At 65.7% G+C, this 227,767-nt stretch carries 204 protein-coding genes, 1 tRNA gene and 1 riboswitch; of the genes, 96 read left to right on the forward strand and 109 right to left on the reverse strand.

What is annotated here, in order from left to right; translation table 11 throughout:
- The first annotated feature begins 10 nt into the window (after positions 1-10).
- From dnaA to gyrB, 4 genes are all read left to right on the forward strand, one after another.
- Entirely contained in the window at positions 11-1,363 is a 1,353-nt protein-coding gene (gene dnaA / locus I6N89_RS01625) for a chromosomal replication initiator protein DnaA (protein ID WP_207016484.1), read from the forward strand.
- A 154-nt stretch (positions 1,364-1,517) separates the two neighbouring features.
- On the forward strand, positions 1,518-2,636 hold the full coding sequence (gene dnaN / locus I6N89_RS01630; protein WP_207016485.1) for a DNA polymerase III subunit beta: 1,119 nt from the start codon (positions 1,518-1,520) through the stop codon (positions 2,634-2,636).
- A gap of 157 nt (positions 2,637-2,793) precedes the next feature.
- Positions 2,794-3,900, forward strand: coding sequence for a DNA replication/repair protein RecF (gene recF, locus I6N89_RS01635; protein WP_207016486.1), 1,107 nt, complete (start codon positions 2,794-2,796; stop codon positions 3,898-3,900).
- A 79-nt stretch (positions 3,901-3,979) separates the two neighbouring features.
- Positions 3,980-6,397 carry a DNA topoisomerase (ATP-hydrolyzing) subunit B gene (gene gyrB, locus I6N89_RS01640; RefSeq protein WP_207016487.1) on the forward strand — a complete coding sequence of 806 codons (2,418 nt, stop codon included), beginning with the start codon at positions 3,980-3,982 and terminating at the stop codon, positions 6,395-6,397.
- 45 nt (positions 6,398-6,442) lie between these two features.
- On the opposite strand, the gene I6N89_RS01645 is transcribed toward gyrB, so the two are convergent.
- The gene (locus I6N89_RS01645) at positions 6,443-7,171 is read right to left on the reverse strand and encodes a CbiX/SirB N-terminal domain-containing protein (RefSeq protein ID WP_236016366.1); all 729 of its coding nucleotides are present in this window, start codon (positions 7,169-7,171) and stop codon (positions 6,443-6,445) included.
- Positions 7,172-7,396: 225 nt separating this feature from the next.
- On the opposite strand from I6N89_RS01645, the gene I6N89_RS01650 reads away from it, so the two are divergent.
- On the forward strand, positions 7,397-7,612 hold the full coding sequence (locus I6N89_RS01650; RefSeq protein WP_207016488.1) for a hypothetical protein: 216 nt from the start codon (positions 7,397-7,399) through the stop codon (positions 7,610-7,612).
- 14 nt (positions 7,613-7,626) lie between these two features.
- On the opposite strand, the gene I6N89_RS01655 is transcribed toward I6N89_RS01650, so the two are convergent.
- Positions 7,627-8,220, reverse strand: a complete 594-nt coding sequence (locus I6N89_RS01655; RefSeq protein WP_207016489.1) for an exopolysaccharide biosynthesis protein — start codon at positions 8,218-8,220, stop codon at positions 7,627-7,629.
- Positions 8,221-8,440: 220 nt separating this feature from the next.
- On the opposite strand from I6N89_RS01655, the gene I6N89_RS01660 reads away from it, so the two are divergent.
- Both I6N89_RS01660 and I6N89_RS01665 read left to right on the forward strand, forming a co-directional pair.
- Entirely contained in the window at positions 8,441-9,838 is a 1,398-nt protein-coding gene (locus I6N89_RS01660; RefSeq protein WP_207016490.1) for a TrkH family potassium uptake protein, read from the forward strand.
- Positions 9,839-9,841: 3 nt separating this feature from the next.
- The gene (locus I6N89_RS01665; RefSeq protein ID WP_207016491.1) at positions 9,842-10,522 is read left to right on the forward strand and encodes a potassium channel family protein; all 681 of its coding nucleotides are present in this window, start codon (positions 9,842-9,844) and stop codon (positions 10,520-10,522) included.
- Between the two features lie 7 nt (positions 10,523-10,529).
- Here the strand turns inward: I6N89_RS01665 and I6N89_RS01670 are convergent, their stop codons facing one another.
- Positions 10,530-12,419 (reverse strand): hypothetical protein, encoded by a 1,890-nt coding sequence (locus I6N89_RS01670; protein ID WP_207016492.1) that lies wholly within the window; start codon positions 12,417-12,419, stop codon positions 10,530-10,532.
- A 170-nt stretch (positions 12,420-12,589) separates the two neighbouring features.
- Here I6N89_RS01670 and I6N89_RS01675 point away from each other — a divergent pair, with 170 nt between their 5' ends.
- On the forward strand, positions 12,590-13,639 hold the full coding sequence (locus I6N89_RS01675) for an AI-2E family transporter (RefSeq protein ID WP_207016493.1): 1,050 nt from the start codon (positions 12,590-12,592) through the stop codon (positions 13,637-13,639).
- A gap of 194 nt (positions 13,640-13,833) precedes the next feature.
- Here the strand turns inward: I6N89_RS01675 and I6N89_RS01680 are convergent, their stop codons facing one another.
- Positions 13,834-14,739 carry a YihY/virulence factor BrkB family protein gene (locus I6N89_RS01680; RefSeq protein WP_207016494.1) on the reverse strand — a complete coding sequence of 302 codons (906 nt, stop codon included), beginning with the start codon at positions 14,737-14,739 and terminating at the stop codon, positions 13,834-13,836.
- Positions 14,740-14,928: 189 nt separating this feature from the next.
- Between I6N89_RS01680 and I6N89_RS01685 the strand changes: the two genes are divergently transcribed.
- Positions 14,929-15,411 carry a hypothetical protein gene (locus I6N89_RS01685; RefSeq protein ID WP_236016367.1) on the forward strand — a complete coding sequence of 161 codons (483 nt, stop codon included), beginning with the start codon at positions 14,929-14,931 and terminating at the stop codon, positions 15,409-15,411.
- A 19-nt stretch (positions 15,412-15,430) separates the two neighbouring features.
- On the opposite strand, the gene I6N89_RS01690 is transcribed toward I6N89_RS01685, so the two are convergent.
- Entirely contained in the window at positions 15,431-16,888 is a 1,458-nt protein-coding gene (locus I6N89_RS01690; protein ID WP_207016495.1) for an MORN repeat-containing protein, read from the reverse strand.
- Positions 16,889-17,035: 147 nt separating this feature from the next.
- Here I6N89_RS01690 and I6N89_RS01695 point away from each other — a divergent pair, with 147 nt between their 5' ends.
- Together I6N89_RS01695 and I6N89_RS01700 are read left to right on the forward strand one after the other, a co-directional pair.
- Complete coding sequence (locus I6N89_RS01695; RefSeq protein WP_207016496.1) at positions 17,036-18,694, forward strand: NAD+ synthase; 1,659 nt, start codon at positions 17,036-17,038, stop codon at positions 18,692-18,694.
- A gap of 5 nt (positions 18,695-18,699) precedes the next feature.
- Entirely contained in the window at positions 18,700-19,740 is a 1,041-nt protein-coding gene (locus I6N89_RS01700) for a glycosyltransferase family 4 protein (RefSeq protein ID WP_207016497.1), read from the forward strand.
- 145 nt (positions 19,741-19,885) lie between these two features.
- Here I6N89_RS01700 and I6N89_RS01705 read toward each other — a convergent pair whose 3' ends face one another.
- The gene (locus I6N89_RS01705) at positions 19,886-20,275 is read right to left on the reverse strand and encodes a metallopeptidase family protein (RefSeq protein ID WP_207016498.1); all 390 of its coding nucleotides are present in this window, start codon (positions 20,273-20,275) and stop codon (positions 19,886-19,888) included.
- An 83-nt stretch (positions 20,276-20,358) separates the two neighbouring features.
- Here I6N89_RS01705 and I6N89_RS01710 point away from each other — a divergent pair, with 83 nt between their 5' ends.
- Positions 20,359-20,952: a 2OG-Fe(II) oxygenase gene (locus I6N89_RS01710; protein ID WP_236016368.1), complete on the forward strand. Its 594-nt coding sequence runs from the start codon at positions 20,359-20,361 to the stop codon at positions 20,950-20,952.
- Positions 20,953-21,114: 162 nt separating this feature from the next.
- Here I6N89_RS01710 and I6N89_RS01715 read toward each other — a convergent pair whose 3' ends face one another.
- Together I6N89_RS01715 and I6N89_RS01720 are read right to left on the reverse strand one after the other, a co-directional pair.
- Complete coding sequence (locus I6N89_RS01715; protein ID WP_207016499.1) at positions 21,115-22,044, reverse strand: MBL fold metallo-hydrolase; 930 nt, start codon at positions 22,042-22,044, stop codon at positions 21,115-21,117.
- Positions 22,045-22,188: 144 nt separating this feature from the next.
- Positions 22,189-23,142, reverse strand: coding sequence for a 1-phosphofructokinase family hexose kinase (locus I6N89_RS01720; RefSeq protein WP_207016500.1), 954 nt, complete (start codon positions 23,140-23,142; stop codon positions 22,189-22,191).
- Between the two features lie 101 nt (positions 23,143-23,243).
- Here I6N89_RS01720 and gltX point away from each other — a divergent pair, with 101 nt between their 5' ends.
- Positions 23,244-24,581 (forward strand): glutamate--tRNA ligase, encoded by a 1,338-nt coding sequence (gltX, locus tag I6N89_RS01725; protein ID WP_207016501.1) that lies wholly within the window; start codon positions 23,244-23,246, stop codon positions 24,579-24,581.
- Positions 24,582-24,587: 6 nt separating this feature from the next.
- Here gltX and I6N89_RS01730 read toward each other — a convergent pair whose 3' ends face one another.
- The gene (locus I6N89_RS01730) at positions 24,588-25,823 is read right to left on the reverse strand and encodes a DUF2254 domain-containing protein (RefSeq protein ID WP_207016502.1); all 1,236 of its coding nucleotides are present in this window, start codon (positions 25,821-25,823) and stop codon (positions 24,588-24,590) included.
- Entirely contained in the window at positions 25,820-26,386 is a 567-nt protein-coding gene (locus tag I6N89_RS01735) for a gamma-glutamylcyclotransferase (protein ID WP_207016503.1), read from the reverse strand. The genes I6N89_RS01730 and I6N89_RS01735 overlap by 4 nt, the downstream gene beginning before the upstream one ends.
- Positions 26,387-26,479: 93 nt before the next feature.
- On the opposite strand from I6N89_RS01735, the gene I6N89_RS01740 reads away from it, so the two are divergent.
- The 7 genes from I6N89_RS01740 (at position 26,480) to I6N89_RS01770 (ending at position 36,370) form a co-directional block, all read left to right on the forward strand.
- On the forward strand, positions 26,480-26,971 hold the full coding sequence (locus I6N89_RS01740) for an RrF2 family transcriptional regulator (protein WP_207016504.1): 492 nt from the start codon (positions 26,480-26,482) through the stop codon (positions 26,969-26,971).
- A gap of 6 nt (positions 26,972-26,977) precedes the next feature.
- Positions 26,978-27,064: riboswitch (glycine riboswitch) on the forward strand.
- Positions 27,065-27,220: 156 nt separating this feature from the next.
- The gene (gcvT, locus tag I6N89_RS01745; protein WP_207016505.1) at positions 27,221-28,339 is read left to right on the forward strand and encodes a glycine cleavage system aminomethyltransferase GcvT; all 1,119 of its coding nucleotides are present in this window, start codon (positions 27,221-27,223) and stop codon (positions 28,337-28,339) included.
- 19 nt (positions 28,340-28,358) lie between these two features.
- Positions 28,359-28,718 (forward strand): glycine cleavage system protein GcvH, encoded by a 360-nt coding sequence (gene gcvH, locus I6N89_RS01750; protein ID WP_207016506.1) that lies wholly within the window; start codon positions 28,359-28,361, stop codon positions 28,716-28,718.
- Positions 28,719-28,875: 157 nt separating this feature from the next.
- Entirely contained in the window at positions 28,876-31,725 is a 2,850-nt protein-coding gene (gene gcvP, locus I6N89_RS01755; RefSeq protein WP_207016507.1) for an aminomethyl-transferring glycine dehydrogenase, read from the forward strand.
- A 252-nt stretch (positions 31,726-31,977) separates the two neighbouring features.
- The gene (locus I6N89_RS01760) at positions 31,978-34,047 is read left to right on the forward strand and encodes an acyltransferase family protein (RefSeq protein ID WP_207016508.1); all 2,070 of its coding nucleotides are present in this window, start codon (positions 31,978-31,980) and stop codon (positions 34,045-34,047) included.
- Complete coding sequence (locus I6N89_RS01765; protein ID WP_207016509.1) at positions 34,044-35,609, forward strand: GMC family oxidoreductase N-terminal domain-containing protein; 1,566 nt, start codon at positions 34,044-34,046, stop codon at positions 35,607-35,609. Before I6N89_RS01760 ends, I6N89_RS01765 begins: the two co-directional genes overlap by 4 nt.
- On the forward strand, positions 35,606-36,370 hold the full coding sequence (locus tag I6N89_RS01770) for an SDR family oxidoreductase (RefSeq protein WP_207016510.1): 765 nt from the start codon (positions 35,606-35,608) through the stop codon (positions 36,368-36,370). The genes I6N89_RS01765 and I6N89_RS01770 overlap by 4 nt, the downstream gene beginning before the upstream one ends.
- A 70-nt stretch (positions 36,371-36,440) precedes the next feature.
- On the opposite strand, the gene trxA is transcribed toward I6N89_RS01770, so the two are convergent.
- The 8 genes from trxA to regB form a co-directional block, all read right to left on the reverse strand.
- Positions 36,441-36,761, reverse strand: coding sequence for a thioredoxin (trxA, locus tag I6N89_RS01775; RefSeq protein ID WP_207016511.1), 321 nt, complete (start codon positions 36,759-36,761; stop codon positions 36,441-36,443).
- A 68-nt stretch (positions 36,762-36,829) separates the two neighbouring features.
- Positions 36,830-40,207 (reverse strand): double-strand break repair helicase AddA, encoded by a 3,378-nt coding sequence (addA, locus tag I6N89_RS01780; protein WP_207016512.1) that lies wholly within the window; start codon positions 40,205-40,207, stop codon positions 36,830-36,832.
- Complete coding sequence (addB, locus tag I6N89_RS01785) at positions 40,204-43,134, reverse strand: double-strand break repair protein AddB (RefSeq protein ID WP_207016513.1); 2,931 nt, start codon at positions 43,132-43,134, stop codon at positions 40,204-40,206. Before addB ends, addA begins: the two co-directional genes overlap by 4 nt.
- Positions 43,127-43,807 carry a nucleotidyltransferase family protein gene (locus I6N89_RS01790; protein ID WP_207016514.1) on the reverse strand — a complete coding sequence of 227 codons (681 nt, stop codon included), beginning with the start codon at positions 43,805-43,807 and terminating at the stop codon, positions 43,127-43,129. Before I6N89_RS01790 ends, addB begins: the two co-directional genes overlap by 8 nt.
- On the reverse strand, positions 43,792-44,769 hold the full coding sequence (locus tag I6N89_RS01795) for an aminoglycoside phosphotransferase family protein (RefSeq protein ID WP_207016515.1): 978 nt from the start codon (positions 44,767-44,769) through the stop codon (positions 43,792-43,794). Before I6N89_RS01795 ends, I6N89_RS01790 begins: the two co-directional genes overlap by 16 nt.
- Complete coding sequence (gene tsaE, locus I6N89_RS01800) at positions 44,766-45,239, reverse strand: tRNA (adenosine(37)-N6)-threonylcarbamoyltransferase complex ATPase subunit type 1 TsaE (RefSeq protein ID WP_207016516.1); 474 nt, start codon at positions 45,237-45,239, stop codon at positions 44,766-44,768. Before tsaE ends, I6N89_RS01795 begins: the two co-directional genes overlap by 4 nt.
- 40 nt (positions 45,240-45,279) lie before the next feature.
- Positions 45,280-46,677: a PAS-domain containing protein gene (locus tag I6N89_RS01805; RefSeq protein ID WP_236016369.1), complete on the reverse strand. Its 1,398-nt coding sequence runs from the start codon at positions 46,675-46,677 to the stop codon at positions 45,280-45,282.
- A 211-nt stretch (positions 46,678-46,888) separates the two neighbouring features.
- Positions 46,889-48,283: a sensor histidine kinase RegB gene (gene regB, locus I6N89_RS01810; protein ID WP_207016517.1), complete on the reverse strand. Its 1,395-nt coding sequence runs from the start codon at positions 48,281-48,283 to the stop codon at positions 46,889-46,891.
- A gap of 86 nt (positions 48,284-48,369) precedes the next feature.
- Here regB and I6N89_RS01815 point away from each other — a divergent pair, with 86 nt between their 5' ends.
- Complete coding sequence (locus I6N89_RS01815) at positions 48,370-48,993, forward strand: SCO family protein (RefSeq protein ID WP_207016518.1); 624 nt, start codon at positions 48,370-48,372, stop codon at positions 48,991-48,993.
- A 91-nt stretch (positions 48,994-49,084) separates the two neighbouring features.
- The gene (locus I6N89_RS01820) at positions 49,085-49,627 is read left to right on the forward strand and encodes an ActR/PrrA/RegA family redox response regulator transcription factor (protein ID WP_198039841.1); all 543 of its coding nucleotides are present in this window, start codon (positions 49,085-49,087) and stop codon (positions 49,625-49,627) included.
- A 28-nt stretch (positions 49,628-49,655) separates the two neighbouring features.
- Here I6N89_RS01820 and epsE read toward each other — a convergent pair whose 3' ends face one another.
- A complete protein-coding gene (gene epsE, locus I6N89_RS01825) occupies positions 49,656-50,852 on the reverse strand; it encodes an exopolysaccharide biosynthesis GT4 family glycosyltransferase EpsE (protein WP_207016791.1) in 1,197 nt (398 codons plus the stop codon).
- A 158-nt stretch (positions 50,853-51,010) separates the two neighbouring features.
- Here epsE and I6N89_RS01830 point away from each other — a divergent pair, with 158 nt between their 5' ends.
- From I6N89_RS01830 to I6N89_RS01860, 7 genes are all read left to right on the forward strand, one after another.
- Positions 51,011-51,868, forward strand: a complete 858-nt coding sequence (locus I6N89_RS01830; RefSeq protein WP_207016519.1) for a glycosyltransferase — start codon at positions 51,011-51,013, stop codon at positions 51,866-51,868.
- Positions 51,865-53,232, forward strand: a complete 1,368-nt coding sequence (locus I6N89_RS01835; protein ID WP_207016520.1) for an oligosaccharide flippase family protein — start codon at positions 51,865-51,867, stop codon at positions 53,230-53,232. Before I6N89_RS01830 ends, I6N89_RS01835 begins: the two co-directional genes overlap by 4 nt.
- Positions 53,233-53,417: 185 nt before the next feature.
- The gene (locus I6N89_RS01840; RefSeq protein WP_207016521.1) at positions 53,418-59,876 is read left to right on the forward strand and encodes a type I polyketide synthase; all 6,459 of its coding nucleotides are present in this window, start codon (positions 53,418-53,420) and stop codon (positions 59,874-59,876) included.
- 5 nt (positions 59,877-59,881) lie between these two features.
- Positions 59,882-60,904, forward strand: a complete 1,023-nt coding sequence (locus I6N89_RS01845) for a glycosyltransferase family 2 protein (RefSeq protein ID WP_207016522.1) — start codon at positions 59,882-59,884, stop codon at positions 60,902-60,904.
- Between the two features lie 5 nt (positions 60,905-60,909).
- A complete protein-coding gene (locus I6N89_RS01850) occupies positions 60,910-65,604 on the forward strand; it encodes a MupA/Atu3671 family FMN-dependent luciferase-like monooxygenase (RefSeq protein WP_207016523.1) in 4,695 nt (1,564 codons plus the stop codon).
- Positions 65,605-65,608: 4 nt separating this feature from the next.
- On the forward strand, positions 65,609-66,265 hold the full coding sequence (locus tag I6N89_RS01855; protein WP_207016524.1) for a 4'-phosphopantetheinyl transferase family protein: 657 nt from the start codon (positions 65,609-65,611) through the stop codon (positions 66,263-66,265).
- Between the two features lie 209 nt (positions 66,266-66,474).
- Positions 66,475-67,800: a GumC family protein gene (locus I6N89_RS01860; protein ID WP_207016525.1), complete on the forward strand. Its 1,326-nt coding sequence runs from the start codon at positions 66,475-66,477 to the stop codon at positions 67,798-67,800.
- A 58-nt stretch (positions 67,801-67,858) separates the two neighbouring features.
- On the opposite strand, the gene I6N89_RS01865 is transcribed toward I6N89_RS01860, so the two are convergent.
- From I6N89_RS01865 to I6N89_RS01890, 6 genes are all read right to left on the reverse strand, one after another.
- Positions 67,859-69,145, reverse strand: coding sequence for a CpsD/CapB family tyrosine-protein kinase (locus I6N89_RS01865; protein ID WP_207016526.1), 1,287 nt, complete (start codon positions 69,143-69,145; stop codon positions 67,859-67,861).
- A gap of 233 nt (positions 69,146-69,378) precedes the next feature.
- Entirely contained in the window at positions 69,379-71,478 is a 2,100-nt protein-coding gene (locus tag I6N89_RS01870) for an NAD-dependent epimerase/dehydratase family protein (protein ID WP_207016527.1), read from the reverse strand.
- A gap of 11 nt (positions 71,479-71,489) precedes the next feature.
- Complete coding sequence (locus I6N89_RS01875) at positions 71,490-72,449, reverse strand: glycosyltransferase (protein ID WP_207016528.1); 960 nt, start codon at positions 72,447-72,449, stop codon at positions 71,490-71,492.
- Entirely contained in the window at positions 72,446-73,681 is a 1,236-nt protein-coding gene (locus I6N89_RS01880) for a glycosyltransferase family 4 protein (RefSeq protein WP_207016529.1), read from the reverse strand. Before I6N89_RS01880 ends, I6N89_RS01875 begins: the two co-directional genes overlap by 4 nt.
- Positions 73,678-74,637, reverse strand: coding sequence for an NAD-dependent epimerase/dehydratase family protein (locus I6N89_RS01885; RefSeq protein ID WP_207016530.1), 960 nt, complete (start codon positions 74,635-74,637; stop codon positions 73,678-73,680). Before I6N89_RS01885 ends, I6N89_RS01880 begins: the two co-directional genes overlap by 4 nt.
- Positions 74,625-75,749, reverse strand: a complete 1,125-nt coding sequence (locus tag I6N89_RS01890; RefSeq protein WP_207016531.1) for a Gfo/Idh/MocA family protein — start codon at positions 75,747-75,749, stop codon at positions 74,625-74,627. Before I6N89_RS01890 ends, I6N89_RS01885 begins: the two co-directional genes overlap by 13 nt.
- Positions 75,750-76,053: 304 nt before the next feature.
- Here I6N89_RS01890 and I6N89_RS01895 point away from each other — a divergent pair, with 304 nt between their 5' ends.
- Positions 76,054-76,818: a WecB/TagA/CpsF family glycosyltransferase gene (locus I6N89_RS01895; protein ID WP_207016532.1), complete on the forward strand. Its 765-nt coding sequence runs from the start codon at positions 76,054-76,056 to the stop codon at positions 76,816-76,818.
- A gap of 31 nt (positions 76,819-76,849) precedes the next feature.
- Here I6N89_RS01895 and I6N89_RS01900 read toward each other — a convergent pair whose 3' ends face one another.
- Both I6N89_RS01900 and I6N89_RS01905 read right to left on the reverse strand, forming a co-directional pair.
- Positions 76,850-77,074 (reverse strand): DUF1413 domain-containing protein, encoded by a 225-nt coding sequence (locus I6N89_RS01900; protein WP_207016533.1) that lies wholly within the window; start codon positions 77,072-77,074, stop codon positions 76,850-76,852.
- Positions 77,075-77,086: 12 nt separating this feature from the next.
- Complete coding sequence (locus I6N89_RS01905) at positions 77,087-78,052, reverse strand: phosphotransferase (protein WP_207016534.1); 966 nt, start codon at positions 78,050-78,052, stop codon at positions 77,087-77,089.
- 96 nt (positions 78,053-78,148) lie between these two features.
- Between I6N89_RS01905 and hslV the strand changes: the two genes are divergently transcribed.
- Complete coding sequence (gene hslV / locus I6N89_RS01910) at positions 78,149-78,709, forward strand: ATP-dependent protease subunit HslV (protein WP_076698935.1); 561 nt, start codon at positions 78,149-78,151, stop codon at positions 78,707-78,709.
- On the opposite strand, the gene I6N89_RS01915 is transcribed toward hslV, so the two are convergent.
- Positions 78,664-79,506 carry a metallophosphoesterase family protein gene (locus I6N89_RS01915; RefSeq protein WP_207016535.1) on the reverse strand — a complete coding sequence of 281 codons (843 nt, stop codon included), beginning with the start codon at positions 79,504-79,506 and terminating at the stop codon, positions 78,664-78,666. The two genes, hslV and I6N89_RS01915, sit on opposite strands and share 46 nt — an antisense overlap.
- Positions 79,503-80,453: a diacylglycerol/lipid kinase family protein gene (locus tag I6N89_RS01920; protein WP_207016536.1), complete on the reverse strand. Its 951-nt coding sequence runs from the start codon at positions 80,451-80,453 to the stop codon at positions 79,503-79,505. Before I6N89_RS01920 ends, I6N89_RS01915 begins: the two co-directional genes overlap by 4 nt.
- 120 nt (positions 80,454-80,573) lie before the next feature.
- On the opposite strand from I6N89_RS01920, the gene hslU reads away from it, so the two are divergent.
- A complete protein-coding gene (gene hslU / locus I6N89_RS01925; RefSeq protein ID WP_076698941.1) occupies positions 80,574-81,881 on the forward strand; it encodes an ATP-dependent protease ATPase subunit HslU in 1,308 nt (435 codons plus the stop codon).
- A gap of 163 nt (positions 81,882-82,044) precedes the next feature.
- Positions 82,045-82,722, forward strand: a complete 678-nt coding sequence (locus tag I6N89_RS01930; protein WP_207016537.1) for a D-lyxose/D-mannose family sugar isomerase — start codon at positions 82,045-82,047, stop codon at positions 82,720-82,722.
- A 58-nt stretch (positions 82,723-82,780) separates the two neighbouring features.
- On the opposite strand, the gene I6N89_RS01935 is transcribed toward I6N89_RS01930, so the two are convergent.
- The 4 genes from I6N89_RS01935 to pip all read right to left on the reverse strand — a co-directional run bounded on the left by I6N89_RS01935 (position 82,781) and on the right by pip (position 87,120).
- On the reverse strand, positions 82,781-84,328 hold the full coding sequence (locus tag I6N89_RS01935) for an ABC transporter substrate-binding protein (protein WP_207016538.1): 1,548 nt from the start codon (positions 84,326-84,328) through the stop codon (positions 82,781-82,783).
- Between the two features lie 81 nt (positions 84,329-84,409).
- The gene (locus I6N89_RS01940) at positions 84,410-84,787 is read right to left on the reverse strand and encodes a hypothetical protein (RefSeq protein WP_207016539.1); all 378 of its coding nucleotides are present in this window, start codon (positions 84,785-84,787) and stop codon (positions 84,410-84,412) included.
- Positions 84,788-86,080, reverse strand: a complete 1,293-nt coding sequence (locus I6N89_RS01945; protein ID WP_207016540.1) for a hypothetical protein — start codon at positions 86,078-86,080, stop codon at positions 84,788-84,790.
- A 41-nt stretch (positions 86,081-86,121) separates the two neighbouring features.
- Positions 86,122-87,120 carry a prolyl aminopeptidase gene (pip, locus tag I6N89_RS01950; protein WP_207016541.1) on the reverse strand — a complete coding sequence of 333 codons (999 nt, stop codon included), beginning with the start codon at positions 87,118-87,120 and terminating at the stop codon, positions 86,122-86,124.
- 52 nt (positions 87,121-87,172) lie between these two features.
- Here pip and ubiG point away from each other — a divergent pair, with 52 nt between their 5' ends.
- From ubiG to I6N89_RS01965, 3 genes are all read left to right on the forward strand, one after another.
- Entirely contained in the window at positions 87,173-87,919 is a 747-nt protein-coding gene (gene ubiG / locus I6N89_RS01955; protein WP_076698961.1) for a bifunctional 2-polyprenyl-6-hydroxyphenol methylase/3-demethylubiquinol 3-O-methyltransferase UbiG, read from the forward strand.
- Positions 87,916-88,215, forward strand: coding sequence for a YciI family protein (locus tag I6N89_RS01960; RefSeq protein ID WP_207016542.1), 300 nt, complete (start codon positions 87,916-87,918; stop codon positions 88,213-88,215). The genes ubiG and I6N89_RS01960 overlap by 4 nt, the downstream gene beginning before the upstream one ends.
- A gap of 191 nt (positions 88,216-88,406) precedes the next feature.
- On the forward strand, positions 88,407-89,990 hold the full coding sequence (locus I6N89_RS01965) for an ABC-F family ATP-binding cassette domain-containing protein (protein ID WP_207016543.1): 1,584 nt from the start codon (positions 88,407-88,409) through the stop codon (positions 89,988-89,990).
- Positions 89,991-90,069: 79 nt separating this feature from the next.
- Here the strand turns inward: I6N89_RS01965 and I6N89_RS01970 are convergent, their stop codons facing one another.
- The 5 genes from I6N89_RS01970 to I6N89_RS01990 form a co-directional block, all read right to left on the reverse strand.
- Positions 90,070-90,243, reverse strand: a complete 174-nt coding sequence (locus tag I6N89_RS01970; protein ID WP_207016544.1) for a hypothetical protein — start codon at positions 90,241-90,243, stop codon at positions 90,070-90,072.
- A 205-nt stretch (positions 90,244-90,448) separates the two neighbouring features.
- Positions 90,449-90,655 carry a cold-shock protein gene (locus tag I6N89_RS01975; protein ID WP_076698970.1) on the reverse strand — a complete coding sequence of 69 codons (207 nt, stop codon included), beginning with the start codon at positions 90,653-90,655 and terminating at the stop codon, positions 90,449-90,451.
- 175 nt (positions 90,656-90,830) lie between these two features.
- A complete protein-coding gene (locus I6N89_RS01980) occupies positions 90,831-91,271 on the reverse strand; it encodes a MarR family winged helix-turn-helix transcriptional regulator (RefSeq protein WP_076698975.1) in 441 nt (146 codons plus the stop codon).
- A gap of 112 nt (positions 91,272-91,383) precedes the next feature.
- Positions 91,384-91,641, reverse strand: coding sequence for a glutaredoxin 3 (grxC, locus tag I6N89_RS01985; protein WP_207016545.1), 258 nt, complete (start codon positions 91,639-91,641; stop codon positions 91,384-91,386).
- Between the two features lie 39 nt (positions 91,642-91,680).
- Positions 91,681-92,409 carry a ComF family protein gene (locus I6N89_RS01990; protein ID WP_207016546.1) on the reverse strand — a complete coding sequence of 243 codons (729 nt, stop codon included), beginning with the start codon at positions 92,407-92,409 and terminating at the stop codon, positions 91,681-91,683.
- A 14-nt stretch (positions 92,410-92,423) separates the two neighbouring features.
- On the opposite strand from I6N89_RS01990, the gene I6N89_RS01995 reads away from it, so the two are divergent.
- Together I6N89_RS01995 and hemH are read left to right on the forward strand one after the other, a co-directional pair.
- A complete protein-coding gene (locus I6N89_RS01995; RefSeq protein ID WP_207016547.1) occupies positions 92,424-93,245 on the forward strand; it encodes a methyltransferase domain-containing protein in 822 nt (273 codons plus the stop codon).
- A 60-nt stretch (positions 93,246-93,305) separates the two neighbouring features.
- Positions 93,306-94,367: a ferrochelatase gene (gene hemH / locus I6N89_RS02000; protein ID WP_207016548.1), complete on the forward strand. Its 1,062-nt coding sequence runs from the start codon at positions 93,306-93,308 to the stop codon at positions 94,365-94,367.
- 169 nt (positions 94,368-94,536) lie between these two features.
- On the opposite strand, the gene I6N89_RS02005 is transcribed toward hemH, so the two are convergent.
- A complete protein-coding gene (locus tag I6N89_RS02005) occupies positions 94,537-94,731 on the reverse strand; it encodes a ferrochelatase (protein WP_207016549.1) in 195 nt (64 codons plus the stop codon).
- 143 nt (positions 94,732-94,874) lie between these two features.
- Complete coding sequence (locus I6N89_RS02010; protein ID WP_207016550.1) at positions 94,875-95,465, reverse strand: L,D-transpeptidase; 591 nt, start codon at positions 95,463-95,465, stop codon at positions 94,875-94,877.
- A 198-nt stretch (positions 95,466-95,663) separates the two neighbouring features.
- Between I6N89_RS02010 and I6N89_RS02015 the strand changes: the two genes are divergently transcribed.
- The gene (locus I6N89_RS02015) at positions 95,664-96,218 is read left to right on the forward strand and encodes a CAP domain-containing protein (RefSeq protein ID WP_207016551.1); all 555 of its coding nucleotides are present in this window, start codon (positions 95,664-95,666) and stop codon (positions 96,216-96,218) included.
- A 19-nt stretch (positions 96,219-96,237) separates the two neighbouring features.
- Here the strand turns inward: I6N89_RS02015 and I6N89_RS02020 are convergent, their stop codons facing one another.
- The 8 genes from I6N89_RS02020 to I6N89_RS02055 all read right to left on the reverse strand — a co-directional run bounded on the left by I6N89_RS02020 (position 96,238) and on the right by I6N89_RS02055 (position 105,427).
- Positions 96,238-96,732 (reverse strand): L,D-transpeptidase family protein, encoded by a 495-nt coding sequence (locus I6N89_RS02020; protein ID WP_207016552.1) that lies wholly within the window; start codon positions 96,730-96,732, stop codon positions 96,238-96,240.
- A gap of 81 nt (positions 96,733-96,813) precedes the next feature.
- Positions 96,814-98,037, reverse strand: a complete 1,224-nt coding sequence (locus I6N89_RS02025; RefSeq protein ID WP_207016792.1) for a class I SAM-dependent RNA methyltransferase — start codon at positions 98,035-98,037, stop codon at positions 96,814-96,816.
- A 320-nt stretch (positions 98,038-98,357) separates the two neighbouring features.
- Positions 98,358-100,196: an ABC transporter ATP-binding protein gene (locus I6N89_RS02030; protein WP_207016553.1), complete on the reverse strand. Its 1,839-nt coding sequence runs from the start codon at positions 100,194-100,196 to the stop codon at positions 98,358-98,360.
- A gap of 29 nt (positions 100,197-100,225) precedes the next feature.
- Positions 100,226-102,079, reverse strand: a complete 1,854-nt coding sequence (locus I6N89_RS02035) for an ABC transporter ATP-binding protein (protein ID WP_207016554.1) — start codon at positions 102,077-102,079, stop codon at positions 100,226-100,228.
- A gap of 42 nt (positions 102,080-102,121) precedes the next feature.
- Positions 102,122-102,706 carry a LysE family translocator gene (locus I6N89_RS02040; protein ID WP_207016555.1) on the reverse strand — a complete coding sequence of 195 codons (585 nt, stop codon included), beginning with the start codon at positions 102,704-102,706 and terminating at the stop codon, positions 102,122-102,124.
- Positions 102,703-103,851, reverse strand: coding sequence for a CCA tRNA nucleotidyltransferase (locus tag I6N89_RS02045; RefSeq protein ID WP_328805828.1), 1,149 nt, complete (start codon positions 103,849-103,851; stop codon positions 102,703-102,705). The genes I6N89_RS02040 and I6N89_RS02045 overlap by 4 nt, the downstream gene beginning before the upstream one ends.
- Positions 103,848-104,411, reverse strand: coding sequence for a CoA pyrophosphatase (locus tag I6N89_RS02050; protein WP_207016794.1), 564 nt, complete (start codon positions 104,409-104,411; stop codon positions 103,848-103,850). The genes I6N89_RS02045 and I6N89_RS02050 overlap by 4 nt, the downstream gene beginning before the upstream one ends.
- Positions 104,412-104,449: 38 nt before the next feature.
- Positions 104,450-105,427: an Hsp33 family molecular chaperone HslO gene (locus tag I6N89_RS02055; protein WP_207016556.1), complete on the reverse strand. Its 978-nt coding sequence runs from the start codon at positions 105,425-105,427 to the stop codon at positions 104,450-104,452.
- Between the two features lie 76 nt (positions 105,428-105,503).
- Here I6N89_RS02055 and I6N89_RS02060 point away from each other — a divergent pair, with 76 nt between their 5' ends.
- Positions 105,504-105,941: an NUDIX hydrolase gene (locus tag I6N89_RS02060; protein WP_207016557.1), complete on the forward strand. Its 438-nt coding sequence runs from the start codon at positions 105,504-105,506 to the stop codon at positions 105,939-105,941.
- Position 105,942: 1 nt separating this feature from the next.
- Here I6N89_RS02060 and I6N89_RS02065 read toward each other — a convergent pair whose 3' ends face one another.
- Positions 105,943-107,193, reverse strand: a complete 1,251-nt coding sequence (locus I6N89_RS02065) for a PP2C family protein-serine/threonine phosphatase (RefSeq protein WP_236016371.1) — start codon at positions 107,191-107,193, stop codon at positions 105,943-105,945.
- Positions 107,194-107,337: 144 nt separating this feature from the next.
- On the opposite strand from I6N89_RS02065, the gene I6N89_RS02070 reads away from it, so the two are divergent.
- Positions 107,338-107,673 (forward strand): Hpt domain-containing protein, encoded by a 336-nt coding sequence (locus tag I6N89_RS02070; protein WP_207016558.1) that lies wholly within the window; start codon positions 107,338-107,340, stop codon positions 107,671-107,673.
- Position 107,674: 1 nt separating this feature from the next.
- Here I6N89_RS02070 and ilvA read toward each other — a convergent pair whose 3' ends face one another.
- Both ilvA and I6N89_RS02080 read right to left on the reverse strand, forming a co-directional pair.
- Positions 107,675-108,901 carry a threonine ammonia-lyase IlvA gene (ilvA, locus tag I6N89_RS02075; RefSeq protein ID WP_207016796.1) on the reverse strand — a complete coding sequence of 409 codons (1,227 nt, stop codon included), beginning with the start codon at positions 108,899-108,901 and terminating at the stop codon, positions 107,675-107,677.
- Positions 108,902-108,938: 37 nt separating this feature from the next.
- Positions 108,939-109,679, reverse strand: a complete 741-nt coding sequence (locus I6N89_RS02080; protein ID WP_207016559.1) for a hypothetical protein — start codon at positions 109,677-109,679, stop codon at positions 108,939-108,941.
- A 132-nt stretch (positions 109,680-109,811) separates the two neighbouring features.
- Here I6N89_RS02080 and I6N89_RS02085 point away from each other — a divergent pair, with 132 nt between their 5' ends.
- Positions 109,812-111,032, forward strand: a complete 1,221-nt coding sequence (locus I6N89_RS02085) for an argininosuccinate synthase (RefSeq protein ID WP_076699035.1) — start codon at positions 109,812-109,814, stop codon at positions 111,030-111,032.
- 166 nt (positions 111,033-111,198) lie between these two features.
- A complete protein-coding gene (locus I6N89_RS02090; RefSeq protein WP_207016560.1) occupies positions 111,199-111,612 on the forward strand; it encodes a DUF1810 domain-containing protein in 414 nt (137 codons plus the stop codon).
- Between the two features lie 113 nt (positions 111,613-111,725).
- Here I6N89_RS02090 and I6N89_RS02095 read toward each other — a convergent pair whose 3' ends face one another.
- From I6N89_RS02095 to I6N89_RS02105, 3 genes are all read right to left on the reverse strand, one after another.
- A complete protein-coding gene (locus I6N89_RS02095; protein ID WP_207016561.1) occupies positions 111,726-112,136 on the reverse strand; it encodes a DUF7282 domain-containing protein in 411 nt (136 codons plus the stop codon).
- A 105-nt stretch (positions 112,137-112,241) separates the two neighbouring features.
- Positions 112,242-112,958: an HAD family hydrolase gene (locus I6N89_RS02100; RefSeq protein WP_207016562.1), complete on the reverse strand. Its 717-nt coding sequence runs from the start codon at positions 112,956-112,958 to the stop codon at positions 112,242-112,244.
- The gene (locus I6N89_RS02105) at positions 112,955-113,851 is read right to left on the reverse strand and encodes a D-amino acid aminotransferase (RefSeq protein ID WP_207016563.1); all 897 of its coding nucleotides are present in this window, start codon (positions 113,849-113,851) and stop codon (positions 112,955-112,957) included. The genes I6N89_RS02100 and I6N89_RS02105 overlap by 4 nt, the downstream gene beginning before the upstream one ends.
- A 131-nt stretch (positions 113,852-113,982) precedes the next feature.
- On the opposite strand from I6N89_RS02105, the gene msrA reads away from it, so the two are divergent.
- Positions 113,983-114,630: a peptide-methionine (S)-S-oxide reductase MsrA gene (gene msrA / locus I6N89_RS02110; protein WP_207016564.1), complete on the forward strand. Its 648-nt coding sequence runs from the start codon at positions 113,983-113,985 to the stop codon at positions 114,628-114,630.
- Positions 114,631-114,633: 3 nt separating this feature from the next.
- Here msrA and I6N89_RS02115 read toward each other — a convergent pair whose 3' ends face one another.
- Both I6N89_RS02115 and I6N89_RS02120 read right to left on the reverse strand, forming a co-directional pair.
- Positions 114,634-115,512 (reverse strand): ribokinase, encoded by an 879-nt coding sequence (locus tag I6N89_RS02115; protein ID WP_207016565.1) that lies wholly within the window; start codon positions 115,510-115,512, stop codon positions 114,634-114,636.
- Between the two features lie 72 nt (positions 115,513-115,584).
- Positions 115,585-117,840: an NADP-dependent malic enzyme gene (locus tag I6N89_RS02120; RefSeq protein WP_207016566.1), complete on the reverse strand. Its 2,256-nt coding sequence runs from the start codon at positions 117,838-117,840 to the stop codon at positions 115,585-115,587.
- A gap of 134 nt (positions 117,841-117,974) precedes the next feature.
- Here I6N89_RS02120 and mutS point away from each other — a divergent pair, with 134 nt between their 5' ends.
- Positions 117,975-120,623, forward strand: a complete 2,649-nt coding sequence (gene mutS, locus I6N89_RS02125; protein WP_236016372.1) for a DNA mismatch repair protein MutS — start codon at positions 117,975-117,977, stop codon at positions 120,621-120,623.
- 86 nt (positions 120,624-120,709) lie between these two features.
- On the opposite strand, the gene I6N89_RS02130 is transcribed toward mutS, so the two are convergent.
- Positions 120,710-121,267 (reverse strand): nucleotide exchange factor GrpE, encoded by a 558-nt coding sequence (locus I6N89_RS02130; RefSeq protein WP_207016567.1) that lies wholly within the window; start codon positions 121,265-121,267, stop codon positions 120,710-120,712.
- Between the two features lie 9 nt (positions 121,268-121,276).
- Positions 121,277-122,341, reverse strand: coding sequence for a heat-inducible transcriptional repressor HrcA (gene hrcA / locus I6N89_RS02135; RefSeq protein WP_207016568.1), 1,065 nt, complete (start codon positions 122,339-122,341; stop codon positions 121,277-121,279).
- Between the two features lie 114 nt (positions 122,342-122,455).
- On the opposite strand from hrcA, the gene rph reads away from it, so the two are divergent.
- The 3 genes from rph to hemW are packed head-to-tail and all read left to right on the forward strand — an operon-like array spanning position 122,456 to position 124,927.
- Positions 122,456-123,169, forward strand: coding sequence for a ribonuclease PH (gene rph / locus I6N89_RS02140; RefSeq protein ID WP_076699074.1), 714 nt, complete (start codon positions 122,456-122,458; stop codon positions 123,167-123,169).
- The gene (gene rdgB / locus I6N89_RS02145) at positions 123,166-123,777 is read left to right on the forward strand and encodes an RdgB/HAM1 family non-canonical purine NTP pyrophosphatase (protein WP_207016569.1); all 612 of its coding nucleotides are present in this window, start codon (positions 123,166-123,168) and stop codon (positions 123,775-123,777) included. The genes rph and rdgB overlap by 4 nt, the downstream gene beginning before the upstream one ends.
- Positions 123,770-124,927 carry a radical SAM family heme chaperone HemW gene (gene hemW, locus I6N89_RS02150; RefSeq protein WP_207016570.1) on the forward strand — a complete coding sequence of 386 codons (1,158 nt, stop codon included), beginning with the start codon at positions 123,770-123,772 and terminating at the stop codon, positions 124,925-124,927. The genes rdgB and hemW overlap by 8 nt, the downstream gene beginning before the upstream one ends.
- A 93-nt stretch (positions 124,928-125,020) precedes the next feature.
- On the opposite strand, the gene I6N89_RS02155 is transcribed toward hemW, so the two are convergent.
- The 6 genes from I6N89_RS02155 to rho are packed head-to-tail and all read right to left on the reverse strand — an operon-like array spanning position 125,021 to position 131,826.
- Positions 125,021-125,926: a ParB/RepB/Spo0J family partition protein gene (locus I6N89_RS02155; protein ID WP_207016571.1), complete on the reverse strand. Its 906-nt coding sequence runs from the start codon at positions 125,924-125,926 to the stop codon at positions 125,021-125,023.
- A gap of 22 nt (positions 125,927-125,948) precedes the next feature.
- Positions 125,949-126,758 carry a ParA family protein gene (locus I6N89_RS02160; RefSeq protein ID WP_207016572.1) on the reverse strand — a complete coding sequence of 270 codons (810 nt, stop codon included), beginning with the start codon at positions 126,756-126,758 and terminating at the stop codon, positions 125,949-125,951.
- Entirely contained in the window at positions 126,751-127,374 is a 624-nt protein-coding gene (gene rsmG / locus I6N89_RS02165; RefSeq protein ID WP_207016573.1) for a 16S rRNA (guanine(527)-N(7))-methyltransferase RsmG, read from the reverse strand. The genes I6N89_RS02160 and rsmG overlap by 8 nt, the downstream gene beginning before the upstream one ends.
- Positions 127,371-129,239 (reverse strand): tRNA uridine-5-carboxymethylaminomethyl(34) synthesis enzyme MnmG, encoded by a 1,869-nt coding sequence (gene mnmG, locus I6N89_RS02170; protein WP_207016574.1) that lies wholly within the window; start codon positions 129,237-129,239, stop codon positions 127,371-127,373. The genes rsmG and mnmG overlap by 4 nt, the downstream gene beginning before the upstream one ends.
- 12 nt (positions 129,240-129,251) lie before the next feature.
- Entirely contained in the window at positions 129,252-130,535 is a 1,284-nt protein-coding gene (gene mnmE / locus I6N89_RS02175; RefSeq protein WP_207016575.1) for a tRNA uridine-5-carboxymethylaminomethyl(34) synthesis GTPase MnmE, read from the reverse strand.
- A gap of 19 nt (positions 130,536-130,554) precedes the next feature.
- Positions 130,555-131,826 (reverse strand): transcription termination factor Rho, encoded by a 1,272-nt coding sequence (rho, locus tag I6N89_RS02180; RefSeq protein ID WP_207016576.1) that lies wholly within the window; start codon positions 131,824-131,826, stop codon positions 130,555-130,557.
- Positions 131,827-132,356: 530 nt separating this feature from the next.
- Here rho and I6N89_RS02185 point away from each other — a divergent pair.
- From I6N89_RS02185 to dnaQ, 4 genes are read left to right on the forward strand one after another with little or no spacing between them, the layout of a single operon-like run.
- Positions 132,357-132,956: a Maf family protein gene (locus tag I6N89_RS02185; RefSeq protein ID WP_207016577.1), complete on the forward strand. Its 600-nt coding sequence runs from the start codon at positions 132,357-132,359 to the stop codon at positions 132,954-132,956.
- Complete coding sequence (locus I6N89_RS02190; RefSeq protein ID WP_207016578.1) at positions 132,953-133,786, forward strand: shikimate dehydrogenase; 834 nt, start codon at positions 132,953-132,955, stop codon at positions 133,784-133,786. Before I6N89_RS02185 ends, I6N89_RS02190 begins: the two co-directional genes overlap by 4 nt.
- Complete coding sequence (coaE, locus tag I6N89_RS02195) at positions 133,783-134,373, forward strand: dephospho-CoA kinase (protein ID WP_207016579.1); 591 nt, start codon at positions 133,783-133,785, stop codon at positions 134,371-134,373. Before I6N89_RS02190 ends, coaE begins: the two co-directional genes overlap by 4 nt.
- Positions 134,366-135,055, forward strand: coding sequence for a DNA polymerase III subunit epsilon (dnaQ, locus tag I6N89_RS02200; RefSeq protein WP_207016580.1), 690 nt, complete (start codon positions 134,366-134,368; stop codon positions 135,053-135,055). Before coaE ends, dnaQ begins: the two co-directional genes overlap by 8 nt.
- Before the next feature lie 4 nt (positions 135,056-135,059).
- Here dnaQ and secB read toward each other — a convergent pair whose 3' ends face one another.
- Positions 135,060-135,563, reverse strand: coding sequence for a protein-export chaperone SecB (secB, locus tag I6N89_RS02205; protein WP_207016581.1), 504 nt, complete (start codon positions 135,561-135,563; stop codon positions 135,060-135,062).
- Positions 135,564-135,617: 54 nt separating this feature from the next.
- A complete protein-coding gene (locus I6N89_RS02210) occupies positions 135,618-136,124 on the reverse strand; it encodes an FxsA family protein (protein WP_207016582.1) in 507 nt (168 codons plus the stop codon).
- A 103-nt stretch (positions 136,125-136,227) separates the two neighbouring features.
- Between I6N89_RS02210 and I6N89_RS02215 the strand changes: the two genes are divergently transcribed.
- Genes I6N89_RS02215 through I6N89_RS02225 form a run of 3 tightly spaced genes read left to right on the forward strand, consistent with a single transcriptional unit; the run spans position 136,228 to position 138,529 of the window.
- The gene (locus tag I6N89_RS02215) at positions 136,228-136,887 is read left to right on the forward strand and encodes a Tim44/TimA family putative adaptor protein (RefSeq protein ID WP_207016583.1); all 660 of its coding nucleotides are present in this window, start codon (positions 136,228-136,230) and stop codon (positions 136,885-136,887) included.
- Positions 136,887-137,930 carry a murein transglycosylase A gene (locus I6N89_RS02220; protein WP_207016584.1) on the forward strand — a complete coding sequence of 348 codons (1,044 nt, stop codon included), beginning with the start codon at positions 136,887-136,889 and terminating at the stop codon, positions 137,928-137,930. The genes I6N89_RS02215 and I6N89_RS02220 overlap by 1 nt, the downstream gene beginning before the upstream one ends.
- Positions 137,927-138,529 carry a Smr/MutS family protein gene (locus tag I6N89_RS02225; RefSeq protein ID WP_207016585.1) on the forward strand — a complete coding sequence of 201 codons (603 nt, stop codon included), beginning with the start codon at positions 137,927-137,929 and terminating at the stop codon, positions 138,527-138,529. The genes I6N89_RS02220 and I6N89_RS02225 overlap by 4 nt, the downstream gene beginning before the upstream one ends.
- 39 nt (positions 138,530-138,568) lie before the next feature.
- Here the strand turns inward: I6N89_RS02225 and idi are convergent, their stop codons facing one another.
- Positions 138,569-139,087 (reverse strand): isopentenyl-diphosphate Delta-isomerase, encoded by a 519-nt coding sequence (gene idi, locus I6N89_RS02230; RefSeq protein WP_207016586.1) that lies wholly within the window; start codon positions 139,085-139,087, stop codon positions 138,569-138,571.
- Positions 139,088-139,224: 137 nt separating this feature from the next.
- Here idi and I6N89_RS02235 point away from each other — a divergent pair, with 137 nt between their 5' ends.
- A complete protein-coding gene (locus I6N89_RS02235) occupies positions 139,225-139,647 on the forward strand; it encodes a c-type cytochrome (protein ID WP_207016587.1) in 423 nt (140 codons plus the stop codon).
- Positions 139,648-139,740: 93 nt separating this feature from the next.
- Here the strand turns inward: I6N89_RS02235 and I6N89_RS02240 are convergent, their stop codons facing one another.
- Positions 139,741-140,874 carry a polysaccharide biosynthesis/export family protein gene (locus I6N89_RS02240; RefSeq protein WP_236016373.1) on the reverse strand — a complete coding sequence of 378 codons (1,134 nt, stop codon included), beginning with the start codon at positions 140,872-140,874 and terminating at the stop codon, positions 139,741-139,743.
- A 171-nt stretch (positions 140,875-141,045) separates the two neighbouring features.
- On the opposite strand from I6N89_RS02240, the gene I6N89_RS02245 reads away from it, so the two are divergent.
- On the forward strand, positions 141,046-141,657 hold the full coding sequence (locus I6N89_RS02245; protein WP_207016588.1) for a sugar transferase: 612 nt from the start codon (positions 141,046-141,048) through the stop codon (positions 141,655-141,657).
- 6 nt (positions 141,658-141,663) lie between these two features.
- Here the strand turns inward: I6N89_RS02245 and I6N89_RS02250 are convergent, their stop codons facing one another.
- Positions 141,664-142,320, reverse strand: a complete 657-nt coding sequence (locus I6N89_RS02250; protein ID WP_236016374.1) for a YjbF family lipoprotein — start codon at positions 142,318-142,320, stop codon at positions 141,664-141,666.
- A gap of 11 nt (positions 142,321-142,331) precedes the next feature.
- A complete protein-coding gene (locus I6N89_RS02255; protein ID WP_236016375.1) occupies positions 142,332-144,410 on the reverse strand; it encodes a YjbH domain-containing protein in 2,079 nt (692 codons plus the stop codon).
- Positions 144,411-144,689: 279 nt separating this feature from the next.
- On the opposite strand from I6N89_RS02255, the gene I6N89_RS02260 reads away from it, so the two are divergent.
- From I6N89_RS02260 to I6N89_RS02315, 12 genes are all read left to right on the forward strand, one after another.
- Positions 144,690-145,517, forward strand: coding sequence for a flagellar motor protein MotB (locus I6N89_RS02260; protein WP_207016591.1), 828 nt, complete (start codon positions 144,690-144,692; stop codon positions 145,515-145,517).
- Between the two features lie 98 nt (positions 145,518-145,615).
- Positions 145,616-146,911, forward strand: coding sequence for a flagellar hook protein FlgE (locus I6N89_RS02265; protein ID WP_207016592.1), 1,296 nt, complete (start codon positions 145,616-145,618; stop codon positions 146,909-146,911).
- 36 nt (positions 146,912-146,947) lie between these two features.
- Entirely contained in the window at positions 146,948-148,408 is a 1,461-nt protein-coding gene (gene flgK / locus I6N89_RS02270) for a flagellar hook-associated protein FlgK (RefSeq protein WP_207016593.1), read from the forward strand.
- Between the two features lie 10 nt (positions 148,409-148,418).
- Positions 148,419-149,423: a flagellin gene (locus I6N89_RS02275; RefSeq protein WP_207016594.1), complete on the forward strand. Its 1,005-nt coding sequence runs from the start codon at positions 148,419-148,421 to the stop codon at positions 149,421-149,423.
- Positions 149,420-150,523 carry a flagellar basal body P-ring protein FlgI gene (locus I6N89_RS02280; protein WP_207016595.1) on the forward strand — a complete coding sequence of 368 codons (1,104 nt, stop codon included), beginning with the start codon at positions 149,420-149,422 and terminating at the stop codon, positions 150,521-150,523. Before I6N89_RS02275 ends, I6N89_RS02280 begins: the two co-directional genes overlap by 4 nt.
- 83 nt (positions 150,524-150,606) lie before the next feature.
- Entirely contained in the window at positions 150,607-151,476 is an 870-nt protein-coding gene (motA, locus tag I6N89_RS02285) for a flagellar motor stator protein MotA (RefSeq protein ID WP_207016596.1), read from the forward strand.
- Between the two features lie 17 nt (positions 151,477-151,493).
- Entirely contained in the window at positions 151,494-153,692 is a 2,199-nt protein-coding gene (locus I6N89_RS02290) for a hypothetical protein (protein WP_236016376.1), read from the forward strand.
- Between the two features lie 157 nt (positions 153,693-153,849).
- Positions 153,850-154,515, forward strand: coding sequence for a transglycosylase SLT domain-containing protein (locus I6N89_RS02295; RefSeq protein ID WP_236016377.1), 666 nt, complete (start codon positions 153,850-153,852; stop codon positions 154,513-154,515).
- Positions 154,516-154,517: 2 nt separating this feature from the next.
- Positions 154,518-156,599: a flagellar biosynthesis protein FlhA gene (gene flhA / locus I6N89_RS02300; protein WP_207016597.1), complete on the forward strand. Its 2,082-nt coding sequence runs from the start codon at positions 154,518-154,520 to the stop codon at positions 156,597-156,599.
- Positions 156,596-157,363: a flagellar biosynthetic protein FliR gene (locus tag I6N89_RS02305; RefSeq protein WP_207016598.1), complete on the forward strand. Its 768-nt coding sequence runs from the start codon at positions 156,596-156,598 to the stop codon at positions 157,361-157,363. Before flhA ends, I6N89_RS02305 begins: the two co-directional genes overlap by 4 nt.
- 6 nt (positions 157,364-157,369) lie before the next feature.
- Positions 157,370-158,464: an EscU/YscU/HrcU family type III secretion system export apparatus switch protein gene (locus I6N89_RS02310; RefSeq protein WP_207016599.1), complete on the forward strand. Its 1,095-nt coding sequence runs from the start codon at positions 157,370-157,372 to the stop codon at positions 158,462-158,464.
- Positions 158,461-158,886: a hypothetical protein gene (locus I6N89_RS02315; protein ID WP_207016600.1), complete on the forward strand. Its 426-nt coding sequence runs from the start codon at positions 158,461-158,463 to the stop codon at positions 158,884-158,886. The genes I6N89_RS02310 and I6N89_RS02315 overlap by 4 nt, the downstream gene beginning before the upstream one ends.
- Positions 158,887-158,891: 5 nt before the next feature.
- Here I6N89_RS02315 and I6N89_RS02320 read toward each other — a convergent pair whose 3' ends face one another.
- From I6N89_RS02320 to I6N89_RS02360, 9 genes are read right to left on the reverse strand one after another with little or no spacing between them, the layout of a single operon-like run.
- Positions 158,892-159,413: a flagellar basal body-associated FliL family protein gene (locus tag I6N89_RS02320; RefSeq protein WP_207016601.1), complete on the reverse strand. Its 522-nt coding sequence runs from the start codon at positions 159,411-159,413 to the stop codon at positions 158,892-158,894.
- Between the two features lie 10 nt (positions 159,414-159,423).
- Positions 159,424-160,152, reverse strand: coding sequence for a flagellar basal body L-ring protein FlgH (flgH, locus tag I6N89_RS02325; protein ID WP_207016602.1), 729 nt, complete (start codon positions 160,150-160,152; stop codon positions 159,424-159,426).
- Between the two features lie 3 nt (positions 160,153-160,155).
- Complete coding sequence (gene flgA / locus I6N89_RS02330; protein ID WP_207016603.1) at positions 160,156-160,581, reverse strand: flagellar basal body P-ring formation chaperone FlgA; 426 nt, start codon at positions 160,579-160,581, stop codon at positions 160,156-160,158.
- On the reverse strand, positions 160,581-161,366 hold the full coding sequence (gene flgG, locus I6N89_RS02335) for a flagellar basal-body rod protein FlgG (RefSeq protein ID WP_207016604.1): 786 nt from the start codon (positions 161,364-161,366) through the stop codon (positions 160,581-160,583). Before flgG ends, flgA begins: the two co-directional genes overlap by 1 nt.
- 12 nt (positions 161,367-161,378) lie before the next feature.
- Positions 161,379-162,092 (reverse strand): flagellar hook-basal body complex protein, encoded by a 714-nt coding sequence (locus I6N89_RS02340; protein ID WP_207016605.1) that lies wholly within the window; start codon positions 162,090-162,092, stop codon positions 161,379-161,381.
- A gap of 3 nt (positions 162,093-162,095) precedes the next feature.
- Complete coding sequence (locus I6N89_RS02345; RefSeq protein WP_207016606.1) at positions 162,096-162,365, reverse strand: flagellar biosynthetic protein FliQ; 270 nt, start codon at positions 162,363-162,365, stop codon at positions 162,096-162,098.
- A gap of 4 nt (positions 162,366-162,369) precedes the next feature.
- Positions 162,370-162,660 carry a flagellar hook-basal body complex protein FliE gene (gene fliE / locus I6N89_RS02350; RefSeq protein WP_207016607.1) on the reverse strand — a complete coding sequence of 97 codons (291 nt, stop codon included), beginning with the start codon at positions 162,658-162,660 and terminating at the stop codon, positions 162,370-162,372.
- A gap of 31 nt (positions 162,661-162,691) precedes the next feature.
- Complete coding sequence (gene flgC / locus I6N89_RS02355) at positions 162,692-163,084, reverse strand: flagellar basal body rod protein FlgC (protein WP_207016608.1); 393 nt, start codon at positions 163,082-163,084, stop codon at positions 162,692-162,694.
- A gap of 17 nt (positions 163,085-163,101) precedes the next feature.
- Entirely contained in the window at positions 163,102-163,479 is a 378-nt protein-coding gene (locus I6N89_RS02360; protein WP_207016609.1) for a FlgB family protein, read from the reverse strand.
- A gap of 86 nt (positions 163,480-163,565) precedes the next feature.
- Between I6N89_RS02360 and I6N89_RS02365 the strand changes: the two genes are divergently transcribed.
- A complete protein-coding gene (locus I6N89_RS02365; protein WP_207016610.1) occupies positions 163,566-164,930 on the forward strand; it encodes a FliI/YscN family ATPase in 1,365 nt (454 codons plus the stop codon).
- Positions 164,931-164,955: 25 nt separating this feature from the next.
- Here I6N89_RS02365 and I6N89_RS02370 read toward each other — a convergent pair whose 3' ends face one another.
- From I6N89_RS02370 to I6N89_RS02395, 6 genes are all read right to left on the reverse strand, one after another.
- The gene (locus tag I6N89_RS02370; RefSeq protein WP_236016378.1) at positions 164,956-166,167 is read right to left on the reverse strand and encodes a DUF1217 domain-containing protein; all 1,212 of its coding nucleotides are present in this window, start codon (positions 166,165-166,167) and stop codon (positions 164,956-164,958) included.
- Positions 166,164-166,568: a flagellar biosynthesis repressor FlbT gene (flbT, locus tag I6N89_RS02375; RefSeq protein WP_207016611.1), complete on the reverse strand. Its 405-nt coding sequence runs from the start codon at positions 166,566-166,568 to the stop codon at positions 166,164-166,166. The genes I6N89_RS02370 and flbT overlap by 4 nt, the downstream gene beginning before the upstream one ends.
- Positions 166,565-166,942 carry a flagellar biosynthesis regulator FlaF gene (flaF, locus tag I6N89_RS02380; protein WP_207016612.1) on the reverse strand — a complete coding sequence of 126 codons (378 nt, stop codon included), beginning with the start codon at positions 166,940-166,942 and terminating at the stop codon, positions 166,565-166,567. Before flaF ends, flbT begins: the two co-directional genes overlap by 4 nt.
- 83 nt (positions 166,943-167,025) lie before the next feature.
- On the reverse strand, positions 167,026-168,315 hold the full coding sequence (locus tag I6N89_RS02385; RefSeq protein ID WP_207016613.1) for a flagellin: 1,290 nt from the start codon (positions 168,313-168,315) through the stop codon (positions 167,026-167,028).
- Between the two features lie 212 nt (positions 168,316-168,527).
- Positions 168,528-168,893 (reverse strand): flagellar protein FlgN, encoded by a 366-nt coding sequence (locus tag I6N89_RS02390; protein ID WP_207016614.1) that lies wholly within the window; start codon positions 168,891-168,893, stop codon positions 168,528-168,530.
- Positions 168,886-169,146 (reverse strand): rod-binding protein, encoded by a 261-nt coding sequence (locus tag I6N89_RS02395; protein ID WP_207016615.1) that lies wholly within the window; start codon positions 169,144-169,146, stop codon positions 168,886-168,888. The genes I6N89_RS02390 and I6N89_RS02395 overlap by 8 nt, the downstream gene beginning before the upstream one ends.
- A 110-nt stretch (positions 169,147-169,256) precedes the next feature.
- Between I6N89_RS02395 and I6N89_RS02400 the strand changes: the two genes are divergently transcribed.
- Positions 169,257-172,421: a flagellar hook-length control protein FliK gene (locus tag I6N89_RS02400; protein ID WP_207016616.1), complete on the forward strand. Its 3,165-nt coding sequence runs from the start codon at positions 169,257-169,259 to the stop codon at positions 172,419-172,421.
- Between the two features lie 11 nt (positions 172,422-172,432).
- The gene (locus tag I6N89_RS02405; RefSeq protein ID WP_207016617.1) at positions 172,433-173,122 is read left to right on the forward strand and encodes a flagellar hook capping FlgD N-terminal domain-containing protein; all 690 of its coding nucleotides are present in this window, start codon (positions 172,433-172,435) and stop codon (positions 173,120-173,122) included.
- Between the two features lie 12 nt (positions 173,123-173,134).
- On the opposite strand, the gene I6N89_RS02410 is transcribed toward I6N89_RS02405, so the two are convergent.
- The 3 genes from I6N89_RS02410 to ubiE are packed head-to-tail and all read right to left on the reverse strand — an operon-like array spanning position 173,135 to position 176,472.
- Positions 173,135-174,148, reverse strand: coding sequence for an NAD-dependent epimerase/dehydratase family protein (locus I6N89_RS02410; RefSeq protein ID WP_207016618.1), 1,014 nt, complete (start codon positions 174,146-174,148; stop codon positions 173,135-173,137).
- Positions 174,149-174,185: 37 nt separating this feature from the next.
- On the reverse strand, positions 174,186-175,718 hold the full coding sequence (ubiB, locus tag I6N89_RS02415; RefSeq protein ID WP_207016619.1) for a 2-polyprenylphenol 6-hydroxylase: 1,533 nt from the start codon (positions 175,716-175,718) through the stop codon (positions 174,186-174,188).
- 1 nt (position 175,719) lies between these two features.
- Complete coding sequence (gene ubiE, locus I6N89_RS02420; protein ID WP_207016620.1) at positions 175,720-176,472, reverse strand: bifunctional demethylmenaquinone methyltransferase/2-methoxy-6-polyprenyl-1,4-benzoquinol methylase UbiE; 753 nt, start codon at positions 176,470-176,472, stop codon at positions 175,720-175,722.
- Positions 176,473-176,552: 80 nt separating this feature from the next.
- Between ubiE and mutM the strand changes: the two genes are divergently transcribed.
- A complete protein-coding gene (gene mutM / locus I6N89_RS02425; RefSeq protein ID WP_207016621.1) occupies positions 176,553-177,404 on the forward strand; it encodes a bifunctional DNA-formamidopyrimidine glycosylase/DNA-(apurinic or apyrimidinic site) lyase in 852 nt (283 codons plus the stop codon).
- A gap of 64 nt (positions 177,405-177,468) precedes the next feature.
- Entirely contained in the window at positions 177,469-178,245 is a 777-nt protein-coding gene (locus tag I6N89_RS02430) for an enoyl-CoA hydratase (protein ID WP_207016622.1), read from the forward strand.
- Positions 178,246-178,258: 13 nt separating this feature from the next.
- Here the strand turns inward: I6N89_RS02430 and I6N89_RS02435 are convergent, their stop codons facing one another.
- From I6N89_RS02435 to I6N89_RS02450, 4 genes are all read right to left on the reverse strand, one after another.
- Positions 178,259-179,209, reverse strand: coding sequence for an ABC transporter ATP-binding protein (locus tag I6N89_RS02435; protein WP_207016623.1), 951 nt, complete (start codon positions 179,207-179,209; stop codon positions 178,259-178,261).
- Positions 179,206-181,083: a dipeptide/oligopeptide/nickel ABC transporter permease/ATP-binding protein gene (locus I6N89_RS02440; RefSeq protein WP_207016624.1), complete on the reverse strand. Its 1,878-nt coding sequence runs from the start codon at positions 181,081-181,083 to the stop codon at positions 179,206-179,208. Before I6N89_RS02440 ends, I6N89_RS02435 begins: the two co-directional genes overlap by 4 nt.
- On the reverse strand, positions 181,080-182,027 hold the full coding sequence (locus I6N89_RS02445) for an ABC transporter permease (RefSeq protein WP_207016625.1): 948 nt from the start codon (positions 182,025-182,027) through the stop codon (positions 181,080-181,082). Before I6N89_RS02445 ends, I6N89_RS02440 begins: the two co-directional genes overlap by 4 nt.
- Before the next feature lie 149 nt (positions 182,028-182,176).
- Positions 182,177-183,748 (reverse strand): ABC transporter substrate-binding protein, encoded by a 1,572-nt coding sequence (locus tag I6N89_RS02450; RefSeq protein WP_207016626.1) that lies wholly within the window; start codon positions 183,746-183,748, stop codon positions 182,177-182,179.
- 105 nt (positions 183,749-183,853) lie between these two features.
- Here I6N89_RS02450 and I6N89_RS02455 point away from each other — a divergent pair, with 105 nt between their 5' ends.
- A complete protein-coding gene (locus I6N89_RS02455; RefSeq protein WP_207016627.1) occupies positions 183,854-184,531 on the forward strand; it encodes a DUF1028 domain-containing protein in 678 nt (225 codons plus the stop codon).
- Between the two features lie 13 nt (positions 184,532-184,544).
- Here I6N89_RS02455 and I6N89_RS25735 read toward each other — a convergent pair whose 3' ends face one another.
- Positions 184,545-187,487 (reverse strand): calcium-binding protein, encoded by a 2,943-nt coding sequence (locus I6N89_RS25735; RefSeq protein WP_207016628.1) that lies wholly within the window; start codon positions 187,485-187,487, stop codon positions 184,545-184,547.
- Positions 187,488-187,824: 337 nt separating this feature from the next.
- Between I6N89_RS25735 and I6N89_RS02465 the strand changes: the two genes are divergently transcribed.
- On the forward strand, positions 187,825-189,393 hold the full coding sequence (locus tag I6N89_RS02465) for a 2-isopropylmalate synthase (RefSeq protein ID WP_207016629.1): 1,569 nt from the start codon (positions 187,825-187,827) through the stop codon (positions 189,391-189,393).
- Between the two features lie 51 nt (positions 189,394-189,444).
- Here the strand turns inward: I6N89_RS02465 and I6N89_RS02470 are convergent, their stop codons facing one another.
- Positions 189,445-190,527: a hypothetical protein gene (locus I6N89_RS02470; protein ID WP_207016630.1), complete on the reverse strand. Its 1,083-nt coding sequence runs from the start codon at positions 190,525-190,527 to the stop codon at positions 189,445-189,447.
- Between the two features lie 383 nt (positions 190,528-190,910).
- Between I6N89_RS02470 and I6N89_RS02475 the strand changes: the two genes are divergently transcribed.
- On the forward strand, positions 190,911-191,825 hold the full coding sequence (locus I6N89_RS02475) for a glycosyltransferase (protein ID WP_207016631.1): 915 nt from the start codon (positions 190,911-190,913) through the stop codon (positions 191,823-191,825).
- Positions 191,826-191,835: 10 nt separating this feature from the next.
- Here the strand turns inward: I6N89_RS02475 and I6N89_RS02480 are convergent, their stop codons facing one another.
- Entirely contained in the window at positions 191,836-192,822 is a 987-nt protein-coding gene (locus tag I6N89_RS02480) for a 2-hydroxyacid dehydrogenase (protein WP_207016632.1), read from the reverse strand.
- 105 nt (positions 192,823-192,927) lie between these two features.
- Between I6N89_RS02480 and I6N89_RS02485 the strand changes: the two genes are divergently transcribed.
- On the forward strand, positions 192,928-193,428 hold the full coding sequence (locus I6N89_RS02485; RefSeq protein ID WP_207016633.1) for an SH3 domain-containing protein: 501 nt from the start codon (positions 192,928-192,930) through the stop codon (positions 193,426-193,428).
- A gap of 63 nt (positions 193,429-193,491) precedes the next feature.
- Here the strand turns inward: I6N89_RS02485 and I6N89_RS02490 are convergent, their stop codons facing one another.
- The 5 genes from I6N89_RS02490 to I6N89_RS02510 all read right to left on the reverse strand — a co-directional run bounded on the left by I6N89_RS02490 (position 193,492) and on the right by I6N89_RS02510 (position 198,907).
- Positions 193,492-194,556: a Hint domain-containing protein gene (locus I6N89_RS02490; RefSeq protein ID WP_207016634.1), complete on the reverse strand. Its 1,065-nt coding sequence runs from the start codon at positions 194,554-194,556 to the stop codon at positions 193,492-193,494.
- Between the two features lie 453 nt (positions 194,557-195,009).
- A tRNA-Thr gene (locus tag I6N89_RS02495) sits at positions 195,010-195,085 on the reverse strand.
- Between the two features lie 45 nt (positions 195,086-195,130).
- Positions 195,131-196,675, reverse strand: coding sequence for a heme biosynthesis protein HemY (locus I6N89_RS02500; RefSeq protein ID WP_207016635.1), 1,545 nt, complete (start codon positions 196,673-196,675; stop codon positions 195,131-195,133).
- Between the two features lie 10 nt (positions 196,676-196,685).
- Positions 196,686-198,116: a COG4223 family protein gene (locus tag I6N89_RS02505; protein WP_207016636.1), complete on the reverse strand. Its 1,431-nt coding sequence runs from the start codon at positions 198,114-198,116 to the stop codon at positions 196,686-196,688.
- Positions 198,117-198,160: 44 nt separating this feature from the next.
- Entirely contained in the window at positions 198,161-198,907 is a 747-nt protein-coding gene (locus tag I6N89_RS02510; protein WP_207016637.1) for a uroporphyrinogen-III synthase, read from the reverse strand.
- A 72-nt stretch (positions 198,908-198,979) separates the two neighbouring features.
- On the opposite strand from I6N89_RS02510, the gene tsaD reads away from it, so the two are divergent.
- From tsaD to I6N89_RS02530, 4 genes are read left to right on the forward strand one after another with little or no spacing between them, the layout of a single operon-like run.
- Positions 198,980-200,059 (forward strand): tRNA (adenosine(37)-N6)-threonylcarbamoyltransferase complex transferase subunit TsaD, encoded by a 1,080-nt coding sequence (tsaD, locus tag I6N89_RS02515; RefSeq protein ID WP_207016638.1) that lies wholly within the window; start codon positions 198,980-198,982, stop codon positions 200,057-200,059.
- Positions 200,056-201,018: an NAD(P)H-dependent glycerol-3-phosphate dehydrogenase gene (locus I6N89_RS02520; RefSeq protein WP_207016639.1), complete on the forward strand. Its 963-nt coding sequence runs from the start codon at positions 200,056-200,058 to the stop codon at positions 201,016-201,018. The genes tsaD and I6N89_RS02520 overlap by 4 nt, the downstream gene beginning before the upstream one ends.
- A gap of 2 nt (positions 201,019-201,020) precedes the next feature.
- Positions 201,021-201,290: a YciI family protein gene (locus I6N89_RS02525; RefSeq protein WP_207016640.1), complete on the forward strand. Its 270-nt coding sequence runs from the start codon at positions 201,021-201,023 to the stop codon at positions 201,288-201,290.
- Positions 201,290-201,709, forward strand: coding sequence for an EVE domain-containing protein (locus I6N89_RS02530; protein ID WP_207016641.1), 420 nt, complete (start codon positions 201,290-201,292; stop codon positions 201,707-201,709). Before I6N89_RS02525 ends, I6N89_RS02530 begins: the two co-directional genes overlap by 1 nt.
- A 249-nt stretch (positions 201,710-201,958) precedes the next feature.
- Here the strand turns inward: I6N89_RS02530 and I6N89_RS02535 are convergent, their stop codons facing one another.
- Entirely contained in the window at positions 201,959-202,300 is a 342-nt protein-coding gene (locus I6N89_RS02535) for a DUF2853 family protein (RefSeq protein ID WP_207016642.1), read from the reverse strand.
- A 288-nt stretch (positions 202,301-202,588) separates the two neighbouring features.
- Here I6N89_RS02535 and I6N89_RS02540 point away from each other — a divergent pair, with 288 nt between their 5' ends.
- Both I6N89_RS02540 and I6N89_RS02545 read left to right on the forward strand, forming a co-directional pair.
- The gene (locus tag I6N89_RS02540; RefSeq protein WP_207016643.1) at positions 202,589-203,026 is read left to right on the forward strand and encodes a universal stress protein; all 438 of its coding nucleotides are present in this window, start codon (positions 202,589-202,591) and stop codon (positions 203,024-203,026) included.
- Positions 203,027-203,044: 18 nt separating this feature from the next.
- The gene (locus tag I6N89_RS02545; protein WP_207016644.1) at positions 203,045-204,586 is read left to right on the forward strand and encodes an alanine/glycine:cation symporter family protein; all 1,542 of its coding nucleotides are present in this window, start codon (positions 203,045-203,047) and stop codon (positions 204,584-204,586) included.
- A gap of 100 nt (positions 204,587-204,686) precedes the next feature.
- On the opposite strand, the gene I6N89_RS02550 is transcribed toward I6N89_RS02545, so the two are convergent.
- The 3 genes from I6N89_RS02550 to ahcY form a co-directional block, all read right to left on the reverse strand.
- Entirely contained in the window at positions 204,687-206,033 is a 1,347-nt protein-coding gene (locus tag I6N89_RS02550) for an esterase-like activity of phytase family protein (RefSeq protein WP_207016645.1), read from the reverse strand.
- Between the two features lie 185 nt (positions 206,034-206,218).
- Complete coding sequence (locus I6N89_RS02555; protein ID WP_207016646.1) at positions 206,219-207,187, reverse strand: ketopantoate reductase family protein; 969 nt, start codon at positions 207,185-207,187, stop codon at positions 206,219-206,221.
- A 147-nt stretch (positions 207,188-207,334) separates the two neighbouring features.
- Positions 207,335-208,723, reverse strand: a complete 1,389-nt coding sequence (gene ahcY, locus I6N89_RS02560) for an adenosylhomocysteinase (protein ID WP_207016647.1) — start codon at positions 208,721-208,723, stop codon at positions 207,335-207,337.
- A gap of 415 nt (positions 208,724-209,138) precedes the next feature.
- Between ahcY and I6N89_RS02565 the strand changes: the two genes are divergently transcribed.
- Both I6N89_RS02565 and I6N89_RS02570 read left to right on the forward strand, forming a co-directional pair.
- Entirely contained in the window at positions 209,139-209,735 is a 597-nt protein-coding gene (locus tag I6N89_RS02565; protein WP_207016648.1) for an HD domain-containing protein, read from the forward strand.
- On the forward strand, positions 209,732-210,217 hold the full coding sequence (locus I6N89_RS02570) for a GNAT family N-acetyltransferase (protein WP_207016649.1): 486 nt from the start codon (positions 209,732-209,734) through the stop codon (positions 210,215-210,217). The genes I6N89_RS02565 and I6N89_RS02570 overlap by 4 nt, the downstream gene beginning before the upstream one ends.
- Before the next feature lie 28 nt (positions 210,218-210,245).
- Here I6N89_RS02570 and I6N89_RS02575 read toward each other — a convergent pair whose 3' ends face one another.
- Positions 210,246-210,932 (reverse strand): arylesterase, encoded by a 687-nt coding sequence (locus I6N89_RS02575; protein WP_207016650.1) that lies wholly within the window; start codon positions 210,930-210,932, stop codon positions 210,246-210,248.
- A gap of 18 nt (positions 210,933-210,950) precedes the next feature.
- On the opposite strand from I6N89_RS02575, the gene I6N89_RS02580 reads away from it, so the two are divergent.
- From I6N89_RS02580 to I6N89_RS02590, 3 genes are all read left to right on the forward strand, one after another.
- Positions 210,951-211,646, forward strand: a complete 696-nt coding sequence (locus tag I6N89_RS02580) for an ABC transporter ATP-binding protein (RefSeq protein ID WP_207016651.1) — start codon at positions 210,951-210,953, stop codon at positions 211,644-211,646.
- Positions 211,643-214,168 carry an ABC transporter permease gene (locus I6N89_RS02585; RefSeq protein WP_207016652.1) on the forward strand — a complete coding sequence of 842 codons (2,526 nt, stop codon included), beginning with the start codon at positions 211,643-211,645 and terminating at the stop codon, positions 214,166-214,168. Before I6N89_RS02580 ends, I6N89_RS02585 begins: the two co-directional genes overlap by 4 nt.
- A 70-nt stretch (positions 214,169-214,238) precedes the next feature.
- The gene (locus tag I6N89_RS02590; RefSeq protein WP_207016653.1) at positions 214,239-215,168 is read left to right on the forward strand and encodes an inositol monophosphatase family protein; all 930 of its coding nucleotides are present in this window, start codon (positions 214,239-214,241) and stop codon (positions 215,166-215,168) included.
- A 63-nt stretch (positions 215,169-215,231) separates the two neighbouring features.
- On the opposite strand, the gene I6N89_RS02595 is transcribed toward I6N89_RS02590, so the two are convergent.
- Together I6N89_RS02595 and I6N89_RS02600 are read right to left on the reverse strand one after the other, a co-directional pair.
- Positions 215,232-216,527 (reverse strand): glycosyltransferase family 4 protein, encoded by a 1,296-nt coding sequence (locus tag I6N89_RS02595; protein WP_207016654.1) that lies wholly within the window; start codon positions 216,525-216,527, stop codon positions 215,232-215,234.
- A gap of 9 nt (positions 216,528-216,536) precedes the next feature.
- Positions 216,537-217,937, reverse strand: coding sequence for a hypothetical protein (locus I6N89_RS02600; RefSeq protein WP_207016655.1), 1,401 nt, complete (start codon positions 217,935-217,937; stop codon positions 216,537-216,539).
- A gap of 240 nt (positions 217,938-218,177) precedes the next feature.
- Here I6N89_RS02600 and I6N89_RS02605 point away from each other — a divergent pair, with 240 nt between their 5' ends.
- The 5 genes from I6N89_RS02605 (at position 218,178) to I6N89_RS02625 (ending at position 224,908) form a co-directional block, all read left to right on the forward strand.
- Complete coding sequence (locus I6N89_RS02605; RefSeq protein WP_328805831.1) at positions 218,178-219,377, forward strand: glycosyltransferase family 4 protein; 1,200 nt, start codon at positions 218,178-218,180, stop codon at positions 219,375-219,377.
- Positions 219,378-219,488: 111 nt separating this feature from the next.
- Positions 219,489-222,341 carry a molybdopterin oxidoreductase family protein gene (locus I6N89_RS02610; protein ID WP_207016657.1) on the forward strand — a complete coding sequence of 951 codons (2,853 nt, stop codon included), beginning with the start codon at positions 219,489-219,491 and terminating at the stop codon, positions 222,339-222,341.
- On the forward strand, positions 222,338-223,087 hold the full coding sequence (locus I6N89_RS02615) for a 4Fe-4S dicluster domain-containing protein (RefSeq protein WP_328805832.1): 750 nt from the start codon (positions 222,338-222,340) through the stop codon (positions 223,085-223,087). The genes I6N89_RS02610 and I6N89_RS02615 overlap by 4 nt, the downstream gene beginning before the upstream one ends.
- Positions 223,088-223,957 carry a dimethyl sulfoxide reductase anchor subunit family protein gene (locus tag I6N89_RS02620; RefSeq protein ID WP_207016658.1) on the forward strand — a complete coding sequence of 290 codons (870 nt, stop codon included), beginning with the start codon at positions 223,088-223,090 and terminating at the stop codon, positions 223,955-223,957.
- Complete coding sequence (locus tag I6N89_RS02625; protein WP_207016659.1) at positions 223,958-224,908, forward strand: ester cyclase; 951 nt, start codon at positions 223,958-223,960, stop codon at positions 224,906-224,908.
- 18 nt (positions 224,909-224,926) lie between these two features.
- Here the strand turns inward: I6N89_RS02625 and I6N89_RS02630 are convergent, their stop codons facing one another.
- Complete coding sequence (locus I6N89_RS02630; RefSeq protein ID WP_207016660.1) at positions 224,927-225,487, reverse strand: hypothetical protein; 561 nt, start codon at positions 225,485-225,487, stop codon at positions 224,927-224,929.
- Between the two features lie 146 nt (positions 225,488-225,633).
- Between I6N89_RS02630 and I6N89_RS02635 the strand changes: the two genes are divergently transcribed.
- Both I6N89_RS02635 and I6N89_RS02640 read left to right on the forward strand, forming a co-directional pair.
- Entirely contained in the window at positions 225,634-225,900 is a 267-nt protein-coding gene (locus I6N89_RS02635; protein ID WP_207016661.1) for a hypothetical protein, read from the forward strand.
- A 9-nt stretch (positions 225,901-225,909) separates the two neighbouring features.
- Positions 225,910-226,527 carry a DUF1523 family protein gene (locus I6N89_RS02640; RefSeq protein ID WP_207016662.1) on the forward strand — a complete coding sequence of 206 codons (618 nt, stop codon included), beginning with the start codon at positions 225,910-225,912 and terminating at the stop codon, positions 226,525-226,527.
- Positions 226,528-226,564: 37 nt separating this feature from the next.
- Here the strand turns inward: I6N89_RS02640 and I6N89_RS02645 are convergent, their stop codons facing one another.
- The gene (locus I6N89_RS02645) at positions 226,565-227,767 is read right to left on the reverse strand and encodes an aminopeptidase P family protein (RefSeq protein WP_207016663.1); all 1,203 of its coding nucleotides are present in this window, start codon (positions 227,765-227,767) and stop codon (positions 226,565-226,567) included.

Consider the following 227,767-nt stretch of genomic DNA (forward strand, 5'->3'; position numbering starts at 1 on the left):
GCGGGGACAGATGACGAAGGAACAATGGGGCGCGTTGCAGGATCAGTTGAGCAGCACGATCGGGGAAAACAACTACAAGACCTGGATCAAACCCATCGAATTTAGCGGAATCGAGCCGGGAGGCGTGGCGGTCTTCAACGTGCCGACCAACTTCATCGGCAGCTACGTGTCGCAGAATTTCGGCGATCTGCTGCTCGCGAAACTGTCGATGATGGATTCCGACGTGCGCCGCCTGAAATTCCAGGTCGCCAACGTGGATTCCCGCCCGGCGCAGTCGCGTCCCGCTCCGCCCGCGGCCCCGACGCCGGCGTCGAACGACCTCCTGCCAGGCGCCCCGCTGGATGCCCGCTTCACCTTCGACAGCTTCATTGTCGGCAAACCCAACGAGCTCGCCCATGCGGCGGCAAAGCGCGTCGGTGAGGGCGGCCAGGTCACCTTCAACCCGCTTTTCCTCTATGGCGGCGTCGGTCTCGGCAAGACCCACCTGATGCATGCCATCGCCTGGGAGCTGCGCACGCACCGCCCCGACCTGAACGTGCTCTACCTCTCCGCCGAGCAGTTCATGTACCGCTTCGTCCAGGCCCTGCGCGAACGCCGCATGATGGATTTCAAGGAGCTGTTCCGCTCGGTCGACGTGCTCATGGTCGACGACGTCCAGTTCATCGCCGGCAAGGACAGCACCCAGGAAGAGTTCTTCCACACGTTCAACGCGCTGGTCGACCAGAACAAGCAGATCATCATCTCGGCAGACCGCGCCCCCGACGAGATCAAGGATCTGGAGAACCGTATCCGCAGCCGTCTGCAATCGGGTCTCGTGGTCGATCTGCACCCCACCGATTACGAGCTGCGCCTCGGCATCCTGCAATCCAAGGTGCAGAACTACCGCGAGCAATACCCCTCGCTGCAACTCGATGACGGCATCCTGGAATTCCTCGCGCACCGCATCTCGACCAATGTCCGCGTACTCGAGGGCGCACTGACCCGGCTCTTCGCCTTTGCCTCGCTGGTCGGCCAGCCGATCACCATGGAGCTGACGCAGGACTGCCTCTCCGACGTGCTGCGCGCCTCGGACCGCAAGATCTCCATCGAGGAGATCCAGCGCAAGGTGGCCGAGCACTATCATATCCGCCTCTCCGATCTCATCGGCCCCAAGCGGGTGCGCAACTTTGCCCGTCCGCGCCAGGTGGCGATGTATCTTTGCAAGCAGCTCACCGCGCGCTCGCTGCCCGAGATTGGCCGCCGTTTCGGCGGGCGCGACCACACCACCGTGATGCACGGGGTGAAGCGCATCGAAGAGCTGCGCAGCCAGGACAGCCAGATCGCCGACGATATAGAATTGCTGCGTCGGGCGCTCGAAGCCTGAGTCTCTCTCACAACAATTCCGGTCGGGGCCGCCGCTGCGCGGCCCCATGGCCTTGACGCTGCCGGAAAACCGTCGGATCAATCGCTGAAACAGGGTTGGAGCAGCCGGGCCGAGGCGCTACGGTGCGCCTCCGGCACGGCGGAGGGATAGGGTGATGAAAGTCAGTATCGAACGGGCGACGCTGCTCAAAGCGGTCAGTCAGGCACAATCTGTTGTGGAGCGCCGCAACACCATTCCGATCCTCGCCAATGTGCTGATCGAGGCGGAGGGCGACACGGTGACGTTCCGCGCCACCGATCTCGATATCGAGGTGCTGGACAAGGCGCCCGCCATGGTGGAGCGCGCCGGCGCCACCACCGTCTCGGCGGTCACCCTGCACGAGATCGTCCGCAAACTGCCCGACGGCGCCATGGTCCAGCTCGCCGATGACGGCGCGGCAGGCCGGCTGACCGTCACCGCGGGCCGATCGAATTTCAACCTCGCCACGCTGCCGAAGGAAGACTTCCCGGTGATGGCCTCGTCGGAATACAGCTCGAATTTCACTGCCAAGGCAGAGATGCTGCGCAAGCTCTTCGACAAGTCGAAATTCGCCATCTCGACCGAAGAGACCCGCTATTACCTCAATGGCGTCTACATGCATGTGGCCGATAGCGAAGAGGGCCGGGTGCTGCGCTGCGTCGCCACCGACGGCCACCGCCTCGCCCGCATCGACGCGCCCCTGCCCTCAGGTGCCGAGGAGATGCCCGGCGTGATCGTGCCGCGCAAGACCGTGGGCGAGCTGCGCAAGCTGCTCGACGAGGACGACATGGACATCGCAGTCTCGGTCTCGGAAACCAAGGTGCGCTTTGCCACGCCCGACATCACCCTGACCTCCAAGGTGATCGACGGCACCTTCCCGGATTATTCCCGCGTCATCCCCGCCGGCAACACCCGCCGGCTCGAGGTTGATGCCAGCGAATTCGCCAAGGCGGTGGACCGTGTCGCCACCGTCTCCTCGGAACGCTCGCGCGCGGTCAAGTTGCAACTCGACGAGGACCGGCTGGTGCTCTCGGTCAACGCCCCCGACAGCGGCGCCGCAGAGGAAGAGCTGGCGGTGGCCTATGGCGACGAGCCGCTGGAGATCGGCTTCAACGCGAAATATCTGCTGGAGATCGCCAGCCAGGTCGACCGCGAGAACGCCGTCTTCATGTTCAACTCCTCGGGCGACCCGACGCTGATGCGTGAAGGCAACGACACCAGCGCCGTCTATGTCGTGATGCCGATGCGGGTGTGACGCCGGCGCGCACAGCATCAGGCGTTTGCCCGGGCGGCCATGCCGCATTGGAGTATTTGGAGAAAGATGAAGCTCAAGCGCGCGCTTTGTCTTTCATCTTTCTGAAAATACTCCCCGGCTCCCTTTGCGGCCAGTGCAACGCCGGAAGGCCTGGCGCATGAGCCTGTATCTCTCCCGTCTCAGCCTCTCGCATTTCCGCTCGCACAAGCGCGCGGCGGTCGATGTGGACGCGCGGCCCGTGGCGATTTACGGGCCGAACGGTGCCGGCAAGACCAATCTCATCGAAGCCGTGTCGCTGCTGTCGCCGGGGCGCGGTATGCGGCGGGCCTCGGCGCAGGACATGGCGCGGCGGCCCGAGGCGTTGGGATGGAAGATCGGGGCACTGCTGCACGGACCCGAGGGCACGCATGAGATCGCCATTCGGTCGGAGAGCGGCGCCGCGCGGCAGGTGGAGATCGACGGCAAACCCGCGCCGCAGACCGCGCTGGGGCGGATCGCGCGGGTGCTCTGGCTGATCCCGTCCATGGACCGGCTGTGGATCGAGGCGCCGGAGGGGCGGCGGCGCTTTCTCGACCGCATGACGCTGAGCTTTTTCCCCGACCACGCCGAGGCCTCTTTGGCCTATGAAAAGGCCATGCGCGAGCGCAACCGGCTGCTGAAAGAGCAGATCCGCGACGCGCATTGGTATGCCGCGCTGGAGGGGCAGATGGCCGCGAGCGGCGCAGCAATCCAGGGCAACCGGCAGGCGGCGCTCGACCGGCTGGCGCGGGCGCAGGAGGGGGCGGAGACCTCCTTTCCCACAGCCGAGCTGGCGCTGATTTCGACCGAGGCGGATATCCCCGCGACCGAGGCGGATCTGCGCGCGGCGCTGGCCGAAAGCCGGTTTCGCGACATGGCCGCCGGGCGCACGCTGATCGGCCCGCACCGGGCGGATCTCTACGGGGTCTTTGCCGCCAAGGGCGTGCCGGCCTCCGACTGTTCCACCGGCGAGCAGAAGGCGCTGCTCATTTCGCTGATCCTCGCCAATGCGCGGGCGCTTTCCGCCGAGATCGGAGCGCCGCCGATCCTGCTGCTCGACGAGGTGGCGGCGCATCTCGACGCGAACCGCCGCGCGGCGCTTTACGACGAGATCTGCGCGCTTGGGGCGCAGGCCTGGATGACCGGAACGGGGCCGGAGCTTTTCGCCGAGCTGGGGCCGCGCGCGCAGCTTTTGCCGGTCTCGGAAGAGGATGGGCAATCCGTCGTTGAAAACCCGGTCGAATGACACCAAATCTTGTGTCATCGGCGTGACAAAGCCCCCGTTTCCCCTTATAAAACCAACAAAAATCGCAAAGGAAGGTCGCATGGCCGAGCCCGCAGGCGCTCCGCAGGAATACGGCGCGGATTCAATCAAGGTTCTCAAAGGCTTGGAGGCGGTGCGCAAACGCCCCGGCATGTATATCGGTGACACCGATGACGGCTCGGGCCTGCACCACATGGTCTATGAGGTCGTGGACAACGGCATCGACGAGGCCCTGGCGGGTCACGCCGATTTCGTGCGCGTGAAAATCCATGCCGACAACAGCGTTTCCGTGCGCGACAACGGCCGGGGCATTCCGGTCGACATGCATGCCGAAGAGGGTGTCTCGGCGGCCGAGGTCATCATGACCCAGCTGCATGCCGGCGGGAAGTTCGACCAGAACTCCTACAAGGTCTCGGGCGGTCTGCACGGCGTCGGCGTCTCGGTGGTGAACGCGCTCTCGGTCTGGCTGGAACTGCGCATCTGGCGCAACGGCAAGGAGCACTACGCCAAGTTCTCTCATGGCGAGACGGTCGAGCATCTGCGCGTGGTCGGCGATGCGCCGGGCGAGAGTGGCACTGAGGTGCGGTTCTTGGCCTCGACCGAGACCTTCAGCAATCTCGATTACGATTTCGCGACGCTGGAAAAGCGCCTGCGCGAGCTGGCCTTCCTGAATTCCGGCGTGCGCATCATCCTCGAAGACGAGCGCCCCGCCGAGCCGCTCAGCACAGAGCTTTACTATGATGGCGGCGTGAAGGAATTCGTCAAATATCTCGACCGCTCCAAGCAGGCGATGATGCCCGAACCGATCCACATGGTCGGCGAAAAGGATGGCATCGGGGTCGAGGTCGCCATGTGGTGGAACGACAGCTACCACGAGAACGTGCTGCCCTTTACCAACAACATCCCGCAGCGCGACGGCGGCACCCATATGGCGGGCTTTCGCGGCGCGCTGACCCGCACGCTCACGCGCTATGCCACCGATAGCGGCATCGCCAAGAAGGAGAAGGTCAGCTTCACCGGCGACGATGCTCGCGAGGGTCTGACCTGCGTGCTGTCGGTCAAGGTGCCCGATCCAAAATTCTCCAGCCAGACCAAGGACAAGCTGGTCAGTTCCGAGGTGCGGCCCGCGGTCGAGAACCTGGTGAATGAAAAGCTGAGCGAATGGTTCGAGGAACACCCCGCAGAGGCCAAGATCATCGTCGGCAAGATCGTCGAGGCGGCGCTGGCCCGCGAGGCCGCGCGCAAGGCGCGCGAGCTGACGCGGCGCAAGAACCCGATGGATGTGAACTTCTTGGCTGGCAAGCTCAAGGACTGCTCGGAAAAGGATCCGTCCAAGACCGAGCTCTTCATCGTCGAGGGCGACTCCGCCGGCGGTTCGGCGCAGACCGGGCGCGACCGGGGCACGCAGGCGATCCTGCCGCTCAAGGGCAAGATCCTGAACGTGGAGCGCGCGCGGTTCGACCGGATGCTCGGCAGTCAGGAGATCGGCAACCTGGTGATGGCGCTCGGCACCGGCATCGGACGCGACGAGTTCAATATCGACAAGCTGCGCTATCACAAGATCATCCTGATGACCGACGCCGATGTCGACGGCGCGCATATCCGGACGCTGCTGCTGACCTTCTTCTACCGGCAGATGCCGGAGCTGATCGAGGGCGGCTATCTCTATATCGCGCAGCCGCCGCTCTACAAGGTCGCGCGCGGCAAGTCCGAGGTGTATGTGAAGGACCAGGCGGCGCTGGACGATTATCTCATCCAGCAGGGCGTCGAGGGCGCGCATCTGATGCTGGGCACCGGCGAGGTGATCGCCGGGCAGGATCTGGTGCGGGTGATCGACGAGGCGCGGCAGCTCAAGCGCGTGCTCGATGCCTTCCCGACCCATTACCCGCGCCACATTCTGGAACAGGCGGCGGTGGCCGGGGCCTTTGTGCCCGGCGCGGTGGATGCCGATCTTCAGGGCGTCGCCGACCGGGTGGCGCAGCGGCTCGATCTCATTGCGCTGGAATACGAGAAGGGCTGGCAGGGCCGCATCACCCAGGATCGCGGCATCCGTCTGGCCCGCATCCTGCGCGGTGTCGAAGAGGTCCGCACGCTGGACGGGTCGATGCTGCGCTCGGGCGAAGCGCGCAAGACCGGTAGCTTCACGCAGGCGCTGCAAGCGGTTTATGCGACCCCCGCGACGCTGGAACGCAAGGAGCGCCGGCAGGGCATCTATGGTCCGCTCGGTCTGTTGCAGGCGATCCTCGAAGAGGGCGAAAAAGGCCTGAGCCTTCAGCGCTACAAGGGTCTGGGCGAGATGAACCCCGGCCAGCTCTGGGAAACCACGCTCGATCCTGACGCGCGGACGCTGCTTCAGGTGCGCATCGACGACATGGCCGAGGCGGACGACATCTTTACCAAGCTGATGGGCGACGTGGTGGAGCCGCGCCGAGACTTCATCCAGCAGAACGCGCTGAGCGTCGAGAACCTCGATTTCTGAGACCGTGGTGGGCAGGATTGCCCACCCTACGCCTGCTATCCCCGGTCAGGGTGTCGGCAGATCGGCGTCGGCGCTTTGACGCGCGATGCTATCGGCGATCAGCGCAGGCGTGTCAGCCCAGGAGATGAAGGGCGGCAGCACCGGCCCTTCGAATCCGGCGGCGGCCAGCGCCACCGGTACATCATGCGCCATATGCCCGGATTCCTGTGCGAAATATGGCAGGCAGATCGCCTGCCCTAACCCCTGTGCCACATCCTTGAGAAAGGGCGGCTCCTCGATGAAGCCGGTGCGCGTGGTGACGAAACCCAGGCGGGAATGCAGCGCGCGCGTAAAAGCATAGGCGCTGTCGGCGCTGGTGCGCGAGACCGCGCTGCCATGCGCGGCGACCACCAGAGCGGTATCTTCCGCACGCCAGGAGCGCATCGCCAGCATCGCCTGCAATTCCCGCTGCGCACAGGTCACCAGATCGGGCTCGACCCCGAAAGGATCGAGCATATGCAGACCCATGGCCCGCGCTTTCTTGGCCAGCACCTGCCCGGTAAACCACCCCCGCGCCATAAAAAACGGGTAGATCAACGGCTTGCCGAGCTCGGAAATCGCCGCCTCCAGCCGGCCCTTCGCCGCCAGCGTCGCGCCCTCCACGCGCCAGCCGGTCATGCGGGCACCGACCCGCGCCGCCAGCGCGCGCAGGGCCGCTTCCTGCGACTCCGGGTCGGAGGGGCTGCCATGGGCGACGATCAGGGCGGAATGCGAAAGATCCGGGGCGTGAGTCATGATGCGTGACTCCTTGATAAGCTTACAGCGCGAACGGGAGAACTGACGTTTGTCAGCGTCAGGTCGATGCTAGACGATTCGTCCAGGCACGTCGCCCCGTCTCGGGAGATTTTCCCGACGGTTTTTGAAGGTTGATCGCAGGCGCCCGCATGACGGGCATTCGACCGGAACCACGGGTCGGATTGAAGCGTTTTCATCGTACGGGCAAGAGTGGAGGAGTCCGAGATGACATACCATGAAAAATCTGCCGAACACGACGCCGCGCATCCGCACGATGTGCGGGCGGGGCCGGGCGATGCCGGTGCAACCGACCGGCCGGAGCATCTCCCCGAGAGCCGGGAGGACCGCCGCCAAGGCCGCAGCGCAACGCTTCTGTTTCTGTGCCTGCTCGGAGCTGGGGGCCTGCTGGTCATTTTGCTGAATTGGGCGGCGCTGATCTGAGACCTGGAGCAGGCTCAGACGATCCCCAGAACGCTCAACGGCACAAAGATCGCGAGGCAAATCGCCAGACTTCCCAAAAGCGCAAAGAGTCCGTCTCGCGCCAAAAGCGCCGTGGCCAGCAAGAGCACCGCACCGCCGAGCAGCGACGACGAGAAGGGCACCAGTTCGAGAAACGGCATCACTGCACCGCAGAGAAAACACAGTAGCTGAAGCCATTTGCGGAACGGTGCCGAGGTAAGGACACGAAACCGCCGCCGCGAATGCGCGTCGATCCAGTCACTCACATGCCGCAGCTTGCCGAGCGCCTTGCGCGCCACCGGCCCGTCCATCTGCTGCCGCAGCAGGATGTCGGGCAACCAGAGATGATCGCGGGAGACCAGCATCTGTGCGGCGATAAAAGCGATACTTAGGCCGCAAACTGTTGAAAACAATGGGATTCCAGAGAGAGGCGAAACAACGAGAAGCGCCGGCACCATCAGCGCTGGCAGGAAAGAACTTTCGCCAAACACCTCCAGGAGCGCGCGCAGCGGCACGCGCTCGCGGTCGGCGGCCAGACTCAACCGGTCGACGATCTCTCCCACCGGGCGCGGCCGGTCCTGCGCTGTCATCTGGAAGGCCCCTTTCTACCTGCTTGCGATCCAACGCTCTGGCCACTGACGCGGTTCCCCTGCCCGCCTCGCTGCACACGCGAAAAAGGGCGGGCGCAGCGATTCTCATGGTGTTAGGGTCCGCCGGGTGGCCGGCGCGAATCCGGTGCAACCCAAGGGGGCCCGCTTGGTCAAAAGCCGGGGACAGAACAGCGTAACCTGGAGAGCCCGGCCGAGCGTAGTGACCCGCGCCGTGCTGAGCCACGGACTCATCCTTTCCGCGATTTTCCTGCCACCGACGGCGCTTGCGCTGATCGAGGGCGAGCTGGAGCTGGCTGCGATGATCGGCGGCGCCGCGGCTCTCTGCATCGGCGCCGGGCTGGCCGGACGGCGGCTGAAACCGCCGCACGACCTGCGCGCCATCGAGGCGGTCTGCACCCTCGTCATCCTGTTTCTCTGTGCCGCCGTGCTGCCTGTGCCGGCCTTTCTGGTGTTGGGGCTCGGCCCGCTCGACGCGCTCTTCGAGTCGGTCTCGGGCATCACGTCCACCGGGCTTTCGGTGGCCGGCGATATCTATGACTGGCCGCTGGCGGGCCATCTGCTGCGCGGCTGGCTGCTCTGGTGCGGCGGCTTTGCCATCGCGGTGGCGGGCAGCGCGCTGATCCTCGGCCCGGGCAATGTGGCGCAGGCCATGGGCGAGGCGGGGATCGAGGAGCGCGACATTCTCTCCTCCACCCGCACCCAGGCCCGGGCGCTGCTCTGGGTCTATTCGATCATCACGCTGGTCTCGATCCTGGCGCTGCGCCCGGTGATGCCGAACTGGTGGGAATCGGCGATGATCGCGCTCTCGGCGGTCTCAACCGGCGGGTTCTCGCCGCGCGCGGATTCGCTTGCCTCCTATTCCACCGCGGCACAGGTGGTCACGATGATCGCCTGCCTGGCCACATCCGTCTCGCTGCTCTTCTATGTCTATGCCAAGCGGCACGGGCTGCGCGCCGCCTGGGCCAAGAGCAACGCGCGCGCGGTGCTCGGCACGGCGCTTGCCGGCAGCCTGCTGGTCGTGGCGCTGCTCTTGATCGACGGGGTCTATCAGCCGCTGACGCTGTTGCAGACCGCGCTGAATTTCGTCTCAGGCATGACCACCGCCGGGTTTTCGGTGGCACCGGTCATCGACTATCCGCCGCTGGTGGCGCTGGTGCTGGCGGGGATGTTCGTGGGCGGCGGCATCGGCTCGACCGCCGGCGGCATCAAGATCGACCGCGCGCTTCTATTGGCGAAAAGCGTGCGGCTGACGCTGACCCGTCTGCGCGCGCCGGCCCGCGCGGTGACCAATCTCACCGAGCGCGGCCGCGAGATCGCGCAGGAGCGCATCGTCGCCATCGCGGCGGTGCTGTTCTGCTATGTGGCCTTTGCCTTCGTCTTCTGGCTGATCTTCATCGCCTCGGGGATCGACGCGCTGCATGCCAGCTTCGAGATCATTTCGGCGCAATCCACCGCCGGGCTGTCGGTGGGCGTGTCGGAGCCGGCGCTGGCGCCGCATCTCAAGGCGACGCTGATCGCCGCAATGCTGCTGGGGCGGCTGGAATTCATCGCGCTGATCGCGGCGCTGTCGCCCGCAACCTGGAGAAAAAGGAGCTAAACCATGCGTGTGGTGATCGTGGGAGCCTCCCGTTTCGGCACCTCCACGGCGCAGGAACTGCTGGAGAACGGGCACGAGGTCGTGCTGGTCGACGAAAATCCCGAGCGGCTCAAGGCGGCGCGGGAATATCTCGATTGCGGCATGGTCGAGGGCGACGGCTCGCTGCCGACGGTGCAGCGCGACGCCTTTGGCGACCATGCGGATGCGCTGGTGCTGCTGACCAATATGGACGATGTGAACATCCTTTCGGCGGTGGTGGGCCGGTCGGTCGGCTTCCCCCGCGTGGTGCCGCAGATCGTGCGGCCGGAGCTGGTCAGCGTTTGCGAGGAGCTGGGGCTGACCGATCTCATCACCCCGCATGCCACGGTGGCACGCTCAATCGTGCGCGTGGTCGAGGGCGGCGCGGAGGCGGCGCTGGATCTACGCTTTTACAAGGGGGTGCAGGTGCTGGGCTACCGGATCGGAAAGCGCTGTCACGGCTGGACCGCGTCGGATTTCGAGCTGCCCGAGCAGGCGCGCATCATCGGATTGGCGCGCGGCAAGGACGAGGCGGAGTTCGTCTTCGATATCGAGGAGCTGCGCGAGGGCGACAAGCTGATCCTCGTTGCATCGCCCAAGGCGCATGCCAAGCTCGACGCCATCTTTGCCGAGCCCGATGCGCCGGAGCCCGAACCGGAGGGCTAAGCGGGCGCTAGATCCCGAACAGGGACAGCAGCACCGGCAACAGCGACAGGAGCAGCCCGGTCATGCCGAGATCCGGAACGTCGACTTCCTGATACTCCGCCTCTTCCTCGTCGCGCTCCAGCGCAGCGGGATCCTCCTCGGGCGCAATCATCGGCAGCCCGGCGATCGTTTCCGGCGCGCTCGTACCGTCAGCGGCGCCCGACACTTCCGGATCCGCCATGAGATGAGGCGGCTCCGAAGAGGCGGACTCGGCCGCGTGATGCACCGTCTCCGGCAAGATGTCGCTTTCCAGCTCTTCGCCCCCCATCCCGGTGGCCGCGTCCGGCATATCGACACCGAGGGTTTCGTCATCGGGCGTATCGAGCAAGGTCAGGGCATCGGAAAAGGCGTCGGTCGGCGCGATTCCGGAAAGCGTGACCTCAAGAATCTCGCCGCTGTCCAGCTCGGCATTGATGTAGCCATCGACAAAGACCTCGTTGGGATCGAGCTCTTCCAGAACCGCGGTGGCACTGTTGGAGCCGGGGGCGTCGCCCTCCTCCACCCCGAGCCGCCGGGCAGTGACGTTTTCGACGCCGTCAAATAGCTGCGCCGTGTCGATCAGCGTGTCCGCTGGCCCCCGCGCGGTCGATGCGATGTAAAAAGTCACTTTACCGCCGCCGTAAAAGCCGTGCAGATCCACGTTGGGCAGCTGCGCCTCGGTTTCCGTAGGATCGGCTACGTTGAAATCGAGCATGGTCTTGCCGGGCAGCTCCTGCGACATCATCGCGAAAAACCGCCCCGCCGGTGAGAGCGCATCGTGGCTGTGCCCGGTGCTGAGCGCATTGTCGGAATTTTGCAGCATTGGCCAGACATGCGCCTGATCGACCCCGGCACGAGCGAATTCCTCGGTCATGTTCAGCATTTCATGCGCCTGGAACAGGCCGTAATCCGCGTCGCGGTCGAAATGTCCGCTCTGCCCCGACTGGTTCCATTCGGTCACATAGGTTTCGAGATCGGCAAAACGCGGATCCTCGCCCCAGGTCTCGGCAATGGCATCGAGCATCAGCCCGCGCTGGCCGTCGACCGCCGGCTCCTTGGAATAGACATGGCCGGCGATGGCATCGACCGCCTCGATCTCCGCCGGTTCGTCGAAATAGGACATGACAATGTGATTGTTGACCTCGATCCAGTTCACATCGCCGCTGGAGCGGATCACCTGGCTGTCGAGCTCCAGATCGTAGCGCGCATTGAGATCGGCGAGAATCTCCGCCGCCTCCGCACCCGTCTCGTACTCTTCATCCAGCGCGGAAACCCCGAAATTGGTCCCCATCTGCACGACAATCTCGACCGCTGCGGCCTGCGGGTGGTCGCCCGAGAGCGCGGCAAGTTCGTCATCGACGATGCGGGCGATCTCGCTCGCGACGCGGCCGTATTCGGCGGCGCTCATCAACCCGCTGCCCCAGTATTCATTGCCGATTTCGAAGGCCTGAATCTCTGCCTGTCCATACGCGCCACTGACTGTATCGTGCACGAAGCTGCGCAGCGCCTCCTCGTCGATCTCGGCATAGCGGTCGCCATTGGCGTCGCGATCCACGGACAGCTGATCGCGGGTCGGAATTACCAGTGTTATGGGCAGATCATGCGCCTCGGCGAAACCGAAGAAATCGGAAATCGCAATGAAGTCGCGGGGCTCGCCAGTGTCGCGGTGAAACGCCGTCGCTGCATCGGGGTTGGCGATATCGAAATACACCTCCGTCAGCGAACCGCCCGGATATCGGAGAGCGGTAACGCCGAGATCCTCGACCAGATTGGTGAAACGCGCCTCCTCGTCGAGCGTGTCGCGATGCGCGAGGATATTCGCGCCAAACAGCTCGGGGCCGATAGGGGCAGATAGGCCTGAAAGGTGCAGCGGCGGCATGAGAAAAGGCTCCGGTGTCGGTGTCTGCCTCAAGGCTGCCGCCGGAGGATTAATTCGAGGTTAGAAACAATTCCTCTCCGAGAGGGCATTGTCAGGAATATTAGAACGATTTGAATCGCTCCGAGGCGGTTCCCCGGGAACCAATAGCCCAGCGCAACCGTTGTCTCGCCATGACCAGACCAGCCATCGTCTCCGACCCCGTGCTGCGCGTCTCGATGGCCATTCTGGCGGCGGGCGCGCTTGTCGTCGCACTGAAACTCGCTCAGGACATCTTTGCCCCGCTCATGCTGGCCATCGTTGTCGGCGTGATCTTTTCGCCGCTTGCCGACCGGATGGAACGGCTCGGCCTGCCGCGCGGCGCCGTGGCGCTTTTGCTGATCGTGGCGATCTTTTTTGCCGCCGCAGCACTTGCCTATTTGGTCGAGCCTTACATCACCACGGTCATCGACCGGCTGCCCTCGATCAAATATGAGTTGCGCAAGCTGATGTTCGAGTATCGCGGGCTGATCCAGGGGCTTGGCGAGGTCAATCGCGAGGTCGAGCAGGCGTTCGGTCAGGGCGCCACCGAGGGCGATGTCGCCGACATGCCAAGCATGACCGATGCGATCTTTCTCGCGCCGGTCATTCTGGCGCAGATGCTGATCTTTCTCGGCGGTCTCTTCTTCTTCCTGCTGACGCGCAGCGATATCTATCGCTGGATGTCGACGCGGATCGGCTCGGGCAGCGACACGCCGGTTATCCTCGAACGGTTCTGCGCCGCCGAACATACGGTGTCGCGCTATTTCGCGGCGATCTCGGTCATCAATGCCGGGCTCGGCCTCGCGGTCGGTGCCGCGCTGATCGCCATCGGCGTGCCCGGCGCAGTGGTCTGGGGGATCGCGGCGGCGCTGCTGAACTTCGTACTTTATCTCGGCCCGGCCTCGGTCGCCGCAGGCCTGCTGCTTTCGGGAATCGTGAATTTCGACGGGCTCATGAGCTTTGCGCCGATGGCGATCTTTCTGGCGCTCAACCTCACCGAAGCGCAGTTCGTCACCCCGGGACTTGTGGGCAAACACATGCGCATCAACCCGTTCCTGATCTTTGTCTCGCTGGTGTTCTGGCTGTGGCTCTGGGGGCCCTTGGGCGGCATCGTGGCGATCCCGGTAACGCTGATCCTGCTACGGCTCTTCGACATCCTCGGCGACCGCCCGAACGGACGTACCACGCTTCGCGCCGCCTGAGAGGGCGGCGCCTCTTTTTTCTCTCAGCAAAACGCGAGCATAAGAAAAACCCCGCTCTCCGGGAAAGAGAGCGGGGTAAAGGTACGCGTGCCACATGAGGGAAGTCGGGACAGGGTTGGGGCACGCTTAGGGACAGGACGATACAGGCGCCCTTGAGAACCTAACGCCGCCGTGCAGAAAGCGTTCCCTGCGCTTCAGAAAAATTCTTCGCGGCGTTTGCGCTGGCGGTCGAGCTCGGTATTGAGCTGCGCGCCGAGCAGCGTGACCAGCGCGCTCACATAGAACCACAGCAGCAGCGCCACCACTGCGCCGAGCGAGCCGTAGACCTCGTTCAGCCGGTCGAAATTGCGCACGTATCCAGTGAGCAGGAACGACCCCGCCGCCCAGGCCAGAAGTGCGATCAGCGCGCCGGGGGTCAGCCAGCGCATGCGCGACTGCCGCCGGTTCGGCCCATAGCGGTAGAGCAGCGCGATGGCGAAAAACACCACCGCCAGCAGAATCAGCCACTTCACCGCGCTCACCGCCAGCTCGACCGGCAACGGCAGGCCGATAAAGGCCAGCGCGGCGGGCAGGATCACAACGGCGGCAAAGGCCAGCAGCGCGGTAATCACCAGCAGCCCGGTCAGCAGTATCGCCACCGCGAGCCGCCGAATGGCGTTTTCGCGATGCGGGGTTTCCGCCACGGCGTTCAGTCCCCGGATCAGCGCCGCGACAGACGCGCGCGAGGACCATATCGCCACCACGATCGAGATCACCGAGGCCCATTGCAGCGTCGAACGGTTGGCTGAGATGAGCTGATCCACCTGCGTGGCGAGCAGCGCAAAGGCCTGTTCCGGGATCATCTCACGCAGCAGTTCCATCTGCTCGGCGATCACCACCGGATCGGCCCAATAGCCCCAGATCGCGATCACCGCCGAGATCGCGGGAAACAGCGACAGAAAGGCGTAAAACGCCACCCCCGCCGCAATCAGCCCGAGATTGCGCTGATCCATGCGCTGCCAGGTCTGCCAGAGCGCGCGCAGCCAGTCGCCCAGCCCCAGCTTTGTGCGCTGCGGTTCCGGTTCGGGGATGGAGTCGGTGTCGGGCGGGATCTCGCTCATGCCCACAAAAGATCGCCTCCCAGACGTGGCGTCAATGCGCCTTCGCATCGTGGGCACGCGAAGCCCCAGTGATTCCACGCAATTTTAGAAGAATTCGCACATCAACGGGGAATAAACCCGAATCCGATGCGGTCGGACTGCGCCGGGCCATGGCCCGCCTTTCCTCCAAGCTCAAAAGGAGCCGACCGCATGTGTCCGAGTCCCACGTTCTTCGCCCGTTTTTTTGCAGTCGCCCTTCTGGCGGCGGCCTCCTTTATCTCCGCACCCCCGACGCAGGCGGCACCGCAATATGGCTGGGGTGGCGGCCCGGTTCGGGTGATCGGCAACGATCCCGGCGGGCGGCTGAAACCCCGGTTCGAAGAGATCCGTCGCATCCGGGCGCGCGGCGACCGGGTTGAGATCCGGGGCAGCTACTGCCTTTCGGCCTGCACGCTCTATCTCGGCGCGGGAAATGTTTGCGTCAGCCCGGCAACACGGTTCGGCTTTCACGGCCCGAGCTATCTGTCCGACACAATCAATTCTGAGCGGTTCGATTACTGGTCGCGGCGGATGGCGCAACACTATCCGCCGCAGGTCTCCAGCTGGTTCCTAGACCGGGCCCGCTATGTGACCCGGGGCTACATGTCGCTCAGCGGGGCCGAGCTGATAAGGATGGGGGTGCCACGCTGCTGAGCGCGGCACGCGGCGGCGCTCAGTTGTCCTCGCCGGTGCCCTCCTGGGCCGCGTCTTCGCCCTCCTCGTCGCCGGCGACCGGCGTTGCGGTTGTCAGCACCCCGTTGACCCATTCGCCCGAGGCCTCCTCGCCGGTGGCATAGCGCAGGACTCCCTCTCCCTCGCGTTTGCCGTTGCTGAACATGCCCTCATAGACATCGCCATTGGCATAAGTGGCCACGCCCTCTCCCTCGAACGTGCCGTTCACCCAGCCACCGGAATAGCGGAACCCGTCGGGCATGGTGATCTCGCCCTGCCCGTGGCGCTGATCCTCGCGGAAATCGCCGGTATAGACCGCTCCGTCCGCATAGCGCGCGGTGCCCTTGCCGTGGCGCTGATTGTCCTTCCAGGCGCCCTCGTAGGTGTAACCGTCGGGATAGGTGATCTTGCCCTGCCCGTTATAGCGGGCATTGCCGAATGCGCCCTCATAGACCACGCCGTTGGGATAGGTGGCGCGCCCCTGCCCCTCGATCACCCCGTCGACCCAGTCGCCCTCATAGGTCGAACCGTCGGGATAGGTGGTCTTGCCCTGTCCGTTGGCCAGATCGCCGCGGATCTCGCCCTCGTAGACCGAGCCGTCGGGATAGACCACGCGGCCCTCGCCCTCGATCTGGCCGGCAACCCAGTTGCCTTCCAGCCGGTAGCCGTCGGCGCCGGTAAAGACGCCGTAGCCCTGGCGCTGGTCGTTGTTGAAGGTGCCCTCGTAGACATCGCCATTGGCATAGGTTTCCTTGCCCTGCCCCTCGCGGCGCCCGTCCACAAGCTCGCCCTCGTAGATATCGCCGTTGGGCAGGGTCAGCGTACCGCTGCCGTCCTGCTGGCCCTCGCGCCACATGCCCTCATAAACCAGTCCGTCCGCCATGGTCAGCGTACCCTGGCCGGAGCGCTCGCCATTGGCGACACGTCCCTCATAGACCGAGCCGTCGGGATAGGTGATCGTGGCGTTGCCCTCTTCGACGCCGTTCACCCAGTCACCCTCGTAGCGGTAGCCGTTCGGCGCGGTCATCACGCCGCGCCCATGGTGCAGCGCGTTGCGGAACGAACCCTCGTAGCGCGAGCCGTTGGCATACTGGATCACGCCCTTGCCGGTGATCTTGCCGTCAAGCCACGAGCCCTCGTAGATGCTGCCATCGGCCAGCACGATGCGCCCGATCCCCTCGGGCTTGCCCTTGGCGAACTGGCCCTCGTAGATCGCGCCGCTGGGATAGCGTGCGACGCCTTCGCCGGTGATCTCGCCCGCGACCCAGTTGCCGGTATATTCGAACCCGTTGGGCAGCCGGTAGGTGCCGGTGCCGTCGCGCAGCCCGTCGCGGAAGGTGCCCTCATAGACCCCGCCATCGTCGAACTGCTTGGTGATCACCTCGCCGTCCTGCGCCATGGCACTGCCCGTGATGGCCAGAAAGGCGGCGACGGCAAATATCGTGCCTGCGCGTGTCATTGCTCGTTCCTTGCCGGATTGCCTCTCCCTTGGCCCGGAAGGTAAACAAGCCCCGGTGGGCTGACAATCTCTTTTGCCCCGCCCGGCTTTCCCTCCGGCGTGGTTCTGCTATGTCGGCACGAGGATGTGACTGAAAGGACAGGGCGTATGGCCGACCGTTTCCGCCTGACCATCGCGCAGCTCAACCCCACGATGGGCGATCTCGCGGGCAATGCCGCGCAGGCGCGCGACGCCTGGGAGCAGGGCAAGGCCGCGGGCGCCGACATGGTGGCGATGCCCGAGCTCTTCATCGCCGGCTATAACGCGCAGGATCTGCCGCTGAAACATGCCTTCACGCTCGACTGCATGGCGGCGGTGAAGCAATTGGCCGAGGACTGCGCCGACGGGCCGACGCTGGCCATCGGCACGCCCTGGGTGGAGGGGACGGAGCTTTACAACGCCTACGTCATCTGCCGGGGCGGCAAGATGGTCACGCAGGTCTTCAAGCACCACCTGCCGAATTACAACGTCTTCGACGAGCTGCGCATCTATGACAGCGGCCCCATCGGTGGCCCCTATGCGGTGGGCAACACCCGCGTCGGCTCGCCGATCTGCGAGGATGCCTGGTACGAGGACGTGGCCGAGACCCTGGCCGAGACCGGCGCGGAATTCCTGCTGGTGCCCAACGGCTCGCCTTATTTCCGCAACAAATACGAGACGCGCCTCAACAAGATGGTTGCCCGCGTGGTCGAGACCGGCCTGCCGTTGATCTACCTGAACATGGTGGGCGGGCAGGACGACCAGATCTTCGACGGCGGCAGCTTTGCGCTGAATCCGCATGGCGCGGTGGCGGTGCAGCTGCCGGTCTTCGAGGAGATGCTGGCGCATGTGGACCTCGAGCGCACCGAAGACGGCTGGCGCGTGCTGGAGGGCGATTTCACCCGCCATCCCGACGCGATGGAGCAGGATTACCACGCCATGGTGCTGGCCCTGCGCGACTATTGCCGCAAGACCGGTTTCGGCAAGGTGCTGCTGGGGCTCTCGGGCGGGGTCGACTCGGCGCTGGTGGCGACCATTGCCGTGGATGCGCTGGGTGCGGAGAATGTGCGCTGCGTCATGCTGCCCTCGGAATACACCTCCGAGCATTCGCTGGAGGATGCCAAGGCTTGCGCCGAGCGGCTCGGCTGTCACTACGATTTCGTGCCCATCGCCGAGGGGCGCGACGCGATCACCAGCACGCTGGCGCCGCTTTTCGAGGGGCTGAAACCGGACCTCACCGAGGAAAACATCCAGTCGCGGCTGCGCGGGCTGCTGCTCATGGCGCTCAGCAACAAGTTCGGCGAAATGCTGCTCACCACCGGCAACAAATCCGAGGTCGCGGTGGGCTATGCAACGATCTATGGCGACATGGCGGGCGGCTACAACCCGATCAAGGATCTCTACAAGACCCGGGTTTTCGACATCTGCCGCTGGCGCAATGCCAATCATCGCCCCTGGATGATGGGGCCGGAGCATGCGCCGATCCCCGAGCGCATCATCACCAAGCCGCCCTCCGCCGAGCTGCGCGAAGATCAGAAGGACAGCGACTCGCTGCCCGACTATCCGGTGCTGGACGGCATTCTTCAGATCCTTGTCGACGATGACGGCTCCATCGCCGATTGCGTCGCGGCGGGCTATGACCGGGCGGATGCCAAGAAGGTCGAGCATCTGCTTTATATCTCGGAATACAAACGCTTTCAGTCGGCGCCCGGCGCGCGGCTGTCGAAACGCGCCTTCTGGCTCGACCGCCGCTATCCCATCGTCAACCGCTGGCGCGATCCGAGCTGAGCGCGATGCAGGCGAACATCCTCTTCGTCGTCCCGCGGTTTCATACCAATCTGGCCTTTGCGGTGCGGGCGTTGACCGATGCCGGAGCAAAGGTCGCGGTCTGGGCCTCGCAATCGGGCGGTGCCGAGGATCATTCGGTGATCGAACCGCAGGTCTTTGCCGACCCGTCCGATACCGCCGCGATGACCGAGGCGTGGCGGGCGTTCAACCCGGACATCGCCTTTCTTCGCAACAGCGCGGCGCTGCGGTTCGCGGCGGCAAAGATCGGGCGGCGGCAGGGTACGGCGCTCTGGTCCTACGATCTGCATCCATATCGCCGGCACGAGCCGCTCTCGCGGCGTTTCTATCTCTGGCGCAATGGGCTGCCGATCCGGCGGGTGACCGCGTCTCTCGGTCTGGGCGACACGCCGCCCGACGCCTGGGCGCGCTACCTGCCCTGGCCGGTGGTGGGCGATCCGCCGCCGCCGATGCCGGAGCGTAGCAGCGCCGGCCCGGTGACGGTGCTCTGCGTCGCCAAGCTTGGGCAGCGCCGCAAGATGCAGCATCTGGTGGTGGACGGCATGCGCGCGGCAGGCCAGGCGGGCAAGGCGCGGCTGATCCTGATCGGCTCCGAGCGCGTGCTCGACACGCCCGAGGACCGCGCCCATTACGCCGCGCTGAAAGACGCGGCAGAGGCGGAGGACTGGATCGACATGCGCGGCCTCATCCCGTTTTCCGAGATGCCGGCGCTCTATGCCGCCTCCGATATCTGCATCCTGCCGAGCTTCGACGAGCCGCTGGGTTTCGCGCCCGCCGAGTCGATGGCCTATGGCTGCATGCCGGTGATCTCCATCGAGGCAGGCTCCGCAGGCTATATTACCGAGGGCGAGAACGGGATGCTGGTCGATCCGCGCGATCCCGCGACCGTCGCGGCGGCGCTCGACCGTCTGATCGGCGATGCCGCACTGCGCCGTAAGCTGGGTCAGGGCGCGCGCGAGACCGCGCTGGGCGAGCTCGGGCCGGAACGCTTTGTCGAGCGGATGCAGGCGCTGATCGCCGAGGGCTGAACCGGGATCGGCAGGACGCTCGCCGCGGTCGCTCGCGCTGGGACGCGGGGCAAGGTGTTCCTGGCATGGCCACCCGGTGCTGCGGTCAGGATCGCTGCGCGACCTGACCCTGCACACGGGTCGCCCGCGCTGGGACGCGGGCGACCTACTCCCACCACCTGTCGATTGTGGCGATGTCGTCGTCCGACCAGCCGAAATGATGCGCGAATTCATGTACCGTGACATGGGTCACCAGATCTGCCAGCGCGATGTCACCACGCTCGCGCCATTCCTCCAGGATCGGCTGCCGAAACAGCCAGACCCGGTCGGGATAGGGCGAAGGGAAAGTCAGCGAGCGCTCGGTCATCGGAATGCCCTCGTAAAGCCCGGTCAGCTCCAGCGGATCGGCGATATTCATCTCGCGCAGGATGCCCTCCGGCGGCCAGTCGACCACCTGTAACACCACCTCCGCCGCGCTCTGCCGGAACGGCTCGGGAAACTGCGCAACGGCGGCGCGGGCCATGGTGTCGAAATCTGACAGATCGGGATCGCTCATGTCGTGGATATGGGGCGGAAACAACGCGAGGAAAAGGTCGTTTTCCGCTCGCCCTGTCGCGTTCCGGCCAGCGCAGCGCGGGGTTGGCGCTAAGCAACCGCGATCCCGTTTCTCCGAGACTCACTACGCTGACCGTTCACAAGATCCCCGGCGCCTTCGCCGACACCGATTGCGACCGCATCATCGACCTCGCCCGCGGCGCTCCCAGTGCCGACGCGCGGCTTGTGGGGCGCAACCGCGACCACAATCTTCGCCGCGCCGATCTGGTCTGGCTCGACGACGTGCCGGGCACCGAATGGATCATGGCGCGGATCATCGAGATCGTCCGCAGCGCCAACCGCGAGGCCTTCGGTTTCGATCTCGACGCGTTCGACGAGAGCGCCCAGGTGGCGCGCTACGGCGCCGAGCGGCAGGGGCATTTCGGCTGGCATTCCGATATCGGCGACGGTCGCCTCGCCGCGCGGCGCAAGCTGACCATGGTGGTGCAGCTCTCCGACCCGGCAAGCTATCGCGGCGGCACGCTCGAGATCATGCCCTCCGCCCACAGCAGCGAAGCCGCACCTGAACGCGGCAGCGCCACGCTCTTTCCCTCCTTCCTGCTGCACCGGGTCACCCCGGTCGAGGAGGGCGAACGTCATTCGCTCACCATCTGGGCTCACGGCCCCGCTTTTCGCTGACCGAAGCCATTTCATCTTTCTGAAAATACTCCAAAAACACCGCCTGTTGCAGGCATTGAAAGGGAGTATTTGAAGAAAGATGAAAGCCAGGGTGTGCACCTTCGACGGCCGCGCCGGCACGTAGGGTGGGCAATCCTGCCCACCGCACGCCGTGCAGAGCCCTCAGCCCATCATCAGCTGATAGCTGTGCGGCACGTAATGGAACCCGTCGCCACGCGTCTCGGCATAGCCCAGGGCCGGGAAGGGCATGTGATAGCCAATGAAGGGCAGCTTGTCGGTGGCCAGCATGTCGAGCACCTTGCGGCGCGAGGCGGCGGCCATGGCCTTGTCGGTGTCGAAGCGCACCTCCCAGTCGGGATAGGCCAGCGACCAGACATAATGGTTGGCCAGATCCGCGATCAGCATCAGCTGCTGCCCGCCGCTTTCCAGCATGAAGCCCATATGGCCCGGCGTGTGCCCCGGCGCCAGCACCGAGGTCACGCCCGAGGCGACGCTGTCGCCGTCGCCGATGAAGCTGAAGCGCTCGGCCAGCGGCTGCACCTTGCCGGTGAAGGCGTCGCCGCCGGCGCTCGACCAGTGATCGAACTCCGCCTGACCGGTGACGTGCTGGGCATTGGTAAAGGTCGGACCGTCGCCGCCGGTGAGCCCGCCGACATGGTCGCCATGCATATGGGTGATCACCACATGGGTCACCTCATCGGCGCCGTAGCCCGCCGCCTCGACCGCGGCGACGATGCCCTCGGGCGACAGGCCGGTGTCGAACAGGATCAGCTCGGAGCCGGTATTGACCAGCGTCGGGTGGAAAAAGAACTGCGCCTTGTCGGTCGGGATCATCGCCGCCTCGGAGGCGCTGGCGAATTCCTCGTCGCCGACATTCATGCCAAAGATGCCATGCGGCTCCTCGACGGTGCGGGTGCCGGCCATCAGCGCCGAAACCTCGAATTCGCCGAGCATCACGCGGTTCACCTTGGGCACCTGCGCGCCCTGCATGGCACTCTGCGCCCGGGCGCGCCCGGCAAGGCCTGTGGCGAGCGGCAGCGTCGCGGCACCGGCGAGCGCGGCGCGGCGGGTGATCCTGGGTTGGTCCGTCATGAAAATTCCCTCCTGTTGATCCTGCGAGACATAGGCCGCCCCTGCCCTAGGGCCAGAGCGGCGCGGGGGTCTTGACCCGGAGGGTGGCTGCTGTCGGACGGTTCGCCTACAAAAATTCTCGTGAAGGAATATGATCGCGCCGCTCTACGCCACGATCTCGCTCGCGCCGCATTGCGTCAGCAGGTCGGAGACCATCTGCCTCGTGCAGAGCGAGGTGCCCGGCGTGGTCACCGTGGCGCTGGCCGCGGCGGCGCCGAGCGCCAGCGCGTCGGGCGCGCTCATGCCGCCGGCGAGGCCGAAGGCGAAGGCGCCGACAAAGCTGTCGCCCGCACCCACCGCCGAGAGCACCGAGACCTCGGCGGCGCTGACCTGCCAGAGCCCCTCGGGCCCCGCCATCACCGAGCCGTCGGCGCCGCGTGCCACGATCACCCGTTCCGCCGCACCGCGCGCCACCAGCTCGGCGGCGAACTGCGCCGATTCGAGCCGCGTGACCAGCGCACGGCCGGCCAGCTCCTCGGCCTCGGCGCTGTCCATGCGCAGCACCGCCGGCGCCGGATCGGTGCCCGCCGCAAGATAGGCCAGCGCCGCGCCGGATGTGTCGGCGATGACCTGCGCCTCGCGCTCGGCCAGCGCGGCGCAGAGCTGGGTGGTGAATTCCGCCGAAACCCCCGGCGGCTGGCTGCCGCTCAGCACCACGATGCCGCCCCTAGGCACCGAGGTGGCAATGGCGTGCAGCGCCTCGGCCACGTCCTGCTCGGCCCATTGCGGCCCGGGCATGACGAAACGGTACTGCTCGCCGGTCTTGCGGTCGTGCACGGCAAGGCTCTCGCGGGTCTCGTCGGGGGCCTTCATGCGCACCAGCGGGATACTGTGTTCGGCCAGCGCCATCTCGAGCCGCATACCATTGGGCCCGGCCAGCGCCACGAAGGCGCGGGCCCGCCCGCCGAGCTCGGCCACCACACGGGCGACATTGATCCCGCCGCCGCCGGGATCGACGGTGACCGGATCGCAGCGCAGCTTGGGGCCGGCGACCACCCGGTCGGCGGTTGTCGAAAGATCCAGCGCGGGGTTGAGCGTGACGGTGAGAATATCGTTCATGCGGTGCAGCATGGCAGGGCGCGCAGGCTTCGCCAAGAGGGCGCAACTGGACAAATGCACGCGCTTGTGGGAAGTGCCCTGCGCATAAGCAGGAGCTTGTCATGACCGTCACCCGTTTCGCGCCGTCCCCCACCGGCCACATCCATGTGGGCAACCTGCGCACGGCGCTGTTCAATTACCTGATCGCCCGCAAGGCCGGCGGCACCTTCATTCTGCGCATCGACGACACCGATCCCGAGCGCAGCAAGGAAGAATATGTCGACGGTATCAAGCGCGATCTGGAATGGCTGGGCCTGACCTGGGACAAGACGGAGCGACAGAGCGCCCGGCTCGACCGCTATCACGAGGCGGCGGAAAAGCTGCGCGAGATCGGCCGGTTCTACGAAGCGTGGGAGACGCCGACCGAGCTCGACCTCAAGCGCAAGAAGCAGCTCAACATGGGCAAGCCGCCGGTCTATGACCGCGCGGCGCTGGCGCTGAGCGAGGCGGAAAAGGCCGCGCTGCGCGAAGAGCGCGGCGATGGCGTGTGGCGCTTCAAGCTCGATCAGCAGCGCATCGACTGGACCGATGGAATCCTCGGCGACATCTCGATCGACACGGCCTCGGTCTCGGACCCGGTGCTGGTCCGCGGCGACGGGCAGATCCTTTATACGCTGGCCTCAGTGGTGGACGATACCGAGATGGGCGTCACCCATGTGGTGCGCGGCTCGGACCACGTCACCAACACCGCGACGCAGATCCAGATCATCGAGGCGCTGGGCGGCTCGGTGCCGAGCTTTGCGCACCATTCTCTGCTCACCGGGCCGCAGGGCGAATCGCTGTCCAAGCGTCTTGGCGTGCTGTCGATCCGCGATCTGCGCGAATCGGGGGTCGAGCCCGAGGCGCTCTTGTCGCTGATGGCGCGTCTGGGATCGAGCCAGCCGGTGGAGCTGCGCCTGACTCTGGACGAGATCGCCGAGGGGTTCGAGCTGAGCCAGTTCGGGTCCGCGCCGACCAAGTTCGACGTCAACGACCTCTACCCGCTGACCGCGCGCAAGCTGCACGAGCTGCCGCTCGAAGCGGTGGCGGACGAGATCGCCGCGCTGAGCGTGCCCGCCGACAAGGCAGAGCTGTTCTGGAGCGTCACGCGCGAGAACATCACCACCCGCAAGGATCTCGCCGGCTGGTGGCGGCTGTTCAGCGAGGGCGCCGAGCCGTTGGTCGCCGACGAGGACAAGGACTTCATCGCCGAGGCGATGGCGATGCTGCCCGACGGCCCGTTCACCCACGAGACCTGGGGCGAATGGACCAAGGCGGTGAAGGAACAGACCGGCCGCAAGGGCAAGGGCCTGTTCATGCCGCTGCGCAAGGCGCTGACCGGGCGCGAGCGCGGGCCGGAAATGGCCGATGTGATGCCGCTGCTCCAGAAAGTGCCGGCGCGCGATCTGGCCGGGGACTGACCCGGCTCAGCCGCCGTATTTCCGCGCCAGCGCATCGCGGTCGTCGGCGACCGTGAGCGCGGATTTGGCATGGCGCAGGGCATAGCCCTGTGCCTGCCGCGCCGCCTGCGCCAGTTCCGGCCAGTCCGAGGCTTCCAGCGTCGCGAGCGAGTCCAGCACCACGCCGATCACCTCGGGATGCGCGGCACCGGCGCGGATCAGCGGGTGATAGCCGTCTTCGATCAGATCCGGCGCCGCGACGACGGGCACTTCGATCCTCGGATAGTCCGGCGGCGTCGTGCCCGGCGCCTCGATCCCGGCGAGAAGCCGCGTCACCCGGTGGCTGACGTCGATGGCGGTGCCCGGGTCGTTGATGCCGGGCGACAGCGCGCGCAGAGCGATCTCGCTCAGCACCACGATGCCGAAGCGCGCGTCCTGCTCGGCGGTGCGGGTCTTGCCGATGGTAAAGCAGCCTGAGAGCCCGTCCGGTTCGGCCCCGTCGCCCAGCAGCCAGCCCAGCGGCGCGCCCGCGATCACATGCTGCCCCGGTGCGGCGCTCAGCGTCAGTCGCGCATCGGCGGCGGCGAGCCGTTCATGCAGCGAGCGCATATCGACGAACTGCACATAGCCGCTCTGCGGCGCGGGCAGCGGGCGGGCCGAGTTCGGAATCTGCGCATCAGGGGCCAACGGCAGACCGCCCAGCGCGGGCTGCGCCTGGGCGCGGTTGAGCGGGTCGCGGGCGTGCTGCTCGACGATATCGAGCGTGTTGTCCATGCTGCCCAGCGTGCTCAGATGGTCGATCCAGCGCAGGATCGCCAGCACGATGGCGCCGATCACCAGTACCGTGACCCCGAGGATCACCACCGAAACCGCATCGGAATAAAACCCGGTGCGGAACATCACCAACGCGGTCAGCGCATAGAGAAAGGCGCCGGTGAAGGTGGCCAGCACGGTCTGCGTGGTGGTGTCCGCCAGATGCAGCCGGTAGGCGCGCGGCGTCGCCTGGCTCGCGGCGGACTGGAAGGCCTGCACCATGACCGACAGCGAGAAGGTGGTCACCGTCAGCATGGTGGTGGCGAGGATCGTCAGGATCGGCACCACCGTATCCGGGCCGAAGCGTTCGGCCCAACTTTCGGGGATCAGCGGCCCGACAAGCGGCGACAGGAAGGCCACCGCCAGCGCCACCACCGCCCCCAGCATCACCCGCGCCGCCAGGCTGCGCGCTAGTCGCAGCAGCAGCAACAGCGCCTTGGAGGCGGTCATGCCGCAACCTTTCGGCAGCCGAGCGCAGCCAGCCCCGCGTCGACAAAGGCGCGCTCCTCATCGGCGAGGCGTTGCGCGCGCGGGTAGCGGGGCGCGGCGCGGTCGTCGAGAATCGGCGCCTCCCAGCCGGTGGTCGTCGCAAAGAAGCGCTCGGCGCCGGCCAGGCCGTATTCGGCGAGATAGCCCTGGATCACCACGTCGAGATAGCTGAGCAGCACCGGATGCGCCTCGCTCGGCAGCGACAGTTTTTCCGGGGCAATGGCATAGATGGCGAGCTGCGCCACCTCCGGCGCCTCATGCGCCACGCAGCTCAGCGCGTCGCGGCGCTCATAAGCGTGTTCGCGCTGGTCGAGCGCCGCCCAGCCATCGGGCGGCACCGGCGCGATCAGCCCCTCGATTTCGCAGTCGGGATCGGGAATCGCGGTGAGATAGGCGACCTCGCGAATCTCGGTCGCGCGCCAGGCCCGGCGCCAGCCGCGCGCCCTCGCGCGATGCGCCGGGGTGAAACCATGGGTCAGACGGTTCACCAGAGACCCGTATCCGAAGAAAAAAGCGCTGCTCACGATGCCATTGCCATTCGCCGATTGATATATGTCAAACTACCTTTTCCCGGATCGTGTATGTAGACGGCGACCGTTTATAGGGGGGATCGGCCCGTGCGCGTAACGAAAAGAACCAACATTGCCATCCGGGTGCTGATGCATTGCGCGGCCAATACCGGCCGCCTCGTGACCAAAGCCGAGATCGCCCAGAGGTGCAATGCCTCGGAGAACCATCTTGCGCAGGTGATCAACCAGCTTGCACAGCTCGGTTATCTGCACACCCAGCGCGGCCGCAATGGCGGGCTGGAGCTGGCGCGCCCGGCGGAACAGATCCGCATTGGCGACGTGTTCCGCGCGCTCGAGGCGCCGGTGCCGCTTGCCGAATGCTTTGCCGATGTCGACAACACCTGCCCGCTGACCGATGCCTGCCGGCTGCGCATCGCGCTCACCGACGCCGCCAGCGCCTTCTACGCGACACTGGATCCGATCACTTTGGATGCGCTTGTCTGCGATAATGCACCTTTGATCGACATTCTTGCGCCCGGCCATCCCTGTACGCTGGGAATGCGCCAGAGCAATCTTGCAGCAGAGCCGCAATCGTCGTAGCGTCGGGCCATCGCTAAGGGAGAACCGGCTCTGCCGGTGCCGAAGGAGCAACCGCCCCGGAAACTCTCAGGCCACAGGGACCTTTGCGAAAAACAGACTCTGGAGAGTGGCGCGGCAATCGCGCCCGCCGAAGGGATAGCGATCTCAGGCTGACGGGACAGAGGGGGCATTTCAGGCGCGGATGGACCGCGCGGAAATGCCCGGAACCGGCCACGCGCCACATCCGGGCCAAAAGGATGTGAGACGCGCATGGACGAGCTGAAACGCACGCCGCTTTACGATCTGCACCTCGCGCTTGGCGCGAAGATGGTGCCGTTTGCCGGCTACGAAATGCCGGTGCAATACAAACTCGGTGTCATGAAAGAGCATCTGCATACGCGGTCGCGTGCGGGGCTTTTCGACGTGAGCCATATGGGCCAGGTGATCCTGCGCGGCGACGGCGCCGCGCTGGCGCTTGAGGCGCTTGTGCCGGTCTCGGTCGCGGGGCTGGCCGAGGGGCGGCAGCGCTACGGGCTCTTCACCAACGAGGACGGCGGCATCGAGGACGATCTGATGATCGCCAATCGCGGCGATCACCTGTTCCTCGTGGTCAACGCGGCCTGCAAGGAGGCCGATGTGGCGCGGCTGCGCAAGGCGCTGGAGCCGCAGGGGATCGCGGTCGAGTATATCGAGGACCGCGCGCTGCTGGCGCTTCAAGGCCCCGAGGCCGAGGCGGCGCTTGCGGCGTTGAACCCGGCGGTGGCGGAGATGCGCTTCATGGATGTGGCGACGGTCGAGCTTTGCGGTGCCGAGGCCTGGATCTCGCGCTCGGGCTATACCGGCGAGGACGGGTTCGAGATCTCGATCCCCGAAAGCGCCGCCGTGGATCTGGCCGAGGCGCTGCTGGCGCAGGAGGCGGTGGAGCCCATCGGGCTCGGCGCCCGCGATTCGCTGCGGCTGGAGGCGGGGCTCTGCCTTTACGGCCACGATATCGACAGCACCACAACGCCGGCGGCGGCGGGTCTGCTCTGGGCGATCCAGAAAGTGCGCCGCGCCGATGGCGACCGGGCCGGGGGCTTTCCCGGAGCGGAAAAGATCCTGCCGGAGATCGCCACGGGGGCGGCCACCGCAAGGGTCGGGCTGAGACCCGAGGGCCGCGCGCCGATGCGCGAGGGCGTGCCGCTCTTTGAGGCGGAAGAGGGCGGCGAGCCGGTGGGCCACATCACATCGGGCGGATTCGGCCCGAGTGTGGGCGGACCGGTGGCGATGGGCTATGTCCCCGCGCAGAGCGTCCTGCCGGGCACGCGCTATTACGGCGAGGTGCGCGGCAAGCGGCTGCCAGTCGAGGTTGTGCCGCTGCCTTTTGTGAAACAAACCTACAAGCGCTGACAGGGAAGGGACCAGCGACATGAAATTCACCGAACAACATGAATGGCTCGAAATCGAGGGTGACCTGGTGGTGGTGGGGATCACCACCCATGCCGCCGAGCAGCTGGGCGACGTGGTCTTTGTCGAGCTGCCCGAGCCGGGCACCACGGTGAGCAAGGACGACGAGGTGGTGGTGATCGAGTCGGTCAAGGCGGCCTCGGACATCCTCGCGCCGCTGGATGGCGAGATCGTCGAGGTCAACGAGGCGATTGTCGAGGATCCGGGCAAGGTCAACGAGGATCCCGAGGGCGAGGCCTGGTTCTTCAAGATGAAGATCGAGGATCTGTCGGCGCTCGACGAGCTGATGGACGATGCCGCCTACAAGGATTTCGTCGGCTGACGGCACCCGGCGAACGGTGGGCAGATTGCCCACCCTACGGGTGCCTTTGCCCCGCGCCGGCAAAGCGGCGGAGAGGGCGGCATTCGAGTATTTTTAGAAAGATGAAAGGGCGGGGGAGTCCCTCCGCCCCGATGCTGGACATTCTGGACGGACAGACATGGCTTTCACCCCGACCGACTATCACCCCTACGATTTCGCCAACCGGCGCCATATCGGGCCTTCGCCCGCCGAGATGGAGGCGATGTTTGCCACGCTCGGGGTTGCCGATCTCGACACGCTGATCGCCGAGACCGTGCCGCAGGGCATCCGCCAGGCGTCGGCGCTCGATTTCGGCGCGCCGCTTTCCGAGCGCGAGATGCTGTGGCGGCTCGAAGAGGTGGCGAGCCGCAACAAGGTGCTGACCTCGCTGATCGGCCAGGGCTATCACGGCACGATCACGCCGCCGGCGATCCAGCGCAATATCTTCGAGAACCCGGCCTGGTACACCGCCTATACGCCCTATCAGCCGGAGATCTCGCAGGGCCGGCTCGAAGCGCTGCTGAATTACCAGACCATGGTCAGCGACCTGACCGGGCTGGAGATCGCCAATGCCTCGCTGCTCGACGAGGCGACCGCCTGTGCCGAGGCGATGACCATGGCCATGCGCGTGGCGAAATCCAAGGCAAAGGCGTTTTTCGTGGACGAGAACTGTCATCCGCAGAACATCGCGGTGATGCAGACCCGCGCCGCGCCGCTGGGGATCGAGGTGATCGTCGGCGCGCCGGAGACGCTTGAGGCCGACACCGTGTTCGGCGCGATCTTCCAGTATCCCGGCACGTTCGGCGGGCTGCGCGATGTCTCCGCCGAGATGGAGGCGCTGCACGCCGCCAAGGCCATCGGCATCGTCGCCGCCGATATCATGGCGCTGTGTCTGCTGAAGGAGCCGGGCGCGATGGGCGCCGATATCGCCGTGGGCTCGACCCAGCGTTTCGGCGTGCCGCTGGGCTATGGCGGCCCGCACGCGGCCTATATGGCGACGAAGGATGCCTATAAGCGCGCCATGCCCGGGCGCATCGTCGGCGTTTCGGTGGACAGCCACGGCAACCGCGCCTACCGGCTGGCGCTGCAAACCCGCGAGCAGCATATCCGCCGCGAGAAAGCCACCTCCAACGTCTGCACCGCGCAGGCACTGCTGGCGGTGATGGCGGGCTTTTATGCGGTGTTCCACGGCCCCGAGGGGCTCAAGGCCATTGCGCAGCGCATCCATCTCAAGACCGCGCGGCTGGCCAAGGGTCTGGAGGAGGCGGGTTTTGCCGTCGAGCCGGAGGCGTTTTTCGACACGATCACCGTGGAAGTCGGGCTGTTGCAGCGCGGCGTGTTGCAGGCCGCGGTCAAGGAGGGCGTGAACCTGCGCCGGGTCGGCAAGACCAAGGTGGGCATCACCCTGGACGAGGCCACGCGGCCCGCCACCATCGAAGCGGTGTGGCGCGCCTTTGGTCTCGTGCGCAAGGACGAGGAAGGGGTCGCAGAGTATCGGCTGCCCGACGCGCTGCTGCGCGAGAGCGGGTATCTCGGCCACGAGATCTTTCAGATGAACCGCGCCGAGACCGAGATGATGCGCTATATGCGCCGTCTCGCCGACCGCGATCTGGCGCTCGACCGGGCGATGATCCCGCTCGGCTCCTGCACGATGAAGCTCAACGCCGCCGCCGAGATGATGCCGGTGAGCTGGCGCGAATTCGCCAATCTGCACCCCTACGCCCCCGCCGATCAGGCGCGCGGCTATGCCGAGATGATCGGCGATCTGTCGGAGAAGCTCTGCGCGATCACCGGCTACGATGCGTTTTCCATGCAGCCCAATTCCGGCGCGCAGGGGGAATATGCGGGTCTGCTGACCATCGCCTCCTGGCAGCGGGCGCGGGGTGAGGGGCAGCGCGATGTCTGCCTGATTCCGGTCAATGCCCATGGCACCAACCCGGCCTCGGCGCATATGGTCGGCTGGACTGTCGTGGCGGTGAAATGCGACGAGAAGGGCTCCATCGACCTCGACGATTTCCGCGCAAAGGCCGAGCAGCATTCCGACAGGCTGGCGGCCTGCATGATCACCTACCCCTCGACCCATGGCGTGTTCGAGGAGACGGTGAAGGAGGTCTGCGCCATCACCCATGAGCATGGCGGGCAGGTCTATATCGACGGCGCCAATATGAATGCCATGGTCGGCCTGTCGCGGCCCGGCGATCTGGGTGGCGATGTGAGCCACCTCAATCTGCACAAGACCTTCTGCATCCCGCATGGCGGCGGCGGCCCCGGCATGGGCCCGATCGGCGTCAAGGAGCATCTGGTGCCGCATCTGCCCGCCGATCCGCTGACCGGCGGCGTGGCCGGGCCGGTTTCGGCGGCGGCCTTCGGCTCGCCCTCGCTGCTGCCGATCTCCTGGGGTTATATCCTGATGATGGGCGGCGAGGGGCTGACTCAGGCGACGCGGGCGGCGATCCTCAACGCCAATTACATCGCGGCGCGGCTCTCCGGCGCCTATGAGATCCTCTATACCGGCCCCAAGGGGCGGGTGGCGCATGAATGCATTCTCGATGTGCGCCCCTTCGAGAAATCGGCTGGCGTCACGGTGGAGGATATCGCCAAGCGGCTGGTCGATTGCGGCTTTCACGCGCCGACCATGAGCTGGCCGGTGGCGGGCACGCTGATGGTGGAGCCGACAGAGAGTGAGACCAAGGCAGAGCTCGACCGGTTCTGCGACGCGATGCTGGCGATCCGCGAGGAGATCCGCGCCATCGAAGAGGGCAGCATGGATGCGGAGAACAACCCGCTGAAACACGCCCCGCACACGATGGAAGACCTCGTGCGCGACTGGGACAGGCCCTATTCGCGCGAGCAGGGCTGTTTCCCGCCGGGCGCCTTCCGGGTCGACAAATACTGGCCGCCGGTCAACCGGGTGGACAACGCCTATGGCGACCGGCACCTGATCTGCACCTGCCCGCCGATGTCGGACTACGCCGACGCAGCGGAGTAACGCGCGGCTCGGACACACAGAGCGGACGGGGCGGGCGCTGTGGCGCCCGCCTCCAAAATCCCACGCACCGTTCTGCCTGAGAACCGTGCAGCGCCGGCCCCGGATTGACGATCCGGCAACACTTGCGCAATAGCCTACGCCCCGACGCCCCATTGCCTTTGAATCGCCTCACTCCACGGGCTAGAAAGGCCCGAGGCACGCCTAGGGGGGCTTATGGCGTGGAATTGTCCCGGAGAATCCGGATTGCGAGTGATGACACAGGCCCCGAATACCGATTCCGACCACGCGCCCGGCCAAGCGGGCCTCACCTCCCTGCCCTATCGCAGCGATATCGACGGGCTGCGCGCCATCGCCGTGCTGGCGGTGGTGTTTTACCATTTCGGCCTGCCCGGCTTCGAGGGCGGATTTGTCGGCGTCGACATCTTCTTCGTGATCTCGGGCTTCCTGATCGGCGGCATCCTCTGGCGCGAATACGACCGCACCGGGCGGATCTGGCTGCGGCATTTCTATATCCGCCGCTTCCGCCGGCTGGCGCCGGCCTTCTTCACCATGGCGATGGTCACCGCGCTGTTCTCATGGGCGCTGCTGCTGCCCTTCGAATTCCGCGAATTCGGCAAGCAGCTCATCGCCGCGACGGTCTATCTCTCCAACGTGCTGTTCTTTCGGCAGGCGGGCTATTTCGACACCGCGTCGGAGGAAAAACCGCTGCTGCACACCTGGTCGCTGGCGGTGGAGGAGCAGTTCTATATCTTCCTGCCGCTCTTCATCCTGCTGCTGTCGCGCAACCGCCGCGCGCTGATCCTGGCGCTGGTGGGCTGCTGGGCGGCCTCGCTCGCCGCCTGCATCACGTTCACGCCCACGCATCAGACCGCGACCTTCTATCTCTTCCCCTTCCGCGCCTGGGAAATGCTGAGCGGCGTGCTGCTGGCGATCTGGGGCTGCGAAAGCGGGCGCCGCTGGCAGGGCTATGCGGGGCTGAGCTGGCTTGGCCTCGCGCTGGTGCTGGCCTCGCTGCTGCTGATCCCGGCGGGGCCGCATTTCCCCGGGATCCTCGCGGTCTTTCCGGTACTGGGCACGGTCCTGCTTCTGGCGAATGGCTGCGGGCGGGGCACGGTCAATCGGATGCTCTCGGCGCGCGAGCCGGTGTTCTTCGGCAAGATCTCTTATTCGCTCTATCTCTGGCACTGGCCGGTGATGACGCTCTCGGTCTATCTGCGCGGCGGCTATGCCAATATGGCCGAGGCGGTGGGCTGGATGGCGCTTTCGGTTGTGCTGGCCTGGCTGTCCTGGCGTTTCGTGGAAAACCCGGTGCGGCGGCTGCGCGTGCCGGGCACCGCGATCTTTGGCGGCACCGTGGCGGCCTCGGCCTGCCTGCTCGCCATCGGAAGCTGGCTCTATCTCAAGGACGGGCTGCCCGAGCGCTTCGGTCCGGAGGTGCGCCCGCATATCGCCGCCTCCGCCGATTTCCTGCAAGACTGGAGCCGCTGCGAGACCGCCTCCGACGGGCCGCTCATGGGTCTGGAGATCTGCCCCATCGGCCCCGAGGGCGCGCCGCAGGTGCTGGTCTGGGGCGACAGCCATGTGCGCGCCTTCAAGGAGGGGCTCGACCTCGCCGCGCATGAGGCGGGCACGCCGGGCATGATCATCTGGCGCGCGGGCTGCCCGCCGCTCTTCGATATCCGCAAGGTCGAGAGCGCGGCAACGCTTGCGCAGGACACCGCCTGCACCAATGCCAATCTCCAGATCCGGCAGGCGCTCGGCCTGCTGCCCTCGCTGAAAAAGGTCATGCTGATCGGGCGCTGGACCTATTACGCCAGCGGCACCGGCATCGGGCTCGACGCGCATAACACCATCGCCATCCACCCCACCGACACGCCCGCCCGCGTCGGCGCACCGCAGGACGGCATCGTCGCCAAGGCCGCCCGCGCCACCGTCAACACCCTGCTCGACCGGTTCGAAGAGGTGATCGTGCTGCGCCAGCCGCCCGAGATCGCGCAATACGATAGCCGCATCGCCGCGCGCGAGACCGCCCATGCGGGCTGGCCGCTGGCCAAGCCGCCGGTCATCCAGAGCAGCATGCCCCGCGCCGCCCTCGCCCAGCGCATCGACGCCGCCGAGGCACCCTGGCGCGCCATGGCAGAGGCCGGCGTCATCACCTGGATCGACCCCTGGCCGCGGATCTGCGACGAAAGCGCCTGTCACGCGCTGGTGGACGGCACGGGCTATTATTTCGACAACAACCACATGACCAACAGCGCCGCGCTGGCGCTGCGCGGGCTCTTCGCCCCGATCTTCGCGCCGGGCGAGGGGGCCGAATCGTGAGCCATCCGGCCAGCGCGGTGGAGTGGGATGTCATCGTGATCGGCACCGGCATCGGTGGCGGCACCGCCGGGCGCGCGCTGGCCGAGGCCGGGCGCCGGGTGCTGTTTCTCGAACAGGGCGCAGCCGGGCACCGCAGCGAGCGCAACGGGTTGTCCGAGATCTTCGTGCCCGAGGCACGGCTGGCGCGCGGGCTCTGGCCGACGCCGCTGCATGCGGAGGTGAACGGGCAGGAGAACACATTCTACGCACCGCTCGGCGCCGGGGTCGGCGGCTCTTCGGTGTTCTATGCCGCGACGCTGGAGCGGCCCGAACGCCACGATCTCGACGATCTGATCGACCGGCCCCACCCCACCGGCGGCTGGCCCGTCGGGTTCGACACGATGCGCCCGTGGTACGACCGCGCGGCGGAGCTCTACCGCATCCACGGCACCCAGGATCCGCTCTCGCCCGAGCCGCCCATGACGATGGCCGCACCGCCGCCGCTCAACCCCACCGAAACCGCGCTGATGGCGGCGTTCGAACGGCGCGGGCTGCATCCCTATCACGCCCATACCGCCATCGACCGGGTCGAGGGCTGTCTGAACTGCCTCGGCGCGAAATGTCCGAAGCGCTGCAAGATGGACGGGCGCTCCGCCGGGGTGGAGCCGGCGCTGGCCACCGGCAACGCCACGCTGATCGACCGCGCCGAGGTGACCCGGCTTCTGGGCGCGGGCGACCGGGTCGAAGGGGTCGAGGCGCGGATCGGAGGTGAACTCCAGGTGTTTCGCGCGGACCATGTGGTGCTCGCCGGCGGCGCGCTCGGCTCGCCCAGGCTGCTGCTGGCCTCCGCCTGCGAGGCCTGGCCGGAGGGCGCCGCCAACGGCTCCGGCATGGTCGGGCGCAACCTGATGTTCCATCTCAACGAGATGTTCGCGCTCTGGCCGCCGCGCGGCACGCCGGATGCGGGGGCGACAAAATCCATCGCCCTGCGCGATCTCTACCTGCGCGAGGGCGCGCGGCTCGGTATGATCCAGGCCATGGGCATCCGCGCCTCCTATGGCGAGATCGTGCACTACCTCAACCTGATGCTTGCCCGTTCGGCCCTGCGCCGCGTGCCGGGGCTGAGCCAGCTTACGCGTATTCCGGCAGCGATTGCGGCAAAGCTTTTCGGCCAGGCGCAGATTTTCGTCGGGCTGATGGAGGATCTGCCCTATCCGGAAAACCGCGTCACCTATGACCCGGCACAGCCCGACCGTCTCTCGGTCAGCTATCGCTACGAGCCGGAGCTGCTGGCCCGGCGCAAGGCCTTTCGCCGGGCCATCTCGCGCGCGTTCCGGGGGCAGCGGCATGTGTTCCTCGGCATGGGGCCGGAGCTGAATTTCGGCCACCCGAGCGGCACGCTGCGCTTTGGCACCGATCCCGCAAGCTCGGTGCTGAACGCCGATTGCCGCGCCCAAGAGCTGCGCAATCTCTGGGTGACGGATGCGTCCTTCATGCCGACCTCGATGGGGGTGAACCCCAGCCTGACCATCGCCGCCAACGCCCTGCGCGTGGCGGGCATCATCGCAAAGGAGCCGGCATGACCCGCCTCACCCCGCAAGACGGCATCGCCATCGTCACCGGCGCCGGTTCCGGCCTCGGCCGCGCGCTGGCGCTGGAGCTGGTGCGGCAGGGCTTCACCGTGATCGGCACCGGGCGCCGCGCCGACGCGCTGGAAGAGACCCGCGCGCTGGCCTCGGGTGCCTTTCATCCGCTGCCGCTGGATGTCAGCGACGCGCAGGCGGTGAGCGAGGCGTTTGCAGAGATCCGCGCGCAGCATGGCCGCATCGCCTTGCTGATCAACAACGCCGCCGTGTATCCGCGCCGCGATATCCTCGACGAGAGCGGCGAGAGCTTCATGCAGACCGTGGCGATCAATCTCGGCGGGGTCGTCGCCTGTTCCCGCGCCGCGCTCGACAGCATGTGCGAGACCGGACGGGGCCGCATCCTGAACGTGGCGACTTTTGCCGATCTCACCCCCCTGCCCGCCTCCTCGGCCTATTCGGTCTCGAAAGGCGCGGCGCGGATCTTTACCCGCGCGCTCATCGCCGATCTGGGCGACCGCTTTCCCGGCATCGTCATCGGCGACTGGATGCCCGGCATGCTGAAGACCGCGATGGGCATCCCCGACGGCGTGGCCCCTGAAGTTTCAGCGAAATGGGGTGTAGAGCTGGCGCTGCGGATGGATCCGGCGCTGACCGGCGCGGTGTTCGAGATGGACCGCGAGATCCTGCCGCCACGCGGGCTCAAGGGCAAGCTCAAGGATCTGCTGCTGATGCGCCGCCGCGTGCCAAGACAGCTCTGACCTCTCGGAAAACGCCAAAAAAATACGCCCCCGGAAAGGGGGCGCATCTCATATGTCGGTGCCGAAGAGCTCAGATCGACTCTTTGATCCAGCTTTCCAGCGAGGCCTTGGGCGCGGCGCCGGTGCGGTTCGAGATCACTTCGCCATCCTTGAAGATGAACAGCGCCGGGATGCCGCGCACGCCGAGCGAAGCCGCCACGCCGTGATTGTTGTCGACATCGACCTTGGCAACCTTGATCTTGCCTTCATACTGTTCGGCCAGCTCTTCGAGGGCCGGGCCGATCTGCTTGCAGGGGCCGCACCATTCGGCCCAGAAATCGACCACGACGGGAATGTCGGAGCCTTTCACTTCCTCATCGAAGGTCGCGTCGGTGACGGGAACGGTGGCCATTGGAATCTCCTTGCGGGTTTGGCAGCCAGTATCTTGGGGGGCGAAGGTAGGTAGGGGCCGGGGAGTCGTCAAGCGGTCGTAGCGCGCGCCAGTGCCGCAGACACAAGATCGTGTGGCAGTGACGTATAGTTCTGCGTTGCCGTCCAGATCAGCCCGGTTTCGATCTCGCGCCCGGGATAGAGCTGGGCCAGCGCCGCCGCATAGGCGCCCATCTGGCGCAGCAGCCCCTCGGGGGTGTCCGCTGCGGTGGTCGGCACGGTGCAGTTGGATTTGAAATCCACCGCGATCACCTTCTCCGGCGTGACGATCAGCCGGTCGATGATGCCGTGAATGCGCCCGACCGGCGCGATCTCGGCGGTGAGCGGCACCTCGGCGAGGCTGTCGGGGGCAAAGAACGGCGTCAGCGTGTCTGCGGCCAGCACCGCCAGCGCTTCGGTCACGAGGGTTTCGGTGTCCTCGGGCAGCTCCTCGGCGATGGCCAGCACATGCGGCACGGCGGCAGGCCGGGCATCGGGGGGCAGGGCAGAGAGGTGTTCCAGCAGCAGGTGCAGCACGGTGCCGCGCAGCATGGCGGCCTCGACATCCTCGCCATCTTCGCCGGCCAGCGCCTTGGCGCCGCCAAGCGCCGAGGGCGAGACGGATTCCAGCGGAGCGTCCGGCAGCGGCGCGGGCTGGCGGAACAGCTCCGGCAGGGCCGTCTCTTGCCGCAGGATCTCCGGTGCGGGCTCATGCGGCAGCGCGCTCCAGTCGGCCTGTCCCAGCCGCAGCCCCTCATCCCTGCCCCAGGCGCCGAAATCGAACGTGGCCGGCTCCGCTCCGGAGCGCTCCATGCCCTGCCGCACCTGATCGTACCAGGCATTGCCCTGCGCCCCCAGCCTGCCGGCGGCGGCGACCACCAGCCATTTCTCCGCCCGGGTCAGCGCCACGTAAAGCAGCCGGTCGCGTTCGCGCTGATTGGCGTCTTTCGCCCGCTCCAGCGCCTCGGCCTGCACCCGTGGCTGCGCCTCGGCGCTGGCCTTCCAGACGGTGCCGGTATCGCCGTCGAGCAGGCTGTCGCGGATCTGAGCATTGGGCTCGGCGCAGTCCGGCAGGATGACGATGGGCGCCTCGAGCCCCTTGGCGCCATGCACTGTCATCACCCTGATCCGTGCCCCGGCGCTGTCCGGCGCGCGCTTGATCTCCAGATCGTCGGTCTGCATCCATTCCAGGAACCCGGTGAGCGAGGGCACCTCGGTCTGCTCATAGGCCAGCGCCTGCCCGAGCAGCGCATTGATGCCGTCCTCTGCCTCTTCGCCCAGCCGTCCGAGCAGCTTCTGCCGGCCCTCGTGCCGGGTCAGGATGCGCTCGATCAGATCGAAGGGGCGCAGGAAGTCCGCCTTGCTCCGCAGATCGTCGAGCACCGCCATCACCTGAGGGTATGCGTCTCTGTTTCCGCGCAATGCGGCCCAGAGATAGCCCTCGCGCGGCTGCGCCAGAGTGAACAGATCCTGCTCGCCCAGGCCGAAGAGCGGCGAGCGCAGCGCGGTGGCAAGCGAGAGGTCGTCCTCGGGCGTGGCGAGAAAGCTGAGCAGCGCACCGATATCCTTCACCGCCAGCTCGGACATCACCTTGAGCCGGTCGGCGCCGGCGATGGGCAGGGCGCGCTGCTTGCAGGCGCGGATGATCTCGGTAAAGAGCGTGCCGCGCCCGCGCACGAGGATCAGGAAATCGCCGGCATGGGCGGGGCGGGTGCGGTACTGGCCGCTGAAGCCGATCTCTTCGGGCAGCGGTGTGCCAAGGGTCTTTTCGATGAACCCCGCGACGCGGTTGGCGAGGATCACCGCGTGATGGCGCTCGCCCACGCGGTCGACCGGCTCGAACCATTCGGTCTCGTCTTCCTCCTCCTTGCCGGGCTCAACATGCGGCCAGAGATCCACCCGCCCGGGCATCTCGGATTTGAAGGCGCGGTGTTTCTGGTCCTGCGAAAACCCCGCCGCCTCGCGCCCGTCAAAGGTGTTGTCGACCAGCCGCAGGATCGGCTCGGCCGAGCGAAAGCTGTATTCCAGCATCATCCGGCTCAGCGGCGCGTCGGTGCGTTTCAGCCGCTCGGCGAACTCGTCGCACATGCGGTCGAATTCGCGCGGATCGGCGCCCTGAAAGCTGTAGATCGACTGTTTCTTGTCGCCCACCACAAAGATCGTGCGCCGCACATCGGCGCGCGCGCCCTCGCCGCTGGTGAACTCATGCGCCAGCCGCTCGATCACCTGCCATTGCACCGGGCTGGTGTCCTGCGCCTCGTCCACCAGAATGTGGTCGATGCCGCCATCGAGCCGATAGAGTACCCATTCCGCCACCCGGTCATCGGATAGCAGATCGCGCGCGCGGGTCACCAGATCGTCGAAATCGAGCCAGCCGCGCCGCTGCTTTTCGGCCTCATAGGCGGGCAGAAACGCCTGCGCGAAGCGGTGAAGCGCCAGCTCGCGCTCGGCGGCGGCCAGCGCCAGCCGGGTCTCGCGGGCGGATTCCACCCGGCGCATGAGGTCGTCGAGCGCGCCCATATGCGGCGCCAGCGCGCCGTTTTGCAGCCCCTTGGTGGGGAATTTTCCGAGCTTGGCGGTGAACGGCTCCTTGGCGCCCTTGCCGGTCAGCAGCACCGCCTCGAGGATCTCCAGCGCGTCGAGACCGGGCGCGGTGATACGCGCCAACTGCGCGGCGGCTTTCTGGTCGTTGGCGCCCGATCCGGAGAGCGCCGGCACCATCGCCTCCAGCAGCGCCATTTCGCCGCCGAGGAACACCCGCGCCAGCAGCGCCTCGCGGCTGTCGTCGGGGGCAAGATCGTAGAGCGCAAACAGCGCCTCGCGCGAGCGGGCGGGCAGGAATGCGTCTCTGTTCCCGCAGATTTCGGCCAGAAGCTTTTCCGGCTCGTCGCTTAGCCAGCCCGCGAGATCGGCGACCAGATGGCCGTGGGCGCCCTCGGACAGCCGATCGAGCACATCGGCGCGCAGGATCTGCGCGGCGCGGTCCTCCATCTCGTGGAACTGCGGCGAGACGCCGGCCTCTAGCGGAAAGCGCCGCAGCAGCGAGGCACAGAAGGAGTGAATGGTCTGGATGCGCAGCCCGCCCGGCGTCTCGATGGCGCGGGCAAAGAGCGTGCGGGCGCCGGCCAGCCGGTCGGGCGGCAGCGGGCCGTCGAGCCCGAGCTGGCGCAGCTCGTCGCGCAGCGCCTCGTCCTCCAGCATCGCCCAGGCGCCGAGCCGGCGAAACAGCCGGTTCTGCATCTCGGTCGCGGCGGCCTTGGTGTAGGTCAGGCACAGGATGTGTTCCGGCAGCACCCCGTCGAGCAGCAGCCGCGCCACCCGGTCGGTCAGCACCCGGGTCTTGCCCGAGCCGGCATTGGCCGAGAGCCAGGTCGAACAGTCGGGGCGCGCGGCGCGCACCTGCGCTTCGGTGGCCTCGTCACGCTTCATTCCAGCACCTCGCGCTGCGCCTCGTCGATCACGTCCCATTCGCCGAAGCGGGCGAGGTGATCGTATTCGGACACATCCTTTTCCTTGAGCAGCGCAGCGCGGGCAGTATAGCCGCGCTCCGGTTCCGCCCAGCGGGTCATGAGCGTCTCGAACTCGGCCCAAACCTGCGCGGCTGGCATTTCGTCGAGCGGCGCCGGCACCTCTTTGGGATTGGCCGCGACCGAGACGAACACCGCGCGTTCGGTGTGGCGCGGCTGAAGCTCGCGGAAGGCGCCGCGCTCGACCATGGCGGCTTCGAGCAGCAGCTGCTTGTCGAAATAGCGCTGCTCCTTGGGGCTGGGGGCGGCGCCGGTCTTGTAATCGTAAAGATGCGCACCGCCGCGCGCGTCGATGTCGATCCGGTCGGCCTTGCCGCGCAGGGTAAAACCGAGCTGCGGGATCTCGCCATGACCCATGATCTCGTAATGCGCGGGCGTGGCCACAGCCTGTCTCGCGCGCTCGGTCTCGGTGAACCAGAGCGCGATCTTGGCCAGCCGCGCGCGCCAAAGATGGCGGGTTGTCGGATAGGGCACGATCTGCGGATCGCCTATAATTGTGTCGGTCTTGCGCAGCAGTGCCTCGACACTGAGTTGCGCCGGATCAGAGACGCTTTCCTTGACGAACTCCTCCAGCACGCGGTGGATCAGCGTGCCACGCAGCAGCGCATCGGGGGCGCGTTGCAGCGGGTTGAGCGGCGCGAGCCGCAACACCCGCTTGGCATAGATGTGGAAGGGGTCGCGGATCAGATGCTTGATCTCGGTGACCGAAAGCGTGCGCGGCCGTGCCGCCAGTGGTGGGGCCGGCGAGGGGCGCGGCGCCGGGGCACAGGGCACGGGCTTTTCCAGCGCGCGGGCCAGCGCCAGCCAATGGCCGCCCCGCGCGCGCATGTCCTTCAGCGCCTGCGGCCCGTTCCGGTCGGGCAGCCCGTTCATCAGGTTCATCAGCCGGTTCAACCAGCGCGAGGGCACGGTTTCCGCATCGTCGGATTTCAGCGCGCGGGTCAGCCAGACCTGTGGCGCGGCCACCGCCTGCTGAAAGTCATGCGCGGCCAGCCCGATACGCCGCTCCGGCACCAAAAGGCCCGCGCGGTGCCGCATCCGCCGGTTCAGCCAGGGGTCGGCGCCGGGCAGCTCGGGCCAGCTGCCTTCGTTCAGACCGCCGAGGATCAGCAGATCGGCGCCCATCACCCGCGCCTCAAGCGTGCCCCAGATCAGGATGCGCGGATGCGGCGCGTCGCGGTCGCGCAGCTCGTGCCCCGAGAGCACCGCGCCAAAGAGGTCGGCATAGTCGCGCGCATCCAGATCGGTGCCAAAGCCTGCCTCGTCGCGCAGATCTTCGATCACCGCGCGGGTCTTGCGCCCGGCGGCCTCTTTCCAGAGCTCGGAATCCGTACCCTGCGGCCCGGCGGCGATGCTCTCGGCGCGGGACAGATGGTCTTCGATCCAGTTGGCAAGCGGGCGGGTGCCGTGCTGCGGGGGATGGCAGAAACAGGCGGCAACCCATTCCGCCCAGGCCTCCTGTTTCGCCGCCACGCCCCAGGCGCGCAGCTGCTCGGGCTGCGGATAGGGCCAGGATTTGCGGCGGATATGCAGCTCCAGCTCGCGGGTGGCGCGGAGGTGCTCGCCGCGCGCGTGGCCGCTATGGGTGAGCGGATGCTTGAGCAGGGTGAGCAGCGCCTCGGCGGTCAGATCCTGCTGGAACAGGGTCGAAACATGGCGCAGAAACCGGCCCGGCGGGGTCAGTTGCAGCGGCGTGCCGGCGCTGTCGTCGGGCAGGATGCCCCAGCGGTCGAGCGCCGCCGTCACCTGCCGGGTCAGCATCCGGTCGGGGGTGATCAGCGCGGCGGTCACGCCGTCCTCGGCGGCCTGACGCAGGCGCAGGGCGATGGCGGTGGCCTCGTCGCGCTGGGTGGGTGCTTCGACCAGCGTCAGCTCGGTGGTGGCCTCGGTCAGATCGGGCAGGCCCGGCCCCTCGTCACGCCATTGATCGGTGACCGGCGCGGGCCGCAGCGCCAGCGAAATCAGTCGGTTGCGCCCGGGGCTGGGCGCTGCCTGTTCGGTCCAGTGGGCAATGTCGCGCGGGCGCAGCTCCAGCTCGCGCATCAGCCGGGCAAAGCGGAACTGCGGGTGATCCTCGCCCGAGAGCGCATCGGTGAGCCCGTCCCAGACCGTTTCCGGCGTGTCGAAATCGAAGCCGGGCAGCACCAGCGCGCCCTGCGGCAGCCGTGCCACCGCCTGCATCAGCCGGTTGGTCATCCCGCGCGAGCCGGTGGAGCCGGCCAGGATCACCGGGTGCTGCGGCGGCTGCGCTTCCCAGTCTTTCAGTCTCTGTTCCAGCGCAAAACGGCGAAAGGCGACGGTGTCCGGCGCCTCGTCCCCGTCCTCGAAATAACGCTGCACGATGTTGAAAAAGCTGAGCGCCCGCTGCCAGTGGCCGGATTCGTCGCTGACATCCAGCGCCGCGATATCGTCGGGCGAAACGCCCTCGTCCTGCATCTCGTCCATCAGCGTGGCAAGGCTGTCGGCGAGGTCGAACAGGGTGCTGCGCGGTGCGAGATCGGGCTGCGCGTCGAGCAGTTTCGACACCAGCCCGGTCAGCTCCAGCCGCCGCCGCAGCGGCGAGACCGGCGCCGGCAGATGCGCCAGCGCGATCGGGTCGGCGACATTGCCCAAGAGCCGGATGCGCGGCAGCAGCGTGGCCGGCCCCTGGTCAAAGATCTGCCGGATGCGCCGCGCCATGCGGGTGGTGTTCACGATCAGTTCGGCCCGCGCCATGGCCTCGGGCGGCTGCCCTTCCATGCGGGCGCGCAGGCCCGCGACCAGCGCCGCCGGGAAATCGACACCGGGGGCGAGCGCGAAGACGCGGGGGGTGGCGGAGGGCTCAAACATCGGCGCCCAGCATCTCTTCGGCGAGCCGGATGCCCTCGGGATGGCCGACATCGCACCAGTGGCCGGGATAGGGCAGGCCGAAGAGCCGGCCCTCTTCGTGCATGACGTTCCAGAGGCGGTTCAGCGAAAACACGCGATCAGGGATATCGGCCAGCCCGCCGGTCTTGAGGATCTGCGCGCCGGGATAAACGAGATCGCCCTGGCGCAGCAGCCGGCCGGCGCCGTCCATGCTGAAATCGCCGGCGGTCTTGCGGCCCACGGCGCGGGCCATGGGCACGCAGAGCAGCAGCGCATCCATGCGCGCGGGATCCCAGGCCTCGGCCAGCAGGCGCAGGGGGTTGGGCCCGGACCAGACCGCATCGGTGTTGAGCGTAAAGAGCGGATCCTGCCCCAGCAGCGGCAGGGCGGCGCGCAGACCGCCGCCGGTGTCAAGAATCTCCGGCTCTTCACGCACAACGGCGATGTCACGCCCGGCGAGATGCGCTTCGAGCTGGTCGGCGCGGTAATGCGCGTTGACCACCCGCCGCAGCTTGCCATAGCCCTCGGCCAGATCCAGCGCGTGGTCGATGAGCGGCTTGCCCGCCACCTCGATCAGCGGTTTCGGACGGTCGGCGGTCAGCGCGCCCATGCGGGTGCCGAACCCGGCGGCAAAGAGCATCAGGGCGTCGGGCATGGGGATTTCAGCCTTTGCAGAATGTCCGGGGTCGGGGCAGGCAGCGCGTCGCGCAGCAGTGTTGCGATCTCGGCCAGCGCCGGGTGGCGCAGGTCGGTTTGCAGATGCCCCCAGACCCGGGGGATGAGGTCGATGTAATGCGATTTGCCGCGCGTCGCCGCGAGCCGGGCGAAGACGCCGAGGATACGCAGGTTGCGCTGCGCGCCCAGCACCGCCAGCGCGGCGCGGAAGGGCTGCTCGGGAAGGCCGGTTGCGGTGAGATAGTGACGAATTGCCGCCTCGGCGGTGGCGGGTGCCACATCGCGGCGGGCGTCTTCGATCAGGGAGACGAGATCGTAGGCGCGATGGCCTTGCAGCGCGTCCTGGAAATCCAGCAGACCGGCGCGGGCGGCGCCCTCGCGGTCGGGCAGCCAGAGGATATTCTCGGCGTGGTAATCGCGCAGGATCATCACATCGGTCTCGGGCGCGTGGGTGGCCAGCGCGGTCTCGAACGCGGCGGCGCAGGCCTCCTTTGTGCCGGACGGGGCCGGCTGGCCGGCGCCTTCCGCATAACAGTCAAAGGCAAGGTCAGTCATCGCGGCAAGGCGCGCGGGATCGGCGCGCGGCAAATCGGGCGGCGCGGGGTGCCGGTGCAGGGCGATCAACGCGTCGGTTGCGGCGAGATAGAGCCGCTTTTCGGTCTCCGGATCGGTTGCGAGCCGGGCAATCAGCCCGTCGCCCAGATCCTCGATCAGCAGCAGGCCCGGCGCTTCGGCGAGGATGCGCGGCGCTCTGAGGCCGAGCGACAGCAGATGCCGCGCGAGCCGGGCAAAGAGCGCGGTGTCGCCCTCGGGGTCTTCCATGAGGATCGCCGTTTCGCCACCGCGCGTCAGGCGGCTGTAACGCCGCGCCGAGGCGTCGCCCGCCAGCGGTTTAGCCACGGCCTCTGCCCAGCCGGCCTTTGTGAGAAAGGCGGTGCTCATGCGGTCAACCCCGTGAGCACCGCGTCCCAGCGCGGATCGGTCCAGTCGAGCGCAAGCTGCCTGACATCCTCACCCTCGCCCATGGCGAAGCCCAGCGACAGCGCGCCCTGCGGGGCGAGATCCTCCAGCCGGTCGGGCCATTCGATCAGGCAGATCGCGGTCTCGAACGCGTCGGTGAGACCGAGCTCGGCGCATTGGTCGGGATCGGAGAGCCGGTAGAGATCCGCATGCCAGAGCTCACCGGCGCGTGTCTCATAGACCTGCACCAGCGTGAAGGTGGGCGAGGGCACATCCTCGGGCGCGTCCTGAAGCGCCTGGATCAGGCAGCGGGCGAAATGGGTCTTGCCGGCGCCGATACCGCCGGAGAGCAACAGCACGTCGCCCGGTCGCAGCCTCTCTGCAAGCCGGGTGGCGAGGGAGCAGGTCGCTTCGGGTGAGGCGAGGGTGAGCGCGACGCGGGGCAAAGTCATGGCGCGAAAATACCCTGCGCGCGCGGCGGCGCAAGCGGGATCAGGCGTCGGCGCCCTGCACCTCGGCGGGGATTTTCGCCGGGCAGAGGCAGGGGCTGAACCGGATCAGCGTCGCCCCGCCGCTGAGCGGCTCGGCCCGGCAGAGCAGGCGCTGGCCGTCGAGCGTTTGCAGCTCGGCATCCCAGCCGGCGCGGTCGCCCAGGGTCAGGGTGAAATCGCGCAGCTCGCCCCAGATCGGGCTGGGCCGGCAGTTCGCCTGCCAGTCGCGGGTCGCCTCTGCAATGCCGATTTCTGCGATGCTGCTGTCGGGATCGCTGCCCCAGAGCTGGCGATAGGGATCGTTGCAGAAGGACAGGACACCCAACTGCGAGAACACCGCCACCGCGTCGTCGAGACAGTCGAGCACCGCTTGTGTGACCTCGATCTCCTGCCGGAAGCGGCGAGTGAGCGAGATCTCTGCGCTGATATCCTCGAACAGGAAGGCAACGCCGCCATCGGGATGCGGGCGCCCGGTGATCTTGTAGGTGAGCCCCGACGGCAGGTTCCAGGTCTCGACATAGAGATCGCTACTGGCGGCGGCGATGACCTCGCTCAGCTTGTCGCGCCAGCTGCGGTAGTTCTTGGGCTCGGGCATCATCCGTTTTTCGCGCAGCATGTCGAAAAAGCTGAGCAGGTTGGGACGGCCGGAGAGGAATTCGGCCGGCAGTTTTGTAAGGTCGAGGAGCGCCGGGTTGAACAGCACTAGCCGCAGATCCTTGTCGAAGACGGCAAGGGCGATAGGCAGATGCGCGAAAATGCGGGTGAGGGTTTGCAGGAAGTTGCGTTGCGTTGCCTCGGCATGGATCACCGCGTCGATATTCTGCGCGAAGTTCAGCCGCCCCTCGGGGACGCGATAGGATCGCACTTCGTACCAGGATTGAGTGCCGTCTTCGCGCGCGCCGGAGCTGACGCGGCTCACATGGATATCTTCGCGGTCGTCGGGCAGGATATCGAAAGGCGGTGTCGTGCGATCCGCCAGCCCGGCGCCGGTGCACAGATCGTCGAAACTGGTATTGCCCCAAACCACGCGCCGCGTGGAATCCGTCTGCCAGACCGGTGTGGGCGTGCGGGCCATAACATGGCGCAGCTGCGACAGCTCACGCAGATCGGCGCGCAGGCGCAGGCATTCGCCAATGCCTGCCGGCGGGCCGGTGAAGGTCAGGCGTAGCCTGTTGCCATCGGGAGCGAGGGTCATCAGCGTTTCCGGGTCGCCGATGGCCGGCAGTACCGCCGCCTCGGTCGGCTGGACCTCGGGAAGCGGCCCGAAGAACGGGCGCAGCGCGGTGGCGATTTCGGACCAAGTGAGCTGTTCCGCCGGGCCACATTCGAGCAGGTGCCGTGCCTGCAAGGTCGCATCGGTCAGCATGCCGTCCGAAACGAGTATCTCCGTACGTTCCATATGGGGGGTGTCTGAAGGCTTGACTTGTGACGCGGCGTTCGGCATCCGTCCGATCAGCATACCGCCGATGAAAGCCGCCCCTCCGGCGCCAATCCCGGCTGCCAGTGCAATCAAAAAATCCACAAAATAACCCGTTCCGTTTTCGTCTCCCCGTCCGCCATGTTTGAACAAAGAAAGTTAATTTCTTGTTAATAGCTTTCCCCGGGCGAACTCAGATCTCGATGGGACGGTTTTCGCCGAGCGGCGTGCCGGGCGCATGGCGCGGCGCGATCACCTTGCCGTTGGGCCAGACGACTTCGACAATAGCGCCCCGGCGCGCGCCCTTTTCCGAGCCGACGAACGGATCGGCCCCGTTGGCAAAGCTCAGCTCGGCGCCGCTGCGCTCCAGAAGGGTCTTGGCGATGAACAGCCCCAGCCCCATGCCCTCGTATTCCGGGCGTGTCCGGCGGTCGCTCTCGCTGCGCCGCCGCCGCATCAGCGGATCGCCGAGCCGTCCGATCAGATGCGGCGGAAAGCCCTGGCCGTCGTCGATGATGCGCACGGTAACGCTGCCGGCATCCCAGATCGCCTCGACCCAGACCTGACTGCGGGCGAAATCCACCGCGTTCTGGATCAGGTTGCGCAGCCCGTGGATGATCTCGGGCCGGCGCAGGATCTGCGGCGGCAGCGGCGTGCCCTCGGGGCCCGGCCCGGCCTCCACATGGATCTCCTTGCCACGGTTCTCATGCGGTTCGGCGGCCTCGCGGATGACCTCGGTCAGCGGCGCCTGGCGCAGATGCAGATCGTCCTTTCCGGCACGGCCCATGCCCCGCAGGATATCGCGGCAACGGTCGGCCTGGTCGCGGATCAACCGCGCATCCTCCTGAAGCTCCGGGCGGTCGTCGAGATCCTCGATGAGCTCGGCGGAGGTGAGCTTGATCGTCGCCAGCGGCGTACCCAGCTCATGCGCCGCCGCTGCCACCACGCCGCCGAGATCGTTGAGCTTTTGCGCCCGCGACAGTGCCATCTGCGTCGCGGTGAGCGCGTCGGACATGGCGTTCATCTCGCGGGTGATGCGGCGCGCATAGACCGAGATGAACACCAGCGCGATGGTGATCGCCGTCCACTGGCCAAAGACGAAGACCTGCGGCAGTTGCAGGGTGATGCCGTCGAGCGTGCGCAGCGGCAGGTGAAAGAACACCATGACCGTGATCAGCACAAAGGCGGTTATGTTCAGAAGGATGGTCGAGCGCAGCGACAGCGCCGCCGCCGAAACGGTGACCGGCCCCAGAACCAGCAGCGTGAACGGGTTGTTCAGCCCGCCGGTGAGAAAAAGCAAAAAGCAGAGCTGCAACAGGTCGAACATGACCATGAGCAGGTTTTCGTTCTCGGTCAGGCGCTTGTTCTCGGGGAAGATGAACATCGCCACGAGGTTGCCGATGATCGACACGCCCACGGCGAGATAGCACAGCCCGAGCTCCAGCCGCAGATCATAGAGCTGCTGCGCCACCGAGATCGCGATGATCTGGCCGCCGATGGCGACCCAGCGCAGCAGGATCATGGTGCGCAGGCGGATGAAGTTGCTACGCTGGTCCTCGTCCAGCAATCCCAGGTCGGTCTGGCTCATCTGCGCGCTTTCGTCACTTGATCCTGCCGGCCCAATTGTTAGGTCTCCGACACCGCTTTCGCAATCTGCTCCGGGAAAAACTCCGCATGCGCTGGACCTTCGCCGCCGTCTCCGCCCTCGCACTTGCCGCCCTTCTCGGAGGCATCTGGTTCTACACACGCCCCGGCGACCAGGCGAGCGATCCCTTTGCGCCCTGCCGCACGGCGGCGATCGCCGGCGGCTCCGATCAGATCGGCGGCCCGTTCGAGCTGGTCAATTCCGCCGGCGAGACGGTGACCGACAAGGATGTGATCACCGAGCCGACGCTGCTCTATTTCGGCTATACCTTCTGCCCGGATGTCTGCCCGCTCGATACCGTGCGCAACGCCGATGCCGTCGATATTCTCGACGCCCAGGGCAAGAGCGTGACGCCGGTCTTCATCTCCATCGACCCGGAGCGCGACACGCCCGAGGCGGTTGGTGATTTCGCCCATAATATCCACGAGCGCATGATCGGCCTGACCGGCTCGCCCGAGCAGATCAAGGCGGCGAGCCAAGCCTACCGGACCTATTACAAAAAGCAGCCTTCGGATGACGAATTCTATCTCGTCGATCACTCGACCTTTACCTATCTGGTGCTGCCCGAATACGGTTTTGTCGAGTATTTCCGCCGCGAGCTGCCGCCCGAAGACCTTGCCGAACGCGCGGCATGTTTCATCGACCGCATGTAATCGTATGTGCATTTGACCCCCCGGGCGCCGCAGGATATTACCGAAAACCAAGCGTCGAACAGCAGTTGGGGGGACAGTCGTGTCGGAACGGATGATCGAAGATCTGGGAGACGACCGCTCGCTGCTTCTTGTCGACGATGACGAGCCGTTTCTGCGGCGGCTCGCCAAGGCCATGGAAAAGCGCGGTTTCGAAGTCGAGACCGCCGGCTCGGTGGCCGGGGGTAGCGCCATCGCCACGGCGCGGCCGCCAGCCTATGCGGTGGTCGATCTGCGGCTCGAGGATGGCAACGGGCTCGACGTGGTCGAGGTGCTGCGCGAGCGGCGACCCGACTCCCGCATCGTCGTGCTGACCGGCTATGGCGCCATCGCCACGGCGGTGGCCGCGGTCAAGATCGGCGCCACCGATTACCTGTCGAAACCCGCCGATGCCACCGACATCACCAACGCGCTGCTGTCGCGCGGCGACGAGCTTCCGCCGCCGCCCGAGAACCCGATGAGCGCCGACCGTGTACGCTGGGAACATATTCAGCGGGTCTATGAGCTCTGCGACCGCAACGTGTCGGAGACGGCGCGGCGGCTGAACATGCACCGGCGTACGCTGCAACGGATCCTGGCAAAGCGCTCGCCGCGCTGACCGGCTGTTCCCCCAGCAATCACGGACCTCAGCCCTTCGCCGCGAGGATCTCTTCGACCAGTGTTTCCGCCCCGAGGCTGGCGCGGAAATGCGCCTCCACATGCGCGCGCCCGGCCTCACTCAGCCGCTGTGCGTTCTCTGGATGTTGCGCCAGATCGCGGATCGCCCGCGCCAGCGCCGTGGGATCCTTGGGCGGCACCAGCTTGCCGTTCGCCCCGTCGTCGATCAGCTCGCGCACGCCGCCGGCATCGGTGCCGATGGTGGGCACCCCGCAGGACATCGCCTCCATATAGGCCACGCCCAGCGGCTCGTGCCACGAGGCCAGCACGAAGACATGGCTCTCGATCAGCTTCTGTTTCACCGCGCCGGCGTCGATGGCGCCGAGCAGTTTCACATGGTCCTGAAGCCGCAGCTTGCGCAGATGCGCCTCGAGCTCCTTGCGGAAGCCCTCGCCGCCGGCATCGTCCTCGCCGGCAATCTCCAACCGCACATCGACCCCCTGGTCGAGCAGCTGGCGCACCGCCGACATCAGATCCTGATGGCCCTTCACCACGTTCAATCGCCCGCAGGAAAAAAGCCGGATCGGCCGGCCTTTCTCTGGCGGAACATAGGGCGTGTCGCGGCAGAGCACTCTGGTATCCACGCCCATCGGGCGGATCGCGACACGCTCGGGCAGGGCGTCGGGCATCTCCTCCTGCATCTCCTGCATGAGCTTTTGGGTGATGATCGTCGCAAAGGCGGCGTTGCGCCATTTGAAGCGCTGGCCGGGGCCGTAATCGGAAAGCGGCCCGTGCAGCGTCAGCGAATAGCTCGGGCCACCCATCTTCTGCGCCAGCGCCGCGATCAGCGCCGCGCGACCGCAGGAATGCACATGCACATGGTCCAGCTCATGCCCTGCGGCATAGGCGACAAGCGCCTGCGCCGCAGAGAGCGTCACCGCCACGTCCTTGCCAAAACCCACGCCTTCGCGGGCGATCCAGCCCGCCAGCCCCTTTGGCAAAAGCGCCACCAGCGCGCGCAGCGCCGAGACCGGTTCGATTCGGCCCAGATAGGTGGTGCGGGCAATCGCATCCTGCGACCAGTCATGCGAAATGAGGCGCGAGGGTGGCATCCGCGTCGAGAGCAGATGCACCTCGTGGCCCATCTCCTCCAGCACCTTTACCTCGCGCCAGAAGAAGATATGGGTCTGTCCCGGAAATTGGGGCACTAGATACCCGATCCGCAATCGCTGCGACACGCGTTCCTCGCTTCGGCTCTTCGGACAGTTCGCCCGTTATTTATGACAACTTCTATGCGATTTCTTTTTTTGGCCACAGTTTGATGGCAGGGCCATCGCATTCACAGTCGGGAAAACACTCATGTGTGGCGGGTTTGGTACGGATCATGACGGGTAAGCGCAACTTTGCCAATGTGCCTGCCGTTTCGGTGATCCTTCCGGCAAGCAACGAGGCGGCGCTGATCGGCGGTTGCCTGCGCGCGCTCTGTGCCTCGCACTGGTCCGATGCGGGCCCGCTGGAGGTGATCGTGATCGCCAATGGCTGCCGCGACGACACCGCCGAGCGTGCCCGCGCCGAGGCGCCCGCGTTTGCCGCGCGCGGCTGGGAGCTGCGGGTGATCGAGCGGGCCGAAGGCGGCAAGCTCGGCGCGCTGAATGCCGGCGACGAGGCAGCCCGCGCCTCTGTGCGCGTCTATCTCGACGCCGACGTGACGGTGAGCCCCGAACTGATGGCCCAGATCCACGCCGCGCTTTCCAAGGAGACGCCGGGCTATGCCAGCGGCAGGGTTCGGATCACCGCCAAGAGCTGGGTCTCTCGCGCCTATGCGCGGATCTGGCGCCGGGTGCCCTTCATGGCGCGGGGCGTGCCGGGCTGCGGCGTGTTCGCGGTGAATGCGGCGGGCCGCGCCCGCTGGGGCGCCTTTCCCGATATCATCTCGGACGACACCTTCGTCCGACTCAGCTTCGCGCCCGAAGAGCGCACCGGCGTGCCCGCGCCCTACGACTGGCCGATTGCCGAAGGCTTCGGCAATCTGGTCAAGGTCCGGCGGCGGCAGGATGCTGGCGTGACCGAAATCGCGGCACGCTATCCCGATCTTCTGGCAAATGACGACAAAACGCCCTTTCCGGCGAGCCGGAAAATGGCCATGGCCTTGCGCGACCCGCTGGGATTCGCGGTCTATTCCGGTGTCGCGCTGGCGGTTCGCCTGCGCCCCGCTGCACAGGACTGGAGCCGTGGACGATGAGCATGGCCTTCATCGAGCGTTTTCACGGCAGCTCGCTCACTGCCCGCGCGGTGCGCTCGTCGCTGCTCACCGTCGGAGGCTTCGGCACTGGCCAGTTTCTGCGGCTGGCCTCGAACCTGATCCTCACCCGGCTGCTCTTTCCCGAGGCCTTCGGCCTGATGGCGCTGGTCTCGGTCTTCATGATGGGGCTCCAGCAATTCTCCGATATCGGCGTGACCCCGGCGATCATGCAGAGCAAGCGCGGCGACGAGCGCGATTTCCTCGATACCGCCTGGACGATCCAGGTGCTGCGTGGCGGTGGGCTCTGGTTGGCCGCCTGCGGGTTGGCCTGGCCAATGGCCTGGTTCTACGACGAACCGCAGCTCTTGCAGATCCTGCCAGTGGCGAGCCTCAGCCTGCTGATCCTCGCCTTCCGGCCGACGCGCATGGACACCGCCAACCGGCACCTTTTGCTGGGCCGGGTCACGTTGCTGGAATTCGTCACCCAGCTTGTCGGCGTGCTGAGCGCGATCCTGCTGGCCTGGCTCACCGGATCGGTCTGGGCGCTGGTGCTGAGCGGGCTCATCAGCTGCGCCACCGAGGTGGTGATCAACTCGCTTTTCCTGCCGGGCGCGCGCAACCGCTTCCGCTGGGACAAATCCGCCGCCCATGAGCTGGTGAATTTCGGCAAGTGGATCTTTCTCTCCACCGTCTGCGGCTTCTTCTTCAGCCAGAGCGACAAGATCCTGATCGGCAAATACCTGACGCTCGATCATTTCGGCATCTACAATATCGGCTATTTCCTCGCCTCCTTCCCGATGCTGCTGGGCAGCATGGTGACGCGCAAAGTGCTGATCCCGATCTATCGCGAGACGCCGCCCACCGAGAGCCGCCAGAATTTCCTCCGCCTGCGCAAGATGCGCTTTATCGTCACCGGCCTGCTGATCTGCATGGTCGGGGTCTTTGCGGTGATCGGCGCATGGCTGGTCGGGCTGATGTACGACCCGCGCTATGCGGCCGCCGGCGCGGTGACCGTGATTGTCGCCTGCGTGCAGATGCCGCAGATCATCGTGCAGACCTACGATCAGGCCGCGCTGGCCGCCGGCGACAGCCGCACCTTTTTCGTGCTGGCGCTGGCGCGCGCGGCGCTGATGGTGGTCTGCATTCTGCTCGGTCTGGAAATCGCCGGTCTGCTGGGCGCGCTTCTTGGCATGGGCGCGGCCTTCCTGCTCGCCTATCCGGTGGTGGTCTGGCTGGCGCGGCGCATGGGCGCCTGGGATCCGCTGCACGATGCGATTTTCGCGCTGGCCGGAATCGCACTTGCCGCCATGGCGGTTGCCGTCAACTGGTCCGAGATTGTGGCTCTGGCGCGGCTGGGCGGATAAACGCCACCGGTTCCCATTCAGCGACAATTCCCCCTGTCTCAGACACTGTATTGCATGGCATAACAATACCCGGTCGGCGTAGCCTGAAAGATGGCGAAGGCTGGATGGATACCTAAAAAGCGCCGCATTTTCTCCCCATTCCTCCTTTACGCGGGGCAAAGTCTGATGTGACGGGGTACCAGGTCATGAGCGCAGAAACGCAGCACCAAACCGGCGAAAACGACATTGCTATCGTCGGCATGGCCGCGCATCTTCCGGGTGCAGAGAACATCCAGCGCTACTGGGACAATCTGCGTGCCGGGCGCAGCGCCATCCGCCGGCTCTCCGAAGAGGAGCTGCTGGAGGCGGGCGAGGATCCCGGCCTCATCCGTCACAAGGATTACGTGCCCTTCGCCGCGCCGCTCGACGATTTCGAGATGTTCGATGCCGAGTTCTTTGGGTTCTCTCCGAAAGAGGCGGCGATCATGGATCCGCAGCACCGGCAGTTCCTCGAAACCGCTTGGGAGGCGCTGGAAAACGCCGGCCATGTGCCCGAGAGCTTCGACGGTCAGGTCGGTGTCTTCGCGGGCTGCGGTATGGGCAGCTATTTCTATTTCAACGTCTGCTCGAACCCGGATCTTGTCGAGAATACCGGCATGTTCCTGCTGCGCCATACCGGCAACGACAAGGATTTCATGACCACCCGGCTGAGCCATGTGCTCGATCTGCACGGGCCGTCGATCAACCTGCAAACCGCCTGCTCGACCTCGCTCGTGGCCACCCATTACGCCGCGCAGGCGCTGCTCAATGGCGAATGCGACATGGCTCTCGCCGGGGGCGTGACCATCGAGCTGCCGCAGGGCCGGGGCTATCTCTACAAGGAAAACGAGATCCTCTCGCCCGACGGGCAATGCCACGCCTTCGACCATCGCGCGCAGGGCACGGTGTTCGGTTCCGGCGTGGGGGTCGTGGTGCTGCGGCGGCTGGCGGATGCCATTGCCGACGGCGATCACATCTGGGCGGTGATCAAGGGCACCGCCGTGAACAATGACGGCGCGCAAAAGGCCGGCTATCTGGCGCCTTCCGTCGACGGGCAGGCGCAGGCGGTGGCCGAGGCGCAGGCGGTGGCGGGCGTGAGCTCCGACAGCATCGACTATGTGGAATGCCACGGCACCGGCACCTATCTGGGCGATCCCATCGAGGTCGCAGCCATGACCCAGGCCTTCCGCGAGACCTCGGCCGCCGTGGGCCATTGCCGCATCGGCTCTGTGAAGACCAATATCGGCCATCTCGATACGGCGGCGGGCGTCGCGGGCCTCATCAAGACCTCGCTGGCGCTGCATGAGGGCGAGATCCCGCCCTCGCTGGGCTATGAGGCGCCGAACCCGGCGATCGAGTTCGAGACTTCGCCGTTTATGGTTAACGACACACTCACACCCTGGCCGACAAGTGATCATCCGCGCCGCGCCGGGGTGAATGCGCTGGGCGTCGGCGGCACCAACGCGCATGTCGTGCTGGAAGAGGCGCCCGCGCAGGCGCCCTCCGAAGACAGCGACTGGCCGTTTCAGATTCTGACGCTGTCGGCGCGCAGCAAGGGGGCGCTCGACGAGGGCGCAAGGCGTCTCGCTGCGCATCTGCGCGCCCATCCCGAGCAGCCGCTCGCCGATATTGCCTGGACGCTGAAGGAAGGCCGCCGCGCCTTCGAGAAACGCCGCATCGTGGTGGCCGAAAGCCACGAAGAGGCCGCCTGCCTGCTGGAAGAGGACGCCCCCCGCCGGGTGCATTCGCATTCCGCGCTGGACCGGCCGGACGTGGCCTTCATGTTCCCCGGCGGCGGCGCGCAATATGCCGGCATGGCGCGCGATCTCTACGAAACCGAGCCGGTCTTTGCCGAATGGATGGATCGCGGGCTCGATACGCTGGCCGAGATCTCCGACCATGACATCCGCGCGCTCTGGCTTCCCGAAGAGGGCGCCCGCGAAGACGCGGACGCGGCGCTCACCCGCCCCTCGCTGCAACTGCCGCTGATCATGATCAACGAATACGCGCTGGCGCAGCTCTGGATGAGCTGGGGCGTTCAGCCCGTTGCGCTGGCAGGTCACTCCATGGGCGAGAACACCGCCGCCTGCCTCGCCGGGGTCATGAGTTTCGAGGATTGCATCGGTCTCGTGCATCTGCGCGGCCGGCTCTTCGACAGCGTGCCCGCCGGTGGCATGCTTTCGGTCAACCTCACCGCCGACGCGCTTCAGCCCTATCTCGGCGAAGAGCTCGACCTCGGCGCCGTCAACGCGCCCGAGCTGACCGTCGCCTCCGGGCCGCAGGCGGCGCTCGACGCGCTGGAGAAGCGGCTGAAATCCGAGGGCATTGACTGCCAGCGCATCCAGATCGACATCGCGGCGCATAGCCGGATGCTGGAACCGATCCTCGACCAGTTCCGCGCCTATCTGCGCTCCATCGACCTTTTCGCGCCGCAGATCCCGCTGACCTCCAACCGCACCGGCACGCTGATGACCGCAGAGCAGGCGACCTCGCCCGATTACTGGGTCGAGCATCTGCGCGGCACCGTGCATTTCGCCGACTGCATCGGCACGCTGGCAAAGCCCAACCGCATCTTCCTTGAGGTCGGCCCCGGCAAGGCGCTTTCCGCACTCGCCCGCCAGCACCCGGATGTGCCGGGCCAGCAGGTACTCTCCTCGCTGCGTCACCGCGACGATATCATCGCCGACGACAAGCATATGTTCGAAGTGCTGGGCCGTCTCTGGGCGCTGGGCGCGCAGATCGACTGGGATCAGATCTGGGGCGATGCGCGGCGCAGCCGCGCGGTGCTGCCGTCTTACGCCTTCCAGCGCGCCCCCTATTTCATCGCGCCGGGCCAGCGGCAGGCCGAGACCGCACCGCAATATCTGATGCGGAGTGACGATGTGTCGGGCTGGGGCTGGAAGCCGGTCTGGCGTCCGCGCGCGGCGGAGGTCGAGGTCGATGTGGCCGAAGGGCTCGCGGATGCCGAACCGCAGTGCTGGCTCATGTTCATGGACGAAGCGGGGCTTGCCGCCCGCGCCGCCGCGAAACTGAAAGCCGCCGGTCACACGGTGGTCGAGGTGCGGCCCGGCGACAGCTTTACCCGGCTCTCGGATACGTCCTATCTGCTCGCCCCGGAACGCGGTCGCGAGGGCTATGACCTGCTGGTGCAGGATCTGGCGCTGCGCGGCCATGTGCCGACCCGGATCGCGCATTTCTGGCTGGTGACCGAGGGCGAGAGCCACCGCCCCGGATCGAGCTTTTTCCACCGGGTGCAGGAGCAGGGATTCTATTCGCTGCTCTTCCTCGCCCAGGCCGTGGCCGAGGAAAACCTGCCGCGCCCGCTGCATCTGACCGTGGTCACCAGCGGCGCCGCACGGCTGCGCGACGAGGCGCTGCCCTACCCGTCGAAAGCCACCATTGCCGGGCCCGCGCGCGTGATCCCGCGCGAGCTGCCGGGCGTGTCGGTCTCGACCCTCGATCTTGCCCTGCCCGCGCCTGTGCAGGGCGGGTTCTTCACCCGCAAATCCGCCGAGGCCAAACACGAGGCCGCGCTTGAGGCGCTGAGCCTTCAGGTTCTTGAAGAGCTGCTGTCCGAACCCGCCGATACGATTGCCGCCCTGCGCGGCGCGCGGCGGTTCGAATGTGCGATGAAGCCGGTGGCGTTGCCTGACGCTGCGCCGGTCGCCACCGAAGGCGGCACCTATCTGATCACCGGCGGCTTTGGTGGCATCGGCCTGACGCTGGCGCAGGAGTTTGCGGCCAAGGGCGCCAATCTGGTGCTGGTCGCCCGCAACGACCTGCCCGAGCGGTCGCATTGGCCCGACTATCTCTCGCGCCACGCGCCGCAGGACAGCACCGCCCGCCGCATCCGCGCTGTGATGGCGCTGGAAGAGGCCGGCGCCGAGGTGATGATCGCCGCCGCCGATGTCTGCAACCTGACGCAGATGCAGCGGGTGAAAGACACCGCCGAGGCCAAGTTCGGCGCGATCACGGGCGTGATCCACGGCGCCGGGGTCATCGACGACGGCCCGCTGCTGACCAAAAGCCCGGCCTCGGTCGAGGATGTGTTCACGCCCAAGATCCACGGCACCCAGGTGCTGGGCGAGCTGTTCCCGGACGGATCGGTCGACTGGATGGTGCTCTTTGCGTCCTCCTCCACCGTCACCGCGCCCGCGGGACAGGTGGATTACGTCGCCGCCAACGAATATCTCAACGCCTTTGCCCAGGCCCGTGCGGGCGGCCAGACCCGCGTCGTGGCGATCAACTGGGGCATCTGGAATGAGGTCGGCATGGCCGCCGAGGCCGTCGCCGCACGCCGGGGCGAGGTGCCCAAGGCGCCGGTCGAGCCTGCGGGCGTGCCGATGCTGGATCAAAAGACCTTTGACGCGCAGGGCAACCGGCTCTTCACCGCCAGCTATTCCGCCAGCGACTGGTTCATCGACGAGCACCGCACCAAATCGGGCGACGCGCTGCTGCCCGGCACCGGCTATCTGGCGCTGGCCGCCGAGGCGCTGCGCGCCCAGAACGAGACCGGCGGGTTCGAGATCCGCGATCTGACCTTCCTGCGCCCGCTGCGGGTCGCCGATGGTGGCGCACGCGAGATGCGGCTGCGGCTGTCGCGCCGTGACGAGGGCTATAGCTTTGACGTGCTGGCCGATGCCACGCTGGCGGGCAAGCGCGGCTTTGCGCTGACCGCGCAGGGCACTCTGGCGCTCATGCCGATGCGCCGCCCCGACCCGCTCGACCTCTCCGCGATCCGTGCCCGCTGCGGCAAGCCGCTGCTCGCCGAGCCGGGCGCCAGGCTCGCCGCCGCACAGGAGGTGCAGCTGCAATTCGGTCCGCGCTGGAAGGTGCTGGACAGCCGCGCATTGGGCAAGGGCGAGGGCATCGCCGAGCTGTCGCTGGCGGACAGCGCCCGCGCCGATGGCTGCCTGCTGCACCCCGCGCTGATGGACATCGCGACCGGCTGGGCCATGGAGCTGATCGACGGTTATCAGCCCACGCATCTCTGGGTGCCGCTCTCCTACACCCGCGTCCGTGTGCATGCGCCGCTGACCGAGCAGATCGTGAGCTGGGTGCGCAACGCCGCCGAAAACCGCGCCGATGCCGCCACCGCCAGCTTTGACATCACGCTTTGCGCGCCCGATGGCGCGGTGCTGGTCGAGATCTCGGGCTTCACCATCCACAAGCTGGCGCAGGCCGACATCCTGCACGCCGCCCCGCGCCTCACCGCCGCCGAGCTGGAACTCGACGGGCCGCAGGACGCGGCACAGCCCCTTTCGGCCGCCGAGGAACGTCTGGCGCACAATCTCAGCCAGGGCATCCTGCCCGAAGAGGGCGTCAGCGCCTTTGCCCGCGCCCTCTCGCTCGGCGCGCCGCAACTGGTGATCTCGTCGATGGATCTCGATCAGCTCGCCGCGCAGACCGCCGCCTCCACCGCCGAGAAGGGCGAGGTGCAGAAATTCGACCGCCCGCAGCTCGAAGGCGATTACGTCGCCCCCGAGAACGATATCGAGCGCACGCTCGTCGGTTTCTGGGAGGATCTTCTGGGCGTGCAGAATGTTGGGGTCGAAGACAGTTTCTTCGATCTGGGCGGGCACTCGCTGATCGCGGTGCGGCTCTTTGCCATGGTCAAGAAGGCCTATCGCATCGACTTCCCAATCTCCGTGCTGTTCGAGGCACCGACGATCCGCAAATGCGCCGCGCTCATCGCCGAGCAGGCGGGCATCGTCGCGGATGAGGAGACCGCGGACGGCACGCCCAAGGCCCCCGAGCGCCGCTTTACCCATATCGTGCCGATGCATGATGGCGAGGGCGGGCCGCGCACGCCATTCTTCCTGGTGGCGGGCATGTTCGGTAATGTGCTGAACCTGCGCCACCTCGCGCATCTGCTGGGCGCCGACCGGCCGTTCTATGGCTTGCAGGCGCGCGGGCTTTACGGTGGCGAAGAGCCGCATCGCAGCATCGAGGAGGCGGCGCGCGACTACATCGTCGAGATGCGGCAGGTGCAGCCGCAAGGCCCCTATATGGTCGGCGGTTTCTCGGGCGGCGGCATCACCGCCTTCGAAATCGCGCGGCAGTTGGAGCAGATGGGCGAGGAGGTGTCGCTCTGCGTGCTGCTCGACACGCCGCTGCCCATGCGCCGCCCGCTGGAACGCCGCGACCGGATGATGATCCAGTGGCAGGAGGCGAGGGCCAAGGGCCTGTTCTACCCGCTGATCTGGGCCCGCAACCGGATCCGCTGGGAGATTGCCAAGCGGCAGGCGAAAGACAGCACCGAGGCACAGCACAGCTTCCACAATGCCGAGATCGAGGCGGCCTTCCTCAGCGCCGTCGCGCAGTACCGCGTGCGTGCCTGGGACGGGCGGCTGGTGCTCTACCGTCCGCCGCTGGTGGGCAAGTGGACGGTGTCGCAGGGCCGCATGGTGAATTCCGAACGCGCCTATGTGATGCATGACAACGACTGGGGCCAGTTCGTGCCGCATGTCGAGGTGCACGAGGTGCCGGGTGACCACGATTCCATGGTGCTGGAGCCCAATGTGCGGGTGCTGGCCGGCCTCATGCGCGAGGCGATCACCGGGGCCGAGGCGCAGCGGCGCGGCGCGCAGGTGGTGGATTTCCCCGGTCACCGGGCAGCGGAGTGAGTGACATGCAACCGAAGCTTCTGGTCATATCGCTGAATTTCCGCACCGCCGAGATGACGCTGCGCTCGGTGCAGTTCGCGTTGCGCGAAATGCAGGGGCTCAATGCCGAGCTGGTGATCGTCGACAACGATAGCGGCGACGGCTCCTTCGAGACGATGCAGGCGGCGCTGGCCTCCGAGCCTTGGGCGCAGTGCGCGCCGGTGCGGCTGATCCAGTCGGGCCACAACGGTGGCTTTGGTGCGGGCAACAATGTCGGCATCCGCGCCGGCTGGTCCGATGGCAGCCGGCCCGATTACGTCTATATCCTGAACTCCGATGCCTTCCCCGATCCGGGCAGCATCCGCGCGCTTTACGACCATCTCGAAAGCCACCCGGCGACGGGGTTTGCCGGCAGCTATATCCATGGCGAGGACGGAGAGGCGCATATGACCGCCTTCCGTTTCCCTTCGGTTGCGTCGGAATTCGAGGGCGCCGCGCGGTTCGGGCCGTTCTCACGTTTGCTCAAGCACAAGATCGTGCCCATCGGCATCCCGCAGACCCGCGAGCGGGTCGACTGGCTCGCCGGTGCCTCGATGATGATGCGACAATCGGTGCTGGACGAGATAGGGCTCTTTGACGAGACCTTCTTTCTCTATTTCGAGGAAACCGACCTCTGCCTGCGCGCCGCCCGCGCCGGGCATGAAGTGCACTATATTCGCGACAGCGAGGTGACGCATATCGGCTCGGTCTCGACCGGGATGAAGACATGGCAGCGTATACCGGGCTTCTGGCTCGACAGCCGCTGGCATTACTATTCGAAAAACCATGGCCGGGCCTATGCGGCTCTGGCGACGCTTGCGCATGTGGCGGGCGGGGGGCTGTGGCGCCTGCGCCGGCTGGTGCAGAACAAGCCCCCGGCAGACCCGCCGCATTTCCTGCGCGATCTGGTTTTTCATGACCTCAAGGCGCTGGTCCGGCCCCTGCCGGGAAAGCGCGCGGCGGTGACCTCCCCAAAGGACGGCACCGCGTTTGAGACCCCAGCGGAGTAAGCGATATGGCCCAGTTTTCCAGTGTGGTGATCGGCAACGAATCCCTCCTCGTGCAGTGCAGCGAAAAGCTGCTGGCGGCGGGGCATCCCATCCGCGCGGTGGTGACCCGCAACGCGGATATTGCCGAGTGGGCCGAGGGGCGCGGGCTGCGCGTGATCGCGCCGGGCAAGGGGCTGGCCGAGCGGCTGGAGGGGCTGGAATTCGACTGGCTGCTGTCGATCTCCAATCTCGACATCATCCCCGCCGCCGTGCTGGCGATGCCCGCCAGGGGCGCGGTCAACTTCCATGACGGTCCACTGCCGCGCCATGCCGGGCTCAACGCGCCGGTCTGGGCGCTGATCGCGGGCGAGAGCCGGCACGGCATCACCTGGCACATGATCGAAGGCGGCGTGGACGAGGGCGATATCCTCGTCTCGCGCGGCTTTGACGTGTCGTCGAGCGACACGGCGCTGACGCTCAACACCAAGGCCTATGAGGCCGCCATCGACAGTTTCGGCGACCTGATGGAGCAGCTCGAACACGGGCTGCGGCGGGTGCCGCAGGATCTGAGCTTCCGCAGCTATCACGCGCTGGCCGACCGGCCTTCGGCGCATGGGCTGCTGGATTTCGCTAGGCCCGCGCCCGAGCTGGCGCGGCTGGTGCGCGCGCTGGATCACGGCGGCTATGCCAACCCGCTGTCCGCGCCCAAGCTGCGCGCGCATGGCAAGCTTTGGCTCGTGGGCAAGGCGGTTGCGGTCGAGGGCACTGGCGCCCCCGGCGCGGTGCTGGAGGCGACCGACGATCACCTGACCGTCGCCTGCGGCAGCGGCGCGCTCAAGATGGCGCATTTCACCCATCTCTGCGGCGCGCTGGCGCTGGTCGCACAGGTCGGCAAGCCGGGGGATGTGCTGGAGCTGCTCTCTGCCGAGGAGCGCGCGGGGGTCGATGCAAAGATCGCGCAGGTTGCGCCCAGCGAAGGCTATTGGCGCAAGCGCCTGAGCGCGCTCGCCCCGGTCGAGCTTCAGGGACTCGGCAAGAGCGGCGGCGAGTTGGTCTCGCGCCCGCTGTCGCTGGGTCCGGACGCGCTGGCGCTGGTCGCCGGCTGGGCGGCGCGGCTCGACGGGCACGAGATCTGCGATCTGGCCTATGCCGACGCGACGCTGAAAGATCTTTCCGAAGGCGGCTTCATCTCCCCCTGGGCGCCGCTGCGGGTCGAGGCGACCGGCACGGTGCAGGCGCTTTCCGAGGCCGTTGAAGCAGAGCTGGCCAAGGTGCAGAAACACAAGGGCTTTGCCACCGATCTGCCTGCCCGCGAGCCCGCCCTCTCCGGTGCGCCGCAGGTGCCGCATGTGGGCCTCAGCTTTGGCGCGGGTCCCATCCCCGGCACCGCCGTCACTGTCGAGCTGGGTGCAGACGGCGCCACGCTCTACACCGATACCGGGCGCATGCCGCAGGCGCAGGCCGAGCTGCTGGCCGCGCGGCTGGAGCTTCTGGCAGGCGCGGCGCAAGGAGAGGCTCTGCTCGCTTCCCTGCCTGCGCTGCCCGAGGCCGAGCGGGATCTGGTGCTCAACGCCTGGAACGCCACCGCACAGGACCATGACCGCAGCCTGACCATGCAGGCGGCCTTCGAGGCACAGGTCGCGAAAACCCCAGATGCCGTCGCGCTGGTTTTTGAGGACCAGTCGCTGACCTATGCCCAGCTCGACGCGCGCGCCAATCAGGCGGCGCAGGTGCTGCGTGGCATGGGGGTGCAGGCGGGCACCGTCGTGGGGCTCTTCACCCGCCGCTCGGTCGACCTGATGGTCGGCGCGCTGGGGATCCTCAAGGCCGGCGGCGCCTATCTGCCGCTCGACCCGTCCTATCCCGCCGACCGCCTGAAGCACTACATCGCCGATAGCGGCGCGCCGGTGATCGTCACGCAAGCGGCGCTGCAAGCCGATCTGCCCGAACACAAGGCCGAGCTCTTGGTCATCGACGCCGACCCGCGTCTGGCGCAGGCCCCCTCCACGCCGCTCGGTGCCACCAGCACGCCCGAAGATCTGGCCTATGTGATCTATACCAGCGGCTCGACCGGCACGCCCAAGGGCGTGATGATCGAGCATCGCAATGTGCTGAACTTCTATCTCGGCATGGATGCCAATGTTCCGCACGATCCGGCGGGCACCTGGCTGGCGGTCACAAGTCTGTCCTTCGACATCTCGGTTCTGGAGCTCTTCTACACCACCGCGCGCGGCTTTACCGTCGTGCTGACCTCGGACGAGGATCGCGGACTGATCTCCAAGGGTCCGATGCCGCTCTCGGACAGCGCGATGGATTTCTCGATCTATTACTGGGGCAATGACGATGGCGTCGGGCGCGACAAATACGCCCTGCTGCTCGAAGGCGCGAAATTCGCCGACGAGAACGGCTTTGTTGCCGTCTGGACGCCGGAGCGCCATTTCCACGCTTTCGGCGGCCCCTATCCGAACCCCTCGGTGACCGGCGCCGCGGTGGCTGCCGTCACCCGCAATATCGCCGTGCGCTCGGGCTCGGTCGTCGCGCCGCTGCACCACCCGGCGCGCATCGCCGAGGAATGGGCGGTGATCGACAACCTGACCAACGGGCGCGCGGGGCTGGCCATCGCCTCCGGCTGGCAGCCCGACGATTTCGTGCTGCGCCCGGAAAACACCCCGCCCAACAACAAGACGGCGATGATTGAGAATATTTCCCAAGTTAGGGAATTGTGGCGCGGCAATCCCGTTGCCTTTCCCAAGCAGGACGGCAGCATGCACGAGGTCGTGACGCAACCGCGTCCGGTCTCTTCCGAGCTGCCGATCTGGGTGACAACGGCGGGCAACCCCGACACCTGGAAAGAGGCGGGCAAGCTGGGTTGCAACGTGCTGACCCACCTTCTGGGCCAGTCTATCGAAGAGGTGGCGGGCAAGATCCGTCTTTATCATGAGGCGCTGCGCGAGGCCGGGTATGACCCCAAGGATTTCAAGGTCACGCTGATGCTGCACACCTTCCTCGCCGACACCCGCGACCACGCCCGCGAGGTGGCGCGCGAGCCGATGAAGGATTACCTGCGTTCGGCTGCGGGTTTGATCAAGCAATACGCCTGGGCCTTCCCCGCCTTCAAACGGCCGCAGGGGGTGAACAACCCGTTCCAGCTCGATCTGGAAATCCTCACTCCGGAAGAGCTCGACGCGATCCTGGATTTCGCCTTCGAGCGCTATTTCAATGACAGCGGTCTCTTTGGCACCGTCGAGGACGCGCTCGACCGCACCGAAGAGCTGAAGCGCATCGGCGTGGGCGAGATCGCCTGCCTGATCGACTACGGCATCGCGCGCGAGCAGGTGCTGGAGGGGCTGCGACCGCTGGCGAAGGTGGTCAAACAGGCCAATGTCGCGCCGGAGCTGGATGAAGACGATTTCTCCATCGCCGCGCAGATCCTGCGCCATGGCGTGACGCATATGCAGTGCACGCCCTCCATGGCCCGGATGATCGCGATGAACGACGAGGCGCGCTACGCGCTGTCGAAGGTGCAGCATCTGTTCCTCGGCGGCGAGCCGCTGCCCGGCGCGCTGGTGCAGGAATTCGCCAAGATCACCGAGGCGTCGGTCACCAATATGTACGGGCCGACCGAGACGACGATCTGGTCCTCGACCGAGGTCGCCAGCGCGGCGGATGGTGTGGTGAATATCGGCCTGCCGCTGGCCAACCAGCAGCTTTACGTGCTGGACGAGGCGCGGCAGCCGGTCGGCGTGGGCATGCCGGGCGAGCTGTGGATCGGCGGCGAGGGCGTGACGCGCGGCTATTGGGGCCGCGAGGAGATGACCGCCGAGCGCTTTGTCGAAAACCCGTTCCATGGCGGTCGGATGTATCGCACCGGCGATCTGGTGCGCCGCCGCATCGACGGCAGGATCGACTTCATCGGTCGTGTCGATCATCAGGTGAAACTGCGCGGCTTCCGCATCGAGCTGGGCGAGATCGAGGCGGTGCTGGAGGATCAGCCGGGAGTCACCCAGGCGGTGGTTGTGGCGCGCGAGGATCAGCCGGGCGATCTCCGGCTGGTGGGGTACTACACCTCCGAGGCGCCGCTGAACGAGGCGACGGTCAAGGCCGCGATGAGTGCCGATCTTCCGGCCTTCATGGTGCCGACGCATCTGGTGCGGCTCGAGGCCTTCCCGCTGACGCCGAACAAGAAGGTCGATCGCAAGGCGCTGCCGGCGCCGGTGGCCAGGAAGGTCGCGGCACCGAAACCGTCGGCGGCCCCCGTGGTGCAGGCCGCGCCCGCTGTCGCCGCGGGCAAAGTGCAGGACAGCGGCAGGCTTCAGGCGCAGATCGCGGAGATCTGGTCGACGGTGCTGGGTGTGGCCGATATTTCGGGCCGTGACAGCTTCTTCGATCTGGGCGGGCATTCGCTGCTGGCGGTGCAGGCGCACCGCTCGATCCGCGATGAGCTGGGCGCCAAGGGGCTATCGATCACCGATATCTTCCGCTTCCCGGTGTTGGAGGATCTGACCGCGCGCGTCGCCGCGCTGACCGATCCCGCTGCCGCGACCCCGCCCGTGCGCGCCAAGGCGCCGGCGCCGGTTGCTGCGCCCGTTGTGGCGGCGCCGGAACCGGTGGCCGTTCCCGCCGCAGCCCCCGCGCCGGCCCCTGCCGTCAATGACCGCGCGCAGGCCCGCTCCGACGCCATGGCCCGCCGCCGCGCGATGCGCGCACGGCGCAGCGCCTGAGCGGATGACGCCCGACGCCCTCGCGGCGGAGATATCGCAGCTCGGCCTGCCCGAAGGGCTCGGCTGGGCCGTCACCACCCCCCAGACAGATCCCGGCGCGCTCTTCCCCGAAGAGCGCGCCGCCATGCAAAAGGCGGTGCCCGCGCGGCTGGCGGAGTTCACCGGCGGACGGGTCGCGGCGCGGCGGGCGATGGCGCAGCTTGGCCTCACGCCGGGGCCGGTCGCGATGGATCCCGACCGCGCGCCGCGCTGGCCCGAGGGTCTCGTCGGCAGCATCACCCATGCGGCCGGGTTCTGTTTCGCTCTGGTTAGTCATATTTCGGACTGGCGCGCCATCGGGGCCGATCTGGAACGCGACGCGGCACTGCCCGACGAGATCGTTGCGGAAGTCGCCACGCCACAGGAACTCGCCAGCCTCGCGCCGCTGCCCGCTCGCAAGGCCGCCGCGCGAATCTTCAGTGCCAAGGAAGCCGCCTATAAGGCGCAATATCCGCTGACCCGGTGCCTCTTTGGATTCGACGCGATGCAGGCGGATCTGCCCGCCGGAGAAATGCGCATGATCCGTGACACCGGCCCCGGGATGGGCGCTGCCCTGCCCATGCGGCAGCACCTCCTGCCCGGGTTGATCCTGTCGCTTTGCCTCATGCCAGCAAACAGCTGACAATATGTCCAAAATGCGGCCTGAAATTCCGTTTCGGAGACGGACTGTTTCCCCGAATTCGGGCAAAAAAGATGGCGGGAAAGAGGCAATTTGGTTAAATTACGTCAAGAAAGCGCCTCTTTCCTAGTGCATCTGCGGCGACGTTTGCAGAACGTGTATGGGCTCTTTCCGAACGCAGGGTGGGGGCCACACGTTGCGGGAGTAACGAGATGAACCAGTTTCAGTCGATGGGCGAAGTGTTCGCAGCACTGCGGCGCCGTGCCCTTCTGATCTTTTGCGTGACCGTTCTCGGATGCGTCTTGTCCGTGTGGCTCGCCCTCAACCAGACCAAGATTTACGAGACCACCGCGGTGGTGCAGATCGAAGAGGCGCAGGTGCCGGATTCTCTGGCAGGCGCCACGGCGCAGTCAGAAGATGCCGCGCGGCGCGTGCGCCTGATCGAACAGCGCCTTATGTCCCGGGACAATCTCATGCGGATCATGCAGGAACACGCCCTGTTCACCGCCGATCCCCACATGACTCTGAACGAACGCGTGTCGCTCATGCGGGAGTCGGTGCGGATCGAAGAGATCCGCTCGAACGCCAACGCCTTCCAGGCGCAGCAGGAAGCGCCCTCGGGCCTGCTGATCACGGTGACGCTGGACGATCCGCAGAAGGCCGCCGATCTGGCGAACGAACTGATGTATACGGTGATCGAACAGTCGCGCAACCGCAGCGTCGACCGGGCGCGCGAGACGCTGACCTTCTTCGAAGGCGAGGCAGAGCGCGTGTCGGGGGAGATCAACGCAATGGAAGCGCAGATCGCCACCTACAAGCGCGAGAACGCGGCGGCGCTGCCGGGTGGGCTGGCCTCGCTGCGCGACCAGCTTGCGACGCTCCAGGACAACCTGCTGCAACTCGACCGCGATATCGTGGCGCTCGAAGCGAATTCCAGCCGCCAGCGCGAGGAAGTGCTGGCCCGTCAGGTCGCGCTGATGCGCGAGCAGAAGGCGCTGGTGCAGAACCGTATTGCCGAGATCCAACAGACCATTCTCGAAGCTCCCGAGGTCGAACGCGAGCTGAGCGGGCTTGAGCGCAGGCTCGACGAGCTTCAGGAACAGTATGGCGTCATCACCCGGCGCAAAGCCGAGGCCGAGATGGGCCAGATGCTGGAGGACCGCCAGCAGATGGACCGGTTCGAAGTGCTGGAAACCGCGCTTGTGCCGGAAGTGCCGGCCTCGGGCAGCCGCAAGAAGCTCGCGGTGATGGGCGGCGTCGGCAGCGTGCTCGCCGGGATCGGCCTGGCCTTCGTGGTCGAACTGATGAATCCGGCGATCCGCAGCGCGGTGCAGATGGAACGGGCCCTCGGCATTCAGCCGGTGGTCGCAATCCCGGTGATCCAGACGCGCCGCGAACGGCGGGGCCGTGGTCTCGGCCTGTTCGCGCTCCTGCTGACGCTGGCTGCGGCAGTGACGGCGGTGATCCGCCTCCTCGGCGACCGCATTCCCTGGCAAATGCTGATGGAAAAGCTGTTGCCGCGTACCGCGCAGCCCTGACGGACCATCCGCTCCGACGGCTTTGATTGCCCGGCCTCCGCGCCGGGCAATGCCGTGTTCAGTAGCTGTATTTCCGCAGATTGGTACCTTCGGCCTTGTTCAGAACCGTCCCCAGAAGCGGGGTGTTCTCGCCCAGCCGGCGCTCGACCTCGCGCACTTCCTTATCGGTGGTCAGGCCACCGCCGACCACGAGAAGCACACCGTCGAATTGCGGGCGAAAGGCCATGACGTCGTCGAAATAAAGCGCCGGCGGCAGATCGAAGAGGATCACATCGGGCGCCAGGCTCTTTTCGATGGCGTTCAGCGTCTCTTCGGTGCGGGGATCCTGAAGCAGCTCCGACGCGTAGGGTTCGACCGTGCCGTTGAAGCCGAAGGCGATGTTCTGTCCGGCATGGATGTCGTTCGGGCCGAGCCGCGCAAGCTGCCGCTCCGGCGGCACGAGACCGCGCAGCATATCGCCCATGGAGCCGGGATTGCGCAGCCCCATCACCTTGTGCAGCGACGGGCGGCGCAGGTCGCAATCGAGCAGCAGGGTCCGGCAGGTTTCTTGACGCGAGAGGCTGATCGCCAGGTTCGCGGCGGTGAAGGTCTTGCCGCAATCCTTGGTCGGCGAAGTGATCGCGACCCGTTTCCAGCCATTGTCCGACAGCGCCTGCAACAGCCGCGTGCGCAGCACGTCAAAGGCGGCATGTGCCGGATCCTGACGCCCGGCGGTCACGATGCGGTTGCGCTCGAGATGGCGGGCATCGACGGAGAAGGTGGGAAGCGCGTCCCAGAGCGGTGTGGCCTGCGGCGCGGGTTTCGGCTCCGTTTGCGGTTCCGGCGCGGCGGCGGTGGCCGGTGCGGTCTCTTCCTGCGAACGGCGCCGCGCCTCTTCGCGGGCCTTGCGGCGCTCCTCGCGGCGCTCCGCAATCGCGGCGCGGCGGGCTTCGTCTTCCTGACGGGCCGCTTCGACAGCACGCGCGGCGTCTGCCTCCTGCTGGGCGCGAAGTTCCGCCTCGCGGGCCGCGTCCTCGGCCTGCTTGCGGGCCTGTTCTTCCGCCTCGCGCTTGCGACGCGCCGCCTCGGCGCGCTGCCGCTGCACGGCTTCGAGCCGCTCCGCCGCGCGGCGGGCGTCTTCGGCCTTGCGCGCGGCCTCTGCCTTGCGGCGGGCTTCGTCTTCCTGTGCCTTGCGCGCGGCCTCTTCCGCCGCGGCGGCAGCTTCGGTCTCCGCCTTGCGACGGGCGAGCCGGGTTTCGCGGCTTTCCAGCGGTTCGATGGGCGGATCTTCGGGCTGCACCTCGGGCGCGGCCTCTTCCGAGCGTCCGAACTTGCGGCGGAACTTGCGGCGGTCGACCATGTTCATGCCCCTGAACTCCGAGCGACAAGCGCGGATCCGTGCCGGTATTCGCGGCACGTTTGCGGAGCGTAGAGTATCATAAACGCGATCATCTGCATCTGCCTGCTCGAATTACGATGCCCGGGCACATGCCGGCGCGGGAGATTGTTAACCTTTACCCGTTTAGACCAGAAGAATTTGTCGAGAATAAGGTCGATTTGGGGGCATTGTTTACCTTATCGCCGCGCTGCGTCATCCGCTCAGAAGCCGATGAGATTGGCGCGGGTGATGGCCTCTTCGACAAAAGCGGCGCGGTCGGTCTCGGGCGCCCAGTCCAGCATTTCCTTCGGTTTGCCGTTAACGAAGGGCGAGAAATGCGCCCGGCTTTTCCAGTCGGCGAGCGAGGGGCGCACCAGCCCGCGCTTGCGCAGCGCGTATTTCTTGAGCCCGTATTTCACCGCGTCCGACAGGTAGAAGGCGGTGAGATTGCCGCTGGTGACGCGGATCTTGGCGCCCAGCGCCTCATGGATTGCCTCGAAATAACCGCGCGCCGACATCATCGGCTCGCCGATCAGGTTGAAGCTCTCGCCGATGGCCGCGGTGCGGGTCGCCATGCGCACCAGCCCGTCCGCCACGTCGTCGATCAGCACGAAGGGCAGGATATTCTCGCCCGGTCCCCAGATGCGCACCGCGCCGGCACCGTGCCAGCGCCCGATGCCCCAGTGTTGCAACGGCCCGCCATGGCCCACCACGATACCGGGCCGTGCGATGGTCAGCGGCAGCCCGCGCTCGCGGTGCAGCCGCATGAGCTGGCGCTCGCATTCCGCCTTGGAGCGCGCATAGAGGTTGCGGTCGGTCATGTCGTCGGGGAACGGCGTGTCTTCGGTGATGGTTTGGCCCGGATTCGACATGTCGTAGCTGGCGATGGTGCCGGTATAGACCAGCCGCTTTACCCCGGCCTTTTCGCAGGCCATGCCGACGCGGGTGGCCACGCCGACATCGTTGATCAGCGCATCCGCCCAGGTCTTGTCCAGCGACTTGGCGAGGTTGAAGACCACGTCGATGCCCCGCATCGCCTCGGTCAGCCCGTCGAGATCGTGCAGCGACACGCCAACGGTCTCCACCTGATCGGGCAGGTCGGGGAAGGGGCCGGTCTTGCCGCGCGACAGCACGCGCACATCGTGCCCGTCGGCCACCAGGCGCCGGGTCAGCGCCCGGCCGATGAAACCGGTGCCGCCGATCACCATGGCGGTGGGCTTCGGCTGCCGGGTCTGCACGGCGGGCGCCTTCACCGCCAGCTTGTCGGCGGGCAGCAGCGCCAGCGCATCGTCGAGCGCCTGCATCACGGTCACAGCGCTTTCGCCGCTGAACCGCGCGTCCTGCGGCGCGCTCATATTGCCGTAAAGCGCGCGGTCCATGCCCCGGAAGCTCAGCGCATAGGGGCCCTTCTGGTTAAGCGAGCTGGCCTGAGCCCAGGCGTTGCGAACTCCCTCGCGCAGATGCTGACCGCTGAGATCGAGCTGTTTGCGCAGCGGGTTCACAATCAGATCCGAGGTATTCTCGCGCTCCACGATCAGCACGTCGGAGGCGAAATCGAGCCGTGCCCGCGCCGAGGAGCCGCGCAGCGTCACCGAGCGGTCGTCCTGCGTTTCCACCAGCGAGACGGTAAAGGCGATCTCCACATCGCCGGCGCGGGCGAGGATGCGGAAGCCTTGCGGGCGTGGATCGCCGCCGGGCAAATCCACCGGCTTGCTCGCCTCGGCAAAGACAATCTCGGGCGTACCGAACAGATCCACCGCAAAGCTCATCAGATGCGGCCCGACCTCGAGCAGCAGGTTTTTCGGCTCGCGCAGCAGCCAGAGGTTGAACGGCCCCGAGCGCAGCGGCGAGAGCGGAAGCGCATAGGTGATCTCGGCGGTGGAGACGCGACCCAGCGCGCCGGAGCGAACCATCTCCTTCAGCCGCTCGTAGGACGGCAGCCCGAGGAAATTGTGCCCGGCATGAAAGCGCCGGCCTGCCGCCTCGGCGGCGGCGAGGATCTCGCGCGTGTCTTCGGCGCTTTCCGCCACGGGCTTTTCCACCAGCACATGCAGCCCGGCCTCAAGGCACTGGATCGCCAGCGGCTTGTGCAGATGTGGCGGCGTCAGGATATGCACCGCGTCGCAGATGCCGCTTTCGATCAGCGCCTCGACCGATGTGAAGGGCTGCGCGCCATAAGCCTCGGCCATGCCCTTAGCGGCGGTTTCGGAAACATCGCAGATCGCGGCGACGGAGACGCCGGGCGTCGCCTTCAGTGCGTCGGCGTGCCAGGTGGCGATATACCCGGCCCCGATCAGGCCGACACGGATGGGTTCGGACATGGATCAGTCCCTCACTTGTACTCGATGATGCGCATCTGCGCGTTCCGGAGCCGGCGCCAGTGAAAGGTCGCCATGCCGATGAGATTGGGAAATTTCGACAGCGTCAGCAGGATGGCATGCCGGAGCGCCTCTGCGCGCGGCAGCCCCTCGCGCATCAGCCCCTGCGCGGTGCGGAGGTAGTTCAGCGCATAGGCGGCCAGCCCCAGCAGCGGCAGGCCCCACCAGAGAAACGCGCCAATCAGGATGACAAGCGGCAGCGCCAGCCCGTAGACCAGCACGCGGCGGCGTTCCCTGACGAAATATTCGGGATGCAGATGGCCCACCTGCGCAAAGCCATGGCCGGTGCGCACGGCGCGGGTCCACCATTGCCCGAACCGGTGGGTGTCGGCGTCGTGGCGGGTCATCTCCTGCGGGATCCGCTCCAGCACCCAGCCGGCCTTGCGCAGCCGCGTGCAGAACTCGTCATCCTCGGCGGCGATCACGGTCGGGTCGAAGCCGCCAACGCCTTGGAACGCCTCCGCCCGCACCATCATGTCGCCACCACAGGCGAGGATCTCGCCCGCCGGTCGCCGCCATTCGAAATCGGCGAGCTGGTTGTAGAGGCTCGCATCGCGGTGGATCTCGGAGCGCCAGCCGGTCACCATGCCGAGTTTCGGATGCGCCTCAAGATGCGCCCGCGCGGCGTCGAGAAAGCCCGGCACCAGCGCGCAATCGCCGTCGATGAACTGCACCAGCTCGGGCGCCTCCAGCGCCTCGAACCCGGCATTGCGGGCACGCGCGGCGGTGAAGGGCACCGAGAGGTCGAGCTCGACCACCGTGGCGCCGGCCCTTTGCGCCTCGGCGATGCTGTCATCGGTGGAGCCGCTGTCCACATAGACCACCTGCCGCGCGACACCGGCGACAGAGGCCAGCGCCGCGACCAGCCGCGCGCCCTCGTTGCGGCCGATCAGCACGACATCGACGGCGCTCATTCCAGCACCTCGCGTTTCGGCGGCGTCTCGCCATTGGCATAGGCGGTGAAAAGCGACGAGAGCCGCGCCGCCTCGGTATGGATGTTGAACTCCGCCTCGACGGTGGCGCGGCCCACCGCGCCCATCACCCGGCGCTGGTCGGCGCTGGCCAGCATCTGCTCGATCGCCTCGGCGAGCGCCGCGACGTCGCCCGGCGGCACCAGCACGCCGCTTTCCCATTGCGCCACCAGCTCGGGGATACCGGCGATCTGCGTGGCGATGACCGGCACACCCGCCGCCATCGCCTCCATCAGCACCACCGGCACGCCCTCGGCAAAGCTCGGCAACACGAAGAGATCGCTCTGCGACAGCGCCTCGGCCACCTCGGCCTGACTCTGATACCCGAGAAACACCACCGTCTCGCCCAGCGGTTCGGCCCGCGCCTCCAGCGCCGCGCGCTCCGGCCCGTCGCCGATCAGCGCCAGCCGCAGATGCGGGAAGCGCTCCCTGAGCGCCGCCACCGCGTCGAGCAGCACCGGCACGCCCTTCACCCCCGCAAGCCGGCCCACGAACAGCAGCGTCTGGCCCTTGTGCTGCGCGGTCTCATAGCGCTCCGGTTCGATGCCGCAATGCACGATATGCAGCTTGTCCCAATGCTCGGTCGCGGCGAAACACATGAGCTGCGAGCGGCAGTAATCGCTGATGCAGGCGACGAATGTGGCGCGGGCGGTCTTTTCGTCGATGCGCCAGTGACCGGGTTCGAAAAAGATATCCGGCCCGTGGATGGTGAAGCTGTAGGGGATGCCCGAAAGCGCGCTCGCCAGCATCGCCACGGTGCAGGAGGCCTTGGCGATATGATTGTGCAGATGCTGCACGCCCTGCGATTTCATCCGGTCGGCCAGAACCGCCGCTTCGGCGAAATAGATCAGGTTGTAGAGCCGGCCCTTGATCCCCTTCGGCGCCGTCTTCCACGCCAGCCGCAGCGCCGAGAGGTAGCGCCCGGGCCGCAGCATGAAACGCAGATGCGCCTTGATCAGGCGGAACGGGTTCTTCGCCGCATCCAGCACCCTGAAGGTACGGGCATGCTCCTCGCGCTGCTCCGGGCCGACCAGATGCTCGTCCCCGGTGGTGCGGATCGAGCAGGTCAGCACCTCGTGGCCAAGCGCGCGCAGCGCCGCCACCTCGCGCTGGATGAAGGTATCGGAGGCGCGAGGATATTCCCCGGTCAGATAGGCGAGTTTCGGCAGGCTCATTCGGCACCCCTCGTGCTGAGTTTCAGCATCTGCTCGTAGCCTGCCGCATCCTGGCCTCCAAGCGCTGCCCGCAGCGCCGTGTTGGGCCAGCGCAGAGGCATGATGCGGGCACGCAGGACCGGCTCGCGCAGAAGTCCGGGCAGACGGGGCGCCAGTGGCGACACCGCGCGGGTCAGCGTCAGCCAGATACGCCACGGCACCGGCAGCGCGAGGCGCGGCCAGCCGGTCGCCGCGCGATGAGCCCGCACACAGCGGGATCGCGTGGGGCGGTCGTCGTCGATGACATTCAGGGCGCGGATGCCTTCCGGGTCCGACCGCGCCGCCGCGACCAGCGCCTGCGCCACCTGCGTGACATTGGTCAACGGCAGTTCGCCCTCGGACGCGAGTGTCAGATGCAGCGGCCCGGCATCGACACCGTTCAGCGCGTGCCATGTGCGGCCGGCGCCCCAGACCGCACCCAGGCGCATCAGCCAGAGCGGCCCGCCCCGGGCGCGGGCCAACGCCTCCTGCGCCAGCTTGGCATTGGCATAGCCACTCGGCGCCGCCCCTTCGGCAAAGAGCGGTGCGGATTCGTCGATGACAGAGCCAGGCGCAGCACGGTCGGTGTCATAGACGGTGATGGAACTGACCAGCACCAGCGGCATAGCCTCCGGCATCGCTTCCAGCAGGTGCCTTGTGGCAGCGAGCGTGTCGCGCCGGGCCGCCTCGGCATCGTCGCCCACATGCGCCGCCGCATGGATCGCCGCGTCGCAGCCGCGCAGAGCGTCGGAAAGATCCGGCACCGAGGCCGGGTCCGAGAGATCGCAACGCAGCAGTGTCAACCTTTGCGCCGGTGGCGGAGCGGACCCACGCACCACCGCCACAACCTCGATCCCGCGGGCGAGAGCGGCGGCCACACAGGCAAGCCCGATGAAGCCGCCCGCGCCTGTGATCAGCACGCGCTTCACTTCGCCCACGGCATCGGCTCCAAGGGGTCGCAACGGGTCGTCATGACCTGCGCGCCGGTGGTCTCGCCGGCATTCTGAATCGCCAGCGTGACCTCGGTCAGGTGCAGCGCAAAATCCGCCGAAAGCCGGCAGGGGCGACCCTCCTCCAGCGCCGCGAGCATTTCTGCCGGACCCAGCATGAAATTCATCGCCGCCGCGCCCCAGCGCTTGACCTTTGGGTGTGTGGTGCCACCCAGCCGGATACGGCGCGGAAAGGGGTTTTCGATCAGCCGACGCCGGATCGTCACCCGCCTTGCGAACCGCACCTTGGCGCTGTTGTCCCAAGCCGCATCACACATGAGCACGCCGCCGTCCCCGAAAATCCGGATAGTGTGGTTATGCGATGCCACGATTGAACAGGTCAGCCGGGTGACCGGACCGTTTTCGAAGAACAGGGTCGCAACCGAAAGATCCGGTGCCATCGATCCGGTGCCGGTCTTGTCTGGGATCGTCTCGGCGCTGGCGGCCACAACGGTGCGGACCGACCCGAACCACGAGATCAACCAGGTCAGGTAGTAGCCCGCATGTTCCAATGTACAACCGACGCGAAACTCGTCCTCGTAGGGCCAGGGCGCGCCGCTCTCGCTGAACCATTTCTTGTAGGAGGCCTGAGGAATAAAACTATCGTCAAGCTCGGCATAGACCGCGCGCGGTGTGCCGGCTGTTCCCTTGCGCAGGGCGTGGCCGAGTGTCTGGGCGGTCTCGCCGAGGACAGAACAAGGTGCGGATGCCAGCATGAGCCCTCGCGCCTCAGCCAACGCATGCAGCTCCTTTGCATCGGGCATCTGCAAGGCAAGAGGTTTCTCGCAATAGACATGGTGGCCGGCTTCAAGACAGGCTCGGTTCAACTCGTAGTGCGAAGACGGGTTGGTGAGATTGAGGATGATACCGCCCTGCGGCGCTTCCGCCAGCAGTTGCGCCAGTGAATTCTTGGCCGGCAGCCCCCAATGCGCACAGAACTTATCCAGCCGCGCGGCATCGCGGTCAAACACGCCGGCAACTTCGATTCCATCCATCGCCTGAAGGGACCGCAGGTAGAGATCGGCGACAAAACCGCAGCCAATTATCGAAATCTTGTGCATCAGCTCCACCTCCGCGCGATGCGCAAAATCGTATGTCGCCCGCAAGCGCGGGGGAAGGGAAGGATGACCATGTTGCTTCTACTCGCGAATCCAGAACCTGCCGGTTAACTTTGCTTCATCAGACAATTTTGACCATAATTCGGCAGACCGGCTCGATCGTTCGCGTCAGCCCTATTTTGGCGGAAATCGTCCGAAATTGAGGCTCCTGGGACACGGTTCACCGGAAATCGGACTCGGACGCTCCTCCGTTTGCCACGATTTTGCGCTATGACCCTGCTCGGGGCGTTGAGGGAAGCAACGAGTAATGGATTTCAGCATCGCTGGCGAGCGGATCTCGGTAAACGTTCCGACCTGGGCAGCTCTTCAGGCCCGGGTTGCGGAGCGTCTGGCACAGCGGCAGGGTTTCGCGCTCGCGACGATCAATCTCGATCATCTGGTCAAGCTGCGCGCCTCGCAGAGCTTCCGGCGCGCCTATGCCGCTCAGGATTTCGTCGTCGCCGACGGCAACCCGATTGTCTGGATGTCACAGCTGGCCGGCCGCCCGGTCGAGTTGATTCCCGGATCCGACGCGATCCTGCCGCTGGCACGGATCGCCGCGAAACACGGCGTCAGCGTTGCGCTGGTCGGCAGCACCGAGCCCTCTCTTGCCGCCGCCAAGAGCTATCTCGAACGCGAGGTCCGTGACCTGGAGGTTTCCATCATCATCGCCCCGCCCATGGGGTTCGAGTCGGACAGCGACGCCGCCGATGCGATCTTTGCCCGGCTGACCGCCGCGGGTGCCGGGCTGTGCTTTGTCGCGCTGGGTGCCCCGAAACAGGAGATGTTCGCCGCCGCCGGGCGACGCAAAGCCCCTCAGATCGGGTTTGCCTGCATCGGCGCGGGGCTGGATTTCTTTGCCGGAACGCAACGGCGCGCGCCCGGATGGGCCCGGCGCTTTGCGGTAGAGTGGCTCTGGCGCGCCTCGAACAGTCCCCGGCGCCTCGGTCCGCGCTATGCGAAGTGTTTGGCGATCTTGCCCGGCCAGATCCTGCGCGCCATGATGATGCGCTTTCGCTCACCACAGCACTGACGCACCCCTGACCCGCCGAGGGGTGCGGGCGTCAAAGTTTGCGATAGATGCGCCCGCCGCCGGCCTTTCGCGCGGTATCTTCGATGCCCGGCAGTTTGCCGGCCCGCACCGCGTTCAGAAACTCACGTCCGATGCGGACCTTGTCGCCAATCCAGAGCGCGTTCCAGTCGCGCCCGTAAAGCTCCGGGAAGTGAAACTCGCCCGGCGGATACTCCACCGCGCGGGCTTTCAGACGGTTCAGCAGGGATTCGTCCATCCTGCCCTCCTTTCAACCAAACACACGCTCCACCAAAGCCATGAGCCGGGCGAAGCGCCGGGCTTGCGCAGCGCTACGAGCCGCGTCGCGGGCCGGCAGCCCCCACCATTCCGCGAGCACCCGGTTGCGCAGCAGCAACCCCACCGAAGGATCGTCCGGCCCGACCAGACGATAGCCCTCGAAAAACGCCTCCCGCGCAAAATCCGGCAGCACCTCGCCCGAAGCGATCCTTTCCTGCGGCGCGTGCAGGATGGCGTAGTCGGTCAGCAGCCGCGCGATGTCGTGTCCTACTGGCACAACGCCGCCCGCGGCGAAATCGATCCCAAGACAGCCCGCCCCATCCAGCAGCAGGTTGCGCAGATGCAGATCGCCATGGGTGCGCGCGGTCACGGTCTGCCGCCCCTCATAGCGCGCGGCGATGACAAAAACCGTCTCTATACAGGCCAGAAACTGCTCTTTCTGCGCAACCTCGCGCGTCTCGTCCAGCACCTCGCCCCGCACCGTGTCGAGATAGCGCAGGGTAAATTTCGGCTGAAACACCCGCGCCTCGCCCAGGGTCGCCCGGTGGTAGCCGTCGAGCCAGGCGCCCGCCCGCCGCAGCAGCCCGGCCTGCACCTCCGGCGGCGTCCCCTCCAGCATCACCGATAGCGGCTGGCCCGGCGCCAGATCCATCGCGCAGGCGCGGGCCTCGACATCCAGCGCATGCAGCGCCGGTACGCCCTGCGGATAGGCCTCCATCGCCTCCAGATGCGCCGACATCGCCTCGGCGAAACCGTCCTCCGGGCGCCGCTGATGCTTCAGCACCAGCACCCGCCCGTCCGGCCCGTCGAGCCGCAGCAGCACCGTGGCCACCCGCGCATCCTCGCGCCGGGCGAGCGGCGCCGCGTGCCACGCGCCGGGATCCTCGCCCATCTGCGCCGCGAGCGCCGGCCACAGCGCCCAAGCGGCGCGGCCAAGATCGGCCTCTTGCATTTCCATCCGCGCGTCCCTGCTCTATGTCCCCGGAGGGCAACGCCTTGTGGCGGCAATGTCCAGCCCCCATATGGCGGCAAGCACGAAAAGGAGACGACGACCATGGCCGATCAGGAGTTCCCCGGCTGGCACGGCACCACGATCATCGGCGTCCGCAAGGGCGGGCAGGTGGTGGTTGCGGGCGACGGACAGGTGAGTCTGGGCCAGACCGTGATCAAGGGCAGCGCGCGCAAGGTGCGGCGGCTGTCGCCCGGCGGCTCGGACGTGGTCTGCGGCTTTGCCGGCTCGACCGCCGACGCATTTACCCTGCTGGAGCGGCTGGAAGCCAAGCTGGAAAAGACCCCCGGCCAGTTGCAACGCGCCTGCGTCGAGCTCGCCAAGGACTGGCGCACCGACAAGTACCTGCAAAAGCTCGAAGCCATGCTGATCGTCACCGACGGGCACGAGCTTTACGTGATCACCGGCGCCGGCGACGTGCTCGAACCCGAGCATGACATCGCCGCCATCGGCTCGGGCGGCAATTTCGCGCTGGCCGCCGCGCGCGGCATGATGGACACCGACCGCTCGGCCGAAGAGATCGCCCGCCGCGCCATGGCCATCGCCGCCGATATCTGCGTCTACACCAACGGAAACCTGACGGTGGAGACCATCTCGGGCGCCTGAACCTCGGCGTCCGGCAGCCGCTCCCAGCGGTCCCCGTCGCGCAGATAGCGCTTTGTCCCGATAAGGTCGAAACCCGCGCCCTCCAGCCCCCAGGTCTCGACCGAGACCCGGGGGCCCGAAAGCGTCAGCAGGTTGAAGGTGTTGCGCTCGCCGCCGCGCAGCCTGTCCGACAGCCCGGTGCCCGCCTGCACGAATAACAGACCCGGATGCGCCCGGAACGGCGCCACGACGGTCTGGTGCAGGTGGCCCGAGAGCACGATCTGCGCGCCGCAATCGGCAAAGCGCCGCAGGGCCGCGCCCGCGCCGCGCATCAGCCGCTTCTCGACCTCCGGCCCGTGCTGAAGCGGATGGTGCAGCACGACGATCCGCGCCCTCTCGCCGGCCTCGGCAAACCCGGCGCAGGCGCGCTCGATCCGCCGCTCGGAAAGTCGTCCGCGCTGCCAGGCGAAGCGATTCACCGTGTTCACGCCGACCACCACCATATTTTCGGTCTCGTGACGCGGCTCAAGCTCGGGTGAGATCGCCCTGCGATAGCGTTTCCAGGGCGCGAACATACGGACCCAGAGATTGTCGAGCGGCGTGTCATGATTACCCGGCACCGCCAGCCAGGGCTGCGTCAGCCGGTCGAGAAAGCCGCGGGCGCGGGCAAATTGCGACACCCGGGCGCGCTGGGTGAAATCGCCGGAGATCGCGACGAGATCGGGATCGAGCCGGTCGATGGCCGATAACAGAGCCTCTTCCAGCCCGGCACGCTCCCGGCCGTAATGCAGATCGGACAGGTGCAGGACGCGGGTCACGCTTCGGGGTCTCCCGGCAGCATCAGGGTCAGCGGCGCCTCCGACATCTCGAAGTGCAGCGGCCCGGCCATCATGCGTTTTTCACCGTCGAAGGCCACCAGCGAGCGGCGCCCCTTGGGCCGCTCGACGGTCAGCCGGTCGCAGCGGTAGAGGTCGTAATCCTCACCCTCCGCCGCCACCCGCGTGGCAAGCCGCGCGCTCATGCGAAAGAGATCGCGCCGCGTCTCGCCCCGCACCACCAGCACCGCAAAGCCGCCTTCCTCGATGGCGTCACCGCCCGCCAGCCCGAAGCGTTCGAGCTGAAAGGCCGACCGGCCGACAAAGACCAGCGGCGTGCGGCGGGTCTCCTGCACCTCGCCCATATCCAGCGTCACCCGCATCGGCTTGCGAAAGCGCAGAAAGCTGCGCACCACCGACCAATGCGCCATCAGGCGGCGGCGGCCCCAGCGGGCATAGACCGTCTCGCGTTCCTTCAGAATCGCCGGGTAGATCCCGAGGCTGGCATTGTTGAGAAAGACCTGCCCGTTCACCGTGGCGACCCGCTGCTCGACGGCATGCCCCGCGAGGATCTGCCTTGCGGCGGTCAGCGGATCTTCGTCAAAGCCGAGCCCGCGAACGAAATAGTTGAAGGTGCCCATGGGCAGCACACCCAGCGGAATGCCCGTGCCAATCAGCGCCGAGGCCGTCGCCATGGCGGTGCCGTCGCCGCCGGCGGAGACGACCATCGCGGGGCTCGCCCGGCGCAGCGTCTCGCCGAGCTGTTCAGGCGAGCGGAACGGGCAGAGCGTGGCGCCCAGCGCCTCCTGCACCGCGTCGATGGCGGCGCGGTCGCGGGCATTGCGCCCGGAGCCGGGATTGACCACAAGCAGCACGCCGCCGGTCTCATCGGAGGCGGCGGCTTCTGCATCGGAAACGGGCCCGGCATCGGGGAGAGCGGCGGTTTGCATGACGGATGGGCAACGCCGCAACCGTATCGCCGGTTCCGCGTTGAGGCTTGGATTCCGGGCTGCGATGTATATGTGACCCGCAACGGCAGGCCGCCCCGGCCGCGCAAGGACAGGACCGAAATGACAGATCTGACCCCCCGCGAAATCGTCTCGGAACTCGACCGATTCATCATCGGCCAGAAGGACGCCAAGCGCGCCGTCGCCGTCGCCCTGCGCAATCGCTGGCGGCGCAAGCAGCTCTCCGAGGATCTGCGCGACGAGGTCTACCCCAAGAACATCCTGATGATCGGCCCCACCGGCGTCGGCAAGACCGAGATCTCGCGCCGGCTCGCCAAGCTGGCGAAGGCGCCCTTCATCAAGGTCGAGGCCACCAAGTTCACCGAGGTCGGCTATGTCGGGCGCGACGTGGAGCAGATCATCCGCGATCTGGTCGACGGTGCCATCGCCATGGTCCGCGAACAGATGCGCGAAGAGGTCAAGGCCGCCGCCCACAAGGCCGCCGAGGACCGGGTGATCGAGGCCATTGCAGGCACCGACGCGCGCGACGCCACCCGCGAGATGTTCCGCAAGAAACTGCGGGACGGCGAGCTCGACGACACCGAGATCGAGCTCGACGTGGCCGAGACCGCCAGCCCCTTCCCGATGATGGAGGTCCCCGGCCAGCCGGGCCAGAACATGGGGATGATGAATCTCTCCGATCTCTTCGGAAAGGCCTTTGGCGGGCGTACCGCGCGCAAGAAGATGACCGTGGCGCAGAGCTATGAGGTGCTGATCCAGGAAGAGGCCGACAAGCTCCTGGACGACGAGGCGGTGAAGGCGGCGGCGCTGGAAGCGGTGGAGCAGAACGGCATCGTGTTCCTCGATGAGATCGACAAGGTCGCGGCGCGGCAGGAAACCCGGGGCGGCGACGTCTCGCGCGAGGGCGTGCAGCGTGACCTGCTGCCGCTGATCGAGGGCACCACCGTCTCGACCAAGCACGGGCCGGTCAAGACCGACCACATCCTCTTTATCGCCTCGGGCGCCTTTCACATCGCCAAACCCTCGGATCTGCTGCCCGAACTTCAGGGCCGGCTGCCGATCCGGGTGAATCTGCGGGCGCTGACCGAGGAGGATTTCGTCCGCATCCTGACCGAGACCGACAACGCGCTGACCCGGCAATACACCGCGCTGATGCAGACCGAAGAGGTCACCGTCACCTTCACCGAGGAAGGCATCCACGCGCTGGCGAAGATCGCGGCGCAGGTCAACGAGAGCATCGAGAATATCGGCGCGCGCCGGCTCTACACGGTGATGGAGCGGGTCTTCGAGGAACTCTCCTTTACCGCGCCCGACCGCGGCGGCGAGACCATCACCGTCGACGAGGATTTCGTGGAAACCTATCTCGGCGAACTCACCCGCAGCGCCGATCTGAGCCGCTACGTGCTCTGACCTCCCGGGCGCCACTCCCGGCGGGATTGCGCATTTGCCCAAGAGAAGACGCGCCATCTTGGTCTTCTTCTCTTTCCAAATACCGCCCGCCGGAGGCGTCCGGCCCCTACCGCAGGCGCTGGGGCCGGGATAGACTCGCAGCGGTCACGCAAGGGAGGCGCCGGTGAAACGCTCACGCATCAACGAGATCCTGCGCGAAGGCGATGCCTTCATCCGCAGTCACGGGATCAGCCTGCCGCCCTTCGCCTACCTGACACCGGAGGAGCTGCGCGCGACCGATCATGCCGAGATCAAGCGCCGGCGCATGGGATGGGACATCACCGATTACGGCGGCGGCGATTTCGACCGGATGGGGCTGTTCCTGTTCACGCTGCGCAACGGGCTGAGCCACGATCTCGGCAAGCATAGCGCCATGCTCTACGCCGAAAAGATCATGATCTCGCGCCGCGATCAGCTCAGCCCCAATCATCGGCACGATCTCAAGGTCGAGGACATCATCAATCGCGGCGGCGGCACGCTGGTGCTGGAGCTGCACGCGGCCACGCCGGAGGGCGGGATCGACCGGCACGCGCCGGTGACGGTGATGTGCGACGGCATCGACCGCACCCTGCCGCCCGGCGGGCATCTGAAGCTCGATCCCGGTGAATCGGTGACGCTTTTCCCCACTACCTGGCATGCATTCTGGGGCGAGGGCAGCGATGTGCTGGTGGGCGAGGTCTCGACGGTGAATGACGATCTCACCGACAATATCTTCGAGATGGAGATCGGTCGCTTTTCCACCATCGAGGAGGACGCGCCGCCGCTGCACCTGCTGGTTTCCGATTACGACGACAGGCTCTGAAGCCGGGCATCTTTTCCAACACCCGTAGGGTGGGTTTCCAACCCACCATCCCCGAAACTTACGCCAGCCACCACCGTTCGGCAAAGCGCGCATTGTCCATCGCCCAGAGATTGCCCAGCGCCGCCGGCGTGGCGATACGCTCATTGACCGCCTGAAGGTGATTGGCAAAGACCGGCACCAGAAGCCCGCCCTCGTCGCGCAGGATCTGCTGCATCTCGCCGTAAAGCGCCCGACGCCGCGTGCCGTCGAGCTCCGAACGCGCCTCGCCCAGCAAGGCCTGAAAGCGCGGGCTCTGCTCCATGCCCCATTGCGTCTCGTTCCAGGGCGCGCCGTGCTGGAGCGCGGTGGAGAACATCCAGTCCTCCGTCACCCGCCCGGACCAGGCGCAGGCGCAAAAGGGCCGCTGCCGCCAGACCTGCGACCAGTAGCCCTCGGCGGGCTCTGCCGTCACCGCGATCTCGATCCCCGCCGCGCGCGCCGCATCGCGAAAGAGCGCGGCGGCCTCGGGCGCGCCCTCGAAAGCGGCCTCGGAGACCGACAGGGGCAGCGTCAGCGACGAGAGCCCGGCCTTCCGCAGATGATGGCGGGCGCGGTCCGGATCGTAGGGCGGCGGGGTGAGATCGGCGGTGTAGTGATTGGCCGGCCCCAGCGGGCTGTCGGCGCCGATGCGCCCGTGACCCAGCAACACCCGGTCGAGGATCGCCTGCCGGTCGATCGCATGTTTCAGCGCCTGCCGCAGATGCAGCGCATCGAACGGCGCCGTCGCGCTCTGCATGGCGAACCCGTAATAGGCATTGCCCGGAACGTCCTGAAGCCGCAGCCCCGGCGCGCCGCGCAGCCGCGCCGCGCGCTGCGGCGCCACCCGGTTGATCGCATCCACCTGACCCGAGCGCAGCGCCGCCACCCGCGCGGCACCGTCATTCATCGCGTGGAATTCCAGCGTGTCGAACCAGCCCGCCTGCCCGTCCTTGTAATGCCCGGCCACCCGCTTGCCGAGAAACCGCACACCGGGCTCGAAATGCTCGACGCGATAGAGCCCGGTGCCGATGCCGCGCGCCATCGCCTTCTCGATCTGCCCGGCTGGATAGATCAGCAGGTGATAATCGGCGAGCAGATAGGGGAAATCGGCATTGCCCGCCGCCAGCGTGAACCGGATACGATGATCCGAGAGCCGCTCCATCTGCGCGATGGAGGCCACCAGCGGGCGCGCGCCCGAGCCGGCTTTCGGGTCGAGATGCAGGCGCAGCGAGGCGATCACGTCCTCGGCCACGAAGGGCTTGCCGTTGTGAAAGCGCACGCCCTCGCGCAGCGTCACCGTCCAGATCCGCGCATCGGCGCTGGCCTGCCAGCCGGTCGCCAGCTCGCCGCGCAGCGAGCCGTCGGCGGCGACCTCGGTCAGCGTGTCGAACACCGCGCCCTGCCCGGCGGCGATCATGAAGAAATCCGCGTGCTGCCGCGCGTCCCAGCTGTCGGAGCGGTGCGCCCCGCCAAGCCCCGCGCGCAGCGTGCCCCCCGCCCGCGCCGGCGCGGCGGCAAGGCCCGACCCGCCCAGCACCGCGGCGGCGAGGGCGGATTGGATCAGTCGGCGGCGGTGAAAGGCCGTCATGGCAGTTGCTTACCCGTCACGTTGCGGCGGACTCGCCGCCGGTATCTCTCTGTCTCGCCCAGTATCGCCGGCAAAGCGGCGTCAGGCAATGAGGCGATGCTCGGCCTCGGCGTCCAGGCATTCTATGTGCAGATGGGTGCATCCTAAAGCAAACCGTCTGTTGACCTCACGGCAGGTCTCCTCCAGCAGATCCAGCGCCGCCTGCCTGAGCTCGGGCATCACCAGAAGATCCAGACGCAGCACCCGCTCCTTCATCAGACCCTCGACATCGTAGGGGCCCTCGTCCTTCTGCCCGTCCGGCGCCCAGTAGCCGGTGGCAAAGCTCACCGTCAGCCCGCCGAAATCCCGCGATATCGGCAGGGCGATGGCATCCGCCGCCTCATCCAGCCTGTCCGAGCCGCTGCCCATCAGGACAACGATCCGGCAGCGACGCGCATCGGGGATCTGTTCTGCTGTCATCTATTTCTCGCTCAGATAGGTGATCAGCATGAGCAAGAGCAGGATGCCGACCGCAAAGTAAAGCACCATGTCCGGCGACCGGTCCTGGAACATGTCGAGAAGCCCCACGACATCGTCCGGCCCCTGTGTGCGGGCCTCATTGACCATCACAAGCGCCAGATCGAACAGCGAGAGGCCACCGATCACCGCGACAAAGCTTTTCAGAATGCGGGTCTGCGCGAGCTGCCGCCTCCGGTAATACCGGTCGATCTGCTTGCGCAGCAGCGCCGCCCAGCCGCGCACATTCTCGAATTGCAGCTCGCTTTCCCACGATTTGTGGATATAGCGCGCAAGCTGCCGCCGCACCCCCTGAAGACCGTAAAGCGCCCGCTCGTGCTGGAGTCGGACAAAATCCAGATGGTCGAGCTTGCGCTCCAGCGTGCCGAGAATCTGCCGCCGGATATCGCGTTCGCCGGCATGTTCCAGCACCCGGACCTCGGCAAGCAGGATGGTCTGGTAGCGCGACAGCAGCGTCGCGTAGAACTGACAGAGGCTCATGCTCCGCATCCAGTCTTCGGTAAAGCGCTCCATGGCGGAGCCGGCGACCGAAAACAGGCTGTTGCCTGATCCGACCCAGGCGCGGGCTTCGTCGAGCTCCTCGGCCTCCGGCGGCAACCCGCCGAGCTTCGAAACCAGCGGATCGCCGGGCGCCGCGTCGTCTGCCACGATCACCGAGCGTGCTGTCCAGATCGGGCTGTCGGGCAGCTCCGATACCGGCGTGTAGACCGAATACTCGTCGGGCGCGCGCAGCACCTTCATCGCGCCGCCGTCATTGGCCAGCTCGCGCTGAAGCGTATCGAGACAGTGATGAATGTGCCTGCGAAAGAGCCGTTTCGTCGCGCCGGTCAGCGCGTCGTCGAATTCGGAGGTCGGGCAATCGAGCCGGTCGGTCGCCCATTCGACGAACAGCACCCCGATGCAGTCGTCGTAGAAATGCAGCTCGGCGGAGAGCGCGCGAAACACCTGATCGCCGCGCGTGACCTCGACCCCGTCGCCGGTTTTGAGCCGCAGGATCACCGTCGGCCGAAAGAACACCGGCAACGCGTCGTGCCGTACCGTGCCATAGCCGAAGGGCCAGTCGGGAAAATCCACCTCGAACCACTCCGTCACCGGCGCGATCTTGCGGATCGCGGTGACGAGCCGCGCGCTTTCCTCGCGCGTGCGTCCCAGGCTGTAGAAGTTCAGCGAGCTTTCGAAGGGCGACACCGTAAAGAGCCGTGCCCGTCGCATCCCGCATCCGGTTTCGGCCGTCATGTCGCTGCGTTCCCTCCAGATCCGGCGCCGTCCGCGACAGACTAGATGCCGGAATTCTCCTGTAAACCCTCCTGCCCGGCGATCCTGTCCATGGCGCGCACCAGCTCGGCGCTGATGCCCGGTTCCGACAGGGCATGCCCGGCATTGCGGATCATCCGCAGATCCGCCTCGGGCCAGGCCTGCGCCAGCTCCCAGGCGCGCTGCGGCGGGCAGATCATGTCGTAGCGGCCCTGCACGATCACCCCGGGGATGCCGAGCAGCCGGTCGACATTCTTGAGGATCCAGCCGTCTTCTTCGAGAAAGCCGTCATTGACGAAATAGTGGTTCTCCAGCCGGGCAAAGGCGCGGGCATAATCCCCCGGCGCCTCGCCTCCAGCGCCGTTGGAATAGACCGAGGCGAGGGCGTTTTCCCAGGCAGACCAGGCGCGGGCAAAGCGGGTCTCGTCCTGAAGATCGCCGGAAAACAGCCGCCGGTGATAGGCGCCGATGAGATCGCCGTGTTCTTCCGCCGGAATGAGATCGGTGAAGCGCGCCCAGGGCTCGGGCCAAAACTGGCCGGCGCCGCCGCCATAGAACCAGTCGAGCTCGGTCCGGGTCATCATGAAGACCCCGCGCAGCACAAGCTGGCGCACGCGCTCCGGATGGCTGATGGCATAGACCAGCGCCAGCGTCGCGCCCCAGCTGCCACCGAAGACGATGAACTGCTCGATGCCCAGCGTCTCGCGGATGCGCTCGATATCGGCCACCAGATGCCAGGTGGTGTTGTCGGTGACGCTGGCATGGGGCCGCGAGCGCCCGCAGCCGCGCTGATCGAAGAGCACCACGCGGAACACGCGCGGATCGAAATAACGCCGCATCGCCGGCGAGCAGCCGCCCCCCGGCCCGCCATGCAGCACCACGACGGGGATGCCCTGCGGGTTGCCGCATTGTTCCATATAGATCTTGTGCCCGTCGCCCATGTCGATCATGCGTTGATCGAACGGGTCGATGGGCGGGTAGAGATACTGCACTGCGCGCTTTTGGCCCGGGAATTTGTCCATGATCCATCTATATTGGCATGGAAACCCAAATGACCATGGGGAAAAGTGACAGATGACCGTGACAATCGACCCCTCTGAAATCGCCAAGTTCGAGGCCATGGCCGCCGAATGGTGGGATCCGAACGGCAAGTTCAAGCCGCTGCACATGATGAATCCGGTGCGGCTCGACTACCTCACCACCCAGATCGCCGGCGAATACGGGCGCGACCTGTCGCAACCCGAACCCTTTGCCGGGCTGCGCATTCTCGATATCGGCTGCGGCGGCGGGCTGCTTTGCGAACCGATGGCGCGGCTCGGGGCCGAAGTCGTGGGCGTGGACGCCGCCGAGCGCAATATCCCGGTGGCGATGACCCATGCGGCGCAGTCGGGGCTCGAGATCGACTATCGCCACACCACCGCCGAGGCGCTGGCCGAGAGCGGCGAGCGCTTCGACGTGGTGATCAATATGGAGGTGGTCGAGCATGTGGCCGACCCGCTGGCCTATCTCACCGCCTGCCGGCAGCTTTTGAAACCGGGCGGGTTGCACCTGTGTTCAACGCTCAACCGCAACCCCAAGAGCTTTGCCATGGCCATCGTCGGCGCGGAATACGTCATGCGCTGGCTGCCCAAGGGCACGCATGACTGGTCGAAATTCATCACGCCGGACGAGCTTTACAAGCTGCTGAGCGAGGCCGGGCTGGAGCCGGTGGACCGCAAGGGCTTTGTCTTCAACCCGGTGAGCTGGTCGTGGAAGATCTCCGACCGCGACCTGTCGGTGAACTATGTGACGGCGGCGCTCAACCCGGAGGTCTCCGCATGAGTCTGATTCCCGAGGGGCAAAGCCTCTTTGTCATCGACATCACCTATGCGGTGCCGTTCGAGCAGATCGAGCCGGTGCTGGCGCCGCATATGGACTTCGTGAAGAAAGGCTATGCCGAGGGGCATTTCCTGACGTCGGGCCCGAAAAACCCGCGCAGCGGCGGGGTTGTGATCGCCATGGGCACCTCGAAGGCCGATATCGAGGCGCTGATGGCGCAGGATCCCTTTGCTCAAGAGGGCGTGGTGACGATGGAGATCACCGAGTTTTCGGCCTCGAACCGGGTGCCGGGGCTGTAAGTCGCGCCCAGACTTTTGCCGGCACCGGCAGGCTTTGCCGCAAGGATCTGACGCGCGATATGTCACCGATATCTTGCGGGCGGGCTGCACGACACCTATCTCCGTTGCAGCCAAGTACAGGGATGCACTGAACATGGACAAGATTCTCGCCGCCTTCACCCTTCCGGTCCCGCTGCGAGAAGTCCTGCCCAATGCCTGCATCCGTTTCCCTGTCCAACCTGAGCTACTCCACGCCTGACGGCACATCCCTTTTCTCCGATCTCAACCTGACATTCGGCCCCGAACGCACCGGCGTCGTCGGGCTGAACGGCGCCGGAAAAAGCACGCTTCTGCGTCTGATCGCCGACGAGCTGCAACCCGCGTCGGGGCAGCTCAGCCTGCGCGGCTCCGTTGCCCTGATGCGCCAGGACGCGATGGAGACCGCGGGCGAAACCGTTGCCGATCTCCTCGGCGTCGGTCCCGCCCTCGATTTGCTGGACCGCGCCGAGGCCGGCGAGGCAACCGCCGGAGAGCTGGCCGGGGCCGACTGGACCCTGCCCGCCCGGATCGAGCCGGCGCTTGCACGCTGCGGCCTCGTGGCCAGGCCGCAGACCCCGATTGCAACCCTGTCCGGAGGCCAGCGCAGCCGGGCGGCGCTGGCGGCACTGATCCTGGCGGAACCCGATATCCTGCTGCTGGACGAACCCACCAACAATCTCGACCGCGAGGGGCGCCGGGCGGTGATCGACCTTCTGCGCGGCTGGAACAGAACGGTGATCGTCGCCAGCCACGATCGCGAGATTCTGGAAGAGATGGATGCGATCGTCGAGCTCACCTCGCTCGGTGCGACCCGCTATGGCGGCAATTACACCGCGTACCGGCAACAGAAGGCCATCGAACGCGACGCCGCCGCGCATAGCCTCGCCCATGCCGAAAAGGCCCGGAACGAGGCGGCGCGCCGGGCGCAGCAGGCCGCGGAGCGCAAGGCCCGCAAGGATGGTGCGGGGCACAGGGCCCGGGCGGGGGGCAGTCAGGCGAAGGCGCTTCTGGATTTCGCCAAGGGCCGGGCCGAGGCGTCGGGGGGCGCCGGCGCGCGTCTTCGCGAAGCGCGGCGCGATGCGGCGGAGCTTGCGCTCTCCGCCGCCCGTGAACAGGTCGACGTACTGACTCCGCTCCACATGGAGCTTGCCCCGACCGGGCTGCCCGCCGGCAGGACCGTGCTGCGGCTGGACCATGTGACCGGCGGATACGACCCGGAGCGGCCTGCCATCCGCGACAGGTCGCTCACCGTCACCGGACCGGAGCGCATCGTCATCGCGGGGCCGAACGGCAGCGGAAAGACCACCCTGCTCAAGCTGATCACCGGCCAGCTCCGCCCCATCAGCGGACAGGTGGACCTGCCGGTCTCCTGGGCGTTTCTGGATCAGCATGTCGGATTTCTCGATCCCGGGCTGACCCTGCGCGAAAACTTCCTGCGCATGACCCCTGCCGCGAATGAACATATGGCACATGCCGCCCTTGCCCGCTTCGGGTTCCGCGCCGGCGATGCGCTGCGTCGCGTGGCCGCGCTGAGCGGAGGGGAACGCCTGCGCGGCGGTCTTGCCTGTGCACTGGGCGGCACGCCGCCGCCAAGCCTGCTGATCCTCGACGAACCGACCAATCACCTCGATCTCGACGGCATAGACGCGCTGGAATCGGCGCTGGCGGCCTATGACGGCGCCGTGCTGGTCGTCAGCCACGATCAGGCGTTTCTGAGCGCCATCGCGCCCGGACGGGTCTTCCAGATACAGTCATGATCCGCTGCCCGGCGCCAGCTCTGAAATCAGCGCTGCCGGCAAAGATCCGGAATTGACCGCAAGAGCGGCAGAGCGTCGGTCACTTGCCGCCGTCTCGCGCGATCCGGGCCTTGCGGAGCTGCTCGGTCTTGGCGTCGCGCTTGTGCTTTTCGTCGTCGAGAATCTGCCGGGCGGCGCGGCTTGTCTTGTCCATCACCGTTTCCGCGCGCGGCGCGGCGGGCTTGAACAGGGTATCTTTGGTAAGTTTCGCCATCTCGGAATCTCCATTTCAGGTTGATCTTCAAGACTGCGCAACACTCGGGTCGCCTGCGATCTTGCGAGCGCTCGCGTCCGATATGGGACAACCGGTGCCCCATCGGTTGCAGATATGACCGTTTCCCGAAAGACGGCGTCACATCTTGCAGAAAGGCGGGAGCAGTCCTCAGACAGCCCCCGCCCCTAGTCGGCTCGTCGCGGGCTTATGCCAGCGCGATATTGGTCGCCGATTCGCGACCGTCACGACCGCTTTCGAGGTCGAAGGTCACGGCCTGGCCGTCATCGAGCTGATGCAGACCGGCGCGCTCAAGCGCGGAAATATGGACGAAAACGTCTTTCGAACCTTGCTCGGGGGCGATGAATCCGAAGCCTTTTTGGGCGTTGAACCATTTCACGGTGCCATTGGCCATCGTGAGATCTCCTAGTTTGGTGCCGTCCGCAGGATGCGACGACCGGGCTCAGTGTCGTCATAGGATCAACTGAGGCCGCTAGGAAACAGAAGTCGTAAGAAGAAGCTTAGCCTCACCCGTGTAGAGCGAGATGGCCCTTACCACAAGGACAAACGCTCAGGCGGTGCAATACGGGCTATTCCGCTTCGAGCTTCAGCCGCAGCTCGCGCAGCACCGGCAGCGCCGCGCGGACCTTTTCGGCGCCCAGCTCGCCCACCATTTCCGAGATCACCGGCGTCATCGCCGCCAGCGCCGCCTCGCGGGCGCGTTTGCCGGCCGGGCTGATCGAGACCATCTTGCGCCGCGCATCGTCCCAGTCGGGGCGGATATGCACGTAGCCGGCGATCTCCAGCTTGGCCAGGGTATTGGTCATCGCGCCCCGGGTGACGTGAAAGCTGCGCGCGAGCTGCGCGGGAGAGCGTTCGTCCTGCACCCGGGCGAGATGGTTCAGCACCGAGAAATGCGAAATCTCCATGCGGTCCGGCAGCACCCGCGTCAGCCGGTTCCGCAACAGCTGATCCGCCGTCAGCAGCTCGCTGAAGAGCGAGATCGCAAGCGCATTCTCAGGATTCGTCATGCCGGGCCGGTCGATGCCAAAGGGGTTTCACGGGGATGGGATCGGCACTTTCTGGACGCGGCGCCGCGCAAGGTCAACAAAAACCCTTGCCCGACCGCCGCTTGCCCGGGGCTCAGCCCGCCAGCAGCGCGTCGAGCTTGCCGGCGCGTTCCAGCGCATAGAGCTCGTCGCAGCCGCCCACATGGGTGGGGCCGACAAAGATCTGCGGCACGGTGCGACCGCCATTCGCGCGCTGCACCATCTCGGGCCGGCGCGAGGGGTCTTCCATCACGTCGATCTCGGTGAACTCGGCGCCCTTGGAGCTGAGCAGGCGTTTGGCGGCGTGGCAAAAGCCGCAATAGGGCGTGGTGTAGATTTCGATCGGTTGCATCTTGGGTCCCTTCGGGAGGTTCGGGGCATTTGAAGGGATTTAGGGTCGCTTTGCAACGCGTGCCAGCACGCAGACACAGACCCGCCGTGCGCCGCCCGCAAGACAGGCCTCTGCCGCCGCCGAAAGCGTCGCGCCCGATGTCATCACATCGTCGACCAGCAGCACCGGCCTGTCGCGGATCAGCGCGGCGCGGTTCGGAGCGACCCGGATCGCCGCACCCAGCGTCTCGAATCGCGCCTCGCGGCTCTTGCCGTCCAGCACCGGCGTGTGGCGCGCGCGCTCCAGCGCGTCGGGGCTCCAGCCGATGCCCAGCGCGCGCGCCAGCGCCTGGGCCAGCAGCGCCGACTGGTTGAAACGCCGGCGCAGGTGGCGGCGCGGATGCAGCGGCACCGGCACCGCGATCATGCCGTCCTCCAGCAGCGGGCGCGCCTGCCGGGCCATCCAGCCGCCCGCCACCGCCGCAATGTCGTGCCGATCGCCATGTTTCAGCATCAGCACCAGCTTGCGCCCGTTGTCGCGATAAAGCAGCGCCGCGCAGCCCGCCTCCCAGGGCCGGGGCACGCTCAGGCATTCGTCGCAAAACTCCGCCCGATCCGAGGCGCCGGGCAGCGGCACGCCGCAGGCGCTACAGGACAGCCCGGCGAGGAACGGCGTGTCGCGCCAACATCCGCCGCAGAGGCCGAAATCGGTCTCCACCAGCCCGCCGCAGATCAGGCAGCGCGGCGGGTAGATCACGCGCAGCACGGTTTGCAACGCCGCCCCGAACATTCTAATCAGCCTCCATGTCGAACCCCGCCCCCCTCACCGACCGAACCGCGCTGTTGCGCCACCGCGCCCGCGCCGCGCGCGACCCCGCGCTCTTCCTGCAAGAGGCCGCACGGGAAGAGGTGCAGGATCGGCTCTTCGTGGTTAACAGGACGTTTACGGCACCCGCCGTGGTGACCGGGTTCCCGCAGATCTGGGAAAGCGCTCTGCCCGGTGCGAAGATCGTCGCCGATGACGAGGTGCTGGCGCTCGACGAAGGGGCACACGATCTGGTGGTGCATGCCATGGCGCTGCATTGGGCCAACGACCCGGTCGGCCAGCTTGTGCAATGCCGCCGCGCGCTCAGTGCCGACGGGCTGCTGCTGGCGCTCTGTTTCGGCGGCGAGACCCTGCACGAGCTGCGCGCGGCACTGGGACAGGCCGAGGTCGAGGTCACCGGCGGGCTGTCGCCCCGGATCGCGCCGATGGGCGAGATCCGCGATCTCGGCGCGCTGCTGCAACGCGCCGGGCTGGCGCTGCCGGTGGCGGATTCCTTTACCCTGACGGCCAGCTACGATTCCGCCCTGCATCTCATGCGCGACCTGCGCGCCATGGGCGAAACCAACGCGCTGACCGGGCGGCTGCGGCACCCGACGCGGCGCGGCGTGATGCTGCGCGCGGTCGAGCTCTATGCCGATGCCTTTGCCGGATCCGATGGCCGCGTGCCCGCCTCTTTCGAGATCGTCACCCTGACCGGCTGGGCCCCGGACGAGAGCCAGCAGAAGCCGCTGCGCCCGGGATCTGCGGCGCAACGTCTCGCCGACGCCCTGAACACGGCGGAAACGCCTCTGAAAGATTGAACTCTTTTCAGGAAGCGATACCTAACGTTTTCAGTCATGGAAGCAGATCAGGACAGGACCATGCTTGACGCCACCAGAAATGCCGCGCGCCCGGCGCATGCGCCTTCCGATCACCCCGAGATCGCCAAGCCGAAGGTCGGCGTGCTGCTGGCCAATCTCGGCACGCCCGACCATTACTCCTACTGGCCGATGCGGCGCTATCTGAGCGAGTTCCTCTCGGATCAGCGCGTCATCGACTATCCGAAATGGAAATGGCAGCCGATCCTCCAGGGGATCATCCTGTCGAAGCGCCCTTTCAGCTCGGGCGAGGCCTATAAGTCGATCTGGAACGAAGAGCTGAACGAAAGCCCGTTGATGACCATCACCAAGCGGCAGACCGCCGCCATCGCCGACAGCATGCGCGCGCGCTACGGCGATCAGGTCATGGTGGATTTCTGCATGCGCTACGGCAACCCGTCGACGCAGTCGAAGGTGCGGGCGATGACCGAGGCCGGCTGCCGCAAAATCCTGTTCCTGCCGCTCTATCCGCAATATGCCGGCGCCACCTCAGCCACCGCCAACGACCAGTTCTTTCGTGCGCTTATGGAGGAGACCTGGCAGCCTACTGCCCGGGTCGTGGACCCCTATTTCGAACATCCGAAATATATCGAGGCGCTGGCCGCGTCGGTTGAGCGGGGTTATGCCGATATCGCCGAGAAACCCGACATTCTCGTGGTCAGCTATCACGGTATGCCCAAGCGCTACCTGATGCAGGGCGACCCCTATCACTGCCAGTGCCAGAAAACGACTCGGCTGCTGCGCGAGCGGCTGCGCTGGGACGAGACCCAGATCACCACCACCTTCCAGTCCGTCTTTGGCCCCGAGGAATGGCTGCGCCCCTATACGGTCGAGCATGTGGCCGAGCTGGCGAAGCAGGGCAAGAAGAAGATCGCGGTCATCGCGCCGGCCTTTTCCGCCGACTGCATCGAGACGCTGGAAGAGATCAACGAAGAGATCCGCGAAAGCTTTGAGCATGCGGGCGGCGAGCAGTTCACCTATATCCCCTGCCTCAACGACGAGCCGGCCCATATCGACGCGCTGTCTTCGGTGATCGAGGAGAACATGGGCGGCTGGCTGGAGTAGGTGGGACAGGTGGGACGTGGGGTGCTGGTGGGTTGAAAACCCACCCTACCTTGCTGCGCCTCGCTCCGTAGGGTGGGTTTTCAACCCACCATCCCCAACCCATCGGCACAAAAGAAAAAGGCGGCGCCGAAGCACCGCCTTTTCCGTGTTCTGTTCGCGATCCGTTGGATCAGTCAGCCGAAGCAGCTGCTGCAACCACGGCGATCAGGATCAGCGGGATCAGGATGCCAGCGGACGACGAGCTTTGCTGAGCTTCTTCCACAACCACGACGGGCTCCATGACCACGTCGTCTTTTGCGTAGGAGCCGGCCATTGCGGTGGATGCGGTGGCGGCGAGCACAGCGGCGAGAGCGAGTTTCTTCATGTTATCCTCCAGATAATCGCCTGACGTAGCCAGATTTTCCACGTCAAGCACCCAAGACTTACCTCGTAGATCTGTCTAAGCAGCAATTCACGGGGAATGCAAATCCAACTTAGCGTTCGGATTTGCCCGTCAACCCTCTGTCGTCAAATAAGCAACACCTGCGTACCAACTTGCGCCATGCCATAAAGTTGCTCGATATGCTCGTTGTAGAGCCCGATGCAGCCGTTGGAGGAGCGACGGCCGATCTTGCGCGTGTCGTGGGTGCCGTGGATGCGGTAATAGGTCCAGCTCAGGTGCATGGCGCGGGTGCCGAGCGGATTGTCGGGCCCCGGACCGACATAGTCCGGCCATTCCGGATTGCGCTGCTTCATCGAGGGCGTCGGGCGCCAGTCGGGCGCCGGATCCTTCAGCGTTACCCGGGTGCGGCCGCGGCGCGTCAGATCCTCGCTAAGCGGCACCGAGCAGGGATAGAGATGATAGGTGCCATTCTCTTCCCAATAATGCAGCGCACGCGAGGTGATATCCACCAGGATCGCACCGTTGTTCAGCGACGAGAAATGCGGCTGCCAGTCGAGCGTGCGGAAGCTCGAGATATTACGGCGCACGATCTGCGACAGATCGCGCTCGATCTCGACGGTTCCCGCACCGTTCACATCCTGGGCCAGCGCCGGAGTTCCGATCGCGGCCGCGCCTGCGGCCAGAAAGGCGCGACGGTCAAAACGCTTCTGTGTCATCTTGGTCCGATCCTCGTTGCACAGCTATCAAAATGCCCCAAGGGGCTTTCGGCGCTATACTACGGCTTCGGTGATATGGCCGTAAAGCCTCAGTCGCACATCAAACGACGCTGAGACCTCGCGGTCACGGTGATGTGCGTTTGATTAGCGGCTCTGCGCAGGCTAAGCCGAAAAAAACGAAACGAATAAGGCAGGACAATGCAAAGACGATCGTTCCTCGTGATCTCCGCAGCGCTGGTCACCGCCGCATGTGGCGCGACGACCTCCGCCCCGACTCTGGGACCAGATGGCAAACCCCTGCCGCGCGCTTACCGGATCGCACCGGGATCCGGCGCGAAAATCGAATACAGAATGCTCGACTCGGTGAACGCGCTGCGTCAGGCGCGCGGCGTGCCGCCGCTGTCGCTGAACGCCAAGCTAAACGCCGCGGCGGCAACCCATGCGCGGGACATGTCGGTGCAGAACCGGCCCTGGCATTTCGGCTCCGACGGCTCCTCGCCCATCGACCGGGTGCAGCGCGTCGGCTACACCGGCCGCCTCGTGGGTGAGAACATCTCGGAAACCTACGAGACCGAGCTGGAAACCCTCGCCGCCTGGATGGAAGACGCCCCCACGCGCAATGTCATCCTCGATGAATCCGCGCGCGATCTAGGCTTTGCCTGGTATCAGGAAGACAATGGCAAGATCTGGTGGACGCTGGTCACCGGCGCGCCGAGCCTTGCTCCCACCCCGGGTGAAGGGCTGCCCTCCTGAGGCAGCCCGGTCATGCCGGTCACGGGGTGATAACGATCGGCGTGCCGTTGCGCACCATCGCATAGATGTCTTCCATCTCGCGGTCGGTCACGGCGATGCAGCCCGCCGTCCAGTCGCGCCCGCCCTTGCGGTCTTTCCACGGACGCCCGTGGATGAAGATATCGCCGCCCGGGCTCTTGCCCAGCGTCTCGGCAAAGGCGCGATCCGCCGGGTTGGGATAGGAAATCCCGATGCTGAGATGGTAGTTCGAGTTCGGGTTGCGCCGGTCGATGAAATACATCCCCTCCGGCGTCCTGCCGTCGCCCTCGATCTGCTTGTGGCCCTCGGGCGCGAACCCGAGCCCGATATCATAGGCCTTCAGCACCTCCTGATTGTGCAGGAGAAACATGCGCCGCTGGCTTTTCTGCACGACGATCTGGGTCACTTCCGGACCGTTATAGGATCTGAATTTGCTGGAACACGCCGTGACTGTCGTCGCCAGGGCGAGGATGAGAACTAGCCTGAGAAACCGCATTTATCCGCTCGTTGTTTTTTGCCTCTTATAGCGCAAAAAACCCGTCCGGAACAGCCGCGCCAATCCGCCTGCGGCACGATTTCACCGATCCGTGAGCGTCAGGCAGGCGACCAGCTCGATATGGGTCGACCAGCGGAACTGATCGACCACGCGCAGCCAGTCGAGCGTATAGCCCGCGTAATCCAGCGCCGCCGCGTCGCGGGCGAAGGTGACCGGGTTGCAGGAGACATAGGCGATGCACGGCACGCGGGCGCGGGCCAGCTCGGTCACCTGCGCCTCGGCGCCGGCGCGGGGCGGGTCGATCACCGCCGCGTCGAAACGCGCCAGCTCTTCCGGCAGCAGCGGGTTGCGAAAGAGGTCGCGCGCCTCGGCGGTGACATGGCGCAGCCCCTGCGCCATACGCCACCCCTTGTCGAGCGCGGCGGTCATCGCCTTGTCGCCCTCGACCGCATGCACCCGCGCGCGCTCGGCCAGCGGCAGCGCGAAGGTGCCGCAACCGGCAAAGAGATCGACCACATGCGCCGCGTCGCCGACGATCTCGCGCACGCCGTCCAGCAGCGCCGCCTCGCCGTCGGGCGTGGCCTGAAGAAAGGCGCCGGGCGGCGGCACCACCTCGGCGACGCCCATGCGCTGGATCGTGGGCCGCCGGGTCAGCGCCACCTCATCGCCCCAGGCGATGCGCGCCACGTCATGGGCGCGGGCCAGATCCGCCAGTTCGGATTGCAGCGCCGCGTCCAGCGGCTTGCCACCGCTGACGGCGATGTCGAGCCCGGTGAGGCTCACCGTCGCCAGCACCGAGAGCTCGCCCTTGCGGCTCGCGCCCAGCACCGCCAACGCCTCGACCAATGGCAGCGCGGCGGCAAGTTTGGGATCGACCAGCAGACAGTCGGGCACCGAAACGATCACGTCCGAGCCCTTCATGTGGAACCCGGCCAGCGCGCCTTTCTTGGTGCGCCGCGCGGAAAAGGCGGCGCGGCGGCGGCTTTGCGGTTTCGAGGTGAGACAGGGCCGGATCTCGGTCTCCAGCGCATGCGCCGCCAGCGCCTGCCGCACCACGCCGGTCTTCCAGTCTTCGACAAAATCGTCGCGCGCATGCTGCAACTGGCAGCCGCCGCAGCTTTTCGCATGGCGGCAGGGCGCACGCACCCGCATCTCCGACGGTGTGAGAATGCGCGGCGACGCCATCACGCCATCGGCGATCTCGCCTTCCACCACTTCGCCGGGCAATGCCCCGGGCACAAAGACGGGGCCCGGCGCGATGCCGTCACCCTGATGCCCCAGCCGTTCGATCGTGACCTGTTCCATGGCCCGCCTCTTGCCCCGAAACGCGCCCCGCTTCAACACCCGCCATAACCGCAGCCAGACCGGCAAATCCAGCACGATCAGCGTATCGGCCCGCGCAAGGCGCGTGTCATAGGTGGCCGACAGACCGCCTTCGATGATCCAGCTTTCCTGCGCCTCGGCGCTGCGGATCAGCGGCAGCTTCTGCGGCATGGCGCGCTCGACCCAGCCCGGGCTCCAGTGGATGCGGTCGATATGCACCACCGGCAGCCCGGTGCGGGCCCCCAGCCGCCGTGCGAGGGTGGATTTCCCCGCGCCGGGCTGGCCGAGGATCATCACACGTTTCACTCGGCGGCCTCCTCGGCCTCGGGGTTCACGAACCCGCCCGACTGCCGGTTCCAGTAGCGCGCATAAAGCCCGTCCTGCGCCAGCAGCACGTCATGGGTGCCCTGTTCGACAATATGACCGTGATCGAGCACGATGATCCGATCCATCTCGGAGAGGGTCGACAGCCGGTGCGCCACGGCCAGCACCGTCTTGCCCGCCATCACCCGCTCCAGCGCCGACTGGATGGACGCCTCGACCTCGGAATCGAGCGCACTGGTGGCCTCGTCCAGCACCAGGATCGGCGCGTCCTTGAGGATGGCGCGGGCCAGCGCGATGCGCTGGCGCTGACCGCCGGAGAGTTTCACGCCGCGCTCGCCCAGATGCGCCTCATAGCCCTCGCGGCCCATATGGTCCTGAAGGCCCAGAATGAACTCATGCGCCTCGGCCTTCTCCGCCGCCGCGATCACGTCCTCCATGGTGGCGTCAGGCCGGCCATAGCGGATATTGTCGAGCGCCGAGCGGTTGAACATCGCGGTTTCCTGCGTGACCATGCCGATCTGCCGCCGCAGGCTTTCCTGCGTGACCTCGGAGACGTTCTGCCCGTCGATGAAGATCCCGCCCTTTTCGGCGTCATAGAGCCGCAACAGCAGCGCCACCATGGTAGATTTCCCCGCCCCGGAGGCGCCGACGATGCCGACCTTTTCGCCGGGCCGGATATCCAGCGCGATATGCTCCACCCCGCCGGATTCACGGCCATAGGCAAAGCCCACATCGCGGAACTCGATCCGGCCCTCGCTGACCTCCAGCGGCGCTGCGCCGGGCGCATCGAGCAGCGTATGGGCGGGGGTGATGGTGCGGATCCCGTCCTCGATCTCGCCGACATTGGCGTAGATCCCCATCAGCGTGAAACTGACCCAGCCGGTCATCTGGCTCAGCCGGATTGCCACCGCACCGGTGGCGGCGATGTCGCCGGCGCTGACGAACCCCTGGCTCCAGAACGCCAGCGCGGTGCCGATCAGCACCACGGGAAGCGTGCCCGCCAGCGTCATCAGCCAGAAGCGGAAGGCCGAGGCGACATGGCCGAAGGAAATGAACCGGTCGCGATAGGTCGACATCGCCTCGAGCGCGGCGCGGTCCTCGAACTCGTCATGGGCAAAGAGCTTGACCGTCTTGATATTGGTCACCGTATCCACAAGCTGCCCGGTCACCATGGCCCGGGCCGAGGCGCGCGCCTGCGACCGTTTGCGGATACGCGGCATGAAATAGCGCAGCAGCAGCGCATAGGCGCCGACCCAGAGCACCAGCCCGATGGCGATACGCCAGTCGATGGAGCCCACCAGCAACAGCGAGCCAGCGACCGAGGCCAGCGCGAAGAGGATCGCCTGCACCACCTCGGAAATCACGTCGTTCAGCGCCCGCGCCGTCTGCATCTCCTTCTGCGAGATGCGCCCGGCGAAATCGTTGTCGAAGAAGGTGACGGAATGGCCCAGCGTGTAGCGGTGCACACGGCTGAGGATCAGGTTGAACACGTTGGGCTGCATGATGACCGACTGCACAAAGGCCGACAGCCCCGCCGTTATCGGGCGCACCAGCACAAAGAACGCCGCCGCGAAAAGCAGGAACGGCCAGTGATCGGTAAAAACGCTCTGCGCGTCGCTGGACAGCGCCTTGTCGATGACGTCGCCAAGAAGTTTGGCAGTGATCACCTCGAAGGCGCCGCCCAATGTGGAAAGCAGAGCCGCCGGGATCAGCACCGGCCAGGCGCCCTTGAGCGCCCAGAGCACAAAACGGCCGAGGGTACGGGGCGGCGGTGTCTGCGCGCGGGAAAACGGGTCGATAATGTCGGAGAGAGTCATTCCGATGCCTTGTCGTCTGGCCTGTGGTTTCAGGTATCTTCCGGATCGGCAGGCAGGTCGGGGTCGAGAAACCCTCCCGATTGCCGGGCCCAGAATTTTGCATATAGGCCGGCTTGCGACAAAAGCACGTCGTGGCTGCCTTCTTCGACGATGCGGCCACCGTCGAGCACGAGAATACGGTCCATCTGCGCGATGGTCGAGAGGCGGTGTGCAATGGCGATCACCGTCTTGCCCTGCATCATGCCGTAAAGCGTATCCTGGATCGCCGCTTCGACCTCGGAATCGAGCGCGCTGGTGGCCTCGTCGAGCAGAAGGATCGGCGCATCCTTGAGGATCACCCGCGCCAGCGCGATCCGCTGCCGCTGACCGCCGGAAAGCTTCACGCCGCGCTCACCCACATGGGCATCATAGCCGGTGCGGCCTTCCGGGTCTTGCAGGCTCAGGATGAACTCATGCGCCTGCGCCTGTTTGGCGGCGGCAATCACCTGCGCCTCGCTGGCATCCGGGCGCCCGTAGAGCAGGTTTTCGCGCACCGAGCGGTGCAGCAAGGCGCTGTCCTGCTGCACCATGCCGATCTGCCGGCGCAGGCTGTCCTGCGTGACCTTTGAAATATCCTGACCGTCGATCAGGATGCGACCCTTCTCAGCGTCGTAAAACCGCAAAAGCAGCTTTACGAGGGTCGATTTCCCCGCGCCCGAGCGCCCGACCAGCCCGATCTTTTCCCCCGGTTCGATGGTCAGCGAAATATCGTCGAGCCCGCCGCTCTCGCGCCCGTAATGATGGCTGAGACGGTCGAGCACGATCTCGCCCTTCTCAAAGCGCAGCGGTTTCGCATCGGGCGCATCGACCAGCGCGATGGGTTGGGCGATGGTCTCCATCCCCTCGGCCACCACGCCGAGCTGGCGGAAAAACGTCGTCAGCGCCCACATGATCCAGCCGGTCATGGCGTTGAGCCGCAGCGTCAGCGCGGTTGCTGCCGCGACCACGCCGACACTCGCCGCGCCCTGCATCCAGAGCAGCAGCGCCCAGCCCACGACGCCGACGATCAGCAGCCCGTTGAGCGCGACCAGAGCCACATCCATGATGGTATAGAGCCGCATTTCCGCCTGGAACGTCTCGCGCGAGCGGTCGATTGCCACCTTGGCGTAATCCAGCTCCTGCGCGTCCTGCGCGAACATCTTGACCGAATGGATATTGGTATAGGCATCCACCACGCGCCCGTTGACAAAGCTACGCGCGTCCGACGCCGCCTTGGACGCCGCGCCCACGCGCTTGACCGTCCAGCGCATCAGCCAGGCGTAGAGCCCCAGCCACAGGATCAGCGGCAGCATCAGCCTCGGGTCGGCGTCGCCCAGCAGCACCGCGGCGCCCAGCACATAGGCCAGCGAAAAGGTGATCGCGTCGAAGACGTGAAACACCGCCTCGCCCGCCGCCGGGGGCGTCTGCATGATGCGGTTGGCGATGCGCCCGGCGAAATCGTTCTCGAACCAGCCGACCGACTGGCGCAGCACCTGCGCATGCGAGCGCCAGCGGATCAGCGTGCCGAAATTCGGCATGATCCCGTTGTTCAGCACCAGCACATCCAGCGCCTGCAAGAGCGGGCGCAGGAACAGGATGAAGAGCCCCAGCGCGATCAGCTTGCCGCCATGCGCCTCCCAGACCTGCGCCGGATCGCCGGTGAGGATGTCGACCACCCAGCCCATGGCCCAGATCAGCCCGATCTCGACCGCCGCCACCGCCACCGAAAGCAGCGCCGCCCAGACGAAAACGCGGCGGAACGGGCGCGCGTAGTCCATCAGGAACGCAAACAGCCGCGTCGGCGGGTGATCCGTCGGCGGGTAGGGGGTGTAAGGGTCTACAAGGTTTTCGAAAAACCGGAACATGTCGGACGTCCTGCCGCTCGGGCGCGCAGTCTCTCCGATTCCTTACAGGAAGACCATGACGGAAAAACTGCCCAGCGCGACGGCCATGATCCGGGTGAAAATCCGCCAGGCGGCGGGGGTGGTGAGCAGGTAGGTGAGCAGCGCGCCGGCGCTGGTCCAGAACAGGCAGACGCCGAGGTTCAGGCCGGAAAACGCCGATCCCAGCCTCAACGCCTCGGCCCAGGCGCCGCCGGTGCCGGGATAGGCGGAGGCCGCGGCCAGCGCCACCGCCCAGACCTTGGGGTTCACCCATTGGAACAGCGCCGCCTCGATCAGCGTCATCGGCCGCTCGCGCTCGGCCTTGCGCTTGCGCCGGTCGGCGGTCCAGAGCCCCCAAGCCATGTAGAGCATCCAGAGACTCGCCGCGATCTTGAGCGCCAGCTCCAGCATCGGGGCGCGGGCCAGCAGCGTGGCGATGCCAAGGCCGGTGAGCCCGGCGGTCACCCCCACCCCCAGCACCACGCCGAAGAGATGCGGCAGGGTCGGACGAAAGCCGAACCGCGCGCCGGAAGCGGTGAGCAGGATCACGTTCGGCCCGGGCGAGAACAGGCCGAAGAAGACAAAGCCGTAAAGTGGATCGAGCGTCATGCAAGCAGCTCGGCGCGGCTGAGCGTAAAGCCCGAGGCGATCCACCGCGCCTCGAGCCGGCGCAGCGCCTCGCCCAGCGCCGGACCCTGAAGATCCGGCATCAGATCGCGGGGTTTCACGGGAAACACCGCCCCCAGCCCCTTGGCGATCTCGGCGCCGGTGTCGGGCGCGACCGGCATATAGATGCTCGCGGCGCGCAGGGCGGCAATGTCCCAGGCCATGTCCCTGCCGTGGCGATAAGCGATCTCCGCCGGGCCCGCATTGGCGGAAATCAGGCTCTGATAAAGCTCAAGTTGCCGCTGACGCGCTCGCGACAGGCGCAGCACCTTACCGTCGAAATAGCCCAGAACCGCCAGCCGCCGCATCGGATCGGCGACAAGGCCCAGCGCCTCCTCGACGGTGATCAGCGGCGCCAGCGCCTGGATCGTGGCATTGGGCAGCACCCGGTGCAGAACGCCCACCTGTTCCATCACGCCAACCGAGGGCGCCGGATCGGCCGCGGAGAGCAGCCGCGTCACCTCCTGCCCCACCCGCTCGCGCGACAGGGTTTCGAGACCGTCGAGATTGGCGGCAATTCCCGCCAGCGCCTCGGCATCGACCCCGGCTTCGGGGTCGCCATACCAGGCGCTGAAACGGAAAAAGCGCAGGATGCGCAGATAGTCCTCGCGGATGCGCTCGCCGGCATCGCGGATGAAGCGCACGCGCCGCGCCTCCAGATCCGGCAGCCCGCCCAGAGGATCGAACAGCGTGCCGTGCGCATCGGCGTAAAGCGCATTCATGGTGAAATCGCGCCGCGCTGCGTCCTCGGCGATATCGTCGGAATAGCGCACCACCGCGCGGCGCCCGTCGGTCTCGACATCGGCGCGAAAGGTGGTGACCTCGTGCCCGATCCCTTCGGACACCACGGTGACCGTGCCATGGTCGATCCCGGTCGGCACCGGTTTCAGCCCTGCCGCCTGCGCCAGCTCTACCACCCGCTCGGGCCGAGCATCGGTGGCGATATCGACATCGGCCACCGGCACCCCCATCAGCGCGTTGCGCACGCAGCCTCCAACGGCATAGGCGACATGGCCGCCGGCTTCGAGCATCGCCAGCACTTCCTGCGTGGAATCGCAGGTCAGCCAGTCTCCGCTCACCCGTGTCACGCCGCCATCCGTTTGCTCAGCGCCCAGAGGACCCGCGCGGTGGCGCCCCAGATGTAATAGGGCCCGAAAGGCACGGTGTAATAGCGCCGCCACTGCCCGCGCCAGCGCCGCTGCTGCACAATAAAGCGCGCCGGATCGGTGACATGGGCAAAGGGCACACGAAAGATCTCGGCCACTTCACCGGGCTCGGGAATTTCGGTGAAATCGTCTCTGACAAGGCCCAGAACCGGCGTCATTTCGAAACCGGTCACCGTCTCATGCGGCGGCAGGGTGCCCAGCAGCTCGACGCTCTCCGGCGGCAGCCCGACCTCTTCGCGCGCCTCGCGTAGCGCCGCACCCACCGGGCCGTCATCGCCCGGATCGACCTTGCCGCCGGGAAAGGCGATCTGGCCGGGATGGTGTTTGAGCCGCGGCGAGCGTTTCGTCAGCAGCAGCTCAAGCCCGTTCTCACCGGGCAGAAAGGTCACAAGCACCCCCGCCGGGCGCAGAATGCGCCCCGCAGGCAGCAGCGTTTCCGGGTTCAGATCGAAATCGGACGATGGCGCGCCGTCCGAGGCCATCGCCCGGCGCAGCGCCGCAATCTGATCCCCGGTCGCGCTCACTTCTTGGCCTCGAACCCCACCGTCTCGGGATCGAGCACGTAATGCGCGCCGCAGAACTGGCAATCGGCGGTAACCGTGCCCTCCTCGGTGGTCATCTTCTCAATATCCCGCGCCGAATAGATCGACAGCGAATTGCGCACACGCTCCTCGGAGCAAGTGCAGCCGAAACGCACCGGCTGGGCGTCGAAGACCCGCGGCTGTTCCTCGTGAAACAGCCGGACCAAAAGGTCGGTCGGCGGCAGATCGGGGCCGATCAGCTCCAGCTCGTCCACCGTGTCGACGTGGAAATTCACCCGCCGCCAGTTCTCTTCCTCGTCGCCCTGCACCAGATCCTCGGGCCGCAGCAGCCCGTCCTCACCCGAGCCGCCGCCCTGCGCAAAAGGCGAGGCCTTGGGCATGGTCTGGATCATCAGCCCGCCGGCGCGCCATTCGCCCTGGCCGTCCGCGCCGATCACCTTGCCGAAATTCAGCGCAAACCGCGTCGGAAGCTGCTCGGACTGGGCGAAATAGGCCTCGGCACAGGCCGCGAGCGAACCGCCGGCCAGCGGCGTGATGCCCTGATAGGGAGTCGTGCCCTTGCCCTGGTCGATCAGGATCGCGAAATAACCCTCTTCGAGCTGGTCGAAGGCCGGATCACTGGTCACCTTCTCGGCGTCGAAACTGGCATAGGCGCGGATGCGCGCCGGCTGCCCGTCTTTCTCGGGGCCGAAATAATCGGTGGCGATCATCCGCACCGCGCCGCGCGTCTGAACCTGAAGCGAGAGCTTCCAGCGCAGCTTGATCGTCTGCCCGATCAGCGCGGTGAGCAGCGCCATCTCGGCCACCAGCGCCTCGACCGGTTCGGGGTAGTCGTGCTGTCTCAGGACGCCGTTGAGCACCCCGTCGAGCCGCGCCACGCGGCCACGGATGTCCGAAACGTCGAGTTGGAACGGAAGGACGGTGTCGTCCCAGGCGAGCTTGCTGCCGATGGTCATGGGGTTTCCTTATCTGCCGCGCGTTGGCATACCGGCGCATATAAGGCAGGACGGCGCAGGAACCAAGGGGAACCGCATGATCGCTCGTTACGGAGAACCGCCCGAGGCCGGGCGCCGCTACACGCTGCGGCCCGGTGCCTACGCGATCCTGCCGCGCGGCGGCGCACTGCTGGTGACCCATCAGGAAGAGCCCTGGCCGGAATTCCAGCTGCCGGGCGGTGGCATCGACGCGGGCGAATCACCCCTCGCCGCGCTGCATCGCGAGGTGTTCGAGGAAACCGGCTGGCGCATCGCCCGACCGCTGCGGCTTGGGGCGTTCCGGCGCTTTACCTATATGCCGGAATACGACCTCTGGGCGGAAAAGCTCTGCATCATCTATCGCGCCGATCCGGTCTATCCGCTGGGCGCGCCCTTGGAGGCCGGGCACAGCGCGCACTGGATGGCGCCGGATCTGGCGGCAGAGCTGCTGGGCAACCCCGGCGACCGGGATTTCGTGCGGCGCCACATACTCTGACCTAGCCAATACCCCGGTATTCGACCAGCGCGGCGGAGACGTCATCCTCCGGGCTGGTGCCCGTTCGGGTGATCTGGCTGAGGCGCCAATAGAGATCGTCGAGAAACTCCGTCCCCCGCGCGGCACGGCAGAGGCCCGCGAGTTGCTGCAAGCCGTCCTGATCCAGCATCTGCCCGTCCTTCAGCAGCGCCTCGGTGAAGCCATCGGAATAGAGCAGCAGCCGATCCCCCGGCTCCAGCTCCAGCGTGATCCGGTCATAGCACACATCACTGATCAGGCCGATGGGCAGCCCGCCCTCGCCGACAAAGCGCATGCTTCCATCGGCGCGGATGAGCAGCGGCGGCGGATGACCGGCCTGCACGATCCGCGCGACGCCGCTGGCCAGATCCAGCGTCACATAGGCCATGGTGAGATAATCCAGCACCCCGGGATCGGCAGAGAGCCGGTTGTTGAGCCGCATCGCCACCTCCTCCGGCGGGCGGAAGACGGGGTCGCCGCCGCGCCGCTCCAGCGCGATGTTCTGGTCGGGGAAATCGCCGCCGAGATAGCCCGACACCCGCGCCGTCATCAGCGCCGAGGTGATGCCGTGCCCCGAGACGTCGATGCTGTAGACGCCGAGCCCCGCCGCATCGGGGCTGAACATGCCGACCAGATCGCCACCGACATGGCCGCAGGGTTTCAGCAGCAGGCTGACAGACGCGGCGCCGTAGTCGCGGCTACGCTCGGGCACCAGCGCCTCCTGAATGGTGCGGGCCTGGCGCAGATCGCGATCGATGGCATCGGCGGCGGCGCGCAGCTGGTCAAGCGTATCGCTCAACTGCCGCTGCATCGACAGGATGCGGGCGCCGGCATTGATACGGGCGCGCAGCTCATCGGCATTGACCGGCTTGGTCAGGAAATCATCGGCCCCGGCATCGAGGCCGCGCGCAATCTCGCCCTTTTCGCTCTTCGAGGTGAGCAGGATGAAATAGCCGTAGCTGTAGCTGTCATGCTCCAGCGCGCGGAACCGCCGGCAGAATTCCAGCCCGTCCATCCCCGGCATCATCCAGTCCGAAAGCACCGCGTCGGGCGCCCCCGTCTCGCACAGCGCCAGCGCCTCCTCGCCGCTTTGCGCCTGCCAGACCTCAAACCCCCAGCGCGTCAGCATGGCGCTCAGGATCTTGAGCTGCACAAGGCTGTCATCCACCACGAGCACGCGCTGGACCAGAGCCGCGGCAGAGGCGGCAGAGATATCGACGCTTTCGGGATGCAAGCTGGCTCCTACAGGCGGACGGATGCGCCGGGTTTACCGGGCCTGCGTTAACGGAGCCTTTAGCCTAAAATTGTCGGCACCTCGCCCGGGCGGAAAGAGAATTTTCATCTTTCCCGCCTAGCTCTGGAGAGCAGGAGGTGCCCGATGATCGACTGGAGTCAGGTGTCAGAACTGCATGACGAAATCGGCGCGGTGGATTTCGACGAGGTCGTGGCGCTGTTCCTGCAAGAGGTCGAGGGCGCGCTCGCAGACCTGCCCGATCAGGCGAGAGAGCCCGCAGCGCTTGAGGCCGCGCTGCATTTCCTCAAGGGCAGCGCGCTCAATCTCGGTTTCGACACGCTCGCACACGCCTGCCAGGAGGGCGAATATGCTGCCCGCGCCGGCACGCCGGAGGCGGTGGATCTCGGCGCCATCGCCCGACTCTACGAAGACAGCCGCGCCGCCTTCCTGCGCGAGCTGCCGGAGCGGCTGGCCGCCTGACTCAGATCAGGAACTGCGCCAGAAGCTCGTCATCGGTGATATCGCGCAGCGTGTAGCCATGGCTGTCCAGCCGTGCGAGCAGCGTTTCGAAATTCGCCGGATCGACCGTTTCGATCCCAAGCAGCACAGAACCGAAATTGCGCGCCGATTTCTTCAGATATTCGAACCGGGTGATGTCGTCCTCGGGGCCCAGGAAGTTCAGGAAATCCTTCAGCGCGCCGGGACGCTGCGGCAGGCGCAGGATGAAGTATTTCTTCACTCCGGAATAGCGCTGCGCCCGTTCCTTCACCTCGGGCAGCCGCTCGAAATCGAAATTGCCGCCGGAGGTGACGCACACCACCGTGCGACCGCGAATCGACTGGCCGAGATCCTTGAGCGCATCCACCGAAAGCGCCCCCGCGGGCTCCAGCACCACCCCCTCGACATTCAGCATCTCGAGCATGGTGGTGCAGAGCCGGTCCTCGCTCACCGTCAGCGTATTGGCGAGGCCCACACCCTTCAGCCGCTCGAAGGTGCGCGCGCCGATCCGCGCCACCGCCGCGCCATCGGCAAAGGTGTTGACCGTGTCGAGCGTCACCGGCCGCCCCGCCGCCAGCGCCGCGCGCAGGCAGGCGCCACCCGTGGGCTCGACAAAGGTATATTGGCAGTCATTGCCGAAATAGCTCAGCACACCGGAGCCGAGCCCGCCGCCGCCCACCGGGATCACCATGTGATCGGGGGCATGACCGAGCTGCTGCTCGATCTCCACCGCGACGCTGGCCTGCCCCTCGATCACGTCCTCATCGTCGAAGGGCGACAGGAAATGCCCGCCCTTCTCCGCACAAAACGCCTGCGCAGCGGCCAGCGTGTCGTCGAAATAATCGCCGGTCAGCACGATCTCGACCGCATCGCCACCGAACATCCGGGTCTTCTGGATCTTCTGGTCCGGCGTGGTCACCGGCATGAAGATCACGCCTTTCTTGCCGAACTCCCGGCACATATAGGCAACGCCCTGCGCGTGGTTGCCGGCGCTCGCCGCAACAAAAAGCTCCGCCTCGGGGCGCTTGCGCATGGCGTTGAAGGCGCCGCGCAGCTTGTAGCTGCGCACCGGGCTGAGATCCTCGCGCTTGAGCCAGACATCGGCGCCGAAGCGGTCGCTCAGATGGGCGTTGCGCAAAAGCGGTGTCTCGGGAAAGACACCGCGCATCGCCACCGCCGCGGCGCGGGCCTTGTCGTGAAAGCTGTCCATCCGCGACAGTTGGCGCATCGCTACGGACAAGGCAAGCCTAGTCGATGCGCCGGCGCTCGATGAAATACCCATAAAGCGTGGTCAGCAGCGAGATTCCGAACATCATGACGAACCAGTCCACGACGACACGGTAGATCAGGCTGATCAAAGAGCTGGTGTCGCCATCGATCATCGCCGGCAGCCCGATCACGATCTGCGCTGCCATCGAGATCAGCGCCAGCACCAGGATCGCCTTGTCGTCCTGTTTCGTCGCCTCCCAGGCGTCGCGCATTTGCAGACTCTGGCCTAGCGCCGCCGCCGGCAGGATCAGACCGATGCGGAAAAACACATAGGAAACCAGCCCCGCCATGCCGAAGATCAGCAATCGGGCCAGGCCCGGGATCCCCATGACCAGCATCCCGAGGACAGCACCGATCGTCACCAGCGCCAGCCCGATCACCAGTCCGATCATGATCGAACGCCAGAGATAAGAGCCGAGCTCGGCCCCGTGCCAGCGCGGCAGCCAACCAGCGGGCATCTCTCCGGTCAGCACATAGCGATGCCAGCCGACCGCGATCCAGAGGCTTGCCAGTACCGCGAACACCAGCATGATCAGGAGATTGCCGGCGGCTGCCGGGGTCGCCGCGATCTCCTGCGGGTCGACAGAACCGCCGCTCCCGGAGAAGATCATGACCTGAAGCGCCACCTGCACCAGATAAAGCAGAAGCGAGATGCGCAGCGCCGCCTGGAGGTTGTCCAGTACCATCCGCACCGAGTGCATAAAGATCTTCCAGCCCATCGTCCCGCCCGTCTTTACAGCAATGCTTTCGGCAGGGCTAGCACACAGCGCCCGGCGGTCAACGGGCGATCCTTGCTCCTGACGCCAAAACGCTATAACCCGCCTGCCAGATTTCACGTGAGGAAATGCCCGATGTCCGCGCCCAAGAAAGTTGTCCTGGCCTATTCCGGTGGCCTCGATACCTCGATCATCCTGAAGTGGCTGCAAACCGAGTATGGTTGCGAGGTGGTCACCTTCACCGCCGATCTCGGCCAGGGGGAGGAGCTGGAGCCCGCCCGAAAGAAAGCCGAGATGCTGGGCGTGTCGGAGATCTATATCGAAGATCTGCGCGAGGAATTCGTGCGCGATTTCGTCTTCCCGATGTTCCGCGCCAACGCGCTTTACGAGGGGCTCTATCTGCTCGGCACCTCCATCGCCCGCCCGCTGATCTCCAAGCGGCTGGTCGAGATCGCCGCGGCGACCGGCGCCGACGCGGTGGCCCATGGCGCGACGGGCAAGGGCAACGATCAGGTGCGGTTCGAACTGGCAGCCTATGCGCTCAACCCCGACATCAAGGTGATCGCGCCCTGGCGGCTCTGGGATCTGACCTCGCGCACCAAGCTCATCGACTTTGCCGAGAAAAACCAGATCCCCATCGCCAAGGACAAGCGCGGCGAGGCGCCCTTCTCGGTCGATGCCAACCTGCTGCACACCTCGTCTGAGGGCAAGGTTCTGGAAAACCCCGCCGAGCAGGCCCCCGATTACGTGCTGCAACGCACCGTGCCGGTGGAGCAGGCGCCGAACGAACCCGAATTCATCGAGATCGGCTTCGAAAAGGGCGACGCGGTGTCGATCAACGGCGAGGCCATGTCGCCCGCAACGATCCTCACCAAGCTCAACGAGCTGGGCGGCAAGCACGGCATCGGCGTGCTGGATCTGGTGGAGAACCGCTTCGTCGGCATGAAATCTCGCGGCATCTACGAGACGCCCGGCGGCACCGTCCTGCTCGAAGCGCATCGCGGCATCGAACAGATCACGCTCGACAGCGGCGCCGGCCACCTCAAGGATTCGATCATGCCGCGTTACGCGGAGCTGATCTATAACGGCTTCTGGTTCTCGCCCGAGCGCGAGATGCTCCAGGCGCTGATCGACAAATCGCAGGAACATGTCACCGGCACCGTGCGTCTGAAGCTCTACAAGGGTTCGGCCCGCACCGTCGCCCGCTGGTCGGATCATTCGCTCTATTCCGAAGCGCATGTGACCTTCGAGGAAGATGCCGGCGCCTACGACCAGCAGGACGCCAAGGGCTTCATCCAGCTCAACGCGCTGCGCCTGAAGCTGCTGGCCGCGCGGAACCGTCGCCTGAAGGGCTGAGCCTCCAGCCTTGTGAATGCGTCCCCGTCGGATTTGCCTCCGGCGGGGATATTTTTTGCCAATGGAAGAGCCGGGCGCTTTCCCGTGTTTCCATTGGCCCCAAATATCCCGGGGAGTCCGCGCATCGCGCGGGCGGGGCAGCGCCCCATAATCTCGGGAGGCCAACATGGCAGAGCCACAGGATTTCATCGACGCCCAGAACCAGCACTGGCCGCAGATCCTCGCCGAGCTGCGCGACGGGCGGAAGGTCACCCACTGGATTTGGTACGTTTTCCCGCAACTGAAGATCCTCGGCCGGTCGGGCATGGCGCGACATTTCGGCATCTCCGATCTGGACGAGGCCAGCCGCTATCTCGCCCATCCGGTGCTTGGGGCGCGGTTGCAGGAAGTGGCACAACTGCTACTCAGCCATGCGGGCAGCGATCCGGAGGACATTCTGGGGCCGGTCGATGCGCTGAAAGTCCGGTCTTGCATGACGCTGTTCGAGGCGGTGCCCGATGCGCCAAGCGTGTTCTCGGAGGTTCTCGACAGTCTCTATGCCGGCGCAAGATGCCCCGTCACCCGCGACACGCTGGCATGAATGTGCCGCCCCCCGCACGATACACGAGGGGCGGCGCGGAGACCGCGGTAAGGGTTGGAAAGACGGTCTCCGATCCCGTTTACGCGAAATGAAACGCTCGCGATGAGCGAAGCTTATTGCGCGGTAATCGTCGCCATGACGAGGTTGCCGTCGACGCGGATCGGGCCGTCTTCCTTGGCGCCCAGCGTGTATTCGAAACCGCCGGTGGTCATGCCGCCCTCTTCGCCGTGGATCATCAGCATGAGCATGTCGCCCGGTGCAACCTCTTCGGTCAGGATCGCGGCCACATCCATGGTTTCGCCGGCGCGCAGCGGCGCATAGCCCACCACGGGGCCGGGCTTCATCTCGGCATCGGTGCGGTGCACGACCAGCCAGCCATTCGCAGTCGTGGTGACCTTCTCCGCGCTGACCACGCCATTGGCGACGCTCTGGTCCATGGCCTCGACCATCGGTGCCATGTGATCGTCAGCAAAGGCGGCGCTGGCGGTGAGGGCGGCGGCGGTGGCGATCATAAGGGTCTTCATAATGTCTCTCCTGTTGCTCAGTATGCAGGCGGGCGGCCCCTTGCCACCCGCGACACTTGAAGACACGCAGACCGGAGAGAAAGAGTTTCAAAAAAATTTTTCCTTTTAAATCAATGTACTGAAGCGCATTTTCTCATAATGCGGCAGCGCTTCGTTTGCCAGATCCGCCGCCACGCCGCTCAACTCCGGCAAATCGCCCTCGGGCCCGGCAAAGCCGGTGGAGCGATGCACGGAGCCATACCAATGCGGCGCCCAGGCGCCATCCTGCGCGTGCCCGCCCGCTGGCCAGGACAGCATGGCCGGGTCGAAATCCAGCCCGATCGCCTCGCAAAGCGCGCGCAGTTTGCCCTCCGGATCACGGCGGATATCGGCGCTGTCGATCACATGGGGCGTCAGCCCCAGCGACAGCACGTAATCGTAAAGCTCCGCCTGCGCTGCAAAACCGATATCGGCGGCGGTGGGGTTTTCGTAGCCCTTGGAAAAGCTCGCCACGACGCGCGCGGGGTGGCGCAGAAGGAAGACATTCACACAGTCTTTCATGAACGCGCGCGGCATGCCGTCGATCATGTGCTGACACATATGCTTGTGATAGACGTGCGGCTTACCCTCCGGGATCGGACCCAGCAGTTGAGCCTGCACCGCCTCGGCGCTTTCGGGACGGCTGGCCATGATCTCCCCGGCCATCGGATGCGGCAGGCCGGTCATGCGCAGATAGGGGCCATAGAACGGCTCATCCACCATATGAAAATCCGCCCGGTTGCCGAAGGCATACATCATCGCGGTGGAGAGATTCCGCGGCCCCGACCACATGGCAATCCTCATTCTGTCACCAGCTCCTTGTAAAGCGCCCGGAGGCGCTGCGTCACCGGCCCCATCTCCCCTGTGCCGATCACGCGCCCGTCGATCTCGCCCACCGGGGTCTGGGCGCCGAAAGTGCCGGTCAGGAACGCCTCGTCGGCGCCATAGGTATCGACCAGCGAATAATTGCGCTCGTAAACCGGGATGTCGTTGGCGCGGCAAAGGTCGATCACCTTCTGCCGGGTGATGCCGTTCATGCAGTAATCGCCGGTCGAGGTCCAAACCTCCCCCTTGCGTACGATAAAGAAATTGCAGGCATTGGTGGTGTTCACGAACCCATGCACATCCAGCATTAGCGCCTCGTCCGCTCCTGCCTTTTCGGCAGCGATGCAGGCGAGGATGCAGTTCAGCTTGGAATGCGAGTTGAGCTTCGGATCCTGCGTCATCGGCAGCCCGCGCTGATGCGGCACGGTGGCAAGCCGGATCGGGCGCGGGATCGAGGGCCTGGAATGCTCCATCAGGATGACCACGGTCGGCCCCTGCACCGAAAGGCCGGGGTGCTGGAACGGCCGGGTCTTCACCCCCCGCGTCACCATCAGCCGGCAATGGGCGTCGGTGGCCATGCCATTGGCCTGTTGCGTCTCTGTTATGGCGGAGATGAGCTCTTCGCGGCTCATGCCGATATCGAGGTCGATGGCCAGCGCCGCCTCGAACAGCCGGTCGAGATGCGCGTCGATGAAGGACCAGCGCCCGTTATAGAGCCGCAACCCCTCCCAGATCCCGTCGCCCAGCATGAAGCCGGAATCGTAGACCGAAACCAGCGCCTCCGCCTTGGGCTTCAGCGCGCCATTGACCCAGATGAGGATCTCTTCGTTGCGGGCATCTTCCGCCGCCTGATGTGTCGTGACCTTGTCCATAGCCGGCAGGCTAGGAATGTTTCACGGGAAACGGAAGGGGTCACGCGGGCTCACCATGCGGTGACATCGCGTTGCAGCGGATTGATCGGGGGGCCGCTTGGGCGCAGCCTTGCGCAAAAGGGAGGTGCGTCATGATCCGCAGCGTTTTGCTATCCGTTCTGATCCTCATCGGCCTGGCCGTGCAGGCCCACCGCGCCGAGGCTGGCGAGCGCCGCGATATCGTCGTTGCCGGCGGCTGTTTCTGGTGCGTCGAGGCCGATTTCGAGAAAGTGCCCGGGGTGATCTCGGCGGTCTCGGGCTATACCGGCGGCTCGCTGAAAAACCCCAGCTACAAGCAGGTGAGCCGCGGCGGCACCGGCCATTACGAGGCGGTCAAGATCACCTATGACAGCGCCCGCGTCAGCCGCGACCAGCTTTATGCGATGTTCTTCCGCTCGGTCGATCCAACCGATGCCGGCGGGCAGTTCTGCGACCGGGGCGAGAGCTATCGCACCGCGATTTTCGTCTCTGATCCGGCGGAAAAGGCCGCCGCCGACAAGGCAAAAGCCGAGGCGCAGGCGGCGCTGGGGCAGAGGATCGTCACCCCGATCCTGAAGGCGGGCGCGTTCTGGAACGCCGAGGACGATCACCAGGATTACTACAAGGGCGACAATATCGTGCTGACCCGCTTCGGCCCGATCAAACAGGCGAAAGCCTACAAGCGCTATCGCGACGCCTGCGGCCGAGACCAGCGGGTGCGTCAGCTCTGGGGCGGCGCGGCGCCCTTTGCCGGCGGCTGAGTCTCAGCCGAACCGCGCGGCCTGTACCTCTTTCAGATCGGGGATCACATCGGCGGTGCCGTGGCGGGTGACCATCAGCGCGCCCGCCCGGCTCGCCAGCTCTACCGCCTGGCGCAGCGGCATGCCCCGGTCGAGCCCAGCGAGCAGATAGCCGGTGAAGCTATCCCCCGCCCCGGTCGTGTCCACCGGGGTGACCTTCGGCGTTTCGAACCGCTCCGCCTGCCAGTCATTCGCGGCCAGATGCAACCGCCCGCCGCGTCCGCCTTCGGTCACGATGACGGTCTCCACCCCCATCCCGGCCAACCCCAGCCCGGAGGCGGCCTGAAGCTGCTCCATTTCGATGGCGTTCAGCACCAGAATATCGCAAAGCCCGAGAACCGCGCGCGCCGCCTCCGCCTCGAAGGGCGCGGCCGCATAGGCCACGCGCAGCCCAAGCTCGCGCGCCATGCGCGCCGCCTCGGGCTGCAACAGGGTCTCGTTCTGCATCAGCAGCAGATCGCCGGTTTCCGCCTCGGACAGCGCCCGGCCCAGCAGGTCTTCGGGAATCGCATGGTTGGCGCCGTGGTGAATGACGATGGAATTCTCGCCCTGCCCGTCCACGAGAATGATCGCATGGCCCGTCGCCTCATCGACCTCGACGATGTGCCGCGTATCCACCCCGTATTCCATCAACCGCCCGACAGCCCAGGCGCCATCCGCACCGACGGCGCCCAGATGCACCACCCGCGCCGCCGCCCGCGCGGCGGCCACGGACATGTTCGCCCCCTTGCCGCCCAGCCCTCGGTTCATCGACGCCGCCGCCAGCGTCTCGCCCGGCGCGGGCAGATGCGGCACGGAATAGGACAGGTCGGCATTGATGGACCCGAGATTCCAGATCGTCATGCGCCCCGCCCTTTCATCTTTCCGAAAATACCTCTGGCCGGAGGCATCCGCCCCCGGCCAGAGGCGCCACCGTCAGCCCACTTTGCAGGCCGCCAGCACCGCCATATTGAGGATATCGTTCGCCGTCATATTGGTCGAGCAGATCTGGATCGACTTGTCGACGCCCGCGAGGATCGGCCCGATCACCGTGGCGCCCGCCATCTCCTGCATCAGCTTGACCGAGATCGAGGCCGAATGCCGCGCCGGCACCACGAGGATATTCGCCGGCCCCGAGAGGCGCTGGAACGGATAGGCCTCCTGCGCCTTCGGGTTCAGCGCCACATCGACGGTCATCTCGCCCTCGTACTCGAAATCCACACCGCGCGCGTCGAGCACCTGCGGCGCCAGATGCATCTTCTGCGCCCGCTCCGACACCGGATACCCGAAGGTCGAGAAGGAGACGAAGGCCACGCGCGGCTCCATCCCCAGATGCCGCGCCACACCCGCCGCGCGTTCGGCGATATTGGCAAGGTCGTTCTCCACCGGCCATTCATGCACCAGCGTGTCGGAGATCAGCACAATCCGCCCGTTGAGCAGCAGCGCCGTGACCCCTACCGCGCCGTGATGCGCGTCGGCATCGAAGACATGATTGATCAGCTCCATCACATGCGCCGATTTCCGCGTTGCGCCGGTGATAAGCCCGTCGCCATGGCCATGCGCCAGCATGAGCGAGGCAAAGACATGCCGGTCGCGGGCCGCCAGCCGGTGGATGTCCTGCCGGTCGTGACCCTTGCGCTGCAACCGCTCGTAAAGGAACCCTTTATAGGTCTCCAGATGCCGCGTATTGGCGGCGTTCACCACCTCCAGCTCGCGCACCGCATCGCCAAGACCCGATTCCTCGAGCTTCTTGCGCACATCGTCCTCGCGCCCGACCACCAGCGCCTTGCCCAGCCCGTTGCGCTGGTACATGACGGCGGCACGCAGCACGCGCGGGTCGTCGCCCTCGGCAAAGATCATCCTTGCCTGCGCCTGACGCGCCCGGTTGTTGATGCTGCGCAGGATCGGCGCGGTGGAATCCATCCGGCCCTTGAGCGTTTCGCGATAGGCCTCCATGTCGACGATGGGGCGCCGAGCAGCGCCGGTCGCCATCCCCGCCTTGGCCACGGCGGGCGGGATGCGGTGGATCAGGCGCGGATCGAAGGGCGTGGGGATGATGTAATCGCGTCCGAAGCTGAGCTGCTTGCCATAGGCCAGCCCCACCTCGTCGGGCACGTCTTCGCGCGCGATCTCGGCCAGTGCCTCGGCACAGGCGATCTTCATCTCGTCATTGATCGCGCGGGCGTGGATATCCAGCGCGCCGCGGAAGAGATAGGGAAAGCCCAGAACGTTGTTGACCTGGTTGGGGTAATCCGAGCGGCCGGTGGCGACGATCGCGTCGGGGCGCACCTGATGGGCCTCTTCCGGCGTGATCTCGGGATCGGGGTTCGCCATGGCAAAGATCACCGGGTTCTCGGCCATGCTGGCCACCATGTCCTGGGTCACCGCGCCCTTGGCCGAAACGCCGAGGAACACATCCGCCCCCTTCATCGCCTCTTCCAGCGTACGCAGATCGGTGGCGGCGGCATGGGCCGATTTCCACTGGTTCATGCCCTCGGTGCGGCCCTGATAGATCACGCCCTTGGTGTCGCACATGATGCAATTGTCGTGCTTGGCGCCCATCGCCTTGACCAGCTCAAGACAGGCGATCCCCGCCGCGCCGGCACCGTTCAGCACGATGCGGCAATCCTCGATCTTCTTGCCAGAGAGATGCAGCGCGTTGATCAGGCCGGCGGCACAGATCACCGCCGTGCCGTGCTGGTCGTCATGGAAGACCGGGATATCCATCTCTTCCTTCAGGCGCTGCTCAATGATGAAGCACTCGGGCGCCTTGATGTCCTCAAGGTTGATGCCGCCAAAGGTCGGCCCCATCAGCCGCACGGCCTGGATGAATTCTTCCGGATCCTCGGTGTCGAGCTCGATATCGATGGAGTTCACATCGGCAAAGCGCTTGAAGAGCACGGATTTGCCCTCCATCACCGGTTTGCTCCCGAGCGCACCGAGATTGCCGAGCCCCAGCACCGCCGTGCCGTTGGAGATCACCGCGACGAGGTTGCCCTTGTTGGTGTAATCATAGGCCAGCTCGGGGTTTTCGGCGATTTCCTCGCAGGGCACCGCGACGCCGGGCGAATAGGCCAGCGACAGGTCGCGCTGCGTGGTCATCGGAACCGTGGCCTGCACTTCCCACTTGCCGGGGACGGGTTCGAGATGGAAGGCCAGCGCCTCCTCCCGGGTGATTTTCATCTTGGCCATGGCGCAACACTCCTCCGCTTCGGCGAAGTTGCTCTTAGCGCAGCGGAAAGCCCGGCTCAACCGCGCGGTTTTCGCCTTTCGCCCCGGGCGCGGGCTTTGTTATGTCAGACCGAACAGGCATTCCGGGGGCAAGCATGACGGCAGTCACGCCAATGATGGCGCAATATCTGGAGATCAAGGCGGATCACCCCGATGCGCTGCTGTTCTACCGGATGGGCGATTTCTACGAACTGTTCTTTGACGACGCGGCGGCGGCGGCCGAGGCGCTGGACATCGCGCTGACCAAGCGCGGCAAGCATGCGGGCGAGGATATCCCGATGTGCGGCGTGCCGGTGCATGCTGCCGAGGGATATCTGCTGACGCTGATCCGCAAGGGATTCCGGGTCGCGGTCTGCGAGCAGCTCGAGAGCCCGGCGGAGGCCAAGAAGCGCGGCGGCAAATCCGTGGTCAAGCGCGGGGTGGTGCGGCTGGTCACCCCCGGCACGCTGATCGAGGATTCGCTGCTGGAGGCGCGGCGGCACAATTACCTGGCCGCGTTGGCACGGGTTCGGGACGAATGGGCGCTGGCCTGGGCCGATATCTCCACCGGCGCGTTTCACGTGATGCCGCTGGGACAGGCGCGGATCGGCGCGGAGCTGGCGCGGCTGGCGCCGTCGGAACTGCTGGTCTCCGAAGATGTCGGCGAGACCCTGCGCGAGGTTCTGGGCGATCTCGGGATTCTTCCGACGGTGCTGGGCCGGGCCTCCTTCGATTCCAGCGGCGCCGAGGCGCGGCTCTGCACGCTTTACGGGGTGCAGACGCTGGCCGGCTTCGGCAGTTTCGCGCGCTGCGAGCTGGCGGCGATGGGCGCGCTGGTCGACTATCTCGACATCACCCAGAAAGGCCGGCTGCCGCTGCTGCGCGCACCGCAGCGCGACGCGGTTTCGCGCATGTTGCAGATCGACGCGGCGACGCGGCGCAATCTGGAGCTGACCCAGTCGATGAACGGCGGGCGGCAGGGCTCGCTGCTCTCGGTGATCGACCGCACGGTGACACCGGGCGGCGCGCGGCTGCTGGAGCGGCGCGTGTCGTCGCCCTCGCGCGAGCTGGACGTGATCGCGCGGCGGCTGGCAGCGCTGGACTGGGCGATCGAGAGCCCGCAGTGCACGGCGCTGCGCGACGCCCTGCGCAAGGTGCCCGATCTCGACCGCGCCCTGTCGCGGCTTGGACTCGACCGTGGCGGCCCGCGCGATCTGGCAGCGGTGCGCAACGCGCTGGAACAGGCCGAGGAGATCGCGCAAGCGCTCGACGAGGCCGCCCTGCCCGAGCTGCTGGAAGAGGCGCGCGCGGCCCTGCGCGGACATGACGACCTGCTCGCCCTGCTAGACGCGGCACTGGTCGCCGAACCGCCGCTGCTGGCGCGCGATGGCGGCTTCATCGCGCCGGGCTACGATGCCGATCTCGACGAGGCCCGCACCCTGCGCGACGAAGGCCGCAGCGTGATCGCCCGCATGCAGGGAGAGTATGCCGAGCGTGCCGGGGTTTCCTCGCTGAAGATCAAGCACAACAACGTGCTGGGCTATTTCATCGAAACCACCGCGACCCATGCGGAAAAGATGATGTCGCCGCCGCTGAACGAGACCTTCATCCACCGCCAGACCACCGCCAATCAGGTGCGCTTTACCACGGTCGAGCTGACCGAGCTGGAAACCCGCATCCTGAACGCGGGAAACGAGGCGCTGGAAATCGAAAAGCGCCTCTTCGCCCAGCTGCGCGAGGCTATTCTCGACGAGGCACCGGCGCTTTCGGAGACCGGGCTCGCGCTGTCGGAATTCGACCTGGCGCTGGGGCTGGCGGATCTCTCCAGCGCGCAGGGCTGGGCGCGGCCGCAGGTCGATGACAGCCGCGCCTTCGAGATCGAGGCGGGCCGCCACCCGGTGGTGGAGCGCGCCTTGCAGACCCAGGGCGCGGGGCCGTTCATCGCCAATGATTGCGGGCTCAACGCCGAAGGCGAAAGCGCCGCGGTGACGCTGCTCACCGGTCCGAACATGGCCGGTAAATCCACCTATCTGCGGCAGAACGCGCTGATCGCGCTGCTGGCGCAAATGGGCTGCTACGTGCCCGCGCGGCGCGCCCATATCGGGCTGGTGAGCCAGATCTTCAGCCGCGTCGGCGCCTCGGACGATCTGGCGCGCGGGCGCTCGACCTTCATGGTCGAGATGGTCGAGACCGCCGCGATCCTCAACCTCGCCGACGACCGGGCGCTGGTCATCCTCGACGAGATCGGGCGCGGCACCGCCACCTATGACGGGCTCTCCATCGCCTGGGCAACGCTGGAACATCTGCACGGCGTCAACCGGGTGCGCGGGCTTTTCGCCACCCATTACCACGAGCTGACGGTGCTGGCGGGCAAGCTCGACGGCGTCACCAATGCCACGGTGGCGGTGAAGGAATGGGACGGCGAGGTAATCTTCCTGCACGAGGTGCGCGAAGGCGCGGCGGATCGCTCCTATGGCGTGCAGGTGGCGCAGCTTGCCGGGTTGCCGAAAGCGGTGATCGACCGGGCGCGGACGGTACTGGACGCGCTGGAACAGGGCGAACGCGAGCGGGCCGCGCCCAAGGCGCTGATCGACGATCTGCCGCTGTTCTCCGCCGCCGCCGTGGCGCCACCGCCGCAGGCCGCCCCTGCCGGCCCGTCGCCTGTCGAGGAAAAGCTCGCCACGCTGCTTCCCGACGACATGTCGCCGCGCGAGGCCTTGCAGGCAATCTATGAGCTGAAGGGGCTGCTGGACGGCGACGGCTGAGCCAGCGGGTGCGTTTCACATGAAACGGAAAACGCTGAGGCCCCGGATCAAGTCCGGGGCATGTGTTTTCGACCTCTATCCGGGTCTCAGCTTGCGGGCATCGAGCTGACGCCGACCTGCGCCGGGCGCAGCAGCCGGTCGTAGAGCATGAAGCCCTCGGCGGAGACCTGGATGATCTCGCCCGCCTTGGTGCCGGGCACCGGCGCTTCGAACATCGCCTCGTGATGCTGCGGGTCGAACTTGTCGCCGACCTCGGGGGTGATCGCACTCATGCCATGCTTGGAGAACACGTTGAGCAGCTCGCGCAGGGTCAGCTCGACCCCTTCGATCAGCGCGGCGGCGGCGTTTTCCTCGCGCGCGGCGTTCAGGGCCCGTTGCAGGTTGTCATAGACCGGCAGCAGATCGCGGGCGAGGCGCGAGCCGCCGTATTGCTGCGCTTCGCGACGATCCTTGTCGGCGCGCTTGCGGGCGTTTTCCGCATCGGCCAACGCGCGCATGAAGCGGTCCTTCAGCTCGTCGCGTTCGGCGCGCAGCGCGTCCAGCTCGACCGCTTCGGGGTCCAGCTCGTCCGCATCCTCTGCGTAGGCCTCGGCCTCGGCGGCTTCGATGTCATCGAGAAACTCGTCGTTCTTCGGGTCTGCCATTCTTCACCTCTAGCTCCGCTCGGCAATCAGCTTGCCGACCAGCTGTGCCGTGTAATCCACGATGGGGACGATACGGCCATAGTTGAGACGCGTGGGGCCGATGACGCCCACCGCGCCGATGATCTTACGATCCGCGTTCATATAGGGAGAGACCACCAGAGAGGAACCCGAAAGTGAGAAAAGTTTGTTCTCGGAGCCGATAAAAATGCGCACACCGTCGCCGGTTTCGGCCAGTTCCAGGAACTCCGCGATGTCACGCTTGCGCTCGAGATCGTCGAAGAGGTTGCGGATGCGGTCGAGCTCTTCGGTTTCCGCCTCGGTGCCGAGGAGATTCGCGCGCCCGCGCACAATCAACCGCGCCGACGTGTCGCCCTGATCCTCCCAGCTCGCCAGCCCCGCCTCGATCAGATCGGCGGCGAGCGTGTCGATCTCCTGCCGGCGGCGGGCGATTTCCTCGGCCATGATGTTGCGCAGCTCGGCAAGCGTGCGGCCTCCGATCAGCGCGTTGAGGAAATTCGCCGCCTCGCGCATCGAGCTCGGTGTCTGACCGGGCGGCGGCGTGAACAGGCGGTTTTCCACATGGCCGTCGGCAAAGACCAGCACCACCAGCGCGCGGTCATGACCGAGGCTGACGAATTCGATATGCTTGATCGGCGCCTCGTGTTTCGGGGTCAGCACCAGTGAGGCGCCATGGGTGACACCGGAAAGCGCCGCGCCCACCCGGTCGAGCACGCCGCCGACATCGTCGCCGCCCGAACCCAGCGTGGCGTCGAGCTTTTCGCGGTCGGTGTGATCGAGATCGCGCACCTCCAGCAGACCGTCGACGAACATGCGCAGGCCGAGCTGCGTGGGGATCCGCCCGGCGCTCACATGCGGGCTGTCGAGCAGGCCGAGGAATTCGAGATCCTGCATCACATTGCGGATCGTCGCAGCGGAGACTTTTTCGCTGAGCGTACGCGTGAGCGTGCGCGAGCCCACCGGCTCGCCCAGTTCGAGATAGGTTTCCACGACCTTGCGAAACACTTCGCGCGAGCGGTCGTTCATTTCATCGAACAGTCGGTTTCGCTCTTTCATCCCGTCTCTCTCCGCCTCTTGCGGTCATTAAAGGCCGGTATCCGGCGCCGTCAATCGGGGTTGCGGGGATTGCAAGGCATCAGTATCCCGGTCGCAATCGAGAAAGGGGCGCCGATGAGACCGTCAGGACGAGATTTAAGCGAAATGCGGACCGTTTCAATCGAAACGGGTGTGACAAAACACGCGGAGGGGTCCTGCCTGATCAAGGTCGGCGACACCCATGTGATCTGCACCGCCTCGATCGAGGAGCGGGTGCCGCCCTTCATCAAGGGGTCCGGTCTGGGCTGGGTCACCGCCGAATACGGCATGCTCCCGCGCTCGACCGGGTCGCGCATGCGGCGCGAGGCGGCGAGCGGCAAACAGGGCGGCCGCACTGTGGAAATTCAGCGGCTGATCGGGCGCTCGCTGCGCGCCGGCGTCGACCGGGTGGCACTCGGGGAACGGCAGATCACCGTGGATTGCGACGTGATTCAGGCCGATGGCGGCACGCGCTGCGCGGCGATCACCGGCGGCTGGGTTGCGCTGAAACTGGCGGTGAACAAGCTGATGAAAGCCGGACTCGTGGTCAGCGATCCGCTGGTCTCGCCGGTGGCGGCGGTGAGCTGCGGGATCTATGCCGGGCAGCCGGTGCTGGATCTGGACTACCCAGAGGACAGCGAGGCCGGCGTCGACGGGAATTTCATCCTGCGCGGCGACGGGCAGCTGATCGAAGTGCAGATGTCGGCAGAGGGCGCGACCTTTTCGCGCGCGCAGATGGGCCAGCTCATGGATCTGGCGGAAGCCGGGGTTTCGGAACTGGTCGCCGCGCAGAAGGCAGCCGTGGCATGACCCGGCGCTTCGAGGGGAAGCGGCTGCTGGTTGCGACCCACAACAAGGGCAAGCTGGTGGAGATCACTGACCTTCTGACGCCATTTGGCGTCAGTGTGGTCGGTGCCGCCGAGATGGGGCTGCCGGAGCCGGAAGAGACCGGCACCACATTTGTGGAAAATGCGCGGATCAAGGCGCATGCCGCGGCCAAGGCGACGGGGCTGCCCGCGCTCTCGGATGACAGCGGTATCGAGATCGACGCTCTGGGCGGCGCGCCGGGCGTCTATACGGCGGATTGGGCTGAGACAGAGACGGGCCGCGACTTCGTCATGGCGATGGAGCGCGCGCATCGGGAGCTTCTAGCCTCCGGCGCGTCGCAGCCCTGGACGGCGCGGTTTTGCTGCACGCTGGTTCTCGCCTGGCCCGATGACCATGACGAGGTGTTCCCCGGTGTGATGGAGGGACAGGTGGTCTGGCCGATGCGTGGCGATCAAGGGCACGGCTACGATCCCGTGTTCCAACCGCAGGGCTATGACATCACCTTCGGCGAGATGGACCGTTGGGAAAAGAACCGCATCAGCCATCGCGCAGATGCGTTCAAGAAATTCGTGTCGGGCTGTTTTGGCTGAGACTTGGCGCCCGGGCGGTTTCGCCCTCTATGTGCATTGGCCGTTCTGCGAGGCCAAATGCCCCTATTGCGATTTCAATAGTCATGTCGTGCGCCATGTGGACCAGACCCGCTGGGCCGAGGCGCTGGTCCGCGAACTGGCGCGTTATGGGCGGCAGACCGAGGGGCGCGTGCTTTCGTCGATCTATTTCGGCGGCGGCACACCGTCTCTGATGCTGCCTGAAACCGTCGGTGCGGTGCTGCGCGCGTCGCGCGATCACTGGGCCTGGGCCAACGATATCGAGATCACGCTGGAGGCGAATCCGGGCTCGGTCGAAGCCGAGAAATTCGAGGGTTTTGCCGCTGCCGGCGTGAACCGTGTGTCGCTCGGTGTGCAGGCGTTGCGGCCGGACGATCTGCGCAAACTCGGGCGGCTGCACAATGTGGATGAGGCGCTTGCGGCGCTGGATATTGCAAAGTCGGTATTTTCGCGCGTGAGTTTCGATCTCATCTATGCGCGGCAAGGGCAGAGCCTTGCCGACTGGGAGCCGGAGCTGCGCGAGGCGCTGGATCTGGCCGGCGATCACCTGTCGCTCTACCAGCTCACAATCGAGGAAGGCACCGCCTTCTGGGACCGGGCGCAGGCGGGTAAACTGCGCGGCTTGCCCGGAGAGGATCTGGGCGCGGATCTATATATCGCGACGCAGGAGATTTGCGAGGCAGCGGGGTTTCCGGCCTATGAAGTCTCGAACCATGCGGCACCGGAGGCGATGTCGCGGCACAACCTGGTTTACTGGCGTGGCGGCGACTACGTGGGGATCGGGCCGGGCGCCCATGGGCGAGTCAGTTTGAACGGGCAACGATTTGCGACCGTGGCGCGGCGGGCGCCGGGCGACTGGCTTGTGGCTGCGGAAGCGGGAAACGGCGATCTGGAAGCCGAGCCGCTGAGCGACGCGGATATCTGGAACGAATATCTGATGATGGGGCTGCGGCTTTCCGAAGGGATTTGCCGTGAGCGGGCCGCAGCGCTTGGAACCAGACGGATTTCCGAGGAGACGCTGGCGCGCTTTGAGGATCTGGGGTTGATCTGGCGAACGCGCGATCGCTTTGGCGCAACGCGCGAAGGCCGGATGGTGCTAAACGCACTAACCGCCGAGCTTCTGACGGACTGAGCTTTTCCGGACTTGTTTGAAACTCTATCCCCACTGTGAATTGCGTACGGTCTGGGAAAGGCGTTTAACGGCCGCCTTTCCCAGGATCTGCATTCAGCGTGTGGCGCTCAGGATCATGCAGAGCGAATCCAGCTGCTCGAAGGACTCGTAGGAAATCGTCAGCTTGCCCGATTCCTTTCCCGGAGCATGCGCAATCGTGACCTTCATACCCAGAGCTGCCGAAATATCGCCTTCGAGCGCCTTGGTGTCGGCATCCTTGTCCATCTCGTAGGACGCCGCTGGCGCCTTGCGTTGCGGCGGCTGGGTTTCGGCGCGTAGCAGCGCCTCGGCCTGACGCACCGAGAGCTTCTTGCGCATGATCTCCTCCGCCATGCGATCGGGATCGCGGGAGGTGACGAGGGTCCGCGCGTGGCCGGCACTCAACTCACCATTGCGCACATGTTCCTGCACACCTTCCGGCAGGTTAAGCAGACGCAGAAGGTTGGCGATATGGCTGCGGCTTTTGCCCAAGGCCTCGGCGATCTTTTCCTGGGTATGGCCAAAGCGATACATGAGCTGCTTGTAACCCGCCGCTTCTTCGATGGCGTTCAGGTCGGCGCGCTGGATGTTCTCGATGATCGCGATTTCGAGCGTTTCCTGATCGCTGAGGTCGCGGATCAGGACCGGTACCTCATGCAGCTGTGCAAGCTGCGCCGCGCGCCAGCGGCGTTCGCCGGCGACGATTTCATATTGCCCGTCCTCGCCCGGCGCCGGGCGAACGATGATCGGCTGAATGATGCCCTTCGTCCGGATGGAGTCGGAAAGCTCCTGAAGCTGTTCCGGCGTAAAGCTGCGGCGCGGCTGATCCTTGTTCGGCACCAGCTTTTCGATTGGAACAAGACGATCCGGGGTCTTTGGCGTGGCCTCCTCTGCGCTCTGCGTGGGCTGAATATCGACATCGGACATCAGCGCCGAGAGGCCGCGACCCAATCCGCGGCGGGGTTCCTTTTTATCTGACATGTCTGCTCTTTCTGTTCTGTGGTCAGGCGGCAAGGCGGGCGTTCTTGCGCAGCAATTCGTCGGCGAGAGCACGATAGGCCGTCGCACCCTTGGACTGCCCGTCATAGGTCAGCACGGGCATGGCGAAGGACGGCGCCTCGCTGACGCGGACATTCCGCGGAATCACAGTGGCGAAGACGAGATCGCCGAGATTCTCCCGCGCATCGTCCTCGACCTGGCGGGACAGGTTGTTGCGCGCGTCGTACATCGTCAGAAGTACGCCCTCGATGCGTAGGTCGGGATTGGCGGTTTGCCGGACTTCCCGGATCGTCAGCATCAGTTGAGACAGGCCCTCAAGCGCAAAGAATTCGCTTTGCAGAGGCACAAGGACAGAATGCGCCGCGACCATCGCATTGACCGTCAAGAGGTTGAGAGAGGGCGGGCAATCGATCAGGACGTAGTCGTAGCCAAAGCGATCCATTCCCGTCTGACGAAGCGCATCGTGCAGGAGAAAGCTGCGCTTTTCATTGGCCACCAGCTCGATATCGGCGGAGCTGAGATCGACCGTCGCAGGAATCAGATCGAGCTGCGGTTGATCGGTTTTCTGAATCACCTGGTCGAGCTCGATATCCTCGAGCAGAAGTTCATAGGTGGTGTATTCGCGCTCGTCAGGTTCAATACCCAGGCCGGTGGAGGAGTTCCCCTGCGGATCGAGATCGACCACGAGAATCCGCAAGCCACGCTCGGCCAGTGCCGCACCCAGATTGATTGTGGTTGTGGTTTTACCCACCCCCCCTTTTTGGTTTGCGATTGCAATGATTTTGGGGCCGCTGGGCCGCGACGGATCAGACATGTGTCAGAGCTCCGATGGTCAGGACGACTGCGTTGGGATCAGTGATACTTGTACGACGCTCACAGGAGAACTTCCACGATTCCCCTGCGGCGGCGACTTCTTTTTTCCAATTGGCGCCTTTGAGGAAGAGCGCCTGCCCGCTCGGGCTGAGATGCCGATCCGTGAAGGACAGCAAGGTCGGCAGATCCGCAAGCGCGCGAGCGCTCAGGATATTCGCCTTGAGAGGCGGGATCTCCTCGATCCGTCCAACAAGCACCCTCCCACTGACGCCGGTTTCACGCAAAGCCGTGCGCAGGAAAACCGCCTTCCGCTGGTCGCTCTCCACCAACGTCACATCGAGTTCCGGCGCAAGCTCCTCTGCCAAAATCGCGATAACCAGACCGGGAAACCCGCCGCCGGAACCAAGATCTGCCCAGAGACCGGTGTGGTGCCTCGGGCTCTGGAAGATCTGCGCGGAATCGACAATGTGACGGGTCCAGAGATCCTCCAGTGTGGCGCGGGAGACGAGGTTGATCTTCGACGACCACTTTTCCAGGAGTGCGGAAAGATGGGTCAGCCGATCCAGTGTTTCACGTGAAACATCCAGATCAGGGAGCCGCGAATCCAGTAGCGTCATGCAGATTTCGCCTGGCCGGAACGCCGCAACCGAAGAAGAAGCAACGAAAGTGCCGCCGGAGTCATTCCATCGACCTTCGCCGCTTGAGCCAGGTTTTCCGGCCGCGCGAGCGCGAGCTTATGCTTCAACTCATTCGACAGCCCTTCCACACCGGCAAAATCGAACCCGTTCGGTATGATCATGGATTCATCGCGGCGCAGCGCCTCGACATCGCGCTGCTGACGCGTAATGTAGTTCGCATAAAGTGCATCGCGTTCCAGCTGCTGAGAGATCTCCGGTTCGATGGCAGTGAAGGCCGGTTCTCCACTTTGGAGGAGCGACATCGTTACATCCGGAAACGCCAAGAGCTGGAAGCCGTTCCGCTTCTGCCCATCCGGCGCAACCGAGATACCCATTTCGCCAAGGGCTTTAGGACCAAAGGCATGCTCTTCCAAAAGCGCCCTACCCCGTTCAAGCTTCTCACGCTTTTCCTCAAAGACTGCGCGCCGCGCGTCCGAGATACATCCCAGCGCGATTGCCTTCGGGGTCAGTCGTTGGTCCGCGTTATCCGCGCGCAACGACAGCCGGAACTCTGCCCGCGATGTAAACATGCGATAGGGCTCGCTCACTCCGCGCGAGGTCAGATCATCTACCATCACGCCGATATAGGATTCCGAGCGTCCGAACTGGACCGGCTCGTCGCCCATCGCCTCCCGCGCGGCGTTGAGGCCTGCAACAAGACCTTGCGCCGCTGCCTCTTCATATCCCGTCGTTCCATTGATCTGCCCAGCCAGGTACAAGCCTCGCACAGCACGGACAGCGAGACGAAGATCCAGCGAGCGGGGATCGACGAAATCGTATTCGATCGCATAACCCGGCTGGAGGATCTCTGCCTTTTCAAGCCCGGCAATCGACCGGACATAATCGGTCTGCACCTCCTCGGGCAAGGAGGTCGAAATCCCGTTCGGGTAGATCGTCGGATCGTCCAGACCTTCGGGTTCTAGGAAAATCTGGTGAGAGCTCTTATCCGCAAAACGCACGATCTTGTCCTCGATGGACGGACAGTATCGCGGTCCAATCCCCTCGATATGCCCGCCATACATTGCCGAGCGGTCAAGATTGTCACGAATGATCTCGTGCGTACGTTCATTAGTGTGGGTAATCCCGCAGCTCACCTGACGCACCGCCGGACCCTTTGACAGGAACGAAAACATCACCGGCGCGTCGTCGCCGGGCTGATCCTCAAGTTTCAACCAGTCAATGGTTCTTCCGTCCAGGCGTGGCGGCGTACCGGTTTTCAGACGCCCAAGCTCAAGCCCGAGATCGTCGATCCGCTCTGCCAGCCGAACCGACGGTCGGTCGCCCATACGTCCGCCCGGGCGCGACTGATCTCCGATATGGATAACACCCCGCAGAAATGTCCCTGTCGTCAACACGACTGCCGCCGCAACCAGCTTTGTACCATCCGCGAGAACGACGCCCTGTACGAGCTCACCAGACTGAATCAGATCGACGGCCTCACCCTCGACAATGCTCAGGTTCGGTGTGTTGTGCATCTCGCTTCGCATCGCTTGCCGATAGAGCTTGCGATCCGCCTGTGCGCGCGGCCCCTGAACCGCCGGCCCCTTGCGTCGGTTGAGCAGCCGGAACTGAATCCCTGCCTGATCCGCGACACGCCCCATCACCCCGTCCATCGCATCGATCTCACGCACAAGGTGACCCTTGCCCAGACCTCCAATCGCCGGGTTACAGGACATCACGCCGATGCCAGCTTCGGTCAACGTCACAAGCGCTGTGCGCGCACCCTGGCGCGCGGCCGCAGCCGCGGCCTCGGCGCCGGCATGGCCGCCACCGACGACCACTACATCGAAGTCGCGTTGTTTCACGTGAAACACTCCTTACTTCCCGAGGCAGAAACTCGAGAAAATCTCGTCCAAAAGATTTTCCACATCAACCCGACCGATCAGTAGTTCTAGGCTTCGAATCGCGGTACGGATTTCTTCCGCTGCAAGATCATACCAGTCTGGCCCCCGTCTTAGCATCTCGCTCGCAGCTTCCAGCGCGGATTTTCCCTGGATAAAGGCAACACGATGCCGTTCCCGCGTTGCCAGCCCAGCGGCCTGAACCTTATCCGACAGCCGAGCACCGATCTCTGCTATCAACAGATCGACACCCTGCCCGCTAAATGCGGAAATTCCCCCGGAATCGCCAGTCAGATCCGCCTTGGATCGCAGCACGATATCTTCAGCGCCCAGCTCCATCTCCGGCACGCCGCGCTCATCCACCAAAACGACTCTCAGATCGGAGGCCTTCGCCCGTTCTCTCGCGCGCGCAATCCCGATCTTTTCAACCGGATCCTGAGTCTCGCGCAAGCCCGCCGTATCGAGCAAGGTTACCGGGAGTCCTGAGATATCCATGCGCACCTCGATAACATCCCGAGTCGTCCCGGCAATCTCCGACGTGATTGCGGCCTCGCGCCCCGCCAGCGCATTCAGCAAGCTGGACTTCCCGACGTTCGGCGCCCCCAGAATGGCCACCTCAAACCCCATCCGGATCCGCTCCGCCGCGTCGATTCCGGAAAGCTCACGATCCAGCGATCCGGAGACCAAAGCGATCAGTTCCGCCACCCGATCCGACACATCCACCGGAACCTCTTCATCCGCGAAATCAATGGTGACCTCTAGCAGGGATGCCGCCTCGATCAGATCCCGCCGCCAGACCTCAACCGTTTTTCCGAGCGCACCACCAAAAACGCGTAGCGCCTGCACCCTTTGGGTTTCAGTCTCGGATTCGATCAGATCCGCCAAAGCCTCGACCTGCGTCAGATCAAGGCGATCGTTTTCAAGCGCTCGGCGGGTAAATTCTCCCGCCTCCGCAAGCCGCAGCCCATCCATCTCCTCAAGCGCACGCAGCACCGCCCGCTGGATCGCCGCGCTTCCATGCAAATGAAACTCGGCAACTGCCTCACCGGTAAAGCTGGCTCCCTCCTCGAACAACAGCAGCAGCGCCTCGTCGAGAACCTGCCCCTCCGTATCCCGCAACCGCCGCAGCACAGCCTGGCGCGAAGCAGGCAAGGTTCCGGCAAGACGTGACGCAGCGTCCCAGGCTTTTGTCCCGGAAACGCGGATCACTGCCACGCCGGCCTTTCCCGGCGCGCTCGCAAGGGCAAAGATGGTGTCCAAACCTGCCTCCCGGCCGGTCCTAGCTGTTCATCGAGTCGAAGAATTCCGAGTTTGTCTTGGTCTGCTTGAGTTTCGACAGCAGGAATTCGATGGCATCCGTGGTGCCCATCGGGTTCAGGATCCGCCGCAGCACAAAGGTCTTTTGTAGGTCGATCTTGTCGACCAGAAGATCTTCCTTCCGCGTACCCGATTTCAGAATGTCGATCGCGGGGAAGACCCGCTTGTCCGCAACCTTCCGATCCAGCACGATCTCAGAGTTGCCGGTGCCCTTGAATTCCTCAAAGATCACCTCATCCATACGCGATCCTGTGTCGATCAGGGCCGTGGCGATGATCGTCAGCGATCCGCCCTCTTCGATATTCCGCGCCGCGCCGAAGAACCGCTTCGGTCGCTGCAATGCGTTGGCATCCACACCACCGGTCAGCACCTTACCCGAGGACGGCACAACAGTGTTGAACGCTCTACCAAGTCTGGTAATCGAGTCCAGAAGGATCACAACATCTCGTTTATGCTCCACCAGGCGCTTGGCTTTCTCGATGACCATTTCCGAAACCGCAACGTGCCGCGTCGCCGGTTCGTCGAAGGTCGAGGAAATAACCTCCCCCTTCACCGAACGCTGCATATCCGTCACCTCTTCCGGCCGCTCGTCGATGAGCAGCACGATCAGGTAGCACTCCGGATGGTTCTTTTCGATGCTCGTCGCGATATTCTGGAGCAGCACCGTCTTACCGGTCCGCGGCGGCGCCACGATCAGCGAACGCTGACCTTTGCCGATGGGCGAGACCAGGTCGATGATCCGGGCCGAGCGGTCCTTGATCGTCGGATCCTCGATCTCCATGGTCAGACGCTCATCTGGATAGAGCGGCGTCAGGTTGTCGAAGGCGATCTTGTGACGCGCGCGCTCGGGATCCTCGAAATTGATCTTGGTGACATCGACCAGCGCGAAATAGCGCTCCTCGCCATCGGGTGCGCGGATCTCGCCCTCCACCGTGTCGCCCGTACGCAGCGAGTATTTCCGGATCATGTCCGGTGAAACATAGATATCGTCGGGACCGGGCAGATAGTTAGCCTCGGGAGAGCGCAGGAAACCGAACCCGTCCTGAAGCACCTCCAGAACGCCATCGCCAAAGATCTGCCAGTCCTCATCCGCGCGTTCGCGCAGGATCTGGAACATCATCTCGCCCTTGCGCATGGTCGAGGCGTTCTCGATCTCGAGCTCCTCGGCCATGGCGAGCAGATCTTTGGGGCTCTTCGCCTTCAGGTCGGAGAGGTTGAGCTTCTCGGTGCTCATCGTGAATCCTTCCGGGCCGGTCATACGGCCCCGTATCTGTCGGTCTCTGGGAAAATCACACCCGGACGGGTATCGCAAAGGGAGGTAATGCTCCCCGCCCCTCGAGTCAATCTCTCTCGCACACAGTCCCGGATCGGGTCTCGAAACTGTATTTTAAGAAAGAAGAGAAAAGATGATTTTGAGATTAGGGGTCTATCGCGCCGGTGGATTATTCGCTTATGCGCATCTTGTCCCAAGCTGGCAGAGCTGTGGGCAATTCTGTGCGCAACGGCCCATAGCACCGGCTTGAATATTAAATTAATGTTTTAAATTCAATATCTTGAACATTATTATTGTCCACTGAATAACCTTGGGACAGTTGACCTTCACCGAAACTCATCCTCAGTGCGAAGTTATCCTTCCTCACAGCGGAACGACTCGGCTCGGCGCATCGTGAGCTGTGCCGGTTGTCCCCCGGCTTGCATGTCAGAGCAATTTTCCCCAGAACGCTCCCCTGACAAGACCCCTTAGATTTCGACAGGTTTTTCCACATGGCCCCGCCGTTCATTCTGGCGTCCGGCTCGCAGATCCGGGCAGAGATGCTGCAAAACGCCGCTGTGCCCTTCCGAATCGAGAGGCCGCGCATCGACGAATCCGCGCTTCGCGACTCGCTGGCCCAGGAAGGTGCCGGGCCGCGCGACATGGCCGATGCTCTGGCCGAATTCAAAGCCCGTCGCGTCTCGCAGCGCCATCCGGAGGCGTTCGTTCTTGGCTGTGACCAGATCCTCGCGCTCGGCACCGAGATATTTATCAAGCCTGAAACACCGGAGGATGCCCGCGCGCAGCTGTTGCGCCTGCGCGGTCAGCGGCATCAGCTGTTTTCCGGCGCGGTGATCTATCAGGCCGGCGAACCGCTCTGGCGCCATGTCGGCACGGCGCGGCTGGTTATGCGGGAGTTCTCGGACGCCTATCTCGACGATTATCTCGCGCGGAATTGGGAGAGCGTCCGTCACTCCGTCGGCGGCTATAAGCTCGAGGAAGAGGGGGTCCGCCTCTTTGCGCGTATCGAGGGCGATCACTTCACCATTCTCGGGTTGCCGCTGCTCGAACTGCTTGCCTTTCTTTCGGTCCGGGGGATCATCGCCGCATGACTGTTGCACGTATACCGCTCGCCGGCGTGATCGGATCGCCGGTTGCACATTCCCGCTCGCCGCTGCTGCATGGCCACTGGCTGCGCAGATACGGGCTGCCGGGTCACTACATCCCCATGGAGATCGCGCCGGACAAGCTCGAAGCCGCCATGCGTATGTTGCCGGATCTGGGCTTTGTCGGCGTCAACGTGACCATTCCCTATAAGGAAAAGATGATGGAGATCGCCGATCTGGTCTCCGACCGCGCCACGCTGATCGGCGCGGCCAATACCATCATTTTCCGCCAGGACGGGCGCATTCACGCCGACAACACCGACGGTTACGGCTTCATCGAAAACCTGCGCCAGGGCGCGCCCGGCTGGGATCCGAAAGCCGGTCCTGCCATGCTCTTTGGTGCCGGTGGCGCGGCGCGGGCGGTGATCGCCTCGTTGCTCGAGGTCGGCGTGCCGGAAATCCGCATCAGCAACCGCACGCGGCTGCGCGCGGAAAAGCTGCGCGAGGATTTCGGCTCGCGGATCACCGTGGTGGAATGGGTGCAGGCGGGCAATGCGCTGGAAGAAGCGGCACTGGTGGTGAATTCGACCTCGCTCGGCATGACCGGCAAGCCGGAACTGCGCGTGCCGCTCGACGGGCTCCGACCCGGCACGGTTGTGACCGATCTGGTCTATGTGCCGCTGCAAACCCGGCTGCTGCGTGTTGCGGCGGAGCGGGGCTGCACCTGCGTCGATGGGCTGGGCATGCTGATCCACCAGGCTGTGCCCGGGTTCGAACGCTGGTTCGGGCAGCGCCCCGAGGTCGATGACGAGACCCGCGCCGCGATCCTGTCATGAGCTTCCGTCTCGGCCTCACCGGTTCCATTGGCATGGGCAAATCCACCACCGCCGCGATGTTTGCCGAACGCGGCTGCGCAATCTGGGACGCGGATGCGGCAGTGCATCGGCTGTATTCTAGGGACGGCGCGGCGGTTGCCCCTTTACAGGCCGCGTTTCCACAGGCCATCGAGGACGGTGCGGTCTCGCGCGACCGGCTGCGCGAGATCATCGCCGCCGATGCCGACGCCTTGTCCCGGATCGAGGCCATCGTGCATCCGCTGGTGCGCCAGGACCGAGAGACATTTGCCGGCAACCATGCCGACAGGATCGTCGTCTTCGACATCCCGTTGCTGTTCGAAACCGGTGGAGATGCGGAGATGGACGCGGTCGCATGTGTCACGATTCCCGCCCAATTGCAGCGTGAGCGGGTGCTTGCGCGCGGCACGATGAGCGCGGAGGATCTCGACCGTATCCTGGCCCGGCAGATGCCGAGTGACGAAAAATGCGCCCGCGCCGATTATGTCATCGTCACCGATACGCTTGAGCATGCCGGCGCGCAGGTGCAGTTTGTTCTGGAAGATATCGAAAGGCGGCGCCATGCGTGAGATCGTGCTCGACACCGAAACCACCGGCTTCGAACCGGAACAGGGCGACCGGATTGTCGAGATCGGCGCGGTCGAACTTTTTAATCACGTTCCCACCGGCAACACCTATCACCAGTATATCAACCCCGAACGCTCGATGCCGCAGGAGGCCTTCGAGGTGCACGGTCTGGGCGACGATTTCCTGCGCGACAAGCCGGTCTTTGCCAAGATCGTCGACGAGTTCCGCAGCTTCATCGGCGATGCCAAGCTGGTGATCCACAACGCCGCCTTCGATGTGAAATTTCTCAATGCCGAGCTGCGCTGGTCGGGTCGGCCGCTCCTGCCGCGCGACTGCGCCATCGACACGCTGGACATCGCCCGGCGCAAATTCCCCGGCTCTCCCGCCTCGCTGGATGCGCTTTGCCGCCGCTTCGGCATCGACAACTCGTCGCGGACGCTGCACGGCGCGCTTCTCGACAGTGAAATCCTGGCGGAAGTCTATCTTGAGCTGATCGGCGGCAAGCAGCCCGATCTCGTCCTGACGCCGCAGCGGCAGAATAGCGGCGGCGCGGATATGTCCGACGACTGGCGCCCGAGCCGTCGCCCGGTGCCGCTGCCGCCCCGGATCACCGAAGAAGAAAAGGCGGCTCACGCCGCCTTTGTCGAAAAACTCGGGGAAAACGCGCTCTGGACGCGCGGCTGAGCCCTCAGGCGTCGAGCTTCTGTTCGCCGCTTGCCGCCGCCTGCTGCCGACGCGCCAGCTCGTTGCGGTAAAGCGCAACGAAGTCGATCATTTCCAGATTCAGCGGCGGGAAACCACCGTCACGGGTGATGTCGGAGATGATGCGGCGCGCGAAAGGGAAGATCATCCGCGGGCATTCGATCAGCAGGAACGGATGCATCTGCTCGTCCGGCACGTTCTCGATATGGAACACCCCGGCATAGTCCATTTCGAGCAGGAAAAGCGTTACGTCGCTGTCCTTACCCTTGGACACCACCTTGAGCTTCATCACCACTTCGTACTGATGTTCGGTGCTGCGCTTCTTGGCGTCGAGATTGACCTGAACCTGAACGTCGGGCTGAACCTCGCCCGCGCTGCCCTTCTGGGCCAGGATGTTTTCAAAGGACAGATCGCGCACGAATTGTGCGAGAACGTTCATCTTCACGGGCGCCGGCGCCTCGCTCGCGCCGTTCTGAGGGGTCTCTGCCATAATGTCTCTCCTGAAACGAGGTTTGCACTGCAATAGCAGGCGGGGCTGTGCGCCTCAATGCCTCGTCCAGCCGGAACCGGGATGGTTGGGCCGTTTGTCTTGGGGAATTTCCGTATATTCGCCCTCGATCACGTCGCCGGGCTGAGATCCGCGCGGATCGCGCCTCATGTCGGGTCGCGGCTGCGGGCCGCGGCTGCCCATCTCGAACCGCGCCACGGTGACGCGGCGCGACAAATAGCGCATCACCGCCACGCGCACCGGCGGCGAGAGCAGCGCAAAGCCGACCGCATCGGTGAAAAACCCCGGTGTCAGCAACAGCGCGCCCGCCAGCAGGATCATCGCGCCATGCGCAAGCGGTGCGCTCGGGTCTTCCAGACGGGAAAAAGAGCCCTGTAAATCGCTCATCGCCCGCAGCCCCTGCGATCGCACCAGCCAGGTGCCGAGCATCGCCGTCAGCACCACGATGGCCAGCGTCGGCCACAGCCCGATCAGCCCGCCGACCTGGATGAACAGCGCGATTTCAACGATTGGCACCAGCAGGAATGCCAGAAAAAGCCACATGATGGGTCTCCCTTGCGTCCGGGCGCCGGTAGACTTGCCGGAACCCAGCACTTACATAGGGATGCAACGAGAGAACTTCCACGTTTCTGCGCATGAGGTGCCGATGAACACGCCGATCGTCCAGCTGCTGGTCCTTGCCGGGATCGCGATTTTCCTGATCCTGCGGTTGCGCAGCGTTCTGGGGACGCGCGACGGGTTCGAGAAACCGCCGGTTCCCGCGCCGGGCAAGCGTGAGGAGGCCAAGCGCGAATTCGAGGTCATCGAAGGCGGCCCGGATCGCGATATCGTCGACCATGTGCCTGAGGGCAGCGATGCCGCCGAAGCGCTGGCGAAGATGAAGCGGGCCGAGCCCTCTTTCAATGTCGGGGAGTTCCTCTCCGGTGCGCGCGGCGCGTATGAAATGATCCTCATGGGGTTCGACAATGGCGAGATCGAGGATCTCAAGCCCTTCCTGTCGAATGAGATCTACGAGACCTTTGCGCAGGTCATCCAGGCTCGCGCCGATCAGGGCCTGACCATCGAGGCGGAATTTGTCGGCGTGCGCGAGATGACCTTGGCCGATGCAAGCTTTGACGATGACAGCAAGCTGGCCGAGATCACGGTGAAATATGTTGGCGAGCTGACCTCGGTGGTGAAGAATGCCGAGGGCGAGATCGTCGAGGGCAGCGCCACTGCGGTCAAGCGCCAGAAGGACGTCTGGACCTATGCCCGCAACATGGGCAGCGACGATCCGAACTGGCAGCTGGTCGCGACCGACGAATAATGCGACGGGCGATCCGTGCCGCGCTTGTGGCGGGCATGGCACTGGCAGGCACCATGAGCGCGGCGGACACCGAAACCACCTACGAGATCCTCGACTTCGCCGATCTGGACGGCTGGGCCGAGGACGATCACGCCGCCGCTCTGTCGGTGTTTCTCGAGACCTGCGGCGATCTGCGCGAACCGGATTGGGTCAGCCTCTGCGCCGTTGCACGTGAAACATCGGATGCCCGTGATTTCTTCGAGCTTTTCTTTCGCCCGGTGCAGATCGGCGATGGCGGCGAAGGCCTGTTCACCGGCTATTTCGAGCCCGAGCTCGACGGCGCGCTGAACCCCGGGCCGCGCTACCGTTATCCGATCTACAGCATGCCGCCCGAAGCGCAGGGCACCGGCCCCTGGCTCAGCCGGCGTGATATTCTGAACTCCGGGGTGATGTCGGGGCGCGGTCTGGAAATTGCCTGGGTCGATGACCCGGTAGAACTGTTCTTTCTGCAAATCCAGGGTTCGGGGCGTATCCGCCTGCCTGACGGGCGGCATATCCGCGTCGGCTATGGCGGTGCCAACGGCCATCCTTACCGTTCCGTCGGGCAGGAGCTGGTGCGGCGCGGCACGTTCAACGCGCATCAGGTCTCGGCGCAGCGCATCAAGTCCTGGGTCCGGAGCAACCCGTTCGACGGGCAGGAGCTGCTCTATCACAACCCGTCCTACGTGTTCTTTCGCGAAGTAAGCGAGGTTCCCGCCGAAAAAGGTCCGCTCGGCGCGATGAACCGCTCGATCACCGCCATGCGGTCTATTGCCGTCGATCCGGCTTTCACTCCGCTTGGCGCGCCGGTCTGGATCGAGAAGGATGGTAGCTCGCCTCTGCGGCGGCTGATGATCGCGCAGGATACCGGCTCGGCAATCAAGGGGGCGCAGCGGGCCGATATCTTTTTCGGCACTGGCGACACCGCCGGTCAGCTGGCCGGTCAGCTGAAGGATCCGGGCCGGCTGGTGGTGTTCCTGCCAATCCAGCGTGCCTATGCGCTGCTACCGGAATCGGTGCTATGAGCCGGCGCCGTCTGCGCCCCGAAGAGCTGGAGCTGTGGCAGCAGGTGGCAAAGACCGCCGAGCGCCTGCCGGGCAAACCTCGTGAGCGGATCGCTCCCGCGGCACCGAAAGCGCCGGAAAACGGCCCGCGCAAACCGTCCCCTGCCCTGCCCGATCCGTTTCCCACGTTCGGTCTCGGCAGCGGGGCCAAGCCGCCACCGGAATCGCATGATTTTCTCGGCACCACTTCCGACCGGCTCTCGCGGGAGCCGGTGCGCATGGATTCCAAGGCCTTTACCCGGATGAAACGCGGCAAGCTGGTCCCTGAGGCGCGGCTCGACCTGCATGGGATGACGCTGGATCGCGCACATCCGGAACTGGTCCGCTTTATACTTACGTCGCAGACGCGCGGGCTCCGTCTGGTGCTGGTGATCACCGGCAAGGGCCTGCGCGAAGATCCGCACGATCCGATGCCGCGCCGCCGGGGTGTGCTGAAAACCCAGGTGCCGCAATGGCTGCGCATGCCGCCGGTGGCGCAGGCGGTGCTTCAGATTTCGGAGGCGCATGGCAAGCATGGCGGGTCCGGTGCCTATTACGTCTATCTCCGCCGCCGCCGCTGAGATGTGTAGGGTGGGCAATCTGCCCACCGCCCGTTGGGATTACCGCGCTAGAATCTGATCTGCGTGTTTGCGCAAATAAATCCGTAGCCATGGCGTGAAACGCTCGGGGCTCTCGTCCGTCTGCCGCGCCAGAACCTCCAGATCGACCCAGGCGAATTCCATGACTTCCGCTGGATTAGGGTCGATTTTCATCCCCTCCGGTGCCTCGCCGACAAACAGATCGACGAGCTCGTGCTCGATCATGCCACCGCCCACCCCGGCGCGGTATTCCACCTGCCCGCGCGGGCTCAGCGCGAGGCCGGTAATCCCCAGCTCCTCGGCAAGCCGCCGTGCGGCGCAATCGGCGGGGAGCTCGTTCCAATGTGGGTGTGTGCAGCAGGTGTTCGCCCAGAGACCGGGCGTATGATATTTTTCGAGCGCCCGGCGCTGGATCAGCAACCTGTCGCCGCGCAGGACAAAGACCGACACGGCCTTGTGGCGCAGGCCGCGCAGATGCACCTCAATCTTGTCGACCGGTGTCAGGGTTCCGTCAACCCAGGCGGGAATGGTGTTGTCCATGCCGCCTGTTTCCTCTCGCGGCGCGCAGGCGTCAAGCACCCTTGGCATATGGTCGCATATACAGGCACGGCCTATTGTTGATTTCATTTCCCTTGAGCTAGGTTCCGGATCGGATACGCGTCACGGGAGACAAAACCATGAAATTCAAGATAGCCACGGCCATCGCCGCAGTGACTCTTGCCACCTCGGCTCATGCGCAGGACGCGGCCGAGGGCGAAGAGATCTTTATGAAGCGCTGCCGCTCCTGCCACACGATCACCGACGACGCCGGCGAGACCATCGTCAAAGGTGGCCGCACCGGTCCGAACCTTTATGGCGTCATCGGCCGTCCGGCCGGTTCGGTCGAGGATTTCCGCTACCGCGATTCCATTGAGGCGGCGAATGCCAAAGGCCTCGTCTGGGACGAGGCGACGTTCGAGGAATATGTTCAGGATCCTACGGCCTTCCTGAAATCCTATCTCGATGATGCCGGCGCGCGCTCGGGGATGACCTTCAAACTCAGAGAAGGTGCCGCCGACGTTTACGCTTATCTCGCGTCGATGAGTCCGGCTGCCGAGTAACGGCCCGCGCCACCAAAGGCATCTGAAGGATCATACAGAAAGGGGCGCCCGGTTCGGACGCCCCTTTTTCTTGTACGACCAGAGGCCGCGCAATCAGTTCGCCACCGTCGTGATCTGACGCGTGAGGCCGAAGACCGAGCCGACCAGGTTAAACACGGTCTGCGTGCTGCTCAGCGGAGATTCCGTTGCAAGCACCGAGTCTCCCGGGTTGATCTGGAATTTCTTTGCCGCGAAGAGCCCGTCCGCCGAGGTCAGGTCGAAGCTGAAGACAACCTGCTGCATGCGAGGCGCGCTGCCATCGGAACGCAGATGCTTCACATTGTATTCCCGAAGCACCAGAACCCCCTTGGGGTTGGCGCGATTGTCAGACAGCCCGCCCATCAGCGAAATTGCCTCCATCGCGGTCAGATCGTCCTTGGGGAAATAGATCAGGTCTTCGCGGCCGGAAGCGCCGAGCGCGGTAAAGCTTTGGTCGCCCTGCTCGACGACAATCGTATCGCCGGGTCGCAGCAGCGTGTTGCGAGCACCGCTTTCGAGAAGTTTCGAGGCCGAAATCTCATAGGTGGCACTGCCGCGAATCAGCCTGACGCGCGGGTTGCGCATGGTGGGGCTGATGCCACCGCCATCCGCGATTAGACCGAGCACCTTATAGTTGCGCGACGGCATTTGATAGGCGCCGGGCTGGGCCACGCCGCCGACGAGCTCCACCGAATTCACCCGGCCCTGTGTCAGGCTGAGCTGCACCTGCGCCGAGGGCGCAATCTGGATCAGTTTCTCCTGCACGCGGCTCCGTGCCGCAAATGGAGTGAGACCTCGGATGTAGACCTCGTTGACATAGGGCAGAAAGATCGAGCCGTCCGGGCCGACTTCGACCTTCGGCAGTACTGTCGACTTCTCGGAAGCGTTGGTCAGAAGGGAGTTTTCCTGGCCGTCCCAGATGACGATATCCACCTTGTCGCCGGTATTGATTACATTGGAATTCGCGCCGGTCGAGGTGCTTGGCCAACCGTATTCGTTGCCGAGCCCGGTCTGCGGCCATGATGCGATCGCCGGCATGTTCGCACGGGTTACCGCAACGACCTGGAATGTGGGGTTTTCGGCCGAGGATTCGTTGAGCACCTCGGATTGCAACGCCGCGCCACGCGGCAGGCTACAGCTTGCAATGAGCAACAGTGCTGCGCAGGCGGCGAAGAAATTGCGTAGTACGAGCAATGCAGGTCCCCCCAAGGAAAATCATCCGCAGTATCTTGGGCTTTCTTAGCGGTTGTCGCTGGTGATAGACAGCCTCTTGTCGTCGTAAATCTCATATGGACGATTCCGCGTGACCCTGACACCTCGCAACGCGGAGAATGAGCGGGAAATGGCCGTCCCACGGCGGCGAGAATTGGATGACGACGGATGACCACGGGCAAGCGCGTGTTCGATATTCTGGCTTCTCTGGTCCTGATAATTCTGTTGGCTCCGCTGATCGCGATTGTCGCGCTGGCGATCCTGCTGCGCGACGGTGGGCCGGTGCTTTACCTTTCTGAGCGGATGAAGACGCCGGAACAGGGCTTTTTGCTGTGGAAATTCCGCTCGATGCGCCCGGACGATGCCGACAGAGGCGTTTCCGGGGGCGACAAGACCAGCCGGATCACCGCCACGGGCGGCTTTCTGCGTCGCTACCGGCTCGACGAGCTACCGCAGCTGTGGAACATCCTGCGCGGGGATATCAGCTTTGTCGGTCCGCGCCCGCCGCTGCGCCGCTATACCGACATGTTTCCCGAGATCTACGGCGATGTGCTGAAGGCGCGGCCGGGCGTCACCGGTCTTGCCACCCTGGCCTATCACCGAACCGAGGAACGTCTTCTTGCCGAGTGCCTGAGCAAGGACGAGACCGAGGCGGTCTATTGCCGTCGCTGCGTGCCCCGAAAGGCGCGGCTCGATCTGATCTATTTGCGGAAGCGGAGCCTTTGCTACGATATCAAGCTGATGGCCGCGACCGTACTGCGCCGGATCCCGCTGCACTGACCGCAATCAGCGCTGGAGCATATGCATCGCCACATACCCGGTGAGCCCGCCCAGCCATTGCCGCGACGCAAGAATCTCGCCGCCCGCATCCACGACGTAGTAATCGACGAAGGGCGGGCCGTCCGGGCTTTCGCATGCGGCGATCATTTCCTGACCGTTGGTCCGGATCCGCCCCATGGCGACCTCGACGGGCTTGTCGGGCTCGACACCGCAGCGATAGGTGACTGTCTCGGTGACGCCCTCGGATGTCAGGAAACGCTGGACATAGCTGACCTGCCCGGTCCGACGTGCGCGCACCGTGTCGAGCAGCGCCTCTTCTTCCGTCGACATGAGATCTCCGCCGAGTCCGCGCGTTCCGGTGATCATGCCGTGATTCATCACGATCGACTGCCGGGTGACCGTTGCAAAGGTCTTGTACGGTCCGTTCTCTTCGATCTGGATAAGCAGCGTCTGAGAATTGCGCTCGTCGACATTGAAAAACGCCACGGGTAGCTCGGTGGCTGAAAGCGTCTGTAGGATCTGCTGCTGGGTGACGGCGGACGGAGCCTTGTCGCCGCTGAACATCAGCGAATAGATATTGGTCACCGGGTTGGTGAAATAAGGATCGTTGCTGCACCCGGCCACCGCCGCGCCGAGCCCGAGCAGGGCAGCCAGTCTGAGCATCGCGCGGGTCTTCATCGCCAGAACCTTCCCCAGGATTTCGCGACATCCGGCTCGTGCCAGGTGCGCACCTGCTCATAAAGCCGGTTCGACACGTAAAGCCGTGCGCCGCCGTCTCGCTGCACCGACCGGAGTATGGTTGTATTGGTCTGGCGCGACGGCGTGCCGAGGCCGACCGACAGCGGAACCGTCAGCAGAATGCCTTTGTCGAAGGAGCCTTCGCCGAAATCGTCCTCGGAGACATCGGTGAATGTGGCAAAGGCACCGATGCGCCAGCCATTTGCAAACTCACGATGCAGCGTGAAGGTCGCACCGTAATCGCCGGCCAGATAGCGGCCGACATCGACCTGCCCGTGAAATCCGTTGCCGAAGGCATAGTAGGCAGAGACATGGCCGTTCACATCCGGAATCTCGCGTTCGACACCCGAGACCGGATCGACGGTCACGTTCTCCTGAAGCCCGAACATCACATCATAATCGCGCCGCCGCACATAGTTGAGCTCGGCGCCCAGGGCCAGACGGCTGTCCGCCGGCTTCCACAGCACTTCCGCCGAGACCCCGGCATACATTTGTTCCAGATAGCCCATGGTCAGGCGGCTGTAGAGGTTGCGGCCCGGACGCCCGTACAGATCGAGCGTCAGCGAGTCGATCGCCGGATCGCCCTCGCGGGCGTATTCGCCGTAATCGGTGCGCACGCGCGGCAGCTTCGATTCATCGACGCGGCTGATGTCGTCGAGATTGCCGACTACCTTTTTCTTGATCGAGCCCGAAAGCACGATGTTCGGCGTGATCTCCAGTGTGCCGCTCAGTCGTGCGCCAAGGTCGATGCGCAGCGGGCTCTCGGGGTCGAAGGTCGAGTAGGCGTAGTAGGGCGCCAGCGACCAGATGAATTTCGGATAGTCGGAGAGATCCGCCTCAGGTGCCGTGCCGAACGCGTCGGTGATCCGTGTACGGGCCAGCATCTCGACGGCCGCGTCGTTTTCAAGCGCTTCGAGATCGGAGCGGCGCAGGGTGACGGCCGACATCGCCATGCCGTTCTCTGACGGGACGATGACAAACTCTTCGACAGAGGCGGGCAACACCCGCGTCATCACCCGCGCGGCGCGGCCGATGGCTTGCGCCGGTGCACCATAGGTCGGGTTGCGCAGCCGCAGCGTGGCTTTGCGCGGCTGGAGATCGAAACCTTCCACCTCCAGTTTTTCGCGTTCCAGGCTGGTGATCAGCCGTTGCCGCGAATTGGCTTCCGCGTTGTCGAGTGCGGCAGTCCAGCCCAGATCGCCGGCATCGCCCGGCGCGCGTACCTTGACCGGCAGACCGGCGCTTTCGTTGCCGCCCGGCGTGCCCTGGGTTTTGGGATTGATCGGAAAGGTGATCTGTGCACCGAGCGTGTTGCCATAGGCATAGTATAGCGACAGCTGAGCGTCGTTCTTGAGCCGGTAATCGACGCCGAAATTGATCGGAGAGTCATGTTCGAAGCCGCCGGAGGCACGCTCTTCGTCATAGGCGTCGGAGGAATATTCCAGCGTGAAGGTCAGCCGGTCGTTGGGTGAATAGCTGATCCCGCCGAACGGCGCGACATCGCCGCGGAACCATCGGTCATAGGTGGGCACGCCACCGGTGCCCAGGATCGTGTCGGACCGGGCGCTGATCGTGGCCACGGAATTGTAGCTGCCCAGACGGCCCCAGCCGAGACCGCCGGTCACCTTGAGCCCCGGTGTCAGCGTCTTGGTCGCGACGATATATTCGCCGCTATAGATGCCGGTGCCGATGAAATCCTGAAGTCCGACTGCGACCGCCGGCCGAATTTTCGTTTCGGTGAGAAGCAGATAGCGGATATCGAAGCTGCGGTCGTAATACACGCCGTCGACACTGGACGGGTGATCGAAATTCTCGATCCCGGTATAGCGGAACGTGCCGATCAGCCGCGGGGTGATCTGAAAGCTCAGAGAGCCGCGATTGGCGTCATCCATCCGGCCATAGGTCAGACCGAGCGTGGCGTCGGGTGCTATTTCGGCGGTGGGCATGTCGATGAGGCCGGGTTGGCCATAGAGGTTGTAGCTCGGAACGCCTTCCGCGACGGCCATGCCGGGCATGAGGCAAAGCCCCGCCATCGCGGCATAAACTCTGATCCGTCCTGCGCAAAATGCTGCCCCGGGGGTCATCCAACCTGCCTCGTGATAAGAAAAGCTCTTCCGCCTAGAGCTAGTCGGATTTTGCGCTCCTGTCTATTCGTGTGGACAGAGCGACACGGCGCCTGTGGGATAATCGGCACGACTTCGCCGCCGCGTTAAGTCGACATTTTGAATTGTTAAGCCGGCGGTAAGGGCTGCGCCCGTAGAACCTTGCCCGGGGTGTAATAAGAGGTGGTGGAAATGGCGGTCGACAGCAATGTCGCGCCGGTCATCATCAAGAGGAAAAAGGTCTCTGGCGGGGACGGGCACCATGGCGGTGCCTGGAAGGTCGCCTATGCCGACTTCGTGACGGCGATGATGGCCTTTTTCATGTTGATGTGGCTGCTGAACGCGACGACCGAAAAGCAGCGCAAGGGGCTTGCGGATTACTTCAGTCCGACCGTGGCGATCAGCCGGGTGTCCGGCGGCGGCGATGGCAGCCTGGGCGGCGAAAGCGTGTTCTCCGAAAACACCCTGCCCCGCGTGGGCACCGGCGCCACCAGCCTGCGCCCGACCTCCGAGGCGGCAGAAAGCCGAAGCATGCAGCCCGACGAGGCGCGTGCCGGTGCCGAAGAGCTCCAGCAGGTCGAGGATCTTCTGATGGGCCGCAACGGCGAAAGCATGGTCGATAACGGCTTGCTGCGCCACATCGTGACCCGCGTCACCGACGAAGGTCTGGTGGTCGAGCTGTTCGAGACCGCTGATGCGCGGCTTTTCGACGAGGACGGGCGCCCCACCGAGCTGCTGCGCGCCTTGTCGGGTGTGATCGTGCGGGTTTCGGGCCTGGTGACCAACCCGGTCGCGGTCGAAGGCCATGTCAGCGCCTATCCCGTAGTGCTTGCCCACGATCCGTCCTGGGAAGTGTCCAGCGGTCACGCCGACCGGTTTCGGGAACTGCTGATCACAGGCGGGCTAAACAAGCGCCGGGTCGACCGGGTGACCGCACATGCCGACCGCGAACCGACCGAGCGCAATCCGATGGATCCGCGCAACAACCGGATCGAGGTCATTTTCCTGAGACAGCGCTGAGTGCTTTTGGTTCGCATTTTACCTGTTAGCGCCGCGTTAAGCCGCGACCCGTAACTGTTGTCCCGAGCTTCTGACAGAGACAGCAGAAAGGCGTGTCCATGACCATTTCCTCGTCCCTCAATGCCGGGGTTTCCGGGCTCTCCGCGAATGCGAGCCGCCTCGCCGCGATTTCCGACAATATCGCCAACGCCTCGACCTACGGCTATCGCCGGGTCGAGACCGATTTCAATTCGCTGGTGATGACCAATGGCGGGCGCAGCTACACCGCGGGCGGGGTACAATCCTCCAATATCCGTGTCGTCGATAAGGGCGGGTCGATCGTATCGACCACCAACGCCACCGATCTCGCGGTGCGCGGCCGCGGCATGCTGCCGGTGGTTTCCGCCTCGCAGTTCCAGGCCACCGGCGAACCCGAGCTTCTGCTCACCTCCACCGGGTCGTTCCGCCTCGACGAAGAGGGCTATCTCGCCAACGAGGCGGGGTATTATCTCCTGGGCTGGCCCGCCAATCTCGATGGATCGATTCCCTCCTTTCCCCGAGATACCACTGCCGGGCTCGAACCGGTGCAATTCAGCCTCAGTTTGACAGGTGACCCGACCACATCCGTTTCGATGGCGCTGAACCTGCCTGCCACCGAAACCGAAACCGGATCGTCAGGGGATTCCCACAATCTTTCGGTGGAATATTTCGACAATCTCGGCGTGTCGCAGAGTATCTCGGTGACCTTCACGCCCACGGTTCCGGCCACGGGTATGTCCAACGAATGGACCATGGTGATGACCGATTCCGCGCAGGACGATGCGGTGATCGGCGAATACACCATCGTGTTCGACGACAGTCGCACGGGCGGTGGCCGCATCGCCTCGGTCACCCCGGTCTCCGGCGGCCCCTATGACGATGTGACCGGGCTGCTGACCGTCGATGTGGCGGGCGGGCCGATCGAATTCGACATCGGCGCGGTCGGTGCCAATAGCGGTCTGTCGCAGCTCTCCGACAGTTTCGCTCCGATCTCGATCACCAAGGACGGGTCTCCCGTCGGCAACATGGTCTCGGTCGAAATCGACGAAAACGGGTATGTCAGCGCGAACTACGACACTGGCGTGAGCAGCGTGCTATATCAGGTTCCGCTGGCCGATCTCCCCAATCCCAACGGCATGCTCGCCATGGACAGCCAGACTTTCCGGCCCTCGCCCGAGAGCGGCGCCTATTTCCTGTGGAACGCGGGGGATGGTCCGACCGGCGATATCAAGTCCTTTGCGCGTGAGGAATCGGCCACCGATGTGGCCAAGGAGCTGACGGACATGATCCAGACCCAGCGCGCCTATTCCTCGAACGCCAAGGTCATCCAGACCGTGGACGAGATGCTTCAGGAAACCACCAATATCAAGCGCTGATCCCTTTCGGGATCGGCCCCGAACGGAGGCCGCTGAATGTCACTGACCGGAGCCCTTTCAAATGCCCTGAGCGGCCTCACCGCCAACAGCCGTGCCGCCGCGCTGGTGGCCTCGAACATCGCCAATGCCACAACGGAAAGCTACGGGCGGCGGTCTCTCGATCTCTCCTCGCGCCCCGCCGGCACACTGGGCGGCGTGGCGATCGACGGGGTGCGGCGCAATGTCGATGCCGCGGTGCTGTCCGACCGGCGCCTTTCGGATGCGCAATCCGGTTTCGCCGACAACATGCAGAGTTTTGCCAGCGGAATCGAGACCTTGCTGGGTGCCAGCGACGAGGCGGGCTCGCTCACAAGCCTCTACTCCGCCTTTGAAAACGCTTTGCTCTCGGCGGCCTCCGATCCCTCCTCGGATCAGCGCCTTGCCTCTGTGGCGCTGGCGGCGGAGGATTTCACCGAGAAACTGAACGGCATTTCCGACGAGATCCAGTTGCAACGTACCGCGGCGGACCGCGCCATTGCCGCCGATGTCGAGTCGCTCAACACGGCGCTTGGCCGGGTCAAGGCACTGAACACCGCGATCACCGAAAGTCTCAATAGCAGCGGCGACCCGTCGGCGTTGATGGACGAACGGCAGCGGGTGATCGACGAGGTCTCCGCCATCCTGCCCCTGCGCAGCGTGGCGCGTGAAAACGGCACCGTGGCGCTTTACGCGGCCTCGGGCACCGTGTTGCTTGACCAGACCATCCACAGCGACCCGGTGACAATCGGCTTCGCCCCACAGAATCCGGTGACTGCGCATATGACGCTCGACAACGGGTCGCTTTCGGGGCTGGAGATCGACGGGTTTGCCATCGACAGCAGCAATGACGGCCCGCTAGGGGGCGGCAGGCTGGGCGCGCGATTGCAGATCCGCGACACTGTTGCGGTCGATATGCAGTCGGTTGTCGACGGTATCGCCCGCGATCTGGTCGAACGGTTTGCCCCCGGAGGCCCGGACACGACGCTTGCCACGGGCGATCCTGGGCTTTTCACAGATGGCGGCGCGGCATTTGACCCGCTGAACGAAACCGGCCTCGCCGGGCGTATATCGCTCAACGCGCTGGTCTCTCCAGATGGCAGCGGCGCCTGGCGCCTGCGCGACGGGCTGGGTGCTGCTACACGCGGCGATGTGGGTGACGCGCAGCTGCTTCAGGCCTATTCCAGCACGCTCGATGCCTTGCAGACGCCCGGGTCGGCCAGCCTCGGCAGCGGCACCAGCAGCTTTAGCGAGCATGTCGCCGATTTTCACTCCGCCATTGCTGCCGCGCGTGTCCGCGCCGATGGCGAACAAAGCTTCAGCAGCGCCCAGAACACCGCGTTGAAAGAGCTGGAGCTTGCCAAGGGCGTGGATACCGATGCCGAGCTTCAGGACCTGCTCCGCATCGAGCAGCACTACGCCGCAAATGCCAGGGTGTTCAGCACGGTGGACGAGCTGATGCAGACCCTGATGAATATGTAAGGAGCCTTCCATGGACACTGTCGGCGATCTTGCCCGGACGCTGGTGCTGCGCACGCATCAGACCCGGCTCAACCGCGAACTCGACACGCTGGGAATCGAAATCGCCACTGGTTTCGTCCGCGATCCGGCGGCGCATCTGGGTGGCGACGTCACCGGGCTTGTCGCCATCGACCGGACACTGTCGCAGCTCGAAACCTACCGCGTCAACACAGCCGAGGCGGCGCTATTGACCGGCACGATGCAGACCACGCTGGAGGAGATCCAGGATCGCACCGAAGCGCTTTCGCAGGTGCTGCTTTCCGTCGAGCTGACGCCCAATGACGAAATGTTCCAGACCCTCTCGGGCGAGGCGGAGGACACGCTGCAACAGATGCTCAACGGGCTGAACCGCTCGGTCGGTGGGCGATTTTTGTTTTCCGGCGCCGCCACCGACGGTCCGTCGGTGATCGACAGCGACACCATGCTGGCGGAACTGCGCGGCGCGCTTGCCGGCGAAACCACCGCCGCGGGGATCGAGGCACAGCTCGACGACTGGTTCGACAGCACCGGCGGCGGGTTCGAAACCACTGGCTATACCGGCTCGGACACCGCGCTGGCGCCGCTGCGGCTCAGTCGGACAGAGAGCGTGACGCTCGACATCCGGGCGGATGAGACGGTGTTTCGCGATATGATGAAGGCGGTCGCCGGGGCCGTGCTTGCCAGCGACGAAACACTGGGCCTGTCCTCGGAGGTGAAGACCGAGCTGATTTCAACCTCTGCGCTGGCGCTGCAAAGCGCCCAGGCCAGCATCGTCGAGCTGCGCGCCGGTCTGGGCGGTGTCGAGGAAAGGATCGGGCGGACCACGGCGCGCAACTCAGCCGAGCGTACCGCGACCAGCCTGGCGCGACTGGAACTTGTCGGGACCGACGAATTCGAGACGGCGACACGCTACGAAAACACCCGCGTCCAACTGGAAAGCCTCTACGCGATCACCGCCCGCTCGTCACGCCTGTCGCTGACGGCGTTCCTGTCATGATCCGCCTTGCGGTCTCTCTCTGCATCGCGCTGATGCTTGCCGGCGCGGCAGAGGCGCAGGCGGTCCGGATAAAGGATCTGGTCGAGGTCGATGGCGTGCGTGCCAACGATCTTGTGGGCTATGGGCTTGTGGTCGGGCTCAACGGAACTGGCGACGGTCTGCGCAACGCACCCTTCACCGAGGAGATCATGCAGAACATCCTCGAACGGCTCGGGGTGAATGTGACCGGTGAACAGTTTCGTCCGCGCAACGTGGCGGCGGTGTTCGTCACCGGTCGCCTGCCGCCCTTCGCCCGCTCGGGCAGTCAGATCGACGTCACTGTATCGGCGATTGGCGATGCCAACAGCTTGCTGGGCGGCACGCTGATCATGACGCCGCTGAATGCCGCCGACGGGCAGATCTATGCGGTGGCGCAAGGCACGGTCATCGCTGGCGGTGTCGATGCGGCGGGCGATGCGGCGCGAGTGGTCCAGGGGGTACCGACGTCCGGAGTGATTCCGGCAGGTGCCCGGATCGAGCGCGAGGTCGAGTTCGACTTCACCCAGCTTTCAACCCTGCGCTTAGCGCTGCGCGAGCCGGATTTCACCACTGCCGCGCGTATCGAAAACGCGATCAACCGGCGCGTCGGGCAGCCCGCGGCACAGATGCTCGACGCCGGTACGATTTCGGTCGATCTGCGTCGAACCGGTGCCGGCTCACCCGCTCGTGCGGTGGTGGCAATCGAAAACCTGCCGGTAGAGCCGGAACGGCGTGCCCGGGTGGTCGTCGATCAGCGCTCGGGCACCATCGTGATGGGCGAGGATGTGCGCATTTCCCGGGTCGCGGTATCGCAGGGCAACCTGACCCTGCGGATCGAGGAAAACCCGATCACCGTGCAGCCAAACCCATTTGCCGAGGGCGAAACCGTCGTTGTCCCGCGCACCAATGCCGGGATTGTGGAAGAGCCGGGCATCGGTCTGGCGGAAATTCCGGGCGGGACCTCGCTATCCGAAGTCATCGCCGGGCTGAATGCGTTGGGCGTGTCTCCGCGCGACATGATCGACATTCTCAAGAGCATTAAGGCCGCAGGCGCGCTGCATGCGGAATTCGTGGTGATGTAGCGGCATATAAGGCGGGCGCAGACCCTTTGTTAACCGCTGCCGCCCTACTCTCCCCCCTCAACGCTGACAAAGGAGCCATCCCAATGCTGGGGATCATCGGTATCGTTGTGATTTTTGCCATGGTGTTTGGCGGTTACATACTCGCCGGTGGCAAGATGGCGATCATTTTAAAGGCACTGCCTTTCGAGATGATGATGATCGGCGGCGCCGCGGTGGGCTCGTTTCTGATCGGTAACGATTCCAGCGTGGTGAAACATACGCTCAAGGATGTCGGCAAGGTTTTCAAAGGTGCGAAGTGGAAGCCGGCCGATTATCGCGATCTGCTTTGCCTGCTGTTCGAACTGATCCGGCTGGCGCGGCAAAGCCCGGTCGCAATCGAGGAACATGTGGAGTCGCCGGGCGAATCGGCGATCTTCACCAAATATTCCAAGATCCAGGGCGACAAGATCGCGGTGGAGCTGATCTGCGATACGATGCGCTCCATGTCGATGAACTACGACGACCCGCATCAGGTGGAGGAGGTGCTCGACAAGCGCATCGAGGCGCTGGAGCATCATCGCCTGCATTCCAGCCACGCGCTGCAAAGCCTGGCCGACGGCCTGCCGGCGCTGGGCATCGTCGCCGCCGTGCTGGGCGTGATCAAGACCATGGGCTCGATCGACCAGCCGCCCGAGGTGCTTGGAAAGCTCATCGGCGGTGCGCTCGTCGGCACGTTTCTGGGGGTTTTCCTCGCCTATGGTTTTGCCGGCCCCTTTGCGGTGAAGGTCAAAGCCGTGGTCGAAGACGACCTTCATTTCTACCAGCTGATCCGAGAGGTCTTGGTGGCCAACTTGCACAACCACGCCACGAATATTTGCATCGAAGTTGGACGTCAAAACACGCCGGCACATTTCCGACCAAGCTTTGTGGATCTTGAGGAGGCGCTGAAATCGGTCAAGCAGGCCGCAGCATGATCCGGCTGGTTGTGCTCATGGCGGTGTTCCTGCTCTGGAGTGTGTCGGCATTCGCGCAAGAGATCCGTGTGCGCTCTGGCGAGCATGGCGATTTCACCCGTCTGGTGCTCGATCTTCCGCAGGACATGCAATGGCAACTGGCGCAGCCGGACGCGCGACAGGCGGAAATCCGGTTCGAAACTGGCGGATACGCGTTCGATCTTTCCGGCGTGTTCAGCCGCATCGATCGCGCGCGCGTCGCCGATTTGTCGATGCTGCCAGAGGGGGACGGCATGCGGATCGACCTCGCTTGCGCCTGCGTGGCTTCGGCATTTCTGCTGCGGGGGCGCATGCTCGTCGTCGATATCCGACCGGGTGAACCAGCGGTGTCAGAGCCGGCACTGCCGCGTCCCGCCCTCACCGCGCTTTCGGAACTTCGGGTTGGATCGGAGCCCGGTATCGGCCCGCGAAAGACTGAAAACGCGCTTATGCCCGCTTTCGCCCCTCCGACCGTTGCAGGCACCTCCGCCGTGCCGGAAAAGTCCGGCACTGACCCGGACGCATTCGAGCGGATGCTGTCAGAACAGCTCGCGACCGCCGCCACCGAAGGGCTGCTGGATCCGGCGCTTCGGGGTCTTCTGCGCCCGAATGCGGCGCAAGACATGCCTGCGAATGCCCAAGAGCCATCAAGGCCCGCGCCGGATGATCCTGCATCAACCGCCCGCACCGCCATCGAGGCGGAGATTGCCAGTCAGGCTTCCTACGACCTGCAATCGCGCATTCGTATCGGCGGCACCGCCTGCGTGCCCGATTCCAAGCTGGATGTGGCTGCCTGGGGTGGAGAGCAAACGCTTGAGGCAACCATCCCGGATCTGCGCGCGCGGCTTTACGGCGAATTCGACCGGCTTGATCCCGAGGTGCTGACAGCGCTGGCCAGGGCATATCTCCATATCGGATTCGGCGCCGAAGCCCGGGCGCTTCTCGAACTGAATCCGGAGCTGCGTGATCCGGTCCTTGTTGCGCTCGCCGGCATCGTCGACGGTGAGGCCGATAGGGCCGGTGTTTTTGCCGGCCAGACCGATTGCGACGGATTTGCCTCGCTATGGGCGCTGGCGGGAGCATCGGCCCTGCCCGACGGCTCCACCATAGATGGCGACGCGATCCGGCGGGCCTTCGAAAAACTACCCCTGAATCTGCGCGCCTTGCTTGGGCCGCACCTTGCCACAAGGCTCGCAGAGGAGGGCCAGCCCGGTGTCGCGCGCAACTTACTCTCGCAGCTCGCCCGCGCCATGGGCGAAAGCAGCGAAGGCATGGTTTACAGCGCGGCAAAGATCGACCGTCTGGAGGGTGCGGTGGATGAGGCGCGCGGCGTTCTCGAGGCCTTTGCGACGCGTCCAGGGGCGCATGCGCCCGACGCTGTCGTCGCCGCGATCGAGATTGCGACAGAGAGGCGCGAACCGGTCGGTGCGCGCATGACAGAGCTTTCCGCGGCTTATGCGACAGAGCTGCGCGAGACGGAAAAGGGTCCGGAGCTTTGGCGCGCGCATCTGCGCGCGACGATCGCCAATGGCGCGTATGACACGGGTTTCGGCAGCTTCTGGGATGCTGACGATATTCCAGAGCCGACCCGCGCTGCCGCGGCGACCGAGGCGCTAACGCTCCTGGCGGAGCAGGCGCCGGACACGGCATTTCTGAAACAGACCGTAGCGCGCGCAAATCGCTTCGACGGGATCGCCGCGCCGGAGGCCGCGCTTGATGTGGCAGAGCGTCTGCTCGATCTTGGCCTCGCCGATGAGGCGGCGCGCTGGGCAGAACTGACGGGCGTCGACCGCGCCGCCCGGCGCACGCGCCTGCTCACCGCCCGCATTCATCTCGCACGATCCGAACCGGAGGCCGCAGAGATCGCGCTGATCGGCTTGCAAGGCGAGGATGTGCTGCGTCTGCGGGCGGAAGCGCGGCGCATGATGGGCGATTTCGATTATGCCAGTACCGCCTACGATACGCTGGGCGAGGCACAGCAAGCCCGCTCCGCCGCCTGGCTCGCCGGCGACTGGCCGGCGCTCGATGGCGCGCAGGACACGCTGGGGGTCACCGCTGCGCTCATCCGCTCCGATCTTCCCGAGGCCGAGGACCCCCTGCCGAGCCTAGCGCTTGCCGAACGGCTCGCCGGCACCGGGGCCGAAACACGTGATGCCTTGCGCGCTCTGCTCGAGGACACCCGCCTGCCGAGAGACTAACCGGGCGCGGGCTTACGAAAAATAAACCTCGCCGCGATAGCGGTTGGAAACGAACTCGGAAACCCGGTGGATCAGAATGGTCTTTCCCGACAGCGACAGGACAGATGGCGACAGATTTCGCAGGCGACCACGATGCGCTGCGCGGTGGCTGGCAAGGTTGATCTATCTGGTCCTGACGCTCAGCACGATCTGCATGTTCGCCCTCCCGGTGCCGGCGGCCCCGTCGGCGATTTGCGACCGCGCAGCACAGGAGGCATCGCGGCAGACGGGCGTTCCGATCGAGGTGCTGATGGCGATCACCCGGGCAGAGACAGGGCGGGCGCGGAACGGCCAGACCCGTCCCTGGCCCTGGACGATCAATGTGCAGGGCGAGGGGCATTGGTTTGGCACGCGGCATGCGGCACGGCAGCACGCGGTGGCCACCTTCGCAAAGGGCATCCGCAGCTTTGATCTGGGCTGTTTCCAGATCAATTATCGCTGGCACGGCGGCGCCTTTCGGTCGCTGGAGGAGATGCTCGACCCGACGGCGAATGCGCTCTACGCCGCGCGCTTCCTGCGCAGGCTTCATAAGGAAACCGGTAGCTGGACAGAGGCGGCAGGCGCCTATCATAGCCGCACCCCGAAATATGCCGAGCGCTACAAGCGCCGCTACCGCGCCATGCATGCCAGCCTGTCGTCGGAGCACACAGATAACGAGTCTCCCGCGCGTGTCGCGCGTGTCAACCGCTTCCCGCTGCTGCGTCGCGAAGGCGTTGCTGCCCGTGCCTCACTCGCGCCGCTGGCCGAGGGCGCGAGTGCCTTTCTTCCCGGGTTGGGAGGCTGAGCATGCCGGAGGCCCCTGCCCCGCTCTTCAAACCGACGGTGCTGCTCGCGGTCGCGCTGATGGCGGTCATCGTGATGATGATCCTGCCGGTGCCGGCCTGGGTGCTGGATGTCGGGCTTGCCGCCTCCTTCGGCCTGGCGATCCTGATCTTCACGGTCACGCTCTTCATCGAACGCCCGCTCGATTTCTCCGCCTTCCCGACCATCCTGCTCGCCTCGCTCATGCTGCGCCTCTCGCTCAATGTCAGCTCGACCAAGCTGATCATCGGCGAGGGCCATACCGGCACCTCCGCCGCCGGCGACGTGATCGAGGGGTTCGCCAATTTTGTTATGGGCGGCAGCGTCTTCCTCGGTCTCGTGGTCTTTGGCGTGCTGATGATCGTGAATTTCGCGGTGATCACCAAGGGCGCTGCCCGCATGGCCGAGGTCGGGGCGCGCTTCGCGCTCGACGGCATGCCGGGCAAGCAGCTCGCCATTGACAGCGACATGTCCGCCGGCGCCATCGACCACGCCGAGGCCAAGGCCCGCCGCGAACGTGAACAGCAGGAGACGACGTTTTTCGGCTCGCTCGACGGCGCGTCGAAATTCGTCAAGGGCGACGCTGTTGCCGGGCTGCTCATCACGCTGCTCAATCTTGTGATGGGCATGGTGATGGGGATTTTCGGCCATGGCATGGCGCTTTCCCATGCGTTCGAGACCTATGCGATCCTCACGGTGGGCGACGGGCTGGTGACGCAGATCCCCGCGGTGATCATCTCCATCGCCTCGGGGCTGCTGCTGGCACGCGGCGGCGCCACCGGCGCCACCGATGTCGCCATGGCCGGGCAACTTGCGCGGCACCCGGCGGCGCTCGGCACGGTCGGCGTGCTGATGGCGCTCTTTGCGCTGGTGCCCGGCATGCCCTTCCTGCCCTTCATCCTCGGTGCCGGTGTCCTGGGTGGGCTCGCCGTCTATATGGCGCGCAAACAGGCGGAGCCGCCAGCGCCGCCCGAACCCGAAGCGGAGGAAGAGGCGCCGCGCGAGCGTCCGCTCGGAGATGTGCTGGATGTGGACGAGATCCATGTCGAATTCGCGCCGGATCTGGTGAACATGGTGCTCGACCCCGGCACGGGGCTCGATGTGCGGATCGACAATATGCGCCGCCATATCGCCTCGGGGTTCGGGCTCATCCTGCCCGAGATCCGGCTGACCGATGCCGCCGCGCTGGAAACCGGCGCCTATGTCATCCGCATCCATGGGGTGGAGATCGCGCGGGGCGAGCTGAACCCGGATCTGGTGCTGGCGCTGATGCCCGAAGAGCATGGCCGCCTGCCCGACGGGCGCGATGTGACAGAGCCGGTCTATGGCGCCCCTGCGCGTTGGATCCGTCCTCAGGATCAGGACCGCGCGGCGATCACTGGCGCCACCATCGTCACCCCGACCGAGGTGCTGGCCACCCACCTTCTGGAGGTGATCAAGCGCAATTTCGGCCGGTTGCTGACACTGAAAGCCCTGCGCCGGCTGCTCGACGAGATGGTTTCTCTCTCCAACGCCGCCCGGGCCGAAGCGAACCGCCGGCTGCTCGACGAGTTGATCCCCGACAAGGTGCCAATCGACACGCTGCACCAAGTGCTGCGGCTGTTGCTGGAGGAGCAGGTCAGCATCCGCAACCTGCCGCTGATCCTCGAGGCGATCTCGGAGATGCGCGGCCAGCAGATCGGCCCCGAGGCGATCTGCGAACATGTGCGCCAGCGCCTTGGCTTCCAGCTCGTCGCCGGCATGCGCCGCAAGGACGGGACGATCCCTCTGATCCAGCTGGCGCCGGAATGGGAGGATACCTTCGCCACCTATCAGGTCGAGGGTGCGCGCGGCGGGCTCGACGTGGCGCTGCCGCCCGAGATGTTCGATACGCTCACCGCCGGCGTTGCCGACGAGATCGGTGCGGCGGGCAATCGCGGCATTTTCCCGGCGCTGGTCACCAGCGCCCGCCGCCGCCGTTTCCTGCGCACGATCCTGTCTGCCAAAGGCATCGGCAACCCGGTGCTCTCCTTTGAGGAAATCGGGGTGGAGGCGCGGCCCTCGCTGGTCGGCGTGGTGGCGGCATGACCCTGCCCGAGGGGCTTCTGACGCTGCTTTCGGGCTGGCTCTGGGTCGGGCTGATCGTGTTTTTGCGCGTCGGCGCTGCGATGGCGGCGCTGCCCGTGCTCGGCGAGCAGACGGTTTCGGTGCGGGTGCGGCTGATGCTGAGCCTGATGCTCACCGTGGTGATCCTCCCGGCGGCCTCGGCACAGATCGCGGCACCTCCGCCCGGCCTGCCGGCGCTGGCCGTCGCGATCCTGAGCGAGAGCGTCAACGGGCTGCTGCTGGGTCTCTGGCTGCGGCTCTTTATCCATGCGCTCCAGACTGCCGGCAGCATCGCCGCGCAATCGACCTCGCTGGCGCAGCTGCTCGGCAACAGCGCCGCCGATCCGATGCCCGCCATCGGCCATATCCTGACCGTCGCGGGACTGGCGCTGCTGATGACCACCGGCTTTCACGTCAAGGCGGCGGCGTTCTTCGTCCTGTCCTACGAACTGCTGCCGGCGCTGCATTTCCCCGATCCCGCCACCGTGGCCGAGGCCGGGCGCGACCGCGTCGCGCAATGCTTTGCCCTGGCCTTCACCCTGGCCGCGCCCTTCGTGATCCTCTCGGCGCTCTACAACCTGACGCTCGGCTTCATCAACAAGGCGATGCCGCAGCTCATGGTCGCCTTTGTCGGCGCCCCGGTGATCACCTTCGGCTCCATTGCGCTGCTGCTCCTCACCGCGCCGGTGATGCTGTCGGTCTGGCTCTCGGCGGTCGATGCGTTTCTCTCCAGCCCGTTCCGGTAGGTGCTCATGGCCGAAGACGACGGCGGCGACAAATCCCACGAGGCCTCGCAGCGCAAGCTCGACGAGGCCCGCAAGAAGGGCGAGATCCCGCGCTCGCCTGACATGCTCACCGCCGCGGCCTATCTCGGGATGCTGCTGACCGGGCTGGCGCTGGGCGGCGACGCCGTCATCCGCTTCGGCGACGCGCTGCTGCCGATGGTGGCCCAGCCCGACCGGCTGGCGCCGCTGTTTTTCGATGGCATGGCGAGCGCGCCCACCGGCGGGTTGCTGACGGCGGTGCTGAAACCGGTGCTGCCCTGGCTGGCGGTGCCGGCGCTGATGGTGCTGCTGACGCTTTTCGCCAGCCGGTCGCTGCTCTTCACCCCGTCAAAACTGGCCTTCAAATTCAACCGGCTGTCCCCCATCGAAAACGCCAAGAACAAGTTCGGCCGGCGCGGGCTGTTCGAATTCACCAAGAGCTTTGCCAAGCTGGTGCTTTATTCCGTGCTGCTCAGCCTGTTCCTGGCCTCAAGGCTCGACGAGATCGCCGGGATCGGTCGCGCCTCGGCGCGCGAGGCGGCTGCGCTGATGGGCACGCTGATGCTGCGGTTGCTGGGGATCGCCGCGCTGGTGGCCATTGCGCTCGGCGCCATCGATTACCTGTGGCAGCGGGCCGAGCATCTGCGCCGCAACCGCATGTCGCAGAAGGAACTGCGCGACGAATACAAGGAGGCGGAGGGCGATCCGATGTTCAAGCAGCACCGACGTGCCCGCGCGCAGGAGATCGCGATGACCCAGATGATGGCCGATGTGCCCGAGGCGGATGTGGTGATCGTCAACCCGACCCATTACGCGGTCGCCCTGCGCTGGAGCCGCCTGCCCGGCGAGGCGCCGGTCTGTGTTGCCAAGGGGGTGGATGAGATTGCTCGTCGGATCCGCGAGATCGCCGAGGAGGCCGGGGTGCCGGTGCATTCCGATCCGCCCACCGCGCGGGCGCTGCACGCCACCACCGAGATCGGCGATCAGATCGCGCCGGAGCATTTCCGCCCGGTCGCCGCCGCGATCCGCTTTGCCGAAGAGATGCGCCGCAAGATGCGTGACCAGAAGGGGCTGTTTTCGTGACGCAGAACATGGACGAATTGCTGCGTGTGACGGCGCTCTTGCGGGAACGCGCGCTCGAAAGCTATCGCCGCGATCTGGCGGAAGAGTCACGTTTGCAGGCGGAACAGGCTCGAATCGACGGGTTGCGTCAGGCGACCTTTGCCGAGGCGGATTCGCTGGATGCGCGCAGGTTGCTCGGGGCGGATACGCTCTGGCAGGGCTGGCTGGCGCAGCGCCGGGGTGAGATCAATCAGGGCATTGCCATGGCGCGTGCGCGCCAGGCCCACAGCGCCGCTGCGGCCCGGCTGGCCTTTGCCCGCGACGAGGCGGCGAAAGAGGTCGCCCGGCATGAAGCAGCGGAGCGCCGCAGTGCCCTGCTGGCCGAAGAAGATAGTCGGCTCGACGCGCTTTCACGGCTTTCGTCCTACGATCCGGAACGCTGACGGCCTCAGCTGTCCTGTCGCGCGATCTCGGTGATCAGCACGTCGAGCACGCTGGTGCCCAGGACATTGCGCGCCGCATCCATCAGCGCCCGCCGCAATACCTCCAGCCGCTGAATATCAGTGAAATTGCCCTCGAACCCGCCGATATTGGCATGATCGAACAGCACGCGGAGGAAGGCGTCGCGCAGCTTAGGCTCGCGATTGTAGACCAGTTCGGTGCCGCCGGCGGTCACCTCCAGGCTGAGCGACATCACGACAAGTGAGTCCACGCGGTCCTTGCCGATGACCGGAACGACGAACTGGTTGTTCATTTTGGCATATTCGTTGCCGCCGCCATGTCCGTCATCGTGACTTTCTTCCGGCGCCGCATGCGTATCGCCGCTGGCATCGTGGGCGTCCGCCGCCTCGCTGTGATCCGCCGCCGCCTCGTGTTCGGCAGGCTCTTGCGGTGCGGCGAGAAAGATCCCCGCACCGGTGCCGGCGGCGGTTCCGATCAGGGCGAGCAGGAGGGGGAGCAGTTTCTTCATGGCGGCCTCGTCAGAACGGCAGGATCACGTCGAGCACCTGCTGCCCGAGCCGTGGCTGCTGCACATCGGTGATCTGCCCGCGCCCGCCATAGGAAATGCGCGCCGAGGCGATCTTGTCATAGGTGATTTCGTTTTGCCGGGTGATATCCTCGGGTCGGACATAGCCCGAGACCAGCAATTCGCGCAGTTCGAAATTCACCCGCACCTCCTGCGCGCCCTGGATTGCGAGCACGCCGTTCGGCATGACATCGAGGATGGTCGCGGCGACACGCAGGGTCAGCTGTTCCTGCCGGCTCACCTGGCCGTCACCGCCCGAAGCCGCCTGGCTGTTGAGATCCACCGCATTGGCCATGCTGGCGCCCGCCGGCAGCCGCTCGTCCTGCCGCTGGGGGATGCCGAAAAGCTGTGGGATGGCAAGGTTTTCCGAGCCTGAGCGCGAGCGCGACGTGCTGTTGGAGATATTCGCCTGCTCGTCGATCTCGATCACAACGGTGAGGATATCGCCCTTTTTCATCGCCCGGCGGTCGCCCAGGAGCGAGCTCTTCTCGCGGCTCCAGAGCGAGGCGTGATCGGTGGGTCTTTCGGGCAGGATCGGGACCGGCGTGCCGGTATAGGCCATGGCGACGCGCTCGGCGCTGTCGGCCTGCGGGGTAAAACTCGGCGGTTTGCCGATATGGTCCAGCCGGCTGCACGCGATGGCGGGAAGCAGGCAGAGAAGGCAGAGAAATCGTGCTGTCATGGTTTACTCATTCGTCATGATCACCGTCCCCTGCGCGGTGACAGTGCCGAAAAGCGTGGTGCGCGAGGAGAGGTTCATCACGCGGATCCGTTCACCCGCGCCGGCCCGGTCGAGCGCCCTTCCCTCGGTGGCGATGCGCAGCCCGCCACGGGCAAAGATCAGCTCGACGATCTGGTTGCGCTCGATCAGCGCCGGCGCGCCGACCGCGCCCCGCATCACCGGCCGGCCGGGATAGAGCGTCACCCGCGCCTCCTGTCCGACGACCTGCCCGAGCGCCGCATGTGCTCCTGGGATTTGCGTGGGATCGAGCCGCACCGCGTCGGGCGCGACGATCTCCTGCGCGCGGATCGTGCGCGTTGCGACCACCGTTTCCGCCGGAGCCGGCGTGGCACAGGGCAGCGCGAGCAGGAGGAGGATCGCCAGCCGCATCAGCGCACCTGCACCGTGGCGCCCAGCATCTGGTCGGCGGCGGAGATCACCTTGGAGTTCAGCTCGTAGCCGCGCTGTGCCTCGATCAGTTCGGTGATCTCATAGACCGGATCGACGGAGCTGTCCTCGAGATAGCCCTGCCGGAAGGTGCCCAACCCTTCTTGCCCTGCGGTGGTCTGCACCGGCGGGCCGGAAGCTTCGGTCTCGGTGAAGAGGTTGCTGCCGATCGCCTCCAGCCCCTTGGGATTGGTAAAGCCGACCATCGTGAATTGCCCCAGAAGCTGTGCCTCGACCGTGTCGTCGAAATAGGCATAGACCTCGCCCTCGCGATTGATAGAGATGCTGGTCGCGTCCTCGGGGATGGTGATGTCGGGCGCCACCGCCAGCCCGTCCGAGGTGACGATCAGCCCGTCGCCGTCGCGTTTCAGCGCGCCGTCGCGGGTATATCCGGCCTCGCCCGTAGGCAGCGTCACCTCGAGATAGCCGCGCCCCTCGATGGCGATGTCGAGATCACCGCTGGTTTGCGACAGAGCGCCCTGCGCCAGCTTCATCGTTACCGCGGCGGGCCGGGTGCCGAGCCCGAGCTGCACGCCGGTGGGCAGCATCGTGCCGTCGGAGGCATTGATCGTGCCGGCGCGGGCGAATTGCTGGTAATGCAGATCCGAGAACTCCGCGCGGCGGGCGTTGTAGCCGGTGGTGCTCATGTTCGACAGGTTGTTCGAGATCACCTCGACCCGCATCTGCTGGGCGCTCATCCCGGTGGCTGCGATTTTCAGGGCACGCATGCTCTGTTCTCCTTACTTGATAAAGGCCTTGATGGCGGCGCGGACACGCTCGTCCTCGCGTTGCAGGAAGTTCTGGCCCATCTCATAGGCGCGCTGGACCTCGATCATCCGGGCGATCTGAAGGATGGGATCGACATTGGAGCTTTCGACAAAGCCCTGCATCACCCTGGGGTTTTCCGCCGGACCGACACCGTCATCGGCGCGGAACATCACGCCGCCCTCGCGCACCAGGCCGAGCGGGTCGAGCGGCTGCACGATCCCCACCTGTCCCAGCGGGCGGCCATTGCTGCTGAGCGTTCCGTCCTGCGCCACCGCGAGATCGCTGGCATCGGGCGGGATGAAGACCGGTGCGCCGCCCGCATCCAGCACCGGATAGCCGTCCTGCGTGACCAGATCGCCCGCCGCGCTGACGGTGAAGGCGCCGTCGCGGGTCAGCCGTTCGCCCTGCGGCGACTGGATCAGGAAGAACCCGTCACCCTCGATGGCCAGATCGAACTGCCCGCCGGTGCGGGTCAGCGTGCCCTGCGCGAAAGAGCTGTTGCGCACATGCGCCGCCGACATCGAGACGCTGCCGGCGAGATCGGTGCTGCGCACATATTCCGAGAAGATCAGCCCCTGTTGGCGGTATCCGGTGGTGGCGCTGTTGGCGATATTGTTGGCGATCATCCGCATCTCGCGCATCAGCCCCTGCTGGCGCGAGAGCGTGGTGTAATCGGTGATGCCCATCTCTCAGCCTCCGGTGATCATGGGAAGGATGCGGTCCTGAAAGAACCCCACCAGCGTCTCGGTCATGAAGCTCATCGACATCCAGAACACGACGACGATGGCCAGCAGTTTGGGCACAAAGGTGAGCGTCATTTCCTGGATCGAGGTCAGCGCCTGGAACAGCCCCACGCTCACGCCGGCAACCAGCGCGGCGCTGAGGATCGGCACCGAGGTGATGGTGGCGATCCAGAGCCCCTGGCGCAGCGTGTCGTAGAAGATCGCCTCGCTCAGCATCGCGTCAGACCGGCATCCGCAGGATTTCCTGATAGGCCTCGACGACCTTGTTGCGCACCGCGACCACGGTTTCGACGGCGAGCTCGGACTGCGCCAGCGCCTGAACCAGCGCGTGCGGATCGGCATCGCCGGTCATCGCCGCCTTGGCCGCGGTCTCGGCCTCTGTCAGGGTTGCGGCGAAATCCTGTGCCGCTTCGGTGAATTTTTCCTGAATGCCGCCGGCGCCGGGCTGCGGCTCGGTGGCGGGGCGCTGGGCCGCGTATTTCTGCGCGGCGAAAAGCGATCGGACGTCCATTCTGGTCTCCATTCCGCTGAGTTAGGGTCTGTTATCTGCGCAGCAGCTCCATAAGGCTGCTGGACATCTGCCGGGTCTGTTCGAACATTTTCAGGTTGGCCTCGTAGCTGCGCTGCGCCTCGCGGGCGTCGGCTAGCTCGATGATGAGATCGACATTGGTGCCGTCGTAAAAGCCGCCGCCATCGGCCATCGGATGGTTGGGATCGTAAATCCGCTCAAGATCGCTGCGGTCCAGGGTCACATCGCCGACACGCACCTGAGGCGTCTCTGATGTGCTGGTTTTCGAAAGCTCAAACGGAATGGTCTTGCGCCGGTAACCGGGCGTGTCGACATTGGCGATATTCTCGGACAGAACGCGCAGCCGCGTGGCCTGGGCGCGCAGCCCGCTTGAAGTGACGGCAAGGGCGTCGGAAAAGGCGCTCATCTTCGGTCCTCCTTCGGTCAGCGGCCGAGGCTGGCGCGCAATAGGGTGAGGTTCGACCGATAGATCGAGAGCGCACGATCATGCGCGCGCATGGCATCCACCGCCGTGACCATTTCGGCCTCAATCGAGACGGTATTGCCGTTCGGATCGACGGTGTCGCGCCGCTCTATCGGTGCGGGTGGCGCATTGCTTGCCGCCCCGTTTAGGTGGCGCGCACGGGTCGCGCGCTGGGTCAGCATCGTGCTGCGCAACGTCTCGCTGAAATCGGGCAGTTCCTGCGCGCGGTAACGCGGCGTATCGGCGTTTGCGATATTCTGCGCGCTCACCGCCTGCTGCGTCCCGGCATGGCGCGCCATTGCCATGGCGGTTTTGAAAACGTCCAGGTTCTGGAACATCGGGGCTTCTCCCTCGATTGGCTTCAATCAAGGCTTAACGGTGATTCCTTTAGAAATGGTTTGAACCGGATGAAGGATACGCACGCATGGATGAGGGAGAGATTGCCGGGCTGCGCGCGCGCATTTCGCAGATACAGCCGATCCGCGCGGTGGGGCGTGTGCGCTCTGTCGACGGCACGGTGATCTGGGTGCGCGGTCTGGCGCATGTGGCCTGTATCGGCGACCGGATGCGGCTCTATCGTGGTGCGGATCCGCTCGAGGGCGAGGTCTTGCGCATCCGCGAGGATCTGGTGGCCATGCTGCCGGACGAGGGCGCCGACGGCGTGTCGCAGGGCGACCGCGTGGCGGTGCTGGGCGCGCCGACGCTGGCGCCCTCGGATGGCTGGATCGGCCGGGTGATCGACCCGTATGGGCTGCCGCTGGATGAAATTCCCCTCAGTCCCGGCGCCCGCCGCCGCCCGTTCCGCGCCAGCCCGCCGCCGGCGGCGCAGCGGCGTGGGCTGGGGGCGCGGCTGCCGACTGGGTTGGCGTCGTTTGATACTTTGCTCCCGGTGGTGCGCGGCCAGCGCGTGGGGCTGTTCGCTGGCTCCGGCGTGGGCAAGTCGCGCCTGCTGGCCGCGCTCGCCCGGGGCATGTCGGCGGATGTGGTTGTGCTGGCGCTGGTCGGCGAGCGCGGGCGCGAGGTGCATGATTTTGTGCACACGGTGCTGGGCGAGGAGGGCATGGCGCGCTCTGTGGTGGTGGCCGCCACCTCCGACCGCTCGCCGCTGGAACGCCGCCGCTGCCCGCTCGCCGCCATGACCATTGCCGAGCATTTTCGCGATCAGGGGCACCATGTGCTTTATCTCGCCGATTCCATCACGCGTTTTGCCGAGGCGCATCGCGAGGTGGCGGTCGCGGCCGGGGAAATGCCGGCGCTGCGGGGCTTTCCGCCCTCGACGGCAAATCAGATTATGCGGCTGGCAGAGCGCGCCGGGCCCGGCCTGCCTGGCACGGGCGACATCACCGCCGTCTTCAGTGTTCTGGTTGCGGGTTCGGACATGGATGAGCCGGTGGCGGATATCCTGCGCGGGGTGCTCGACGGTCATGTGGTGCTGAGCCGTGACATCGCCGAGCGTGGGCGGTTTCCAGCCATCGACGTGCTGCGCTCGGTCTCGCGCAGCCTGCCCGAAGCGGCGACGGAGGAGGAGAACGCGGTGCTGCTACAGGCGCGGCATCTGCTGGGGGCCTATGCGCGGTCGGAGACGATGATCCGCGCGGGGCTTTACCGTGAGGGTGAGGATCCAGTGCTGGATCAGGCGATCAGGGCCTGGCCGGATCTCGACGCTTTCGTGGGAGAGGCCTCGCCGCACGGGGTGACTGCGGCCTTCAACCGGCTGCGGCTGATCCTGCGGCGCTCCGGCATGAAGCCGCCCTCGATGCCGAAGGCAAAGGCCGCGCGGGCAAGGTAAGTTTGGCTATCGCGACAGGCCGTCGTTATTCGCGATTGTATCGGATCGTGCTGAGCAGCGTCAAAGCGATCTGCTGCGAGCCGAAGCCGCTGGTCTGCGCGATCTGCTCTTGAAGAAGATAGCCGTGGATCACCTTGTTCAGAACCGTCTCGTCCTCCAGATCGCTGAAGGACTGAATGCCAAAGCGGCTTTCGGCCTTTTCCGTCAGCATCTCAACCTGCTTGTCGAGATCGATCTGGCTGAATCCGTCTGGTAGGTTGAGCGCGGTTTCGAAAACCTCGCGCATCATCGTGCTGCCCAGCACATTGTACCATTTTGCTCTGTCGCTGATGTCGTTCGCAGACAATTCGGGGATCGAGCGCTGAAACTGCAAGGCGCGGCCGATCGCCTCATCGACCTCGCCTACCGCATCCTCGAACCGCTGCCAGCGATATTGTTCGACGATATTCTCGGCAAAGGCCTCGGTCTGGAGGACCGTCTTGCTTTCCACCTGATCGAAACCGAAGGCTTCGGCCAGGGCCATCAGCTTCTCATCGCCCAGGACATTGGCCAGCGCCGAGGGGTCGCTGGTGCCCTCTTCGAGCACGCGGCGCAGAACTGTGTGACTGTTGCGCCGGTCCTGGATATCGAAGGCGGTGAGCACGACTTGCATCAGCTCCGGATCGGCGAGCAGGTCCTCGGCGGAGGTGATCTCCGTGATCTTTTCCTTGAAATAGGTGCGGGAGATTTCAAGATTCTCCTCCACCTGCGCCTCGAACAGCGCGGCATATTCGGGATCGTTGACATATTCAGGCGCTTCGAGGGTCGTGGCGAGGTCGGCACGCTGCTTTTCTTCATAGGCCGCGAGGATCGGGTCTGCAAAGCCCTCCTGCTGGGTCTTGTAGGTGGTGACCACTTCGAAATCAAAGGCCTCGGCCAGGGCGGAATAGCGGCTGTCGTTCAGTTTGTTGGCGAGCGCGTCATCGTCTTCGATGCCTTCCTCGATGATACGGCGGATCAGGTATTTGCTGTCGATCTCGTCATCCATGCCAAAGGCGGACAGGGCGACGCTCAGGAGGCGGCGGTCGTCGACAAGCTCTTCGGCGGAGGCGACGGAACCGATGGTCTCGCGGAAATAGGCCGACTCGCGACTGATCTCGGCGCTGTTGACGAAGGCCTTGCGCTGGGTATCCAGTGTCGATTGCAGCATCTGCCAGCCGACAAGCCCATTGCCGGCGATCATCGGGGTAAAGCTCATTGGCGTGTCGCGGCGAAAAGCCGGTCCTCCCTTGGGATGAGCGCGCGCAGAGCCTTGAGGCATTGATAGAACTGGCCGTCGAGCAGGGCCTCTGTCGCGGTGGTGAGAAGCTTGCGGCTGTCCGGATCGGTGAGGATCCGGCTTAGCTCTTCGACATTGCGCAGAAGCTGTGGCTGCGCCTCTTCGGCATTTGCGTCGCCGGTCAGCACCAGCTGCGCCGCGTAGCAGAGCCGTCGAACGGGCGTGCGCGCCTCGTCGGGATGAATGGCATCGCGCAGGCGCAGAATATTGGCATTCGGGCTGACGATGGAGAGGCGGCTGCGGCGGTCGCCGTTTTCGATCACAGCGCCGTTGATTAGCACCCGTTCACGCGGGCCGAGTTTCAGGACCAGTCCGCTCATCGCTTTGCCCTCCTGCCGCTGAGGCCGCGCATGATTGCGGCATTCACTTCGAGGATCGGGGCCAGCCGTGCCTTGCGCGCCAGTACCTTGCCGGTATGGACCTGAACGAACTCCGAAAGATAGAAGATCTGCGCTCGCAGCTCCTGCGGCAGCTTGTTCTTGGAATCGGCCACATCGACGGCCAGTGCGGTCCACAGATTCCGGTTGTCGTAAAGCGCTTCTACAAGTTTCGGATAGGCTTTCGGGCCGGCCTCGGCGGCGGATTTGATGCGATGGGTGACGCGGGCGAACAGGTCGTATTCGATGGCCCTGTCGGTGCGCGTGCTTGTGGCGGTCTGGGCGTAGGCGCGATGCGCCATTGTCTGGGCGTTCACGGCAGAACCTTCTGACTCTGTTTCAGGAAACAGTCCGGTTTAAGGGATCGGAGGCCGGAAAACCGGCCTCCGGAATGTGCGCGTTACTGGAAGAGCGACAGCAGCGACTGCGGCGCCTGGTTGGCGATCGACAGAGCCTGAACGCCCAGCTGCTGCTGCACTTGAAGCGCCTGCAAGCGGGCCGAAGCCTCTTCCATATCGGCATCGACCAGCGTGCCGATACCGGATTTCAGCGAGTCGGTCAGGCTCGCGATGAAATCGGTCTGGGTCTCGATGCGGCCCTGGACCGAGCCGAAGGCCGAGGCGGAGTCGATGGCCGTCTGGAGCAGACCCTCGATGCCATCGAGAGCTGCGTCGGTCCCGTCGTCGGTTGTGACATCGAAGCTAGACAGCAGTTCCAGACCGCCACCGATGGTGCCGTCGGCTTCGGACTCCAGCGTTGCAATATCGGCGATGTCGGATTGTTCCACCACGCTGTTGTCGTCAGAGATCGCTTCGTCGTAGTTGTTGGTGAAGTCGATCTGACCGGCATTGGTCCCGTTGACCGAGAAGGTGATATCCAGACCATCCGAAGCGGCCTGGAAGTTCAGGCGCTCGACCATTGCAGAGGTGACGTCGGCAAGGGTGTCGCCGTCCCGGGCCACGTATTCGACATCTGCCGAGAAATCGAGCGCATCGCCGGAGGTATCGCCCGCGAAGTTGCCGCTGCCGGTCACCTTGAAGTTCGCGCCAGCGACCAGCTCGTCGTCCGCGCCGACGCCATCGAAGGTGACGAACTCGGCCGTGGCACCGCTTGCCACACCGGTCGTGTTCACCGAAACGTCCAGGTTCACGGTGCCGGTGGAGGCTGCGCCGGTACCCAGGTCTTGCTTCGCGACAGAGATGTCGGATGCGGCGACGCCTGTGCCCGACCGGTCGAGAGACGCAAGAACGTTGATGTTGCCGGAGTCGGCGGTCGAATCAGTGTTCGACAGCAGGTTCAGACCGTTGAACTGGGCCGCGCCCACCACCGCGTCGATCTGATCGCGCAGCGCGTCGATATCCGTCTGGATCTTGGCGCGGTCGACGTTCTCCTCCTGGGCGGCGACGATCTTGCCCTTGATGTCGGTCAGCAGGTCGGTGACCGTTTCCGAGGCGGAGCGTGCCACCGCGACGGTGGACTCGCCCAGATTGAGGCTGTCGGAGATACCCTTGAAACCCTTCACGTCGGCTTCCATCACCTTGGAAATCGCCCAGACGGCGGCGTTGTCCTTGGCGTCCGCGACACGCTTGCCGGTGGAGATTTCGCTCTGGGTCGTGGCGAGGCTTGAGTTGATGGATTTCAGGGTCTGGAGCGCCACCATGGCGCCGTTGTTCGTCAGAATGCTAGACATGGATGTTTCGTCCTTACAGTCACGCGGCGCTTTACGCCGATTTTTGGGATGCGCCGGAACCGGCGCTCTCGACGTCTTTCTGACGGAGGCAGACCGAGCGTTGCGCCCGCTGCGTCACCCCTTTTGGGGATGCGGGGCACACCATCGCCGCAGAGTCCTAACGGAGCGCTAAGGGGCCTGCGCCTGTTGCCCGGCATTTGATGCAAATCCCCTCAAGCGCGGCGTTCCATGCTGCTTTTCTCCTCGCCTCCGATGCTCGCGCGGCGTCCCTGCGCGTCATAGACCTCCATCGACTCGCGGATCTCGCGCAGGGCACCCAACCGTTTTGCGACGTTGCGGATTCCGTCGAGCGCGTGGTCGAAAAGCTGCTGGTTGCGGCGCAGCTTCAGATGCAGCGGTTGCAGCGAATCGGCCTCGTCCGGCGGCGCCTCGGCCATCCGGGCGACCAGCGCCGCCTTTTCCTCCATCAGCGGGCCGATCTCGTCGAGTGCACCGTCGAGCAGGGCGCTGCGCTCGCGCTCCAGCAGCGAATCGAGCGCAGCGAAGAGCGTTTCGTGGGTCTGGTCGGTCTCAGTCATCCATCCGGTCCTTCAAAGCATGAAAAATCGATTCCGCCAGGCCGATTCCGCCGGTCTCGGCCAGGGCTTGCGCATGTTCGCGGCGCAGAAAAGAGGCGAATTGCGCCTCCCCGGCTCCGCCGCCGAAGGCGTCGCGGCCTTCACCGAACCCGGCGGCTTTCAGCATTTCGGTCAGAAACGACGCCTCCAGCGCGACGGCTGCGCTGCGCAGAGGGTCGGGTGGGGTTGGCGGGTGCGGGCCGTTGATCTCCATGATCTTTCTCCAATTCGACTCAACTGACCGCATTGGACCTGCTGGCGGTAAAGAAGCGGTAAGGATCTTGCGACTAGGGTGATGTCGACGGAAGAATTCCCGGAGCAGATATGCTGAGCCAAATGACAGGTCTTCTGAACGCGTTGCAGGCGCTGACCGGTAACGACAAGGGCCGCGATGACATAGCGGTCGGTGCCGCGTTCGAAGCGGTGTTTCGATCACTCGGGGAGGAAGGCGAGGCCAACCATTCCGAGGCCGGGGAGGACGCGGGGCAGGGCGACGGGGTGCCTGTCGCCAGTGCGGAGCCTGTGCCGGAAGAGCAGCCGCGGCAGAGCGGTTTGGCCGTTGACGATCCTGGGTCGATGCCTGAAGGCGATGAAATTGATGCAGGCGGCGTGCCTGATGAGCCGGCGGCGCGGGCGTTTCACGACGCCTCGCAGGCTACGCATCATGTCGGGGCAGGCGAGCCTGCCATTCCGCAAGAGGTGGAGCGCGCCGCAGGAGTGCCGCGCGCGATCCTCTCATCCACTGGAAACGCGGCGATACCGGCGATGAGCGAATCGCAGGGAAAAGGTTTGCCGGGCGTGTCCGGTGAACGTCTTTCACCTGCACCTGCACCTGCACCTGCGACCGAGGGTTCGAGCGGTCCCAGCCGCTCTGTAACGCAATCGCCCCCATCCGCTTTGGATCCGGTAACCTTTTCTCGACAGGTCGAGACGCCACCGCAACGCTCAAATCTGGCGGCGCTCTCAGGGCCGTCGGAGCTGCCCGCGTCGCAGGTCGATGCGTCCTCGGTTCGATCTGAAACGCAAGATCGTCTGCCGGCGAGACGTTCGGATCGGGCAACGCCGTCCAGGGCTGCGTCATCCTTCGCCGCCGCGCCGCTACCGGACGCTCGGAACGTTCTCCATGGTGCGGATCTTGTTGTGACGCGGGATGCGCAAGCCGGCGGCGATGGCACAGCCGCAAGCGTGCCGAAACGGGAGGTGCAGCCTATCTCCGATCGCGCACCGGTGAGCGAAAGTGCGATGAGTGTTCGGGTTGTGACGGCCCGGAAACCGTCTGCGTCAGAGGCGCCCGAAAAGTCGATGCCGCTGGTGTCATCGCAAGGTGTACGGAGGAGTGGCCTGGCGGAGCGCAAAGAGCCGCCGCTGATGACAGGCAGAAGCGCTGAAACGGCCGTCAGAGGTCAGTCGCGACAGCAGGATCCCGACATGAGTCCGCTGCGTCCCCACCGTGCCGAACCATCTGGCGGGGTGGCGCGCATCCCGGCGCGCGAACCTGGCGCGGTCGGGATGTCGGCCCCGCCAGAAAAAGGTTACGGGGCGATGGTCGTCTCCCAGGGGTCACGCGCAACGCCGACCGGTATGCCGGCACGATTGCCGCCGGATGACGACGGATTTTCGCGACCCGACAACCGACAACTGCCGCCTCTCCAGGGTCCTGATCTTGCCAAAGGGCGGGAACGTGTGGCGCCACTCTCCCGTGGATCGACAGCAGCGGTTCCAGATGCGCGCCCTGAAGCTCGCTCGATGAAGGTCGATGCGACCCAGGTAAAAAGCGAAGGCTTCGGTCGTCCCGCGCCACATCCCCCCGCCGATCCGGGATCGCGGCCGCCCAAACGCCCGCTCGCCGTGCCGGAACTCTCTCCGACAAAGGGTAAGAGTCGGGCAGAACCCGCGGGATTTTCCGACATTCTCAAGCCGGTGCAACCTGTCGTGAAAGCGGAGGCGGGAATCGCGGAAACCGGTCAGGCGGTCGTGGCGCGCCCTTCGCGTGCGGTGGCACGGAATAACAAACTGCCCGCACCCGTCGGGGGATCTGACGAAGCGGACTCGCAGTTGAACGGAACGGACGTCTTGGCCGCGGAAAAGCCGCCTCGGCGCGCTCCTCGGGGCGCGGTGCAGACGGTCGAGCACAGGCTGCCCGTCCAAAGCGCCGCGACTCAAACTGTCATCCCGGAAGATATGCAATCGGAGATCCCTGTTGCGAAGCGGTCGATGACGGTGGAGGTTTTGCCAACCGACAACCAAGAGACGCCCGCGCCCCCGGCCGGGCGCCCGCCCAAGCCGGAAGTGCCTCTGACCTCCCGCAGTGTGACTTTCGCGAGCGCGCATCGACAGGAGGCGCCGGACGTGAAGCGGCCCTCTGAAAGCTATGCACCTGAGGGACGCGGTAGAGCCCGCGCGCCGAGAGATATTGCGGTGGCGGTGCAGGTCGACAAGCCGCGCACCGTCGCGCCGGCGCGATCGGATACGAGAAAGCCCACAGCGACAGGAGAGCAGGTCCGCCCGCGCGATGTCGATGCGTCTCCGATTCCGGCTCCAGTGACGCCGCCGCGCGGCCTACAACGTGGGGCAGCCACATCGGACGCCGTACCCGGACTGCCCATGCCGGAGCCGCGCGTGGACGCGCCGCGTTCAGCGCCCGGTTCGGTCGCTGGGGTGTCGGTCGCAGAAGCGCCAAACCGGCTGCCGCCCGCCAAACCGGAGATCGTCCCGCGCGCGATCCCGCCGGAGGAGGTGTATGTCAAAACCATGGATGCCAGAACCGATACGGCAACATCAGGGAGCAAAGCCGAAACGGTTTTGCCTGCCGCTTTGTCGGAGCCGGGCTTGCCCGCCACCCCGCGACCTAAACAGGCACGCGCGGCAGTGTCCTACGGATCCGCCGCACAGAGCGTGACCGGCCGCGCCAGCGCAACCAATCTGTCGGGAGTGGAGACGAGCGAGGCCGCGGCATCGGTATTGTCGCCGGTTCTGGACGACGCGGCGCCGTTGCGGGACGACAGCCCGTTTGGGGCGCAGATTTCGGACGGTCGTCAGGCGCCCGCGACCGGTGCTGTTCCTGTTATGAACACCGGTTCGCGCAACGAGGCGGCCATGGCCGTGGTTCGCCAGATCGCCGAGGCCCTGGGCGGTTCGGGGAGCGGCACAGGCGACATGATCGAGCTGAAGCTCAACCCCGAGGAACTGGGGCATCTTCGCTTTCGCATGGGGCAGGGGGAGCATGGGCTGGTGCTGACGATCAGCGCCGAGCGCACAGAGACACTGGATCTGCTCCGGCGCAATGTCGATCAGCTCGCGCGCCATCTCTCGGATATGGGCTATGAGTCCGCGAGCTTCAGCTTCGGTCAGGGCCAGTCCGGCGGCCGGGGGAGCAGCCCGGCGGGCGCACCGGTAGAGGTGAGCGAGGGACAGGCGATGCCGGAACACATCGCCGCGCCGCCGCCGCAACGGATGACCGCCGCGAGCGGTCTCGACATTCGACTCTGAGGAGCTCTTTCATGCAAACCAGCACCACGACAGCCGCGCAGAGCAGCAGCGGAACCGCCGGATCGTCCTCCGCAAGTGATCCCGCTCAGGCGCAGAACAATGGGCTGCTCAGCTCGGACTTTGAGACATTCCTGCGCATGCTGACCACGCAGATGCAGAATCAGGATCCCCTCAATCCGGTGGACGCGACCGATTATGCCACGCAGCTCGCCACCTTTTCGTCGGTCGAGCAGCAAGTGCTGACCAACGATCTGCTCAAGGAACTGACCGGGCAGCTCACCGGCAACGGCTTTCAGCAGCTCGCCTCGTGGATCGGAATGAAGGCGCTGGCAGATGCTCCGGTGTTTTTCGACGGTACGCCGGTGACCCTGCGGCCGTCTTTTGCCGCCGGTGCCGATAGTGCGATACTCGTCGTTACCGATGCGGAGGGTCACGCGGTGCAGCGGCTCGCGCTCGACCCGTCGGTGCCCGTGGTCGCCTGGGCCGGGGTCGCGGCAGATGGCGGGCCGCTGCCGTCCGGCCGCTACAGTTTTGCCGTGGAAAGCTATCGTGAGCAGGTATTGATCGAAACGACCGGCAGCCCCGCCTATAATCCGATCGTCGAGGTCAGGCAGGAGGCGGATACCGTGCTTCTGACCCTGTCGGATGGAACGGAAATCGATGCCGCGCAGGTCAGTGCGCTGCGTCCGGGCCATGGCTGATCGGACGCAGCCTTAGAAGCCGTAGTAGGATTTGTACCAGGCGACGAACTGCGCCACGCCGGTTGCGAGATCCGTCCGGGGCAACGGGCCGGTGAGTTGAGTCAAAAGCGCGGTATCGGCCCAGGTGGCGGGCACATCTCCGGGCTGCATGTCCATGTAATTGCGCTTTGCCTCGCGCCCCAGCGCGGTCTCGATGGCGGTGACGAAATCTTCCAGCACCTCGGGCGCGCCATGGCCGATATTCAGCACCCGCCAGGGCGCGACGGGCGACAGGCTGTCGCCCTCCACCGGGGCGCCTATCACCGGCGGCGTGTCGATCAACCGGACCAGCCCTTCTACGAGATCCTCCACATAGGTGAAATCGCGCTTCATGCGACCGTGGTTGTAGATGTCTATGGGGCGGTCTTCGAGGATCGCCTTGACGAATTTGAACAGCGCCATGTCCGGGCGGCCCCAGGGGCCGTAGACCGTGAAAAAGCGGAACATGGTGATCGGAATGCCGAAGAGATGCGCATAGGAATGCGCCATTGCCTCATTGGCCTTCTTCGTCGCCGCGTAGAACGACATCTGGTGCTCCGTCTGCATGTTCTCGCGGTAGGGCATCTCGGTATTGGCGCCATAGACAGAAGAAGTCGAAGCCATGAGCAGATGCCTGGGCGGCACCGCGCGCGCCGCCTCCAGCAGTTCGGCGGTGCCGATCAGATTGGATTTCACATAGGCGTGCGGTGCGTCGATTGAGTAGCGGACCCCTGCCTGCGCGGCGAGATGCACCACGATCTCGGGCCGTTCCACGTCAAAGATACCGGTCAGCAGCCCATGGTCTTCGAGAGGCGCGATGACCGGCTTGAAGTCCGGGTTGCTATCGAGGATCGCATGGCGGCGCTCTTTCAGCGCGACATCGTAGTAGTCGGTCAGGGCATCCAGGCCGATCACGCGATAGCCCTGATCGAGCAGCCGCCTGGCGAGGTGGAACCCGATGAACCCGGCAGATCCGGTCACGAGCGCGGTGCGCGAAGCCTCTGTCACGGTGAGCCAGTCCTTTTCGGTTTTGGCGCGTCGGGTATCAGGACCAGAGGTGCCAGGCAACTGTCAGCGCCGCGCCCAGAACAAGCCCGACGGCCCCCCAGCCCAGCCGCGCGGGCCAGGGATTGCGTTTCGGGGGCGTGTCTCCTTCGGCCTGGCGGATCAGCACTGCCTCGACCAACCCGGGCAGGCGCGGGCCGAACCGGCCGAGCACCTTGGCGGTCAGCATCAGGTCGCGCGCCACCGCGCGCGGGCCGATGGAGGTCTTGATGTAATCCTCGACCACCGGTTTCGCGGTATCCCAGATGTTCATATGCGGGTTGAGCGAGCGCGCGACGCCCTCGACCACCACCATGGTGCGTTGCAGCAGGATGAGCTCCGTCCGCGTCTGCATCCCGAAGCGCTCGGTCACCTCGAAAAGATAGGAGAGCAGCCGCGCCATCGAGATCCGCGTGGCATCCATGCCGAAAATCGGCTCGCCCACCGCCCGCAATGCGCGGGCAAAGGCATCGACATCGCGATCGGCGGGCACATAGCCCGCCTCGAAATGCACCTCGGCGACGCGCTTGTAGTCGCGGCGAATGAATCCATAGAGGATCTCCGCATAAACCCGGCGGGTGTATTCGTCGATATGGCCCATAATGCCGAAATCATAGGCGATGATATCGCCGTTGGGCGCCACCTTGAGATTGCCCTGATGCATGTCGGCGTGGAAGAACCCGTCGCGCAGGGCGTGGTTGAGAAAGAGCTGAAGCACCCGTTCGCTCAGCACCGCGCGGTCATGTCCCGCCGCGTCGATGGCGGCATTGTCGCCCAGCGACACGCCTTCGGCCCAGCTCATGGTCATCACCCGGCGGCCCGACAGACCCCAGTTCACTTCCGGTAGCTGAAAGCCCGCATCGCCCTCGGTATTGGCGGCGAACTCGCTGGCGGCGGCGGATTCGAGCCGCAGGTCGAGCTCGCCCATCACCACGCTTTCGAAATGCGCGATCACGTCGCGCGGCCGCAGCCGGCGCGAGGCGGGCGACAGGGTCTCAATCACATCGGCGGAGAAATAAAAAGCGTCGATATCGGTGCGGAAGGCGCGCTCGATCCCGGGTCGCAGCACTTTGACCGCGACGGTCTGGCCGGTATCGGCGCGGCGCGCCTTGTGGACCTGCGCGATGGAAGCGGCCGCGACCGGTTCGCTGAACTCGGAAAAGATCTCGGAGACCGGCATGCCCAGCTCGTCCTCGATCTGCTTCTTGGCCTGCGCCACCGGGAAGGGCGGCAGCTTGTCCTGCAACACCCGAAGCTGGTTGGCGAGATCTTCGCCCACCACATCGGGCCGGGTCGAGAGAATCTGGCCGAACTTGATATAGGCTGGACCCAGCGCCGTGAGCGCGCGAGTGACGGGCGGCATCGACGGATCGCCCTCGATCCCCAGCCATTTGAACGGCCAGACGAGGGTACGGTAGGCGATGCGCAGCGGGCGCGGCGCGTCGAGCGCGTCGAGAACGACCCGCATCGCGCCGGTGCGTTCCAGCGTGGCGCCGGTGCGGATCAGCCGCCAGATATTGTGCGGGCCTCTCACGTCAGATCTTCCAGCCGGAATGCAGGCAGGCGATGCCCATGCTCAGATTGCGGTACTTCGCGTTCTCGAAACCGGCGGAGCGCACCATGCCGAGAAATGTTTCCTGATCGGGGAACTTGCGGATCGATTCCACCAGATACTGATAGCTGTCTCGGTCGTTGGCGATGGCCTGGCCCATGCGCGGGATGATGTTGAAGGAATAGAGGTCATAGACCTTCTGCATCATGTCGTTGGGGATCTGGCTGAACTCCAGCACCATCAGCCGCCCGCCGGGTTTCAGTACGCGGAACGCCTCGTTCAGCGCCTCCTGCGGGCGGGTGACGTTCCGGATGCCGAAAGAGATGGTGTAGACGTCGAATGTGTTGTCGGCGAAGGGCAGCGCCATCGCGTCGCCGACAACCCAGTCGAGTTCGTCGGCCATGGCGGCGGCCTCGGCGCGTTTGCGGCCCTCGACCAACATGGGCTCGGTCAGGTCGAGCACGGTGGCATGGCCATGGCCCGCGCGTTTCAGGAAGCGGAAGGAGATATCCCCGGTGCCGCCCGCGACGTCGAGCAGGCGCTGCCCCGGGCGTGGCGCCAGCCAGTCCATCATCGCATCCTTCCAGATCCGGTGGATGCCGAAGGACATGGCGTCGTTCATCACGTCGTATTTCGATGCCACCGATCCAAAGACGCCCTGAACACGGCCCGCCTTTTCGCTCTCGGGGATATCGGCAAAGCCGAAATGCGTGGTTTTCTGGGTCTCGTCGCTCATGGATCTTGCCGTTTTGCTGCTGCACCTCCTTATAGAGCGCACAGGCCGCGCTGCAATGCGGCCCTTTGGAAGGAGAGCTCATGCCCGAACTGCCCGAGGTGGAAACCGTGCGCCGCGGACTGGCCCCCGTGATGGAAGGCCAGCGGATCGCGCTGGCGCGGGTGAACCGGCCCGATCTGCGCTGGCCCTTTCCCGAGCGCATGGCCGAGCGGCTCACCGGCGCGCGGGTGGAGCGGCTGCGGCGGCGTTCGAAATACATCCTGGCGGATCTCGATACCGGCGAAACCCTGCTGATCCATCTGGGGATGTCCGGGCGCATGCTGGTCTCGGGCGATGCGCTGGGCCGCTTCGTGCACGATCACCCGGCGCCGGAAAAGCACGATCATGTGGTGTTCGATATGGCGGACGGCGCGCGGGTGACCTTCAACGACCCGCGCCGCTTTGGAGCGATGGATCTGATGGGGACCGAGACCGCCGAGACGCATCCGCTGCTGGCGGCGCTGGGGCCGGAGCCGTTGGGTAACGCGTTCAGCGAATCCCATCTGGTCGCGGCGCTGAAAGGGCGCAACATGCCGGTGAAATCGGCGCTGCTCGATCAGAAAATCGTCGCCGGGCTGGGCAATATCTATGTTTGCGAGGCGCTGTTCCGCGCCGGCATCCATCCGGGACGCCGCGTCAGCCGGATCTCGGAAAAGCGCCTGGCGGCGCTGGTTCCGGTCATCCGGCAGGTGCTGGCGGAGGCCATCGAGGCGGGCGGATCGAGCCTGCGCGACTTCCGCCAAGCCGATGGCGAGCTTGGATATTTCCAGCACAGCTTCGATGTTTACGGGCGCGAGGGGCTGCCCTGCCGCAGCCCGGGCTGCACAAATACCGTGCATAGAATCGTGCAATCCGGGCGCTCGTCCTTCTACTGTCCGGGCTGTCAAAGATAGCTTGATTGCCCGTGACAAGGTGGTAAGGCTGCCCTTTGACGCTAACGGACGGGAGCCCGAAGTCATGGCCTATGAGACGATCATCGTCGAAGTAGATGACCACGTCGCAACCATCACCCTCAATCGCCCGGACGCCCTGAATGCGCTCAACAGCCATCTGCTGGGCGAGCTGGCAAAGGCGCTGCCCGAGCTGGACGCGAACGACAAGGTGCGTTGCATCATCATCACCGGCTCGGCCAAGGCCTTTGCCGCCGGTGCCGATATCAAGGAAATGGCCGAGAAGAGCTTTGTCGATATGTATCTCGGCGATTTCTTCGAACCGGCCATGGATGCGGCGGTGCGCACCCGCAAGCCGGTGATCGCGGCGGTGTCGGGTTACGCGCTGGGCGGCGGCTGCGAGCTTGCAATGATGTGCGATTTCATCATTGCCGCCGAGAACGCCAAGTTCGGCCAGCCCGAGATCAATCTGGGTGTGATCGCCGGCATGGGCGGCACGCAGCGCCTGACGCGCTTTGTCGGCAAGGCAAAGTCGATGGACATGCACCTGACCGGGCGATTCATGGATGCCGAAGAGGCCGAGCGCGCCGGGCTGGTGAGCCGTATCGTCCCGGCCAAGCAGCTCATGGAAGAGACGCGCAAGGCCGCGGAAAAAATCGCCGAGAAATCGCTGCTTGCCAGCATCGCGGCCAAGCAGGCAGTCAACCGCGCCTATGAGACGACGCTGACCGAGGGTCTGCTGTTTGAGCGCCGGCTGTTCCAGTCGCTGTTCTCGACCGAGGACCAGAAAGAGGGCATGGCCGCCTTCCAGGAAAAGCGCACCGCGCAGTTCCGCGACCGCTGAACCGCGTCGGGCGCTACCGCAGCGGGTAAAAGCACGCCGCCTGGTGCCCGTCGCCGCTCAGTTGCGGCACCTCATCGCCACAGCGCTCTCCCGCATAGGGGCAGCGCGCGCGAAAGGCGCAGCCCTTCGGCGGGTTGAGCGGGTCGGGCAGCTCTGTCTCGCGCCCTTCCGGCGCGGTGAGCGCGCGGCCCACCACCGGCGCACTTTCGGCCAGCAGCTTGGTATAGGGGTGGCGCGGGTTCGAGAACACGTCCTCGGCCTTTCCGACCTCCACCACCGAGCCGAAATAGAGCACCGCCACCCGGTCGCTCACCGCCTCGACCACGGCTAGGTCGTGGCTGATGAACAGATAGGTCAGCCCCAGCCGCTGTTTCAGCTCCGCCAGAAGGTTCAGCACCTGCGCCTGCACCGAAACGTCAAGCGCCGAGACCGGCTCGTCGAGGATCAGGATCCTGGCCTCAGCCGCCAGCGCCCGCGCGATGCCGATGCGCTGCGCCTGCCCGCCGGAAAACTCGTGCGGGTAGCGGTCGAGGAACTCTTCTCGCAGGTTCACCTGGGCGAAGATCTCGGAAATCCGCCTGTCCCGCTGCGCCTTGTCCATCCCGTGCAGGCGTTTCAGCGGCGCCTCCATGATCTGGCGGACGGTCTTGCGCGGGTTCAAAGACGAAATCGGATCCTGAAACACATACTGGATGCGCTTGCCGAACACCGCCGGGTCGGCATTGTCGAGCGGCTTTCCGGCGATCTCGATGCTGCCGCCCGAGGGCTCCAGCAGCCCCACCAGCATCCGCGCAAGCGTGGACTTGCCGCAGCCCGACTCCCCCACGATACCCAGCGTCTCGCCCTCGGGCACCTCCAGCGTCACCGGATGCACCGCATGCACCCGCCCCTTGGGCGGCCCGAATAGCTGCTTGCCCACGACAAAGGTTTTCGACAGCGCGTCGAGTTTCAGAGCGATGCTCATTGCGCGGCCTCCAGCTCGGTTTCCGGAAAGAGGCAGCGCAGCTTGCGCGGCCCGTGCGCCTCCAGCGCAATCTCACCTTGACGGCAGGCCTCCGTCGCCTTGTCGCAGCGTGGCGCAAAGGCACAGCCCGGCGGCAGGTCGTTCACCGCCGGCGGCAGGCCGGGAATGGCGTGCAGCTCGCGCTTGCCCTCGCCCAGCTCCGGCACACAGGCGATGAGCCGCCGCGTATAGGGATGCGCCGGGGCGTCCAGCACCATCTGCGTTGGGCCTTCCTCGACGATCCGTCCCGCATACATCACCGCCACCCGGTCGCAGAGCTGCGCCACCACGCCGAAATCATGGGTGATGAAGACGATGGCCAGCCCCTTTTCCCGCCGCAGCGTGTCGAGAAGGGACAGGATTTGCGCCTGCACGGTCACGTCGAGCGCGGTGGTCGGCTCGTCGGCGATGATCACCTCCGGATCGTTGGCCAGCGCCATCGCGATGCCCACTCGCTGGCGCATGCCCCCCGACATCTCGTGCGGGTAGTTCTCCAGCCGGCTCTCGGCGTTGGGGATGCGCACATCCTTCAGGAGCCCCAGCGCCTTGGCGCGCGCCTCCTTGTCCGAGACGTGATGATGCACCCGGATCGCCTCCACGAGCTGATCGCCCACCTTGTAGAGCGGGTGCAGCGTCGCCAGAGGATCCTGGAAGATATAGGCCACCTCGCGCCCCCTCAGCGAGCGCAGCCGCTCATAAGGCGCGCCGACCAGATCTTCACCCTTGTAATGCACCGCCCCGCCGGTGATCACGCCGGGCGGCGAGGCCACCAGCCCCATCACGCTCAGCGCCGTCACCGATTTGCCAGACCCGCTCTCGCCGATGATGCCGAGGCATTCACCGGGCTTCACCCCCCAGCTCACCCCGCCCACGGCGCGATAGATGCGGTCCTTCACATGGAACTGCGTTTCCAGCCCGCGCAGGTCGAGCACATTCTCGCCCTCAGGCACCGGCACCGGCCCCTTGCGCCGCACCGTCGTGGCCGCCATCGGCCGGGTCAACGCGCCCGAGCGCAGGCGCGGGTCGAGCGCATCGCGCACCCCGTCGCCCAGCAGGTTGATCGCCATGACGATGATCAGGATCATCACACCGGGCACCACCGAGGTATGCGGATTGGTGATCAGCGCCGAGCGCGCCTCGCCCAGCATCGAGCCCAGATCCGCCTGCGGCGGCTGCGAGCCGAGGCCAAGAAAGGACAGCCCGGCGGTTTCGAGGATCATCCAGCCCACGGTGGTGGACATGGCGATCACGATGACCGGGATCACATTGGGCAGCACTTCGCTGACGATGATCCGCGCATCGCGCATCCCCGCCAGCTTCGCCGCATCGACGAATTCCTTATGCGCGATGCCCACCGTGATGCCGCGGATATTCCGCGCAAAGAACGGAATATTGACGGCGGCCACGGCGATCAGCGCATTGAGCAGCCCCGGCCCCAGCGCCGCGACAATGGCCAGCGCCAGCAGGATATAGGGGAAGGCCATCAGCATATCGACGCCGCGCATGATCAGGTTGTCGACACGTCCGCCGTAGTAGCCCGCGACGATCCCCACGGCAGCCCCAAGCACGGCGGCAATCACCGCCGCCGCAAAGCCCACCGCGAGGCTCAGCCGCGTTCCCCACAGGAGCCGCGACAGCAGATCGCGCCCCAGATGGTCGGTGCCCAGCAGCGTGCCCTCGGAAAACGGTTTCAGGAAGCGGTTGCCGGTATTTGTCACATCCGGGTCGGCCAGCGGCAAAAGCGGCGTCACCAGCGCAAGCAGCACCACGAAGCCCATGACGATCAGCCCGACCAGCGCCAGACGGTTGCGGGCGAGAAGCGAAAGAAAGCTCATGTCTTGATCCTCGGGTCGAGCAGGCTCTGCGCCACATCCACCACGATGTTGAAGAGCACGTAGCAGGCGGCGACAAAGACCACGCCGCCCTGCACCAGCAGGATGTCGCGCTTGAGGATCGCATCCACCAGCATCCGCCCCACGCCGGGCCACTGGAACACCATCTCGATATAGACCGCGCCCGACAGCACGAACCCGGCCTGAATGCCGAGCACCGGGATGATGCTCACCATGGCGGCGCGCAGCGCGTGGCGCCAGATCACGCCCCTCTCGGGCACGCCTTTGGCGCGCGCGGTGCGGATGTAATCCTGCCGCAGCACCTCCAGCATGGCCGAGCGCGACAGCCGCGCCACCACCCCGGTCGCCACCACCGCCAGCGCCAGCGCCGGCATCAACAGGTGATCCAGCAGCACCAGCAGATTGCGGTCGCCATAGATCGGCCACATGCCCGAAGCCGGAAACCAGCGTAGCTGCACCGCAAAGATCAGGATCATCATCATGCCGAGGAAAAACGACGGGATCGAGATCCCCAGCAGCACCACAAAGGTGATCGCCTTATCGGCAAAGCCGTACTGACGCGCCGCCGACACGACCCCCGCCGCCACGCCGATCAGCGAACACAGCACAAAGGAGGTGCCCGCCAGCACCAGCGTCGCGCCGAACCGGTCCAGCACCTCGTCCAGCACCGGGCGATTGAGCGAAAACGACCGCCCGAAATCCCCCTGCACCATATTCGACAGCCAAATGAAATAGCGCTGCACCGCCGGCTTATCGAGCCCAAGGTCGCGGTTCAGCTTCTCGACATTCTCCGGCGTCGCATAGGAGCCGAGGATCGCCGTCGCCGGATCGCCGGGGATCAGCGCCATGATGGCAAAGACGATCACCGTGATGCCCAGAAGCACCGGGATCGCCGAGACCAGCCGTTTCAGAATATAGCTACCCAAGGGCACCCCCTGTCGGTTGCAAGGATCCCGTCAAACCTGCCCCAGCACTTTCATCTTTCCAGAAATACTCATCTGGGGGGGGTCGGGGGGCGCAGCCCCCCGACGGTCGGGCCGGGCGTAGCCCGGTCCGAAACCGCTCGTCACATGGATCAGTTCTTCACCACATCGTCGAGCAGCAGGAAGAAGGAGGGTTGCAGCTCGAACCCTTCCACCCGGTCGCTGGTCACCGCGTTCTGCTTCCAGTTCGCGACAAAGACCCAGGGCGCATCCTCCTGCACGATGGTCTGCATCTCCTTGTAGAGCTCGGCGCGCTTGTCCTGATCGGTGGCGACGCGCGCCTCTTCCAGCAGCGTGTCGACCTCCGGGTTGGAATAGTAGCCGGAGTTGAACCCGCCCTTGTCGGGCCAGGCATCGGTGCGCAGCGCGAGGAAGGGCAGCGTGTCCGGGTCATTGGTCATCCAGGCCATCTCGGCCATGTCCGCCTTGCCCTCCAGCCCCGGATTCACCTCGCCCAGGAAGGTGTTCCACTCATAGGTCTCGATCCTGGTGTCAAAGCCCACCGCGTTCAGATCCGCCTGAATCGCCGTGCCCATGGCGATGGGGTCGAGCATGCCCGAGCCGCCTTCGGTCACGTAAAAGGTCAGCTCCGCCCCCTCGGCGCCCGCTTCGGCGATGAGTTCCTTCGCCTTGTCGGGGTCGTAGGGATAAGGCTCCAGATCCTCGTTATAAGCCCAGGCAAAGGCCGGCGGGGTCGGGCCGGCGGCAACCTCGGCCGTGCCTTCCAGCACGTCATCCACCAGCGCGGATTTGTTGATCGCGTAATTCGCCGCCTGACGCACGCGCTTGTCGGCAAAGGGGCCTTCCTTGGCGTTCAGGATCAGGAACCAGACATGCGGCCCCGACTGCTCGAAGATCTGGAATGCGTCGCCCTGGAATTCCGACAGCGCCACCGGCGGCACCTCGACCATCATGTCGATGCCGCCCGCCAGCATCTCGGCGGTGCGGGTGTTGGCGTCGGTGATCGGGCGGAACACCACCGCCTGAAGCCCCGGCGCGCCGTCCCAGTAGTCGGGGTTGGCCTCGACCACCACCGCCTCGTTCGACCGCCATTCGGCAAAGGTGAACGGCCCGGTGCCCGACGGGTTGCGCCCGAAATCGGCGCCGTACTGCTCCACCGCCGCCGGCGAAACGATCAGCCCGGTGGGATAGGCGAGGTTCGACAGGAAGGGCGCATAGGGCGCATTCAGGGTGAATTTCACCGTCAGATCGTCCACCGCCTCGACGGTCTCGACCGCCGAGAAGAAGAAGGCCAGCGGGAACGGCCCGGTGTCGTGATAGGGGTGGTCCTCGTTCAGCATGCGCTCGAAATTGAACACCACGGCTTGCGCGTTGAAGGGCGCGCCGTCATGGAAGGACACGCCCTCGCGCAGGGTAAAGGTGTATTCGGTGCCGTCTTCCGAGATCTCCCAGTCGGTCGCCAGCGCCGGCTCGACCTCGAGCGTGCCGGATTTGTAGCGCACCAGCCCGTCATAGACATTCATCAGGATGCGGAAATCGTTCACCGCAGTCACCGCCGCCGGGTCGAGCGCCTTGGGCTCGGCGATCTGGCCGACGATCAGCACGCCGGGCGGCGTCTGCGCCTCGGCCTGCATGCCCATACTCAGCGCCAGCGCGGTGCCCGCGGCAAGAACGCCCCTCCGGGTCCAGTTCAGAACTCCCATTTTTTCATCCTCTCTGTTGATCCGGGGACGGAATTTTTCATGATGAATTGAATGGAGGCAAATTATCGTGATAAATTCAATGGAAATCTTTCATCGGAGACGCCCGTGACCTTCTCGCTTCTCGTCCATGACCGCGAAACCGGCACTTACGGCGGGGCCGCCGCCACCGGCAGCCTCTGCGTCGGCGGCTGGGTGCTGCGCGGGCGTGTCGATTCGGGCCTCTCTGCCAGCCAGGGCACCGCGCCCTCGACGATCTGGGGCGAGGAGGTGCTCGACGCCATGCGCGGTGGCGAGCCCGCTGCGGATGCGGTGGCGCGGCTGACCGGCGCCGATCCCGGCCGGGCACATCGCCAGCTCGCGGCGCTCGATCCCGCCGGCGGCACCGGCGCCTTCACCGGGGCCGAGAGCCTGCCGGTGGCGCATCACATGGCCGAGCCGGGGCTTGTGGTGGCCGGCAATATGCTGGGCGGAGACGGTGTGCTGCCGGCGCTGCGCCAGGGCTATCTCGACGCGCGGGGCGATATGGCGGCGCGGCTGCTCGCCGGCCTGCGCGCGGCGGATGCGGATGCCTCTGACTATCGCGGGCTGCAATCGGCGGCGCTGCTGGTGCTGCACCCGGATCACCCGCCGCTGACGCTGCGCATCGACTATGCCGAGGCGCCGCTCGATGCGCTGGAGACGCTGCTGATCCGTGCGCAGGGCGCGCCCTATGCGGACTGGCTGGATGTCGTCCCCGTCGCCTCCGACCGCAGCCGTGCGCCGAAAAAGGCGCCCGCGCGCTGACCGCATCCGTCTTTCAGAGCCCCGCCGTCGGTACGGTTTCCTGCGGCGCGGCGGTGAAACTCAGAGCCTCGATCGACACAAGCGTCACCGCGCCCTCCGGCCCGGTGGCGACCAGCCTGTCGCCCTCGCGCGCAAAGCGGTAGTCCTCGCGCGCACCGGGCAGAACCGCCCGGTCCTGCCCCGGTCCGCCATGCAGCCGGTCGCCGCCACCGCCGGTCAACACATCGTCGCCGGCGCCACCCAGCAGGATATCCTCCTCCGGCGTGCCTTCCAGCGTATCGCCGCCGCTTCCGCCGCGCCGCAGCACGCCATTGGCAAAACCCGCCGCGTCGCGCGCCTCCCAACCCGAGGGCGCGGTGGCGTTGTAGGTCATCAGCATGTCCCAGCGCGGGTTGGAATCGTCGAGATGCCGCAGCGCGCCCCAGCTGCCCCATTTGCTCGCCGGGGCGACATCGACAAAGGCGTTGAAGAGCGTGCCGCCGGCATCGACCCAGCCGGTCAGCAGCTCTTCGTAAAGCTTGGCCATCTCCGGCGTGTAGTTGAAATAACGGAAGAACCCGGTGAGCCGCTCGTCCTCGACCCGGGCGGCCTGCGCGGTGACATGGGTGCCGCCCTCATACATCACCAGCCGCAGCCCCGCCGCCTCCGCCGCCGCGGCGTGATAAGGCAGCACCTCGCCGATCAGCTCCTTGAGCGAGCCCTCCTGAAGCGCCATCGCGACCGGCGCCACCGCCGCCTCGTAGCGCCGTTCCCTGACGAATTCGCGCAGAGCCACCCGTTGCAGCCCCTGCGCCTCGCCCTCGGCGCGGGCCTGATCCTCGGCACGGGAGAGCCAGCCGTCGATCTGCGGCGCCATCTCTTCGCCGCCGAGCTCATAGCCGAAATAGCCGGCGACCGCGTAGGCATCGAAATCCTCCTGCGGGAAATGGCCGAGCCGGAGATAGGCCAGCGGCGCCATGAGGATGTTTTCCTCCAGCCCCGGCCAGCCGGTATGGGTGGCAACGACGCGGACCAGCCTGTCTTGCGTCTGATCACCGAACACGTCGGACCAGATCCGCATGGTCTGGGCGGCGCGCAGCCCGTAGAACTGCATCCAGCCGGCCTCCGACCGGCCCCAGAGCGCATCCGCCTGCGCCTCGGCCCAGCCCGCCTGCGGAAAGATGTGGTTCCAGACCTCGTTGGAATATTCCACATAGGCCCTGAGGCGCGGGTCGAGCCCGTCGCGCACGGCCTCGGCAAAGCGGCGGATATAGTCGTCATCGGCCATATGCGGCATGTTGAACCACGGATCGGCGCCGATCTCGTTGGCGAGCGCGATCATCACCTCCAGCGGCACGCCCCAGGCGGTCCAGGTGTAATCGCTCATCCGGGGCCGGTCGTCCCAGCTTTGCACCGGCGAGCCGTTTGTCAGCATCCAGTCCATGAAGCGCAGGCTGCGCAGATCCCGGATGCGCTCGATCCAGAGCGGATTGAAAAGCGCGCCCAGCTCGTAGAGATCGCGCTGATCCTCGCGGATCACCCGGATATTGCGGATCGGATCGTCCGGATCGGTGGCGGAGATCGAGATGCCCACGGCGCCCTCGCCGGGGCTGTAGGCAAATTCCGCCTCGCCCTCGCCATGGCGCACCCGCCGCGCGCGCCCGGTCAGATCGAGATCGCCCTTGCCGTCCCAGAGCACCAGATAGGTGCCGCGCAGGTAATCGGCATCCTCGGGCTGGTCGGTGAGCAGCAGCGCCTCGAGCCGCTCGACCCGCTCGGGGATGCGCAGCGGCCAGCCGTTCTCGTCGAGCACACCCTCGGCGCGCAGTTCCTCGGCGCTGACGCCGCCCCATTGGCCGGGCAGGTGGCCCGTCCATTCGCGCGCGGTCTTCATCACGTCGATGAAGGGCTGTTGGGTCGACCAGTCGCTGATGCCGTTCAGTCCCATGCCGAGCGCCGGCAGCGCCTGAACCGGCGCCCCGGGCTCGGGCAGCGCCACCTGCCCGCGCGGCGGCAGCGGTGTGTCTGGGGCCACTTCGGCGGTCTGCACCGGGGCGGGGGCGGCGGCCTCCTGAAAGATGTCCGACTTAGAGATTTCTTCCCAGATCAGGGAGGAGAGATTGGGATAGGCCGCCGCCACCTCCGGGTTCAGCGTGTCGGGCGGGTCGTAACTTTCGGGCGGCGGCGCCTCGTAGATCGCCGCATAGGTGATCATCGCGGCGAGGAAATAGAGCGTAGGCGTGCCATGCGGCGAGGAATCCACATAAAGCGCCTCGACCGGCAGCTCTGCCAGCGGCCCGCCCTCGCCAAGCATCTGCGACAGCAGCCGCGCCACCGGGATCAGCCGCAGATCGGCCCCGGGGCTGGCCTCGCGCAGATCGCCGAGCAGGGTCTCGTACCAGTCGTGATACTCGCCGCGATTGAAATCGTGATAGCGCCGCAATGCGCGGTTCGACGGCGGAAAGCGGTTCGAGACCCCCGCCATGTCGGCCCAGCCCTCGTAGAGATAGACCGGCGTGCCCGGCGCGCGGCTCTGCACCCAGTCGACCAGTGTCCGGGTGGCGCCCAGAGGGCTCTCGCCGGTGGGGTTCTCTCCCTCATAGGGGGCTTCGGGCGGCTGGTACTGGATGAAATTCGCCGGCGTGATCAGAACCGCGTCGATCCCGGCATCGCCGAAGGCGCCGCGCCCGGGATCCCAGGCGCTCGTCACCCCGGGGAAGGACCAGTTGGGCCGGGGCGGCAGGCTTTCGGCGAATCCGCGCAGAAAGCCCCACTGCCCGTCGAGCGCAAGGCGCCGCCCATCGGCGCGCGCCATCTCGGCCATCCAGTGCGGCACATTGGAATGTGGCTCTTCGCCCAGATAATGCACCAGGCTGTTGCCGAAGACATAGAGGCTGGCCTCGTCCCGCCCCTGCGCCACCGCCATCAGCGGCACCACGATTGCCAGACACGCGGCGCGCAATACCCGTCCAAACAAACCCTGCTCTCCCCTTGTCACATGCCCCGCGTTCAATATGGACCAGCCGCCCCGGCGCTCAAGCCCCGTCTCGGGCGCGCTGCGCCGCAGCGTCACTTTCCGCGGGAATTCGCGCATTTTGCGGGTTTTCATTTACCTTTTTGCGCGTATAGTCCGCCGCATGATGACCCGTGGCCATATCGCTTTTGCTGCCCGCGCCCTTGGCGCGCTGCTTGCGCTTGGCCTGTCTCTTCTCCTAACCCGCCTCTGAGCGCGCACACCCGGCGCGACCGCTCAGAGGAGGACCGTTTCGCGCCGGCGAAACCTCAGGACGAAGACCTTACAGAGATTCAGAGACATGACCGACCAAGCCCAAGACCGCGTGTATATTTTCGACACGACGCTTCGCGACGGCGAACAATCGCCCGGCGCCACCATGACCCATGACGAAAAGCTCGAGATCGCCGAGCTGCTCGAGGATATGGGCGTCGACATCATCGAGGCGGGCTTCCCCATCGCCTCCGAGGGTGACTTCAAGGCGGTGAAAGATATCGCCGAGCGCAGCAAGGAGACGGTGATCTGCGGCCTCGCCCGCGCCCAGATCCCCGATATCGACCGCTGCTGGGAGGCGGTGAAACACGCGCCGCGCCCGCGCATCCACACCTTTATCGGCACCTCGCCGCTTCACCGCGCTATTCCCAACCTCACCATGGACGAGATGGCCGACCGCATCCACGAGACGGTGACCCACGCCCGCAACCTCTGCGACAATGTGCAATGGTCGCCGATGGATGCGACGCGGACCGAGTGGGATTACCTCTGCCGCGTGGTCGAGATCGCCATCAAGGCCGGCGCCACCACGATCAACATCCCCGACACGGTGGGCTATACCGCGCCGCGCGAAAGCGCCGACCTCATCAAGCGGCTGATCGAAGCGGTGCCCGGCGCCGACGAGATCATCTTTGCGACACACTGCCACAACGACCTCGGCATGGCGACGGCGAACGCGCTGGCCGCCGTCGAGGGCGGCGCGCGGCAGATCGAATGCACGATCAACGGGCTCGGCGAGCGGGCGGGCAACACCGCGCTCGAAGAGGTCGTCATGGCGCTCAAGACGCGCGGCGACATCATGCCGTTCTTTACCGAGATCGACACGAAAAAGATCATGCATATCTCGCGCCGTGTCTCGACGGTGTCGGGCTTCCCGGTGCAGTTCAACAAGGCCATCGTCGGCAAGAACGCCTTTGCGCATGAGAGCGGCATCCACCAGGACGGCATGCTCAAGAACGCCGAAACCTTCGAGATCATGCGCCCCGAGGATGTCGGCCTCTCGGCCACCAACCTCGTGATGGGCAAGCATTCGGGCCGCGCCGCGCTGCGCGCGAAGCTCAAGGATCTCGGCGTCGATGTGGGCGACAACCAGCTCAAGGACATCTTCGTGCGGTTCAAGGAGCTCGCCGACCGCAAGAAGGAGGTCTACGACGAGGACATCCTCGCGCTGGTCACCGCCACCATGGCGGGCGAGCAGGCAAACCATCTCGAAATCGTCTCGCTCAAGGTGATCTGCGGCACCGGCGGCCCCGCCGAGGCGGTCCTGGAGATGGAAGTTGGCGGCCAGGAGATGAGCGCCGACGAATTCGGCGACGGCCCGGTGGACGCGACCTTCAAGGCGGTGCGCAAGCTGTATCCCAACAAGGCGCGGCTCCAGCTTTATCAGGTGAACGCGGTGACCGAGGGCACCGACGCGCAGGCCACGGTGTCGGTGCGTCTGGAAGAGGACGGCAAGATCGCCACCGGCCAGTCGGCGGATACCGACACGGTGGTCGCTTCGGCCCGCGCCTATGTGAATGCGCTCAACCGCCTGCATGTGCGCCGCAGCAAGACCGGCGGCGACGTGAAGGAAATCAGCTACAAGGATGTCGGCTGAAACCGGACTGCCCGCGCGTGCCGTGATCTCGGCGCGCGCGGGGAATTGCGCTCAGACCGGCAGATCGCCCGGATCCGGCGCTATGGCCTGATGGTCGAGGTCGAGCGACGCGGTTTCCAGGGCGGCTGCATCGTCGGCATGATATGGAGTATGTGCAAGAGCGTGACCGTCCAGCGGGTTGCCGGTCGTGACCGGTTCCGGCAGGTCAGCCGATGTCGGAATTCCCGCCATCGGCGCACGCTCTTCAACGGATCGGAACTGAAAGCTGTCCGAGGCCTCGTCTTCGAAAATACCCAGGGTCTGCATGGCCATATGCCCGGTATCCGGCTGGATTGCCTCGCTGTTCGCCGCCTGGGTATGCAGCGACGGTGCGCCACCATAGGCCATGTCCTGCGTATCGACGCCGGTGTCTATTCCGTGCAACAGCCGATCGGTCGCGCTAAGCGGATAGGGTGCACCGGAGGTCAGGGTGGCAAAGGCATTGCCCGCCATATCCCCGCCGACCACAAATGGCACGCCCTTGACCACGGTCACCATCATCGGACCATCGAGATTCACTCCGAGTGCGGCGCTGTCCGTGTCGAAAAAGCTTGCCTCGGTCGGTAGTCGCCAGACCGGCAGGTCGATGCCATTCTCACCGGCGTTTTCCAGGAAATCCTCCTCGAAATCCTCAGTAATCTCCAGCTCGACGAAATGACCGAGGCTGACCGCTGCATTGCGCAGGTTGCGGACGCTGCCGTCGCCTTCAAATTTCATCGAGGACAGGCCCGCCATCCGGCGCCCGGTAAAGAGCAGGTCGCCGAAAGACGCCTCCGCGACCGCGTCGCGGAGATCGGCTCCATCCATCGTGGACCAGCCGGCGATACCCATGGGAGTCGCCGCGAAACCCGGATCCGGCGCGGCTATATCGCCATATTGCCCGACCATCCACGCGGCCTGCGCTTGCATGTCGATAAGGGCGAGATGCTGTTCCTGCGTCATACTCCCGGTCAAAGCCGCTCCGACGGAAAGGCCATAAGTCTGGATCGAACCGGTCTCTGAGACGGGAAACCCGTCATTCTCTGCCTCGGCGACACCGGATGCCGCCTGGTTCGCGTGCCGATCCGCACGCAGCTCATTATTATTGTCGCTCACTGTGACACACCCACATTTTCAGCACAAAAGACAGTACGTTGCCGCAGGATGCGGCGGCGGGGTGTCGGGCTGCCGGATGAAAAAGCGGCTCTTCGGTGGCATCTACCGAGGCTTTTCGGAAAAACCATCCGGCTTGTCATGCAGGGGCCGGGCGCAAGAACGGGCTTGCCGAAACGGGGCACCGGGAGGATGATGCGGTTTACGGAGCGTTGCGCGGCGTCCCCGGCGCTGAACAGGCACGTTTCCGCCACGGATTGAATGACGAACGGGCACGGCATGATTTACGTCGCCGGCAAAGAGGTATTAACAGGGCCCTGCGCAAGCCCGTCCGGCTTCCGGGCGGCGCGGAGAAAGCAACACGCCAGTCTTTGGCCGGGGCAATCATGACGCAGATCACGATCTTGATGGGAACGCGCAATGGCGAGGCGCATCTGGGCGAGCAGCTTGCGTCAATTGCCCGGCAGAGCCACCGTGACTGGCAGCTCTGGGTCGGCGACGACGGTTCGACCGACGGAACGCGCGCGATGCTCGCCACCTTTTCCCGGTCGGTTCCGCAAACGGTGCGGGTGTTCGACGGGCCGCGCCGTGGGGTGGCGGGGAATTTCCTGTCGCTGCTCTGTCATCCCGAACTGCCCGAGGGACATGTCGCCTTCTGCGATCAGGACGATATCTGGTTTCCGCACCGGCTGCGCCGCGCGCTCGACCATCTGGAAAGGGCCGGCCCGACTCCCGCGCTCTATTGCTCGCGCACCGAGGTCGGCGAGGTGCCGGAGAAACCGCTCGGCACCTCGCCGCTCTGGCCGCGCCCGCCCTCGTTTCGCAATGCGCTTATCCAGACGGTGGCGGGCGGCAACACGATGGTGATGTCGCCCTCTGCCGCTGCCTTGACCCGCGCCGCCGGTACCGAGCCGCTGCCCGCTTTCCATGACTGGTGGTTTTATCAGCTCATCGCGGGCGCGGGCGGTGCCATTCTTTATGACCGGCAGCCGACCCTGTTCTACCGGCAGCACCATCATCAGCAGCTCGGCCGGAACCGAGGGCTTGTCGCCCGCTATGCCAGGTTCGGCACGATCTGGGAGGGAAAATATCACCACTGGATCACCCGCAACCTCGTGGCGCTCCAGCGCAACCAGCACCTGCTGACCGAGGAAAACCGCGCCATTCTCAGGGATTTTGCGGCGCTGCGCCGGCGCAAGGGGGTTGGGGTGCTCGCGGGTTGGCAGAAGCTGGGGCTGCACCGGCAGGGGCGGCTGGAAACCGCGCTCATGGCCGGGGCCGCCGCGCTCGGGCGGATCTGACCGCCCGCGCTTACAGCATCGCCGGCAAGACCTGATCCGGCGGGCGGTGACCGTCGGCAAAGGTCTTGACGTTCAGCAGCACCTTTTCGCCCATCTCGATCCGGCCCTCGATCGTGGCAGACCCCATATGCGGCAGCATCACCACATTGGACATGTTCACCAGATCGGGATTGCCCTTGATACCGTGCTGATAGACGTCGAGCCCGGCGCCCGCGATCTCGCCCGCCTTCAGCATCCGCGTCAGCGCGCTCTCGTCGATCACCTCGCCGCGCGACGTGTTGACGATCACGGCGGAGGGCTTCAGCAACCGCAGCCGCCGCGCGTTGAGCAGATGGAATGTCGAGGGCGTGTGCGGGCAGTTCACCGAGATGACGTCCATCCGCGCGACCATCTGGTCGAGGCTTTCCCACCAGGTCGCCTCAAGCGCCTCTTCGGTCTCGGGGCGCAGACGGCGGCGGTTGTGGTAATGGATCTGCATGCCGAAGGACTGTGCGCGTTTCGCCACCGCCTGGCCGATGCGGCCCATGCCGAGAATGCCCAGCCGCTTGCCGCCCAGCCGGGTGCCGAGAAAAGCGGTGGGCGCCCAGCCCTGCCATTCGCCGGCCTGCATCACCAGCAGACCCTCCTGGATCCGCCGCGTCACGGCCAGCATCAGCGCCATCACCATATCGGCAGTGTCGTCTGTCATTACCCCGGGCGTGTTCGAGACGAGGATGCCACGCCGCCGGGCTGTTTCAACGTCGATATGGTCGATCCCGGCACCGTAATTCGCGATGAGCTTCAGCCGCTCGCCCGCCTGGCCGATCAGGCCCGCGTCGATCTGGTCGGTGATCGTGGGCACCAGCACGTCGGCATCCGCCATGGCCTCGGCCAGCTGGGCACGGGTCATCGGCGTGTCGTCCTCGCGCAGGGTCACGTCGAACAGCTCGCTGAGCCGGGTTTCGACCGCTTCCGGCAAGCGTCGCGTCACGACAACACTCAGGCGTTTCTGAGGCATGGCGCGCCTTCCCTCCCTTTCCATCGCTCGTCCTGAATGGCACAGTGTCTTATGAGCGTGCGGGGCACAAGAACCCCGCGGAAAAAACGCGGGCAGGACATCGAAATGAGGAAATCCGCTTTGATCGCGGGGCTGGTTGCGGCCCTTCTGGCGGGCGACGCTTGGGGCGCCACCGACGAGCGCGGGCCGGTCACCAACCTGCCGCTTCCGCGCTATGTTTCGCTCAAGGCCGCCGAGGGCAATGTCCGCCGCGGCCCTTCTCTTACCCACCGTATCGACTGGATCTACAAGCGCCGCGACATGCCGCTGGAGATCATCGCCGAGCATGGCCATTGGCGCCGGGTGCGCGATGCCGACGGCGCCGGCGGCTGGGTGCATTATTCGCTGCTCTCGGGGGTGCGCACGGTGCTGGTCGAGCAGGATATGCTGGAGCTGCACAGCCGCGCCGGCGACGGCATGCCGGTGACCGCCAAGCTGGCGCTCGGCGTGATTGCGCGTCTGGGCGATTGCAGTGCCGACTGGTGCGAGCTGAGCGCCGGGGGCTATGACGGCTGGGCCCGCAAGACCGCGCTCTGGGGCGTGGCCCCCGACGAAATCCGCGAATAACGCGACACCGCCGGCCCGCGTAGGGTGGGCAATTCTGCCCACCGCCCGGCTCTTTTGGCGGCCTCAGGCCGCCTCGTGCATCAGGATCGCCGCTTCCGAGGCCGACAGGTTGCGCCGGGCATAGCCGCCATAGCTGTGCGGATCGTCCTTGATCCGCGGCATCATGCGCAGAAGCCGGGCGCGGTCGTGCGCGCTGATCGTAGAGAGCGCCGTGTTCGATGGGTGAAAGCTCTCCGAGCCGACGCCATTGGCGAACAGCACCTCATGGCGCGGCAACATCAGGTGGATATAGGTCACCTCGCGTACAGTCACATCGCGCTGCACCGTCTCGCCATTGACCAGATCCCTGGCGGCGATCAGCACCTCTGGGGTGTTGAACAGCGCCTGCGCAACCGGCCCGGTGAGCAGCATGCGGTGTTCCGGAGAGACGAGGAAATCCGCATCCGGGCGGTCGAGACCCAGCGCCCCGGCGCGAAACCGGATCGGCCGCAGCATCGGCATCGCAAAGAGCCGCGCGCCGCTCATCCGGCGGCTGCCGATCCATTGCACCTCCTGCGCGCCATTGTCCCGGGTCTGTACCCTGTCGCCCTCGCGCAGCGTTTCCACCGGAACCGGCCCAGTGGGGGTGAGGATGCTGGTGCCCGGTGTGAAACAGATCACGCCGCCCGTCTGTTCCGCGTTCGCATGCTTCACCGAGGGCGACAGGCTGGCATGTACCACCCATAGATCGACGCCCGCGGGCGGTATCTCGTCGAGGAACATCAGCAGCGGCCGCGCCGCGCCATCGACATCGATCACCGTGACGGTATAGCTCTGTGCCCCGTCGGTCGCCACGAAGGTGGTGTCCGACATCGGATGCGCTGCATCGACCTCGTCGAGCTGCGTCGTGTTTTTTACCGCTGCGCCGATCAGTCGCCGCACCATATGCGCGGCCCGCATGCGGAGATTCGTTTCGCCATCACCCTGTTGCAGCTCAAGCAGCCTCGAAGGGCCGTCCACGCGAACGGCCTCGCCGCGCCACGACCATGCCACCCCCGCATGAAGAGAGGACAGAGGTGCGGCCTCAAGCCCATCAATACTCGTCTGCGACCAGGAAATGACGAACGTGCCCCGAAAGCCCGTTCTCATGTGCCCGAATACCCTACTCGTTTTTTATTATGATCAACCTTCTACCAGACGTCGCAAAATCTGCCTAGCGGAGGAGGCGGAATTCCGCCCTGACGAGGCATCGGTGACGGAAATGTTGCAGTGATAGCACAAGGTTAACAGATCGTATACCTTTTGACCGGCGAAGGTTCAACTCTGCGAAGATAGGCCGTGCCAGAGGTGCAATCACAAGCTGTCAGGTATGGCACCGCCCGCAGAGGAGCGCCCGTTGCGGGCGATGCATCCGGCCGTGACGCGTTGGCTTGCATCGGCGGAGGCTGTCGGTCGATAGAGCGGCGGCAGCGTACAGCGCCAACGGAAAAAGCACAGGTGCCGGATCCGTTGCAGATGGATCTTATCGCCTGCGCCGAGAACAATACAGTTCAGAAGGGCGAAACGCCGCGATAACCGTATGAGATCATTGTCTGATCTTAGTGGTGCCGGTGAAGGGACTCGAACCCCCGACCCCATCATTACGAATGACGTGCTCTACCAGCTGAGCTACACCGGCACTGGTGGGCGGCCTCTTAGCACCGGGGCCGCCCGTAGGAAAGGGCTATTTTGCCCCCTCTTTCGCAGGTTCGTCCGCGACCTCCTCGGCATCTTCCACCGGCGGCTCCGTGGCCTCGGCAGCGGCCTCTCCCGCCTCGGTCGGCGGGTTGGGGTCGAGCACCTCGGGGGCGGCTTCGGCTTCCCGGGCCGCGGCCTCCTCTTCGGATTTGTCCTCGATGGCGCCGACGATCAGCGGCAGCATCTCGGCGCCCGGAGGGGCGGCATCCGATTGCGGCGGCACGGTCCAGCTCAGCGTGTCGAAGCCGCCGCAATTGTCACAGACCGGCATCCATTCGCCGTGGATCTGGTGGCAGTTGTCGCAGACCCATTGCGGGCCGCGCGGCGCCACCAGCGCCTTGGCCAGCCAGCCGCGCACCTCGGCCTCGCCGGCGCCCTCGCCGCGGGCAATCGCCGCCATGACGGTCAGCACTCGCGCATCGGGCTCTTTCTCGACCAGATCGCCCACCGCGCGGCGCGCCTCGGGGAAATCCTCTGCCGCAAGCGCCAGCTCGGCGCGCAGCAGCCGCGTTTCGCGGTGATCGGGCTTGATCGAGGTCAGCGTGCGGAAGCGCTTGAGCCGCTCCACCGGGGTTTCCTCCGGCGCGATCTCGGCAAAGGCGGCGGCAAGATCGGGATGCGGCTGCACGCTCCAGGCCTTTTTCAGCAGGCGCACCGCCAGCTTGGGCCGCTGCTGCGCGATATAGGAGCGCGCCGCCATCGACGCCGCCGGGATCAGATCCGGCGAGCCCTTGGCCGAGGCGATGGCCGCCTCGCGCGCCTCGATGGGCTTGTCCTCGGCGAGGATGTCCTTGGCCTGGCTCAGCGCCAGCACCGCGTCGCGCCGCTTGTAGACATCGCGGGGCAGGGCGCCATGCTTGAGCTTGGCCGAGAGCGTCTGACGCGCGCCGCGCCAGTCGTGTTTCTCGGCCTGGAGCCGCAGCAGCGTGTCCTGGATCTCGGGATGTTTGGGCTTCAGCGCAAAGGCCCGCTCGGCGAGTTTCAGCGCCGTCTCGGTGTCGCCCCTGGCGAGCTTCTGCTTCATCATGCCCCGGATGCCGACAAAGCGCGTCTCGTCATTGGTGATGAGCCGCTTGTAGACCTCTTCGGCCTTGCGGGTGTCGCCGGTCATCTCGGCGGCCTGCGCGGTCAGCAGGTTGGTGAGCGCGGGCTTGTGCAGATAGCGGTCGGCCTTCTGCGCCTTGGCCATGGCCAGCTTGCCCTCGCCCGAGGCCAGCGCCAGCAGCCCTTCGGAGAGCGCCTGATAGCCCTTGCGCTCGCGGTTGCGGTCGAAGTAGCGCGACAGCGCCGTGTCGTCGCCATTGATGAATTTCAGCACCGCGATCAGCAGCGAGACCAGCTTGAACACCACATAGAGCAGGACGATCAGCACGATGACGCCGATCACCGATTGCAGCGGTCCGAGGTTGAACTCGTAGCCGCCGGCGGTGATCTGGATGCCGCCGGAGCTTTCCATGATGTAGCCGGCGCCAAGGGTCAGGGCCGCCACCACGGCGACGAAGAGAGTGATCTTCAGAAGTGACCAAAGCATGTTGCGACCCTTATTCCTTGTTCAAATCCTGCGCCACGGCCTCGGCCGCGGCAACAGCGTCACGCCGGGCGGTGGCCGCGGCGATCCAGTCCGAAAGCGGTGCCTTCGCCTGATCCGGCAGGGCCTCCAGCTCGGACAGAGTCTGACCGAGATCGCCGCCACGCAGCGCCGCCTCGGCCCGCGACAGCACCGCGTCGGGGCTGTCGCCCTCGCGCGCGGTGACCGAGCGCGCGCCAAGCTGATCGGCGAGGAAGGTGGCGAAACGGCCCGTGCCGCTCTCCTCCTGCGCCTCGCTCCGCCGGGCCGCCGAAAGCGCCTCGCGGGCGGCGGGCGGGTAGGCTTCGGTCAGCGCGGCGAGCGTCGGCACGCCATCGGCGGCGGGGGCGCTCAATGCTTCGGGGATCGCCGTGCCGTTCGCCTCGATCTCGGCCAGCGCATCGGCATAGGGCGCCCCGTCGGTCAGCGCCGACATCACGGTGGAGAGCGCCGCGCGGGCCTGCGACAGCGCGGCCTGATCCTCGGCGTTGGATTCGGCCTCCAGCGCCTGGCGGGTCATTTCCTCGACCTCCTGGCGCTGCGTGGCAATGGCCTCGCGGACGCTTTCCAGCTCGCGCTCATAGGCGGCGATGGCCTCGGGCGGCACGGTTTCGGCCACCGGGCGTTTCTCCATCTCTTCGAGCCGGGTGTCGAGCGTGCCGATCCGGCCAGACAGTCCCTCAATCTCGCCCGCAACGCTGTCGAGCCGCGCGCCGAGATCGGAGACCGAGCTTTCCAGCCCAGACAGGTCGACGCCAGCGACCGCGTCATTCGCCGCCTGGACGGAGCCCTTCAGCGCCTCGATCTCGCTGGCCTGACTGTCGAGCGCCGCCTGTGTGTCGGCCTCGAACGTGTCCTCCTCGGCGGTGCTCAGGAACGGCAGCGTGCCACTCTGATAGGCGGAGACGCCATAGCCGAGTGCGGCGGCGACCACGCCGCCCAGCAGCATCGGGAAAAAGCCGCCCTTGCGCTCGACCACCTTCTCCTGAACCACAGGCGCGGGGGGCGGCGCCGGTTCCGCCGCTGCGGGTTCCGGATCGGGGTCAGGCCGGGCCTCCTCGGTCTCTTCGTCGAGCGCCACCGCCTCGCCGACCGAATGGATCTGGCCGTCCTCTTCGGGGGTGTCGGCGACCTCTTCGGTCTGGCCCGTCGCTTCGGCGCTTTCGGCCTTTGCCTCCTCGTCGGCATCATCCGGCGTCTCGTCCGCAGCCGTCTCGTCGGGCTCGTCTTCCGCGACCGTATCCTCGCTGGCCTCTTCGCTGGTATCCGGGGCGTCGGTCTCGCCCTCTTCGGTCACCACCGCGTCCGGCACCGTCTCCGGTGTCAGCTCGGTCTCGGGGCTCTTCGCCGCGTCCGTCTCGGCGTTGTCCTCGGTGCCGTCCACTGGCTTTTTCTCGTCGGCCACGCTCCACCCTTTCAAATTCTTGCCCGGCACGCTGCCGTGCCTGTCTAACCTTTCACAGACCCGTGAGGCTGCACAAGCGCCCCGCTGTCTCTGAGTAAACCAATCACGACCGCGCGCATATGCGCCGCGTCCGGTCGCGCTGGAATTTCCAATCGAGTCACATATAGCGCCTCTAGCGCCGCTGACACATCCCCGCTCATCGCTGCGACGATAAGCGGCGCGCGGCCCGGCGGTGCCTTGGCAAACTGGGCTGCGCTGCGCGCCGAGAAAAGGGGAAGAATCACAGGGGTCTCGCCATCGAGCGCCGCTTTCGCCTCTGCGCTCAATTCCTGTGCAGGCTGATCGTAGATCACCGCCTCGCGCGTCGCCACACCCGTCTGGCACAGCCGCTCGGCCACCTGCCCGCGCGAATGGGTGCCGCGCAGATGCAGCAGCGGGCCCTCCGGTGCCTCCGCCGCGATCATCGCGACCAGATCGCCGGCATTGCCGCCGGCGCTTTTCGGCGCAAACCCGGCCTCTGCCGCCGCGCGCGCCGTCGTCTCGCCCACGGTGTAACAGCGCGGCAGCACCGGCCCGCCAAGCGCACGATAGGCGCGCACGCCATTGGCGGAGGTAAAGATCGCGCCCCGGATGCCGGCCATCTCCGGCAGCGGCCCGGTGGTCTCGATGCCAATGAGCGGGCTGATCACCGTTCCGAAGCCCGTGATGCCCTGCGCCTCGATCTCCGCCAGAAACCGCCGCGACGCCGGCTCGGGGCGGGTCAGCAGCAGGATCGGCGGGGGCGGGGCCATGGACGCTCCGGGATTGTGGGGTGATTGCGCAGGTGGTAGCTGCATGGGGAACGCTTTGCAACGGACGTGCCGATGCCGGATCCCCTCATCCTCGGGCTGGAAAGCAGCTGCGACGACACCGCCGCCGCGGTTCTGCGCGGGCGCGAGATCCTGTCCTCGGTGGTCATGGGCCAGACCGAGCTGCACGCGGCTTTCGGCGGCGTGGTGCCCGAGATCGCCGCCCGCGCCCATGCGGAAAAGCTCGACCTCGCGGTGGAGGAGGCTGTGTCGCGCGCCGGCGTCACGCTGGCCGATCTCGACGCGGTGGCGGTAACTGCCGGGCCGGGGCTGATCGGCGGGGTGCTGTCGGGCGTGATGCTGGCCAAGGGGCTGGCGACGGGGCTGGGCAAGCCGCTGGTGGGGGTGAACCACCTTGCCGGCCACGCGCTGACGCCGCGCCTCACCGATGGGCTGGTCTATCCCTATCTGATGCTGCTGGTCTCCGGCGGGCATTGCCAGTTCCTGATCGCGCGCGGGCCGCAGGAGTTCACCCGGCTCGGCGGCACCATCGACGACGCGCCGGGCGAGGCCTTCGACAAGACCGCGCGGCTTTTGGGCCTGCCGCAGCCGGGCGGGCCATCGGTCGAAGAAGCCTCGAAAGAGGCCGATGAGACCCGTTTCGCCTTTCCCCGCCCGCTGCTCGACCGCCCCGGCTGCGATCTGAGCTTTTCCGGTCTGAAAACTGCGCTTCTGCGCACCCGCGACAAGCTGGTGGCCGAACAGGGCGGGCTGCACGAGGCCGACCGCGCCGATCTCTGCGCCGGGTTCCAGGCCGCCGTGCGTGACGTGCTGCGCGAGAAAACCCGCCGCGCTCTGGCGCTCTATCTCGCCGAAAGCCCCGCCGTGCCCGCCTTTGCCATCGCCGGCGGCGTCGCCGCGAACAAGGCGATCCGGGCGGCGTTAGAGACGCTTTGCGCGGAAGTCGGCGTGCGCTTCACCGCCCCGCCGCTGGCGCTCTGCACCGACAATGCCGCGATGATCGCCTATGCCGGGTCCGAGCTGCTGGCGGCGGGCGAGACCGCCGACATGACGCTCGCCGCCCGCCCGCGCTGGCCGCTCGACCGCGCCGCCGCCCCTTTGCTCGGTTCGGGCAAGAAGGGGGCCAAGGCATGAGCGTCGCCATCCTCGGCGCCGGCGCCTTCGGCACCGCTCTGGCCGTCGCGCTGGCCTCTGCCGGGCAGACCGTGACGCTCTGGGGCCGCAATGCCGAGACCATGGCGCGGATGCGCGACACCCGCGAGGCGCCGCGCTTGCCGGGCATCGTTTTGCCGCCCGAAATCATGATCTCCGCCGATCTAGAGACGGTTTCGCGGGCGCAGACCCTGCTGCTCGCCGTTCCCATGCAGACGCTCTCCGCGCTGCTGCACGACATCTCAGCACCACTGAACGGGCAGCGCCTTGTCGCCTGCTGCAAGGGCATCGACCTAGGCACCGGCACCGGCCCCTCGCATGTGATCGCTGAAGCGAAACCGCAGGCAGTGCCCGCCGTGCTCACCGGCCCCAGCTTTGCCGCCGATATCGCGCGCGGACTGCCGACCGCGCTGACGCTCGCTTGCGCCGATGCCGGGATCGGGCACGCGTTGCAGCATCAGCTTTCCACGCCATCCCTGCGGCTTTACCGCAGCACCGATGTCGCCGGGGCCGAGCTTGGCGGCGCGCTGAAAAACGTTATGGCCATCGCCTGCGGCGCCTGCATCGGTGCGGGCCTTGGCGACAGTGCCCGCGCCGCGCTGATGACGCGCGGCTTTGCCGAGATGACCCGCTTTGCGGTGCATTACGGCGCGCAGCCGGAAACGCTGGCCGGGCTCTCGGGGCTCGGGGATCTGGCGCTGACCTGCACGTCGGAACTGTCGCGCAACTACCGCTTCGGCCAGTCGCTGGGACGCGGCGAAAGCTTTGACGCCACTGTCACCGTCGAAGGCGCCGCCACCGCCCGCGCGGTCACCGCGATTGCGCAGACAGAGTTTCTCTCCCTGCCCGTCTCCACCGCCGTCGCCGCGCTGGTCGAACAGCGCGCCACGGTGGCCGAGGTGTTGCAGGATCTGCTTTCACGACCACTCAAGGAGGAATAACCATGCTCGTCGCTCTTATCGCCAAGGACAAACCCGGCGCCCTTCAGATCCGCAAGGACACTCGCGAGGAACATCTCGCCTATATCAAGGCGACCGGCGTCGTGTCGCAGGCCGGCCCACTTCTGGACGATGCCGGCGAAATGGCCGGCAGTCTGGTAGTCCTCGACGTGGCCGATATGGACGCGGCCCAGGGCTGGGCGGAAAACGATCCCTATGCCAAGGCCGGGCTCTTTGAGAGCGTCGAGCTGGCGGCGTGGAAGAAGGTCGTCTGATGGCCTATTGGCTGTTCAAATCCGAACCCTCGACCTGGTCCTGGCAGGACCAGGTGGCCAAAGGCGATGCGGGCGAGGAATGGGACGGCGTCCGCAACTACCAGGCGCGGAACTTCATGCGTCAGATGGCGGTGGGCGACCGGGGGTTCTTTTATCACTCGCAAACCGAAAAATCGGTGGTCGGCATCGTCGAGGTGATCGCCGAGGCGCATCCCGACAGCAAGGCCGACGATCCGCGCTGGGAATGCGTGGACATCAAGGCGATGATGCCGGTGAAGACGCCGGTGACGCTGGACCGGATCAAATCCGAGCCGCGCCTGTCGGAGATGGCGTTGGTGCGCAGCGCACGCCTCTCGGTGCAGCCGGTGACCGAAGAGGAATGGCGTATCGTCTGCGAAATGGCGGGGGTCGATCCCTGACGCCGTGCGGCAGAGCCGGCAGACTATTGCATCTCAGGATTGGAGGGGCCCGGCCTGTGCCGGACCCCGTTCTCACCCCATCGCTGCTCCCACACAGCACACGGTTCGATCCGGTTCCGGCCGTTCTGGCCATCCACCCTTTATAGGCCTGCGATCCACGCCGCGCAAAAGAGAAATCCCTAAAAGGCCATGCCAAAAAAGAAACGCCCGGTTAATCCCAGGCGTTTTCAATCGTTTCGACAATTCCGTTCAGACGTAGATCGATTCTTTGCCGAAATGCTTCACCAGCATGTAATACACCACGGCGCGGTATTTATTGCGCTCGGAGCGGCCATAGGTTTCGATCACCGAATTGATCGCATCCATCAGCTCTGGCCCATCCGCGAGGCCCAGCTTTTTCATCAGGAAGTTGGTCTTGACCGTTTCGAGCTCGCCCTCCTGCGTGGCGGCGACGGTCGACGCGTCGTCATTGTAGATCGCTGGGCCGCAGCCGATGGTCACCTTGGTCAGCAGGTCCATGTCCGGTTCCATGCCACACTTGCCGCTCAGATCCTCGGCGTATTTCGCGATCAGCTCGTCTCTCTTGCCCATTTGTCCGTTCTCCCAATTCCCGCAGGCAGGCGCCCGCACCGTTGCCACGCAGGTGTCCATCCCCCGCGATCACAGGCACTTTACCGCCGCAGTTCAGGATAAAAAGAGCTAATTCTCTCCATTTTTTCGCCGACCAGAGCAAAACCCGCGACCGAAACGGCCAATTTCAGCCGAATTTACAAAATTTTCGTGACAGCCCCGCAGGGCATCGCGGAGCATTGGTGCATTCCTCGGGCATCAATCCTGCCTGCGGAATGGTTAGGAACAATAATAACGGGGACAGTCCAGATGAGTTCAGAGACATTCGTCGTTGCGTATGAAGGCGACCCGGAAGATCCCGGTGTGCTCGATTACGCCATCGCGCGCGCCAAGGCGGAGGGGGCGAGATTGCTGCTCGTCCATATCCTCGAATGGTCGCCATACTCCTTTCTTACGCCGCAGGAGCTGGAAGAACGGCACGGCCGCCGGAAACAGGAACTGGCCCGCGCCAACGAAACGGTCATGGCACCCGCGCTCGCCAAATGCGAGGCGGAAGGCGTCACCGCCGACGGGCTGATCCGCTACGGCCAGGTGGTCGAGCTGATCGTGGAAGAGACCAAGAAGGCCGGCGCCTCGGTGATCTTCGTGGGCCGCTCCGGCGCCAATGCCATGGCGGCGCGGGTGTTCGGCTCGGTGCCTCTGGGGCTTGCCCAGATCGCCCCCGTCCCCACCGTCATCGTCCCCTGAGCGTAGGAGAGTACCGGAATGTTTGATCGAAAAACCCTGGCCCTGGCGTCCGGCTTTGCGCTTTCGGGCGCCGCCGCGCAGGCACAATCCATTGACGAAACCATCAACAATGTCGTCGGCGCCGTCACCGGCCCCTTCGTGAGCTTTATCTTCTCACCCTTTCCCGGCACCTCCTTTCCATGGATCGTGCTCTGGCTGGTGATCGCAGCGACAATCTTCACCCTCTATTTCGCCTTCGTGCAATTCCGCGCCTTCCCGCATTCCATCGCGCTGGTCTCGGGCAAATATTCCGACCCGGACGATGCCGGCGAGGTCAGCCATTTCCAGGCGCTTGCCACGGCGCTTTCGGGTACGGTGGGCCTCGGCAACATCGCGGGCGTCGCGGTGGCCGTTTCCATCGGCGGGCCGGGCGCGACCTTCTGGATGATCCTCGCAGGCCTGATGGGCATGGCATCGAAATTTACCGAATGCACGCTCGGCGTGAAATTCCGCAACGAATACGACGACGGCTCGGTCTCGGGCGGGCCGATGTATTACCTCAACAAGGGGATGGAGCAGCGCGGCTTTGCCGGGCTGGGCAAGGTGCTGGCGATCATCTTCTCGATCTTCTGCGTCTTTGGCGCGCTGGGTGGCGGCAATATGTTCCAGGCCAATCAGGCCCATGCGCAAATCACCAATATCGTCGGCGATTATCCCGGCTGGATCACCGGCGTGGTCTTTGCCGCCATCGTCTTCGCGGTGATCATCGGCGGTCTGAAGAGCATCGCGCAGGTGACGGAAAAGATCGTGCCCTTCATGGGTGTGCTTTATGTCGGCACGGCGCTGATCGTGATACTGATGAATGCCGACCAGATCGGCTGGGCCTTCGGTCAGATCTTCGACGGTGCCTTTACCGGCGCGGGCGTGGCCGGTGGTCTGGTTGGGGCGCTGATCCAGGGCTTCAAACGCGCGGCCTTCTCGAACGAGGCGGGCGTCGGGTCTGCGGCCATCGCGCACTCGGCGGTGAAGACCAAGGAGCCAATCACCGAGGGCTTCGTGTCGCTGCTGGAGCCCTTTATCGACACGGTGGTGATCTGCACCATGACCGCGCTGGTGATCATCATCACCGGGGTGATGCAGATCGACCCTGAGACCGGCAACTACATCTGGAACGCCGACCTGGGCCGGGTGGAAACCGTTGGCGACGTCTCGGGCGTGGCGCTGACCTCGGCGGCCTTCGGCTCGGCGATCTCGTGGTTCCCGTATATGCTGGCCATCGCCGTGATCCTCTTCGCCTTCTCGACGATGATCTCGTGGAGCTATTACGGGCTCAAGGCCTGGACCTACATGTTCGGCGAGGGCAAGGCGCAGGAGCTGAGCTTCAAGGTGCTGTTCTGCGTCTTCGTGATCATCGGGGCGGCAATGAATCTCGGGCCGGTGATCGACTTCTCGGATGCCTCGATCTTCGCCATGGCGCTGATCAATATCATCGGGCTCTACTTCCTGATGCCCATCGTGAAGGATGAGCTGACGAGCTACAGCTCGCGGCTGAAATCCGGCGAGATCAAGCGCTACGCCTGATGTGGCTATGAGCGAAGGTTGGGCAGATTGCCCACCCTACCGGGTTTGAACAGTGCTCTGGCGCAAAGTAGGGTGGGCAATCTGCCCACCCTTTTCGGTCTCATTCCGCAGCCAGCAGCTCCGGTACCGAGAGCAGGATGAACTCGTTATGTGCGGCCTTGCCGATCTCGCGCCCGCCTGAGAAGGGCAGGTTGTTGTCATTGGCGACCAGAATGTGAGTCTCGTCCACCCGCACCACATCCTCGATGGTGAAGAACGGGAAGGTGAACGGGCCCGCTTCCGGCGCCAGACCGGCGATGGCCTTGCCGTCCGGATCGGCGATGTCGAGCAGGTCGATATGACCGATGCGGCGCATATAACCGTCCGCATCCACATCCGAGGTATCCACCAGCACGATGTTTTTCACCAGCGCCGGGCGCGGATAGCAGGCGGAGGTGTCCGCGGTACCCTCGGCACAGGCCAGCGCCGCGTCGCCTTCGCCATTGTCGCGCTCGATCACCAGCGCGCGGGTCTCGTCGATGAAGTTGAAATCACCGATGGCGGTGGCGCCTTCGGCAAGCGCGAATTTCACACTCTCGCCGGTCCAGCCACCCGCTTTCGGATCGAACTGGATCACGCGCAGGAACGGTCCCTCGGTCTCGCCTCCGTCGAGCAGGATGGGCTTTTCCAGCATCGCCCAGAGCAGATCCGTGCCGGGTTGAAGCGCCATGCCCTCATAGCCGCCCGAGCGCTGCACCTGGAAATCGCTGCCGGCGCTGGCGGGCACATAGACGCTGTAGGTGTCCGGCCCGTGCAGCTCCTGCCCGTCGAGCATCGTGGCGTAGACCTCTTTCACGACCCCGTCGAGGCCGGCGCGGATGACGTAAGGGCCGAACTCGTCGCCGATGAAAACCTCACCGCCCAGCACCTGGATCGACTCGGTGTCGAAATCGGCGCCGGTCAGATAGCGGCTCTCGGTGCCTTCATAGGCGATGCGGAACGGCACCTTGCGATCCGGATCGCGCAGAAACACTGTCTCGCGACGCTCAACGGTGCCGGTCTCGAAATCCGGCGCCATGCGGTGGAAAAACAGCAGCGCATCGGGCGAGTTGCGCTTGTTGCCGAAGCCGTTGTCTGTGAGCGTGTACCAGCTGCCGTCCGCGGCAGGCGTCATGGCGAACCCCGACATGCCTTGCACGGGCTGGCCGATGAAGGGCAGCGCCAATCCGGTCTCGTGACCACCATAGCCCTTGCCCACATTGCCCATGACGCTCATCGGCACATCGTTGCGGGCGCCGCCGGTGAACTTGCCCGACACCCAGGCATCGCGCGGCGCATCGGCGGGCGGTTCGACCAGCGACAGCGCGGGCAGATAGGCGTGGCCGGCGAGCGTGGCGGGAAAGACCTCTTCGGCCAGGGCGGGCGCGGCGGCGCCGACCATGGCGAGAACACAGAGCGAAAGACGCATCGGATCATCCTTTTCCGTATGTGGGATGCGCCGCTGCTACCCCACACCGGTAACGGAGAGATGGCGCGCGCATGTCGTTCGCGTAAACCCTTCCCCTGCTTTCATCTTTCTAACAAATACTCCCGCCGGAGGCGCCCCGCCCGCGCAGCGGTAGGGTGGGCAATACTGCCCACCTTTGCCCGATTTCACACTGCCAGCGCCGCCTCGAGCTCCTTCGTGCTCATGCCGCCCGCGCCCTTGCCTTCGGCCACGAGCTCCGCCGCGAGCACCGCCATGCGGGCGTTGAGCGGCGCGGGCACGCCGTGCAGCCGGCCCAGCAGAGCGATCTCGCCATTGAGGTAGTCGGTCTCGACGCTGCCAGCGCCGCGCGCCAGGCTCTGCCGGGTCGAGCTGCCGGCACGCGCCGCGCCCTCCAGCGGCACCACCCGCATGAATTCGTTGCGCCGCGGATCGCCCATGCCGACATCGCGCCAGACGATCCCCGCCGCGCGCAGCACCGTCTCGGCCTCGGCGACCAGCCGCTTGGTAAACGGTGCCTGCTCGGCGCCCTGCGGTAGCAGCGCATCGACCGTATTGCCGAGATTCAGCAGCAGCTTGCCGTATTTGCTCTCCATCACCGCCTCGGAAGGGAAGCAGGCGATATTTGCGCGCTCCAGTGCCTCCTTCAGCGCAAGATCCGCTGCATCGGTGCCGCCCGGCACGCGGCCGGTCTCGAACATCCCGTAGCAGGGCGCACCATGGGTGATCACCTCGCCGGGCTCGATATAGGTGCCGGGCAGCATCACAGTCACGCCATGCACATTGGGGAAGTAGCGCAGTGCCACGCGCTCGTTCACCACGCCGTTCTGACAGCAGAACAGCGCCTGATCGCGCAGCCCCGCCGCGCGCAGCGCTTCGAGCGCGGCGACGCTGTCCTGCCCCTTGACGCAGAGCAGCACGATATCGTCGGGCCGGAAGTCGATTTCGGACGGGTGCGCCACACAGGGAAAGCTGGTCTCCTGGCGCCCGTTGACGCTGATGAGGGCAATGCCCTTGTCCCGGATCGCGTCGAGCATCCGCCCGCGTGCGATGCCCAGCACCTCCTGTCCCGACAGTGCCAGCGCCGCGCCGACGACGCCGCCAATGGCGCCAACCCCATGAATGATGATCCGCATCTCAGTCCCTCCGTTCGCGCGCATGCTGGGCCGCAGCAAACCCGGCTGCAAGGCGAAAGCGGCCCTTACGGATCGGCAAAACGCCCCGCGCGGGGCACGGGGCGTTTCGGAATGCCTGCCGGGTGGGCAATCCGCCCACCGCAGCGATCAATAGCGGTAATGCTCGGGCTTGAACGGGCCTTCCGGCGTGACACCGATATAGGCGGCCTGCTCGGGCGAAAGCTGCGTCAGCTTCACGCCGATACGGTCCAGATGCAGGCGCGCGACCTTTTCATCGAGATGCTTGGGCAGGATATAGACCTTGTTCTCGTAATTCTCGCCGTTCTTCCACAGCTCGATCTGCGCGAGCGTCTGGTTGGTGAACGACGCCGACATCACAAAGGACGGGTGGCCGGTGGCGTTGCCGAGATTCAGCAGGCGGCCTTCGGAGAGCAGGATCAGACGCGAGCCAGAGGGCATCTCGATCATGTCCACCTGGTCCTTGATATTGGTCCATTTGTGGTTCTTCAGTGCCGCGACCTGAATTTCGTTGTCGAAATGGCCGATATTGCCGACGATGGCCATGTCCTTCATCTCGCGCATATGCTCGATGCGGATCACGTCCTTGTTGCCGGTGGTGGTGATGAAGATGTCGGCGCTGGCGACCACGTCTTCCAGACGCACCACCTCGAACCCGTCCATGGCCGCCTGAAGCGCGCAGATCGGGTCGGCCTCGGTCACCTTGACGCGGGCGCCGGCGCCCGCGAGCGACGCAGCCGAGCCCTTGCCCACATCGCCATAGCCGCAGACCACGGCAACCTTGCCCGCCATCATCACGTCGGTGGCGCGGCGGATGCCGTCGACCAGCGATTCCTTGCAGCCGTATTTATTGTCGAATTTCGACTTGGTGACGGAGTCGTTCACATTGATCGCCGGGAAGGGCAGCTGGCCGCTCTTGTGCAGATCGTAAAGACGATGCACGCCGGTGGTGGTTTCCTCGGAGACGCCCTTGATCTGGTCGCGCACCTTGGTGAACCAGCCGGGGCTTGCCTCCATCCGCTTCTTGATCTGCGCCTTGATGACCTCTTCTTCCTCGGATTGCGGCACCGGGATGATGTCTTCGCCGGCCTCGGCGCGGGCACCGAGCAAAACATAGAGCGTCGCGTCGCCGCCATCGTCGAGGATCATGTTGGGCCCGTCTTCGAACTGGAAGGACTTATCGAGATAATCCCAGTGCTCCTCAAGGCTCTGCCCCTTGACCGCAAAGACCGGGGTGCCGCCCGCCGCGATGGCCGCCGCCGCGTGGTCCTGGGTGGAGAAGATATTGCACGACGCCCAGCGCACATCGGCGCCCAGCGCCACCAGCGTCTCGATCAGGCAGGCGGTCTGGATCGTCATGTGGAGCGAGCCGACGATGCGCGCACCTTTCAGCGGCTGGTCCTTTCCGAACTCGGCGCGGCAGGCCATCAGGCCCGGCATCTCGGTTTCGGCGATATCCAGCTCTTTGCGGCCGAACTCGGCCAGCGCGATGTCTTTGACAATATAGTCCTGTGCCATGTGCGGCGCTCCGTTCTTCCTATTTTTGGGTTGGCTTCGGGGTAGCATCCCTTCATTTGGCAAGCAACGTGGATCAAAATATTGAGCAAATAGAACGCTAATTCCGGGGCCGAGCGGTGAATAATGCGGATCTGGCGGGCCGGGAAAACGCCTGTTGCCAACAGGATTTGCCGGTGGACTGCCTGGTTGTCTCGCAATCGCGACCGGTCTGTGGCGTATCGTCGCCCAGAGGCCGGGCGCCCCGCCGATCGCGATGCGTGCCCTTCGGCCCGAATCCGTACGGCAGGCGATGCCGCGGCGCACAGGGGAGCCCGGATCGGCCATAAGAAGCCTGCCAGGCGCTTGCCTCGCCCCGCGATCAGGGCGTAATCCGTCAGGAAACACACCGAACGTTCACCCTGACCAAGGACCACGCATGCCCCGCCAACCCCGCGCCTGGCAACGGATGCTCTCGGGCCGCCGGCTCGACCTACTCGACCCGACCCCGGTGGATATCGAGATCGAGGACATTGCCCACGGGCTCGCCTTTGTCGCCCGCTGGAACGGTCAGACCGAGGGCGATTTTCCTTATTCCGTGGCTGAGCATTCGCTGCTGGTCGAGGCGCTGTTCTCGCGGCTCTGCCCCTCCGCGACACCGGCGGACCAGCTTACCGCGCTGCTGCACGATGCGCCCGAATATGTGATCGGCGACATGATCTCGCCGGTGAAGGCGGCAGTGGGCCCCAGCTATGGCGAGCTCGACAAGCGGCTCTCGGCGGCGATCCATATCCGCTTCGGCCTGCCCGCCCTGACGCCCGCGCGGCTGAAGAAACAGATCAAGAAGGCCGATCTGGTCTCGGCCTGGATGGAGGCCACGCAGATCGCCGGTTTCACCGAGGCGGAGGCCAGCAAGTTCTTTGGCCGGCCCGCGCCCGAGGTGATCAAGGGGCTCGACATCCACCTGCGCCCGCCGGTCGACGTGCGCCGCGATTTCACCGCCCGCCATGCCGCCCTGCTGGAGTGCCTGCCATGACGATCACAACCCGCCGCGCCGGCCCGCTCGACGCCCGCCCGATGGCCGAGCTGCTCAACGAGATCATCGAGATCGGCGGCACCACAGCGATCACCTATCCGGTCAGCCGCGAGGATCTGCTAAGCCGGATGGAGGCCGATCCGCGCTCTATCTGGCATGTGGCCGAGGATGCGGGCGGCCAGCTTATGGGGTTCCAGTGGATCGAACCGCATCGCGATCACGGCGCGACGGTGGGGCAGATCGCGACCTTTGCGCGGGCCGGCAAGACCGGGCTCGGCATCGGCTCGAAGCTCTTCGAGGCCACAAAGGCGGCGGCGCGCGTGGCGGGCTATGCCTGGATCAATGCCGAGATCCGCGCCGATAACAAGGGCGGGCTGATTTATTACCAGTCACGCGGTTTCGAGGATTACGGCGTCATCAGAGGCTATGTGATGGGCAACGGGCAGGTCGTGGACAAGATGCTGAAGCGCTACGATCTCTGAGGCGTGCCGGTTCGGGCCGGCGCAGAGCCTAATCGTTTTCGGAAATCCGTGCGATCAGCGCCTCGACCGAGGGGCCGATTGCCTCGACGATCCGCGCCACGCCCTCGGCATTGGGGTGGATGCCGTCAGGCTGCATCAGGTCGCGCGTCTCCGCCGTCATCGCGCCATCCGGCGTGATCCCCTCGAAAAAGCTCGGAAAGAAAAGCGTGTCATAGGCCTCGGCCAGTTCCGGATAGAGCGCATCGAACGCCGCCTTGTAATCGGGTCCGTAATTGCCCGGCGCCTGCATGCCCACCAGCAGCACCTCGACATCCTTTTCCGCCGCGATCTTGAGAATGCCCTCGATATTGGTCCGCGCCACCTCGGGCGGCAGCCCGCGCAGCAGGTCGTTGCCACCCAGCGTGACGATCATGCCCTCGATCTCCGGCGTCAGCGACCACTCGGCCCGCGACAGCCCGCCCGCCGTGGTGTCGCCCGACACGCCGCCATTGACCAGCCGCACATCGTGGCCGCGCTCGGCCAGCCAGGCGCGCAGCTGCGGCACAAAGCCGTCCTGCTCGATGAGCCCATAGCCCTGCGTCAGGCTGTCGCCCAGCGCCAAGAGATGCACCGTGTCCGCCCGGGCCGGCGCCGCCATCACGCTGCACAGCAGCAAGAGCGCCGCCAGCGCCTTGTTGAGCCGGGCCGCGGCCCCATATCTAAGCGAACTCATCATTGTTCCGGACGCTCCTTCATGCCCGATGCCGTTATTGCTCTCAAAGATGTCACGCTCAGCCTGCGCGGCAATGCCGGAATGGTGGAAATCCTGCACGGGATCTCGCTGAGCGTCGGCAAGGGCGAAACGCTGGGGCTGATCGGGCCGTCCGGCAGCGGCAAATCCTCTCTGCTCATGGTCATGGGCGGGCTGGAAAACGCCACCACCGGCAGCGTCGACGTGCTGGGCCAGGATCTGACCGCGATGAACGAGGACCGGCTGGCACGCTTCCGCCGGGATCACATGGGGGTGGTGTTCCAGAGCTTCAACCTCATCCCCACCATGACGGCGCTGGAAAATGTCGCCACGCCGCTGGAGCTGGCAGGCCACAAGGATGCCTTTGACCGCGCCGCCGCCGAGCTGGAGACCGTGGGGCTGGCGCAGCGCGCCGATCACTATCCGGCGCAGATGTCGGGCGGCGAACAGCAGCGTGTGGCGCTGGCCCGCGCCTCGGCGCCGCGCCCGGATATTCTGCTGGCCGATGAACCGACGGGCAATCTCGATGGCGCCAACGGCACGGCGATCATGGATCTGCTCTTTGGGCTGCGCGACCGGCATGGCGCGACGCTGGTGCTGGTCACCCATTCCAACACGCTGGCGCAGCGCTGCGACCGGGTGGTCCGGCTGACCGATGGGCGCGTGGACGAGGCAGCGCGGGCGAGGGCCGCCGAATGAGCCTGCGCATCGCTGCCCGCTTTGCCCGCCGCGAGCTGCGCGGAGGGCTGCGTGGCTTTCGTATCTTTCTGGCCTGCCTCGCGCTGGGCGTCGCGGCGATTGCCGGGGTCGGCTCGGTGCGCTCGGCCATTCAGGCGGGGCTGGCCGATCAGGGCGCGATCCTGCTGGGCGGCGATGCGCAGGCGAAATTCACCTATCGTTTTGCCGATGACGAAGAACGCGCCTGGCTGGAGAGCATCTCGACCGCCGTGTCCGAGGTCACCGATTTCCGCTCCATGGCGGTGGTCGACGGCGCGGACGGGCCCGAACGCGGGCTGACGCAGGTGAAATCGGTCGACGATGCCTATCCGCTGCTGGGGCAGATGCAGCTCGACCCGCCGATGCCACTGGCGCAGGCGCTGGACGGGGCGGAGCATCCCGGCGCGGTGATGGCGCCGGTTCTTGCCGACCGGCTGGGGCTCTCCCCCGGCGACACGTTCCGGCTGGGCACGCAGCCCTTCACCCTCAGCGCGGTGATCGTGACCGAGCCCGACGATGCCGGCGACGGGTTCGGCCTCGGGCCGCGCACGCTGATGCGCACCGCCGATCTGGAGGGTTCGGGCCTGCTCGCACCCGGTTCGCTGTTTGAAACCGAATACCGGCTGCTGGTGCCCGAGGGCAGCGATATGGACGCGCTCAAGGCCCAGGCCGAGACGCAGTTCGAGGGCACCGGCGTGCGCTGGCGCGACGCCCGCAACGGCGCGCCGGGCATTGCGCGCTTTGTCGACCGGCTGGGCGGGTTTCTGGTACTCGTGGGGCTTTCGGGGCTGGCGGTGGGCGGCATCGGCGTCTCGGCGGCGGTGCGGGCCTATCTGGCGCGCAAGACCTCGGTCATTGCGACACTGCGCACGCTGGGTGCCAGCCGCCGGGTGATCTTTCTCACGTATTTCATTCAAATCGGCGCGCTGAGCCTTGTCGGCATCGCACTGGGGCTGATCCTCGGCGCCGCGATCCCGGTGCTGTTTTCACCGATCATCGCCGCCTCGCTGCCGATCCCGGTGATCTTTACCCTCTACCCCGAGCCGCTGGCCGAGGCCGCCATCTATGGCGTGCTGACGGCGCTGCTCTTCACCCTCTGGCCGCTGGCCCGTACCGAGGAGGTGCGCGCCGCCGCCCTCTTCCGCGACGCGCTGGACAGCGCACGCGCCCTGCCGGCGGCGCGCTATGTCATCGCCACGCTGTTGCTGCTGGCGCTGCTTGTGGCGGTGGCCGCGCTGTTCTCCGGCGATCCGCGCATCACGCTGTGGACGGCGGGCGGCATCCTCTGCGCGCTGGTCATTCTGGCCGTTGCCGCCACCGGCATCCGCGCGCTGGCAAGGCGTGCCACCCCCGCCGCCAGAGGCCGCCCGGTCTGGCGCTGGGCGCTGGGGGCGATTGGCGGGCCGCGCGAAACTGCCGCGTCGGTGGTGCTGTCGCTGGGGCTGGGCCTCTCGGTGCTCGCCGCCATCGGCCAGATCGACGGCAATCTGCGCGCCTCGATCAGCCGCGATCTGCCCGAGGTGGCGCCGTCTTATTTCTTTGTCGATATCCAGCCCGACCAGATCGACGGCTATCTTGCCCGGCTGGAAGACGACCCCGCCGTCAGCCGCGTCGATACCGCGCCGATGCTGCGCGGCGTGATCACGCAGATCAACGGACGGAACGCGCAGGAGGTGGCGGGCGATCACTGGGTGGTGCGCGGCGACCGGGGCATCACCTATGCGGCAGAGCCCGACAGCCGCACCATCGTCACTGAGGGCGAATGGTGGCCCGAGGATTACGACGGCCCGCCGCAGATCAGCTTTGCCCGCGAGGAGGCCGAGGAGATCGGCCTCAAGCTTGGCGACGAGATCACGTTCAACGTGCTGGGCCGCGACATCACCGCGACGATCACCAGCTTTCGCGACGTGGATTTCTCCACCGCCGGGATCGGCTTTGTCATGACGCTGAACCCCGCCGCGCTGCAAGGCGCGCCGCATACCTTCATCTCTACCGTCTACGCCGAACCGGAAGCCGAGGCGCAGATCCTGCGCGATCTGGCCGGGGCCTATCCCAATATCACCGCCATCCGGGTGCGCGACGCCATCGACCGGGTGAGCGTGCTGCTCGAAGGCATCGCGGGCGCCATCCGCTGGGGGGCTGCGGCGACGCTGCTCACCGGATTTCTGGTGCTGATCGGCGCGGCGGCGGCGGGCGAGGGCGCACGCACCTATGAGGCGGCGGTGCTGAAGACCCTGGGCGCCAGCCGTGCCCGCATCCTGCAAAGCTTTGCCCTGCGCTCGGCACTGCTGGGCGCAGCCGCCGGGGTGGTGGCACTGGGCGCGGGAATCCTCGGTGGCTGGGCGGTCAGCACCTTCCTGATGGAGACGGAATTCGGCGTCATCTGGTCCTCGGCACTCGGGATCATCGCGGGCGGCGTGCTGGCGACGCTTCTCGCGGGGCTCGGCTTTGCCCGGCGCCCGCTGTCGGCGCGGCCCGCGCGGGTGCTGCGGGCGCGCGAATAGCCGCCTTGAATACCGGCGCCGTGGCTGGCACTTCATAGATAACCCCTGGCTGCCACGGACCCTCCGACCGATGACCGATTCCCTGCCCATGCCGATCTCGACGCTGACCAAGGCGCAGCGCACCTCCATCATGAACCTGGTGCGCCGTGCCGCGCGCACCGAGATCATGCCGCGCTTTCGCAGTCTCGACGCCGCCGACATCTCGCAAAAGACCAGCCGTCAGGATCTGGTGACCGAGGCCGACCGCGCCGCCGAGGCGATGATCGCGCGCGGGCTGGTGGGCCTTTTCCCCAACGCGCTGATCGTGGGCGAGGAGAATGTCGCGGAAAACCCCGAAGTGGTCGACAAGATCGCAGAGGCCGAGCTTGCCTTTACCATCGACCCGGTAGACGGCACCTGGAACTATGCGCACGGGCTCGCCACCTTCGGCGTGATCCTCTCGGCGCTGCGCTTCGGCGTGCCGGTTTTCGGGCTGCTCTACGATCCGGTGATGGACGATTTCATCCTGGGCGAGACCGGCGGCCCGGCAGAAATGACGGTGCCCAAGCGCCGGATCGTGCGGCCGCTCTCGGTGTCGCAGGGCGGCCCGGTCGAAGAACTTCAGGGCTATCTGCCGCTCTACATGCTGCCCGAGGACAAGCAGGCGCCTATGGCGCAGCTGATGACCCGGTTCGAGCGCGCCCTGTCGCTGCGCTGCTCGGCGCATGAATTCCGGATGCTGGCGCAGGGCCATGTGGATTTCGTGTTGTCCGCACGGCTGACCCCCTGGGATCATGCCGCCGGCGCGCTGCTCTGCCAATGCGCGGGCGGGCATGTGGCGATGCTGGACGGGTCGGATTACAATGCCGCCAAGCGCGAGGGCTATCTGCTCTGTGCTTCCGACGCCGCCACCTGGGGCCGCATCCGCGATGCGATGAGCTTCCTGCTCGATGCCCCCGAGGCAGCAGAGCCCGAGACCGAGGCAGCTGAGACGGGCGCGGGCGACAAGACCGGGGCTTGACCCGACACCCGTGCCGGATCTGTGTGGCATGGGCGGTTGAGCGGGTTCGGGATCTGACAGCTCTCAGAAAAATGACGGGCTCGGAGCGGGACGCCCGGCAAGCAGCCAGTCATAGACCTGCGCCACCTGCTCTGCCTTGCGCGCCCAGGTGAAGTGGCTTTCGATCCGCGCCCGCGCGGCCTCTGCCATGGCGGGCAGGCTCGATGGGTCCGCCGCGAGCGCCTCGAGCGCCTTGGCAAAACCGTGTACGATCTCGTCGCGGGTGCCGCAGCGCACCTTGAGCCCGGTCCCTGGCACCACCAGTTCGCCCGGTCCCGCATAATCGACGATCAGCGGCACCACACCCAACGCCATCGCCTCCAGCACCACACCGCCACCGAATTCGCGGATCGAGGGGAAGGAGAGCAGGTGGCAGGCCGCCATGATGTCCTGCACCTCGCGATGCTCTTTCCAGCCGTGGAAGGTGACGGCCTTCGCAGCCCCCAGCGTGTCGGCCTGCGCCACCAGATCCGCCATCATCGGCCCGTCGCCGATCATGTCGAGCGTCATGCGCCCGTCGCGCAGCAGCGGGGCGGCGGCCTCCAGCAGCATGTCCGGCCCCTTGTAGGGCACCAGCCGGCCCACGAAGCAGGCGCGCAGCACGCCCGGCTCCGGGGCGGCGACGCGGTTGAACCGCGCCGGGTCGATGCCGTTTTCCGGCAGATAGATGGTCTTGTCACGATGTCGCGCGGGGATCTCGCTCTCGGTGTGGCGCGAGCCCACGAGGATTGCCGAGGCCTGTGCCAGCGTCGCGCCGCGCCCGGGCATCAGCTTATATACAGAGCGCAGATAGCTCAGCCATTCCTTCTCGCGCCGCCGCTCGGCGTCAAAGCCCTTGGGCCAGGGCACGCCGCCGTTCAGCGGCCCCAGAACGAAGGGCACACCGGCCCCGGCGCACTGCCCGGCCAGCGAGGAGGAGATCGTCGGCGACAGCGGCGTGATGCGGTGGACGACATCCCAGTCGCCGCCACGGATCCCGTCGCCGAAGCGCTGCCAGACCAGCCGCTCGAAATGCGGATAGCTCAGCGCGTTGATCGCCTGCACCATGGTCCAGCCCTTGCCCTCGCCCATGCGCAGCTTTTCGGCGAGCTTCCACATCGGGCGGGCATAGGTCTCGGAATCGATGGCGGTGAAATCGGCGCCCTCGGCGAGCCCGGCGCGCAGAAACGCCTCGCGGTTGCGGATCTGGGTGACGATATGCACATCCGCCACCTCGCGCAGGGCGCTCGCCAGCGACCAGCCGACCAGCGGCACGCTCACCCATTCGGGATTGGCCGCCTCGGCGATGGCCAGGACGCGGGGCCGTTTCAACTCACACATGTCCCGCCTTCACATAATGGATTGCCATTTCAACGCGCGCCCGTCTGCCGGGCCCCGTTTCAGCCGCGCGGCCTTCAGCGCCTCGGCATAGCCGGTCAGCGCGCCCGCCAGCAGCCAGGTGAGCGGGGTCAGCGTGGCGTTGGGCAGCATGTCGAACACATTGATCGCCAGCATCAGCGACAACGGCCCGATAAAGGGCGATATGGCCTCGCGCCCCGCCAGGACGGATTCGCGCCAGAGCAGCACAAGCGGCAGCACCAGCAAGCCGAATTCGGCGAGGAAGCCAACCCAGCCATAGATCCCGATGACGATGATCCAGCGCCCGTCGGTCACTGTCTCGATCTCGCCGGTGACCGGGTTGAGGATATGGTTCCGACCCCAGCTGCCCCAGCCGAAGACCGGCTTTTCATAGGCACGTTCGAGCAGGATGTTCTCGTTGGTAAAGCGGAAATCCAGTGAATTGGCGCGTTCCGGATCGATGCTGGCGATCTCGTTCAGCAGGCGTTCCTCCGGCACCAGATGCGCGCCTTTCATGATCGGGTAGCCGATGGCCAGAATGCCGATCAGGATCGCCACCTTGATCTGCATGAGCCTGGTCAGGAACAGGATTGAGGGGATCAGCACCATACCGAGGATCAGCGATCCCAGCGATTTCGCGATCACCAGGATGAGCAGCAGATAGACGGCCGCGGCCAGCACCTTGATATTGTGCATCCGCTCGTCCTGCCGCCAGAGCGCAAAGGCACCGGCGGCGGCGGTCATGATAAAGAACGCGACCCAGAGCCCATGATAGAGGAACACCACCGGGCGGTAACCGCCGGCGCGGATCGACTGGCCGAAAAGGTGCTGGTAATAGCCGTAGATCCAGTTGTTGAGCTGTGGCGAGAGGCGGATCTCGATCAGCATGAGCAGCGAATAGACCAGCCCGCCGACCATCAGGGCGAGCAGAAAATAGCGCTGCGCCCCGCCGCTGACGAGATACTGGCGCGCCAGCAGGAAAGGCAGGATCAGCAGGAATTGCTGCACCATCAGCGCCAGCGCGTCCTTGACGGTGAGCCCGGGCAGTCCGATGCGGCCGTAGAAGACCGGCTCGGTGTTATTCACAGCCGTCATCATCGGCGACAGAATGAAGGTCAGCAGAAGCAGCTTGCCCACCAGCGACTGCGGCAGGATCGAGCCCTGCGGCCCGTATTTCCAGATGCAGAAGGCAAAGGCCGTGAGCGCCGGGATATTGTGCTTCATCAGCGGCGGCATCAGCGGCAGGTCGAAGGCGGCGGGCGGCTCCGGCAGGAAGAGATAGCCCACCATCAGCGACAGGATCAGCGCCCGCTCGACCGGAAGACGGCGGAACAGGGCGATGGTCACCAGCGGCCAGATGGCCAGCATGAAATAGGCGAGAGGGTTGGGCATACTCGTCTTCGAAGCTTCACTCGCGGCGCTCCGCAGGCCCCCCACGCGCCCCGGATCTCAGACGCGACCATAGCAGGCGGGGGGCCTTTTGTCGCGCGTGCGATGCGGAAACCCGGCGGGGCTGGCAGATATGGCACAATTGAGGGGATTGACGGTATACGCCCCTTCAGGGTCACGATGTCGCCCCATTGCCTTGTCAGGCACTGGCGCGGAACTGAAAGCATTTACAGGGTGTGCGAGGTGACAGAGCCCCGGCTGAACATCGCCTATTTGTGCGACTTTTCTCCGCTCGACCGAAACATGTATTCGGGCGGAAACGCACGCATCTATGAGGCATTGCGCAAACATGCGGGAGAGGTGACGATCCTGTCGAACGGCTGGGGGCTGGCAGAGCCGGTGCGCCAGGCGATCCGCCACACCCCCGAGGCGGCGGCGCTGCGCCTGCGCTGGCGCGCACATCTGGCGCTGGCACCCGTGGTCGCGCGGACGGTGCGCGCCGAGCTGCTGCGCGGAGAATACGACGTGCTCTTCTGCGCCTACTCCTTTCACTCCATGTGCCATATCGTGCCGCCCTATCCGATGGTCACCGCCTTCACCTCGGATGCCACCCAGACGATCTATCGCAATTCCGAAATCGGTCAGGCGCACCCATCGAAATTTCCCGGAGGCCGGCTCTTCGACGACCGAGTCGAGCGCTGCGAGGGTCAGGTGTTCCGCCGTGCCGACCTGTTGTTCTGGCCGTCGCGCTGGCTGAAGGAGGCGGCTGACGACCGCTACGGTCTCGATCCGTCGAACTCGCTGCTGGTGCCCTGGGGCGCGGGGATCGCGCCGCCGCCGCCGCCCGAGCCCACGCCGATCGGGCGCGACCGTCCGGTCGAGCTGTTGCTTGTCGGGCGCGACTGGTTCGCCAAGGGTGGCCCAATCGCCTTCGACACCATGCAAGCGTTGCGCGCGCGCGGCATCGACGCGCGGCTGACGGTGATCGGCTGCGTCCCGCCGGAGGTCCACTGTAACGATTTCGTCACCGTGCATCCGCAGCTCGACAAATCGGTGCCGGAGGAGGCCGCGATCTTTGCCCGCGCCTTTGCCGAGGCGCATTTTCTCGTGCAGCCCTCCTATGAGAGCTATGGCTTTGCCTTTTGCGAGGCCTCGGCACACGGGCTGCCGGCGCTTTGCCTCGCGGTCGGCGGCGTGCCGGTGCGCGATGGGGTGAACGGCCATGCACTGCCGCAGGGCAGCGTGCCGGAGGATTTCGCCGGCCTGATCGAAACCTACCTCGACACGCCGGATGCCTATGCCTCGCTGTCGCGCTCGGCCCGGCGCGAATACGAGGAGTACCTGAACTGGGATGCCTGGGGCCGGACTGTGGCCAGGCATCTGCGCGCGCGGGTGGCAGCGCTGGGCTCTGCCTCCGTCTCGCGCGCCAGGGCTGCCGGCTGAGGCAGCACAGGGTCCGGCTCCGGCGCGGGGCGTTGCCGGCGTGACGGCAATGCCACTGGTCAGCGCCGCGCGGCTGTCCTAGCTTCAGCTCCGAGGAGACCGAGCCACGGCATGACCGACCAGCCCAAGATCGACCTGTCCCCGCGCGTCTCGGACGAGATCCGCAAGACGACCTGCTACATGTGCGCCTGCCGCTGCGGCATCAATGTGCATCTGAAAGAGGGCAAGGTCAGCTATATCGAAGGCAACCGCGACCACCCGATCAATCGCGGCGTGCTCTGCGCCAAGGGGGCCGCCGGGATCAAGCAGGTCACCTCGCCCGCCCGCCTGCGTGCGCCGCTGCGCCGGGTCGGTCCGCGCGGCTCCGGCGAATTCGAGGAAATCAGCTGGGAGGAGGCGCTGGACCTCGCGACCTCCTGGCTGAAACCGCTGCGCGAGACCGCGCCGGAAAAACTCGCCTTCTTTACCGGGCGCGACCAGTCGCAAAGCCTCACCGGCTGGTGGGCGCAGCAATTCGGCACGCCGAACTATGCGGCGCATGGCGGTTTCTGCTCGGTCAATATGGCGGCGGCGGGGATCTATACGCTGGGCGGGTCGTTCTGGGAATTCGGATCGCCGGACTGGGAGCATGCGCAGCTTCTGCTGCTCTTCGGCGTGGCCGAGGATCACGACAGCAATCCGATCAAGATGGGGCTGGCCAAGCTCAAGGCGCGCGGCGCCAGGATCGTCGGGGTGAACCCGATCCGCTCGGGATATAACGCCATCGCCGACGAGTGGATCGGCATCACCCCGGGCACCGACGGGCTCTTCATCCTGTCGCTGGTGCATGAGCTGCTGCGCGCCGGCAAGATCGACCTCGACTTCCTCGCCCGGTTCAGCAACGCGCCGGTGCTGCTGGATTGCGACCCGAAATCGCCGGATCATGGCCTGTTCCTGGGCGACGACGCGGGCCGCCCGCTGGTCATCGATCGCCGCACCGGCAAGCCCGCCCCCTGGGATGGCGAAGGCGTGGAGCCCGATCTGCGCGGCAAGCTGCGCCGCGCCGGTGTCACCCATCGCGCGGTGATGTACGACATCGCCGAGCGCTACCTCGCGCCGGATTACGCGCCGGAAAAGGTGGCCGAGCGTTGCGGCATCGCGCCGGAGCAGATCCGCCGGGTGGCGGCGGAGCTCGCCCGCGCCGCCTTCGACAGCGATGTCACGCTCGATCAGCCCTGGACCGATTTCCGCGGCGTCGCCCACAAGACCATGCCGGGCCGCCCGGTCGCCATGCACGCCATGCGCGGCATCTCGGCCCATGCCAACGGTTTCCAGACCTGCCGCGCGCTGCATCTGCTGCAAACCCTTCTGGGTGCCGTCGAAACCCCCGGCAGCTTCCGCTTCAAACCGCCCTATCCGAAACCCGCCAGCGCGCATCCGAGACCGCATTTCCGCAGCACACCCGGTCAGCCGCTCGACGGCCCGGCGCTGGGCTATCCGCAGGGGCCGGAGGATCTGGCGCTGACCGAGGACGGCGCCCCGGCCCGCATCGACAAGGCCTTCAGCTGGGAAAACCCGCTATCGCCGCACGGGCTCATGCATATGGTGATCTCGAACGCGGCGGCGGGCGATCCCTACCGCATCGACACGCTATTCCTCTACATGGCCAATATGGCCTGGAACTCCTCGATGAACACGCGCGGCACGATGGAGATGCTGACCGCCACCGATGAGGCCGGCGAGTACCTGATCCCGCATGTGATCTATGCCGATGCCTATCGCTCGGAAACCGTCGCCTATGCAGACCTGATCCTCCCCGACACCACCTATCTGGAGCGTCACGACTGCATCTCGCTGCTCGACCGCCCGATCTCCGAGCCCGACGCCGCGGCGGATGCGATCCGCTGGCCGGTGATCGCGCCCGACCGCGACGTGCGGCCCTTCCAGTCGGTGCTGCTGGATCTTGGCGCGCGGCTGGGCCTGCCGGGCATGGTGACCGAGGACGGTGCGCCGAAATACACCGATTACGCCGACTACATCACCAATCACGAGCGCAAGCCCGGCATCGGCCCGCTGGCGGGCTGGCGCATGGGGCCGCAGGGCCTGACCCATGGCAAGGGCGACCCGAACGCGGCGCAGATCGACAGCTATATCGGCAATGGCGGGTTCTTCACCGCGCCGCTGCCCGAGGAGGCCGCCTATTACAAACCCTGGAACCGCGCCTATCAGGACTGGGCGGTCTCGTTCGGGCTCATCGACAAACCGCAGCCCGCGCTGATCCAGCTCTGGTGCGAGCCGCTGCGCCGCTTCCAGCTCGCCGCCGAGGGAAAGCGCGCGCCGCAGCCGCCCGAGGCGCTGCGCGGCCGCATCCGCACCACGCTCGACCCGCTGCCGCTCTGGTACGCGCCGATGTCGGACGCCTTCGAGGACCCGGCGGAATACCCGGTGCATGCGCTCACCCAGCGGCCCATGGCGATGTATCATTCCTGGGGCAGCCAGAACGCCTGGCTGCGGCAGATCCACGGGGTGAACCCGCTCTACCTGCCGACCTATTGGTGGGACAAGCTGGCGCTTTCCGAGGGCGACTGGGTGCGGGTGACTTCCTCGCATGGCGAGATCACCGTGCCCGCCGCGCGTATGGCGGCGCTGAACAAAAATACGGTCTGGACCTGGAACGCCATCGGCAAGCGCAAGGGCGCCTGGGCACTCGACCCCAAGGCCCCCGAGGCCACCAAAGGCTTCCTGCTCAACCACCTCATTCACGAGCTGCTGCCCGCGCGCGGTGACGGCATGCGCTGGAGCAATTCCGATCCGGTCACCGGGCAGGCCGCCTGGTTCGACCTGCGCGTGAAACTGGAAAAATCCGCCGCCCCCGACGAGGCGCAGCCGGTCTTCCCGGTGATCCCGGGCTTTCATCTTTCTGCAAATACTCAAAAAACACCCTCTCCAGAGGCGCAGCCCCCGGACAATGAGGGCACGCCATGACCGACCTGCCCCAGCACAGCGAGAAAAAGCTCGGTCTGGTGATCGACCTCGACACCTGTGTCGGCTGTCACGCCTGTGTCGTGGCCTGCAAGGGCTGGAACGATCAGGCCTATGGCGCGCCGCTGTCGGACAGTGAACCTTACGGCGCCGATCCCTCCGGCGCCTTCCTCAACCGCGTGCACAGCTACGAGGTGCTGCCCGAAACCGGCCCCGCCCAGCATGTGCATTTCCCGAAATCCTGCCTGCATTGCGAGGATGCGCCCTGCGTGCCGGTCTGCCCGACCGGCGCCAGCTACAAGCGTGCCGAGGACGGCATCGTGCTGGTCAATGAAGACGCGTGCATCGGCTGCGGCCTCTGCGCCTGGGCCTGCCCCTATGGCGCGCGGGAAATGGACCCGTCGGCGGGGGTGATGAAGAAATGCACGCTCTGCGTCGACCGGATCTATAACGACGCGCTCCCGGAGGAAGACCGCGAGCCCGCCTGCGTGCGCACCTGCCCGGCAAACGCCCGGCATTTCGGCGATCTCGGCGATCCGGAGAGCGCGGTGTCGCAGCTTGTGGCCGAGCGCGGCGGTATCGACCTGATGCCCGAGCAGGGCACCAGGCCGGTGAACAAATACCTGCCGCCGCGCCCGCGCGACGGCTGGGGCGGGGACACCGATGTGCTGGCGCCCTATCTGGAGCCGGTGGCCGAGGAGCCGGAGGGCTTTCTCGGCTGGCTCGACCGCACGCTGGGGAAGCTCTGAATGCACCCGGCAAAGTCGATCATTCTTTTCACCACGCTCTCGGGGCTCGGCTTCGGGCTGCTGGTCTGGCTGGGTCTCGACCCGACCCCGCCCACCGGCTGGGTCGCCTTTGTCTTCTTCGCCGTCGCCTATGCGCTGGCGCTGGGCGGGCTCGCGGCATCGAGCCGCCATCTGCGGCGCCCGGAGCGTGCGCTCAAGGCGTTTTCGCAATGGCGCAGCAGCTGGCTCTCGCGCGAGGCCTGGGGCGCGCTTCTGGCGCTCAGCGTCATGGCGCTTTACGCGCTCTTGCTGCTTTTCGGCGTGGCCGTGCTGCCGCTGGGCTGGCTGGGCGCGGCGCTATCGCTGGCCACGGTGGGGGCCACGGCGATGATCTATGCACAGCTCAAGACGGTGCCGCGCTGGCACCACTGGTCGACGCCGGCGCTGTTCCTGTCCCTCGCACTGACCGGCGGCGCGCTGCTTTCGGGGCGGGTGCTGGCGGCGAGCCTCTTGCTGATCGTCTCGGGCGCGCTGCAAGCCTGGGTCTGGTGGGATGGCGACAAACGCTTTGCCCGCGCCGGCACGACGCTCTCCAGCGCTACGGGGCTGGGCGAGCGTGGCACGCCGCGGGCGCTGTTTCCGCCGCATACCGGCAGCAATTACCTGCTCGACGAGATGGTCTATGTGGTCGGTCGCCGCCATGCGCAAAAGCTGAGGGTCATTGCGCTGCTGCTCATGGCGCTGCTGCCCTTGATACTGCTGCAACTGCCGCTGCCGCATGTTTTCGGGCTGCTGGCCCTTGTCTCGCACACGGCGGGCGTGCTTGTCTCGCGATGGTTGTTTTTTGCCGAGGCGGAGCACGTCGTCGGCCTGTATTACGGGAGGCGCTGAGTGGGTTTTCTCGCCGGGTTCGATGACCGCTGGCAGGATGCCGCATCCTATCTCGACGCGCTGCGCCATGATCTGGGCGAAGGGCAGCGGCTGGATCTGGTTCCCGAGTATCTCGCCCCGGATGTGGTGGTGCAGGACGGCGCGGCTGTGCTGTCCGGTCCCGAGGCGGTGGGCACCGCGCTCGCGGCGCGGCGGGCGGCGCTGCCGGGACTCTCGCTCTGCGCTGAGGAGACGCTCTGGTCGGCCTCGGCGCCAAACGCCTTTGTCGCGGCGCAGCGCTTCCAGTGCCGGGCGCGGCATGGCGGGCCGGGGCTTTACGGTGCGCCGGGCGGCAGGGCGCTGAGCTATCTGGAGATGAGCGAGAGCTGGTGCGTGTCTGGCGCGTTGCGGGCGCAATGGGTGCTGCGCGACGAACTGGCGATCCTGGCACAGATCGGCGTGACCCCGGAGGAGGGCGCGCGCTGGCGCCTTTCCCAGATGGCAGGGCCGGAGGAACCGCCCGACATGCCCGATCCGGGGCCGGGCAATGACGATGCCTGGGGCCATACGCTGGGCGATCTGGTGCATCGCATCATGAGCGGCGATCTCTCGGTGATCGCGCGGCATTACGATCCGGCGGCAGAGCTGTTCCAGCCCGGCGCCGTCATCGGTCATGGCCCGGCAGAGGCCGAAGCCTTCTGGCTGGGGCTACGCGCTGCGCTGCCCTCGGCACGGTTCGAGGTGCAGCACCTGCTGGGCGCCGAAGAGCATCTGTCGCCGCCGCGCGCCGCGATCCGCTGGGCGCTGACCGGCACACATGACGGGCATGGCGTTTTCGGCAGCCCGAGCGGCGCCGAGGTCACGGTGCTGGGGATGACGCAGGCGGAATTCGGGCCGGACGGGCTGCGCCGGGAATGGACGCTTTACGATGCGCCGGGCGTGCTGGCGCAGATCCTGCGGGCGCGCGGCTGACCGCGCGCCGGGCGCTGTCTACTGGCCAAAGCTCGTCATGGCGTCGAAATCCATCGCTTCGAGCAGCATCTTGCGGGTGTCGGCCTCCGGGCCATCGACTTGGATCAGGATGCGGTTGGCGATCAGCCCCATGGTCTGGTCGTCCTGAAGCGCGAATTTCTGCCGTCCGATGCGGTCGGTCTTGAGCCCCATGGCGCCGGCATTGGTGATCATCGCCGACATGCTGGCCACCATCGGATTGTCGGCAAACATCTGGATGCTGTAGATCGCGCCGTCGGGGTCGGTGTAGTCCGCCTGCGCCGAAACGCCGCCGCCCATCATCGCCATGGCGGCATTGGCCTCGCTGTCGACCTCGCGGCTCCAGCCCTCCGGCGCCTCGGGCAGAAACGCCCCCAGCGCGTCGGTCTTCATCTCGATCAGCTTGGAGCGGGCGAAATCCAGCTCTTCCAGCGCGTATTGCACATCGCCGTCCTCATAGGCCTCGATGGCCGATTGCAGCGTGTCGGTGACCTCGTCGGCCAGCGCCGGCGCGGCGCTCAGCACGGCGAAGGGAAGGGCGAAGATGAAGGAGCGGTGCATGGAAAACCTCTGCCTGCAAATGTGTGAACAGACGGGACCATGCCGGAGCGGGCGCGATGCGGCAAGGTGCGGAAATCCTCACCCGGCGCTTGATTTTCACCGCGCGACCGGTCAGGTGAGATGCGGGTTTGCAGAGGAAAGCGCATATGCTGGCGCTTCTACGATTGCTGGGGATCGGGTTCGTCCTGCTGACGGTGGTCTATGTGGCGCTGTCGCTCTGGTCGCGCTCGGTGCGCCGGCGCAAGCTCGGGCAGGAATGGGACGAGCAACAGGGGCCGGGCGCGCGGCATCGCTTTGTCGAAGAGGGCCTGAAGGACTATGATCACTCCCTGCGGCGCAAGCTCATCCTGGGCGTGTATATCCTGCCGCTTTGCCTTATGGCGCTGATCATCTATCTGACGAATTTTTACTAGGGAACCGACATGCGCTATGTGAAATGGGTCATCATCCTGCTGTTCTGGGCGCTGGTCGCGGCGTTCCTGCATTACACCCTGCCGCAGCACGATATCGCGCGGATCTCGGACACCTACGAGAAACGCATCGACCCGGGCGAGAACCGCTGGTTCTGGTCGCAATCGGCGAGCGGTGAAAGCATGTCTGTCACCGGGCGCGATGTGTTCTTCATCCAGACGCGGCTGAACAACAATGAAGTGATGGTCTATCGCAACGAGGATACCGGCTGGGGCTGGCCGCCCTATTTCAAGTTCGACACCTCGAACCTGCAAGCCGAGGCCGCCGATCTGCGCTCGACCTCGGGCAGCCCGCAATGGGTGGTGATCACCCATTACGGCTGGCGCAACGAATTCCTGTCGATCTATCCCAACGCCATCGGGCTGCGCCCGGTCGAGGGGCCGGATGTGCGCATCATCCCGTGGTTCAACATCATCTTCCTGACGCTGCTGGTGGCGATCTGCTGGGCGATCTATGTGCGCTGGCGCCGCTTCCGCGAGGCCCGCATCGATCCGGTTTTCGAGGAGATGGGCGACAATCTCGACGATGCCGGCGGCTGGCTGAAGGGCCTCTTCGGGCGCAAGCGCTAAGCGCGGGCAAGGGTGGGCAGATTGCCCACCCTACGGGTCAGCCGACCACGTTGAATTCCGGTCCGTAAGGATAGCCGGTGATGTTCTCGTTGCCGTCCTCGGTGATCACCAGAATGTCGTGCTCGCGATAGCCGCCGGCGCCCGGTGTGCCCTCGGGCAGCGTCAGCATCGGCTCCATCGAGATCACCATGCCCGGCTCAAGCACCGTGTCGATATCCTCGCGCAGCTCCAGCCCGGCCTCGCGCCCGTAGTAATGCGACAGCAGGCCGAAGCTGTGGCCATAGCCGAAGGTGCGGTACTGCAGCAGGTCGCGCTCGGCGAAGAAGGCGTTGATCTGCTCGGTGACGGCGGCGCAGCTGACCCCCGGTTTCAGCAGGCTCATGCCATATTCATGCGCCGCGACATTGGCTTCCCAGATCTTCAGCGAGGCGGCATCGACTTCTTCCACGAACATGGTGCGCTCCAGCGCCGTGTAATAGCCCGAGATCATCGGGAAGGCGTTGAGCGACAGGATATCGCCACGCTCCAGCACCCGGGCCGTGACCGGGTTATGGGCGCCGTCGGTGTTGATGCCGGACTGGAACCAGACCCAGGTGTCGCGATACTCGGCCTCGGGAAAGCGTTTGGCGATTTCCAGCTCCATCGCGTCGCGGCCCGCCATGGCCACGTCGATCTCTCGCACGCCGGCGCGCACCGCGTCACGGATCGCGTAGCCGCCGATATCGGCGACCTGCGCGCCCGCGCGGATCAGCGCGATCTCGGCGGGAGATTTGTGCATCCGCTGGCGCATGGTGGCCCCCGCGATGTCGACGGTGACCGCTGGCGACAGGAAATCCTCCAGCAGCTCGCGCTGCGCCAGCGTCAGGTGATCGGCCTCGTAGCCGATGGATTTGCCCTCGCCGGTGACCGAGAGGATGGCGCGCCAGTAATTGTGCCGCGCCCAGTCGGTGTAGGTGATGTTGTCGCCATGACAGCGCCGCCAGGGCTGCGCGGCGTCGATCCCCGCCGAGATCGTGACGCTTTCTGTTTCGGTTACCACCAGCGCATAGGGGCGGCCGAAGCTGCAATAGAGAAAGCCCGAGTAATAGGCGATATTGTGCATCGAGGTCAGCACGCAGGCGGCGACGCCGGCCTCGTCCATGAGCGCGCGCAGCCCGGCGAGGCGGGTATCGTATTCCTCTGGCGCAAAGGGCAGCACGCGCTGGCCCTGATGAAAGCGGTAGAATGCGGGACGGTCCAT

It is taken from the genome of Salipiger abyssi (assembly GCF_017311415.1).
Taxonomy (GTDB): Bacteria; Pseudomonadota; Alphaproteobacteria; order Rhodobacterales; family Rhodobacteraceae; genus Salipiger; species Salipiger abyssi_A.

Coding starts and splice junctions, on each gene's coding strand:
- dnaA (WP_207016484.1), top strand. CDS start 11: ATGACGAAGGAACAATGGGGCGCGTTGCAGGATCAGTTGAGCAGCACG.
- dnaN (WP_207016485.1), top strand. CDS start 1,518: ATGAAAGTCAGTATCGAACGGGCGACGCTGCTCAAAGCGGTCAGTCAG.
- recF (WP_207016486.1), top strand. CDS start 2,794: ATGAGCCTGTATCTCTCCCGTCTCAGCCTCTCGCATTTCCGCTCGCAC.
- gyrB (WP_207016487.1), top strand. CDS start 3,980: ATGGCCGAGCCCGCAGGCGCTCCGCAGGAATACGGCGCGGATTCAATC.
- I6N89_RS01645 (WP_236016366.1), bottom strand. CDS start 7,171: ATGACTCACGCCCCGGATCTTTCGCATTCCGCCCTGATCGTCGCCCAT.
- I6N89_RS01650 (WP_207016488.1), top strand. CDS start 7,397: ATGACATACCATGAAAAATCTGCCGAACACGACGCCGCGCATCCGCAC.
- I6N89_RS01655 (WP_207016489.1), bottom strand. CDS start 8,220: ATGACAGCGCAGGACCGGCCGCGCCCGGTGGGAGAGATCGTCGACCGG.
- I6N89_RS01665 (WP_207016491.1), top strand. CDS start 9,842: ATGCGTGTGGTGATCGTGGGAGCCTCCCGTTTCGGCACCTCCACGGCG.
- I6N89_RS01670 (WP_207016492.1), bottom strand. CDS start 12,419: ATGCCGCCGCTGCACCTTTCAGGCCTATCTGCCCCTATCGGCCCCGAG.
- I6N89_RS01675 (WP_207016493.1), top strand. CDS start 12,590: ATGACCAGACCAGCCATCGTCTCCGACCCCGTGCTGCGCGTCTCGATG.
- I6N89_RS01680 (WP_207016494.1), bottom strand. CDS start 14,739: ATGAGCGAGATCCCGCCCGACACCGACTCCATCCCCGAACCGGAACCG.
- I6N89_RS01685 (WP_236016367.1), top strand. CDS start 14,929: ATGTGTCCGAGTCCCACGTTCTTCGCCCGTTTTTTTGCAGTCGCCCTT.
- I6N89_RS01690 (WP_207016495.1), bottom strand. CDS start 16,888: ATGACACGCGCAGGCACGATATTTGCCGTCGCCGCCTTTCTGGCCATC.
- I6N89_RS01695 (WP_207016496.1), top strand. CDS start 17,036: ATGGCCGACCGTTTCCGCCTGACCATCGCGCAGCTCAACCCCACGATG.
- I6N89_RS01700 (WP_207016497.1), top strand. CDS start 18,700: ATGCAGGCGAACATCCTCTTCGTCGTCCCGCGGTTTCATACCAATCTG.
- I6N89_RS01705 (WP_207016498.1), bottom strand. CDS start 20,275: ATGAGCGATCCCGATCTGTCAGATTTCGACACCATGGCCCGCGCCGCC.
- I6N89_RS01715 (WP_207016499.1), bottom strand. CDS start 22,044: ATGACGGACCAACCCAGGATCACCCGCCGCGCCGCGCTCGCCGGTGCC.
- I6N89_RS01720 (WP_207016500.1), bottom strand. CDS start 23,142: ATGAACGATATTCTCACCGTCACGCTCAACCCCGCGCTGGATCTTTCG.
- gltX (WP_207016501.1), top strand. CDS start 23,244: ATGACCGTCACCCGTTTCGCGCCGTCCCCCACCGGCCACATCCATGTG.
- I6N89_RS01730 (WP_207016502.1), bottom strand. CDS start 25,823: ATGACCGCCTCCAAGGCGCTGTTGCTGCTGCTGCGACTAGCGCGCAGC.
- gcvT (WP_207016505.1), top strand. CDS start 27,221: ATGGACGAGCTGAAACGCACGCCGCTTTACGATCTGCACCTCGCGCTT.
- gcvH (WP_207016506.1), top strand. CDS start 28,359: ATGAAATTCACCGAACAACATGAATGGCTCGAAATCGAGGGTGACCTG.
- gcvP (WP_207016507.1), top strand. CDS start 28,876: ATGGCTTTCACCCCGACCGACTATCACCCCTACGATTTCGCCAACCGG.
- I6N89_RS01760 (WP_207016508.1), top strand. CDS start 31,978: ATGACACAGGCCCCGAATACCGATTCCGACCACGCGCCCGGCCAAGCG.
- I6N89_RS01770 (WP_207016510.1), top strand. CDS start 35,606: ATGACCCGCCTCACCCCGCAAGACGGCATCGCCATCGTCACCGGCGCC.
- trxA (WP_207016511.1), bottom strand. CDS start 36,761: ATGGCCACCGTTCCCGTCACCGACGCGACCTTCGATGAGGAAGTGAAA.
- addA (WP_207016512.1), bottom strand. CDS start 40,207: ATGAAGCGTGACGAGGCCACCGAAGCGCAGGTGCGCGCCGCGCGCCCC.
- addB (WP_207016513.1), bottom strand. CDS start 43,134: ATGTTTGAGCCCTCCGCCACCCCCCGCGTCTTCGCGCTCGCCCCCGGT.
- I6N89_RS01790 (WP_207016514.1), bottom strand. CDS start 43,807: ATGCCCGACGCCCTGATGCTCTTTGCCGCCGGGTTCGGCACCCGCATG.
- I6N89_RS01795 (WP_207016515.1), bottom strand. CDS start 44,769: ATGAGCACCGCCTTTCTCACAAAGGCCGGCTGGGCAGAGGCCGTGGCT.
- tsaE (WP_207016516.1), bottom strand. CDS start 45,239: ATGACTTTGCCCCGCGTCGCGCTCACCCTCGCCTCACCCGAAGCGACC.
- I6N89_RS01805 (WP_236016369.1), bottom strand. CDS start 46,677: ATGGAACGTACGGAGATACTCGTTTCGGACGGCATGCTGACCGATGCG.
- regB (WP_207016517.1), bottom strand. CDS start 48,283: ATGAGCCAGACCGACCTGGGATTGCTGGACGAGGACCAGCGTAGCAAC.
- I6N89_RS01815 (WP_207016518.1), top strand. CDS start 48,370: ATGCGCTGGACCTTCGCCGCCGTCTCCGCCCTCGCACTTGCCGCCCTT.
- I6N89_RS01820 (WP_198039841.1), top strand. CDS start 49,085: ATGATCGAAGATCTGGGAGACGACCGCTCGCTGCTTCTTGTCGACGAT.
- I6N89_RS01830 (WP_207016519.1), top strand. CDS start 51,011: ATGACGGGTAAGCGCAACTTTGCCAATGTGCCTGCCGTTTCGGTGATC.
- I6N89_RS01835 (WP_207016520.1), top strand. CDS start 51,865: ATGAGCATGGCCTTCATCGAGCGTTTTCACGGCAGCTCGCTCACTGCC.
- I6N89_RS01840 (WP_207016521.1), top strand. CDS start 53,418: ATGAGCGCAGAAACGCAGCACCAAACCGGCGAAAACGACATTGCTATC.
- I6N89_RS01845 (WP_207016522.1), top strand. CDS start 59,882: ATGCAACCGAAGCTTCTGGTCATATCGCTGAATTTCCGCACCGCCGAG.
- I6N89_RS01850 (WP_207016523.1), top strand. CDS start 60,910: ATGGCCCAGTTTTCCAGTGTGGTGATCGGCAACGAATCCCTCCTCGTG.
- I6N89_RS01855 (WP_207016524.1), top strand. CDS start 65,609: ATGACGCCCGACGCCCTCGCGGCGGAGATATCGCAGCTCGGCCTGCCC.
- I6N89_RS01860 (WP_207016525.1), top strand. CDS start 66,475: ATGAACCAGTTTCAGTCGATGGGCGAAGTGTTCGCAGCACTGCGGCGC.
- I6N89_RS01865 (WP_207016526.1), bottom strand. CDS start 69,145: ATGAACATGGTCGACCGCCGCAAGTTCCGCCGCAAGTTCGGACGCTCG.
- I6N89_RS01870 (WP_207016527.1), bottom strand. CDS start 71,478: ATGTCCGAACCCATCCGTGTCGGCCTGATCGGGGCCGGGTATATCGCC.
- I6N89_RS01875 (WP_207016528.1), bottom strand. CDS start 72,449: ATGAGCGCCGTCGATGTCGTGCTGATCGGCCGCAACGAGGGCGCGCGG.
- I6N89_RS01880 (WP_207016529.1), bottom strand. CDS start 73,681: ATGAGCCTGCCGAAACTCGCCTATCTGACCGGGGAATATCCTCGCGCC.
- I6N89_RS01890 (WP_207016531.1), bottom strand. CDS start 75,749: ATGCACAAGATTTCGATAATTGGCTGCGGTTTTGTCGCCGATCTCTAC.
- I6N89_RS01895 (WP_207016532.1), top strand. CDS start 76,054: ATGGATTTCAGCATCGCTGGCGAGCGGATCTCGGTAAACGTTCCGACC.
- I6N89_RS01900 (WP_207016533.1), bottom strand. CDS start 77,074: ATGGACGAATCCCTGCTGAACCGTCTGAAAGCCCGCGCGGTGGAGTAT.
- I6N89_RS01905 (WP_207016534.1), bottom strand. CDS start 78,052: ATGGAAATGCAAGAGGCCGATCTTGGCCGCGCCGCTTGGGCGCTGTGG.
- hslV (WP_076698935.1), top strand. CDS start 78,149: ATGGCCGATCAGGAGTTCCCCGGCTGGCACGGCACCACGATCATCGGC.
- I6N89_RS01920 (WP_207016536.1), bottom strand. CDS start 80,453: ATGCAAACCGCCGCTCTCCCCGATGCCGGGCCCGTTTCCGATGCAGAA.
- hslU (WP_076698941.1), top strand. CDS start 80,574: ATGACAGATCTGACCCCCCGCGAAATCGTCTCGGAACTCGACCGATTC.
- I6N89_RS01935 (WP_207016538.1), bottom strand. CDS start 84,328: ATGACGGCCTTTCACCGCCGCCGACTGATCCAATCCGCCCTCGCCGCC.
- I6N89_RS01940 (WP_207016539.1), bottom strand. CDS start 84,787: ATGACAGCAGAACAGATCCCCGATGCGCGTCGCTGCCGGATCGTTGTC.
- I6N89_RS01945 (WP_207016540.1), bottom strand. CDS start 86,080: ATGACGGCCGAAACCGGATGCGGGATGCGACGGGCACGGCTCTTTACG.
- pip (WP_207016541.1), bottom strand. CDS start 87,120: ATGGACAAATTCCCGGGCCAAAAGCGCGCAGTGCAGTATCTCTACCCG.
- ubiG (WP_076698961.1), top strand. CDS start 87,173: ATGACCGTGACAATCGACCCCTCTGAAATCGCCAAGTTCGAGGCCATG.
- I6N89_RS01960 (WP_207016542.1), top strand. CDS start 87,916: ATGAGTCTGATTCCCGAGGGGCAAAGCCTCTTTGTCATCGACATCACC.
- I6N89_RS01965 (WP_207016543.1), top strand. CDS start 88,407: ATGCCTGCATCCGTTTCCCTGTCCAACCTGAGCTACTCCACGCCTGAC.
- I6N89_RS01970 (WP_207016544.1), bottom strand. CDS start 90,243: ATGGCGAAACTTACCAAAGATACCCTGTTCAAGCCCGCCGCGCCGCGC.
- I6N89_RS01975 (WP_076698970.1), bottom strand. CDS start 90,655: ATGGCCAATGGCACCGTGAAATGGTTCAACGCCCAAAAAGGCTTCGGA.
- I6N89_RS01980 (WP_076698975.1), bottom strand. CDS start 91,271: ATGACGAATCCTGAGAATGCGCTTGCGATCTCGCTCTTCAGCGAGCTG.
- grxC (WP_207016545.1), bottom strand. CDS start 91,641: ATGCAACCGATCGAAATCTACACCACGCCCTATTGCGGCTTTTGCCAC.
- I6N89_RS01990 (WP_207016546.1), bottom strand. CDS start 92,409: ATGTTCGGGGCGGCGTTGCAAACCGTGCTGCGCGTGATCTACCCGCCG.
- I6N89_RS01995 (WP_207016547.1), top strand. CDS start 92,424: ATGTCGAACCCCGCCCCCCTCACCGACCGAACCGCGCTGTTGCGCCAC.
- hemH (WP_207016548.1), top strand. CDS start 93,306: ATGCTTGACGCCACCAGAAATGCCGCGCGCCCGGCGCATGCGCCTTCC.
- I6N89_RS02005 (WP_207016549.1), bottom strand. CDS start 94,731: ATGAAGAAACTCGCTCTCGCCGCTGTGCTCGCCGCCACCGCATCCACC.
- I6N89_RS02010 (WP_207016550.1), bottom strand. CDS start 95,465: ATGACACAGAAGCGTTTTGACCGTCGCGCCTTTCTGGCCGCAGGCGCG.
- I6N89_RS02015 (WP_207016551.1), top strand. CDS start 95,664: ATGCAAAGACGATCGTTCCTCGTGATCTCCGCAGCGCTGGTCACCGCC.
- I6N89_RS02020 (WP_207016552.1), bottom strand. CDS start 96,732: ATGCGGTTTCTCAGGCTAGTTCTCATCCTCGCCCTGGCGACGACAGTC.
- I6N89_RS02025 (WP_207016792.1), bottom strand. CDS start 98,037: ATGGAACAGGTCACGATCGAACGGCTGGGGCATCAGGGTGACGGCATC.
- I6N89_RS02030 (WP_207016553.1), bottom strand. CDS start 100,196: ATGACTCTCTCCGACATTATCGACCCGTTTTCCCGCGCGCAGACACCG.
- I6N89_RS02035 (WP_207016554.1), bottom strand. CDS start 102,079: ATGTTCCGGTTTTTCGAAAACCTTGTAGACCCTTACACCCCCTACCCG.
- I6N89_RS02040 (WP_207016555.1), bottom strand. CDS start 102,706: ATGACGCTCGATCCACTTTACGGCTTTGTCTTCTTCGGCCTGTTCTCG.
- I6N89_RS02050 (WP_207016794.1), bottom strand. CDS start 104,411: ATGGCCTCGGACGGCGCGCCATCGTCCGATTTCGATCTGAACCCGGAA.
- I6N89_RS02055 (WP_207016556.1), bottom strand. CDS start 105,427: ATGACCATCGGCAGCAAGCTCGCCTGGGACGACACCGTCCTTCCGTTC.
- I6N89_RS02060 (WP_207016557.1), top strand. CDS start 105,504: ATGATCGCTCGTTACGGAGAACCGCCCGAGGCCGGGCGCCGCTACACG.
- I6N89_RS02070 (WP_207016558.1), top strand. CDS start 107,338: ATGATCGACTGGAGTCAGGTGTCAGAACTGCATGACGAAATCGGCGCG.
- ilvA (WP_207016796.1), bottom strand. CDS start 108,901: ATGGACAGCTTTCACGACAAGGCCCGCGCCGCGGCGGTGGCGATGCGC.
- I6N89_RS02080 (WP_207016559.1), bottom strand. CDS start 109,679: ATGGGCTGGAAGATCTTTATGCACTCGGTGCGGATGGTACTGGACAAC.
- I6N89_RS02085 (WP_076699035.1), top strand. CDS start 109,812: ATGTCCGCGCCCAAGAAAGTTGTCCTGGCCTATTCCGGTGGCCTCGAT.
- I6N89_RS02090 (WP_207016560.1), top strand. CDS start 111,199: ATGGCAGAGCCACAGGATTTCATCGACGCCCAGAACCAGCACTGGCCG.
- I6N89_RS02095 (WP_207016561.1), bottom strand. CDS start 112,136: ATGAAGACCCTTATGATCGCCACCGCCGCCGCCCTCACCGCCAGCGCC.
- I6N89_RS02100 (WP_207016562.1), bottom strand. CDS start 112,958: ATGAGGATTGCCATGTGGTCGGGGCCGCGGAATCTCTCCACCGCGATG.
- I6N89_RS02105 (WP_207016563.1), bottom strand. CDS start 113,851: ATGGACAAGGTCACGACACATCAGGCGGCGGAAGATGCCCGCAACGAA.
- msrA (WP_207016564.1), top strand. CDS start 113,983: ATGATCCGCAGCGTTTTGCTATCCGTTCTGATCCTCATCGGCCTGGCC.
- I6N89_RS02115 (WP_207016565.1), bottom strand. CDS start 115,512: ATGACGATCTGGAATCTCGGGTCCATCAATGCCGACCTGTCCTATTCC.
- I6N89_RS02120 (WP_207016566.1), bottom strand. CDS start 117,840: ATGGCCAAGATGAAAATCACCCGGGAGGAGGCGCTGGCCTTCCATCTC.
- mutS (WP_236016372.1), top strand. CDS start 117,975: ATGACGGCAGTCACGCCAATGATGGCGCAATATCTGGAGATCAAGGCG.
- I6N89_RS02130 (WP_207016567.1), bottom strand. CDS start 121,267: ATGGCAGACCCGAAGAACGACGAGTTTCTCGATGACATCGAAGCCGCC.
- hrcA (WP_207016568.1), bottom strand. CDS start 122,341: ATGAAAGAGCGAAACCGACTGTTCGATGAAATGAACGACCGCTCGCGC.
- rph (WP_076699074.1), top strand. CDS start 122,456: ATGAGACCGTCAGGACGAGATTTAAGCGAAATGCGGACCGTTTCAATC.
- rdgB (WP_207016569.1), top strand. CDS start 123,166: ATGACCCGGCGCTTCGAGGGGAAGCGGCTGCTGGTTGCGACCCACAAC.
- I6N89_RS02155 (WP_207016571.1), bottom strand. CDS start 125,926: ATGTCAGATAAAAAGGAACCCCGCCGCGGATTGGGTCGCGGCCTCTCG.
- I6N89_RS02160 (WP_207016572.1), bottom strand. CDS start 126,758: ATGTCTGATCCGTCGCGGCCCAGCGGCCCCAAAATCATTGCAATCGCA.
- rsmG (WP_207016573.1), bottom strand. CDS start 127,374: ATGACGCTACTGGATTCGCGGCTCCCTGATCTGGATGTTTCACGTGAA.
- rho (WP_207016576.1), bottom strand. CDS start 131,826: ATGAGCACCGAGAAGCTCAACCTCTCCGACCTGAAGGCGAAGAGCCCC.
- I6N89_RS02185 (WP_207016577.1), top strand. CDS start 132,357: ATGGCCCCGCCGTTCATTCTGGCGTCCGGCTCGCAGATCCGGGCAGAG.
- I6N89_RS02190 (WP_207016578.1), top strand. CDS start 132,953: ATGACTGTTGCACGTATACCGCTCGCCGGCGTGATCGGATCGCCGGTT.
- coaE (WP_207016579.1), top strand. CDS start 133,783: ATGAGCTTCCGTCTCGGCCTCACCGGTTCCATTGGCATGGGCAAATCC.
- dnaQ (WP_207016580.1), top strand. CDS start 134,366: ATGCGTGAGATCGTGCTCGACACCGAAACCACCGGCTTCGAACCGGAA.
- secB (WP_207016581.1), bottom strand. CDS start 135,563: ATGGCAGAGACCCCTCAGAACGGCGCGAGCGAGGCGCCGGCGCCCGTG.
- I6N89_RS02210 (WP_207016582.1), bottom strand. CDS start 136,124: ATGTGGCTTTTTCTGGCATTCCTGCTGGTGCCAATCGTTGAAATCGCG.
- I6N89_RS02215 (WP_207016583.1), top strand. CDS start 136,228: ATGAACACGCCGATCGTCCAGCTGCTGGTCCTTGCCGGGATCGCGATT.
- I6N89_RS02220 (WP_207016584.1), top strand. CDS start 136,887: ATGCGACGGGCGATCCGTGCCGCGCTTGTGGCGGGCATGGCACTGGCA.
- I6N89_RS02225 (WP_207016585.1), top strand. CDS start 137,927: ATGAGCCGGCGCCGTCTGCGCCCCGAAGAGCTGGAGCTGTGGCAGCAG.
- idi (WP_207016586.1), bottom strand. CDS start 139,087: ATGGACAACACCATTCCCGCCTGGGTTGACGGAACCCTGACACCGGTC.
- I6N89_RS02235 (WP_207016587.1), top strand. CDS start 139,225: ATGAAATTCAAGATAGCCACGGCCATCGCCGCAGTGACTCTTGCCACC.
- I6N89_RS02245 (WP_207016588.1), top strand. CDS start 141,046: ATGACCACGGGCAAGCGCGTGTTCGATATTCTGGCTTCTCTGGTCCTG.
- I6N89_RS02250 (WP_236016374.1), bottom strand. CDS start 142,320: ATGCTCAGACTGGCTGCCCTGCTCGGGCTCGGCGCGGCGGTGGCCGGG.
- I6N89_RS02255 (WP_236016375.1), bottom strand. CDS start 144,410: ATGCCCGGCATGGCCGTCGCGGAAGGCGTTCCGAGCTACAACCTCTAT.
- I6N89_RS02260 (WP_207016591.1), top strand. CDS start 144,690: ATGGCGGTCGACAGCAATGTCGCGCCGGTCATCATCAAGAGGAAAAAG.
- I6N89_RS02265 (WP_207016592.1), top strand. CDS start 145,616: ATGACCATTTCCTCGTCCCTCAATGCCGGGGTTTCCGGGCTCTCCGCG.
- flgK (WP_207016593.1), top strand. CDS start 146,948: ATGTCACTGACCGGAGCCCTTTCAAATGCCCTGAGCGGCCTCACCGCC.
- I6N89_RS02275 (WP_207016594.1), top strand. CDS start 148,419: ATGGACACTGTCGGCGATCTTGCCCGGACGCTGGTGCTGCGCACGCAT.
- I6N89_RS02280 (WP_207016595.1), top strand. CDS start 149,420: ATGATCCGCCTTGCGGTCTCTCTCTGCATCGCGCTGATGCTTGCCGGC.
- motA (WP_207016596.1), top strand. CDS start 150,607: ATGCTGGGGATCATCGGTATCGTTGTGATTTTTGCCATGGTGTTTGGC.
- I6N89_RS02290 (WP_236016376.1), top strand. CDS start 151,494: ATGGCGGTGTTCCTGCTCTGGAGTGTGTCGGCATTCGCGCAAGAGATC.
- flhA (WP_207016597.1), top strand. CDS start 154,518: ATGCCGGAGGCCCCTGCCCCGCTCTTCAAACCGACGGTGCTGCTCGCG.
- I6N89_RS02305 (WP_207016598.1), top strand. CDS start 156,596: ATGACCCTGCCCGAGGGGCTTCTGACGCTGCTTTCGGGCTGGCTCTGG.
- I6N89_RS02310 (WP_207016599.1), top strand. CDS start 157,370: ATGGCCGAAGACGACGGCGGCGACAAATCCCACGAGGCCTCGCAGCGC.
- I6N89_RS02320 (WP_207016601.1), bottom strand. CDS start 159,413: ATGAAGAAACTGCTCCCCCTCCTGCTCGCCCTGATCGGAACCGCCGCC.
- flgH (WP_207016602.1), bottom strand. CDS start 160,152: ATGACAGCACGATTTCTCTGCCTTCTCTGCCTGCTTCCCGCCATCGCG.
- flgA (WP_207016603.1), bottom strand. CDS start 160,581: ATGCGGCTGGCGATCCTCCTCCTGCTCGCGCTGCCCTGTGCCACGCCG.
- flgG (WP_207016604.1), bottom strand. CDS start 161,366: ATGCGTGCCCTGAAAATCGCAGCCACCGGGATGAGCGCCCAGCAGATG.
- I6N89_RS02340 (WP_207016605.1), bottom strand. CDS start 162,092: ATGGGCATCACCGATTACACCACGCTCTCGCGCCAGCAGGGGCTGATG.
- I6N89_RS02345 (WP_207016606.1), bottom strand. CDS start 162,365: ATGCTGAGCGAGGCGATCTTCTACGACACGCTGCGCCAGGGGCTCTGG.
- fliE (WP_207016607.1), bottom strand. CDS start 162,660: ATGGACGTCCGATCGCTTTTCGCCGCGCAGAAATACGCGGCCCAGCGC.
- flgC (WP_207016608.1), bottom strand. CDS start 163,084: ATGAGCGCCTTTTCCGACGCCCTTGCCGTCACTTCAAGCGGGCTGCGC.
- I6N89_RS02360 (WP_207016609.1), bottom strand. CDS start 163,479: ATGTTCCAGAACCTGGACGTTTTCAAAACCGCCATGGCAATGGCGCGC.
- I6N89_RS02365 (WP_207016610.1), top strand. CDS start 163,566: ATGGATGAGGGAGAGATTGCCGGGCTGCGCGCGCGCATTTCGCAGATA.
- I6N89_RS02370 (WP_236016378.1), bottom strand. CDS start 166,167: ATGAGCTTTACCCCGATGATCGCCGGCAATGGGCTTGTCGGCTGGCAG.
- flbT (WP_207016611.1), bottom strand. CDS start 166,568: ATGAGCGGACTGGTCCTGAAACTCGGCCCGCGTGAACGGGTGCTAATC.
- I6N89_RS02385 (WP_207016613.1), bottom strand. CDS start 168,315: ATGTCTAGCATTCTGACGAACAACGGCGCCATGGTGGCGCTCCAGACC.
- I6N89_RS02390 (WP_207016614.1), bottom strand. CDS start 168,893: ATGACTGAGACCGACCAGACCCACGAAACGCTCTTCGCTGCGCTCGAT.
- I6N89_RS02395 (WP_207016615.1), bottom strand. CDS start 169,146: ATGGAGATCAACGGCCCGCACCCGCCAACCCCACCCGACCCTCTGCGC.
- I6N89_RS02400 (WP_207016616.1), top strand. CDS start 169,257: ATGCTGAGCCAAATGACAGGTCTTCTGAACGCGTTGCAGGCGCTGACC.
- I6N89_RS02405 (WP_207016617.1), top strand. CDS start 172,433: ATGCAAACCAGCACCACGACAGCCGCGCAGAGCAGCAGCGGAACCGCC.
- ubiE (WP_207016620.1), bottom strand. CDS start 176,472: ATGAGCGACGAGACCCAGAAAACCACGCATTTCGGCTTTGCCGATATC.
- mutM (WP_207016621.1), top strand. CDS start 176,553: ATGCCCGAACTGCCCGAGGTGGAAACCGTGCGCCGCGGACTGGCCCCC.
- I6N89_RS02430 (WP_207016622.1), top strand. CDS start 177,469: ATGGCCTATGAGACGATCATCGTCGAAGTAGATGACCACGTCGCAACC.
- I6N89_RS02435 (WP_207016623.1), bottom strand. CDS start 179,209: ATGAGCATCGCTCTGAAACTCGACGCGCTGTCGAAAACCTTTGTCGTG.
- I6N89_RS02440 (WP_207016624.1), bottom strand. CDS start 181,083: ATGAGCTTTCTTTCGCTTCTCGCCCGCAACCGTCTGGCGCTGGTCGGG.
- I6N89_RS02450 (WP_207016626.1), bottom strand. CDS start 183,748: ATGGGAGTTCTGAACTGGACCCGGAGGGGCGTTCTTGCCGCGGGCACC.
- I6N89_RS02465 (WP_207016629.1), top strand. CDS start 187,825: ATGACCGACCAAGCCCAAGACCGCGTGTATATTTTCGACACGACGCTT.
- I6N89_RS02475 (WP_207016631.1), top strand. CDS start 190,911: ATGACGCAGATCACGATCTTGATGGGAACGCGCAATGGCGAGGCGCAT.
- I6N89_RS02480 (WP_207016632.1), bottom strand. CDS start 192,822: ATGCCTCAGAAACGCCTGAGTGTTGTCGTGACGCGACGCTTGCCGGAA.
- I6N89_RS02485 (WP_207016633.1), top strand. CDS start 192,928: ATGAGGAAATCCGCTTTGATCGCGGGGCTGGTTGCGGCCCTTCTGGCG.
- I6N89_RS02490 (WP_207016634.1), bottom strand. CDS start 194,556: ATGAGAACGGGCTTTCGGGGCACGTTCGTCATTTCCTGGTCGCAGACG.
- I6N89_RS02500 (WP_207016635.1), bottom strand. CDS start 196,675: ATGCTTTGGTCACTTCTGAAGATCACTCTCTTCGTCGCCGTGGTGGCG.
- I6N89_RS02510 (WP_207016637.1), bottom strand. CDS start 198,907: ATGGCCCCGCCCCCGCCGATCCTGCTGCTGACCCGCCCCGAGCCGGCG.
- tsaD (WP_207016638.1), top strand. CDS start 198,980: ATGCCGGATCCCCTCATCCTCGGGCTGGAAAGCAGCTGCGACGACACC.
- I6N89_RS02520 (WP_207016639.1), top strand. CDS start 200,056: ATGAGCGTCGCCATCCTCGGCGCCGGCGCCTTCGGCACCGCTCTGGCC.
- I6N89_RS02525 (WP_207016640.1), top strand. CDS start 201,021: ATGCTCGTCGCTCTTATCGCCAAGGACAAACCCGGCGCCCTTCAGATC.
- I6N89_RS02530 (WP_207016641.1), top strand. CDS start 201,290: ATGGCCTATTGGCTGTTCAAATCCGAACCCTCGACCTGGTCCTGGCAG.
- I6N89_RS02535 (WP_207016642.1), bottom strand. CDS start 202,300: ATGGGCAAGAGAGACGAGCTGATCGCGAAATACGCCGAGGATCTGAGC.
- I6N89_RS02540 (WP_207016643.1), top strand. CDS start 202,589: ATGAGTTCAGAGACATTCGTCGTTGCGTATGAAGGCGACCCGGAAGAT.
- I6N89_RS02545 (WP_207016644.1), top strand. CDS start 203,045: ATGTTTGATCGAAAAACCCTGGCCCTGGCGTCCGGCTTTGCGCTTTCG.
- I6N89_RS02550 (WP_207016645.1), bottom strand. CDS start 206,033: ATGCGTCTTTCGCTCTGTGTTCTCGCCATGGTCGGCGCCGCCGCGCCC.
- I6N89_RS02555 (WP_207016646.1), bottom strand. CDS start 207,187: ATGCGGATCATCATTCATGGGGTTGGCGCCATTGGCGGCGTCGTCGGC.
- ahcY (WP_207016647.1), bottom strand. CDS start 208,723: ATGGCACAGGACTATATTGTCAAAGACATCGCGCTGGCCGAGTTCGGC.
- I6N89_RS02565 (WP_207016648.1), top strand. CDS start 209,139: ATGCCCCGCCAACCCCGCGCCTGGCAACGGATGCTCTCGGGCCGCCGG.
- I6N89_RS02570 (WP_207016649.1), top strand. CDS start 209,732: ATGACGATCACAACCCGCCGCGCCGGCCCGCTCGACGCCCGCCCGATG.
- I6N89_RS02575 (WP_207016650.1), bottom strand. CDS start 210,932: ATGATGAGTTCGCTTAGATATGGGGCCGCGGCCCGGCTCAACAAGGCG.
- I6N89_RS02580 (WP_207016651.1), top strand. CDS start 210,951: ATGCCCGATGCCGTTATTGCTCTCAAAGATGTCACGCTCAGCCTGCGC.
- I6N89_RS02585 (WP_207016652.1), top strand. CDS start 211,643: ATGAGCCTGCGCATCGCTGCCCGCTTTGCCCGCCGCGAGCTGCGCGGA.
- I6N89_RS02590 (WP_207016653.1), top strand. CDS start 214,239: ATGACCGATTCCCTGCCCATGCCGATCTCGACGCTGACCAAGGCGCAG.
- I6N89_RS02595 (WP_207016654.1), bottom strand. CDS start 216,527: ATGTGTGAGTTGAAACGGCCCCGCGTCCTGGCCATCGCCGAGGCGGCC.
- I6N89_RS02600 (WP_207016655.1), bottom strand. CDS start 217,937: ATGCCCAACCCTCTCGCCTATTTCATGCTGGCCATCTGGCCGCTGGTG.
- I6N89_RS02610 (WP_207016657.1), top strand. CDS start 219,489: ATGACCGACCAGCCCAAGATCGACCTGTCCCCGCGCGTCTCGGACGAG.
- I6N89_RS02615 (WP_328805832.1), top strand. CDS start 222,338: ATGACCGACCTGCCCCAGCACAGCGAGAAAAAGCTCGGTCTGGTGATC.
- I6N89_RS02620 (WP_207016658.1), top strand. CDS start 223,088: ATGCACCCGGCAAAGTCGATCATTCTTTTCACCACGCTCTCGGGGCTC.
- I6N89_RS02630 (WP_207016660.1), bottom strand. CDS start 225,487: ATGCACCGCTCCTTCATCTTCGCCCTTCCCTTCGCCGTGCTGAGCGCC.
- I6N89_RS02635 (WP_207016661.1), top strand. CDS start 225,634: ATGCTGGCGCTTCTACGATTGCTGGGGATCGGGTTCGTCCTGCTGACG.
- I6N89_RS02640 (WP_207016662.1), top strand. CDS start 225,910: ATGCGCTATGTGAAATGGGTCATCATCCTGCTGTTCTGGGCGCTGGTC.
- I6N89_RS02645 (WP_207016663.1), bottom strand. CDS start 227,767: ATGGACCGTCCCGCATTCTACCGCTTTCATCAGGGCCAGCGCGTGCTG.